Origin of the sequence: Mucilaginibacter sp. SG538B (genome assembly GCF_013376065.1) — a bacterium.
Lineage (GTDB): Bacteria > Bacteroidota > Bacteroidia > Sphingobacteriales > Sphingobacteriaceae > Mucilaginibacter > Mucilaginibacter rubeus.
Window position 1 is genome coordinate 980413 of record NZ_JABMJI010000002.1, and the last position, 230686, is coordinate 1211098.

Genomic DNA, 230686 nt, shown 5'->3' on the forward strand with positions numbered 1-230686 from the left:
GTCCCAAAATGAAAATCGAGGGCTATCGGTACATACGGGCTGTAGTTATAGGTTAAGTTAAGCGTGCCGCCCGGGTGCCAAACCTGCTTTTTAAGGTCATCATAACCGCGTGCGTAATTGACACCTCCGCCAAAACCCCATTCATAATAGTTGTAACCACTTTGGGCTTCAGCCATAAACGTGACGAAAGCCAAAACAAAAAGTAGAAAATATTTTTTCAATGTATAATTTTAATCAATATTTACAACTGGAGATGGCATTAACCACCGCCTAAATTTCCCCTAATATAAAAGCTTTATATGAATTTTAACTCATTCATTAAGTTCACAGTAGCCGAACGCTTCTTGCGCTACGTTACCATTGATACGCAATCAGACCCTTCTTCGGTTTCATTTCCATCAACAGAAAAGCAAAAAGATCTTGGCCGGCTACTGGTTGATGAACTGTTGGCTATGGGTATAGCCGACGCTCATTTGGATAAGTACGGTTATGTTTATGCTACTATTCCGTCAAATACTGATAAAAGGGTACCCGTAATTTGCTTTTGCTCGCATATGGATACCGCGCCCGATTGCAGCGGAAAAGATGTAAAACCAATTGTACATAAAAATTACCAGGGCCAGGATTTAATATTGCCCGATGATAACACCCAGGTGATCCGCATGGCCGAGCATACCGATCTGAAGAACCAGTTGGGTAACGATGTTATTACAGCCAGCGGTACCACGCTGCTCGGCGCCGATAATAAAGCCGGTGTGGCCGAAATAATGGATGCCTGCTACCAGCTCATCAGCCATCCCGAAATAAAACATGGCGATATCCGGATCCTGTTTACGCCCGACGAAGAAGTTGGCCATGGTGTTGACCATGTGGATATTGCCAAATTGGGTGCCTTTGCCGCTTATACTATGGATGGAGAAAGCGCGGGTAATATGGAGAATGAAACTTTTTCGGCCGATGGCGCAAGGCTTACCATAAATGGTGTAAGCTCACATCCGGGATTTGCAAAAGGCAAAATGGAAAGCGCCATTAAAATTGCCGGACAAATTATTGCCGCCCTGCCTGATGAACTTTCGCCGGAACATACTGAAGGAATGCAGGGCTTTGTGCATCCGGTAGGTATGGAAGGGCATGTGGAAACCGCTTCTATCGATTTTATTATCCGGGATTTTGATGAAAGTAAACTCGCAGATCATGTTGATGTTATCCGCCAAACTGCTGCTGATGTATTGAAGAAATTTCCGGGCTCAACGTTTGATATTGCCGTGAGCCAACAATACCGCAATATGAAAGGTGTGCTTGATCAGCATCCGCAAATTGTTGATTATGCCATGGAGGCCATAAACCGCACGGGCTTAACCGCTAAGTTATGCAGTATCCGCGGCGGTACCGATGGTTCACGGCTTTCGTTCATGGGCTTGCCTTGCCCTAACATTTTTGCCGGCGAACATGCTTTTCACAGCCGGCACGAGTGGGTATCGGTACAGGATATGCAAAAAGCGGTTGAAACCATTTTGCACCTGTGCATGATCTGGGAAGAAAGAAGTTAAGACATACGACTTTTCTTAATAACACAAAACTAAATTTGAAGATGTATACAATACGTAAAGCCACTATAAATGATGTGGAAACCATCCGTGATATAGCCGATAAAACATGGTGGGTAACCTACAGCCCCATCCTTGAACATGAACAGATTGCCTTTATGTTGAGCGGGATCTATTCGGCAGATAAGGTCAGCGAACAAATTCAGAAAAATCAGCAAACTTACCTGTTACTGGAGGAAGAAGGCAATCCGGTGGCATTTGCAGCCTATTCGCCCCGCGAGGAAAACCCGGAGGTTTATAAGCTGCACAAGCTATACTGCCTGCCGCAAACCCAGGGCAAAGGCTATGGAAAGGTATTGATTAACGAGGTGGCCCAAAAAACTAAAGATGCCGGTAAGAAAACGCTGGAACTTAACGTCAACAGGCACAACAACGCCAAATCATTCTATGAAAAAATGGGGTTTACCATAGCCTATGAAGAGGATATAGCCATTGGTAAATACTGGATGAACGATTATGTAATGAGAAAGGAATTATAAGTGATTGCTATTTGGCGGGAAGGGTTTTTAAAAGCTCTTTTGCTGGCACCGCTTTGAAACTGCCGTCTTTATCTCCAATGATAAGGCTCTCGTTGTTGGCAGCGGCAGTTTCAACCAGCTTACGGTTCGCCCGCTTCATGCCTTCAAGCACCTTCGCCTCTAACTCATCCATGCCCATTTTTTGTGCTTTAGTTGTCATTTGCCTGATCTAAAATTACTTTCCAAACGTCGGATTTTATTATTGTTTCTTCTAACGACCCGAAACCTCTTGCCACCACCAGGGAGCCCGTATTTATATTATTTATTACAACCCATTTATCACAAAGAGGTATATACAAAGATACCAAATTTCTTATTCCCCGGTAATATCTCCGTTCTATTACATCGGCAGGGATATTATGGCCTCCTTTACTTACTCGTTTAGCTACTCGTTCCTTTGCCATTTCAGGAGAACTTAACCAAAAAAACAATAAAGTAACTTCGTATCCTTTTTGCCGGGCTCTTTTAACCAAAGATACATAACTCCGGGTTGAAAGCGTTGTTTCAAAGGCAAAGTCAACTCCCCGGTTCAGCAAATCTTCAATCCGCTGCAGCATGATCCGGCCGGCTTCGAATACAACACTTTCCGGATTGAAGGGAGATAGTCCCGCCGCGATGTTATCTGCATTTACAAACTCATTACAGTTAAGCAATTCGGGCAAAACTGTATACCGGCACCGTTACAACCTGCTATGATATACAAATTAGGCATCCTGTGAATTTAGTTGTTCATCCTTAAAAATAGCATACATATATTTATCCATCACCTCGCCATTTTTAATAACTGACCTTCGTAGTACGGCCTCCTGAATATAGCCTGCTTTTTCGAGCACCCGTATGGATGCCGTGTTTCTATTATACACACCGGCTTCTAAACGCAATAGCGAAAAATGTTCAAAAGCATAAGTGGTTACCAGTTTTACAGCCTCGGTTGCTAAGCCCTTTCCCCAATGTTCTTCACCAAGCCAATAGCCTATTTCGGCGGTTATGCGGCTTTCGTCGGTAAAAAGTTCAACACCAATGCCGCCGCAGGCTTCACCGTTAACTACTATGGCAAAGTTGGTTAAAGGTTGCTGATTTTGGGCCAGGTTTACCCAAAACAGGGCATCCTCCATAGTATAAGGGTACGGGAACCTGTCGCGCAAAAAAGCCGATACTTTAGGGTTATCCGCATGCTTTTGAAGTGATGCTTCATCGCCCTGTTGCCACGCCCTCAATAAAAATCCGTTGCCCTGTAGTTCCATTTTGTAACAATAAAATGCTTAAAAATAACAATCATTAGCCAAACTGTTAAATTGCATGCTTTATTGAGATATGAAAAAACTGTTAGGCTTATTGTTCCTGATCCCGGCAACGGGCGCCTTTGCCCAAAAGCTGGATACCCTTAGCATCGAAAAAATTATGCGCGACCCTAAATGGATCGGGGTTTCGCCCTCCAATATCAACTGGGCTAACGATAGTAAAAAGATCTATTTTAAATGGGATGATGACGCTTCGGGCAATACCCGGTTATATTCAGTTAGCCCCGGCGACAACAAGGTACAAAAAGTTAGCATTGCCGAGCAGCGCGATCTGGCAGCCGGTTACGGCGAATGGAACAAAAAGCATAGCCAAAAGGTATTCAGTAAAAACGGCGATTTATTTTTATACGATGTAAAAGCCAACAAAACCACCCGGCTAACAAATACCGTAGCGCAGGAAGACAGCCCTGTTTTCAGCGGTGATGAAACAAAGATCATTTACAAAGAAGATAATAATCTCTTTGCCCTGAACCTGAATGGCGGCACCCTGGTACAGCTCACCAATTTTGTACGGACAGCAAGCGATAAAAAAAGTAAGGATAAACCCGGCGAGCAGGAACAATGGCTCAAAAAACAACAGCTTGAGTTGTTTGAGATCATCAAAAAGGAAGCAAAAGACGATAAAAAAGATTCAACAGAAACAGCATTGCTTAAGCCCGACAAGCTGAAAGAGATTGCCTATGGCGATAAAAGACTGAGCGCTGTACAGATCAGTCCGGATGGCAGGTTTATCACCTATCGCCTTACCAAACGCGCCGATGGCGTTCAAAACGCGATTGTACCTAATTATGTTACCGCATCGGGTTTCACCGAGGATATTCCGAACCGTTCAAAGGTAGGCCGGCCATCGTCAACATCAGAGACTTTTATTTACGATAAACGCCGGGAAGCAGTTTACCCGGTTATTACATCAGAGATCCCCGGCATTAAAGACCTGCCCGACTATTTAAAAGATTATCCCGATGAATTAAAAGCCCGTCAAAAGGAAAACGCCGACAGGCAGGTAAATATCGATGGCGTTTTATGGAATCAAAGCGGCAGCAATGCCGTGGTCATTATCTCAGCACAGGATAATAAAGACTGCTGGATCATGCGCTTAGACCCGGTAAGCGGTAAACTAAGCCTGCTTGACCGTCAGCGGGATGAGGCCTGGATTGGCGGCCCCGGCATTGATGATCCCGGAAATGCAGGTTTTATTGATGATAACCATTTTTATTACCAGAGCGAAGCAAGCGGTTACTCGCATATTTATGTGGTTGATGTAACCAGCGGCGCCAAAAAACAACTCACCAGCGGCAAATGGGAAGTGCAGACTTTGCAGCTAAGCCAGGATAAAAAGACGTTTTATTTTACCGCCAATATCGATCACCCGGGCATTACCCATTTTTACAGGATCCCGGTTAGCGGTGGCATCCCCGTTAAAATTACCGGCATGAAGGGCGGCAACGAGGTAACACTTTCGCCCGATGAAAAGTGGCTGGCTATCCGCTATTCTTATTCAAACAGGCCCTGGGAGCTATATATCCAGGCCAATAAACCCGGTGCAAAGGCGGTAAAAATAACCAACTCCGTTTCGGCCGAATACTTGTCGTATCCATGGCGCGACCCGGAGATCATCTCTTTTAAAAACCGCTACGGTACCGATGTTTATGCTCGCCTGTATCAGCCTAAAAAGCAAGATCCTGCAAAACCGGCTGTGGTTTTTGTACATGGCGCGGGATACCTGCAAAACGTTACCTATTCGTGGAGTTACTATTTCCGCGAGTACATGTTCAATAACATGCTTGCCGATAATGGCTACACTGTGCTGGACATTGACTACACAGCAAGCGCGGGCTATGGCCGGGATTTCCGAACAGGGATCTATCGCCACATGGGAGGCAAAGACCTCACCGACCAGGTTGACGGCGTAAAATTGCTGGTTGAAAAATATGGTGTTAACCCGAAGCATGTCGGTTTGTACGGCGGTTCATACGGTGGTTTCATCACACTTATGGGTATGTTTACTGAACCGGATGTTTTCGCGGCAGGCGGCGCCATACGCTCCGTTACCGACTGGGCGCATTATAACCATGAATATACTTCGAACATCCTTAATGAACCTTTTACCGATGAACAGGCCTATCGCAAAAGTTCGCCTATTTATTTTGCCAACGGCTTAAAAGGCAACCTGCTGATGCTGCATGGCATGATAGACCAGAATGTAAACTACCAGGATATTATCCGCCTGACTCAAAAACTGATAGAGTTGCACAAAGAAAACTGGGAGCTGGCCTCGTACCCTGTAGAAGACCACGGCTTTGAACAACCCAGCAGTTGGGCCGATGAGTATAAACGGATTTATAAATTATTTGAGGTGACGTTGAAGAAGTAGAGTAATTAAGAGGAGCAGCAAAAGGGGACAAGCGGGAGACGCGATGCGGCAATCGCATGCTTTACCGGCTATATACCAAAACGCCCGCAAGTCAAGCCAAGTTATAAGCTAAAAATCAATCATTTATGAAAAAGGTATCCGTTTTACTCGCACTGTTTCTTTTTTCCTGTTCACAGCCAATACAAAAACCATCAAAATTGGTAAAAACACCAACTTTGTATCCAGCGAGAAACTATTCAAGCAAACTTTATGATGAGCCTTTTTTTAAAGAAGAACATTTCAGCTATGTAATTAACAGGCAAACGAAAGATACATCAAAACGTAATTACACATCAGAAACGACAGTTATTGAAGGTAAAGTCAGGCAATATTTCAGAAATTGCGAAGTGACGCTCGATAAAAATGCTCTTGTTTTTCAATTGACGGACACTCCTTTTTCTGATGGCCGCTATGAATTGAAATTTGTTAAATCCCCAGGTGTATTTGAAGCCAAATACAATCAACCTTTTTCAATTACTGATAGCTCATACAAAAAACCTGTTTTTAAAGTGATAGATAAAAACGTTGTTCTTGATAAAGACACCTACGTAAAGGGTGAGCTTTTGAGGGGTAAGTTTTCTTTTCAGATCGCTGCGTCGCATTTGTGGGAAAGCAAATACTCGGATACAATATCTGTGTACGGATTTGTAAAAACTATTGTAAAGTAGCCTTATTCTGCATTCGTCTGAAAACAAGTACAATACAATAAATAACCTAAATTCATTATAAGTATAATGGGGTTACAAGATGAGCATTTACAACAAACTGATAAAAGAGCATTATATATCAAATTGGGGAAGCAATTATGAAGAGAAGATATGGACAACGGGGCCTATCAATGAACTTGATAATCCGCTTACAATTTTAGAATTTAAACCAACTGTCAAGAGGAAAATGTGGACTTACGCAACATGTGGCATGTCTACATTTTCGCATGAAAAACCTGTCGAACTACATTTATTTTCCGCCATTCAGGATAGTTCTATTTTAGAATTGTTAACAAGTGTAGTTTATTTCCATAATGTTAATCAAAATCTCAATTTAGGGCATACGGTTAATTTTGGAAGGCCATGGCAGGAAAATTCAGAGTGCAGCTACGGTTTAATTTCTTTACCTTATTTAGATGGACCTGATCTTGAATTGTTTGATCCTGGCAATAACCATAAAACAATATTTTTTTATTGGCTTATCCCTATAACATTACGAGAACGGAACTATAAAATGCAAAATGGGCTGGACGCTTTAGAAGAAAAATTAGAAGAAAGCCAGTTTAATTATATTGACAGTGAAAGGAGGAGTGTAATTTAACCCCGCGACCGTGTCCCTCGGTCGCAAATTATGTTATTGATATATCCACATCAACACATGCTTCTTTTGTTTCTTCAACAAAGCATCTACAATTTTCATGGTATTATTTGATATAGCCGGACAGCCCCAGCCTTCTGGTGTCCCTTTAGGGTAAACTTCAGTTTCGGCTACCTGTTCCCATGAATGAAAAACGATCTGCCTTGCTAAAGCGTTATTATTGGTTGCTTCCAATCCGGTGAGGTAATACTTTACGTGGATTCCCCAGGCGCTGTAGGCCCGCCCATCTATTTGATACTTACCGGGAGCAGTACAATGGCTGCCATCTAGGTTACTGAACGCAGGTTTGTCTTTCGACCATTCACCACTCCAGGGGTTACGGCCGCAGCCATGGCTCACCAGTCCGGAAACCAGCACATCGTTTTTCCTGAAATCCCATACCATAAAACGTTTAACACCCGATGGCAGGGCCATATCAATTAAAATACAATAGCGGGTGTTGTAGCCACGTTGCCGGCAAAACGCCAGGCTTTGTTTGGCTTTTTCTTTAACACGGTTAAGGTCTGCCCGAGGTGCATCCGCGTATGTTTTAATACAGCAAAAAAATATTGAGAAAAGCGGGAATAAAAATCTCAGTTTCAATTGTGTCAGGTTTTGTGTTGTAAACAGAAATATCTGCTTTTTATTACAATAAACCTATCTTGTGAAATGAAAAAACTTTTGCCTCTGTTACTCCTGCTGTTGTTTTTATTCAGTTGTGCCGAAAAATCAACCAAAATGCCGGTAACCATTAAGACAGTTAATAACGGAAAAGCATTGCAGATAACCGGTTTCGATCCGGCCATCATTAACGAGATCAGCCGTGACTCATCGGCGACAGCCTGGGAAACGCTGATGGCTGTTTACCGCATGCCTGCCGATACCTCTATGCGAAACCTGCAGCCCGCACAGCCGGGGCGTTATGCCGTTCATAACAATGTAGTTGTTTTTACACCCGATACGGCCTTTAGCACACAGCAAACGTATTTTTTTCGTTACTATGATTTCAGTGCCGGCGGTACGCTGACCGATTTGATAAAAAGCCGCAGCAAACCCGGTACCTTGCACTATACAGATTTGATTTTTAAGCAATAAACTACCTATATGCTTGAAAATTTAATATTTTTGATTATATTTGCAACCGTTAATAAAAGAGGGGGCAATTAGTCCCCTCTTTTATTTTATCAATCAAAATTATTCTGTCAAAAACACCGGTGGGTAATGAATATTGAAAAAAGGGTAAAAGAACTGGTAGAAGAGAAGATAGCAGACAAGCCGAACCTGTTTATAGTGGATATTAAAATGCACCCGAACGGGAAGCTGATCATTCTGCTTGATGGCGATAACGGTATCGGTATTGATGAATGTGTACAGGTAAGCAGGCATGTCGGCTTCCATCTGGAAGAGGAAAACGTGATTGAAACCGCTTATAACCTGGAGGTTTCATCGCCGGGTATTGATTATCCGCTGTCGTCGCCAAGGCAATACGCCAAAAATGTTGGCCGTAACCTCGGCATTAAAATGAAAGATGGGGCTAAACGCGAAGGCACATTAACCGGCCTTACAGAGGATGCCATCACCATTGAAGAAAAAGTAAAAGAAAAAGGGAAAAAAGCGCAGGTTATAGAAAGCGTTATCCCAATGGACCAAATAACAGAAACAAAGGTTTTAATATCATTTAAGTAAAAAATGAGCAATATTAATTTAATTGATTCTTTTCAGGAATTTAAAGATTTCAAGAACATTGACCGCCCTACCATGATGAGCGTACTGGAAGACGTTTTCAGAAGCATGATCAGGAAAAAGTACGGTACGGACGAAAATTGCGACGTAATTGTGAACACCGACAACGGTGACTTAGAGATCTGGCGTACACGTAAAGTTATGGAAGATGGCTTTAGCGAAGATGATGACCTGGAGATAGAACTTGCCGAAGCACACCTGTATGACGCCGACCTTGAAGTTGGTGATGACTATATTGAACAGATCACTTTAGAAAGCTTTGGCCGCCGTGCTATTTTAGCCGCCCGCCAAACGCTGGTATCAAAAATTCTGGAATTAGAGAAAGACGAGATCTTCAAAAAATATAAAGACCGCGTAGGTGAAATTGTTACAGGCGAGGTTTACCAGGTTTGGAAAAAAGAAACTTTGGTTCTTGATGATGAAGGCAACGAGCTGTTACTGCCAAAAACAGAGCAGATCCCGGCAGACTACTTTAAAAAGGGCGATAGCGTTAAAGCTGTTGTATCAAAGGTAGATATGCTGAACAGTAACCCTAAGATCATCATTTCACGTACAGCGCCTGAGTTTTTACAGCGCTTGTTTGAGCTTGAAGTGCCGGAAATTTTTGATGGCTTAATTACCATCAAGAAGATTGTACGCGAACCGGGCGAACGTGCTAAAGTTGCCGTTGAATCATATGACGACCGTATCGATCCGGTTGGTGCCTGCGTAGGTATGAAAGGTTCTCGGATCCACGGTATAGTACGTGAGTTAAAAAATGAAAATATCGACGTTATTAACTTTACCAACAACGTTCAGCTATATATTCAACGTGCATTGTCGCCTGCCAAAATCACTTCTATTAAATTAGATGATGAGAAAAAAACAGCTGCTGTGTATTTAAAACCCGACCAGGTATCATTAGCTATCGGTCGTGGCGGGCACAACATTAAGCTGGCAGGAAAATTGACAGGCTACGAAATTGATGTTTACCGTGAGGCTGATGAGCATGACGAGGATGTGGACATTGAAGAATTTTCTGACGAGATTGAAGGCTGGATCATTGATGAATTTAAACGTATTGGTTTAGATACGGCAAAATCAGTACTGGCCTTAACCGTTGGTGAATTGGTAAAACGTACCGATTTAGAGGAAGAAACAGTAAAAGAAGTGCTATCAATATTGAATGCGGAGTTTGAATAAGCGGAATAAGCAAATTAAAATCGTATTTTTGCACTAAATAAGCAGAGAAAGTAATATTAAATGTCAGAAGACAAATCCATAAAATTAATTAAAGCAGTAAAAGAACTGAACATTGGCATGGGTACCCTTGTCGATTATTTAGCTACCAAAGGATACAAGGTTGACAAGCATCCTATGGCCAAGCTGGATAATGACATGTACAATGCCCTGTTAAAGGAATTTGCTGTTGACAAAAGTATTAAGGAGGAAGCTAAGCAGATCAGTATCGGAAAGATAAGGAAAGAAGAGCCTGCTGCACAGTTTCCTGAAAAGCCGGTTGAGAACCGCCGTTCGCGCGATTTTGAGAACGAAGAGATACTGATCAAGAATACAGGGCACTTTGCACAGCCGCAGGTTGAAAAACCAAAACCGGCCGAGCCTGCTCCGGCAGCGCAAGCCCCTGCACGTTCTGATGAGCGCAATGACGTATTACCTGGTGTTAAGGTGGTTGGAAAAATTGACCTTAACAACCTGAATGCTAAGCCACAGGCGGAGAAGCCTGCGGAAAAACCAGCGGAAGTAGTTGTTAAACAACCCGAGCCAGTTGCACAGGCACCTGCGCCAACACCGGCTCCGGCACCTGCCGAGCCAAAAGTTGAAGCGCCACAGCCGGTAGCCCCGGTTGTGCCCGAACCACCAAAGGTTGAAACGCCAAAACCGGCAGCTCCGGTTGCCGAAGCACCTAAAGCTGAAGAGCCTAAAGCGCCTGTTGCTGAAAAAGCACCGGTTGCAACACCTCCGGCTGCTCCCGAAACTCCGGCTGCACCAGTAGCTGATGACAGCCAGGAGCCAGACGTGATCCGTGCTAAAGCCGAGCGTTTAACAGGGCCAAACATTATTGGTAAGATCCAGTTGCCGGTTAACGCGCCAAAACGCAACCCGGTAGCTTCATCATCAAATTCAAATAATAACTCGGCCGATCACAAACGCAAACGTAAGCGTAAAGATAACCAGGGCAACCCGCAGCAAGGCGGCGGTAATCATCCGCATGGCCAGCAGGGCGGTGGTGGCAATCACCCGCAACAAGGTCAACAGCCCAGCGGTGGTGGTACCATTAATCCTAACCGCCCGGATTTCAGGAACCGTACACATGGAGCACCCGGAAACAGCGGGCCAGGTCAGGGCCAGGGAGGTCATGGCGGTGGTAACCGCCCGGATTTCAGGAACAACCGCAATAATCCGCCTCAACATACAGGACCGAAGGAAGAACCTTCAGAAAAAGACATACAAGACCAGATCAAGGCTACACTTGCACGCTTAAGCGGTGCGGGTAAGTCGGGCAAGTTCGCACAGCGCGCTAAATTCCGTCGTCAAAAACGTGATGACGTTGCTGCAAGTGCCGAAGAACTGGCAATGGAACAGGAACTGCAATCAAAAGTATTGAAGGTTACCGAGTTCGTAACGGCAAATGAGCTGGCAAGCATGATGGATGTATCTGTAACGCAGATTATATCTACCTGTATGAGCCTGGGCATGTTTGTTTCCATAAACCAAAGGCTTGATGCCGAAACACTTTCAATTGTGGCCGATGAGTTTGGCTACCAGGTTGAATTTGTGAAGCCGCAGGATGAGGAAGCCAACCTTGACCAGCCTGATGATCCGGCCGACCTAGTGACACGTGCACCAATCGTAACCATTATGGGCCACGTTGACCATGGTAAAACCTCATTGCTCGACTTTATACGTAAAACCAACGTAATAGGCGGCGAAGCGGGTGGTATAACCCAGCACATTGGTGCTTACGAAGTAACATTGCCTGATAACAAAGGAAAGATCACCTTCCTGGATACGCCGGGTCACGAAGCGTTTACCGCGATGCGTGCAAGGGGTGCACAGGTAACGGATATTGTAATTATAGTGATAGCTGCCGATGACAGCGTGATGCCGCAAACCCGCGAGGCCATAAACCACGCGCAGGCTGCAGGTGCACCAATCATCTTCGCCTTTAATAAAATTGATAAGCCGGGTGCCAATGCCGATAAGGTAAGGGAACAGTTATCGGCCATGAATATTTTGGTTGAAGAGTGGGGCGGTAAATACCAGTCGCAGGAAATTTCGGCCAAAACAGGCTTGAATGTCGACCTGCTGCTTGAGAAAGTATTGCTTGAGGCCGAATTGCTTGAACTGAAAGCTAACCCTAACAAACGCGCCGTAGGTACTGTTATTGAAGCAGCTTTAGATAAAGGCCGTGGTATTGTTACCACCATCCTGGTACAGGCAGGCCGCTTAAAAGTAGGTGATCCGATACTGGCAGGCTGCTACAGCGGTCGTGTTAAAGCGTTAACCAACGAGCGTGGCCAGCGTGTAGATTCGGCAGGACCGTCAACACCTGTACAGGTGTTGGGTATGCAGGGTGCACCAACCGCGGGCGATAAGTTCAATGCGCTTGAAAGTGAAGTTGAGGCACGTGAAATTGCCAACAAACGCCTGCAATTGCAACGTGAACAAGGCTTACGTACCCAGAAACACATCACTCTTGATGAGATCGGCCGTCGTTTAGCAGTGGGTAACTTCAAGGAGCTTAACATCATTGTTAAAGGTGACGTGGATGGTTCTATCGAGGCCCTGTCAGATTCATTGCTGAAATTGTCTACCGAGCAGATCCAGGTGAACATCATCTCGAAAGCAGTAGGTCAGATCTCCGAATCAGACGTATTGCTGGCATCGGCATCTGACGCGATCATCATCGGTTTCCAGGTACGCCCTTCAGGCGGTGCCCGTAAACTGGCCGAAGCAGAGCAGATTGATATCAGGCTGTACTCTATCATCTACGACGCGATCAACGAAATCAAAGCGGCGATGGAAGGCATGCTTGCACCAACCTTTGAAGAAAAAATCGTGGCTAACGTTGAGATCCGCGAAACCTTCAAGATCAGCAAAGTGGGTACTATTGCAGGTTGTATGGTATTGGATGGTAAAATTAACCGTAACAGCAAGATCCGCATCATCCGCGATGGCGTGGTGATCTACACAGGCGAACTGGCTTCACTGAAACGCTTTAAAGATGACGTGAAAGAAGTAAGCGCAGGTTACGAGTGCGGTTTGAACATCAACAACTTTAACAACATTGAAGTAGGCGATATTGTTGAAGCGTACGAAAATGTGGAAGTAAAACGCAAGCTGTAATTAAGTAAATCAGCTTTATAATATCCAAGGGCTTATCTGAACAGATGAGCCCTTTTTTGTTGGGGCTTTCTCACAAAGCGGAGACTTACGAAGTTTTTGAAACTTCGTAAGTCTGTATTCTCAGAGGAGGACTCCGGGACTGGTCGAGTTTTGGCTGTCCTTGAGCCTCGATCCGTTAATAAATTATCGACAATTGGCATTTGATGTCATAATAATATTTCCTAAGCTATCGGTTTTGAACGTAGCGGAGAAAGCCCCTCTATCATAGCCCATATGTTTACGTAGTTTATAAGCGCATTTTGGCTTGAGTTTTAAATCAAAATCATTAATGACCTCTCCATTAAAGTCCATTTGAGCAGCAAGTCCAAGATTCTTTTTATTGAAGTATATAACAGATTCGGAACTCCGTAGCGTTACACTGCTTGAATCATCTTCCAGTGACATCTCATTTAAGCTCTCCCCATTGCATGAAACTATAGCATCTTTTTTAACGTCAATATAAAAACCACTTGACTTTGCACAGGAAGCAAGTGAGAGAGTCGTATATAAAGCACAGCCAAGCATTACTTTACAACTTCTTCCTTTTATCATAATTATTTCTTTGGTGGGGAATCAATTATTTATAATCACTTAAGTTACTAAAACTTTCGTCATAAATTTAACCATTAACTGAAGATTAACTTGGACCAGCTAACTTAATCCCCGTGTAACAACTTTGTTAACACAATATATTCCCAATTTTAATTTATAATAAATAGGTTTGTTATTAACTGATCTTATTATTTATTGTATATGAAATTAAAACTACTCTTTTCGTGTTTAATTACGGCAGGTATTGCAGTACCGTCGTTTGCACAGGAACCTGTTGATGCGGCAATGGTTCAAAAAATAAGGGAAGAAGGCCTTAACCATTCAAAGGTAATGGAAACGGCTTTTTATCTTACAGATGTTTCGGGCCCAAGGCTTGCCAATTCTCCGGGCTTAAAGCGCGCCCAAAACTGGGCTGTTAATCAGCTTAAAACCTGGGGCATGGCCAACTCTAAGTTGGAAGCCTGGGGTAAATTTGGCAAAGGCTGGGAGGTTCAAAAAAACTATGCAGCTATCACGGTTCCTTACTATCATGCAATTATCGCCATCCCTAAAGCATGGACACCGGGTACAAATGGCTTGATCAAAGGCGAAGTGATGATAATCAAAGCCGATTCGGCAGCAGAGCTTGAGCAATACAAAGGTAAGCTGGCCGGCAAAATCGTGATATTTGATACTAAAGCACCAACAGAACGTACCTGGAAAGTGGATGCCGCCCGTTATACCGATGAGGAACTTACCGAAATGGCCAACGCGAAAGCTACGCCGGCCGGCCCGCGCAGGAACGCTGTAGACCCCAACGCCGCCCAAATGGCTGCATTCCGTAAATTACGTGCATTCAGGACTGCATTAAGCCAATTTTTGGTTGATGAAAAAGCTGGCTTGGTGTTAAGCCAGGCCCGCGGTACTGATGGTACTGTGTTTACCACCAACGGCGCTTCATACGCCGATACCGCAAAAGCGGTAGCACCCGAGCTTGAAACCAGCAGCGAAGATTACCAGCGCATTTTGCGCCTTATAAAAGGTGGCCAGCCGGTACAACTGGAAGCTGATATTAAAACCCAATTCATTACCGACGACCTGCAGGGCTATGATGTAGTCGCTGAAATTCCCGGAACGGATAAAAAGCTGAAAGACCAGGTAGTAATGCTTGGCGGCCACCTTGATTCATGGCATGCCGCTACCGGTGCTACCGATAATGCAGCGGGCAGCGCAGTAATGCTGGAGGCCATGCGTATTTTAAAAGCGATTAACTTTAAACCCAAACGCACCATTCGCATAGCTTTATGGAGTTCGGAAGAGCAGGGCTTATTTGGGTCCCGTGGATATGTGGCCAATCATTTTGGCGATCCTAAGACCATGGAACTGAAGCCAGAACAAGCAAAGCTTTCAGCCTATTACAACCTTGATAATGGAACCGGCAAAATCCGCGGAGTGTATTTGCAGGGAGATTCGGCAGCGGCACCTATCTTTAAAGCATGGCTTGAGCCATTTAAGGACCTTGCCGCTACTACACTTACCATTCGTAACACAGGCGGTACCGACCACCTGTCGTTTGATGCTGTAGGCATTCCGGGCTTCCAGTTTATTCAGGATGCCATAGATTACGGTACCCGTACACACCATAGCAACCAGGACACTTACGATCGCCTTATTGAAGACGACCTGAAACAAGCCGCTACCATTATTGCTTCATTTGTTTACCATACGGCACAACGCGCCGAAATGATCCCGCGCAAAGAGCTGCCAAAGCCACAACCGGCAAGGTAAAACTGTTACGATATTTATAGAAAAGCGATGCTCCCGAGCATCGCTTTTTTTGTTTGTGCTTTATGCTATTGTTATTCCAGCCTTGACTTAGTGTATCCATGGTCTATAACAGGAATGAACCAATCCATATAAAAACACCTCATTATTAGCTTATTTTCCTTAAATAGAATGGTCCGCAGGCAGTTAATTTCCATAAACCATTTTAATAAATTAATTTTGTATGTTTAATGAGCCTATTTATAAAACCCCAAAAACTAGGGAAATCAACAGACGAAGAACTACTTAGTGATTATCGCGCAAGCGGTAACCTAACAGTTTTGGGCAGCTTATATGAAAGATATATGCCCCTTGTTTATGGCGTTTGCCTTAAATATCTGAAAGATGAAGAACTGGCCAAAGATGCGGTAATGGGCATTTTTGAGGAGCTGGTTGATAAGGTTAAAAAGCATGAGATTAACCAGTTCAGGAGTTGGGTGTATGTACTTGGGCGCAATTATTGCTTGATGCAGTTACGGAGTGGTAAAAAGATGGAGTTGGTTAATTTAGATGAAGTTGTGGAATTTACCCCCTTTTTGCATCCTGAGGATAATAACAGGGAAGAGGCTTTGAAAGCTTTGGAGCACTGCATAGCAGGGTTAACCGGCGGACAAAAACAAAGTATCCACCTGTTTTATTTAAAAGAGAAGTGTTATAAAGAAATTGCCGGGATAACAGGATATACTTTAAATGAGGTAAAGAGTTATATCCAAAACGGTAAGAGGAATTTGAAAATTTGCCTCGAACGGAACAGTGCATAGTAAAAAGGCAAATATATTGCAAATACAGAAGTATCTCAACGGAGAGCTTGATGCCCGTGCTATGCATAAGCTGGAAATGGAGGCACTAAACGACCCTTTTTTGATGGATGCATTGGAAGGATATGAAAACATGGGGACAAGTCAACAGTTAAACCTTGCTGACCTTACCTCAAGACTGCGGCAGCGTACCGGAGAAAATAAAGGCCGTGTAATACCGTGGACCGTTTGGCCCATAGCGGCTTCGGTTTTAATAACGCTAAGTTTGGGAGGCCTTTATCTTAACAGATCTCCTAAATCCGAATTGCAAAGTAATAACATAACAGGAAACAAAAATTCTATTCCGCCCGTGGTAGCTGCCGCCGATACCGTAAAGACCGGCGATACAGTTAAAAAAGCGAATGCCAATACGCCCATACAGGCCCCATCAGTTGCAGTAAATAAAAAACCAAGACGGACAAAGCAATCGGCTAATGCGCTTTATCAGCAGGAAATTTCCGCTGGCGACAATAAAACAGCTTCGAATGATGTTGCGCCTCCTGTGGGCAGCAATCCTTTAGCAGTACCGGCAACTCCGCCCGCTGCTGCTAAAGATAAAGTTGTTTTGAAAGAAGAAGGCAATTTAAGTGAGCGGATAGTAGCAGGATACACAGCTCCAATTGCAAAAAAAGATACAGTAAGCCAGGATGTGATAGCATTAAGAGCGAATACTACCGTAGCTAAATCAAAAGCCCCGCTGCAATTTAAATTACCCGGAAAGGTTGACGGCGTTACATCTTCGCCAGCAACTATTTTTGGCAGCAATAAAGCGGCGGCACAATCATTATACATTGCCGGTACTATTATTTCGAGAGATGACGGCTCGCCTTTAATTGGTGCGGCAATCAGGATCAAAGGCACCAACCGGAGCACGGTAACTGACGTTAACGGAAAATTCGCACTTAGTTCGCCGGGAGATAAGGCGACGCTTGATGTGGTTTATATTGGTTATGAGCCGAGGCAGGTTAACGCCACACGCGGCGATAGCATTAAAGTAGCGCTTAAGCCAGATTCCAGGGCCCTTAGCGAGGTGGTTGTAACTAAAAAAGACGATGACAACGGTGAGGTAAGTGTCACCGCGGCACATCCGCAACTGGGCTGGGGCAGCCTGAAAAAATATTTACAAACTAATGCCGTACTGCCTGATGGTACTGCCGGCACCGTGACCGTAACATTTACGGTATTCCCGAGCGGCATCACAGATGAGTTTAGTATTAAAAAAGGCCTGAATGAAGCGGCCGATCAAAAAGCCATAGAGCTTATAAAGAATGGCCCCTCATGGGTTGGCAGTACTAACAACAAACCCGAAGTTGTTACTGTAAAGGTTAAATTCCAAAAGCAAAAATAATATGCCCAATAAAAAGGCTGCGTTGAATAAGATTCGACGCAGCCTTTTTGTATTTCTTTTTCTATCTATTTTATTGTCCGGTAGTTTTTTTCCTATCAGCAAAAGCGAATACTTTTTGCAATAAAGGCGTTGTACGCGCACCAAGATTTTGACGAATGTTAAGCTCTTCTTTGGCTATCTCTACAAATAAGCCGTCGATGGCTTTTTGGGTCACATAATCGCTGATATCAGGATTAAGCTTTGATACAAACGGAACTTTGTTGTAGGCTTGTGCCGCGTCAGTATAGTATTTGGTAGCGTTCACTTTATTTAAACTGCCCTGGATAACAGGTTTAAACTGCAGGCTTAGCTTCGCGGTAGTAGTACGTTTAAAGTATTGTGTTGCCGCATCCTGGCTGCCCAATAAAATATTGGTAACATCCTGCAGGGTCATTTGCTTAATAGCATCAATAAAAATAGGTTTTGCCTGTTTTGCAGCATCTTCGGCTGCGCGGTTAAGCGAAAGGATTACATTATCGCAAAGGGTGTTCAGGCCAAGCCCGCGTAAGGTTCTCTCAGCCTTTTGCGCTTCGGGCGGAAAAAGGATCTTGATAGCGGCATTGCCAAAAAATCCGTTAACTGCCGATAGTTGATCCGAGCTTTTACCTGTGCCTATTTCAAGGGCCTGTTTTAAACCGTTGCCTATTTCAAGCGACGTTGGTGTTCCCTGGTTTTGAATAGTGGCATTAGCTACCTGGTTTAGCGTATCACAGCTGGTAAATGTAATTAAAGCTATTAAGACGGGGATAATGAGTAGTCTTGTTTTCATAGTAGTAAAACTAACAAAATTACTACCGGTTTGTTTAGGCAAAGAAATGTAATAATGCAAATACACCGGCGGCAATCAGTGCCGAAATAGGTATGGTAATGATCCAGGCCCAAACCAGGTTAATGGTTACGCCCCAGCGCACGGCCGATACTCGTTTAGTTAAACCCACACCTATAATTGAGCCGGTAATAGTATGTGTTGTTGAAACCGGAATCCCGAAACGCTCGGTAATAAACAGGGTGATAGCACCAGCAGTTTCGGCACTTACACCTTCAAGCGGGGTAACCTTGGTTATTTTTGAGCCCATGGTTTTAACGATCTTCCAACCACCCGACATGGTGCCTGCAGCAATAGCTGAGTAACAAGCTAAAGGGATCCACTCCGGCATTACTGAGCCTGGCTTTATCACTTTTGAAGCAATAAGGCTTACGTACAGGATCCCCATTACTTTTTGAGCATCGTTACCACCGTGAGCAAAACTCAGAGCTGCCGACGATACTAACTGCATGCGTTTAAACCAGCGCTCGGCAGTGGCTGGTCTGGCAGCTTTGCACAGGTGGAGTATTAAAATGGTTACAACATAAGCTATAATTAAACCAATAAACGGGGCAAGTACGATGTAGGCAACGATTTTAAGCACATATTGCATTTCAACAGCATGCAGGGCGTTGGCGCCCATATAAAGTGCATTAGTCATACCTGCACCTGCAAAGCCCCCAATAAGGGTATGCGACGAGCTTGACGGGATTCCGAACCACCATGTAAACAGGTTCCAGGTGATGGCGGCTACCAAACCAGCCAGGATCACATGCAGGGTAACATAGTGCTCCAATACAATTTTAGATACGGTATTGGCAACCTTATGATCTTTTATAAAAAAGTAAGCTGCAAAGTTGAATACCGCGGCCATTAACACTGCCTGAAACGGTGTTAATACTTTGGTAGATACAATGGTAGCTATAGAGTTTGCGGCATCATGAAAGCCATTGGTGTAATCAAACAACAGGGCGAGTACAACAATAACTACAAGTAGGGAAGTAACCATTTAGCTGGGGATAAGATTTACTTAAGCGTTTTTAACTAAGATTGACTCCATAACATTAGCTGCGTCTTCGCACATATCGGTAGCGGTTTCAAGAGCGGCTAATATTTCTTTGTATTTGATAAGGCGGATAGCATCTTTTTCATACAGGAACAAGTCGGCTACAGCGCGGTCAAAAACATAATCGGCCTGGTTTTCAACACTGTTTATCCTGATGCATGAATCGGCGATATTACGCACATTCCTAAGGTCTTTCAGTTCTTTTACAGCTTTTTCCAAATCAACACTGGCCTGCAGTATCAGGTCAGATAGCTTACGGATATGCTCATTCAAATCATCTATCCTGTACAGGCTCATGCGGTTGGCCGCACCCTGTATATAGTCGGCCACATCATCAATAGCTGTTGCAAGGGCATGGATATCTTCACGGTCAAAAGGCGTAATGAAGTTTTTGCCAAGCTCCAGGTAAATCTGGTGAGTATATTCGTCGCCTTTGTTTTCAAGCTTGTCAATCTGTTTATATAAATCCTCGCGGGTTGCAGGGTTGTTTGAGTTAACTGCTTCAACCAGTATGGTAGCCATAGCTACAACATTGGCCGCGGCTTGTTCAAACAGCGGGAAGAATATTTTTTTATCCTTGGGTACAAAATACTGGAATATACTGTTTAGCGACATAGTGATTTGAAATTGGTGTAAAGGTACAGTTAGTATGTTAAATTATTGTTAACTTTTTAACACAGGTAAATTCGGGAAAGGAATGGTTTGCTTGGCCCTTGCCAAGGTAAAACCAAAGGTTGAACCAAGCCCTTCTGTACTGCGCACATTGATGGTTTGCTGATGGGCTTCAATAATATGCTTTACAATAGCAAGCCCCAGCCCGGAGCCACCAATTTGCCTTGAACGGCTGCTGTCTGTACGAAAAAAACGCTCAAATAACCTTGGCAAAAACTTTTCTTCAATACCTATACCATCGTCGGTAACTTCAACCAAAACCTGGTCGTGCAGTACAAAAAGGCTTACCGAAGTGCTGCCTTCTTCTTTACCGTACTTAAACGAATTATCTATCAGGTTCACGAGCACCTGTCTTATTTTTTCCCTGTCGGCATTCACCACAATAGGCTCATCATACTTTTGCTTAAATATAAGTTTGATGTGGTACTGCTTGCCTTTGATCTCCAATGATTCAAAAACCTCTTTGATCAGGTCGTTGATCTTGAATTTAGTATAATTGATAGGCATCTCGCCCGATTCAAGTTTGGAAATTTCATCAAGGTCTTTGATCAGGTAACTTAGCCGGTCAACATTTTTTGAAGCTTTTTCCAAAAACTGGCGGGCCATTTCCTTGTCGTCAAAATCATCATCCTGCAAGGCTTCAATGTAACCCTGGATAGCAAATAACGGGGTTTTAAACTCGTGCGAGATATTGGATAAAAAATCACGGCGAAATTTTTCCTGTTTGCGAAGTTCGTCTATCTCGGTCTTTTTCTGTTTGGCCCATTCCTTTACCTCCTGCTCTACATCGGCAATGGGATTGGCGCTTACATGTTCGCCAAGGGCATCCCTGAGGTCGCGGCCTAATTTCAGGTTATGGATCAGTTTATAAATTAACTTGATACGGGAGTAAATATATTTTTCGATGAGGTAGTAAAAAACGAAGTAACTTACACCAAGGGCCACCGAGAAAGTAACCATTACATCGTACCATTTATGCTGAAAATAAAAATTAACGGCCGAGAGCGTAATTGCCACGCCAAGCGAGGTTGTTAAAACCAGTACACGCAAATTCATAGCGTAAAGCTACGATTTATAGATGATTAACTCCCACCTGAAAGGCCAGCGCCATGTTAATTTAAAGTTATCAATTTGTGCTTTTTTCAATAATGCCAACAATTCGTGCCTTTTAAAACCGCGCTTAACCGAAAGCGGACCATCGTTACGGGCCATGGCATTACGGGTAAAAACACGGGTTATAAACACTATGGCATGGTATAAAAGCCAGTGACGGTGCAGGTCGGTAATGATAATTCCTTTTTGTGCCGATGTGTGCATATTTTGAATAAGCGTTATCCAGCGTTCATCATCAAAATGATGAGTGAACAAACTGCATATAATTATATCGGCCGGTTTAATGAGGTATACCTCGTCAATAACATCGGCCCGGGTAAAGCTGATGTTTTTATATCCGGAGGCCTGTTGCCGTGCGTAATTTACTGCCGTTGGCGCTGCATCAATACCGTTTAGTTTAAGGTGTATTTTCTTTTCTTCAGCCCATTTTGCAATAGCTATCAAGGCATCGCCCCCGCCACACCCCCAATCGCTTACCGCATAATTATTACTTACCGCAAATTTTTTCAATGCGTTGATGATGCTTTTATGGCCACCGAATAGCGCGTTCATCTTCCCCAGGCCTTCAAGCACAGGGGTTATTTCGGCTGATGGGAGATCAAAATCATCCATGATCTCCAGCATATCGGTACGGTAACTTAAATCGGGCATATAATATATACGCCTGAACTATACAAATGGTTGGCCGTGAGTTTTACTTATCAGGTATTGTGCAACAGAAGGCAGGTGATTGAGCGTATTTAAAGTAAGGGCCGTCATGTTATCGTTGCCAAACAAACGCTGTAACTGCCGGCCAACCCAAAGCCTTTGCGCAAACTGTTTGTTCCAGCTTTGGGCATAATCCTGCTCAAGGCTGGCGCGCTTTTCAGGATTAAAGCTGCCCGGTTTATAGTGTGTAATGATCTTTTCGGAAAGGATTTTGGCCGAATGAATGGCCATGGTCATGCCGTTACCGCAAAGTGGGGCTATCATCCCGGCGGTGTCTCCGCTCATCAGGATATGATTATCAACAGGCGCTTTTTTCTCAAAGGAGATTTCGTTGATCACTTCAGGTTTATCCAGTAAAAACCTGGCGTTACGAAAGATCTCATCGAGGTAAGGGTTTTTGCGGATCACGTTCTCTTCTAAAGCCTGTAAAGTACCATACTTGCGCAGGTCATCACGATGGGCCATATAGCACATGCAATACCTGTCGCCATCGGTTTTGCTTACCCCACAATAGCCGTCTTTATAATTATTAAGCTGGATGAGGTCCTGTGGGAAATCCATCTGCAAATGGAATTTTACGGCCAGGTATGGGCTGCGTTTATAAAAGAACGGTCGTTTAAGTTTTTGATCGAGGTTGGATCGTTTACCAAACGAGCCGATAGCCAACGGGGCTGTTAATGTTTCGCCGGGAGTTACCACTTCAAATTTTTCGCCAGCAAAACGAATATCCTCCACCCGTGTGCCTGTTAAAATATCAACTCCTTCGGCGAGGGCTTTTTGGTACAGAAAATTATCGAAAGTAAACCTGCTTAAACCAAAACCGCCCAGGTCAAGCTTTTGCGAAAGTTTGGTACCAGATGCTGCTGTTACCTCCAGCCTGTTGATCCGGGCAACGTTTAGTTCATCAAGGTCGATGCCCAACGAAGACAAAAAAGGGATCACCTCGTTCGAGATATATTCACCACAAACGCGGTGCATGGGGTAAGTCTTTTTTTCAATAACTGTAACCTTCAGACCGGCACCGTTCAACAATATGGCGTTAAACAACCCGGCCAGGCTCCCGCCAATTACAATTACATCGCTCATGATGGCTTAATGCATTTCAAGTATCATCCCTTCAACGGTTAAACCCGGACCGAAGGCAAAACTCAGGATCTTTTGATCGACCAGGTTACCTGCCTTCAGCATTTTATCCAGTACAAACAAAATTGTGGCCGACGACATATTACCGTACTCCTGCAAAACCTGGTAAGCAAAGGCGTTGCTTTCTTCAGGTAATTCCAGGGCGTCTTCCACTGCTTCTAAAATGGTGCGCCCGCCGGGGTGAACAGCATAAGCAGTAATATCATCCATCTTAGTTTTGGCCTTTTGCAAAAAGCGCTGGGTAAGTGATTTGATATGTTTCTTAATTTGCTTGGATACCTTGGAGGTGAGTTTCATTTCAAAACCTGTGTTGCCCACATACCAACCCATCTCATTACGTGCTTCAGTAACAAATTCTGAATAGAAGTTTTTGAGTAAAAAGTAATTGCCGCTGCCTAAACGATTGGCCGTATTTTCGACCAAAACGGCAGCAGCCCCATCTGAAAATAGCGAATTGGCAACCCAGTTATCCAGCGTATTCACTTTTTGAAAATGGAGCGTACAAAGCTCTACACTAACAACAAGCACTTTGGCGCCCGCATCGGCGCGGCAGATATAGTCGGCTACTTTGAGGCCGTTTATGGCACCGTAGCAGCCCATAAAGTTGATGCAGGTACGTTCGGTATCGCGGTTTAGCTGCAGCCGGTCCACAAGTTCGATATCAATCCCAGGTGCGTGCATACCCGTACAGCTAATGGTTACCAGGTGTGTGACGCTGCCGGTAATGTCATCTCCAAATTTTTGAAGACAGTTTTTTGCGGCATTTACCGCAATGGCGATGGCTTCCTTTTCGTAAAACTTTAAACGTTTTTGGGTATCGGGGAACGGCTCGAGCCCCGCCGATTGCTCAAAAAAAGTAAAATCGGCAGGATCACGGTAGCCAAAATCGGGGATCACCGAATAACGGTAATCAATTCCCGAATGGTCATAAATCCCCTTTAATCTTGCTGCATTGGTTGCATCCAGCCCAAAGGCGTTAGCCATGAAATGGTAAATATCCTGCTGGGCAATACGATTGGCGGGATTTGCTATCCCGATAGCACTGATGCAACTCTCCATTAAAAATGATTAAGTGTTTTATTTGCTGATCTCCGCCTCAACCGAAACATTGGCCTCATTTGAAAGGATCAGGTTTTTGCCGCCTATGCCAAAATCTGTCCTCAAAATCATAAAGTTTCCTTTCAGTTGTGCTGTATTACCTGATTCCGTATACGTAAAAGGTACTTCAATCAACTTTGTTTTATCTCTTATAGTTACGTTAAAATTGCCGGTATAGTTGCTCCCGCTTTTACGTTTAAAGGAAACTGACTTTAGCGTGATCTTTGGATATTTAATTACGTCAAAATAATCTTCGCTTTTAAGATGCTTATCACGGCTTTCGTTATCGGTATTAACAGTGTTGGATAACACTGACGCTTCAATAGAGCTGCCCTCCAGGTCATTAGGCTTAAATTTAATATCGGCCTGCAAACCGCCGAAGGTGCCGCCAACATTAAAGCCAAGGTTTTTAATCTTAAAGCTGATATCTGATTTAGATACTGTTTGCGCGAAGCCCGCTGTCGTCGCGAAAATTAAAAGTACAACTATATAAATTTTCTTATTCATGTTACATTAACGCTGTTTCAAACATAATAATTTATACTGAAGGAATTTTGTACTTAAGGTTGTATGTTTATAACCATAATCAGGCAACCTGATGTTGCCTCCGGCAGTAATTATAATGTAAAAACACGCCATGAAGTTTAAACAATTTATCCCTACCCGGTCGGCATTTGCGCATTTAAGGTTTGTGTTTTCTGTTTTTTTGCTGCCGGTGTACCTGTTTGCCTTTAGCCAGGCCGATGTGGTGAAAGCTTCAACAGCCGTACTTGTATTTTTTATATGGCATTTCCTTGCTTTCCCGGCCAGCAATGGCTATAACAGTTATTTTGATAAGGATGAAGATAGCATTGCCCTGTTAGCCAAACCGCCCGAAGTGGATCTCAGCCTGTATTATTTTTCCATTCTGCTGGAGGTTATTGCGTTTTTGCTTGGCTTTATCATTAGCTGGGAGTTTGCCTTTGCGGTGCTCATTTATGGCATTATGTCAAAATTATACAGCCATCCTGCTACCCGGTTAAAAAAATATCCGATTATCAGTTTTTTAACGGTGTTTATTTTCCAGGGATGTTTTATTTATTACACCACCTATACCGCTTTGACCGGTACGAGCCTGTTTGGTCATTGGGATTTAGGCCTGATTATTCCGGGGGCTATCAGCTCCTGCCTCATTGGGGCATCATACCCCTTAACCCAGGTTTATCAGCATGAAGAAGACAGCAGGCGGGGCGATAAAACGCTTAGTATCGTTTTAGGCTACAAAGGCTCCTTTATTTTTTCGGGCGTATTGTTTGCCGCGGGGATAGCCCTTTCTTACTGGTATTGGCACCTGGCTGGGATGATGCTTAACTTTTATTTCTTTATAGTATGCGCCGCGCCAATATTTTTCTTTTTTAATTATTGGTTTTATAAAGTAGGGCGATCGACAGCCAACGCTAATTTTAAAAACGCCATGCGTATGAATTTCATCAGCTCGGGTTGTATGCTGGTTTATTTCGGAGTGCTGGCGGTGTTTAGTTGATAGATAGATCTAAAAACTAAACGCGTCATTGCGAGTACCCATCAGGGAAACCCTAAAAAAAAGCAATGACATGTAAAATATATTTTAACGGTGTTGCGCGTGGGCCGCGTTAGGGATTGCAGTGTAAAGCCCGGAGCGCGCAATGGGGTTGCGGGCGGGAAAGGCGAGGACTTGCAACGGAAAGCCCGGGCCGTAGGCAACGCCCATGTTATAAAATCCATCAAGAAAAATATACTTAATAATCAATAACTTACAATCACGTCATTATAAGGCACGAAGCAATCCCAAACTATGCAGATTCGCTCTGTAGGTCGGGGATTCCTTCGTGCAATGACGCATTGTATTATAGCAATTTTCTTTTTACTTCTTCGCAGCCCAGGCATCCATTTTAGCCTCAAAAACCGCCATTGGCATAGCGCCATCTTTTAACACCTGGTCATGAAATTCGGCGATATTGAACTTGCTGCCTAACTGTTTTTCATATTTGGTACGCAGTTCGCGGATTTTGAGTGCGCCTATTTTGTAGCTCAATGCCTGGCCGGGGATAGCCATATAACGTTCAATTTCGGCAGTTGCACCTTGCTCACTGATAGCTTCGTTATCCATCATATATTTAATAGCCTGCTCACGGGTCATTCCTTTGGTGTGGATGGCTACGTCAACCACCAAACGGATGGCACGGTGAATCTCATCGCCTAACGCGCCCATATACTGGTACGGATCGGTGTATAAGCCAAGCTCTTTACCTAATGATTCGCAATACAGCGCCCAGCCTTCTACATAGGCTGTTTCCCCGCCATCAAAGCGACGGAATTTTGGCAATGAAGCGTTTTCCTGGGTTAACGAAATCTGATAATGGTGACCAGGAATTGCTTCATGCAAAAACAACGATTCCATGCCCGATGTGGTGTTAAACTTGGTGGCATCTAATATCGGCACGTAAAAAATACCGGGACGGGTACCATCTGCCGAACCCTGGTTATATTCGGCACTGGCCGATGCCGCGCGGAAGGCTTCGGTTTGCCTGATCTCGAAAGGGGTTTTAGGCACATGGTTAAACATTTTTTTCAGGTTTGGCTCCATGCGTTTGTGAATGTTTTCAAAAGCATCAAGTACATCCTTCGGGGTTTTGTAAGGAGTAAACTTAGGGTCGGTTTTCATGTATTCAAAAAACGCCTTCAAATCGCCCTTAAAGCCAACACTGGTTTTGATGCTATCCATTAAGCCACGGATCCGGGCAACTTCTTTCAAACCCAATTGGTAAATTTCTTCCGGAGTTTTATCGGTAGTAGTTTGTTGTTTAACTAAATAGGTGTATTTAGCAGTACCATCCGGCAGGGATGAAAAACCCGAGGTTGCACGTGCGTGGGGCAGGTATTGATTTTTCAGGTAATCGGCCAGTTTTTGGTAGGTTGGGTTAACTATGGTAGTTATCGCTTTTTTATAAGCCTCCGTCAGCTGTTTTTTATCAGCGTCCGAAAAATCCTTCGGCATATTCTTAACAGGTCCGTAGAACAGGCTTTTTTCTACATCTTTTGATACCAGATCTTGCATTTCGGGAATCATTTTAACAACTAACGATTTTGGCAGCACTACGCCTGTTTTGATGCCTTTGTTAAAATTGGAGATGGCGGTATCCGCCCAGATCTGGAAAGCAGATAAACGTTTCAGCCAGTCGTTATAATCAACAACCGTTTTAAAGGGCTGCGCGCCAGAGCCCGAGCCCAGCTGCCCCATGGTAATTGGCAGGGCATAAAACTGGTTAAAAGGCATGTACTCAAAATGATACTTGAAATTATCAAGGGCCAGTTGCACCTCGTAGGTAAATATATCGTATGATAGCCTATCGTCTTCGTTCAGTTCTGCGCGGTCAAAGTTTTTCACTTTCGACAAGTAAACCGAGTTATAATCATGCGCCTTTTTCAAAAACTCAGCAGAGCCATCGTTAGGTAGCAAGTCATTATAGCGCCTGTCGCCAATGTAGGTTGCATTAAGCGGGTAAAGTTTTAAGCCGTCCTGAAAATAATCTTCAAAAACTTTGGCGAGATCCTTATTGGCTGGAATGCCGCTGGCGGTGTCTGTTGATTTAGGTTGATTACAGGCTGCAAACGAACCTGCTATGAATAGCATGAGTAGTATTTTTTTCATGAGGGTGTTGTTTAAACGATAAAGCTACGGAAAGGGAAAATATAATCAATAATGATATCTGCATTGCAGAATAAATATCGCGTCTGCTTCTACTCTGTAAATTAGCCTGTGTTCGAGATTTATCCGGCGCGACCACCAGCCAGCTAAATTATGTTTTAAAGGTTCGGGCTTTCCACTTCCTTCATATGGAGTTCGTTCTATCTCTTTTATGAGGGAGTTAATTTTTTTTAAAGTTAATTTATCTGTGGTTTGCCAATAAAGGTAATCCTCCCATGCAGGATTTTGGAAAATTATCTTCACTCTTCAATTAGCTTTCTTTCCTGACCTAAACCTTTTTCATATTCCTGGATACCATGAAGTAATCTTTCTGCATTTTTAGGACTCTTTAAAAGATAGAAAGTTTCTTCCATGCTTTCATAGTCAGCTTTTGATATTACCACAATATCTTCGGCATTAGCACTGGTCACTATAAGAGGTTTATGATCATTACGCACCTTATCTAAAAAAGATTTTAGTTGCTGCCTGAAGGCAGTGTAAGTTGTGATCTCCATTCAAATTAGTTTTTATAAAGGTATAAAACCAAAACAACATGTACAAGTTTCTGTACATGTTGTTTTGGTTTACGTTAAGAGATAAACTTATGAAGTTTTGATTAATGCTTATAACCCCATTTCTTTTTTCAAAAACTTACCTGTAAAACTGTTCTTTACTTTGCACAAACCTTCAGGCGTGCCCGAGAACAGGATATTACCGCCGCCCGAGCCGCCCTCCGGGCCAAGGTCAATTACGTGGTCGGCCACTTTAATAACATCAAGATTATGTTCAATTACCAAAACAGTATTGCCTTTATCAACCAATTGGTTAAGTACACCTAACAATACGTTGATATCTTCAAAGTGTAAACCTGTAGTAGGTTCATCCAATATATAAAAGGTGTTTCCTGTGTCTTTTTTAGATAGCTCGGTAGCCAGTTTAACACGCTGTGCTTCGCCGCCGGATAGCGTGGTTGAGGCCTGGCCTAAGGTGATATACCCCAAACCTACATCGTTCAGCGTTTTTACTTTACGATAGATAGATGGAATGTGTTCAAAGAATGGCGTAGCGTCCTCAATGCTCATATCCAGCACATCGCTGATGGACTTGCCCCGGTAACGCACTTCCAGCGTTTCGCGGTTGTAACGCCTGCCGCCGCACTCTTCGCAAGGTACCTGCACATCGGGCAAAAAGTTCATTTCAATTACCTTCATGCCTGCACCCTGGCAGGTTTCGCAACGGCCGCCCTTTACGTTAAACGAGAAACGACCTGGTTTATATCCCCTGATCCTTGATTCCGGTAGTGCCACGAACAGATTGCGGATGTCCGAAAACACCCCGGTATAAGTGGCAGGGTTTGAGCGCGGTGTACGACCGATGGGGGTTTGATCTATCTCAATTACTTTATCAATATGTTCCAATCCCTCAATTTTTTCATAAGGTAACGGCTGTTTCTTCGCCCTAAAAAAATGATGGTTTAATATAGGGTATAAAGTTTCGGTGATCAGGCTTGATTTGCCGCTGCCCGATACACCGGTTATGCCGATTAGTTTACCTAAAGGGAAATCAACCGATACTTTTTTAAGATTATGACCGGTAGCTTTTTTCAGGCTCAGGGTTTTTCCATTACCTTCGCGACGTTTTTTGGGCACCGCAATCTCCCGCTCGCCATTGATATATGAAGTGGTAAGCGTATGCTTTTCCATTAGCTGCGCCGGAGTACCTTCGGCAACAACCTGGCCACCATGTACACCGGCTGCCGGGCCCATGTCAATTACGTGGTCGGCTTCCAGGATCATGTCTTTATCGTGCTCAACAACCAGTACTGTGTTTCCTAAATCACGCAGATTTTTAAGGGCGTTGATCAAACGTTCGTTATCGCGTTGGTGCAAACCGATACTTGGCTCATCCAAAATGTACATCACATTCATCAACTGTGAACCAATTTGTGTAGCCAGCCTGATCCGTTGTGCTTCACCGCCCGATAGGGTTTTAGCAGTACGATCAAGCGTTAAATAACTCAAACCCACATCCAGTAAAAACACTATACGTGCGCGGATCTCTTTCAGGATCTCTTTAGCAATCACATTCTGGCGCTCGGTAAGGCGGTCTTCCAGGCCATCAAACCATTCCTGCAGGTGATTGATATCCATACAGGCCAGCTCGAAAATATTTTTACCATCTACCTTAAAATGCAGCGACTCTTTTTTGAGCCTTGCACCTTCGCAAACCGGGCAGGTACGGAGTACACGATAGTTCTCCATATCGTCCATTCCTTCATCGTTGCGGCGTTCCTGTTGTTCCTCCAGCATGCGGATAATCCCTTCAAAAGTGATCTGGTAGCTTTGAACATTCCATTTGTTATATTCTACAGCAACGCTCAATGTTTCAGGGGCGCCGTTCAGGATCATATCCAACTGATCGCGGTTCAGCTTTTCGATAGGGGTTGAGAGCGAGAATTCATACTTTTTAGCCAGCGATTTCAACACCTGGAAAATCCATGTTTCGCGGTATTCACCAATAGGGGCTAAACCGCCGTTCATGATGCTCAGTTTCGGATTAGGGATTACCGAAGCTTCATCCACTTCAAAAATATAGCCCAAGCCATTACATTTTTCACAAGCGCCATAAGGTGAGTTAAACGAAAATGTATTTGGCTGGGGCTCATCATACGAGATACCCGAAACCGGGTCCATCAGGTATTTACTATAATAGGATACGTTATTATCCTTATCGGCAATACGGATAATGCCCTTGGCAATTTTTAAAGCCTGCTGAACGGAAGTATATAAACGTTTGCTGTCTTTTTCACTCACTACCAAACGGTCAACCACAATATCAATATCGTGGATCTTGTACCGGTCAACCTGCATTTTGGGTTCAACATCGGCAATGGCGCCATCTACCCAAACTTTTAAAAATCCTTGCTTGCGGATGGATTCGAACAATTCGCGGTAGTGGCCTTTACGTGCCTTTACCACCGGAGCCAGGATATTAACTGGCTGCCCGTCAAATTTTTCGCTGATATTTTTGAGGATCTGGTCTTCGCTCATGCGCTCCATCTTTTCACCGGTGGTGTAAGAATAAGCATCGCCGGCACGGGCGAAGAGCAAGCGCATGAAATCATAGATTTCGGTAATAGTACCTACGGTGGAACGCGGGTTTTTGCTGGTGGTTTTTTGCTCTATAGCAATAACAGGGCTCAGGCCCGATACCTTATCCACATCCGGCCGCTCCATCCCGCCCATAAACTGGCGTGAGTAGGCCGAAAATGTTTCCATATAACGGCGCTGGCCTTCGGCGTAAATAGTATCAAACGCCAGTGATGATTTACCGCTGCCGCTTAAGCCGGTAATTACCACCAGTTGGTTGCGAGGAAAGGAAACATCTATATTTTTCAGGTTATGTACCCGGGCACCATAAACTTCAACTTCACTTTGCTCGCCCAGGTCAACAAGAGGTTTTGTACTCATACTTTATTAATATGGATTTATTGACATTGTTTGAAGCTAATTATTATAGTTACCAGTTTTTTACAAAACCTGCTTTCCTAAAATTTTTGGCTTAAACCATCAACAGTTTGCTACAAATATAAGCAAAAAAGGCCGATCATCCACTGTGGATGACCAGCCTCAAAGTGCTCCGTAATGTAATCTTTTAATTAATTTACAGTATGATTACCTGCTGTTAATTAATTGCCAGCAACTGTGATGCAGGCGGGATGACAAAGTAATTATCATACCCGTGCTCTTTTGGCTGCTCAATAACTGCTTTCATGGCAATAAGCTTATAAACATATGAACCGGTTTCGCGGTTCAGCTTCATGCGAAAATAGTTATCTTCTTTTTGCCTGTTAATGGCGCGCGCTAATTTGATCGAGCCATTGTTGTAAGCGGCAGCCGCCAGTGTCCAGCTGTTAAATTCATCGTATAGTTCTTTGATATACTTGCAGGCTGCAATGGTTGACTTGCGAAGGTTTTTCCGCTCATCAACGCCATGGCCTACTCTAAGTCCGTAGGTACGTGCAGTACCCGGCATAAATTGCCAAAAACCCGACGCTCCTTTAGATGATGTACCTGATTTAAGGCCTGACTCGACCAACGGTACATACTTAAAATCTTCAGGGATACCATAAAACTTCAAAATTGGTTCGATAATGGGGAACCATAGCTCGGCTTTGCGGTGCAATATATTGCTTTGCACGCTTTTAAAGTCATGCTGCCTGAGCGATTTGTTGAGTTTACGCGTAACCCTTGCGTCATTAACTGGTAAAGCCTCATTGGCAAAGTTGTAAGCAACTGCCTTTGAGCTTTTGAGAAAAATAAAATCTGAGGTTCGGGCGTTTAAAGTTGCCACTTTTGCAGCCTTTTCGATGATCGTTGTACCGAAAATATTAAGCTCTGAAATGAGAACCAGCACCAGTGTTACGGAGCACGTAAGTAAGTGTTTTTTAATCATTTCTTTTCCTATCATTTAACTATACATTTGGTAGAATGTGCTGCAAAGGTAGGCTATACAGATCACATAATCAAATACTTACCATTTTGCTAACTTTTTTAGAGTTGGTTTTTGGTTCAAAAACGGCGTTTAAAACCGTTTAAACGGCGATTTTGCAAGAGGATATTTTTTTGATCTTTTTAGATAAAAATTGGCAAAAAAGCGTAACTTTGACCCTCACGCTGCGAAAGCGCTAAACAAAAAATTATGGTATTTAAGAGACCAGCAGGTAGTCGCGACGACAAACCCGGAAAGTCGTCATCAAGGAGTTCAAGATCCGACGACAGACCAAAAAAATCAGCATCAACCCCAAAAGGTAAAGCTACTCCAAACGGAGAAAAAAAAATACTTTCCAGACCGGAAAAAACATTCCAAAGCAACAGGTTCAGTGACGATAAGCCCAAAAGCAATTTTAGGGGTGGTGAATCATCTGGCGATAGAAGAGCAGGTGCTAAGTCAAGGCCCTATTCGGGAAGGCCAACAGGCGACGGCGAAAGCAGGCCAAAAAGGAGCTTTGGCGACGATAGCACAGGCGAAAGGAAGTCATTTAGTGGCGGCCCGCGTAAACCTTACAGCGGCAGGCCAACAACCGGCGATAACGACAGGCCGAAAAGAAGCTTTGGCGGCGAATCACAAGGCGAAAAGAAACCTTACTCATCTCCACGTACCCGTTCATCAGCCAGCTTTGAGGGCAAGCCTAAAAGAAGCTTTGGCGGTGATGCAGGGGGCGAACGTAAATTTGCACCAAGAGGAACCGAGGGCGGCTTCAAAAAACGCGAAGGCGGTTTTAAAGAGAAATCACCATTTGGCGAAAGACCGGCACATAGACCGCATGACAGGGAAAACCAACAGGATGCCCCTAAAACCATGCGCGGGCGTAAAAATTCTCCAGCTAAAAAATCAGAAGACGATGGGCTGATCCGCCTGAACCGTTACATATCAAACGCGGGTATTTGTTCACGCCGTAAGGCCGATGAACTGATTACCGCGGGCGTAGTTTCTGTAAACGGCGAAGTGGTAACAGAATTAGGTACCAAAGTTGATCCGTTTAAGGATACTATTAAATATAACGGCGAAACGCTGAAACGCGAGAAAATGGTTTATGTATTGTTAAATAAGCCAAAGGATTATATCACAACTACAGATGATCCGCAGGAGCGCCGTACCGTAATGCACCTGGTTGAAAAGGCAAGCCGCGAGCGTATTTACCCCGTTGGCCGTCTTGACCGTAACACCACCGGTTTATTATTAATGACCAACGATGGTGATTTGGCCGATAAGCTATCGCACCCGCGTAACAGCATTACTAAATTATACCAGGTTGAACTGAGCAAAAGCTTAACCCAGGGCGACCTGAATAAATTAACTTTCGGCCTTGAGCTGGAAGATGGCGTAATTAAGCCCGACGCGGTATCATATGTAGCCGGTGGATCAAAACGTGAAGTTGGGATCCAGATCCACAGCGGCAAAAACCGTATTGTGCGCCGTATGTTTGAGCACCTGGGCTACGAAGTGGTAAAACTGGACAGGGTGGTTTATGCAAACCTTACCAAAAAGGATCTTCCGCGTGGCCGCTGGCGTTACCTTGATGAAAAAGAGGTGATCCAGTTAAAACACCTGATGAAATAATAAAACGCCCCGTTAAACAGCGGGGCATTTTTTTTGTCTATTTTGTTATCTTGCACAGCAATAATTGTAAGGCTAAGCTGGATACATAAAGCTTAAAGCTATATGATTGTCAGTATTTTTGCTATTTGTGAATTAATTAAATAGACCTTATATAATCACCCATGAAGAAATTTCTTTTGATCATAGCTATGCTTTCACCGGCGCTAACATTTGCACAAAATAAAAAAACAGGGCCTAAAACTTTCGACCTGGTGGTTGGTACTTATACCACCGGCAAAAGTAAAGGTATTGTGGTATACCGTTTTTATGCCGAAACCGGCAAACTGGCTTATCTCAGTGAAATTGATGGCGTAAATAATCCGTCGTATTTAACGTTAAGCGCCAATAATAAATTTATTTACGCGGTTAACGAACTGCCTAAAGGCGAGGTAAGCGCATTTTCATTTGAGCCCAAAACAGGCAAAATGACTTTTATCAACAAGCAATCAACACTGGGCGCCGATCCGTGCCATATCTCGGTTGATAAAGCACAGAAAAACCTGATCATAGCTAACTACTCAAGCGGCAACGTTGCGGTAATGCCTTTGAATAAAGATGGTTCAATAGCTAACGGAATTCAAACGGTACATGATGATGGCCATAGCATAAACAAGGAAAGGCAGGAATCTGCACACGCGCATATGGCGGTCCTTACACCCGATGAAAAATATGTATTGTATAATGACCTTGGCACCGATAAAATAAATGTTTACCGCTACCGCCCTTCAAAAGAGCCCCGTATTGTACCCGCAACACCGGCCTTTGTAAGTGTTACCTCAGGAGAAGGCCCAAGGCACCTGGAGTTTTCGGCCGACAAAAAGACTGTTTACCTGGTAACTGAAATGGGATCGAACGTAATCGCGTTTGATTACAATAACGGCAAGCTGAAACAGAAACAATCCATTACCATGTTGCCAGATGGCTTTACCGGCCAAACAGCAGGTGCCGCTATCCACCTGTCGCCCGATGGCCGCTTTCTGTATGCTTCAAATCGTTTAGAAACTAACGAGATCAATATTTATGCTGTTAACCAGGAAACAGGTTTGCTTACTTTTGTAGCGCGCCAGTCCACCTATGGCAAAAACCCACGCGATTTCGCTATCGACCCAACAGGTAACTTCCTGATAGTGGCTAACCAGAACAGCGATAACATGTGGGTATTTAAAATAGACCAAAACACCGGCAAACTTGCCCAAACAGGCATCAGAGTTGATATTGGCAACCCGGTATGCTTAAAATTTGCACCAGCTGAGTAAGAAGGCGAAAGGATAAAGGTAAAAGGCGAAAGGTTTGGCCTCGCGCTGAAAATGAAAAAGGCGAAGTTTGAGATATTCCGAACTTCGCCTTTTTCATTTTATCAGCTGGAAAGGAAACCTTTAACCTTTCGCCTTTTACCTTTAACCTCAATTAAGGGTTTTTAGTAAACGAATAAACAATGTATCCGGTTGTATTGCCTACGGTAACCGGCGATTTCAGGGTCATGGTTGAGCCATCGTTGCTGGCAATATCCAAACGATATCCTTCTGATACGTTTTTGGCTTTATCGCCTTCATAAAGTTTTTTGAACTGGAATTGGGTACCGGTTGTACCACCGTTATAAACCGACCAGAAAATGGTTTGCGATGTTCCGTTTGTTAAAGTGTAGATACCGTTACCACTGTTGGTGAGCTTCCACGTGCTGCCAACAAAGGCTTCGGGGGGAGCCTGATCAAATACGCTCTGTACTGCATTTTGTACAAGGCCGTCGTAACTTACATTATTGCAGGTCCAGGTACCAACAAATTTACCGCGCGATACATTAGACGTAGTTGTGCTTTTGGTTGACGAGCAGGCCGAAATGACCAAAACAAGTGAAAAGATTGCGATTGAGGTCTGAATTAACTTTTTCATGACAGTATATTTTATGCATAAATAGCATAAATCCTGCCAAAGTGTGTAATTATAAATTCACCGCTTGCTGACGGGTGCGTTTTTCTAATTCAGTTAACCTTTTATTGATTGATTCGGCAATCTGGTCGGCTTCCCGAACTTTTTTAAGGCTATTAATAAACTTAGGGTTGGTATCCCTTTCCGATAAAATTTTACCGATTTGCTTAATAATGTTCATAGGTTATTCCTTATAGCTCTATTTTACGGGGCTTACACCACTAAGGTTTCGTTTCTTCCTGCTAATATCGAATAAATTTAGTTAAACGTTTTACCATTAGAAAAAAAGCACCTTTATTATTTATAAATAACTGTTATTGTAACGCGCTAAGTTGAGGCTGAGTGTACTAAAATGATTATTCACCAGCTTTATTTAAAAATGCGATCAACTTTTCCATTGCTTTTGCACGGTGGCTAATGCTATTTTTTTTGTCCATACTCATTTCGGCAAAAGTAATGTCGTAACCTTCCGGTTCAAAAATAGGATCATAGCCAAAACCGCCATTACCACTCGGCTCTTGCCGGATGGTGCCTTCAACCGTTCCTTCAAAAAAGTACTCTTCGCCGTTCCAGATCAGGGAAATTACCGTGCGAAAGCGGGCGTTACGATTGGTTTCGCCTTTCAAATTATCGAGCACTTTACTGATGTTGGCGGCATGATTGCCATGGGCACCCGCATACCTCGCCGAGTAAACACCCGGTTCTCCGTTCAGGGCGTCAATTTCCAGCCCGCTGTCATCGCCAAAGCAGTTAAGCTTATATTCGGCATACACATGGTGACTTTTGATAGAGGCATTAGCTTTAAAAGTTGTACCTGTTTCCTCAATATCATCATAACAACCAATGTCGTTCAGGGTTAGTAACTGGATGGCGCCATTAAGCTTGGCCGAAACCTCATCAAGCTTATGGCGGTTATTGGTAGCAAAAACTAATTGCATATATCTTAGTGGCGTGTTTTATTATAATGTTTTAACCAACTCCCAAAAGGTTTTTTTATACTCCACATTATCCATCATCTCATCAAATGAATAACTGTAAAGCACAGTGATCCCGTTTGAGGTTACCGGTTTATTTGGTTTAAGCACCTTTATATCCTGTGGCAGGGCGTCTCCTCCCAAAACCAGTACCTTGGTTGGTTTAAAAAATGTTTTCAACTGGCTGAATTTGGTTTCACTGAAATTTGCCAGATTGAATATCGCCACGTCATCGGGGCTAAGTTCTTTACGCTTCAAGATGTTTTCAAGGGCGGTTAAATGTTCGGCCACTATAAACCCGGCATTTTTATACCATGTTAGTACTAAAAAGTTCTTTAAGTTTTTACCCAGATACTTAAAATCATCAACCGGCGTTTTTATTACTACCTGAGGTTCAGGAGTTAAAGATGGAATAATGGTTACTGGTGCCGGTTTGGCATTTTCAGTTACAGGAGATAGTGGTACTGCCGCAGGAGTTTCGAATTCAGTAATTTTATCATATAACAGCTTATCTGCATTGAGCAGGTAAAGTTCATCCTCTAACAAAAAACGAAACGCGGCAGGGTTCTCAACTTTCACTTTAACAAATTTTAACCAAAAGTAGTTAAACGGTTTCAAGCTTTATAGGCATATTAGCACAATTATAGCCGGTTGGTTTTGCAGAAAATATTTGTTCGGTTATAATTAATAAATTTTACCGAAATTCGTAGTTTTTAACGGGTTAACTATCCCGTTTTATTTAGTATAACAGCGTTACATGAGAAAGTTAGGAGTATTAGTACTAAGTTTTATTTTAACAATAACATTTGCAAAGGCACAGGTAGCATCAGATACAGCAGCAAAAAAACTGGTTAAGGCCGATTCGGTTATTGCCCCCACACCCGGCAAAACGCTTGATAAAATTGCAGCGGTAGTTGGTAACAGCCCGATACTGCTATCAGACATTGAACTGTCATACGCTAACTTCCTGGTACAGGGAAACCAACCTGACCCATCTGTTAAAGCCCGCATTTTACAAACTTTGTTAACCCAAAAACTGCTTGCCCAGCAAGCCGCAATTGATAGTATTGAAGTAAAGGAAGAAGATGTTGACGCCAACGTTGACCGCCGTATGCGCGAAATGACACAGCGCGCGGGCGGGCAGGAAAAACTGGAAGCATTTTTAGGGCGTTCGGTTATCCAGTACAAAGATGAGATCAGGCCCGACCTGAAAGAGCAGATGGTTGCTCAAAAAATGCAGCAGCACATTACCGAGAAGCTGAATGTTACCCCTCAGGATGTTAAAAAATATTACGATGGAATCCCTAAGGACAGCTTGCCTTCATTTAATAAAGAAGTTGAAGTTGGTGAGATTGTTTTTCAGCCTAAGTTAACTAAAGAAGAAAAAGACCTTTACAAAGCTAAGGCCGAAGAGTTAAGGCAGCGTGTTAAAAAGGGCGAAGACTTTGGTACACTGGCCAGGCTTTATTCGCAGGATCCGGGTTCGGCACCTGAAGGAGGCGACCTTGGGTTTGCCGACCGTACCACTTTTGTGAAGGAATTTACCGCAAACGCTTTCAAGTTAAAAGCAGGTGAAATTTCCCCGGTATTTGAAACGGATTTTGGTTTCCACTTTTTACAGGTGATTGAGCGTCGCGGCGAACAGGTTCACGTGAGGCATATCCTCATTACACCTGTTGTTACCCAGGCCAGTTTGGATAGGGCAAAAGCAAAAGCCGATAGTATTTATAACTTACTTATAAAAGATAAAAATGTAGGTGTCGATTTTTCAAGCGCTGCAGCCTATTACTCAGACAATAAAGACACTAAATACAACGGTGGTATGATCCTTAATGCCGAAGACGTACAAAGCCGTTCAACATTTATCCCTACCGATAAACTTGATCCTAAAGTGGCGCTTATTACCGATACGATGAAAATCGGCAGCATTTCAAAACCTGATCTGTTTACCGGTGCCGATGGTAAAAAGAGCTACAAAATATTGATGCTTAAATCGGCCACAAATGCCCATAAAGCTAATTTAGAGCAGGATTTCCCTAAACTTAAGGAATATGCCTATAATGATAAGGTTAACAGAACTGTATCTCAATGGTTCGAAAAACGCCGCAAGGAAACTTTCATTAAAATTGATAAAGAATATCAGGCATATGATGTGTTGAAGAAATGGGTAAATACCAATCCCTCGCCTGTAATACCCGAAACCAAAACCAAATCATCATCTAAATAATTTATGCAACACAGCTCTGATGTAGAAGCCGCAAACGCTTTAAAACAGGCCTACCAGCAAATCCGCGCCGAAATAGGTAAGGTAATAGTAGGCCAGGATGAAGTGATAAAATTTGTGCTGATCTCTATTTTCAGTAACGGGCATTGTTTATTGGTTGGTGTGCCCGGGCTTGCAAAAACCCTGCTGGTGCAAACGGTATCGCAGGTGCTTGACCTTGACTTTAAAAGGATTCAGTTTACGCCCGACCTGATGCCTTCAGACATCATTGGCTCTGAAATATTAGGTGAAGACCGCAATTTTAAATTTATCCACGGGCCGGTTTTTTCAAACATTATCCTGGCCGATGAGATAAACCGTACACCGCCAAAAACGCAGGCAGCCCTGCTTGAGGCCATGCAGGAAAAAGCGGTTACCGCAGCCGGCGTAACACACAAACTTGCACAGCCTTTTTTTGTATTGGCTACCCAAAACCCTATTGAACAGGAAGGTACTTATCCATTGCCCGAAGCACAGCTGGACAGGTTTATGTTTAATGTAGCCCTCAGCTATCCTTCATTTAAAGAGGAGCTGCTGGTTGTTAAGAACACCACCAGTATTACTAAAGCAGAAGTAAATAAAATATTAAACGCCCAGCAGATCATCTATTTTCAGCAACTGGTGCGCAATATCCCGGTTACCGATAATGTGATGGAGTACGCGGTGAAGCTGGTATCCAAAACCCGCCCAAACAGCGAGTTTGCCACACCACAAATTAACCGCTTGCTAAGCTGGGGCGCAGGACCACGAGCATCGCAGTTTTTAGTATTAGGTGCTAAATGCCACGCGGTACTTAACGGTAAATACTCGCCCGATATTGAAGATGTGCAGGCAGTGGCCAAACCTATTTTAAGCCACCGTATAGTGCGCAGTTATCATGCGGAAGCCGAAGGATTATCAGCAGCTGATATTATTGAGCAGTTGTTTTGATTTTAGTGATTAGAGGTTGGGGATCAGAGGTTTGGTTAGAAGTGGTTGAAGATTAGTTTTTAATAGTCGATAAAGTAAAAAGGCCTTGTAATTTATAGTTTACAAGGCCTTTCTATTACTTATTGCGCCCGCGTCCTTACGGGTAACCTGTTACCCTAATCTCTGATCTCCAGTCTCTAATCTCTCACAACAAACCTCTAATCTCTATTACTCATTCTCAATAGGTGAGAAAATCTCAAGAAGGATATTCCATTTTTTTGTTTTGTCAATTTCCCAAACCCTTACATAATTGTAGTTTCCAACAACATTGCCTTTGGTAATGCGGGCGTGACCATAGGTATAAGCAAGGTCATTACTCGCGGCGCGGCCGCCATCGGTAGTTTCGGCAGTGATGCTGATGGCTTCGTTATTGATAAACTTCATCACCACATCGGTACCGGTCATTGGCGGAAAGCCGGGGAAATAATAGCGGCCTTCGGGGCTTAAAAATTCCTTATAGCTGGCCATGGCTGATAATGTTAACCCATGATTAAATGTTTTATCGGTACCAATAATAACATTTTTGGCGCCGAATGGATCCTTACTTGGGCCTGAACGGTGCGCCGGGTCGGGTTCTTTAAAATCGGTAACAACTTCTTCCTCAGCTTCAGGATGCTGGATACCAAGGTCGATGAGTAGCTTTAATTTACCGTCGGCGTTAGTACGCCAGATAGATACATAATCGCCAAACACTTTATCATCATCAGTTTTGCCGTTTTGATATATATAAGGGCCCGCGGTGAAAGCCAGGTCCCCATTGGCCGAGATCCGGGCAAATTTGGGCTGCCAGCTAAGCTTGCCGGCCTGTTTATCAATCTTACTATAAAAATCAACAATCTTTACTACATCGGGCTTAAATATGATGCCATCGGGATCGGCAACTGCCAGGAAACCATCTTTTATTCCTTTACGTTCAACTAACTTATCAAAAGCTTGTTCAACACTAACTACCTTGTTTACATTAACAGCGTCCTGCGCCAGGGCAAAAGCACTATAACCAATAAATGTAGCAGCTAATATTATTTTCTTCATATTTATATTCGGGTTTTAGGGAGCAATTTAGTAATAAATTTTAAGTCGGATACGCAATAGTCAAAATGCATTAAACAGCATAGCATAATTTAACAATTGCATTATTTTTGTTTTATCCTGAAACGAAGATATGGGCAAATAATTGCAGAGCGCGGGTTTGATCATATAAAATATGCGTAAATATTTAAATTTACTTAATAATGAAGTTGAATAAAAAAACACTTAACTTCATAACCCAATTAACCTGTTTTTGTTTAAATCAATATAAATTGCTTTCATGAAAAAGTATAAGCTATACTGCTTATTTGTACTTTTATTGCTGTGTGTAAAGGCAAAAGCGCAATATCTTTCTGATTATACCGGCCGCCCATATTATCTTAAAACCAATGATGGCATACAAGGCAGCGCCCTACTTACCGATAACTGGCTGAATGGCACTGTTTATTTCGTTAACGGCAAAACAGCTAATGCAATATTGAACTATAATATTTACGGGGATGAACTTTTGTTTAAGAGCCCCCGGGATTCATCGGTACAGGCCTTTGTTGAACCGGTGAAAGGTTTTTCAGTAAAAGGCATTGCGCTTGATGAAAGTGACCAAACGGATATGAGCTTTAGCAGCGGCTTTCCGGCTGTGGATGATCAAACCCCAAAAACTTTTTACCAGGTAGTGGGAGACGGGAAGGTAAAACTGCTCCGTTATTACAAGAAAAAAGTACTTGAGTCAACGGGTTTTGCTTCGCAGGTGACCACCAAAACCTTCACGCTGGCCAACAGCTATTACATTTTTGCCAATAACCAAATGACAAAGATCAGGCCGTCGCAAAAAACCATCCTAGCAGCAATGAGCGACAAGGGCGATAAAATGCAGGAGTATATCAAAACCAACAAAGTTAATTTTAAAAGCGATGCTGCCTTAGCTAAATTATTCAGCTACTACAACTCGCTTTAAAATCATGTCCTGTTATCAGGCTTTGCTCCAGGTGGTACCTTCTTTACTATCTTTTAGCTGGAAACCTATCTGTGATAAACCATCACGGATCTTATCCGACGTGGCATAATCCTTATTTGCTTTAGCACCGCTGCGCAGATCGACGATAAAATTTAACACTTTTGGCAGATCGTCATTAGCTGCCTGCTCATTTTGTAAACCCAGTACTTCAACCACAAATAAATTCATAAGCGCGGTTAACTGTTCAAGGTTAGCGGCATCAATTTTCAATTTACCATCATATACCGAATTGATAATGCGCGATGCTTCAAAGAGCTCGGCAATTAAAACCGGGCTGTTAAAATCGTCGTTCATAGCGGCATAGCAACGCTCCATTAATGATGCTATTTCAACTTCGGTAGTGGCAGATGCTTTCAATCCGTCGGTTAGCAGGGTAAAGGCGTTCATAAGGCGTTTAAACCCTTTTTCGGATGCTTCCATAGCTTCATTGCCAAAATCAAGTGTACTACGGTAATGGGCCTGCAGCATGAAGAACCTTACCGTCATGGGGCTGTAGCCTTTGTTAAGTATCGAGTTTTCGCCGCTGAACAGTTCATGCGGTAAAAAGCTGTTGCCTAATGATTTAGACATTTTTTGGCCGTTTACCGTAAGCATATTGGTATGCACCCAGTAATTGGCCGGGTTGGTACCGCAGCAAGCTACGTTTTGGGCAATTTCATTGGTATGGTGCGTTGGCACAAGATCAATCCCGCCGCCATGAATGTCAAAGTGGCTGCCCAGGTATTTCTGGCTCATGGCCGAGCATTCCAGGTGCCAACCCGGAAAGCCCACACCCCATGGCGAAGGCCATTTCATCAGGTGTTCGGGCTTGGCTTTTATCCACAGGGCAAAATCAAGCTTGCCATGTTTTTCCTGCTGACCGCCAAGCGTACGGGTATTATTTAAAAGGTCTTCGAGATTACGGCCGCTTAATATGCCATAATCCTGGCTTTTGTTATATTTTTCAACATCAAAATAAATGGTACCATCCACCTCATAAGCATAGCCCCTGGCAAGTATTTCCTTCACCATTTCTATCTGCTCAATGATATGGCCGGTAGCTGTAGGTTCAATACTTGGGGGCAGGTTGTTCAGGATCCTCATCACATCCCTGAAGCCAACGGTGTATTTTTGCACTATCTCCATTGGCTCAAGCTGTGCAAGCTTGGCCTTTTTTGCAATTTTGTCTTCACCCTCGTCGCCGGCATCACCTTCAAGATGGCCCGCATCGGTCACATTACGTACGTAGCGCACCTTGTAGCCAATAGCCGTAAGGTACCTGAACATAAGATCGAAAGATATATAAGTACGGCAGTTGCCTAAATGAACATCGCTATAAACAGTAGGCCCGCAAACATACATGCCAACATGCGGCGCGTTAATGGGCTTAAATAACTCTTTTTTACGGGTTAAAGTGTTGTAAACAAACAAATTTTGTTGCATGAGCGCAAACTTACGATTTTTTCAATTTTAAGTTACTGCCTGCCGGCTTTCAGGTTTATTTTTACAAACGAAGAGCAATGACCTATGTTAATTCAGTACGAGATCGCTCCGTAAAGGATAATGGTCTGAAAGTTTTTTCTCGATCACCTTGTAGTTGAAAACTGAGAATTGCGGGCTGCTCATAATGTAATCTATCTGGTAATTGGGAAAGTCGCCGTTATATGTGCGCCCTAAGCCTGATCCCTTTTCGCGGAATGAATTGTTTAAGCCTTTGGCCATTTGGTTAACCGCGAATGACGAAGGGGTATCATTAAAATCACCGGCTATAATATAAGGATATGGACATTGGGCAGCATGCGCCTTTACTTTAAAAACCTGCTCGGCTCTTTTCATAAAAGCTATTTTAAGCTTGCTCCCCAGGCGCTTGGTTGATTTAATGTCGGTTTTTCCCTTTTTTGATACGCTGTCGATATATTTATAATCGTCCGGGTTAAAATTGATGGATTGCAGGTGGATATTATAATACCTGAAAATTTTATCTCCCTTTTTTATATCAGCATATAAGCACTGGTTGCCGGATGTTCTGTCGGCCGCAAGGCGGATCATACCTCTTGATAGAATAGGGAATTTCGAAAAGATAGCCATGCCGATGGCTTCACGGCTGTTAAAACTAAAGGGTTCAAAGTAAAAGTTATTGCTGCCTAATATTTTGTTGATCGAGTCGCGCGTTTCATACTGTCCTTTATTTCGGGTATAAAACTCCTGGAACCCTATCACATCCGGCTGTTCGCTATTGATGATCTCTAGGATTTCATGCTTGGTTGATATATCGTTATTAAAGCCAAAATGTTTAAAGTTATGCACGTTGTAGGTCATGACATGTACAACATTGAGCCCGGGGGGCAGCGAAAAGCTTGATTTAAATCTGAACCCGATATTGTTATTAAGTACTCCCCAGCCAATTAAAATACTGACCAGAGAAAATAAAAACTGCCAGCGCTTGCGCAGCAACCAATACAACATCATGATTATATTAACCAACAGTATAGGAGGATAGGCAAGACCGAAGAAAGCGAATAACCAATACTTGCGCGGATCAACCGAGGGGGCTAAATATCCTATCAGTAAAGCAAAACAGAAAAACAGGTTTATCCATAACAACACCCTGCTAAAAATACTTTGCTTTTTTTTTATCATTTATTCCTGTTTGCTTGCACGCGATAAAATCTCCCGTTCCTGTTTGCTTAAGCTATTGTAGCCCGATTGCGATATTTTGTCTAAAATGCGGTCAATCTCTTCCTGCCGAGGATAATCAGAGGCATTTTTACCCATATTGTTCGAAACTACTTTTAGCTTAGGTTTCGACTTAAATAGTTTAGCTATCCCACCTACCCAATCATGGCCTTTTTGCAGTTGTTTAATATACACAAACCCCATTAAAGCACCGCCCAAGTGGGCAATTTCACCGCCCGGGTTGCCTCCAGCTATTCCTAAAAAGTCTATCACCAGAATAACAAGTACGAGCCACTTTAACTTAACCGGGCCAAATAGTATCAGCGATATGGTATAATCAGGCAAAAGAGTAGCTGTAGCAACCACTATAGCCATAACACTTGCCGATGCACCAACAATCGTACTATCCTGCGCGGCATTAATACTTGTAAAACCAGGCAGCAGGTTAAACGCAAGCACATAAAACAAGGCGCCAGCAAGCCCTCCCATTAGATACAAACCTATAGTACGCTTATTGCCGAGGTATTCTTCAAAAATCTGCCCCATCCAATAAAGCCAAAGCATATTAAAAAGGATGTGCAATATACCTGCGTGCATGAACATGTAACTAATCGGTGTCCAAAAATGAAGAGGCAGTACATGCAGATTAGCCGGTAGGTTAATGTATTTATCTGCAAATAAGGCAACAATACTTATATGCCCTGGCCCCGTTAACATAAATTCTATAACTGCAGGAATATTGATCGCTAAAAAAACAATCACATTAATGCCGATAAGCAGGTTCAGCCTATTGCCGGAGCGCAGCATTTTGTAGTGGATATTTTGCCAAAGGGTGCTCATAATAAAGCTGTATTACAAAGATAACTACTGTTATTAATAAAAATTGTTTGGCCGTTGTAATCGCCAAATTTTAACCAGTAAAAACCCGATAAGCGCGCCGCCAATGTGTGCAAAATGCGCCACCGAATCTCCTGAAAATTGCTTTACACCTAAAAATAATTCTATCACTACATATACCGGTATAATATATTTAGCCTTGATGGGTACGGGTATAAACAATATCATCAGTTCAAGATTTGGGAACAGCATGCCAAAGGCAATAAGCAATCCAAATATCGCTCCGGAAGCTCCAACTATAGGTGTAGTATAAATATCAAAAAGTTTTTGCGCATTTGCACCATAGTCTAAATAAGATGACTGAAGCAAGGGATGGGCAATGGTAAAACCGCCAGTTATACCATGCACCTCTATAGCCTGTACCGCAATTTGAAACAGAATTGCCCCTATTCCGCATAAAAAATAGAGGTTAAGAAATCTTTTTGAACCGATAGCATATTCCACAATAGGGCCAAAAGAAAACAAGGCAAACATGTTGAAGAAAATATGCTCCCAGCCACCATGTAAAAACATATAGGAAACGATCTGCCAAGGCTCGAAGTAAGGAGAGTTAAAGTAAAAGCCACCTAACCAATGTACTACGGTTGTTTCATAAAATTGCCTGAACAATACAAATGGCAAAAAACATATCACATTTATGATCAGCAGGTTTTTAACAACAGGTGTAAGATTAGCAAAAGGCGATTGATTGTATCCGTTCATATATAATTTAGCCTGGGGCTATTTTTCAAATCGTTCCATTAATTCGTTCATCGTAAAGGTACTGATTACGGGCTTACCATTCAATGCCTGGTTAGGTGACTCACAGGCAAAAAGCTGGTCGATAAGCTGGTTCATTTCCTCCAGGGATAGCTTAGTTCCTGATTTAATAGCGCCGTTACGGGCCAGTGACCTGGCCAGGTTATCCCGTTTATCTAATTTAAGGATGGCCATATTGTTTTTAAAACCTTCCAGTAAATGTTCTAAAAGCTCATGCTCACCAACGTTGTTCAGTTCGGCCGGGATCCCCTCTACTACCACAGTGTTTTTCCCAAATTCACGGATATCAAAACCCAGCGACCGGATATCAGGTAAAAGCTCTTTCAATAACTCAAAATCGGCACCGTTTAGTGTTACCGACTGCGGAAATAAGCTTTGCTGGCTCACCCCCGAATGATTTTGCAGCTGCTGTAAAAAGCGTTCGTACAAAATACGCTCATGCGCGGCCTGCTGGTTAATGAGCATAAAGCCCGATTTTATTTGCGACAGGATAAACCGGTTATGGATCTGGAACAGTTGCCGCTCGCTTGGTTTACTTACATCCTGCTCATCAACCGCTATGGTTTTTTCCTCGTGGATCTCGTGCTGAAAAAGGGTTTCCTTTTTGCTGATCTCATACAAAGTATCCCAGTTTTGTGGAATGGGGTCTTTTTTATAACTCCCGCTCTCCCTTAAAAATGGATGCTCCTGCCGGGGTTTTTCTGCTTTATCGGCAAAGGGGTTAAAGTTTGGATTAAAGGAAATAGTAGGGGCGATGATCTCCTCAAACGGTTTGGGGGTTATCAGGTGCTCGATACTGTTTTCCTGGTCAAAATCCAGGCTGGGCGTAATGTTATATCTGCCTAATGACCGCTTTACTGCCGACCGGATAATAGCATAAATAGCCTTTTCATCCTGGTATTTGATCTCAGTTTTGGTTGGGTGTACGTTGATATCAATTTTTGAAGGGTCGATATCGATGAACAACACATAAAACGGAAAACAATCATCGGGCAATAGTTCTTCAAACGCTGTTGTTACAGCATGATTAAGATACGAATCGCGGATGAAGCGGTTGTTTACAAAAAAGAACTGCTCGCCGCGGGTTTTACGTGCAAACTCAGGCTTACCTACAAAGCCGCGGAGCTTAATAATGGTTGTATCTTCTTCAACCGGTACAAGCCGCTGGTTATAATTATTGCCAAACAGGTGTACTATTCTTTGTTTAAGCGTGGTGCCAGGCAAATGATAAACTTCCTGGCTATCATGGTGAAGGGTGAAAAAGATTTCGGGATGTGCTAAGGCCACACGTTGAAACTCGTCAATAATATGGCGCATCTCTACCGGGTTGCTTTTTAAAAAATTACGGCGGGCCGGGGTATTATAAAACAGGTTTTTTATGGAGATGGATGTGCCCGCGTTAGTTGCACATGGCTCCTGGCTTATCACTTCGGAGCCTTCAATAGTTATACAACTGCCCAGTTCATCCTCATGGCGGCGGGTTTTCAGCTCTACCTGGGCAATAGCGGCGATAGACGCCATGGCTTCGCCCCTGAAACCCATGGTACGGATGGCGAACAGATCTTCGGCCTTGCGTATTTTTGAAGTTGCATGGCGCTCAAAGCACATGCGGGCGTCGGTAAGGCTCATGCCGCAGCCATTATCAATAACCTGGATCAGTGATTTACCCGCATCTTTAATAATAAGCTGGATCTTATCTGCACCTGCATCAATAGCGTTTTCTACCAATTCCTTTACCGCAGAAGCCGGTCGCTGCACTACTTCGCCCGCGGCAATCTGGTTGGCAACGGCATCCGGTAAAAGCTGAATAATGTCTGACATCTAAAAAAAACTCCCTCCAATTTCTATTTCGATGCTAAATTAAATATTTGAAGGCATAACTTTATGATTTGATAGTTGTATATACTTTTGTGGTTTAATACAATTACAATAAACATACAATTACTTTATGAAGAGACTATTGCCCGCGCTGCTATTACTGGCAGCGGCCTGCAAACAAAAAGAATACAATGCCGATATGCTGGTAAAAAACGCGGTTGTGTACACCGTAGATAGCAATTTTACAACAGCAGGCGCATTTGTAGTAAGCGGAGGAAAGATACTTGCAGTAGGCAATGCCGATTCCCTTGAACAAAAATACAACGCCCGCGAGGTAGTTGACGCGCAGGGTGCCGCGGTTTATCCCGGCTTTATTGACGCCCATGCCCACTTTTATGAATATGGTATGGGCCTTCAGGAAGTAAACCTGGTAGGCACCCACAGCTGGCCCGAAATTATTGACTCGGTAAAAGCTTATGCCGAGCGTAATACCGATGGCTGGATCATCGGTAACGGCTGGGACCAAAACGACTGGACAAATAAACATTTCCCCGATAAGGCAAAGCTGGATTCGCTATTTCCGATGAGGCCGGTGATCCTTAGCCGTGTTGACGGGCACGCCGCCATAGCCAATCAGGCCGCACTGAACATTGCCGGTGTTAAACCGGGGCAAACCATTAACGGCGGCGAAATAGAAACCAGTAACGGGAAACTTACCGGTATTTTGGTTGATAACGCGGTAGGTATAGTTACCCGTAAAATCCCGGAACCTACAGCTGCTATTATAGATACAGCCTTGCTATCGGCACAGAAAAATTGTTTTGCCGCTGGCCTAACTACAGTTGATGATTGCGGGCTGCCTTATACCATGGTAAACACCATTGCCGAGCTGCAAAATAAAGGCGACCTGAAAATGCGCCTGTATGTGATGCTGGCCGACCGACAGGAGAATTATGATTACCTGTTTAAGAAGGGAGTTGTTAAAACACCCCGGTTAAATGTAAGGGCTTTTAAAGTTTATGCCGATGGCGCCCTCGGTTCAAGAGGGGCCTGCCTGCTAAAACCTTATGCCGACTCGGCCAAATGGAGCGGCTTTTTGTTGAGTAACCCAAAGCATTTTGAAGAAATAGCCCCCAAAATAGCGGCCCGCGGTTTCCAGATGTGTACCCATGCCATTGGTGATTCGGCAGTGCGGGTAATGCTTAAGATTTATGCGGCTAATTTAAAAGGCAAAAACGACCTGAGGTGGCGTATCGAGCATGCGCAGATAGTATCGCCGCAAGACCTGGACATGTTTGGCCAATACAGTATTATCCCATCGGTACAGCCTACGCACGCGACATCAGATATGTACTGGGCCGGTAAAAGACTGGGCCGCGAACGGCTTAAAACGGCTTATGCCTATAAACAATTGTTAAAGCAAAACGGGGGGCTCCCTTTGGGTACCGATTTCCCGGTTGAGAACATTAATCCGCTTTATACGTTCTATGCAGCGGTTGAGCGCAAAGATTTGAAAGGTTTTCCGGAAGGTGGTTTTCAGCCTGAAAACGCCCTGAGCCGGATTGAAGCATTAAAAGGAATGACCATTTGGGCAGCCAAAGCCAATTTTGAAGAAAAAGAAAAAGGCAGCATCGAGCCCGGTAAATACGCCGACTTTGTGATACTGGATAAAGATATTATGAAAGTAAAAGGCAGCGAGATCCCGGCAACCAAAGTGACCCAAACCTATATAAACGGAGTTAAAGTATATGATAAAAAATAAATGGGGCCGTGTTCCTTTAGTACTATTAGGGTTTGCATTATTTAATACCGCTTGTGCTCAAAATCCGCCGTTAACAGGACAGGCATTCATTGCCGAAGAAAGGTTGGTTGGCAATTCTACTGTGTTGCTTAACAATGCCTCATACCTGGTGCCGCTGCAAAAGCTGGAGGATTTGAAAATTGCCAGTGTGCATTTCAATAACCAGTACGCCGCCGTTTTTGATAGCTTGCTTAATAAATATAACAATGTACAGCTATTTGATGGCGCTACTTATTCGGGCAATAAAACGCTGGCCAATCTTACTTCCGACCTGAAGTTTTACAACACCATTATAGTACAGGTAAATGATGCCGATTTAAGCAATCCGGATGTGATTGATTTTATCAGCACCAATCAAAAAAACAAGAACATAGTTGTAGCGGCTTTTGGCAGCGGTTCGCTATTGAGCAAGCTTGATGTTATAACCGCCCCCGTGATCTGGACAGAACGAGTATCCGAGGTGTCGGCCATGTACAGTGCCGAAGCTATATTCGGCGGGGTAAGTATCTCTCAAAAATTAGCTAAAAACTACAGTGCGGTTTATAAAACCGGGATGGGCTTTACTACCGAGAAAACGAGACTGCAATATACTGTTCCTGAAGAAGCCGGCATAAATGCTGCTAACCTGCAGGGAATAGATAAAATAGCACAGGAAGCCATCCGTGAGCATGCCACCCCCGGCTGCGTGGTATTGGTTGCTAAAGATGGTAAGGTGATATTTAATAAAGCTTACGGTTATCACACCTATGATAATGTGATCCCAGACAAGCTGACCGATATTTTTGACCTTGCCTCCATGACCAAAGTATCGGCAACTACCATGGAAACCATGCAGCTTACCGACCAGGGTAAATTAAGCCTGGAGAAAACCCTTGGCGATTATATTCCCCTTGCCCGTAAAAGCAATAAAAACGACATCCGGATCCGCGAAGTGCTGCTGCACCAGGCAGGCCTGATTCCCGATATCCAGTCGTTTGAAAAGGTAAAACCGACAGATCACAGTACCGATTCGTCTGCAGCTTACCCAACAAAAGTATCTGATCATTATTACCTGCGTAAAGACTATTATAAAGATGTAATGCTGCCCGACATGCTGAATTCTCCGCTGAAAACACGGGGACAGTACGTGTATAGTGATGTAAGCATGCTTTTTATGCAGGAGGTTGTTGAAAACATTACCGCCGTACCGCTCAACGTTTATGTACAGCAGCATTTTTATACTCCGCTGGGGATGCAAACTGCAGGCTTCTTACCCTTATATCGCTTTACGCCCGACAGGATAATCCCTACCGAAAACGATAAGGAGTACCGCATGTCATTACTGGATGGATATGTACATGATCCAACTGCAGCGCTTTTAGGCGGTGTTGCCGGGCATGCCGGTCTGTTTGGCAGTGCCAATGATGTGGCTATATTATACCAGATGGTTTTAAACAAGGGGAGCTATGGCGGTGCCCAATATTTTAAGCCGGAGGTTGTTGACCTGTTCACCTCCAAACAATCGCCGGTGAGCCGCCGCGGACTGGGCTTTGACCGCTGGGACCCGATAGCCGAAAGACATTATCCTTCAAAACTGGCATCAGATCAGGCTTTTGGACATACCGGTTTTACAGGCACCTGTATCTGGGTTGATCCTAAATATAACCTGGTATATGTATTCCTGTCAAACAGGGTGAACCCCTTGGTGTCCAGTAAATTGGGCAGCCTTAATATCAGGCCGAAGATTCAGGACGTGGTATATGAGGCTATTGCGAAGGGTCTTTGATTTCGAATACCGAATATTCGATTTCAGTTTTGGCCTTATTTGCTTCCTTTTACAAATGTTATATCGTAATGCTATTTATCAATGCAGATAAATGGAGTTGTGCATAATGATGTCTCCAACTATCCGACTCTTTAAGAGCCAAAAGCAATGACAATAATTGAAGGCGACGTTCCCACTGTGCAAGATTATTTCGATGGATATGCGTAAAATTAAACTGATGTAATGGTGAGGTTTCATCGGAAGTAAGATACCCAATAATTACATGGTCTTCATACTTGGTGATAAGTACGCCGGTTACCACACATTTACGATTTTCGGGCCTGGTAAATTTTACAAATTCATTGGCATACCTGGTAGCTTTCTCTCCATTGGGGGCGACATTTACACAATCAATATGAACAGGGCTATCAGAAAACACAAATAGTTCATCATTCCGATTAGGAACAAAATGCGGGAACCCTCTATAAGGAGTATCTTCGGTAATCACTTTGTCGCATAAAAAGCATGTTGACTTGCCGACTAAAATAAGCGCCATGTTTATTTTTTTAATAGTAAGTACTCCGATCTAATATCGAACTAAAAATTCTAAATTTATATGATTCCGAAATCTCAATCAGAACGATGCGCTATTTCACGATCCTGCCACCGGCCGAGCTTAAACCTTATGTAAGATTTTACTGGGTGTTGGAGCATGAGCTGGAGCCGGATCATTCGTCATATATTTATCGCTCTGTTGCTGATGCCTGTACCGAATTGGTATTTCACTACCGTTCATCGTTTAATGAATTGAATGAGAAGAATGAGCAAAGCCCAAGCTTATCAGGCATTCAATTTCAAACTACACAATACCGCAGGTTTATAACTGCCGAAAACTTTGGCATTTTTGGCGCCTATATTTATCCTTTTGCAGTGCCTTATTTTTTTAACATCCCAAGCAGCCAAACCAGTAACCTCGCATTTGATTTCGATACATTTTTAAGCCGGCCGGGCCGGGAGCTGGAAGAGCAGATCATGGTAGCCGCAAATAACTATAAACGGGCAGAGATCCTGTCTGCATTTTTAATAGCCCGGTTACGTCAAAGTGTATTGAAAGATGACCGCATAGCAGTAGCGATTAGGGATGTGATCCATAATAAACAACACAGAACGGTTGCTCGACTGGCTGATGCTTATAATTTATCGGCACGGCAGTTCGACCGTAAATTTAAGGAGTCCGCGGGCTTTAGCCCTAAAACGTATATGCGGCTGGTGCGCCTTCAGGATGCCCTGACTCAATATAATGCAAATAAAACATTAACGCAGATAGCGCTGGAATGCGGATATTACGACCAGTCGCACTTTATTCATGACGTGAAGGAGTTTACTGGCTATCATCCGGGTTTTTATTTTTCAGGCAAGGCCGAGGGAACTGAATACCGGAATGCATAATGTCTGGTTTTTACAATTTTGAGAACAGGGGGACAGCTAATTTTGAGAAAAAAACAAATTATGGCAACAATACACATCCCCGAAAATTACCAGGCTGTCATGCCTTACCTCATTGTTAAAAACGGCGCTCAGTTTATCGGGTTTACCCAAAGTGTTTTTGGCGCAACCGAACAATTTAAAACCATGCGCGATGAACACACCATTATGCACGCCGAGATTAATATAAACGGCAGCACCATCATGTTTGCCGATTGTACCGATACTTACCAACAGCAAAATGCAGGTATGTTTGTATACGTAGAAAACTGTGACGAAACTTACCAGAAGGCCCTTGATAACGGAGCCGAAAGCATCATGTCGCCGGCCGATCAACCATACGGCAGGAGCGCAGGGGTAAAAGATCCGTTCGGAAATACATGGTGGATTACTAACCCGTTATAAATAATTTGAATAATTTATGGAAATCACACAGCGCCTGCATCTTATCCATAAAATTACAACCATGAAAAATCTTTTAACTGTTTTAGTGTGTCTGTTTTATGGAACTACCGCTTTTGCTCAGACAGTCCTACCTCAAACGCCACGGCCGCAAAGTAAATCAGCTCAACCTTTGCAGGCAAAGCCAGATACCGACAAAGCTTTGTTAAACCCCAATCAAAGCCCCTCGTTTAAAGACACAACTAATACATATAAAAGCTACCAATCTAAGTCTCCCGCCGATTCCTTATACCGCCATTTACCTGATGCAAAGGAACGGCAGCCATTAATTATTGTTAACTCCAAAATCATTACTGGTCTTGGCCATATAAATCCAAATGATGTTACCTGGTTGACAGTTTTTAAAGACAAGGATGTTCCGGCAAACGTCGCCAACCTGAGCAGGTTTGGTATAATAATGATAACCCTTAAAAAAGGAGTGAAAATTGAAACAAATACTTTTGACGATATAAAAAGGAGGTTTGGAGTAAGTGGCAATGTGAGGTTTGCTGTTGACGGCTATTTTGTTGACGATGAAAGTATGCTCATTTCGGCGCAGGACATCAACGAAATAAATCTAACCTGGAAAAAGAATAAAAATAGGGCGCCGGATGTAACGATCAACATATGGATGCTGGCGCCTGAAGCCCGCAAAGGCACTGTTGCCGGAAGGCGCCCAACTGATAAACCCGGTGAAATTTATATAAGGGGATTGGTATCAAAATAATTTTATTTCGGATAAAATCTTTTCCTTTGCCCGTCGTCATACATTAATATATGTACGCTTTTATTTTAGCATTACACTCCCTTACCCGCTGGTTTGTTTTGGCCAGCCTGCTTTTTGCCCTTTATCGCGCTTACAGCGGATGGCTTACTAACAAAAACTATTCAAAATTTGACGACCGCGTGCGGGTTATTACCACCAATATTGCTCATATCCAGCTAACTATTGGGCTTTGGTTGTATTTCATCAGCCCGATAGCCAATTACTTCATCAGCCATTTTAAAGAGGCGGTGCACGAGCGGCAGATCAGGTTTTTTGGTATGGAACACGTTACCATGATGCTGATCGGCATTACGCTGATCACCATTGCCTCATCAAAAGCCAAACGAAAAACACTTGATAAGGACAAATTTAAAATCACGGCCATTTGGCTAACCATTGCCCTGCTGGTTATTTTAAGTTCCATCCCCTGGTCGTTTTCACCATTGATCAGCCGCCCGTTATTCAGGCCGTTTTAAAGCACAGGACTTTTAAAATGGAGAGGTCAGCTTATTTTAGGGCGAGCCACCTTACTCCGCAACGTCAATCACCAACTTACCGTTCGTCTTACCATTCTCTAAGATCTCGTGGGCTTGATTGGCGGTAGCCAATGTAAATGTACGCTCATCCACCAGCGGAACAATTTTGCCGGCCTCAGCAAGTTTTGTAGCCTCCTGCATAATTTCACCATGATGTTTGCGGCCTCTACCGGTGAGCATCGGCATCAAAGTAAACACCCCGGAATATGTAGCTCCCCGGAATGATAAGGGCGCCAGCTTATGCTCACCCCAACCCAGGCAGCTTACCACATGACCGGTATAATAACGTACCGCATTAAATGATGCATCTAAAGTGGCTCCGCCCAGGGTATCATATACAATGTCAAACCCTTCGCCGTTAGTATAATTGTTCACATATTCGTCAACAGTTGAGGCACGATAATCGATAAAAGTAGCGCCAATGCTTTCAATATATTGCTGCTGGGCCGCGCTGCCGGTAGCATATACATCCGCGCCAAAGGCTTTCGCTACCTGAACCGCTAAATGGCCAACGCCTCCGGCACCACCATGTACCAGCACTTTTTGTCCCTCACGCACATTTGCTCTGTCTACGAGGCCTTCCCAGGCAGTAATAAAGTTAAGCGGCATCGAAGCCGCCTGTCTGAAACTTAAGTGAGATGGTTTAATGGCAAGCAGGTCTGCATCAAAGGCAGCATATTGCGCGTAAGTACCCTGTAGCCTACCAATACCACCGGCAAGGCCATACACTTCGTCGCCAGGTTTAAAAGTATTTACATCAGCACCAACTGCTTCAACTATGCCGGCAAAGTCCATCCCTAAAATGGCAGGTAAGGGCTGCCTGGCATGCCCCCCTTTACCTGTACGGATCTTATTATCCAATACGCTGACGCCACTGGCTATAATACGCACCAGTACCTGGCCTTTGGAGGCAATTGGGCGGTCAACTACGGTTATTGTGAAAGGCGCATTTGCTTCAGGAGCGATAAGGGCCTGCATTGTTGTATTTTGAGTTTCCATTGTGTTGTTGTTTAATTACAATACAAAATTATACAAGGAGGCGGCCATATTCCTTGTACAATCCCTCGTAACATTTGTACATTTACACTATGGTAAAAGATAATTTATACCAGCCTTTTGAAGTTGTTTTGCGCGAACCACTCAGCGCCTGTCCCCGCAGCGAACACTCACACAGCTTTTTCGAGTTTATTTATATCATAAGCGGCACCGGAAAGCAGTGCATAAACAAAAGCAAGTTTACCTATAAACCCGGTCACCTGTTTTTACTTACACCTGATGATTCACATTATTTTGAGATACTAACCGAAACACAGTTTCTGTTTATCCGTTTCAACCCACTTTACATTAAAGATCGCGGCCTTAGCAGCGAAACAGCCGAGCATCTCAATTTTCTGCTAAAAAACGCAGGCCAGGCACCGGGATGCATATTAAAAACCGATGAAGACAAAGCCGTTGTAAAACCCATTATGCAGGCCATCATCAGTGAAAAAGAAAAAAAAGGGCTTTACAGTAAAGCGCTCCTTCAGCAATATATCAATACGGTTATAGTAATCGCCGCTCGTAATGTGGCTATGAGCATGCCCGATGATGTTAGTGAGAACACCGAAGAAAAAACGCTTGATATCCTGCAATACATCCAGGCCAACATCTACTTCCCCGAAAAACTAAAAGCTAAAGTCATAGCCGATAAAGCCGGAATCTCTGAAAACTACCTTGGTCAGTATTTTAAAAAACATACCGGCGAAACTATGCAGCAGTATATCATCAATTACAAACTCAAGCTGATTGAGAACCGTTTACTGCACAGCAACATGCGTATGGTTGAAATTGCCAACGAGCTTGGTTTTAATGATGAAAGCCACCTGAACCATATTTTTAAAAAATACAGAAGTATGAACCCTTCGGATTTTAGGAAAGCGGGAGGAGAATTGAATGCCCTTGTTTAATACGTTAGAGCTCGTCATTTTTATATTAACGCCCCGATAAACACAAGAATTATATTTTAAAAATCACCATGAATTGAAAATTTGATTAAAATATCTTCAAAAATTTCAAAATAATTTGCTTTTTTATCAAAAACACTTCATAAATTACAATTCTGAAAGATAACTGATTGTCAATTTTTAATTTATTGTAATTTTTTCATGGAAGAATCAGCTTATTTTGACAAATATAGCCCAATTGATAATGTTTGGGACGAAATGTATGGCTTGGACGCTAATGTTCGGGAACATTACCGTAAAGTTATTGACTACATTTCAAAGGAATCGGCCGACGACCTGAACAAAAAGGAGGAGCTTGCCAAGCGCCTTTTCATGAGCCAGGGCATCACCTTTACCGTTTATAACAGCGGCGAAGGCATTGAAAAGATCTTTCCTTTTGATATTATCCCCCGTATCATCACTGCCGATGAATGGGCTTTTGTTGAGCGCGGCATCAAGCAGCGCCTTAACGCGCTTAATTTATTTCTGAAGGATATATACCATAATCAGTTTATTGTAAAGGACGGCATAGTACCTATTGATATTATTTATTCGTGTCCGCACTTTCTGCGCGAGATGTACCAGCTCCAGGTGCCTTATGATATTTATGTACATATTTCGGGCATCGACCTTATCCGTGATGAAGACGGCACTTTTTACGTGCTCGAAGATAACCTGCGCACCCCATCGGGCGTAAGCTATATGCTCGAGAACAGGGAGATCACCAAACGCTTATTTCCCGACCTGCTGCCGCAATGCAGTGTGCGCAGCGTTACCGAATATCCGTCAATACTATATAAAAACCTGCTGGCGCTTTCACCCCGGCAGATCCATAACCCAACTATTGTTTTACTTACGCCAGGTATTTATAATTCGGCCTATTTTGAGCATACCACGCTGGCCCGCCTGATGGGGGTTGAATTGGTAGAAGGACGCGACCTGGTAGTGAACAACCATAAAGTGTACATGAAAACCACCACCGGGCTGCAACAGGTTGATGTGATCTACCGCCGGGTGGACGATGAGTTTCTCGATCCCCTGGTATTTAACCCGGCAAGTATGCTTGGCGTAGCAGGCCTTATGGGCGCTTATCGCAAAGGCAATGTAGCCATAGTAAATGCAACAGGCACTGGCGTGGCCGACGATAAGGCGGTTTATGCGTATGTACCGGATATGATCCGCTATTATCTGAACGAAGAACCCATACTCAAAAACGTACCAACACACCAGTTAGGCAATCCGGATGAACGCGAAATGGTATTTAAAAACCTCAATAAAATGGTGGTTAAAAAAACCAATGGCAGCGGCGGCTACGGGATGCTGATGGGACATGCGGCAAGCGAGCAGGAAATAGACGAGTATAAAAAGGAAATCCTGAAAGATCCGCGTAACTTCATAGCACAGCCAACCATCAGTCTTTCGGCGGCGCCATGTTACATGCAGGGCGAACTGAAGCCACGCAGGGTTGATTTAAGGCCATACGCGCTGTACGGCCCCGATGGCATTGAGATAGTACCCGGCGGTTTAACCCGTGTGGCTTTAAAAGAAGGTTCACTGGTGGTAAACAGTTCGCAGGGTGGCGGCAGTAAGGATACATGGGTGTTAGCCTGAGTGGTAAAAGGCTTTTAAATCAAAAATAAAAAACAAGAAGGATGCGGAGCCAAGTAAATCCGAAATTGAACATCCTAATTCCGAAATTCAGATCATATGTTAAGCAGGGTTGCAGCAAGTTTTTATTGGTTAAGCCGTTACATTGAACGCAGCGATGGTATGCTGCGGATGCTCAAAATTAATTATGCGTCATCGCAGGATACGGTGCAGGAATTTACCTGGGAGCCCGTAATGAGGATTTTTGCCGGGCTAAACGCCGGCGAAGCCGAAAAGCTGGACAACGACAGCCGGTCGGTTTTAAAGTATATGGTTACCGGGAAAAATAATCCTAATTCCATACTCAACATCATTACACTGGCACGAGAAAACGCCCGCGGTGTACAGGAGCACATCACCAAGGACCTTTGGCAATGCCTTAATGAATATTACCACACCGTAAAAGATCCTCGGCTGGAACGCGCCCTGCACCGGGAAGACCCGATAGGGGTACTGGACGTGCTGATAAAACAAGTAATGCTTTATTACGGCACAGTGGAAATAACCATGGAACGCGGCGAAGGCCGTGCATTTATGAACATTGGCAAATACCTGGAACGGGCCATCCAGTCGGTGGATATTTTGGATACTAAATTCAGCTCGATAAGCGACAACCCCGATCTGCTTACGGATACCACTTACTGGAAACACCTGCTGCTTTCATTGGGTGGGTACGAACTGTATTTAAAAACCTATCGTGAGGGGTTTGAGGCCGAAAATGTTTTGGAGCAGGTTGTTCTGAACAACGATTTTCCGCGCTCGGTTATTTATTCGGTAAATAATATTCAGCGTTATTTCGACAGATTGAAGAATGACAGCAATGCCGATGACTACAGGGAAATGTCGTTTCAGATAGGCCGGTTGCAAAGCCGCATAAAGTATAGTTCGGTAAAAAGTATCAAGCAGGAGGGCTTGCACTTGTTCCTCACCCAGATCAGGAGTGAGCTATACGGCATAGGCAATTCATTAAACCAGCATTACTTTGCTAATTCATGATCACAATTTGAAGATGTTTTGATTTGAAGATTTGAAAATGCCAGTCTATCTTTTCATTTTCAAATTTTCAAATCCTCAAATTAAAAAATTAAAAAAATGCCTGAATTTAAGATCCAACATATCACCAAATACACTTATGAAGGCCCTGTTCGTGACAGCGCCAACCAAATCATCCTGTTCCCGATAAAAGATGAATACCAGGAAGTGGTAAAACAGGAGCTAAATATAACAGGCAGCCCGGTAGTTGATACTCATATCGATTACTATGGCAACGAGGTTGGCAGTTTCACCTACAGCGACCAGCATAACATGCTGGTCATTAACTCAAAGCTGGTTGTTATTACCCGCCAGCGCCCCCTTCCGGTTAATGATATTTTTCCGGAGCAGCAATGGGAGGATCTTAAGCGGCTTCAATACATGGTGCCCTATATTGATTTTTTAAAGCAGGAATATTTTGAAGGCCTGCCCGAGCTACAGGAAATAGTTGAGCAGGAACGGCGTAAAGATGAAACGCCCTTTCAGATAGCACTTCGTTTTTGCGGCTGGGTTTATAAAAATTTTGAGTACATCAAAGGCGTTACCACTGTTGAAACTACACTGGATGAAGTATGGAAGCTTAAAGCCGGCGTTTGCCAGGATTTTGCCCATATATTAATGGTGATGCTCCGCCAGCTTAAAATACCATCCCGTTATGTAAGTGGTTATATCTGTACCCATAGCAGCGCTATGCGCGGCGAGGGAGCAACCCATGCCTGGGCCGAAGTGTATGTGCCCGACTATGGCTGGCTTGGCATCGACCCTACAAATAACTGTATTGCCAATGAAACCCACGTACGCCTGGCTGTGGGCCGCAATTTTTCAGATTGTTCGCCGGTTAAAGGTGTTTATAAAGGCGCCTACGGCCACAAGCTAGAAGTGTCAGTAATTGTTGACGATGCAGATACTATTGTTTTTGAGGATAAAACCCACGAATCGCCGGCAATGCACACGGTAGCCGAATTTCCTAAAAACAGCTATCAGCGATATATGGAGATCATTCAGCAGCAACAACAACAGCAACAGTAGATTAGTTGGCAGTGGCAGTTTTCAGTGGCAGTTGGCAGCGGAGAAATTGTTGTCACACCAACAACGGTATAGGGAATCCCTTATTCAGGTAAATCAACGTTCAGGCTTTGATAAAAAGCAACAAGGCCCGGTGCTATTACATGTACATCGTGCTGTTCTTCAATTAAACGGCGGGCGTTGAGGCCAATATTACGGCAAAATTCTTCGTCGGTAATACAGCGTTCAATGGCATCATAAAACTCCTGCCGGTTATTAGCAATAAGGATATTAGTGCCATTGGTAAAATTGATGCCTTCGGCACCTAATGAGGTAGAGATAATGCATTTTTCCATCGCCATACCCTCTACTATTTTAACCCGCATGCCACCGCTTGAAAGCAAGGGCACCACCATAATAGCCTTACTGTTCACAAACTCAGAAGCATCGTCAACCTCACCCTGGATAAAGATCTTTCCCATCGCTTCGTACTCATCAAAGCTATCGGGGATATTATGCCCGGCAACATAAAATTTTACGCGGAGGTCGCCCTCGGTAAGGTCTTTATAAAAATTCTCAATAAACCATTCAATCCCTTCCCGGTTGGGCATCCAATCTAACGAACCTAAAAAAAACAAACTTGGGAATTCCGTTTTATTATAGTCCGGCTTATAATCGGTCAGGGAAATACCTACCGGAAAAATATCAACCGGAATGGTAACACCGTAGGATAACAGCGTTTTTTTATCTTCATTGGTAAATACAGCAATGGCATCAAATTTATTAAGCTGCTGCAGTTCATAATCTTTCACCCGGCGGGCCAGCAAATGCAGGTACCACTTCTTAAACAGGTCGCTTTTTCGTTGTGCCAGCCTCATCCATACCTGGTGTTCAATATTATGCGACCGGTAAATCAACCTGGCTTTGGTATGCTTACGCATAGCGGCCAGGTAAGGCGTTACAAACAGGCCTTCAAACTGGATAACATCGTATGATGTCTGGCGCAATTCGCGTAGCAGGAGTTTTTCAAATTCGGCATTGTAATAACGATCAACGTCGTTTGATTTTTTGCTGAACAGATTGGTTATGGAATCAAGTACAGATATATTAATGTTAATGTCATATGATGTGTACCTGATCTTCTGCATTAGCTCATCTTCGTCTGTTTGTACACTACCATGATATCTTTTCCCGTTTAAAGCCACCAATGCAACTTCATGCCCAAGTGCAATCAGCCCTTTTATGGTATTGCAAACCACAATAGCGTAACCGCCATTCTGCGGAAATGGGACACGATGTGTTAAAATTAGGATCTTCAAACGGTGGATTTGGTTTTTAACAAAAATACCATCCTGAACGTGGTATTCAAAACTTCATTAAAAAATACTTAACTGCGGATCGGTAACCCTGAAAGTGCGGCGGTGATAGGGCGTAAAACCAATCTTCATTACGGTTTCGCGGTGCCTAATGGTTGGATAGCCTTTATTGGTATGCCATTCATATTCCGGGTGTTCGGCCGCTATTTGCATCATATAATCGTCGCGGTAGGTTTTGGCTAGGATAGATGCAGCCGCTATGCTGAAATATTTTCCATCGCCTTGTATAATACACTCATGTGGGATGTTCCGGTATTTTTTGAAGCGATTGCCGTCGATGATCAGAAACTGGGGTTCAAGATGTAATTTTTCGATGGCCCGGTGCATGGCCAGGAATGACGCGTTGAGAATATTGATCTCATCTATCTCCAGATTATCAACAGATGCTACGGCATAAGCCACCGCTTTTTCCTCAATTTCGGCCCGAAGCTGGTACCTTATCTCTTCAGTAACTTGCTTAGAATCGTTTAGCAGGTGATGATCAAAATCAGGCGGTAAAATAACTGCGGCGGCAAAAACAGGCCCGGCCAAACATCCGCGTCCCGCTTCATCGCATCCTGCTTCCAAAAATTCGTACTGGTACCTGGCTGATAACATCCGGCAAATATAATAAGAGTTGTAAACGTGTTAGTAAAACAATTAGTATGATGAGTTTTTCAACATGTGGTTAACGCATCCTTTGCTTAAAAAATTTTTAGCGTAAGCAGGGTAATATCATCAATAGGCTTGCTTTTATAAACGTTGCTCAAATAATCCAACAGCGCCTGGTTAAAATTATCGGGCGATAGCTCGCCATGCGCAAGCACAAAATCAAGTAATTTATCCTCATTCCATATTTTGGTGCTGGGCGATTCAAAATCCATGAGCCCATCTGTATAGTTAAAGATCAGGCTGCCGGGCTCCACATCAACTTCGCCCTCGTTTAAAAAAGGCAGATCTTCAAAAACCCCAATCATGGTGGTACCCAGTTTAAGTGGAATGGCCCCGCCTTCTGAATAAAGTATAGTTGGGTTGTGCCCTGCATTGATATAATTAAGCCGCCGTTTTTTTTGATTATATCGCGCAAGGAACAGGGTGATAAACCGTTCGCCTTTGGTATTGCTGAGCACGATCTTGTTTAAACGGTCAATAATATTGGTCAAATCATCCTCAACCGCCGCCCAGGCATGCAGGCTGGCCTGGAAATTGGCCATCAGCAAAGCAGCCGAAATACCCTTACCCGATACATCGGCAATACACCATAAAAACTCATGCTCATTAAGGCGGATAAAATCAAAATAATCACCGCCTATGTTTTGATGCGGAAGATACTTAGCCCCGATCTCCACACTGTCGTCTTTATGCTCACGCATGGGGATCAGCATATTCTGCACTTCTACGGCAAGCTCCATCTCGCGCAAAAAACGTTCTGATTGCAGCCGTTCGCGGAAAAGTTTTTTATTTTCAAGTGCCACAATGATCACGTTCATCAGCGTTTGGATGAAATTGAGATCATTATTAAGCATCTCGCCCGAGGTATTAAAATCGCCGATAAGGGCGTAGGCAAGTGCCTTGCTTTTGTGATATACCGGGATAAAGTAATTATATTTTTTAAGGACAGGGTCGCGGTGCCCGGCAATAGCTATAGGTGCTTTAACCTTACTCAGCTTTTTACACGCACGGGCCAGCACTACCGACGATTCAACGTCGCCGCCATACTTGGCTATACAGGCAAATTTATCATCTTTTTCAATCAAAAACCTGAGTTTACCTACCTGCAAATAGTTTTGCAGGATAACTTCCAGCATTTGAATGAGGATAGGAGTAGCGGTGTTTTTGTTTATGGCCCGCGTAATTTCCAATAAAGAATTTAATTCCGACTGCCGTTTGAGCAAAAGCCTGATCAATTCGTCTTCGCCGGAACCGTCGTCTATATTCAGCATATTGATATAAGTACGCTGACTAAAATAGAAGAAATAATTTTTAAATACGAGTACTTTGTGATTTTATATCAAAGGCATCGCGCAAGCCAACAGTAACCAGGTTAAAAGCATAAACCAGCAGCATAATGGCCATACCAGGAATGATAGCCAAAAAAGCCGAGTCCATAACAATATATCCATAATGCTCCTTGATCATGCCGCCCCAGGTTGGCATAGGCGGTTGTGCGCCAAAACCCAAAAAGCTAAGCCCCGCCTCTAAAAGTATAGCCGAGGCAAAATTTGAGGAGGCCAAAACCAGTATTGGCCCGGTTATGTTGGGCAAAATATGTTTCGCTATAATACGCTTGTTGCTAAAACCCAATGCACGTGCAGCCTCAATGTACTCCACCTGTTTAAGGCCCATTACCTGGCCGCGCACCAGGCGCGCCACTTCAACCCACATGGAAAGGCCAACGGCTATAAATATTTGCCATAGTCCTTTACCCAGCGCAAATGATATGGCGATCACCAGTAACAGGGCAGGCAGCGCCCATAAAATATTCATCAGCCAGCTTAATGATGAATCAACCCATCCTCCAAAATAACCCGCTACAGCACCTACAGTTACGCCCAGCAGCATACTGATGATAACCGACATCAAACCAACAGCGAGCGAGATCCGTGTGCCCAGCAGCAGGCGGCTTAGCATATCCCGGCCATAACCATCAGTACCAAGTAAAAAGGTTTTAGCCCCAATATTCTCCTCCCGTAAGCGGGCTTCAAACTTTTGATAAACAGCCGGGATTGCAGGCAGGGCAATTGTTTGGCCGTTATAATTAAAAATAACCTTCCCGTTTTTATAAACCGGCTTTTGCCCGGTCATTACCTCAAAAATATTGTAGGCTTTTTTCTCGGGCTTATCTTCATCGCCAATATATCCGTTAACGTAAATAGAATCTTTAACGAAATGATACCCCGTAACAGGAACTTCTTTATAAAACGATGGCTGCCCATACAGCATCCTGCTGAACAAATTTACAGTATCAACAGCCTCCGCTTTCCTGAGCTTTAACATCATATAGGTTGAGCCTGGCTTTTTTATACTGAGCTGTATGACCATATTATTGGCCAGGGGCGTATCATCGGGCATAATGAGGTAGCCCAGTATCGCAACAAGCAGCGTAAGCAGGATAAATGCAAGTCCGCCTAAAGCAATTTTATTACGCTTAAAAACACGCCAGGTGCGTTTTGCTGGTGTAATTTCGGCCAATGTGTTAATAGTTCATGTGTACTGGCTAAATATCGCTTAAATAGGTGCAATTAGCAATAAGGACGGCTTTCTTTACATTTAGATAGCCGAAAGCTCAAAGCGGAAAGCTGAAGGCCGAAAGCATAAAGCTTACGAGCCAGGCACGACTAAATCCAGTACATCTGATCTGCTTTGGTTAAGCCCCAATTTCAGCTTTATGCTTTTAGCCTTGAGCTTTTAGCTCCTAATTATGCCTTTTAGCTCATTTAACGATTCTGCCTTTCCAGGCATACTTCTTATTTTTTCCTAAAAAACCGATAATGACGAAATAAAGGATATTAAGCGGCAAAACAAAGCTTACATACCAAAGTAGTTCACGCCGTTTTAAGAAGTTCATGATCGGTGTCATGTATAACAAGTCTATCGCATATTTAATTCCGATAGTAAGCAAAAACAATTTCAGGAAACAGCTATCGAAAATACCCAGCACGGCGGTTAACAATAGCATAAAATTACACAGCCAGATACTGAGCGCAAAGGCAACCATTTTTTTATTTTTGTACTTGGTCGATTTTGATGCCCAGCGGCGCCTTTGCTGCATAAACTCTTTTAAATTAGGCTTTGCGTGGGTATATACAATTGCCTCGCGCCGTTTTAAAAAGGCTATCCTGCCGGGATAACGTTCTCCAACCTTGTGCAATAAAAGTTCATCATCGCCCGAGGCCAGATCATCGATGCCGGCAAAGCCGCCTACTTCATAAAATACATCTTTACGATAAGCAAAATTTGCCCCGTTACAGGTGGCAGCAAAACCATGACCTAAAAACGCGCCCCCCATACCAATAAGCGATGAAAAATCAAGTGTTTGCATGCGCTCAAATACCGATTGCTCCTGGAAATAAGTTACCGGCGAAGAAATCATAACCAGGTCATGCTGCTCATAAAAGCCAACTATAGTACGCAGCCATTGATTACCCATACGGCAATCAGCATCCGTTGCTACCATTAAGTCGCCTGTTGAAAGTTTAATGGCTTCGGCTATCGCTTTCTTTTTATAGGAGTTAAGTGTTTCACCAAGCTTAAGTTGCAACAGCTTTACGCCCTGTGCCGCATAACTGCTGATGATAGCTGCGGTATTATCGGTTGAATGGTCGTCAACAATAATGACCTCCACCAGGTGTTTGGGATAATCCTGGGCCAAAATATCTTCAATGGTAAGGTGAATCTTTTCTTCCTCGTTACGGGCCGCAATAAGCACAGTAACTTTGGTGCTAAATGTTTGGGCGATAACCGGAGGGGTGGTGACCTTTGCCCAGCCTATCCGGAGATAGATGAGCAACAGCACATAAAGCCCTATGGAAAATAATGAAATAATACTAATCAGCGCGGTCAAAAGAATTTGAGTTTTAAAACAAAAAACGATCCTAAAATAGCAGGAATAAATAAATTAATAAGCCATATTGACGATACACCGGCTATTACGGCGATATTTTGATCGGTTACATACACAAACAGGTGCGAAGCAGTGAAGCCGCGTACACCAATATCAAAAAGATCAAGCGATGGGATGGCTGATGATACCACGAAAAACAGCATCAGCATCAGCATCATCGGTACAACAACCATATGCGGCATCAACAACAGAAAAACCAGAAAATACTGCATTGAAAACGTGATATACCGCGCAATGCTAAAACCCATGATCTTGATAAGCTCGTGGGTGTGATACCGGCCCATTACTTCAAAAAAGCGGTGATATTTTTTGATGAACGGAACCCTGTCAAGCAAAGTAACCGCCCACTTGATATGAAAATAAAATATCAGCTGCATAGCTGCAATTACAACGCCGATAGCAATTACCCCCCAGGCCAGCAATAAATTGGCATGAATAAAATTGACTACGAACCAGGTCATGGCTATTACGCCCAAAACATTGGTTACCGAACCCTGGCTAAATGAACCTACGCCCATAGCAAAAATACCCGGAATACGTTTGCGGGGCGGCAAAAACATAACGCGGCCGCCATATTCGCCCAGCCGGTTTGGTGTGGTTACTGCCCAGGTAAGGCCGCAAAAAACCGCCTCAACAGCTTCCCATAATGAAATATTGATTAATGTTTTGGTTACGTAGCGCCATTTAAGCGCTTCCAGAAACCAGTTCAAAAACATCAATATAACCACCAGCCCCATAACAATAACAACATGGGTAGTACTTATTTGCGATGCGAAATGTTCAAACTGCTTTAGGTCGTTATTCTTTTTGTTGAACTGCCGGTAAATAAACCACCCTGCAATTATCAATATACCGGCCTTAAGAAGATACGAAACAACCTTTTTAGCAGAGCGTGTCAAATAGATAAATTTTATGCAATGTTACAAAAAAATGGGGCATGCTAAAGCTTGCCCCATACAACACTGCACGGTTAATTTTGTTTACTTCAATCTCGCCTTTAAAAACTCCAGCGTATTTGCATACGCGTCCTTCGTAGCATCGCTGTTATAAATAGGATTGCTCGGGTTTGCAAAACCATGGTCGGCATCGTACTGGTGCAGGTAAAACTTTTTTCCGGCGGCTTTCATATCAGCATCAAATTTAGCTACAACCTTAGGGTTAATCCACTGATCTTTATTGGCGAAGTTCCCCAGCACATCGGCGTTTAAGGTTTTTAGTTTATTTACATCCTGCTCGGGCATGCCATAATACATTACACAAGCTACCGCCTTTTTACCCGCAAGTAAGCTGGTTTGCAAACTCCACCCGCCGCCAAAGCACCAGCCAATAGTAGCGATATGTGCTTTGGGGCCGGCATATGCTATGGCTCCGTTTACTATAGCACGGGCCCTGTCGTCATTTACCGCCTGCATAAATTTACCCGCGTCTTCGCGTGTGGTAGCTACCTTGCCGTCGTATAGGTCAAGGTCAATGATGTTGACGTTACCCAGGTCATTATATAGCTTTTCCGATTCTTTTTTTACATAGTCATTAAGGCCCCACCATTCGTGTATCACCAATAAATAATTATTAGTAGGCTTTTTGGCTTTCATGAAAAATGCTGATGCCTGTTTACCATCCGGCGTTTTGTAGGTGATGGCCTCGCCGATACTGCTTTGAAAGCGGATTGGCAAAGGATTTTTGTGCGACATTTTGAACCGGGTATCGGAGGCCAGCATGGCAAACTGCTGTGTTGCCGATGGATTACTGCAGCAAACTATTTTGCGCTGCGCAGAAGTTATAGTGGCTATGCCGATAAATAATGTAAATAAGAGCAGTTTTTTCATAGGGTTCAATTTTATGTTAATTAACGCTGATGTGCGTTAAAACAATTACGTTGATAATATAGTTTTAGTTGCGGGGGTTAATGTGATTAACCGGCATAAATTTACGATAATGCATACACAATTACCTAAAATTTAATGCACGCCTGTTTATTATCCATTGAATCTTATGTGGGTAAAAGCACGTATATAATAATTATCAACATATATTAATATGCCTGTCCCGCCAATTCCTGATAATGAAATGGAAAGGCTTTTAAGCCTTTCGGAGTTTGATCTTGATTATACCGAACACAAAGACAGTTTTAAGGACCTGGCCAAGCTGGCAGCCAAGGTTGCCGGTACGGAGGTTTCGTTGGTTAACCTTATCGACTCCTATACCCAATGGAGCATCAGTGGCCATGGTTTAGAAATCGAACAAATGCCGCGTGAGGATTCGGTTTGTCAGTATACTATTATAGCCGGAGAGTATTTTGAGGTTGAAGATTTACGGAATGACGAACGTTTCCGGGATAAATTTTATGTAACCGACGGACCCAAATTAAGATATTATTATGGCATACCGCTAAAGGTAGGCGACGATCATAATATCGGGGCCTTATGTGTGCTTGATAAAAACGTTAAAGAACTCACTCCCGAAAAGGTTGAACTTTTAAAGATCATTGCTAGTGAAATACTAAGCAGGTTAAAAGACCTGAAAGTAATTAACAAACTAAAAAGTAAGCTTGCTGAAGCCAGCGAAATTCAAAAAAAGGTGGCTCATGATATCCGCGGGCCGTTAAGCGGGATCATCGGCCTCGCCCAGCTGATCAGCGAACAGGGCGAGGCAAACCAGATAGAAGAAGTGCTGGAGTTTACCAACCTGATCCATAAAAGCGGGCGGTCGATACTGGAGCTTGCAGATGAGATCCTGAGTGCTGATAAAAACGATCATAAACGCATATCCAATGGGGCGGAATTTAACCTGCTGGTATTTAAAGATAAAATTGAACGGCTTTTTATTCCACAAGCCCGCAATAAAAACATTTTGCTTACGGTTACAACCTCATCCGAATCGGAGCGAGTTCCCTTTGCCCGGAATAAACTATTACAAATAACGGGGAACCTTATCTCAAACGCCATAAAATTTACTCCGGCCGGCGGTTATGTTAGTGCAGACCTGAGCCTCGAACCGAACGACCATACCCATATACTGCAAATCCAGGTGAAGGACAGTGGTGTTGGCATAGATGAAAAAGGTATCGAAAAAATACTGAAAGGCAATGCAGCGTCAACAGCAGGCACAACTGGCGAAGCCGGCTTTGGCTTTGGGCTGGCATTAGTAAAACATCTGATTGAAACCCTTAAAGGGACAATCAGTATCTACTCAAAACCTGGCGAAGGGACTGTATTTGAGGTAAGGCTGCCGCAAAAAATGCAATAATAAAAGAACCTGTCCGGAGAATAATAGGGCATAAAGATTTGCGTAGGCAAAAAAATCCCTAAATAAGTTATTTTCCTGAAGGTAGATTATAGATGCAATGCTTAAGGTAAAATACCGGCCTAAAAGTCCGGTATTTTACCTTAGATTATATTTTTACCAGCTTTTGCCGCCGCCGCCACGGTTATCTCTTGAATAGCCGCCACCGCCACCGCGGTTGCCGCCACCGTAACCACCGCCGCCACGGTTACCACCACCGTAGCCACCGCCACTGCTTCTGCGGTCACCGCCTGGTTTTTTCTCTTCTGCCTGGCTTACTGCAATTGATCTTCCTTTAACTTCAGAACCGTTTAGGCCGCTTATAGCTTGTTGTGCTGCCTCATCATCTGCCATTTCAATGAATCCGAACCCTTTGCTTCTTCCTGATTCCCTGTCAATAATAATTTTTACGGAGTTAACTTCACCATAAGCTTCGAAAAGCTGCTTTAAATCGGCTTCCCCTAAAGAAAAAGGAAGACTTCCTACGAATATGTTCATTAATATTTAGTTTTTAATGGGCATGCTTTGTTAATTACCCACGTTTTGTTAACATCAAATATAGTAATAGATATTTGATGATTACTGCATGTTTATGTGAATGAATGCTTTTATTTTAAAAAAAATTATTTTTTTGCCCCTTTTGAGGAAATAAATGGTGAAAGCCAACCCATTAATACAAAGGCCAATCCGTTTTGTTTTGAAAATATAGTGTTTTCGTAAAATAAATATAGAAAGAATGGGCCGCCCGTATTTTTTTAATATTAAAGTAACATAAAGTTATTTTCCGAAGATAAATCGGTATTAAAAACCTAAACAACCGACTCAATTTTATAGCGTTTTCCATTTAGCGCAAACTCATCTCCGGCTTTTTTGCCGTTAAGTAAATTGCCTATTGGAGATGCGGGCGAAACCGCGAAAAATGTTTTGCCATTGAGTGTCAAAACACCGGCGCTAATGGCCAGGTAAAAATTGCCGTTATTGGTAATTATCACACTACCAGGTTCCGCATGTACCGGTGCACCGGTGGTACCAATCCGGTTTAAGGCTACCAACAGCTTATTTGCCTCATTTAGCTGCGCCATATTGCGGTTGGTTTCCTGCTGCGCCATTTCGCGCCCGGTTTCATATTTATCGCCGGCACTGCTTTTAGTATCATCAGTCGACGACTTTTGTGCATCGGCTATGGCAAGCTCTGTGGCTTCCATAATTTTACGCACGTGATTAACACATAACTGGTGTAATTCTTTCTTCAAATCGTTCATTAAGGTTATAAACAAAAAACTAAAGTAGGGAAAAAGACCAGGTAAAATAACATTGGGATTAGAGAAATCACGTATGAAATAACTCGATCCGCTTTTTCTCATATTGAAAAATTTCCACACAAATACTTTGCAAGTCCTCCACAATTAATCGAATTACACGAATCTTAAATTGATTCAATTCGTGTAATTCGATTAATATGTAAAAATTAGTGTAAAAATTTATCATTTATCGTCTTCAAATCGACTGCGGTTTAAAAGCGATTTTCCTATTTGGGCTTTTGTTTATTTTTTCTTGATTGCTTTCATATTTTTATAAAAACCCATACTACTAATCATGATTGAGGAAATAGTCAAATCTTTTGAGGATACCAAGCAATTTATCAATGATCATATTAATTACCCCGTTAAACCCGGCATTTATGCCTTTTACCTCTCAGAAGCCGCCAACCTTTCGGTCTTCGGAATCGGCAGGCAATTAATTTACATAGGAATTGCAAAGCACAGCCTAAATGATAGAGATTTTAAACAGCATTTTAATTCTAAAAAAACGGGAAGTTCGACTTTAAGGCGATCTATCGGCGCTATTCTAAAAGAAGAATTAAAACTTAAAGCTATACCAAGGGGAGGAGTAAATGACACTAAAAGATTTCTCAATTACAAATTTATAAACGAACAGGAGCTAACAGATTGGATGATTTCTAATCTTCAAATAGGATATTGGCTACCCATCCGATTTTTAAGTTATGAGGAGTTGAGACTAATAGAAAGCGAGTTGACTAAAGTTTTAAAGCCAACGCTTGACCTTGATAAAAGGACAAGAAAATATAATCTTCTTGCAGATAAACTTGATTTGTTAAGACAATTTTGCAGAATAGAAGCTTCACAGCAAAAATAAAAGCCCCCTTGCACTCGCTGCTTGGGGGCTTTAAACCTAAACCTTATCACTATTTGCAGGCGTTAACCTACAAAGTAGATAAACGTTACGAAGTGCAATAATGGTATGTATGCCTAATTAAAACTGACAAAATAATGATATTCGCACATTACAAGCCAGTCCTTAGTGTATATTAACAGCCTCATCTACAGCTTACCGGCAAAAAATTTAAGGGTTGAAATAATATGTTTTGCCCAGTATGACCACTCGTGTCCGCCCTGGTTTTCCTCATAAACATGAGGGATCTTTTCCTTATCCAGCTTTTTATGCAGGTCACGATTGTAGTTAATCAGCAAATCATTGATACCGCAATCAAACCGAACAGGCGGCAGTTGGGCCCTGTATTTTTTAAATGTTGCAAACACATCTTCGTCGGCCACAATATCCTGGGCATAGGTTTTTAAGGGCTCGCCGGCAAAAAGTTTGATTTGCGGCAAGCTTGTTATAGATGAGAGGCCCGAGATAGCTTTAAATTTATGCCCGTATTTTGCGCCGATCCTCAAAGCGCCAAATCCCCCCATAGAGAGGCCAGCTATAAACAGCGGTGAATTTTCTTTTGCACCCGGAATATTCTCCATTACAGCCGTAGGCACATCCTCCGCTATCCACTGTTCAAAATTAAAGCCGCTATGCGGCAAATAACCTGAGCCATCGCCCCAAAGCCCGTCTGACGGCATGGCTAATATCATTCTTGGCAATTCGCCTTTTTCAATCAGCTCATTAGTTTTTAAATGAACGCCCCCGCTCATGGCCCAGCTCCAGGCGCTGCCATACACCCCGTGCAGCAATATTACAATAGGTAAAACCTCGTTTTTATTGGCTCCGGGCGGAACGTATACGCAAATATCACCCCGGCCCTTTAAATTGGGCGTTTTTACAGTTATAAACCGTAGCTGGTTACTTTCATATTGAGGATTGGAAATTTCTGTTGTTTTAAATGGCATGAGCTTTTTTAGTCGAACACGATAACCCCTTTGGCATTCCTGCCTTTCAGCATGTCGTCAAAAGCTTTATCAAGTTCGTTTATAGAATATGTACGTGTAATCATTTCTTCAAGTAATAAGTGCCCGCTGGTATAATGTTGTACTATATCCGGAAAATCAATTTGCGGGCGGCACTTACCATAAAGCGGGTTAAGGTAAATCTTATCCCATTCAAAAAGGCGCATATCAATGGTGATTTCCTGTTCAATTCCGCTTACCTGTACGGCCGTACCGGCATTGCGCACCATTGCTAAGGGGGCTGCACCTAATTCTGGGATGGCAGTGCATTCAAAAGCGTAATCTGCCCCGCAGGCACCGGTAAGTTTTTTTACTTCCTCGGCGGCTTTAAGCAGGCCTATATCATCTTTCGTGGCTAAAACAGTGTGTGTTGCACCAAACTTAACAGCCATTTCAAGCCGGGTGGGGTTAATATCAATAGCTATGATCATACCCGCGCCGGCAATTTTTGCACCTTGTATCACATTAAGGCCAACACCGCCGGTACCCAATACAACTGCTGATGAACCTGCTTTTAGCCTGGCTGCATTTACAACTGAGCCGTAGCCTGTCATCACCCCGCAGCTGATGATACTTGCAGCAGGGAATGACATGGTTTCCGATGTGTTTTTTACCACCGCCGACTCTTTTACCAAAGTATATCCGGCTATGGTACCAATATTAAACGACCTTAAAATGGGATCGCCATTAAGCGTTGTTCCGTCGAGACTGGCATGGCCCGGAGTGTAGCCATTGCCGCCGGCTGCAACCGGCGAGGCTACTTCACACAAATGCAGATTACCCTCCATGCACTGAAAGCATTTGCCGCAATGCATGGCCCAGTTTAAGATCACCTTATCGCCAGGTAGTACACTGCTAATATTTTTCCCAACCGAAACCACAATACCGGCACCTTCATGCCCTATAATGAGCTGCTTTCCCCAGCTTAACGAGTCATGATCGGTATGGCAAAGTCCCGCTGCTTTTATTTTAACCAGCACTTCATCATCTTTCGGCTCGTTCACCACAATATCCTGTATCGAAAAACCACCCTTTCCATTGGCAATAGCCGCCTTGCATATTATAGCCATAATTGGGGGATATGTTAAACGCTTTTCATACGCCGTTAAACCAGTTGAGCAAATGATAGCAATCACTGTAGCTTGCCATATTAACAGTGCTGAATGCAACAAAAATAGGCTAAGCTATGGTTCTAAAACTTTAGCAAATTGTCCAAAAAGTGGCCTATGTTATCCGCGCAGGCGCTTTTTATAGCATTTGACAATATTTTTAAAGGATCCCCGGATAAAATACACCAGTTTTTCACATCTGTAGTTATTGTTAATAATCAACCCTTTACGTTACTTTAAACTCCAATTATAACAACCATGAAACTAAATAAGCTTTTTATCCTGGGCTGTTTATCGTTTGGCTTTATCCCCGCCGGCGTTAAGGCCCAAACGGGAGCGCCGGGTAATAACGAAATTATTTACCATATATTCCAGCGAAGTTTTTACGATAGTAATGGCGATTATCACGGCGACCTCAATGGCATCCGCCAAAAACTTGATTATTTGCAGGAACTTGGCGTAACATCCATACTGCTTACACCGCTTTACGAATCTGCTTTTTATCATAATTACTTTGCCATTGATTTTGAAAAGATCGACCCGAAATACGGCTCCCTTGCCGATTATCTCAAGTTGATCAAAGACTTGCACCGCCGGGGCATGAAATTTTATATGGATATGGAAACCCAGTATGTAACCGAAGATTCCCGCTGGTGGAAGGAGGCTTTCGGAAATCCAAAATCACCGTACAGCGATTATATTTTATGGGACGACAAGGACAACAAAAAGCCGTCAACCATAGTATATAACCTTACCGGGCTGACAGGTTACGACAGCGTATCCCGCAAAATAACTACCGCAAATCTTAACAGCGCGGCCTCAAAAGCTTACAACCTCAAACTGTTCAGCTACTGGATAGACCCCAACGGCGATGGCAAATTTGATGATGGGGTAGATGGTTTCCGGCTTGACCATATGATGGACGACCTGGATAATAAAGGCCGGCTCCCGCATTTATTTGATACTTTCTGGAACCCTTTACTAACCAAGCTAAGGGCCATCAACCCTAAAATTAAAATAGTAGCCGAACAAGCCAACTGGTTCAGCCTTGGCACCGAATACTTGGAACACGGCAGTGTTGACCGGGTATTTGGGTTACAGCTGTGTTTTGCTATCCGGTCGTTTGATAAAAAGCTGCTGTTGGCCAATGCCGATTCAACGCTGGCTATGCTGCCGCCCGGTAAACAACAGGTAGTTTTTATTGAGAACCACGATGTGCCGAGGTTTAGCTATGCGGTTAAAGGCGATCTGGCTAAACTAAAAGCCGGCTGTGCATTTAACCTGTTAATGGGCGGCATCCCGTCCATTTACTATGGCCAGGAGTTGGGCATGACCGGTACTACGGCAAATTTTGGTGCTACCGATGCCAATGAAATTCCCGACAGGGAAGCTTTTGAATGGTACAAAAGCGATACAGGCAAAGGCATGGCCCTGTGGTATAAACAAACCGGCCCCTGGAAAGATCAGTTTAATAACGATAAGCCTAATGATGGTATCTCCCTCGAAGAAGAAAAACAGGACCCAAACTCATTATGGAATTACTATAAACAGATGATCGCCATCCGCAAAGCAAATCCCGCTTTTGCTGACGGCAGTTATAAAACCATCGGCAATGATAATGATCATGTTTTTAGCTTTATAAGGAAGGATGCCGGACAAACTATACTGGTGGCAATAAACCTATCGGATAAGGAAACCAGTGCCAACATTGATGCCAATGGAAATACGCTTAATATTATTGGGGATGCAAAACCGGTAGCAAAGAGAGGAAAGTTGACGGTTAATTTGCCGGCGTTTGGGGTGGGGGCGTGGGAGTTGAAGTAAAAACCTGCGCCCGTTTAAAACTTGCGCTCGTTTGCAACGAGCGCTTAATATGGTTCGGCGATTGTATCGCCGGTCGCGTTATAAACGCAAACCCAAGTTAAGAACTGAAGTAGCTGGCACAAATAAAAAAAACGTCATTGCGAGGAACGAAGCAATCCCAAACTATACAAAGCGGCTCTGCTTATCGGGGATTGCTTCGTTCCTCGCAATGACGGATTCATTAAACTTCTTACATCGAAGCCGAAGCTTTCACATTTTCCATGCCGTAATGTTTCAGGATATCTTCAGGTACACCTGTCCACTTGCCGGGTTGGTTACCTGCGTAGCCAATATCTTTCACCCCGATTTCGCTGGTGAAAAAGCCTGAAGCGGTAAGATCACGCATGCGGTTGAAGAAAGCTACACCCTGGGCCATTTCTGGTTTGGCTTTTTTAGGGTAAGCGATCATATCAATTAGCTGGATCTGCTGATCTTTAGTGCAGTCGGTAAATGGCTTGCCGAAACGGTTAAGGCATTGCAAATCGAGCCAGCGTAAACCACCGCGCATCGGAGTTTGATGATCGGGCATATCTTTTACAATAAACTCTATAAAATCCGGCACCTTGGCATCAGATGCGCTGCCCGATTTTTCATCTTTTGGGATAATGATATCGGCCAGTACAGTGATGGTAGCCATTTCGGCAGCGGTAAAAAATTTATCAGCATGCAGTTTTTTATCCCGCTCAACCTCAAACGGCTGGCGACCAACTTCGTCACCGGCAGCTGCGGTAGTTGTTTCTTCTGCACCTTTTTTAGTATCGGTTTTACAGGCCTCCAGTAATAATCCTGCCGAAAGTGTTCCTAAGCCCAGGGCTTTAAGGGAGTCACGTCTGTTCATAAAATTGTTATGTTAGCTTGTTAAACGTTTAATTTTTTTCTTTCCTGAATAATGTATTCTGCAGTACGCATTGACAATGCAAGGATTGTCCATGTGGCGTTTTTATCACCCTGCTGCACAAATGGAGCAGCGTCAACCACAAACAGGTTTTTACAATCATGCGCCTGGCACCATTTATTTAAGGCCGATTTTTTAGGATCGTTACCCATACGGATAGTACCTACTTCGTGAATGATCTTACCCGGAGCTTCCAAACCGTAGTTGGTTTCAGGGCCTTGCGGCGGACCGTATATTGCACCGCCCATATTGTGCATAATTTCCTGGAAGGTTTCCTGCATGTGTTTGGCCTGTTTAATTTCATCAGGCGCCCATTTGTAATGGAAACGCAATACCGGGATCCCGTATTTATCAACTACGTTAGGATCAATTTCGCAATAGTTATCATAACGGGCAATAGCAGTACCACGACCGGCCATGCCAAATTGGGTACCATAAAAACGACGGTAGTCATCTTTCAATGATGCTCCGTAACCACCGGCCTCTTTCATTTTACCATCGCGGCCCGGCACTACACCATTCATGTTTTGGATGCCACCGCTAAAACCATATGACGGCATGTGTAAGCCACCGCCGTATTCGATGTGATAACCGCGAGGAAAATCCAGCTTTTTATTATCTAACCACCATGGCGAGTAGATGTGCACACTGCCAACGCCGTCTTCATTGTAACGCTTGCGGTCCATCAACTGTGGAAGGAAACCACCGGCGCTTGAGCCGGTTGAGTCATGCAGATAATGCCCTACAACACCGCTGCTGTTAGCCAAACCGCCCGGATGCTGAGCCGATTTTGAGTTAAGCAGGATCCTGGCCGATTCGCCCGCACTTGCACCAAGGATAACTGTTTTGGCGTTAACCTGGTATTCCTGCAAATCTTCTTTATTAACGTATGATACACCGACAGCCAGGCCTTCGGCATTAGTTATCACCTCGCGCACCATGGCGTTGGTGATCACCTTTAAGTTACCTGTTTTTATAGCCGGGATAACCAGGCATGATGATGCCGAGAAGTCGCCGTAAACTTTACAGCTGCGACCGCACTGCCCGCAGAAGAAACAAGCGCCACGGTCTTTATTACCCGGTAAAGCTTCTGTTAATACCGAACCACGGCCCGGAATAATTTTAACACCTGCTTTTTGAGCGCCCTGCACAATGTACAATTCATTAAGCCTTGGTTTTGGTGGAGGTAAGAAAATACCATCCGGTTCATTTTCCAAACCTTCTTTGGTTCCGTAAACACCTATCATACGGTCAACCTTATCATAGTAAGGCTTTACATCATCGTAAGTGATTGGCCAATCGTCGGTAAGGCCGTCTTTAGCCTGGAAATCACGCGGGCCCATTCTTAAGGAGATCCGGCCCCAGTGATTGGTACGGCCACCCAGCATCCGCGAGCGGAACCAGAAAAACTCTGTTTTATCTTTGGTAGTGTAAGGCTCGCCATCAATTTCCCAACCGCCATAGGCGGCGTCAAAATCGCCGAAAGGACGGGTAGTACCGGCGCCGCGGCGTGGCGATTCCCACGGCCATTTTAACTGTTGTGAATCTTTAGCAGGGTCAAAGTAAGCACCGGCTTCAAGCATTAAAACTTTTATGCCGGCGTTGGCCAATACGTAACCGGCCATACCTCCGCCGGCACCCGAACCAACAATCACCACATCATAGGTGGCTGATGATTTTTTAATTTGCAGATCGCTCATATTATATCAAAGTATCCTTCTTTCTTATACGAAGAGAAATTACACATGCCAGGAGCATGTCAAAACACAATTTAAGTTATGGTATAAAGATATGAACAGGGCACTATATCCGTACCCTGTTCATAAAAAATATTAAAGCTCTTTCAATTTAATGTTACGGTAGCTAACCAGGTGACCGTGATCCTGCAAAGCAATGTGGCCTTTAGGATATTGGGCAAAGCCTTTCCAGTTTTTAAACTTGCTATCAGCTAATACTTTGTTCCACTCATCGCTGCCCATTTTCACATCTACGATTTGGGTGCCATTAAGCCAGAAAGTAAGCTGACCATCTTTTTTGCGTAATTTCACTTTGTTCCATTCGCCGGCCGGTTTGCATACATCTTTTGAAGGGGCAATCATATCATACAATGAGCCAGCAAGGTGGTTGGCTTTTTTGTTATCGCTGGCATCTTTATTATCAAGCACCTGCATTTCCATGCCAGTTAAGTAAGTTGCGTCAAATTGAGGGTCTTCATGCACCCCGAAAATAATGCCGCTGTTACCCTCTTTGCTGATGTTCCACTCTAAGGTAAGTTCGTAGTTTTCGTACTCGCCATCGGTAACCAGATCGCCATGACCTTCTGCTGCCTGCGGATCGAGTTGCAAAGCACCGTCAACAACCTTCCAGCCCACAACTTCCTTTTTTAAGTAGGTGTGCCAGCCATTGGTGGTTTTCCCATCGAACAGTTTGGTTTGTGCCGATACCGACAGGCAAAAAGCCGGGATGGCCATAAGGCCAAGCATGATTTTTTTCATAAAATTATAGTTGTTTTTATAGTATCAGAACCGCCATTAAAATAGCGTTGGTTGGTTGCGGCGGCTCCTGTTGGTTTCATTGTTTTGCTTTGTACAAGGTATCTGACTTAAAAAGTATAAAACTGTTTAAGGGCATATTTTGATAAAACGTTTTAATTGCAAATTAACTGAACATTTTTTTAGGTTGGGTTAAATATATCGGCTTTTTTTTTAATGCTAAAACGATTATCGCAAAAATAAAGTATAAGCCTGCGAAAACCGAGGTAAAAGCTTGGTTACAATGAATAATTTACGGTAGATGGATAACACAGAAAGGGTACCTGATTGTAACAAATGAGGTGTCCCAATTTTTTGATTCCCCACAAAAAAGTGAAAAACCGACGGCCGGTATTTTTTAAAAAACAGTAATGTTCCATTTTTTGAGAGTGAAACAGCGAAACTCCATTTTTGTGAAACATGCTGACAATCAAGCGTCTAAGGCGCAACATGAAACACCATTAAATAACTGGTTATCAACAAATAAACTTAAAGAAGGAGTCAAAAAGCGTCTCACACGCCGGCCAGAGAAACCGTATTTATTTTAGCTGTTTTTTATGGACTTTTCAAGGCTTTTTTAAATACCGAAATGAATAGTACTAAGTACTGACAAAATATCGCCACTATAATTTTGGATTGATATGTGTTGTTTTGCCCAAGGGCAAAATAAGCCTGCGTTTAGCAAAACACGATTGATAATCTTCGTTGATCAAGAAGTCACGGGTACCCGGCCTGCAAGCCAGCGCCATGTACTTGTGCCGGTTCGCGAAAAAAAAATCGCGGTTAGAAATTTTCACACGAATTATTTTTCTCACTTAACACAATTAATCGAATTACACGAATTTCAAATTTATGCAAGTAAAAAATTCGTGTAATTCGATTAATTTGAAAAAATTAGTGTAAAAATTTCTTATTCGTTCGCCTCCCGACAGCATATATTTTTTAATGCAATTTTTCTGTGGCACACCCGCGCCGATTTGATAAATCTACCACAAAACAGCCAACAAGTGCCCATAATTTCCGGTTAATGTCACAAGATGCCGATTACCGATACATTTACTTAATGCTGACATATGCCCAATTGCAAAAAAACTTATAATAGGTAATATTGCGCCGTTGTGGTTAACCTTATCTTAACGCATAAGATTATCCATAAATAACTATAACCCAAGCATTATCGGTAATTAACACTTACTACATTGATCAATTTTTATTTTATAAAACCTGGTTTCAAGAAATCTGGTTTAACGTTTGCATTAAAAGCAATTTGCATACTTTTTATTTTTATTACTGTTGACAATTTAACAGCGGCCGCGAATACCCGCACAGCTACTCCGACCGATTCGCTGGCCGATAGCGCACTAATGAAAAAGCGCCTCATCAACCAGGCTTTCGATCACATTTATGAGCAAAACCTGCGCGTATCAGAAGGAGGGAACGATTACTTTAACAAGGTAAAAACCCAGCTTACTGCCGATCTGGCGCCGAACTTTGTTTTATTCAGCACGCCAAAGTCGCGTTTCTTTTTTGTGTTTACCCCACGGGTGAAGATCCGCCTGCTGGCCTCACATGGCGCACCGGTAAAATCGCCGAGCTTTATGCCGGGCGGTACGGTGTATTTCAGGGTGAACGAGGACACTTACAATCCAAAGTTCTTTTCGTTCGGTTACTCGCATCATTCCAACGGCGTACGCGGACCATCACTTAATCCCGACGGCAGCTTTAACCGCGATAGCGGCAAGTTCACCACCAACTTCTATACTTTAACTTATTACAGCGGCAAACGCTTTGATAAAAAAGACCTGATCATCAACCGCTATGATAACCTGGGTTTAGAGGTCCACGCCGGTTTATTCAACCTTGGCCTATCCGAAGGCTTGAAAGATCATTACGGTTTTATCCGCATTAATGGCAGCCGCATGTATAATTTCGCCAAAGCCTATACCGACCCTATTGATAAGAACAAAAAAGTATACCAAAACTGGCAGCGCATCCGGTTCGACTTCACTTATATCGCCGATAAGTACGATAATTACTCAACTTTTGATTTCAAGAAACGCCTGAACGTAAGCCTGAAATACTATTACCAGTTTCCGTTTATGCCTGATGCCGCCCTTATGGTTGGCGGAGGCTACCGCGGACAGGATGATTACAACCAGTTTTTTGAAGATAGCTATGGTTATGTTACCATTGGCTTTGCAACAAGCCTGAGCTTTCATACACATAAGTAGTAGATTTTTCTACCCTACATTTCTCCAATCGTCATTGCGAGGTACGAAGCAATCCCAAACTTTACAGAGGGATTTGCTTAGCCGCTCTGCCTATCGGGGATTGCTTCGTACCTCGCAATGACGAGATGTAGAAAACAAAGCGAGGGTTCGAAAACGAACCCTCGCTTTGTTTAGAGAACTTTCTGCCGTCAGCCTGGATTTGTTGCCCTGCTGCCAAGCATCCAACATGCATAACCCTCTTTTTTGTACATTTGCCGCATGGCATCCATTAAACCATCCGTACCCAAAGGCACCCGCGATTTTTCACCCGCCGAAATGGTGAAACGCAATTATATTTTTGATACTATTAAATCTGTTTTCCGCAAATACGGCTATCAGCAGATAGAAACACCGACCATGGAAAACTCATCAACCTTAATGGGGAAATATGGCGAAGAAGGGGATAAGCTGATTTTTAAAGTACTTAACAGCGGCGATTATCTGGCCAAGGTTGACGAACAAAAACTTATTGAACGCAATTCTAATTCTGTTGCGTCTGCTATCTCCGAAAAAGCCCTGCGCTACGACCTAACCGTGCCTTTTGCCCGTTACGTAGTTCAACACCAAAACGAAATCATTTTTCCGTTCAAACGTTTCCAGGTGCAGCCGGTTTGGCGTGCCGACAGGCCCCAGCGCGGCCGTTACCGTGAGTTTTACCAATGCGATGCGGATGTGGTAGGCTCTGATTCACTACTGAACGAAGCCGAGTTTATCATGATCTATGATGAAGCTTTAACCAAACTTGGCCTTAAAGACTTCAGCATAAAGATCAATAATAGAAAAATCCTATCAGGCATTGCACAGGTTATAGACAAATCCGATAACATCATTGATTTGACTGTAGCCATAGATAAACTGGACAAGATCGGCCTTGATGGTGTGATCAAAGAGCTGCTTGAAAAAGGCTTTACCGATGCCGATATCGACAAACTAAAACCCGTTATCCTGTTGGAAGGCAACAACACCGAAAAGCTGGCAAGCCTGCGCGAGGCATTAGCCCAATCAGAGATCGGCTTAAAAGGCTGCGACGAAATAGAAACCGTTTTTGGCTATATAGAACGCTGTCCCCTGCAAACCGCCAAGCTTGAATTAGATATTACCCTTGCGCGTGGTTTAAACTACTATACCGGTGCTATCTTCGAAGTAAAAACCAACGAAGTAAATATGGGCAGCATCGGCGGCGGCGGACGTTATGACGACCTTACCGGCATGTTTGGCTTAAAAGGCCTTACCGGCGCAGGGATCTCCTTTGGGGCCGACAGGATCTATGACGTACTGGAAGAGCTAAACCTTTTCCCGGCCGGCAGTAATCAAACCACGCAGGTACTTATATGCAATTTCGATAAAGAAGGCGAACTTTATAGCTTACCTCTATTACAGCAGCTTCGCCGCCATAATATCAACACCGAACTCTATCCGGCAGGTGCGAAAATCAAAAAGCAGATGGAGTACGCTAACAATAAAAACATCCCTTATGTGGTGGTTATCGGCGGTGATGAAATGCAAACCGGGCTATTGACATTTAAAGACATGGCAAGCGGGGTTCAGGAGAAATTGACGGCGGATGAGATCGTAGCAAAACTGAACCGGGATTAAACGGATTTTTTGGATTGGCGGGATTTGATTTGTACGCAGCTTATTTTCATTTCCCTTTATAGTTTAGTGCAAATGACAAATCCGGGGAAGACTTACGTAGTTTTGAAAACTTCGTAAGTCTGGATTCTACAACATCTCATGTCAGCCAATCGAAGGGTCGTACGCAGAGGCCTACCCACCATGCTTCGACAGGCTACCCATGACATAATAAAAATCAAGGTCATGCTGAACTTGTTTCAGCACCCCACTCGCTAAGCGGCCATGCTAAGCAAAACGGCCATCTGTCCTATGGGATGCCGAAATAAATTCGGCATGACGGCAGGTATATGTCATCTTTCCTTCAGAGTCCGACGGATTTAAATCACTCAGGATGCCCCCATTTTTAAGTTCTCATGCTCAGCATAATACCCGCTTTTACCGTAATATTTCCTATCCCTTTTTCTCTCCCTCATTCTTTTTCAAATGCCCTTCAAGCTGCGGGTTTTGAGGTGGAAGGGTTTTTACACGGTGTTCAACCTCGGTTTGCTGAACATGAACGGCGTAATCTGCGGGCTCGATATGGCTCCCGCTGGCCTCGGCAAATACCTGGGTAAACTCGGCACCAATGTACAATATGGCCGATGTATAATAGATCCAAACCAATATCACAATAATAGAACCCGCCGCGCCATAGGCCGACCCTTGCGCTGTATATTGGATATAAAGGCTGATGAGGTATTGACCTATCATAAACAGGATAGCTGTAAATACCGCGCCGCTGCGCACATCGCGCCATTTGATTTTAACATCGGGCAAAAACTTAAATATGATGCCAAACAAAGTAGTGATCACCACCAGGGTGATGCCCAGGTTTAACGCCTGGACAAATACTCTCGTAAAAGAATCGATACCGGGAAAAAAATGCTGGATCTGATCCTTCAGGGCACTTATGACCAGGTTAATAATAAGCGATGCCAACAATAGGAAGCCCAGGCTAATGATGAGCGAAAAGGACACAAACCGGTTTTTTAGCAATTGCATCCAGCCGCTTTTAGGCTTGGCTTTAACCCTCCAGATTATATTAAGTGAATCCTGGATCTCGATAAAAATACTGCTCGCGCCCAATAAAAGCGTAACCCCGCCAATAATAACCGCTATGCCCGATTTCCCGGATAGCGCAAGGTGCTTTAACGCATCCTGAATTTGTGCCGCCGGTGTTTTGCCAACATAACGGACAATTTCGGGGTACAAACGCTCGGTTGCGGCATCCTGTCCAAAAACCAGGCCGGCTACCGATATTACAATAATTAATAAAGGGGCAATTGAAAAAACGGTGTAATAAGCCAGCGAGGCGCTTAATTTTAAGCCATTATCTTTTGAAAAGCCCGTGAACGATGCCAGCAGAACCTTCCATAGTTGTTTAAAGTATGCTTTGCTTAAAAACTTCATGCCTGTGTTTTTGTAGATTAATGCTTATTCGTGAATGGTTAAGCAATATTGATGCCTTTTGTAGGGCTATTTAAATAAAAGTTGTGAGTTTTGGATGGGCTTAAAATATTTAGAGGGCCTGTACCGGAATATCCAGCAGCTCATATTTTTCCCAGCCCGTAAAGTCATAATGCCACCATTCGGTTGAGATCACCCTGAAGCCATATTTGGTCATTATTGTTTTTAGTAATTCGCGGTTTGTAATTTGCTGCGGCGGTAAATCCATATAGTTTGCCCCGGCCTTACGGCTAAAGCTATCAAAGCCGGTTGGCATATCCAGTTCTTTGCCGGTTTTAATGTTGATAAGGGAAAGGTCAATAGCGCAACCACGGTTATGCTTTGAGCCTTTGCGCGGATCGGCTACAAAATTGGTATCGGGGGCCATTTCATAAAAATTAACGGTAACCGAATAGGGCCGGTAGGCATCATAAATTTTAATACCAAGTCCCTGCATTTTTAATTCGGCTTCAACCTGCTGAAGCGCTTTTACAACCGGGAGCCTTGCATAAGCTTTGGCCCTTGTGTACATGCGGCGATGCATGAAATTGTTGGTTGTAGCATACCGCAGATCTAAGATAATTTCGGGGATATATTTCTTTATTTCAACCAGCTGTTTATCCGGGTTTGCTTTAACCTGTAGTTTATAGCGGGCAATGCCATAAATTTTTGTACTGTCGATATATTTATAATGCTGCGCATTAACGCGCAAGGTACACGCTACAAATATCAGCAATATCAAATACCGGTGATTCATATTACCCGTTTACCTGTGCGATACGATCAGTAAATCGAGGTCTTTGCAGGGGATCGAGAAACGCTCGCCAATGTGTTTATTGGTAAGCTGGCCCTGGTAAATATAAACCGCGTTACGCACCCCCGATTTTTGCCAGATGAGGTTTTTGATGCCGCCCATATCGCCAATATCAAGCAGTATCGGCGCAAAAATATTGGTGAGCGCATAGGTAGCGGTACGGGCTACACGAGATGCGATGTTAGGCACACAATAATGAATTACATCATATTTGCGAAAAACGGGGTGGGTATGATTGGTAACTTCGGATGTTTCAAAACAGCCGCCCTGGTCAATACTTACATCAATGATCACCGAGTCGCGTTTCATGCGGCTAACAGTAGCTTCAGAGATAATGCAGGGGCTGCGGCCATCTTCGGCACGGAGCGCACCTATGGCCACATCGCAGGTGGTGATGGCTTTTTCCAATACAATAGGTTGCACCACCGATGTAAAAACGCGGTTGCCAATATTGTTTTGCAGGCGGCGGAGTTTGTATATCGACGGATCGAATACCTTAACCTCGGCACCCAATGATATGGCGGTGCGTGCCGCGTATTCGCCCACGGTTCCGGCACCAAGAATCACGATTTCAGTTGGCGGAACGCCGGTTATGCCGCCCAGCATCAGGCCTTTGCCCTCAAAAACATTGCTTAAATATTCGGCTGCTATAAGTATGGAAGTAGCGCCCACAATTTCGCTCATGGCCCTTACCACCGTAAGGGTATTGCCCTCATCGCGCAAATGCTCAAAACTTAGCGCGGTGATCTTTTTGGCCATCAGCGCCTGAATGCTTTCGGCCTTGAGCGTAGCGATTTGCAGGGTAGAGATCAGGAGCTGCCCGGGTTTCATCAGCTCAATTTCGTGAGTGGTAGGAGGGGCTATTTTGATAATGATATCGGCCTCGTAAACCTTTTTGGTATCATATACTATCTGCGCGCCTTGTTCACTGTAATCCTTATCCGAAAAATTGGCGGCCTGCCCGGCATTACTCTCCAGCATCACCTCGTGGCCGTTATTAACCAGCAACGCTACCGACAGCGGGGTTAAGGGCACACGGTTTTCCTGGAAGGAAACCTCTTTGGGAATGCCGATGTATAGCTTGTTTTTTTTGCTTTTTACCTCCAGCAACGACTCCTGGGGCTGCAACATTGCTTGCTTGGCAATATCCGAAAACCCGCTATATATCCCTGAACTCATGATGTGTTTTTTTTAAGGCTGTTGAAGATAAGAAAAAACGATGTATGATAAAACTAAATATTTTCCATGCTGATGCTGCGCGAGGTGCTGTCCAAAACCCGGATCCGGATGTTGGTGTAACGGTTGGGAAGCAAGTCTGGAATTTTTTCGGGCCACTCAATAAAGCAGTAGGCATCGCTGTAAAAATATTCCTCATAGCCCATATCCAATGCTTCTGTTTGATTTTTAAGACGATAGAAATCAAAATGAAAGATCCTGCTGTCGCGGCCGGTGTATTCGTTTACAATTGAAAACGTCGGACTGGTTGCTTGTTCTGTTACGCCGAGCTCTTCGCATAAAGCTTTGATGAGCGTTGTTTTGCCCGCTCCCATTTCGCCATAAAAAAGAAAAATTTTATTCCCTGCCGAGTTGGCCAGGATGGCTTCGGCAGCCTGCGGTAATTGAGATGTTGAATTTACAGATAGTTGCACGTGTAATAAATTTAAGTACGTCATTGCGAGGAACGAAGCAATCGCGAACAATACAGAGCGGACCTGTAAGTAGGGGATTGCTTCGTTCCTCGCAATGACGTTTTTATGCTTAGTGGCACTGATTCAAAAATACTCAAAATCCCTAAATTATAAATTAGCCATCAGGGCTTTAAAAAAACCCTCCTTAACCTCTATATGTGGGATATGCCCGCAATTATCAAACTCGATGAGTTTGCAGCCGGGGATCTTTCGGGCCGTTTCGGGCCCTAATATTTTATATTGGCCATGTTTGGCTTTTTCTTCGTCACTAAGCAGGGCCTTGCCTACTATGGTTTTATCCTCTTTGCCTGTAAACAACACGGTAGGCACTTTAATGAGCCCAAATTCGTAACAAACCGGCTGCTCGTAAATCATTTCAAAAGTGAGCGCGGCTACTTTGGCATAACGGGGAAAATCGGCACTTTTACTTACGCCGGCGCCAATCGCAACCAAATAATCGTATTCGGGTTTCCAGGTGGTGAAATATGATGTTTGATAATACTTCTTAACACTTTCGTAGCTGGTTTTCAATTCGGTTTTGTAATCGTCTTCGGCACTTGCATACGGAACAAATGTGCGGTAATCTTCCAGGCCGATCGGATCTTCAAGCAGCAATTTTTCAACCCTGCCGGGATACATGAGCGTAAACCGGGTGGCCAGCATCCCGCCCATGGAGTGGCCCATTAAAGTAACCTTTTGAACCCCTAAGCTATCCAGCAGGTTTTTGTTAAACCTTGCCAGTTGATGAAAGCTATAATGGATGATTGCTTTTGATGATTTGCCAAAGCCGATCTGGTCCGGCACAATCACCCGGTAGCCTTTGCTACTGAGCACGCGGATTACATCTGCCCAATAATAGCCGCCAAAGTTTTTGCCGTGAAAAAGCATTATTGTTTTGCCGTTGGGAGCAGCTGGTTTTACATCCATATAGGCCATGCGCAGATCCTGCCCTTCAACTTTTATGGGCATAAAGTTTACCGGGTAGGGGTATTTTACATTTTCGAGCGTAATAGAAAGCGTATCGGTTTGGGCATTTGCCGCGATGATCGTGGATATCAGGAGTAAAAGCATTAGTATTTTACGCATACGGAAAAATACAGAAGACAGAACTAAATGTTTGCCCCCCGGCCTGCCAAAGGGCGAGTTTGACCTGGTGATGACCAGGAAGGCGCAAGCAATCCCAACATAGGCAGCCGCACAATACATGCACCAGTCAGGCGAGGGGCAGGAAAATAAAAAAGTCCCGCCGGATGGCAGGACTTTTTATCTGAGGCATCATTAATGATTAATTGATGGACAATGGCAAATAAATACCGAAGGTAATATTGCGCCCCATGTTATAAATACCAAATTCCGGATCTTCCGAGCTTATACGACCGGGCTTGAGACGGCTAAGCGCGTCGTAGTACTTGATGTTGGCCAGGTTATTTCCCGATACATATAGTTTAACAGGTTGTTTGCCAAAGTTAACCGTTGTGCCCAGGCCGGCATTTAATAGCGTGTAGCCTTTGGTGCCGGTTTCAAAAGCGGAATCATAACGGTACTGGTTAAAGAAGTTATCAATACCTACCGAAATGTATGATTGTTTCAACCCTTTAATAGTTGGCTCAAAACGCAGCGTGTTTTTGAGCGTACCGGCAGGGATGAACGCCAGCGGCCTGTCGAGCGTGTTGTTTCGGGCATAAGTATAACCAAAGGTATTTTCAAAATGGATGAAGCTTACCGGGTGCAGGGTAAAGTTACCTTCAACACCATACAGGTTAGCATTAACCTGGTTGTAACGGTATACATCAAACTGGCTTAGGCTTCCGCTTTCATTCGGAGCTTCCGCCACATCCCCCTGTTTGTGCGACGCGTAAATATAGTTGTGGATGTAGTTTTCATAGATCCCCAAACTGGCACTTACAATTTTGTCGTCGTATTGCAGGGTAGCGTCAACCTGGTAACTTCTTTCGGGTGCCAGGTTAGGATTGCCTATTTCATAGCGAAAAGTACCTTCATGTACGCCGTTTGATCCTAATTCGGCAGGGTTTGGCGCACGGAACGCGGAGCCTGCATTGGCCTTGAAATTCAGGTTTTCATTAAACTCATGCGTATAACCCAACGCTCCGCTTATGTTCGAAAATTTGTTGGTAAAGGGGGTAAATTTGGTTTCGCCATCCTCAACCAGGCCTTTGCCCTCGTTTTTACGATAATCGTACCTGACACCGGCATTAAAGGTGTTTTTATCCCAGGTTTTTTTGATATAGGCAAAAGCGCCCACGCCATAAGTATCATAAGCCGGGATCAAAAACTCCGAGCCTTTGTTTAAACTATGGCCGATGTCCGAACTCGCGCCAAAAACAGGTTGCCATCCGTTTGCTTCGGTAACATAATATTTTACATCGCCCGAGTACGTATTCAAATCAAAGAACAGGGAAGGATCCGGTCCGTCGAGCTCGCGGCGTTGGTTTTTCTGGTAGCCGAGGTTCACTTTCAGGTTGCCCCCTTCGGTAATGAAGTTGTTATCCCAGTTTATTTTATAATGACGGATATCCTGTTTAGGGTATTCAAGCGTGCGGCTTTTATATTCATCCTGCGTAAACGGTGTGCCATCGTCATGCAAAAAGTTGAGACCATTAGCAGGCTCCGGATCGTAAAAACCGATATTGTTTTTAAAGTAGCTAAGGTTGATATGCGAGTAACCCCATGATTTATTAAGACCGATCATGCCGCTCAGATCGGTTTCATTAAAACCGGAGTTAGGGAAATAGTAGTCTGGCGTTTTAAAGGAGTAGGCATTTTTGTAGCTGCCGCGGGCACGCCATACCAGTCCGTTTTCGTTACCGGTAAGCATCAGTGAAGTTCCGGTTAAGCCGTTGTTGGTGGAGTAGTTAGTTAAAAACTCACCTTTGATCTGCCCGTCGGGCGGGGTAAGTGGTTCAAGCAGGTTAATAACACCGCCCAGCGCGTCTGATCCGTATAGCAGTGAAGCCGCCCCGCGAAGCACCTCTACTCTGTCCGAGCTGTATTGATCAATCTCGATACCATGCTCATCGCCCCATTGCTGGCCTTGTTGTTTAACCCCGTCGCTCAAAGTAACTACACGATTATAGCTTAAGCCACGGATAACCGGTTTGGAAATAGAGGGACCGGTAGTGATCTGCGACATGCCCGGCACCTGGTGTGCAAGCGCATCGATGAGGTTGGTTGACTGCCTTAACAAGCCATCGCGCCCCACAGCTGATACTGATGTGCTGTTCTGTTTATTATTAGCGCTGATAGCCGTACCGGTAATAACCACTTCGTGGGTTTCGATAATGCTCGACTGCAATTCAAAAACCAGCGGAGTGCCGGCCGAAAGATCAACTATTTTGGTAAGGGATTTATACCCCACATATTCTATCGAGAACAGGAACCTGCCCCTATTGGGTAATGATTTAAAAGAAAACTCGCCATTAGGATCAGTTATGGCAGATATTTTCAATTCGGGGATCGTGATCACAGCACCCGGTAACGTTTGTTTTGATTGCGCGTCAACCACACGGCCTTTAACAATAACAACATCTGCAAATGCAGAAACCTGCACCAACAGCAATATAATGAAGCTTATAAGCTTTAATTTCATGATGAAAGATTAAGAAAATCAATAAATACCGTTATGATCAACGGCTATGTTTTGAAGAAAGAGTAAAGTAACGTTAAGCAGTTACCGGAGGGGCCCGGCCGGCCGCAAGGATAAGCGCAAGGCTTACAAAATTATAATCGCCGGGTTTAAAAAAATGATCAGATGTTACAAGAGGGATAAAAAATGAACTATTGCTAACGGCCACAGCATCGGTATGGTGCATGGCATCGCACAGTAAACATTTTTCTTTAACGGTTGGCTGACCAACGGCCGTATGGCTGTGTTTGGTAATTCCCTTGATCAGCGCGTGCTGGTGCGAATAAACCATATATTGCCCGGCCACAAAGCAAACAAGCAGCAGCCACGCAAATACAATATGTAAGCGTTTTTTTTTCACAGTCAACATCCCTTTAACGGAATACGGCAAAAATAAGTATTAAAACGAGAATATTAATGCAACATTGTAACAATAATGATAGCCTGGTCATTGTTTCATTTGGTCATTAAGTCATTTTTTGCTCATCTGTTGTCAACCAGTGTGTATGTTATGCGATTAACCAATGACCTAATGACGCAATGACCCAATGAATAATCTATCTTTGCCAAATATGACACCTGCCGAGATCAATAAAAAATGGGATGCGCTTCAGCAGCGGATAGCTGAGGATTTTGATAACGAAAAGCCCGATATAAAGGTGATGCTTTTTTTGATCGGGGTACAGGAGCTGGGCCAGGGGCCGCGTAAGTTCAGCAAGCGCCAAAAGGAAGAGCTGATGCATATTGCCACCTGTCGCTTAATGAGCATGATGGGCTTTTACGAGCTGGAAGGCCTTGACCAGGATGGCTGGCCGCATTGGAAACGCGTAAAAGTAATCCCGAACTATACCCTGCTTGAACAGGAAATGATGATGAAATCGCTCATTGTAAATTACTTTGAGGAGATGGAGGGGGCTGAGTAGTGAGTGTGCGTTGAATAAGGCCTTGTGCGATTCCCCTCTTGAGAGGGGTGTAGGGGTGTGTTTCTTCAATGCGATAAGGAACGCGGGTTAACACACCCCTGCCAGGCACAAATCCAACACGCCCCCTCTCAAGAGGGGAATTAAAAAATCAAAAAAATCAACGGTCTATGAAGAAACTTTTTACCTTAAGCATTCTTTTATTAACCCTTACAGCCGCGTTTGCCGGGCCGCCTAAAAACCAATATGTGCGCATCCACACGGTTTATGGCAATTGTATCCTTCGCCTGTATAATGAAACGCCTTTGCACCGCGATAACTTTATCAAGCTTACCAAAAAGGGATTTTATAATGGTACGCTGTTTCACCGGGTGATCCAGAATTTCATGATCCAGGGCGGCGATCCGGATTCAAAAGATCCGGTAAAAGCAAAACCCGGCGCCGAGCTGGGCAATGGCGATGTGGGTTATACCCTCCCCGCCGAATTTCGCGACAGCTTGTTTCATAAACGCGGCGTACTTGCTGCCGCCCGTGATGATAATCCCCAAAAAGAGTCGAGCGGCTGCCAGTTTTATATCGTGGAAGGCAAACGCTTTACCGACGGCAAACTGGATACATTGGAAAACACCCGGCTTAAAGGCCGCAAAATCCCGGCATGGCAGCGCGAATGGTATAAATCTGTCGGCGGCTCGCCTCACCTTGATCAAAACTATACCGTTTTTGGCGAGGTTGTTTCGGGGATTGATATGGTCGACAGGATTGCTGCTGTAAAAAAAGATGGTAATGATCGCCCCAATGTCGATGTGCCTATGACCGTTGAGTTGCTAAGCAAAAAAGAATGTAAGCAGCTGGATGCCATTCTTTTTCCGGAGAAGAAATAAACCAAACTGCCGCGGGTTTAGCGATAGCATAACCTGTGGTTGGCACAATGTAAGCTTTCAGCTTACACAAATTCAGCTGAAAGCTGAAACCATGGTACACCACGGGTTAAAAACCCGCGGCAGAAGGAATGACAATTTTGTTGTAGTTTAGTAATTAAATCCGAAATCGAACATCCGAAATCCCAAATGAAAATACTTACATATAATGTTAACGGTATCCGTTCGGCAATAAACAAGGGTTGGCTTGCCTGGCTGCAGGCTACCGATGCAGATGTAGTTTGTTTGCAGGAAATTAAAGCAACGCCCGATGTGCTCACCGACCTTGGTTTGGTTGACCAGATGGGTTATCAGCATTACTGGTTCCCGGCAGAAAAGAAGGGCTATAGCGGCACAGCCATTTTTACTAAAATTTTGCCCAACCATATTGAATACGGCTGCGGCATTCCTGATTTTGACCGTGAGGGGCGCTGCATCCGGGTTGACTTTGATGAGGTTTCGGTGATGAGCGTTTATTTCCCATCGGGCTCAAGCGGTGATGACCGGCAGGTTTTTAAATACCGTTTTTTAGATGAGTTTGGCAAGTACCTTACCCTGCTTAAAGTGGAGCACCCTAACCTGGTAGTTTGCGGCGATTACAATATTTGTCACCGCCCTATTGATATCCACAATCCAAAATCAAACGCCAACTCATCGGGCTTTTTGCCGGAGGAACGCGAATGGATGGAGAACTTTATTGAAGGCGGATTTATAGATACCTTCCGCCACGTAAACAAAGAACCGCATAATTATACCTGGTGGAGCTTCCGCGCCGGATCACGCGGTAAAAACTTAGGCTGGCGTATCGATTACGCCATGGCCAGTACCCCGCTTGAAGATAAGATCCGCCGTGCGGCGATATTGCCGGAGGCTAAACACTCCGATCATTGCCCGGTGCTGCTGGAATTGGAGTTTTAAGCCCCTCTAAATCTCCCCTAAAGGGGAGACTTAAAAAGGAATATTTAAAAATATGTCATTGCGAGCGTAGCGCGGCAATGACATTAATGGGTTTACTTCGGCCCGTAAGTAACCACCGGCACTATCATTTCCTCTAACGAGATCCCTCCGTGCTGGAAAGTTTCATTATAGAAATTCACAAAGTGGTTGTAGTTGTTCGGGTACACGAAATAGCTATCTTCCTTGGCAAAAACAAAGCTTGAGCTGATGTGCAGTCTCGGCAGCATGGCATCATGCGGATTACGGATATGAAAAACCTCCTTAGCATTATAGTTCAGGTTTTTGCCTTGTTTATAACGCAGGTTAGTGTTAGTGTTCCTGTCACCCACAATTTTGCTTGGATTTTTTACCCGGATGGTACCATGATCGGTAGTAATGATAACGCGTACCTGTTTTTGAGCCAGGTATTTCAACAGGTCATACAAGGGCGAATGCTCAAACCACGACAGGGTTAACGAGCGGTAAGCTGCGTCATCACTTGCCAGCTCGCGGATCATCTGCATATCGGTACGGGCATGTGACAGCATATCCACAAAGTTATACACCACTACGTTAAGTTCGTTGTTCATAAGGTTGTTCACCGACTCGTTCAGCGCCCTGCCTTCGTCAATATTGAGGATCTTGTGGTAGGAGTGCTTACAATCTTTTCGTAATACACGCTTGAGGTGATCTGCTAAAAAGTCGGCTTCGTATAAGTTTTTACCGCCTTCGTCCTCGTCGTTTTGCCACATAGATGGATAGCGGCGTTCCATATCCAAAGGCATCAGGCCCGAAAAAATGGAGTTACGGGCATATTGCGTAGCTGTTGGCAGGATACTATAATAAGTGTCCTCTTCCTCCAGCCTGAAATATTCGGAAATAATAGGGTTAATGATCTTAAACTGATCATAACGCAGGTTATCTATCAAAATAAAAAACAGCGGGCCTTTGCCATCCAGCTTTGGGAATACCTTCTTTTTAAATAACTGGGGCGATGAAGTTGGTGCCAAATCCGGGTTTTTGATCCAGTTAAGGTAGTTGCGCTCCACAAACTTGCAAAACTGCATGTTTGCTTCGGCTTTTTGCAGTGTCAGGATCTCGTGCATGCCTGCATCTTCCAGCTTTTCCAGCTCAAGCTCCCAGTAGATCAACTTCTTGTAAACATCAACCCATTCCTGGTGGCTCAGGTTTTCGTTAAGCGTCATGCCGAGTGTACGGAAATCCATCTGGTAGGCCATGGTGGTTTTTTCGGTAACGAGGCGTTTGTTTTCGGTCAGTTTTTTTATAGTAAGCAGGATTTGCTTAGGGTGTACCGGCTTAATCAGGTAGTCGTCTATCTTTGAGCCGATGGCATCTTCCATCAGGTACTCTTCCTCATTTTTGGTGATCAGTACAATGGGCACATCGTTGTTAATGTTCTTGATCTGCTGCAGGGTTTCCAGGCCGGTAAGGCCGGGCATGTTTTCATCCAGGAAAACCAGGTCGAAATAATTGTTCTTAAAAGAGTCGACGGCGTCATAGCCATTGGTAACCGTGGTTACTTTGTAGCCCTTTTCGCCCAGGAAAAGTATATGTGGTCTTAACAGGTCAATTTCGTCATCGGCCCATAAAATGGTAGTGTCTTGCATAGTATATGTATATTAAATAGTCGTCTGAATCAGAATTTTCAGAATTTGAAAATTAGCAGAATGATTCAGTACAAGGTCAAACACTAATTCAAATATCGTAATCTAAGTCCTTGCATTCTGCAAATCCTAAAATTCTGTGAATTCTGATTCTGACAGTTTGGTTCAGACAATTCTGATTCAGACAGTAAACCCCAAATAGATGCTTTTGTTGTTACACAGTAAAGGTATTAACAAAATTTAACAAACCTGTCGCGCTTATTTTACCTTTGTTTTACATTTTTGCAATTATTAGAAGCGGCATTGAATAAAAAGAAAATAATTAACGACCCGGTTTATGGTTTTATCAGTATCCCTACCGAACTGATCTTTGACCTTATATCCCATCCATACTTTCAGCGGCTGCGTTATATTAAACAGCTGGGCATGACGCACCTGGTTTATCCGGGCGCGCTGCATACCCGGTTTCATCATGCTTTGGGTTCCATGTACCTGATGGATACCGCGCTTGAAACTTTACGGAGCAAGGGCCATCAGATCTCTGCCGAAGAGGAGGAAGCGGTTACCATTGCCATATTATTGCATGATATTGGCCACGGCCCGTTTTCACACGCTTTGGAAAATACCATTATTGATGGCATTGCCCATGAGGATATTTCATCGATGCTGATGAATAAGCTTAACCAGCGGTTTGAGGGTAAGCTTACCATGGCCATTGATATTTTTAATGACACCTATCCGCGTAAGTTTTTACATCAACTGGTATCCAGTCAGCTGGATATGGACAGGCTGGATTATCTTAACCGCGACAGTTTCTTTACCGGCGTATCTGAAGGGGTGATCAGTTCCGAACGGATCATTAAAATGCTCAACGTTAAAGACGACCATGTGGTTGTTGATGAAAAAGGCATTTACTCGATAGAGAAATTTTTGATAGCCCGCCGCCTTATGTACTGGCAGGTTTATCTGCACAAAACAGTAATAGCCGGCGAGGAAGTATTGACCAAAATTTTCAGGCGCGGCCGGGAGCTGATCTCGCAGGGCGAAGAATTGTTTGCAACCCCTGCCCTGCTGCATTTTTTGAAGAAGCGCATCAGCCGCGACGCTTTTATGAACGAGGACCATCACCTGGAAACGTTTGCCTGTTTGGATGATACAGACATCATGGCATCGGTAAAAGTGTGGGCCTACCATCCCGACCTGGTGCTTTCGCAGCTTTGTAAAAACCTGGTACAACGCAGCCTTTTAAGGGTTGATATTACCAATGAATGTCCAGATGAAGCTTTTGTTGAAAGCCTCCGTCAAAAAGCAATGCAGAAATATGGCGTGAGTTATGAAGACGCCGCGGCCTACTTTGTGTTTACCACATCTATCCGCAATAATGCTTACAATCAGAACGATGGCAACATTGGTATATTAATGAAGAATGGCGAGGTAAAGGATATTGCTGCCGCCAGCGATAACTCAAACCTGGTAGCTTTGGCCAAAACGGTTAAGAAATATATTCTTTGTTATAATAAGGAGTTGTTGAATTAACAGGCGGTTTTTCAATAAAAAGGCATTATGTTATAAATGCCGGACATGTGCGCTGGCCGCGTTAGGGATTGTAGTGGAAAGCCCACAGCGCGGGGTGGAATTGCGGGTTGGGTAAGCGAGGACTTGGAACGGAAAGCCCGGCCGCAGGCAACGTCCCTATTTAAAAAGAACGATAAAACAATAGCGTTGTACTTTGGATTTTAACAAATAGCAAAACGAAACCGATACACACTTGCGACAAATGAAGAAATGGTGAAAAATGAAACGCTTTGACAGTCAAAACTTTTTAACGCGAGTTCATAACTCATTAATAATTTGTTGCTTCAATTTTAACATTTAAATTTGCCCGATGCAATTTACTGCTCATGATATAAGTTTACTGCTCAACGGAACTGTTGAAGGCGATGCTGCAGCTACGGTTAGTCAGCTTGCCAAGATAGAGGAAGCGGGAGCCGGCAGTCTTTCTTTTTTGGCCAACCCTAAGTATGAGCAGTTTCTGTATACTACCAATGCTTCAATTGTTATTGTTAATAACGACCAGCAGTTGGCAGGCCCGGTAAAGGCCACGCTGATCAGGGTGGAAAATGCCTATAGCGCGTTTACCCTCCTGCTCGAAAAATACAACACTTTCAAGCTTGATAAAAAAGGGATTGAGCAGCCAAGCTTTATCCACCCTACCGCGCAGATTGGTACTGGCGCGTATGTAGGCGCGTTCACCTATATCGGCCAAAATGCAATTATCGGCGATAATTGTAAGATCTATCCTAACGTAAATGTTGGCGATAATGTGACCCTTGGCAACAATGTAACCCTGTTTGCCGGCGTTACAGTTTATTTTGATTGCGTTATCGGGAATAATGTCATAGTACATTCGGGCGCGGTAATTGGCAGCGACGGCTTCGGCTTTGCCCCTAACCCCGATGGTACTTATACTAAAATTGCACAAATTGGCAACGTAATACTGGAAGATGACGTTGAGGTGGGCTCAAATACTACTATCGACAGGGCAACCATGGGTTCGACCATAGTACGTAAGGGAGCTAAAATTGATAACCTGATCCAGATTGCCCACAATGTTGAAATTGGGGCACATACTGTTATTGCAGCGCAATCGGGTATATCAGGCAGTACCAAAATTGGCGAAAAGGTTGTTATTGGCGGCCAGGTAGGTTTTGCCGGTCATCTTAATATAGCCAACGGATCGCAGTTTTCGGCTCAAACCGGTATAAACCGCTCTGTTACAGAAGAGGGTAAGGTATGGGGAGGCTCTCCAAATATGCCATATAAAGATTACCTTCGTGCCCACGCGAAGCTGCGAATGCTGCCAGAGCTTGACCGTAAGGTATATGAGCTTGAAAAATTGATTGAAGAACTACGTAAAGGCAAGGCAAGCGAATAGCCTTAGCCGGTAAATTTAAATATGAACGTTAAACAAAGAACTATTAAAGCGCCGGTTTCGGTATCAGGAACAGGCTTGCACACCGGACAAAGCGTTACAATGACCTTTAATCCTGCCCCTGAGAACCACGGTTACAAATTCAGGAGGGTTGATATTCCCGGTGCGCCAATTATTGATGCCGATGTTGATAACGTGAGCGATACTTCGCGCGGAACATCTATCAGTCAAAATGGTGCAACTGTAAATACTGTTGAGCATGTACTGGCCGCTTTGGTTGGACTTGAAGTTGATAACGTACTAATTGACCTTGACGGCCCTGAAACGCCTATCATGGACGGCAGCTCGATACAGTTTGTTGACGTGATAACCGAAATCGGGCTGGTTGAACAGGATGCCGACCGCGAATACTATCATATTCCCTATAACATTCACTACTCTGAACCTGAGCGTAAGGTTGAAATGGTTGCCATGCCTTTGGACGATTACCGTTTTACCTGTATGGTCGATTATAACTCGCAGGTACTGGGCAGCCAGCATGCCAGTATCTCAACTATTGGCGAGTTTAAAAAAGAAATTGCTTCGTGCCGTACCTTCTGCTTTTTGCATGAGCTGGAAATGTTGCTAAAGCATGACCTGATTAAAGGCGGCGACCTGAACAATGCCATCGTGGTTGTTGATAAAGATGTTGACCAGGAAGAACTTGATCACCTGGCCAAGCTGTTTAACCGCAAGGATATCAATGTTGCCCCGCAGGGCATTTTAAATAATATTGAACTTCGCCATCAAAATGAGCCGGCACGCCACAAGCTGTTGGATATGATAGGCGATTTGGCGCTGGTTGGCGTACCGCTTAAAGGGCACATCATGGCCGCAAGACCAGGCCATGCGGCTAACGTTGCCTTTGCTAAAAAGATCAAAGCGCTCATCAAAAAGGAAAAAAGCCGTAAGCAGGTAAAAACTTATGACCTGAACGCCAAGCCGGTTTTTGATACGGTTGAAATTATGGGCATGCTGCCCCACCGCCAGCCATTCCTGATGATTGACAAGATCCTGGAGCTTACTAAAAGCCACGTTGTAGGGTGCAAAAACGTAACCATTAACGAGGAGTTTTTTAAAGGCCATTTCCCCGGCGCGCCAATCTTCCCCGGTGTATTACAAATTGAGGGTATGGTGCAAACAGGAGGGATCCTGGTTTTAAACACGGTTCCCGATCCGCAAAACTACCTTACCCTGTTCCTGAAAATCGAGAACGCCCGCTTTAAAAGCAAAGTAGTTCCCGGCGATACCATTATTTATATTTGCGACCTGATTGCCCCCATCCGCCGCGGCATAGCTACCATGAAAGGTATAGGCATGGTGGGCGACCGTGTTGTTGTTGAGGCCGAACTGATGGCTCAAATTGTAAAAGTAAAAGAATCTGAAGCATGATCCAGCCATTAGCATACATCCATCCACAGGCCAAAATTGCCGATAACGTGGTAATTGAACCATTCGTTACCATCCATAAGGATGTTGAAATTGGCGAAGGTACCTGGATCGGCTCCAACTCCGTAATTATGGATGGCGCCCGCATAGGTAAAAATTGCCGGATCTTCCCCGGCGCGGTTGTATCCGCCCCGCCGCAGGATTTAAAATATAAAGGCGAGCAAAGCACCGTAACCATAGGTGATAACACAACCATTCGTGAGTGTGTTACCCTTAACCGTGGTACCGCCCTTGATAAAAACACCACCACCATTGGCAGCAACTGCCTGCTGATGGCTTATGTACACGTAGCGCATGATTGTGTTATCGGCGATAACGTAATTGTTGCCAACGCCGTGCAATTGGCAGGCCACATTACGGTTTATGATTACGCTTTCATCGGCGGCTCATCTGCCGTGCACCAGTTTGTTGAAATTGGCGCGCATAGCATGATCTCGGGCGGTTCATTGGTACGTAAAGACGTCCCTCCGTTTACCAAGGCTGGTCGCGAACCGCTGTCATATGTAGGTATCAACTCCGTAGGCTTGCGCCGCAGGGGATTTTCGGCAGCTACAATAGCCGAAATCCAGGAGATCTACCGGATCATATTCCTCAAAAAATATAATGTAACCAAAGCGCTTGATATCATCGAGGCCGAGTTTACCCCAAGTGTAGAACGCGATGAGATCATCAACTTCCTCCAAAACTCACAACGCGGTATCATGAAAGGGTTTGGGAATACTTAAATGGTTGATGGGTTATAGTTCATGGTTCATAGCCGCGCACTTGTCTGATTCTGTATTGCATCAACCATAAGCTACAAATCAGGTTCTCCGGCCATGAACTATGAACCATCAACCATAAGCTACAAATCAGGTTCTTCGGCTATGAACTATGAACCATCAACCATAAGCTACAAATCAGGTTCTTTGGCTATGAACTATGAACCATCAACCATAAGCTCCCTATGATCATCACCCTCAAAGACATCGGCCGCCGCTTTAACCGCGACTGGATTTTCAGGGGAGTGGATTATACCTTTACTTCCGGCGAGTCTTATGCTATCCTCGGCCCCAACGGCTCCGGGAAATCAACCTTACTGCAGGTTTTAAACGGGAGCCTTTCGCCTTCTACAGGTAAAATTGAATTTGCTAACGGAGGTAAGCCGGTTGAAATAGATACCGTTTTTACTCATTTAAGCCTGGCTGCTCCCTATCTTGAGCTGATAGAAGAGTTTACCATGAGCGAGATGATCGATTTTCATTTCAAATTCAAAAGCTTTAAACCGGATATAGATAAAGAAACGGTTATCGCGCTGCTTAACCTGCCTAAAAGTGCCAACAAGCTTATTAAATACTTTTCGTCGGGGATGAAACAGCGCCTTAAGCTTGCCCTTGCTTTTTGTGCCGATACCCCCATGCTTATGCTGGATGAGCCAACTTCCAACCTGGATACCCAGGGCGTTGACTGGTACCTAAGCCTTGTTCAGCAATTCGCCGCCGGTCGCCTTACTATAGTATGCTCCAACCAGGAGCACGAGTACGGCTTCTGTACGCACAGGTTGAGTATTGTGGATTACAAAGGGTAGATTTGAGACGTTAGATATGAGATTTGAGATTTCCAATTCGTTAGGTTGTTTGGATAATCTACACAGCGGATATCCGACTCGCTTAGTCTCAAATCTCATATCTAACATCTCATATCTGTTTTATACATAACCCTTTAAATGTGGCTGCAGAGTAGAAAATCTCAAATCTAACATCTCAAATCTCAAATCAAATTCCTAAGTTTGCGCCTCAATATTATTTTATGGCTAAGGCATCAGATGTTAAAAATGGAAATGTACTTCGCTTCAACGGCGAATTAGTTCAGGTTGAGGAGTTTTTACACCGTACCCCGGGCAACTTACGCGCGTTTTACCAGGCCCGTATGCGCAACGTTAAATCAGGTAAACTGGTTGAATACCGTTTCCGTACCGATGAAGAGGTTGACATAGCCCGCGTTGAAACCAATGATTATCAATACCTGTATGATGAAGGTGATTCATTAGTAGTAATGGACAACACCACATATGATCAGCATAACGTACCAAAGGCATTATTTGGCCCGGCAGTTAAATTTTTGAAAGAAGGCATGAACGTAATTGTTGCCTTCGAAAGCGACGAGCCCATCATGGGTTCTATCCCAGGCTCTGCAGAGCTGGAAATCACTTACACTGAGCCAGCTGTTAAAGGTGATACCTCAAGCGGTGCTTTGAAAAATGCCACCGTTGAAACCGGGGCGGAGATCCGTGTACCGTTATTCATCAACATTGGCGATAAAGTTAAAGTTGATACCGCTACCGGCGCTTACGTTGAGCGTGTAAAAGGTTAATACACCTGACTCTAAAGGTGGAGGAACAGATATAAACCAGGAAGAGGTTTCGTTTTCACGAAACCTCTTCCTGGTTTTATCCCGGCCCATGCCGTACTTGTTTTCGGGATCACTATAAGGGATTAAAACTTATCATGTATATACGTCATGATCCTCACCATCTCATCTCTTACTTCGCGGGTTGACCGGGTAAAATTATTGTTCATGAATGCAAAAGCCAGGCGTTTGCCTTTACGGGTAACTATGTAGCCGCTTTGGTTATGATTGTTGCTTAACGATCCCGTTTTTGCCCAAACAAAAGGCTGCCCGTTATCAGTTTTATAGGCGCTTTTAATTGTACCCGCTACGCCGCCTACCGGCATCATGCTATGTAACAGGTTTTCATCTTTCACCTCGTCCTGAATTTTGAGCAGCAGGGCTACAAGGTCTCTGGGGGTAAACAAATTATACCGCGACAATCCCGAGCCATCAACCCATTGCGGCACATCGGGCAAGTCATTCAAAAAATGTGCTTTGGAGTAATTGATCACCGAATCGGTACTGAGGGTATTAAACTTTACAGACGAGCATACCAGCAGCAATTGTTCGGCAATAAAATTATCGCTCGGCTGCAGCATCCGCCGGTAAACGGAATCGGCATTGGTATTATAAATAACCCGGGCACCGGCAGCCATAGGTTCCTGCAATAAGGATACCTGCTTTTTGAGTGTATCCTGCAGCAGGGCCATGGTCAATTGCAGGCTTGTTTTCCATGGGATTTCCTGTTTATAGTTTTTGGGGATCTCCCCGGCAGGGTACACAAAGTTATTGCTGATAAAATCGCGCTTAACTTTAAACTGTGCCGGGCGATAATTAATATCGGCATTTAAAAACCGTTTTAGATATTGCGGCCTTACCTGCATGTTACCGTCATTATCTGCGTAAAGCTTGGCAACGTTATCTTCAATAGGCATGGCGGTTATTTCGGCCTGGTAATAATCATTGTAATCGTCCCAGCCCCATCCTGCACCAAAAGGCTCACCGGTATAGTTGCCGGGCGAATAAAAAAGGTGTTTACTGCTGCTCTTCAAAAAGTTAAGCCCGTTTACCCCCTTCAAATCGCTGTGCAAAAAAGAAGGGTCGCCGGTACCCCAAAATATCAGCGAATCACCGCGGGTTTGATAACGCAACGCCGGGATAGAATCGCCAAGCATTTTCAAACAGGTGTAAAAAGTAAAAAGCTTGGTATTGGATGCCGGTGTAAAGTATTTATCGGCGTTTAATTCATATATCATTTTATGCTCGTCCAAATCATAAAGGGCGAACCCGGTAAAATGATCATTAACAATCTGCGAATGCTTAAACAGCTTTTTAACCTTTCGTTTTTTTATGGAACGGGCATAAACAATATCACAACAAACGGATAAAACACAAACAATTAACAAAAATGAAATTGTTGACTTTCGCATAATAAAATAATTTTTTAACAAATAAATCTCGTAAATTTAATATACCAACTATAACCACTTTGTTACACAAGCTATATTATAAAATACGCCATCCGGGAGCATTGTGGCTGGCATTTGTGTTAACATTTTGCCTTATAACCACAGCCCGGGCCCAGTACTTTGATCTTGATGTACATAAAAAAAAGGTGAATATCCCGTTTAAGCTGGAACGAAACCTGATGATCATTCAACTTAAGATCAACCACAAAGGGCCCTTTAACTTTATATTGGATACCGGCGTAGGCCTCATGATCATAACCGATCCTAAATTAGTCGATTCTATCAGTATTCCTAATAAACGTACATTAAAAATCCCGGGACTTGGCGAAGGGGAGGATTCTGAAGCTTATGTAACCTCAACCTTAGATGTTGCCATACCGGGGCTGGTTAGTTATGATGTTGCGGCTGCCATATTAAAAAAGGATCTCTTTAACCTTTCGGGTTACGCGGGCATGCCCATTCATGGCTTGCTGGGTTACGAGTTTTTTAACAACCTTGCCGTAAAGATCAGTTTCCAGGACAGCGTAGTTACCGTTTGCCGGCCTAAAGACCTTAAACCTTTCAGAAAAGCGAATAAGATACCCATGTCTGTCGAAGACAGGAAAGCCTATGTGGATGCGCGGGTTATAATGCCAGGCATAGCACCTATTAAAACCAAGCTGGTTGTTGACCTTGGCGCAGGACACCCGGTATCCATTGAACGTTATATCAAAACCTATGGCCTCCCGCAAAAATTTATTGCTTCGGCCAACCTTGGCATCGGCCTAAACGGACCAATAAACGGCTTTATAAGCCGGATGGACGAATTTAGTTTAGGAAAATTCAGGATGAAAAGGGTAATAGCTTCATTTCCTGATGACAGCAATAACCAAATCAATCTGTCGGTGAAGCGCGATGGAAACCTCGGCGTCGGGATCTTAAAGCGATTTACCGTTATTCTTGATTATCCGGATAGCGCCATGTATTTAAAACCCGGCCCAACCTATAACGATCCGTTTGAGCATGACATGAGCGGCCTTGAGTATTATGCCGCAGGCGACCACCTCGACAGGATCGTTATCAGCCGCGTAGAGCCCGGTTCGGCAGCCGATGAAATTGGCCTTGAGCGTGACGACGAGATCATATCGGTAAATTTTAAACCCGTTTCAAAAATGAACCTCCAGGATATTGATGAAATATTCAAATCAAAGGACGATAGAAGCCTGCTGCTTGAGGTGTACCATGACAAACGGGTTGATAAAGTTGTACTGACATTGAAACGCAGGATATAATTAGTAATACCTGTAAAATTATTATTGATAAAACACTTTACAGCTAAAAAAAACCTGTTTTTTATATAAGTTTACGGTTTAAACTATTTTTAATAAATGAAAAAACATCCGTTGCCGGGTATTTATTTACGCGGCTCAGTATTGGCACTTGCGGTTTTGGCGGGCTCTTGCGCTGCCAGGAAGCAAGCTGCAAACCAAAGCCTTACCCTAAAAACTACTACCACACCCGGCGGAACCGTTGCGACAGCAACAACCGGAACCCCCAAAAAAGAAGGTATTAAAAAGTTTAGCGACCTTATCCCCGCTAAAACAAAGGCTGATAGCGGCCTTTTTAATACTTACAAAGTTGATGGCAAATATTACTACGAAATACCCGATTCATTAATTAACCGCGAGATGCTTGTGGTTACCCGTTTTGTAAAAACACCGGGCGGCCTCAAAACATTTGGCCAGCAATATGGCGGCGAAGAAATTAACAACCAGGTTTGGAAATGGGAAAAGCACGATAAGCAGGTATTTATTAGGGTGCCCAGCTATTCGTTGCGTGCCGATAGCACCAGCGATATGTACCAATCGGTTAAAAACTCAAACCTTGATGCTATACTGGCCTCCTTTGAGGTAAAAGCCTTTAACAAAGACACTACCGGCGTTTTAATTGATGTTACCGATTTTTACAATGGCGATATTGCCGCTATTGGTTTGTCTGATGATATCAAAAAGGCTTATAAAACCATGGGGGTTGATAACTCACGTTCCTATATCGACACCATTAAAAGCTTCCCGATAAATATTGAAGCGCGCACCCTAAAAACCTACCGGGCCGGCGAGTCGCCAACTGATAACAGTAATGCTGCCATTACATTTGAGTTGAACACCTCCATGCTTTTACTGCCCAAAGTCCCGATGAAAGCCCGGATCATGGACCCGCGTGTGGGCTTTTTTGGCCAGCGCCAAACAGATTACGGCACCAATGCGCAGAAAGCCTTAGTTACAGCCTACATTCACCGCTGGAGGTTAGAGCCTACAGACCCCATTGCTTATGCAAAGGGCGAACTGGTTGAACCTAAAAAGCAAATTGTGTTTTATATTGACCCTGCTACACCTAAAAAATGGGTGCCTTATTTAATACAGGGCGTAAACGACTGGCAAAAAGCGTTTGAAGCTGCCGGTTTTAAAAATGCCATAACCGCTAAAGAAGCTCCAACAGCAAAACAGGACCCGCAATTTAGCACCGAAGATGCCCGCTACAGCGTGATCAGGTATTTTGCATCGGATGTAGAAAACGCCTATGGCCCGCACGTCGCCGATCCGCGCAGCGGCGAGATCCTGGAAAGCCATGTTGGCTGGTACCACAACGTGATGCAGCTTTTGCGCGATTGGTACCTGATCCAAACAGCAGCGGTAAACCCCAAAGCCCGCCACGCACAATTTGCTGACGATCAAATGGGCGAGCTAATCCGTTTTGTATCATCGCATGAAGTTGGTCATACTTTAGGTTTGCCACACAACTTTGGCTCGAGCTACGCTTACCCTGTTGATTCACTACGCTCAAAAACCTTCACCGATAAACATGGTACAGCGCCCTCCATTATGGATTATGCCCGCTTTAACTACATAGCCCAACCCGGCGATGGCGTTACGCACCTGTACCCGCAAATTGGCGAGTATGATAACTGGGCAATAAAATGGGGGTATACCTGGTTCCCGGGCAATAAAACGCCGGAGCAGGAAAAAGAAACATTAGCCGTGTGGACCAACAAAAACGCAGGCAACCCGGTTTATTATTTCGGTCGCCAGGGCACTACTATCGATCCCCGCCTGCAAAATGAAGATTTGGGCGATAATGCCATGAAGGCCAGCGCTTATGGTATTGCCAACCTGAAACGGATTTTGCCAAACCTCGAAAAATGGTCGTACAAAAAAGATGAAGGCTATGCCGATCTTAATGAATTATATAATGAAGTTTTAGGTCAGTATTACCGTTACATGGGGCATGTTACCACCAACATTGGCGGCATGAACGAAAACTTTAAAACATATGATCAAAAAGGCGTCGTTTATGATTTTGTGAGCAAAGAACGCCAGCACGAAGCCGCTTTATTTTTAAACCAGCAATTATACACAACCCCGTTATGGCTAATTAACAAAGCCGAATTGGCCAAGTTTGATAACGGTGTTATGATAAACCGTATTAAAGCCATGCAGGTTTCATTGCTGGGCAATGAGTTAAACCCCTCAAGGCTGGCGCGGATGTATGATAACGAGGCCAAAAATGGCGCTAATGCCTATACCGTTGCGCAGTTATTAACCGATTTGCATACGGGCATATTCGGCACAACCAAACCCGACGGCTACCAGCGCAACCTGCAAAGGGGCTATATCGAAAACCTGAAGAACCTGTTAAATACAGATGCAAGCTTTGCGTTCCCGGGTATATCAAGCGCGCAGCTGGCAAGCTGGGGCTTTACTCCAATCAACATCGCATTGTCTGATATCAGGCCCATGGTACGTGCCGAATTAAAGAAAATTGATACCGGCCTGCCCAAGGGCGGCGATGCAATAACAGCAGCTCATTATGCCGACCTTCACCTTAGGATAAAAGAAGCCCTTAATCCGACAAGGCCGGTTGTAAATATTGAAGGGGGAATGGTTAGGGGTATAAACACCGCCAACCAGGATATACTGAATGAGAAAACAGGAAGTATGAACTGCTGGCCACGTACCAATGTTGAAAACTAATCTGGCACATCTCTTAAAAATCCTTCTTAAAATCCTGCCCTATTTGTAGGGTGGGATTTTTCTTTTATGGACTTTACTTTAACAAAACGCTGATGACTTAAAACAATTATGCGGCAGGGTGTAAAAAGCCCTTTGCCTATTTAAGCTGGCTTATATTTTCAAAAAAAGCAATCTGCAAATCAAGCAGCGACTTAACGTTTATTTTTTCGCCGTAAGCATCAAAGCATAAAAATTTTGTTAACTCGGGCCTGTTTTTCTTCGATTTTTCGAAAAAATTAAAGGTTTCAAAAAAATAATGATTGGTTGTAACCTGACTTTTGCTGTTTGTTTGTGATGTATTCAGCCTAAAACCGATCGTATCAATCCATTTGTGCACTTTTGAATGCAGCGAGTTTCTAATATTGTTCATAGGTTAATGTTTGGTTTAAGTATTACGAAATTTCATGCCACAATGTTACTATCATATAAATTCATTTTAAACAATAGTTTATTTCTTGTGTGGATTATTAACGCATCAATAGCATTATTTGGTATTTGCTGCAACAAATATTGAAACTAATTATTCACATATTCGTAATAAACCTTAAGACCTCCAAACGGAACTCACTTAGCACAACCCGCCGCTTATAATTGACTGACTGATCTTTATAACAACCACAGGCCGGAGACCCCGGCCTTTTTTGCGTAATAATTTGTAACAATAATATGATTGATAAGCAATTACAGGCCTAATGTGTAACAATAATATATTGATAGGGCTTTTAGCAAATTTTAAGTTGAACATTTGCAGTTCAATTGCGTCTATATACACAAAAAAACAATAATTGCACGCCGAAAAAACGTTTATGAAACCCCTATTTCTTATTTTAAGTTTTACCCTTTTATTTGCCTTTGGTTCCTACGCTCAAACAGGGCGGGAGGTAAAGGGAACTGTCGTTGATTCCACTAAGCTCTCCTTACCCGGAAGTAGTGTTAAACTGGTTTCAAATGCCGGGGATAGCACCATAGCCATTGCCGATGCTACAGGTAAATTTTCGTTCCCGGTAGTAAAGGGCAACAAACTAACCCTTACCATTTCGTCAATCGGTTTCACCGCAATTAAAAAACATTACTCGCTTGATGCCGGCACCCAACCGGTTGATCTTGGCCCGATAGTTTTAAAAACCGAAACCAATATGCTTAACCAGGTTACCATTGTAGGCGTTAACCCGGTGATATTAAAAGAGGATACAACCGAATATAAAGTAAGCGCATATCCTGTACGCGAAAATGCTCCTGTTGAAGACGTGTTAAAGAAACTACCCGGCGTTGATGTGGATAAAGACGGTAATGTAACCGCACAGGGCAAATCGGTGACCAAAGTAAGGGTTAACGGAAAGGATTTTTTTGGGGGTGATGTTAAAACAGCAACCAAGAACCTGCCTGCCGATGTGGTTGAAAGCATCCAGGTAATTGATGACTACGGCGATCAGGCCAACCTTACCGGCATAAAAACCGGCGAACCGGATAAGATCCTGAACATCACCATCCGCAAGGACAAGAACCATGGCTATTTTGGACAAGCCACAGCCGGCGACGGCGAGGATTTTTTACCTAAAGACCCAGGCGTCACCAATGCCAACCGTTATATAGGCGATCTGAAATTTTTCAACTTCAATAATGAACAACAAATAGCCGTATTGGGTACCATTAACAATACCAACGTAAATACATTTACTTACGGTAGCCCATCATCGGGTGGCGGAGGTGGTGGTGGTTTTGGCGGCGGGGGCGGCGGCCGGGGGAATGCATTGCGTGGCTCAAGCAGCTCCACAACCAGCGCAAACGGTATCACCAACGCGCACGCCATTGGTGCCAACTTCCGCGATCAGTGGGGTAAAACACTCTCTGTTTACGGAAGTTACAGCTATACTGACAATACTACCAACACCATTAGCTCATCTATCCAAACCAACAACGTTCAGTCGCCAAGTATAAGTACACAAAAAAGCGATCAAACAGATAATCCCATTAACCATCGCTTTAACTTTAACCTTGAGTGGAAACCTGATACCATTAATTACTTAAAAGTTGTACCAAACTTCACCTATTCGAGCACTAATACAGATGCTAACGAATCCTTATCAACAACTATTGATGGTATAACACATCCCTCATATACCTCGCTATCTCATACCGACGGCACAACACCAAGCTATGGTATTAACGCCTTGTATAACCACCGCTTCAACGGGCATGGCCGTAACCTAAGTATTAACATCAGCGCTAATACGTCAAAAACATCGCAGTTCGATAATCCGACTTATGATTATGCCGATGGCGCACCCCGCCAGGCGCCTGCCAATCAGCAAACCTATACCGATAGCCGCGTAACCAGCTTTGGTACAAACATCTCCTACATTGAGCCTCTAAGTAAACGGGGGTACCTGGAGTTAAATTATGCCTTTAACCGCTCAAACACCACAAGCGACAGGGAAACCGATACGCTGAGTACCGCCAATACATATGACCATTACGACAGGTTGAGTAATAACTATAAATACAATTTTACCACCAACCGCGTTGGCCTGAACTACCGCTTTATCGAAAAGAAATACAACGTTACTGTAGGTATTGGCGTACAACCGGCCGCATTAAACGGGCTAAACCTTAAAAACGATTCGGCTACGCATGTAACCACGTTTAACGTGATCCCAACCGCTCGTTTCAGCTATAATTTTTCGAGAGGAAAAGCTTTAAACTTCCTGTATAACGGATCAAGCAACCAGCCTACATTTAGCCAGCTGCAGCCCGTTATTGATTTCACAAACGCGCTTTACCCGGTACAGGGTAACCCTAACCTAAAGCCGGAACTTGCCAATAACTTTTCATTGAGATATAATAATTTCAGTTTCCAAACCGGCAATATTTTCTTTACCAATTTCAACTTTACCGCAACACAAAATAAAATAGTACAAAACACTATTTCTTATCCCCGCAAATTTAGTAAGGCGGTGTTAGCAGCAGATCCATCGTTAAAAAGCTTTGAGGGCACTAATCTTACCAACTATTTAAATGCGGATGGTTACTATTCGGGCACTGCCAATGTGGTATACGCCAAGCCGTGGGCCCAGCGTAAATTTACCCTGCAATTTAATAGCGCCTTAACTTACACCAATGGTGTGGCATTCTCAAACAGCATCGATAGTAATAATGTTGCCGCATCAGCTGCTCCATTAAAAAACATAGCCAAAAACCTCAACTTTACCCCCGGTTTAAAATTCAGGGTAAATATTGTTGATGTTATTGATGCAGAGGCAAGCAGCAGCTATGGCATCAATAAAACAACCAACTCTATCCATAGTACGCTTATTGATGGCAGCTCAAACTTCCGCACCTTAAATTTAGGGCTGGCGGGCAAAAATTATTTCTGGAAGGACTGGACCCTGAGCTATGACTTTACCCGTACTGTAAATTACGGATATGACCCAAGTCTTGGTATTAAAAACCCTAACATTCTGAATACTTACGTTGAACGCCGCTTTTTGAAAGATCACCGCGCAACTATCCGCTTGGCAGCATATGATCTTTTCAACCAAAACACAGGTTATACATCGGTTGTAAATGGCAATATAACCACGCAATCTACTGTAAACAGGCTTGGGCGTTACTACTTGCTAACATTCACACTTCGTTTACAAAAATTTGCAGGCAAGGCCCCGGATCAGCAACCCGGCCAGCGCAGGTTTAACCGCGATGGCGGTGGTCCGGGAGGACCGGGCGGCGGCCCAGGTGGAGGTGGCCCGGGCGGTCCGGGTTCTTTCTAAGGGATAATATTTTTGTAGAGACACATAATTGCGTCTTCCGCAAGACAAGCGATTTCAAAAGCGTCTTAGCTACCGTAAATTGCAGGCGGGAGACGCAATTATGCGTCTCTACATTCAAAAACTGTCGTTTTTAAATGGCCTCTACGGTAAGCAACCTATCTGGGCCCATACTGCAATGCGTAGGGAATTGGCGAGATCTTCTTTTTGGCGATATTATCGGGGGTTACGTACACAAAATCAAGCTTACGGCCACCTTCTTTTTGAAAGTATTCTATCCGAAGGGGATAAAATCCCTTTTTTAGAGGAGCAATGTATGACCGTTGTATATCGGCATCGTGCAAACCATCAAGGTCAATGATCAGCTTGTCATTCAGGTATACTTTGCAGCCATCATCTGATCCCAATCCAAAAATATAATAACCGTCCTGTTTAACTTCAAATTGTCCAACCATCACTACGCCGAAATTGTTTTGCCGGGGAAGTTTATTGATATCAAAAGTACTGTCGGCTGTACCTTCTTTAACCGGTTTTAACGCCTTAAAGTCGGGCAGTTTATCCCACTGGCCTTCATAATAGGCGTAATGAAAACCGCCGGGCTTGTAGTTGTTCCTGAGTGGTTTTGCGGGCAGGTAAGTGCCCTCCCTGAAATCGCCGCTGGTGCTCTTGTCAAATTTAGGACGGCTGGCAATCTGCCTCAAGGTAACTTTTGCAGGGCCGGATAGTTCTATTTCGGGTTTTGCAAACGGCGATGTAACCAATGGCTGCGAGCCATCGAATGTATAATGCACTTTTGTGGTATCATTAAAATACCAGATCTTTATTGGCTTATCCTTAAGTACAATCCCGCCGGAGGGGTGAAACTCCAGCGGCTTACCGCCATAGTCGTTATAAGCAAACCTTAAACCATCATACATATTTTTCAACCTCACGGTCCCGTGCGACTCCTTTGGATACGCTTTAACCACCCACTCAAAACCCGTCGGAGCATCTTTTTTCAGCAGGCTATCCATGGCATTAATCTTCATTTCCTTCATGCCCCGCCCTTCCCGGCCGCCTATGTAAAGCGCTTTCTCCTTACCTGCAAGCGAAGGCAGCTTCTCTTTAACCTGCTTAAGCATCACTCCATTATCCCACCAATAACTTGGGTCGCCGGCAATATAATTGCTGAAAAGCTGCGGCTCGTTCAGTAAAGCATACGTAACAAACACGCCGCCGAAAGAGTGGCCGAAAAGGGTGTTATCACCATCAGAAGGATAGGTTTTATCAATATAAGGGATCAGCTCCTCTTTAAAAAACTTTAGAAATTTGTCAGCCCCGCCCGATGTTTTATTTCCGTTATTATGGGTCGGCAAAAAATCTCTATCACGGTCAACATTCAGTAGCCCGACAATTATCATTGGCGGCATGGTGTGCTCATCAAAAATAAAATGCTGGATATCGCGCCCTAATTTTATATTCCAGTCGTCAATGATGTACAATACATCATATTTGGTTGCCGAACCGGCTTTATAACCATCGGGCAATATTACCTGGATAACGCGTTTCTCATTTAATATAACCGAATTGATGGAATCGCGTTTACCGGGCAGGTCCTGCGCCGCAGCGCGTCCTGACAAGCTAACTATTACTGCAATAGTAATGGATAGAAAAAGGTAGGTCCTGGTTTTCATAATGGGGGAGGCTTTGATTACTGGTAAGACTATACCTTAGTAAGGATAGTTACACAAAGCAGGCAAAAAACAGCGGTTTGCTCTTTTTTCATAGCTAAAAGCAGAACACACAAAGTCTAAAGCTTAATTCGCTGATTATTAACCCTGTTTAATTACTTGAATTATTAGACGCTATATAGCTTAATACAGTTCCTTTATTTTTTTCCGACATTTATTTAGTGCTTAGCTTATTGAACTTGACACTGTAAGTAACCAGGAAATATCGCTTCAGTGTATTGTTTTGCACATCGTTAACCGAATTGGTGTTAATGTAACGGTACACGCTCACGTTTTGATTAAAGAGATCATAAACGGAAAGTTTAAGTTCTCCCCGGTCTTTTTTAAGCATTTGCAGGGCCAGGGACGAGCTCACTACGTTAACCCCTTTTTTAAAGCCTGCCGCAACCTGGCTGTTATAATTAAAATCCTGCCTGGTTTCCCAGATGATTTTTTTAGGAAACCTTACCACCAGGCTGTTGCTTATATTGTAGGTAGCTACCCTGATGCTCCTGAAATCGTCATATTGATATTTGGAGTTCGATTGGTTAAAACCAACGGCGGTATTCAGGTCAATCACATCTTTCCAGTTAACATTAATATTTTCACGCAATCCATATGCAACAGTATTTTGCCAGCCTTCCACATTATTCAGCAAATTAAGGTTTTGGTAATAGTTGCCGTAAAAATTAGCTGATGTGCCGAGCTGCCAGTCTTTTATCTTTTTAAACCCTTTAGAGATACCAACTGAAAAATTATAGCTCGGCCTGCCATCGCGGTTAACCGCAGTACTATTTTGCACCCCGTCTGAGCGAATGGTTTGCTGTGAAATTGCCATGTTTTTTTGCGAAGAAATGTTGCCGTACGAGTAAATACCCAGCTGACTGTTATTAAAGTATTTGAAAAAATTAAAGTAATAGGTATTGCTTATGCCGGGCCTCAAATTTGGATTACCGGTGTAGCTGTACAACGGGCTATAAACAATAGTAATAGGCTGCAGGTTTGATACCCCCGGCTGGTTAACACGGCGCTCGTAACTCAAAAATATTCCATAAGCCTCGATACGGATTGTTGGCAACAGGAAAAAATAATTTTGAACAAGCCTGCTGGTCGCGAAATTGTTATTAATCTGCTGCCATTGGGTGTTAAGCCCGGCGATGATTTGTGCGTTTTTATTAAGCTGATAAGTGATCCCCGGTTTAATATTCTCCGTCCACAGATCCCGTTTAAGGTCGGAGCTTTGATTAGTGAGTAGCGAATCAAAGCCGCCTGTTTTACGGTCGAAGGTAAAAACCTGGTCGCTGGTTTTATTATATATGCCCGATGTGATGACATCAACAATAAGCTTTTTGGTTAGCGGGTATCGGTAACTAAAATCGAGATTGCCCGAAGCATTGTTTGATGTACGGGTAGATAACCTATGCAAGCTATCTGATAATTCCGGGCGTTGGTAATTAACCACATCATTATTAGTGAAATTGTTATTGTGGTTAGGATTAATGCTCAGGTTATGCGAGATAGTGAACGACTCCTTGCTTTTGTTCTTAGATCGTTTATGAAAATAAAAGCTTTGGTTAAATTGCGTTGAATGCCAGTCGCCCACGGAGCCTGATACCGATTTATTCACTGGCATATCAAAATTATTTGAAGTATTGCCCAACGACGAGGAGCTGCTATTGTTAGAATTATAACTTAATGACGGATTATAGCGCAGGTTGCGGATAGTATCAGGCTTCCACTCTACAAGTCCGCTTATAGTGTGCGTATGATTGTTTGCATACCTGCTACTTGAAGCACGGGTTAACAGCGTTGTATCCTTCAGAAACTGCTGCTGAAAATTGGCTGATTCAATTTTGTTGTTCCGCTGTGTATAAAAATATTGCAGGTTAAGCTTTAGCTTTTCGCCATAGTTTTGGTTAAGGTTAAACCCTCCGGACGTAATTTTTTCAATGCCGCCGCCCCAGTTTCGGCCGCCGTTAAAGGATGTGTTACCCCCGCTGCGGTCAAAACCACCCTCGGCATTAAGCTCATCGCGAGAAAAAGCTGTATGATTAAGGTTATTGCTTAACCCAATGAGGCTTACCTGCAGCGTATCCCGAAACATATTGAACAATCCCCCGGCCTCGTACCTATCGCGCGAACCCACACCTCCGAATACCTTACCGAAAACGCTTTTTTTAATGGCCTTTTTAAGTTTGATGTTAATGATCTTCTGTACCTGGGTTTCACTTACCAAATGATCGGGATCGTTTTCCCGGTCGTCATAAACCTGAACCTGTGCAACAATGGCCGCGTCAAGGTTTTTGGTAGCGATCTTAGGGTCCGAGCCAAAAAACTGCTTGCCATCAATCAACAGTTTGCTTACCTGTTTCCCGTTAACGGTAATAGTTCCGTCGCCATCTATTTGTACGCCGGGAAGCTTTTTAAGCAATTCTTCAACGGCGGCATTGGGGCGGGTTTTGAAAGCGGCAGCATCAAATTCAATGGTATCTTTTTTTACTTTGACTGGAACCCGCTCTGCACGTACCACCACCTCTTTAAGCATCTTACTGCTGAGGGTAACATTGCCCAGATCAACTATATCGCCTTTTTTAAAATTAAAATCATGGATATAGTTTTGATACCCGGCATAGGAAATAACCAGGCGTACCCGTTTATCAACCGGTAGGCGCTGTAATTCAAAATCCCCGTTCTTTTTACTGAGGGTATAAGCTATAAGCGAGGTATCTTTCAGGTCGACAACGGCAACAGTACTCAACTCAAGAGCTTGCTTATTCAGGGAATCGGTGACCTTCCCTTTTATTGTGGCCTTTTGGGCAAAGGCCCCGGAAAACAGGCATAACAGTATTAATGAAAGAAAGATGGTTTTCATCCAGGTTTAGGTGCAGACAGGTAAGGTTAATTAAATTGTGTTATAGGTGATGTAGGGCCGTGGTAAATAGAAACTTAAATCATGAGGTAGTTATAGGGTTTAGATGTTAGCATGTTGGTTAATTTTTTTGATAGACGCGTATTCGACAAATATCAAACTTAAACTTTTAAAGCATAAAAACAGCTCACCCAGCTTAACCACTACATCCATAACCCCGTAGGCAGCATTATATGCTATAAATGTGCTCTAATAACATGAAAGCAGCATTAATATTGCCTGATACGCTACAAAAAGGGGAGATATTGGGTATTGTAACATTGATTTTACCAAAGTGTCCTTTTTCCCGGAGCCATGCAGAATAAAATTATTTCTTTCTCCGCGTTGTTTTTTTGCGATATAAACATCAAACCAAATAAATGAATATAAATGCTATAAAAATCAAGCATGGCCGCAATAAAATTTTGCCAATTCCGTTTTTAAACTAATATTGTGCAAGTAATATTATTTTGTACCGAATTAATTACCTAAAACCATAACATTATGAAAGCAGCAGAAACCTACAAGTCCATTTATGTAACGTTTTACAGGTGGAACGTTAAAAATTTTGGTCACGGCGGATTGCCAAAAGCTAACGCCCTTTTTGGAGCAAGCTTTTTGATGATCATTTTGCTGGCCATTTTAGTAAGTGTTGCACAGTTATTTTTAACCGCCGGCTGGTTTCAGTTAAGTCCGGTATCCGGCTTAATGATATTACTGGGCGCCACAGGGGCGTTTGTACTTAATTATTTTGTATTGCTGAACAGCCGCTACTTTAAAAAGGTGAATGCCGCTTTTGCGCGCATCAGCAAACACAATCCCAATACATGGTCAATAATGCTGATGGTTTGTGTGATTGTTTCCTGCACCATGCTCCTGGTTGTTTGCCAGGCCGGAACATTTTTAAGATGAGATTAAACAATGTGATTATAAGAAGGCCCGCCGGTACCGGCGGGTTTTTTGTTTTATATAGTCCCGCTTTATCACTTCATCAAAATTCTATATCTTTCGCTTCAATTAAACTTTTATCACTGTGTTGGTTAAAACTTTTGGAAGCGCGGTTTATGGGATACAGGCTATTACCATAACAGTTGAGGTGAATATTGCATCGGGCACAAAATATTTCATTGTGGGCCTGCCCGATGTGGCTGTAAAAGAAAGTTATTTCAGGATAGAATCGGCGCTAAAAAACTGCGGTTTCAGGATGCCCCGCCAGCAGGTAGTGGTTAATATGGCCCCGGCCGATATCAAAAAGGAAGGCTCATCCTATGATCTTACTATTGCTACTGGCGTATTAGCCGCATCCGGCCAGATAGAACCCGAAACCCTTGATAAATTCATCATCATGGGCGAGCTTTCACTCGATGGAAGTCTGCAGCCCATAAAAGGCGCTTTGCCCATAGCCATACAGGCCCGAAAAGATGGCTTTAAAGGGTTTATCCTCCCTAAACAAAACGCCCGTGAAGCAGCCATTGTAAACGATTTGGAAGTTTACGGTGTTGAAAGCATTAAAGACGTCGTTGGCTTTTTTAACGGCACATCCGAGCTTAAGCCCGAAATAGTAAACACCCGTGAAGAGTTTTACGACAGCCTCTGCAATTACGACAGCGATTTCAGCGAAGTAAAAGGCCAGGAAAATATTAAGCGCGCCTTAGAGATTGCCGCGGCCGGCGGCCATAATGTGATCCTGATCGGTCCGCCCGGAGCAGGTAAAACCATGCTGGCCCGGAGGCTGCCCTCCATTTTGCCGCCATTGAGTCTCTATGAATCGTTAGAAACCACCAAGATCCATTCGGTGGCAGGCAAACTTGCCGCTGCCGATGCGCTGGTAACCATTCGCCCGTTCAGGAGCCCTCACCATACCATCAGCGATGTAGCTTTAGTAGGAGGGGGGAGCAACCCTGCCCCCGGCGAGATCTCTTTGGCCCATAACGGCGTTTTATTTTTAGATGAATTGCCGGAGTTTAAACGCAGCGCGCTGGAAGTAATGCGCCAGCCGCTCGAAGAGCGCCGGGTAACCATATCACGCGCTAAATTTACGGTAGATTATCCCAGTAGTTTTATGCTGGTGGCAAGCATGAACCCCTGTCCATGCGGCTACTATAATCACCCCGAAAAAGAATGTATTTGCCCGCCGGGTATGGTGCAAAAATACCTGAGCAAAATTTCAGGTCCGCTGCTGGACAGGATAGACCTGCATGTGGAAGTAACACCGGTTAACTTCAGCGAGCTGTCATCTGACCGTGCTGCCGAAAAAAGTGAGCTCATCCGCGAGCGGGTGATCAGGGCAAGGGAAATCCAGGTAGAGCGTTTCGGCAACCGTCCCGATCTGCATGCCAATGCGCAAATGAGTCCTCAAATGGTACGCGACTTATGCAAGATCAACGCGGCCGGCCAAACCCTGCTCAAAAAAGCCATGGAAAAACTCGGCCTCTCGGCAAGAGCGTACGACCGCATCCTTAAAGTATCCCGCACAATTGCCGATCTTTCCGGGAGTGAGGAAATTAAACTGGAGCATTTAGCCGAGGCTATACATTTCAGGAGTTTGGATAGAGAGGGCTGGGCTGGGTAAAGGTTATGCGCGACAGCGCCTCGAGACAGCGTAATCCGAAGCCGGAAACTTCGGACAGCAAGGGTAGCGTCCTTTAGTTTTATCTTATTCGGAGAATAAGTATAAAGGCAAAAATAAATGATTAGCAACAAATCCATTTCAAGTGTAACAAATAAAAGCGAAAATCGCATGCTTTATTGGATTTCCATTTCCTGCTTCAGCATCATCGGATTTTTTTGCAGGGATTATATTGAATTAATTTGGTGCCTTTTGGGATTTGTAATACTTTTTACAGCAATCTCATACATTTCAAAGACTATAGTTTTAACAGAAAATTCTATAATTATTCAGAGCATTTTCGGGAAAGACATTACAAAAGATGTAAATCAATGCATGCGTTTAACAACCTCTTGGCTCCTGATAAACAGAATGAAATTGGAGTTTATTGATGGTAGCCGGTATTTGTTTAACGGAAACTCCGCCGACGAAGTGGCGAAAGAGCTGACCAGAATTATTGCTCAACGCACTCCGGCACAAGTATGAAAATCTGGCGATTTGTACCTTTACCATATATCCCGCACTATCGCTGATCTTTCAGTGAGTGAGGAGATTAAACCGGAGCATTTAACTGAGGCTATTCATTTCAGGAGCTTGGATAGAGAGGATTGGGCGGGATAGAAACGATATATCCATTGCATAAGCTAAACCGGAAGTATATTCAATAAAAATGACATAGTCCTCGATTGTTCATAACAGCATAACAAGAACCTAAAAAAACAAGTTGATGAAAAACAAGTTGAAGTATTTTATTTATTCCCTCTTATTGACAATGGTCTTTTATTGTGCGCCTGCTGCTGCCCAAAGGCTTGTCCGTATCGGTCCGGCGCCAGTTGAGGAGATTGAGAAAGCGCGGGCGGCGGTGCTGCTTAATATGGAGAGCATTGAGGCGCATAAAAACTACATCTATGCATTGAACCTGGATAATCCACTTTTGATTCCCCAATATAAGGCCTGGATGAAAAAATACCCCAAAAACATCAATATTCCATTAACCATTGGCACGATTTATTATCGCGCCGAAATGTCGGAAGCTAAAGAGTTTTTGTTACAGGCCGCTAAAATTGATCCAAATAACGCCCAAATATGGTCTATGCTATCGGGAGACGCTTTTATTAGGGGGCAAACAGACCTGTCAAATGAATATATTAAGAAAGCGATGCTTGCCGACCCATCAAATGCCGGTTATGCGTTCCAGTACCTTTTCTCATTTGGCAATGGCAACCCTGATGAGTATAAACAAAAGGTTTTTGACTTTGTGAAGCGCTTCCCAAAAGACGAACGCGGAGCACAGGCATTATACTGGTTGGGCGAAGATGCGGGTGATATTCACGATAAAATCAACTACTTTGAAAAGCTACTGCAATTATACCCGCCTAAAGAGTTTAATTGGTCATCTTCCGGAATGATTGGTTTGGCCGATGCGTATTTGCAAACAGATCCTGAAAAAGCCTTAGTATTAATTAACAGCATGGGTGATGAAAAGGATTGGCAAATTAGGAAAAAGTTGGCCGAATCACTAATACAGGTTGGTAATTTGGAGCAAGCGAAAAATTATAAAGAAGCCTTTAATGTGCTTAACCAGGTAACCCTTCCGCGATTTAATTACATCGACGATTTTATATTATTAAAAAAAGCGGCGTTACAGCAAAAAACGGGCGATGTTAAGACAGCATATGATAGCCTGGCCGAAAAATTTGCAAAACTACCCACCGATGAGCTCCACGCCGCGCTTGAATTGTATGGAAAGGAAATAGGGAAGGATAAAGAGCAAATTACAAACGATATTAAAACAATAAGAAATAGCAAAGCTGTTGAAGCCTATCCCTTTAATTTGGGCCTGTATAGCAGTAAAGATAGCTTAAACCTGAATGACCTGAAAGGTAAGGTAGTATTGCTTACATTTTGGTTTCCGGGGTGTGGCCCGTGCCGGGCCGAATTTCCGCACTTTCAGGCCGTGATCAATAAATTTAAACCCGGGGATGTTGCTTATGTCGGCATCAATGTAGCACCTGAGCAGGATCCGTACGTAGCCCCTTTAATAAAAAACGCAGGATATTCATTTATCCCGTTACGCGGCAGCCGTGCATTTGCCCTTAAAAACTATGCTGTACAGGGCGAGCCCCAAAATTTTCTGATAGATAAAGATGGCAAAATAATTTTTAAAGATTTTCGCATCGATCAAAAGAACCATCGTACGCTGGAGCTGATGATAACTTCATTGCTGTAAGGGTTTGATGGCATTGATTGTGGACGTTCGTTATCGTTTGCCGTGGTGTGTTCGCAGGTATGAAGGGCGGGACTCGGGGAAAAGCTACTTATATCTTCTCTCTATAATAATCATAAATCTCTTTAAATATGTACACCGACTTCGACCAGCAAGCCTTTGATATTGATTGGTATTTAACCAACGGAAAAGAAGTCGCCTTTATGACATCTGCTGGTACTTGTTTACCGCGGTCTGTTGCGGAATCTGCTCAAAACAATATGGTATTGCAGGAATACTTTGAGGGCTTGCCATATACAACCAAATTTGTTATTAACCCTGATCTGGAGAACATCATAAATTCAGAGGCAGACGAGCAGTATCTATCGTCTTTTATAAACATGGCAATGAAAGGGCTTTATGCTTTCGACAAAACAAACTTAGGTCTTTTTAACGATCCGAATTGTCATTTAGTGGCAACGCCGGTTACTCCGCTAAATGTAAACTTATTGCCGACTGAGATCGCAAGCATCATTATGAAAACCCGGTTAAATGGCCCAATGGGTTTAACGTTTAATATTTCTATTTTAAAATGACAACAAAACCTTTACTCCTTATCACTATCGCAGCACTAACTATCTTTTCAAGCTCCTGCAAAACCTATTACATGCCTGTTGGTACTTTCCTGGAGCAGGTGCCAACCCTGGAAACGGTGAATTTAAGACAGGTTACCGCCCAGGACCCTCTTGGGCATAAGCATACCTATAGTGTTTATCCTATTGATTCGATTAAATGTTTCGATAAAGACGGAACTCCTTATAAGTTAAAGAACGGGCCATCTATTGAAATACGTTTTACAGATATCAATGGCAGGCGATCAACCTTTTACTTCGACCGCACCTGGGTTATCCAGGATTCTGTTATCGGTGTTCAGTCAAAGATTCTTTCACTGAAAAAAGCAATACCGGTAAGCACTATTAAAATAATTGAAGTACAGGATGGGCGAAAAAAATACAAATACATTAACCAGTAGGCCAAAATAAAGCTGGCCTACACAACAGCTGATTTGGAGTTTAATAGCGGGCAATACAAAACAATCATTTGCCGGCGAAGCCGGGGCTGATACCCGGCGCGGGCAAATTGGGTTATGCAGCTTAGCAGTTTACCTGCAAAACTTTAAGCCATACAGCCAACTGTACTATTATATTAAATAGCCTGTTAACTTAAAAAAAGCATGGCCCGCGGTTGCTGCCAATTGGAAATTTGTTAACCCTGCCATGCACATGATCGCAATGTGTATGATCGCGATACATTTTTTGATGAGATGGCGGGCAATTTACCTGTAGTGGTTGGGTAGTTTCAGTCTTATCAGGCTGACAAACTATCGTAGCTTGTTTTTTCATAACGACTTCTCCCTATGTTAGGTGACATTGATAATTGATATAATAAATTTAACTATAAAAACAGTTATTTACAATACCTTTTTATCAGAAAATAATATTAAAAAATTACGGGTTAAACCCGAAGGTGCAAGTAGCTTTTGCCCGCAGGCACGCCCTGCATATTTGCGCCGGTAAAGGAAAAAATCATTTTTGGCATCTTAGATAAATAAACAGCCGGAGCAAATAATATATACTCCGGCTGTTTAAATAAGTATAGCGTACCTGTATTTACTTCCCTTTCCAAAACTGCAGGTAATGCAGGTTGTACCCTCCGTTGTTAGCTAATACCTTTATTTTGTTGCTCCCGGCCTTTAAAACAATGTTTTTTACAGCAATAACCTGCCATTTTTTTAACCCGCCGGTGTTGGGAACCGCCACTTCTTTTGCCTGGGTTATATTATTAACTAAAACAGATAGTTTGGCATCATCGGTGGCGGATGCCACTTTGAGGCTTAGGGAGTATATGCCCGGTGTTTTAACCTGTATTGTGTACTGTGTCCATTCGTTGGTTTCAATATGATCTACATAGTAACTTTCATACTTCGTAGAATCTTTGCTGATATCAACGCCGTCGTTCCGGTAAACATGGCCTTTGTTCCCAACACCCGGTTTACCCGAAGTATGATAGTCGGCTGTATCGGTGTCAAAATAAGCAGAGCCATTGCGGCCCAGGTCATAATCAACAGCATTGATCACGGGGCCGTTGCCAATCCTGTTGGCTTTAAAGGGCTTGGTAACGCTTGTATGCGGCTGCCTGAAAATAGCATCGATGACATCATGATGGATAATGGTATTTTCTAATTTAGCATACGTAGCCAGCTCAAGGGTGCCACTATACGTATTGCTCTCGTTAGGCTTATTCCTGCCGGCGTTCAGGTACCTTGCCACATCATCATAGTTCAGATTTGACCGGATTTCCATCGGGTTGTTGATGCCCAATTTTTTTAATGGCCATAATGACCAGCCAATGTTATTTTTTTCTAACAAACCGATAGCTTCGGTAAGCCAGGTATTTGAGTTTTCGCCGGTTTCGCCCAGCCATACGGGGATATTATACTGGTCGCGTGTTTTTACGATATGATCAACAGACTTCTGATCGTTAAAATTCCAGTACTTATGAAAGCTCAGCACCATGTTTTTATCCCACTGGGGTAAAATACCGTTATAGTTATTGCCCCAACCGTTGCCCTCAATAATAATAATGTGTTTTTTATCTACCTCGCGAATGGCAGCAGTAATATCAACCATCAGTTTTCTTAGCGGACCGTTTGTTTTTTCCTTCAGTCCGTTTTTATCATTTTGAGGATCGTCAAAACCCCAGTTTGGCTCGTTGATGATATCATAAGCACCTATATAAGGCTCGTTTTTATACCGTTCGGCCAGTTTACGCCAAAGGGCTATGGTTTTTTGCTTGTTTGCCTCGCTATCCCAAAGTGATGGTTTGTCCGGGTCTCGGTCGGAGATGTTAAGATCGTTGCCTTGTCCGCCGGGCGCGGCATGCAGGTCAAGGATCAGGTACATGTGGTTCGCTTTACACCAGGCCAGTAAGTCATCGGTCATTTTAAACCCTTTATCCAGCCAGGTGTTTTTACCGGCAACGGGCTCCTTATCAACCGGCAAGGTGTAAAGGTTATAATGCATTGGCAGGCGAATAGAATTAAACCCCCAGCGTTTCATCGAATCTACATCAATTTTGCGGGTATTATTGGCCAGCCAGGTATCATAAAACTCCTTAGTTTCGGCCGGGCCCATTAGCTCATCCAGCCTTTCGCGAATGCGGTACTGCCGGCTGTCTTTGTTAATGTGCAGCATATAGCCTTCCTGTAGCATCCATCCCCCTAAACCCATCCCTCGCAGCAATACATTCTGCCCCTTTTCATCAACTATTTTTTTGCCTTCGGCTTTTAAAAAGCCAGTTTGTGCATTTCCTTGTAACGAGACAAATAATGCAGGAGCCGCGGCCAGCAAAACCTTAATTCCTGAGCTTACTTTTATATTTTTCATTAACGATGTTAACATGTTGTTGTGCATTTAAATTTTCTGAACCGGTTTATATTACCAGATATACGTTCCAACCGAACCTTTATCAAGTTTAACAGCTAATACTTTTCCCTGGTACTGGATGTTAAAATCCTGCGCGCCATCGCTGGTGTTGGCTACGATAAGTACTTTTTTGCCATCGGGGGTTTTGAAAGCCACATTAGGTAAAGTGTCTATATTGTTTGATGCGATACGGACCGACCCGGGACGTACAAATTTGGAAGCGTGAGCAATTGAATAATAAGCAATGTTTTTCTTTACTTCGTTTTTATCAATGGTAACGGCGCCCTGGCACATTGGGCAGCCGCCCCTGTCAGTGTAGGGCTTATATTCAGGGTCGGCGGCAAGGTTCCATTCCAGTACATTGCGGCTCCAGTTGCGGGTTGCGCCAATAATAAGGCTTTTAACCGGCCAGGCAATGTTGATGGTGCTTTGATTTTCGGGCTCAACGGTCATCTGCTCGGTAAAGTAAATGTTTTTATCAGGATGGGCGTTGTGCACATCGGTAAGGGCCGAGATATCGCCGCCATACAGGTGAAAGCCCGAACCATCCACATATTTACGGGCAGCCGGGTCATTCAATATCGAAATAGGATAGTCGGGCCTGTCGGCGTTATGATCGTAAACAATGATCTTTGTTTTGATGCCACCCGCCTTAAACGCCGGACCAAGATTGTTTTTGATAAAGTCGGCTTCGTCGGGCGCAACCATCAGCAAGCTGGGGTTATTACCCGGGTGTAATGGTTCATTTTGAATAGTGATGGCATCAATATTAATTCCATTGGCCTTCATCGCCTGGATATATTTAACCAGGTATTTTGCATATACCGGGTAACAATCGGGTTTTAATCTTCCACCGCGGGTATCATCGTTGGTTTTCATCCAGGCCGGGGGCGACCATGGTGAGCCCAGGATCTTGATTGCCGGGTTAATTGCCAGGATCTGTCTCATTACCGGGATCACATCGGTTTTATCCGGGCCAAGGTTAAAATGTTTTAACGTTGGATCTGCCTGGCCTTTGGGCATATCATCGTACGAGAAAACTTTCTCGTTCAGATCGGATGCGCCAATACTCAGCCTTAAATAACTGATGCCAATATCATTACCTGTAACCGCGAAAAGATTTTTAAGCAGCGCGGCCCGGCTGTCGGCCCCCATACGGATGATGTGCATAGCGCTGCCCCCGGTTAATGCAAATCCAAACCCGTCTATCGGCTGGTAATGTTGCTTATCATTAACAGTAATAGTAGTGCCGCCTGCCTCCCCGGTTTTAAAAGTAAGCGGCACTTTTTGCTGCTCAAAAAGTGCCGATCTGTCGGCCCTGGTAAGCCATAAGCTTGCCTTTGTTTGCGCATTTATTGCAGCCGGGCCGAGCAGCATGGCGCCCAATAAAATCGATTTGATTTGCGTGTTCATGAAACAGGATTTACAGGTTTATTTTGTTGGATAACAGGAATTAATAAGGCTGTTAAAATTGGATAAGTAAAAATATTACTGTTTTTAATAAAACGTAGGTAATTAATCGGTTACAAAGTCAATAATTAGATTTTGTAGTGGTTAAGAAGTAGTTTACCCCTGGGGTAATTTAAATCAGGGCGATATAAAGTCTTGTTTAACTGCGCAAATTTAATTTGCAATTTAAAACATTTGTTTTTATGAAAAGGTTTCTATAAATTCACACATAACTATCCAATGAATACTCCATCTAAAAAAATTGTCATATTTGATGACGACGAGGACATCCTTTCTATTTGCAGTTATATTTTGGAGGAACAAGGGTGGGAAGTGCACACGTTTAGCGACTGCAATAACATTGTTGAGAAAGTTTCGGGCATTTTGCCTGATGTGATCATGATGGATAACTGGATCCCCGATTCGGGCGGGATCATTGCCACGCAAACCCTCAAAAAAACCGAGGGGCTTAAAGAAATACCGGTAATTTATTTTTCGGCAAACAGCGATATCCAGATCCTGGCCAACCATGCCGGTGCCCAAAGCTATTTAGCCAAACCATTTGACCTGGAAGACCTGGAAAAGGTGATCAACAGGGTGATAGCAGCGTAAGTGGGTTAGCTATTATGCCATAAATTTATCTTGGGGATAGTGCAGAGGGCTGCGTTAGTGATAGGAGCGGATACCGGCCTTGTGGCTAATGCCGGTGCAGTATGAGCGTATAGCACGGGCCGCAGGCAACGCCCATATTTGTCATGCCGATCAAAAATTGTATTTTAATTTAACTATCTGTAACAAAAAAAGCGGGTTAAACAATGACAGCCCTCTTTAAAAACCGCTTCTATTTCTTTTCCTCAAACGATGCCAGCAGGTTTATATTCGGGTCCATCTTAACATCTGCAGGCTTGGCTTTTACCCGGAAACGGGCTGTTGTCGATTTCTCTTTTACCGGCACAGTTAACAGCTGCCCGTCAACAGACACCTCCAGCGGCAAATTGTAAACATAGGCCTGGTTTTGGGTTACATTTATGGTAATGTAACCATCCTTTTCATTATACTTCCAGCTAACCGCCAAATTTGGGTGCCCGGCGTTGCGCAGCCATTGCGTAAAAAACTGTTTCAGGTCCTTGCCGCTGGTTTGTTCCATTACCCGCCTCAAATCATCAGTATTGGCATTGCTGCCCTGGTATTTTGAATAATAGTTTCTAACCCCTTTCCAAAAAACATCGTCGCCCAGTTTGCGCCGCAGCATGTGCAGTACCCAACCGCCTTTTTCGTAACTATTGGCATTAAGCAGCTGCATAAATTTTGTTTTAACAGCGGTATCAACCACGGGCGTTAAACGCTCTTTTTCAAAATCCAGCACTTTTTTACGCTGGCCAATGAGGCGTCTTTTTAAGGTATCGGCCCCGTATTTATTTTCGAGATAAAGATTAGTCATATAGGTAGCAAAGCCTTCGCTTAACCAAAGGTGGCCAAAGCTTTTCTCGCTGGCGCCATCGCCAAACCACTGGTGGGCAATTTCATGCGCCATTAGTTCTTCTATATCCGGGCTTTTAACCGATTCTTCATAGTAGAATATGGCACTGGCATTTTCCATACCGCCAAAAATGGTTTTCGACTGCACGTTGGCCAATTTTTCATAGCTATAAGGGCCAACATTTTTTATAAAGTAGGGGAGAATGTTTTTAGCTACAGCATAGCTTTTAAACCCAACCTCTTTGCTTTCCGGAAAAACATAGGTAAAAACCGGGATCCCGTTAACATCGCCGGGGTGGTCAACAGCAAACTCGGCTACGCCTATAACCATTACTTTGGTGGGCAGCGCAACGGTTTCAACCCAATGGGTTAGTTTGAGCTTTCCGTCGAGTTGCTTTTCTTCGGTTTGCAGGCCGTTTGATACTACCTGGTAATGATCGGGTGCAGTTACAATAAAATCAACCGTGGCTTTGTCGGCAATGTTATCAACGCAGGGCAGCCAGTTATGGGCCCTGTTAGGCCAGTTATCACCGAAAAAAGTGCGGTGCCCGAACGCGTTGGCCGAGATGATCAACCCGTCGGCCGGGATGCCGCTGTAACTTATCGTATAATCGCGGGTGTTCCCTTTATACGCGCGGGTATTGACCTTTAGCTGTTCATCATCCTGGGTAAACTTTACCGGCTTCCCGTTTTCGGTTACTGCCGATACCAGCATGCCCTTGCCTGCAGCATTCTTTTTCACCAGGTCGAGGCTAAACCCTTCCGCGCCGTTCAAAAACTTTATCGAAACCGTGGCCTTTCCTTCAATATTATTATCGGCATCATTAAGTTTAATATCAAACGTATAATGTTTAACATCAATCTGAGCCCCGGAAACCTGGGCAAATGCCGGCACGAAAAACAGGGCCGGTAACAATAAAAGAACAAAAAATATCCTGCGCATAGCCGTGGTTCAGTTTGTTATGTACTGCAACAAAGCTAATAAAAACAAGCTGTTATCCGCCCTTCCCGGCCATATGGTTAATCACATTTTTACATTGCTAAAACGTTACATTAACCCCTGTGGTGAACAAAAAGTAAAGCCCGTTCATTTTGGTGTTTTTTACATAATCAACCTGGTTAAATGGCTTGATGAGGTAGGGCGTAAAGAGGATTTGCCACTTGTTAATAGTATAGGTTAAAGGCAACGATCCGCTGAAAGCAAGCAGCTTATATTGCCTTACCTCGCGCTGGTTTTGCTGCGTTACCGTTTGCGTTATGATAGTTTGCTTTGGCTGGCTGGGAAACAGGATATTAATAGGTGTTTGCTGCTGGGGTTGCTCTATCGAGCGGGTAACCTGCGATTCGGTATAATAAGTTTGGTAGAAAGATTGTGTACCGGCATAAAGTGTGGCGGTAAGAGTAACTTTTAGCCCGCTTTTTTTATCCGCGCCTGTTTTCAGGGCAAAAATTTCTTTTGATAATTCGGCCGTATTAACAACGTCGTTGCTGTTATTTTTATTAAACCTATAGCTGATGCCCGCCGTAAATTTTACAATATCATCCGGATTAGCATACAACTGCCCGTCGAGCGTGGCATTAAACGAAGAAAGTATAATGGGACTGCTCTTGGTGATGAAATATTTGGTGGCCGATACATTGCCCCCATAATACCGTTTTGCATCAAACGCGAAAACATAGCCCGGTGTAACGCTAAGGCCCTCGGTGCCTGATTTGGAGCCATTAAGATCAAAATAGCCGATAGCACTTACAAAAAATCCCTGCTTGCTAACTAATGTAACCGAGGGAAGAAGTACCGGGACACTGCTTTCATCGCGCCGGCCGGCATAGGTAAGGTTTGAAAGATATTGCAAACCCGCATTTATAAACAATTCTTTTGTTTTTGCCGCGGTATCAGGTTTTTGCTGGGCACAAACCGCAGGGCCGGCCAAAGCCAGCAGCAGGATAAGTTTAAGTTTTTTCATGGCTAATGTTGAATAAAAAAAGTGCGGATAATCAAAAAGGCCGGTACCGGCCTTTTTGATTTAATGTATGTAAATACTATTACTGTTTGGCAGCGCTCAGCTTGGCTGAACTCTTGCCCGAAGTTTTAACAGTAACGCTTTTCTTTCCCGCCTTTACAGCAGTACTGGAAGCGCTGCTATTTGAGAACCCGGTATTTAGCCTTTTAGAGCCCGCTGCCACGTTACCTGTGCTGTTCAGGTTGCCGGACGAGGTAACACTCACATTTTTGCTAACAGCATCGGCGCTATTACCTGCGGCCACCGCTGTTTTACCTGTAGTTGTTGCAGCGCCAGCCCTTAAAGCGGCAGCATTGCTGCTTACTTTTTCGGTAGTGTTAGTGGCAACACCTTCGGTTGTGGTTAATGCTTTTTCGCCTGTTGCTGTTACTCCGGTTGCATTCACAGTACCTGCGGCTGAGGTATTGCTGCTAACACCGGCTTGTGCAGCTGTTGTACCTGCCGTAGTATTTACGGTTGAGGCAACGTTGCTGTTAACATTGGCGGCCTCACTGGCGGCAACGCCCGTTACGGCCTGGTTGGTGGTAGCCTGGGTTTGAGCGGCTGTCCGCGCTGCTACATTTTGAGCCTGTGTTGCAGCCTGGTTGGTTACGGTTGAGGTTGTGTTAACCGCTTTTTGCGCTATTGATGCAGCATTCACAGTTGGCGTAGCTACCCGCGTAGCTATTTTAGTAGCGGTAGTTGCTCCAAGATTAACCTGGGCCGAACCAACTTTAAAAGCAAATAACGCAGCGGTCAATAAAACGGGTTTAATTAACTTTTTCATGATTAGTTTTTTAGTTATTAATATGTGAGGGAGGGGTAAACTTAAGCCCTCATCTGTTCGCTGTAGTAAAACAAAGCAAGTGCCATTGCACAGTAAATGACATTTTAATGACTTCCGCCCCCAAAAAGTGTGAAATTGTGTATAATAAATTATACATGTGTTTATTTTGTTCGTCAGCAAAGGAGCAAAAAAAAACGTCCCTTGTTTTTAGCAAGAGACGTTCTTTTATAAGTTATACCTACCTTACATTTTCGGCATCCTGCGCATCATGTTGGCCATAGCAGCGGGATTGCTCATTTGCTTCATCACTTTCTTCATATCATCAAACTGCTTCATGAGGCGGTTAACTTCCTGTAAATCGGTGCCCGAACCTTTGGCTATACGGTTACGGCGGCTTTGATTAATGGTTTCAGGGTTAGCTTTTTCAAACGGGGTCATAGATTGAATAATAGCCTCTATCGCTTTAAACGCGTTATCATCAACCTCAACGTCCTTCATCATTTTGCCCACGCCCGGTATCATGCCCATCAGGTCTTTCATGTTACCCATTTTCTTGATCTGCTGGATCTGGCCGTAAAAGTCGTTAAAGTCGAACTTGTTCTTGCGGATCTTCTTCTGTAGCTCGGCTGCTTCTTTCTCGTCAAACTGCTGCTGAGCGCGTTCAACCAACGACACCACGTCGCCCATGCCCAGGATCCTTGATGCCATACGATCGGGGTGGAAAACATCAAGCGCTTCCATCTTTTCGCCGGTACCAATAAATTTGATCGGTTTATTAACAACCGATTTGATTGATAATGCCGCACCACCGCGGGTATCACCATCCAGCTTGGTTAATACTACACCAGTAAAGTCCAAACGATCGTTGAACACTTTGGCAGTATTTACAGCATCCTGACCGGTCATGGAGTCAACCACAAACAGGATCTCGTGTGGTTTCACGGCATCTTTTACCTGCTCAATCTCCACCATCATGGCCTCGTCAATAGCCAAACGGCCGGCGGTGTCAATAATCACCACGTTATTACCGTTTTGCTTAGCCTGGGCTATACCTTCGCGGGCAATAGCAACCGGGTCTTTCGAGTCGCGGTTGGCATACACCGGGATACCTATCTGCTGGCCTAAAACCTCCAGCTGATCGATAGCCGCCGGACGGTAAATATCATCAGCAACCAGTAATGGTTTTTTATTGCGTTGTGTTTTTAAGTAATTGGCAAGCTTACCGGTGAAGGTTGTTTTACCGGCACCATTCAAGCCGGCAATAAGGATAATGGTAGGCGTAGCCGGAAAATTCAGATCGGCTGTGGTACCGCCCATCAACGCGGTAAGCTCATCGTTCATGAGCTTGGTAAGCAACTGGCCCGGCGAAATAGATGTTAATACATTATTACCAAGCGCTTTTTGCCTTACATCGTCGGTAAATGCTTTGGCTGTCTTATAGTTAACGTCGGCATCGAGAAGGGCCTTGCGGATCTCCTTCATGGTTTCGGCCACGTTTATTTCAGTAATAGTTCCCTGACCCTTCAGGACCTTGAACGCCCTGTCGAGTTTATCCGAAAGATTTTCAAACATTATATTAAAAAACTTTAATCTTTTTTATAAGGATACAAAGGTATGATTTTGAACTATATTAACTCAATTACTTAGTAGATTAACTTATATCCCCGGCCACGAATGTTAAGGATGCTTACAGATGGATCATCTTTTAAATAACGCCTCAGCTTGGTAATAAATACATCAAGGCTCCGGCTGCTGAAATAATCGTTGTTTTGCCAAAAATTCAATAACAGTTCGTCACGGTTAAGCAACTGGTTCCTGTTCATGATCAACAGATTAAGAATTTCGCTTTCACGGGTGGTAAGCGTCCTGCTATTTCCATCAAAATTAAGCTCACCCTGCGGGTAATAAAACCGGTACCTGCCAATTTCAGTTAACCCCACATTTTGGCTTATCACCAGCCTGTTTTTACTCAGTAAAGCCCTTATCCGAATAATGAGTTCCTCCAGGCTAAACGGCTTCTTTAAATAGTCGTTGCCGCCGCTTTCAAAACCTTCAACCACGTCTTGAGGCAGCGATCTTGAAGTTAAAAAAATAACGGGCAAATCTGTATCTACGTTCCTGATCTGCCGGGCAAAATCAAATCCGCTTCCGTCAGGCAGCATTACATCAAGTACTATAATATCGGGCTTGTTATCGTAATAAACACCTTTTGCGCGAGCGATGGTATCGGCATAAACCACCTCAAACCCGCGCGACTGCAGGCTTTCCTGCACAATTTCGGCCAGTACCGGCTCATCTTCAACTAATAAAACTTTATGGCTAATCATATTGGCCAGGCTAAACTTAGTATACTCCCTTTTCCTGGCTCACTTTCCATTTTGCACCAGCCTCCATGCCGCTCAATAATACTTTTTACATAACTAAGTCCAAGGCCATGACCTTTTACCCGATGCGCGTTTGTGGGTACCCGGTAAAACTTCTCAAATACCAGCGACAGATTGTTAGCCGCTACGCCTATCCCATTATCCTTCACGGCAATGACTAAAAAACTGCTTTTTATATAGATACTTATCTGCAATTGTACATTGGTCCCCGAATACTTAAGCGCATTATCAATCACGTTATTAACAGCATGTTCAAAATACAATTTGTCGGCCGTTACGCAATTTATTCCCGTGTCGTTTACATAATTCCAGTTAATTTCTTTTCCGGGAAGCAGTGTGGCGTTGGTTAAGAACTTTCTTATTTCGATGTCGAGATCAACCGGTTCTGGTTTGATATTAAAATCCTGGTTTTCATACATTGAAATGTTCAGCACTTTGTCAACCAATGCCGACAGCTTTTCCAGTTCATTTTTTGAGTGGGCGAGGTAACGCCCGGTCCTTTCAGCGTCATCAAGCACACCAAAACCAGTTAGTGCTTCAATTGCAGCCGAAGCAGTAGCGATGGGCGTTTTGAATTCATGGGTGATATTACTGATAAAATCATTTTTGATAGCTGACACCCTTTTTTCCCTGAACAGGGTACGTAACAGATAGATAAGGCTAAAAGCCACCAAAGCGATAAGCAATAGTGAGCCGGCAAACATATACCCCATACGCCCTATGATGTATGAAAAAGGATTACTGAACATAGCCCTTACATATTGTTCTTTTCCCTTTTGCTTGTAAGTTGGGTAGGATTTGGTGATGATAGGATAACGGGCCAGCAGTTTTTCATCAAAATGGCTCCGGTTCATTGCGCTGTCGGTTTCGCGTACATAAAACCGGAAAGGGGTCTCGATGTTCCTATCCTTCAGGTAATGGGCAAGCACCGGCCTTAGGCGGGTTGTATCAAAATCATACTTATTGACGTTATCTACCATAAAACCACCCAGGTTTTGGGTACGATAGTATACAACATGGTTTTGCAGATCTTCAGTGCGCATGGTATAGGCAAAACGCGTGGCTATTGCCCATTTAAAAGCCGTGTCCCCGGGCAATAACGCCTTATTAATGCCACGAAAGCTTAATGCCGAAGATGAAAACTTTTGACCCGGCTGATGGGCGTTTGCTATGGTAAAAATGTTCTTCTTCTCTGCTGTATCAAACCCGCTGGTAATCAGAAACTCGGTAGTATCCATCAGCCGTTTGGCAAGCAGTTGCTGGATGGTATCACAACGGAGGCTAAACTCCTTTTTTAATGCGTCCTCAAAAGCCATGTTCACCTCTTTTTCAAAGGTGGCCTGGTTTACAATATAGTAGTTTTTTACCCAGTAAAATTGCAGCAGTAAAACCATGGCAATGGCTACGGCGCATACTACAATAACAAATCGGGTACTTTTAGGCATAACCAAATGTAAAACATCGGCGTTAAATACGATCTGCTGTTAACATAATATAACATTAGTTAACTTGCCCGATAACACAGTTTTATTTTTACACTCTTCATTTTTGCAGGTATAAAATCTGTACCTGTCATGAAAAAACTATTTGTTATTCTTTTATCAGCCTGCTTTTTTTCAACATCGGCACAACAAACTTTAAAACCTGGCGATGTCATGCCCGCTATTGTTATAAAACCAATTATTAATGCGCCGGCATTGAACGTTAACCTTGCCGACCCGACTAAAGCACCGTTCTACATTTTGAGCTTTTGGGGAACCTGGTGCAGCCCATGTATTACCCAAATGGATACCCTGGCTAAGCTGCAAAAAGCAAACGAAGGTAAAATCAGGGTTATAGCCATATCAAACGAGCCGGTTGCACGGTTGAAAAAATATCTAATCAAAAAACCGTCAGCCCTGTGGCTCGCCAGCGATACCTCGTTCTTTTTATACAAAGCATTCGGGCTTTCATCTGTTGGGCAAAGCGCCATCATTAACAGCAGGCACATGGTAGTAGCACTCGTAAAAACAGATTTGGTAAACCAGCGATTTATCAACAACCTGATGAGCGGTAAAACCATTAAATCATCTGCCGAAGTAAAAGAGGTTCCTGTAAACAACCGCAAAGACATTTTTGGTGTAGATAGTACTATTGCCGAAAGTTTTACCATTCGCGGCTACATGAAGGGGCAGCAAAGCATGGGCAGGCATTATCTCAATGCGCCATATGAAGGCAGGAGGGTTAGCTATATTAATGTTTGTGCAGATGTTTTATATAAAGACGCGTTTGACATTACCTCATCTAAACAAATCGTTTACGAGATTGATGAAAAAACAGTATGCGATTTCGATAATAAAAACTCGCTGTATTGTTTTGACCTGTTAGTTAAACCCGAAGATAAGGATAGCCTCAACCGCATCATGCAAAAAAAGCTGCTTACGTCACTACCTATAAAAGCCCGGATAGCCGAAAAATTAATCCCTGTTTATGTTCTCAGAGTAAACCCAGACCAAAAATTGGCATTCCAGGTATCAACACAAAATAAATCGATGATCCGTTTTAGCGGGGAAGGGTATAACGGGACATCTGTGTCGTTGGCAAATTTCGCAAATGATTATTTGAGCAATGACCTTGACCGCCCGGTTGTGGATGAAACCGGGTTGAAAGAAAAATACGATATAAAAACCACGGTCGATCTGCGTACGCAAGAGGGAGTAGTACAGTCTGTAAACAAGCTCGGCCTTATACTGGATAAGGCCGAACGTAAAATGAAAGTATTGGTATTTTATAAATAACACTTACGGGAACCGGTACAGCATTCCCAACCCAATGCCTTCATAGCCCTGGGCGCTATCGGATGTATGTTTATCATACAACAGCGTTCCGTTTACCGTTGCACTAATTAACCTGTTCACCTTGGCTGTTAGCGTTAAATCAACACGGTGGGTAATAAATTTTGGCGATTGGGCATAAGGGATAAACAACGCGTAACGGGTATTTAAGTGAATGTTTTTGGCTATATCTTTATCCAGCAACGCCACAACCTGGAACGCGAGGTCATTTTTTACGGTTTTTAACGTATCCACGCCGTAGTTATCTTTTTGATATTTATGGATGGTGTGATCAAGTACAAAAGTTTGCCTTGCAGTACCGGTACCTAAACGCAGATCGAACCAGCCTGTTGGCTTATACTCAAAACCGATGGATTCGGTTAAATAACCCGGCGACATAAAGTTTGAAATATATTGCTGCTCGAACTTGCCATTGCCTTGATCGACATAATTAAAGCCTTTATCAAACTGCGACTCGAAGGTTAATGCACCGAAAAAGTACCAGCTTTTTGATAATTGCGAAGCTACTTTGTTATCAAAATAAATACGGTCCTGCGTTTTGCGTTTGCCCTGGCCTTTGTTTTTTGATACCCCGTAGGTAAGGTTAAGCTCGGACACATAACTGAAAGGCGCTTTGTTATATTCGGTATGATAAATAAAATTTGAACCCAATGCCACCGCGCTTACGCCACCCGCCGCATAATTGCTGCTAAATGCCGACTGGCTAAAGTTCAGCCCGAATGTGATTACCTTTTTCCAGTAGTTTACTTTATAATCGAGCATGGTAACAGGTACCATTTCGCGCTGGATCTGTATGGGGCGAACCCGCGTGGGGATGGCATTTTTGCGGGAATTTATCCGGTATTTATTAAGTACGGCAGTGTCTATTTTAACACTATCTTTTTTCAGGGTATCTGTTTGTGCTTTTGCTGATAAAACGCACGTGACTGATAATGCGAGTATTAGTAATCCCGGTTTTGTTTTTAACATAGTAAACAAATTAAAGCAAAAATCTCCTTTTTTAACCACAATAAACAAAAATGTTGCTTCAGGGTTTAGCCAAGGTAACGACTTTGGGGCAAAAATATTGGAATTTCCGGATATTAAAATGAACGTTGTATTAAGGTTAATCAACCTTATTCGCGGCCAAGATCCTTCTTGCTGTCATCGGGCGTAACAAGCGGAGTAAGGGAATAAGGGCGTTTTTTATACTTTAAAAAACGATTGAGGTTGGTTTTAATCGAGGCTATAAATTCATAGTCGCTGGCCGTTTTCACCAAATAATAGCCGGGGCGGTACCGCAGCATGAAGTCGGTAAGCTGCTGATCTTTTAAGTTGGTTATGGCGCCAACATAAGTTCGGTTAAAACGATAGTCAATAACACTTTGCTGATAGTCTTTCTCAATAGTTTCGCGCAGGCGGGCAGCATTGCGGCCGCTGCGGCTTAATGAATTGTAAAGCGCATCGATACTTAAGCCAGCACCGCCCGGCCCAAAGCTCAATAAATCTTTATTGTTAAGTGGGCCGAAGATTTTGGTATAATCGTTTTTGGTTGCAGCAAGCCGTTTTTGGGGGTTAAGCAGGGTGTCGCGCACGATAACTTCTTTAAGCTGTATGGCTGTGCGCTTCATATAAACGGCAAGTGATTCGCCGCCTTGCACTTTCAATGTATCGGGATGATGATCTGATTTTGTAAAAACAAGCACATCGCCCGGCTGGGCTTCTATCTTGAATTCACCTTTAAAAGTGTTGTAAATAGATTTGCCGGTGGTGATGTTCTGTACATTAACTTTGGCAATGCGGTCTTTGCTGTCTTTATCAAACACAACCCCATCCACGGTTTTTTGCTGGGCAAAAACCCGGGCCGCGGGCAGGGCAAAACATATCAGGAGCATCCACAATTTCATTGCGGGGGCAAAAATACGTGTTGTACAGCGGGCGATCATACAATTTAACAACAATTAACCTTTGGGGGAGGGAGCCAAGATACCAGGAGTCAAGAATCAAGATAGATTTAGAGGTCATTTCTTTCTGTCCTGGCTCTTGACTCTTGCTGTCTTGCCTCTGTTTCTCACTTAACAACCACAAGCTTCTGGCCAATTTTAATGCCATTGTCGCTCATACTGTTTAACGCTTTCAGGTCATCAACAGTTATTCCAAAACGTTTGGATATGTTGTATAGTGTATCGCCCTGTTTTACGGTGTAGATCTTATCGTCGGGCGGGGTTTTGGAAAGGGTATCCTGAACGGGTTTACCAATGCTATCGTTGATCTGCGATAATACACGGTCTTCCCGTTTAATTTTAGCAATCTCGCCTTCGGGGCGGTCATACTGATCGAGGTTATATTTTACAATAATATTGATCAGCAACTGCGGATATTTAGGATTAGTGGCATAACCTGCCTTTTTCAACCCATAAGCCCAGCCTTCATAATCGTTCTTGTCCAGTTCAAAAAGTTTAGCATAGTTTTTACGTTTTAAAAACGCCGAGTGGTCACGGAAGGAGTCTTCCGGATTATCATAAACGCGGAAACAATCATTCACGTTGTCGTCATCCTTATAATAACTTTTGCCGGTCCAGTCGCTGGTGCATTTTATGCCGAAGTGGTTGTTGGCGTATTTGGCCAGGTCACTATTGCCCGCGCCCGATTCAAACAAGCCCTGCGCCAGGGTGATGCTGGCCGGGATACCATACTGGTTCATTTCCTGGATGGCGATGGCCTTAAAGCGGTCAATATATTCTAACGAATTGTACGACCGGTAGTTGGCAATAGCATCCTTATTAGCCTTTTGGATATTGCTGTTATTGCGTTTGGCATCGCGGTTTGATACTGTAGTGGTTTTTTTGCGGGCAGAGCATGAATTGAGGCAAACTACAGCAATGAACAGGTATATGGTTTTTCGCATGAGGCTTAAATCTTATTATGTGGCATATAACCAGGGGCCAAATTAAGATTTTATAAACGTAATTATTGCTGTTTAGTTGTTGCGTCGGCCAATTGCGTTTGGTTTGCCGGATTTTCATCCAGGTCATTGAGGTTATACCTGTTAATGATACCTAAAACCTGCGATGCCCATCTGCGGCTACCGGCATAACCGGCACGTTGAATACCTTTTGCCCATCCTTTATAATCATAATGGGTAAGCGCGTCGGCCAGGTGGCTAAACTGCTTGCGCTCGGTCATGATGCGTGCAAAGTCCTGAAACGAATCAAAAACCGAATCGTATCTTTTATAAGAGGTACGAACTTTTTTGTTGTGTTTGGTATAAACTACGGTATTGTAACCTTTTACTCCAAACTGGTTATTAAGGTTTTGTGCTATGGTGCTGTTGCCGCAGCCCGATTCATGCATGGCTACACCTAAAACGATGCTTGCCGGGATCCCGGTTTCGTGCATGATCTTAATGGCATCATCTTTGAACTTTTCAATGTAAGATTGTGAGGTATTTTTCTGTGCTGAAGCAGCTAATGTTGAAATCAACAGTGTTGTAATCAGTAAGATTTTCTTCATAATTTATTTTTTTCTGATAACCAGCAGCCCGTCGCGTACCGGCAGGATCAATTTTTCTATCCTGCTATCAACAGCTATCTGGTCATTTAGTTTGCGGATTCCTTCAGTATCGGCATCTTTTTCGGTGCCGTACACCTTTCCTTTCCACAAAACGTTATCAATTATTATTAATCCTCCGGATCTGACTTTGTCAAAAACTAATTGAAAGTAAGTATAATTATTCTTTTTATCGGCATCTATAAACACTAAATCAAAAACATCCTCCTGTAAATCAGCAATAACGGCCTCTGCCTGCCCAAAATGCAGCTTTATTTTGTTTTCAACATTTGTTAGTTTAAGATGTGAAGCGATGATCTCCTCCATTTCGCGGTTAACTTCAATGGTGTGGAGGATGCCGTCGTCGGTCAAACCTTCGGCCAGGCAAATAGCCGAGTAGCCTGTATAGGTACCTATCTCCAGGATGCGTTTAGGCTGCACCATTTTGCTTAAAAAACTAAGCAACCTTCCCTGGTAATGCCCCGATAGCATGTTAGGTTTTAACACCTTGATATGCGTTTCGCGGTTGAGCTTTTTAAGCACCTCCGGCTCCGGGTCGCAATGGTCATCTAAGTAAGCCAGTAAGGCATTAGGGAGAATATCCATGGGGCAAAGATACACCGTTGATGGGGATGATTACGCTGATTTCGTTGATTTATTTTATAAGTGATTGATTTTTAGACTCATTTATTAATATCTAAAGCATTGATTTACTATTATTTGTGATGATTCGTTGGCTTACCCTGTCAATAGGCTGATGTTTTTTTGCTTTGTTTTTATTTGATTTTGATAGCTTTATGAGCCTTAAGCCCTTACACTAATTTTAATGAAAACTCCAATTAATAACACTTACAAACACTCCGAACTTACTGGTAAAATTATTGGTTGTGCAATGAAAGTTCATTCAACCTTAGGTAACGGTTTTCAGGAAGCTATTTACCAGCGAAGTTTGGAGATCGAACTGCACAAACAAGGACTATCGTTTTCCCGGGAGCTTGAAATGATTATTTTTTATGATGGAACAGAGGTTGGCAGACGGCGAGTTGATTTTTTAGTAGATGAAAAAGTTATGGTAGAACTCAAAGCCGTATCCCAACTTGAAGATATTCATCTCGCTCAGGTATTAAACTATCTCGAAGCTTACAAACTCGAAACCGGACTTCTTATTAATTTCGGATCCAAAAGCTTAGAGTTTAAACGCATTACCAACGAATATAAACTTGCACGACAGCAAAACAAATCATAAAAAGTCACGAGCAATCAAAAAAAAGAAATCATTAACTAAGAGGTAGACAAATCAGCGAAATCAACGCCATCAAAATAATCTACGGTCCATCCAACTCTGCAGTAAAATCACCGCCGATATCGTATCTACCAACTCCTTATTTTGCCGGTGTTTCTTGTTCATGCCGCTTTGGGCGATAGTTGCTGATGCCATTTTTGAGGTAAAGCGTTCATCAACCATTTCGATAGGGATTTCGGGGAAAGTTTTCTTTAACAGGTTTACAAAACCTTTTACATGAATGGCCGATTGCGAGGGGGTGTTGTCCATCTGCTTTGGTTCGCCTACGATAAAACGCTCCACTTGTTCTGTTTGCAGATATTTTTTTAAAAACTCAATAATGTTATTGGGGTGGATGTTATCAAGGCCGGTTGCGATGATCTGCAAAGGGTCGGTAACCGCAATACCGATGCGCTTGGTTCCATAATCAAAAGCCATTACTCTCATTTGGTAAAGATATGAGATGCGAGATATGAGATGTGAGATTTTTTGAATATGATGATAGTCACTCTTTACTTTCCATCAAGTAAGGACGCTCTGCTATGCCATTCCTGTCTCAAATCTCACATCTCATATCTCACATCTAAAATCAAATTACTATTTTGCACCAAATGCAGTTTAAAGAAATAGTAGGACAGGAAGCAACAAAGCAACGATTGCTTAACACGGTGGGCGAGAACCGGGTAAGCCACGCTCAATTATTTTTAGGACCCGAAGGTTCGGGCAGCCTGGCGCTTGCTGTTGCCTATGCCCAGTACCTTTCCTGCGAAGACAAGCAGCCCGGCGACTCATGCGGGGTATGCTCTTCCTGCCGGAAATACCAGAAACTGATGCACCCGGACCTGCATTTTTCTTACCCTTTCTTTGCAAAACATAAAGATGATACAGCGCTTACTTTTATTGAGCAATGGCGCGGCGCTTTAACGGCTAACCCATATTTGAGCCTGGACATATGGCGCGGATACCTGGATGCCGAAAACAAACAGGCCAATATCAATATTGCCGAATGTCACCAGATCATTAAAAAACTAAGCTTTAAACCTTTTGAGTCGGAATATAAGATCCTGATCCTTTGGTTGCCCGAATACCTGGACAAAGAGGGGAATGCTTTGCTTAAAATTATTGAAGAACCGCAGCCCAATACGCTGTTTTTATTAGTAGCCCAAAACCAGGATCAAATCCTGAACACCATATTATCGCGTACACAGCTGGTTAAAATACCTGCGTTGGAGTATGACGAAATTAAGGAACATTTAATAAGTGTCCATCACCAAACCGAGGAAGCCGCTGCCGAAATTGCCTACCTGAGCAATGGCAACATGACCGAAGCACGGGCCATGCTGCAACAGGACAACAAAAGCTACCATGAGCTGTTTGTGCAATGGCTACGCTATTGCTTTGGCAATAAAGGTATTGAGGTGATGGCTTTTGTGGAGCAGTTTGCCAAAATGGGGCGCGAAAACCAAAAAAACTTTTTGCGTTACGGTACCAGCTTTATACGCGAGTGCTGTTTACTCATTGCCGGGGCGGGTAGCCTGGTTCATTTACCGGCAAAGGAACTGGATACGGCTCAAAAAATGAGCGGTGTATTGAGTATAGGCAAATCGCAAATGATTATTGATGAGCTGGAAAAAGCACATTATCATGTGGAGCGCAACGCTAATCCCAAAATCTTATTTTTAGATGTATCTTTACAAATTATTAAAATACTAATAAATAAAAATGTCCCTGCGGGGAATCAATATATGCCAAGTTAATTATGGGATGTGGAAGTTGCTCAACAGGTGGCGGATGTTCGCCTGCGGGCTGCAAAAGTAACGGCAGTTGCCTTACTAATGGTTGCAGCAAATTAGATGTTTACGATTGGCTGTCGCATATGGACATGCCAACTAACTATAAGCCGTTCCAGGTTATTGAAGTTAAGTTTAAAGGCTCGCGCAAGGAGTTTTATTTAAACAACGATAATATTTACCTCGAAGCCGGCGAACTGGTAGCTGTTGAAGCAACCACTGGTGGCTATGATATTGGCCATGTTTCGCTTACCGGCGAACTGGTACGCATGCAGATGGTAAAACGCCATGTAAAGGAAGCCGATGTTGTAAAAAAGATCTACCGTAAAGCTACCGTTGCCGATGTTGACAAATGGAAAGCAGCCAAGGATATGGAATGGGAAACCATGCACAAATCGCGCAAGCTGGCGCTTGACCTTAACCTGAGCATGAAGCTGAGTGATGTGGATTACCAGGGCGATAAAACCAAGGCTACATTTTATTATACAGCCGAAGGCCGCGTTGATTTCAGGGAACTGATCAAGAAAATGGCCGAAACTTTCCGCATCCGTATTGAGATGAGGCAGATTGGCATGAGGCAGGAAGCAAGCCGCTTAGGCGGCATAGGTTCATGCGGCCGCGAGCTTTGCTGCTCAACATGGCTTACCGATTTTAAAACCGTATCTACTTCGGCAGCCCGTTATCAAAACCTTTCGTTAAATACGCTGAAACTGGCCGGCCAGTGCGGCAAGCTGAAATGCTGCCTTAACTACGAGCTGGATACTTACATGGATGCCTTAAAATACATCCCTGATAATGTAAACACCCTTAAAACCCAAAAAGGGGATGCCCGCCTGCAAAAAACCGACATCTTTAAAAAAATAATGTGGTTTAGCTACCCGGGAGAAGAATCATGGGTTCCGTTGCCAATAAAAAAGGTTAAAGAGATTCAGCAGCAGAATAAAGATGGTGTGATCCCTGAAGACCTTGGCGAAATTGTTGAAGTTGAAACACCCGCGGCAAAAGCGCTCGATTACGAAAACGTGGTTGGCCAGGATAGTCTTACCCGCCTGGACGAACGGCGCAACAACAATAAAAAGAAGAACAAAAACCGCAATAAAAACCAGAAACCCGGAGGCCAGGCGCAAGCCGAGGGCAAACCGGCCAGTCAGCAACCTCAGCAGGGATCGGGTAATCCGCAGGAAAAACCGGCACAGCAGCCACGTCCTGAAGGAAACCGTCAGCCGCAAAACAATAACAGACCCCAGGGTAACAGGCCTCCGCAGCAAAACAGACCGCAGGGAGAGGGCCGGCCTCAGGGCGAAGCCAAACCTCAGAGAGAACCGAGACCACAGGGTGAACCGGGGCCACAAGGCGAAGGAAAACCACAGGGTGAGGGAAGCGGGAATAACAACAGGCGCCGCAGGCCAAACCGCCCAAACCGGAATAATAATAACAACAATAATCAACAGGCAAAACCTGAATGAAACGGGCTTTAAATATCATTTACCCGGCAGTATTGTTATTGGTAACCCTGTTTGCCGGTTCCTGTACCGATCCTAACAGGATCATTGATACCAACACCGAAATTGCCGATCATAACTGGTCGTACGTTAACCGCGTAAACTTTGATGTTAAAATTGATGATGAAAAAGTTGCCTATAACCAATACCTTAATTTACGGGTTACGGGCAACTATAAATACTCCAACATATTTGTATTGGTTAATCAAATCTCGCCCGATAAAAAAATGCATACCACGCGTTTCGAAGTAAAGTTGGCCAATCCTGATGGCGAATGGCTGGGCAAGGGATCAGGCAACCTTTACAGCTACCAGGTGCTTTTACGTAAAGATTATCATTTCCCCACAAAAGGCGCTTACCGTTTTCAGATAGAACAAAACATGCGCGATAACCCCCTTCATGAGATCAGCGATGTGGGATTAAGGATAGAGAAAGCCCAATAATTTACACTAAGGTATATTATAGGTAACGGTAACCGAGCCATGCGTCAGTACCTCTCTGTCGGTATCCTGTACTACTATTTTATCATTGTCGTAAATTCTGTAGGTTACGGTATTGCTAACGTCTGATGCAACAACCAGGGTTACCTGGTCGTTTTGATTCAATGTAGTAGCAGTATAGCTGTATGATGATCCTTTTGCAACAACTTTCGCATCAACAATTTTAGGGCTGCTATCCGTTGTTTTATATTCGGATAATGAAACATTAAAGGCATCTGCTCCGCTTACCGTAACTTTTATAGTGTGGGACTGCGGTGGTTGATCTGTGCTCTTTTTTGAGCACGAGGCAAACAGCAAGCTTATCAATATCCCATAAATCAGTTGCTTCATCATTGTTTTTTATTTGTGAATATGCTTAATTTATACCACCGAACAAAATCTTAATAATAAAACTGAAACGTATAACTACCCGTTAAGCCTTAAACATCACCCATGAAAAAATTAACCATCCTTACATTTGTAGCTGCTTCAATAGCTTTTGCATCCTGTCATAGCGCCGATAAAAATAACCGTCAAAACGATACCAGCGCGACCCAAGGCAGCGGTGCTTCTGCCGATTCGACTAAAAGTTCGGCCTCGGGCAATGGCGCTGTTGCACCAAATTCGTCGGATACAACCAGTCTTCATGGTGATACTGATTCTGCTGTGCATCCGGTGCATTAATACCGGCTGATCACTATTTCTTTTGTTCATGATTAAACTAAGAATTCGCTGATCAGTCTACCTTCAGGAGTTTGCTTTTTTGTTGCCTTTAACTTTTTTATTAAATGAAATACCTAAACCTATCTTTTCTTATCATCTTTTTTCCCTTAGTGTTATCAGCCCAAACTAATAATACTATAGCAACGCCCCGAATTGATAAACGTGTAGAATTGCTGAGCATTGTTTTCCGTTTAGCGGGTAACGAAGAATACAATACACCTGACAATGTTAAATACGTTGCAGATATTCATAAGCATTTTGATAAATTTATTGACCATCCGCTCATTAAATACGCCCGGGAACTGAGGGACAGCAGCGGCGTTAGCTACGATGCTGTTATGTCAATGGCCGTTCACTTAAATGAACCACCGGCATTAGAACCATTAGTACCTTTTTCAGTCTCTTTACCAGACAAAAGGTGGACCCTGGAAAGCGCTGTAAAATTCACTGCCCTATTAAAGCAATTTTATAAAGACACTGACTTCGATGGGTTTTTCCATGCCCATTTAGCTGATTATGCTATAGCCGAAAGCCGTTTTAATGTCCTGTTTAAAAAGCTGGATGTATCCTGGTATTATAAATTTTATGGTAAAGCGCCGGCCGAAAATTTCAATATCATCATAGGATTTGGAAATGGCGGAGGAAACTACGGGCCACATGTTTATTTAAACGATCATACCAAAAAAGTATATGCAATTATTGGTTCTGGTACTTTTGATGAGCAAGGCTTACCTACTTATGACGCGGCATCTTATCTGCCTACATTGATCCACGAGTTTAACCATTCATTTATCAATTATCTTACCGATAATTATGAAAGCCAATTAAGAGATGCGGGTGCGCTTATTTACGAAAAGGAGCGCACAAAAATGCGAAAACAAGCTTATGGCGAGTGGAAAACAATGATAAACGAAGCCTTAGTAAGGGCATCGGTAATCAGTTACCTGAAAACTCATAATACCGATACATTGGTGGCCGAACAAGAGCTTAAGCAGCAATTGGCCAGAGGTTTTGTTTGGATGCGGCCATTGGTTAATTTACTTGGTCAATATCAATCAAACAGAAAAACTTATCCTGCACTTGAAAGCTTTATGCCTGCTATTGTCGTCTTTTACAATAAATTGGCGCCAAATATCAGTTTTTACGATGACGACTATCAGCAACATTGTGCCCGGGTAATAGCAGTAAGGCCTTTCAAAAACGGCGATACTACAATAAGAGCCAACACAACTGAAATTATATTTGATTTTGATAAAAAATTGGATGGCATAAAGTACTTTTTTGGCCCGGGAGCCAGGGGTATAGATCATTATCCTACGTCGGCAAAATTTACCTTTGCTAATGATAACAAAAGCATTATTATGAAAGTTAGCCTGAAGCCCAATACCGAATACCAGATAAATATTGCCGGCGGTATGATGCGGGCAAGCGATGGCTATGCTGTACAAAACTATATCCTGAATTTTAAAACAGAAAATAGTCCCATCCCTTAATTCACTTGCCTCCCCTGATTAACTTTATTAGTATTTATAAAAATTTATTCTTTATTTTACTAATATTTTTATCAAATAAATGACTGGTATTATTTTAGTAATTGTGTCCCTGATCATCCTGCTGATTGCCGTTTTTTTATTCCTGAAAAAACCAAAAGCAGTTGAGCTGATCTCCGCTGATGAGTTGAGCAAACTCCGGTATGAGCATGATCAGCTTAAAATTTTATTAGCCAAAGCCGAGGAGAAATCTAACGGCTTAGCTGCTGAAAAAGAAAGCATTACCAACTTTTTAAAGGAGGAAAAGAACCGCCTGATTGACGAGCTTTTATACGAGCGTACCCAGTTGGCCCAGGCCAATCAATCGTTAGAAAGTGCCCGGGCCTACTATAAATCGCAGCAGGAAAAGCTGCAGGAGCAAAAGGCCGAGATAGAACAGATCCGTACCCAGTTTCAGCGCGAATTTGAAAATGTTGCCGAAAAGCTGCTTAAAGAAAAATCAAAGGAATTTACCGATATCAACCGCAGCAATTTAGATGTTATCCTTAACCCATTAAAGGAAAACCTGAAGGCTTTTGAAGATAAAGTAGAGAAAGTTTACAACATGGAAGCGGCCGAGCGGAATACGCTAAAAGGCGTGATCACCCAGCTGATGGACTTGAATAAACAGATCAGTGATGAAGCTCAAAACCTAACCAAAGCGCTTAAAGGGGATAACAAAAAACAAGGCAACTGGGGCGAGGTAATTTTGGAGCGGGTACTGGAACGCTCAGGCCTCGTTAGAGACCAGGAATATCGCATCCAGGCTGCCATGCAGGCCACAGACGGTACAAGATATCAACCCGATGTGATCATCGACCTACCCGATGAAAAGCACCTGATTATCGACTCCAAAGTATCTCTAAATGCGTACGAAAAGTTGGTTAATGCTGATACCGAGGACGACCGAAAACTATTTGCCAAAGCCCATGTGGAATCTATCCGCGGGCATGTTGCCGGTCTCTCAGCCAAAAAGTATCACGATTTATATAAGATCAATTCGCCCGATTTTGTGCTGCTTTTTGTACCGATAGAATCTTCTTTCAGTATTGCCGTACAACTGGATGGCGAACTGTTTAATTATGCCTGGGATAGGAAAGTGGTGATTGTTAGTCCGTCGACGTTACTGGCCACCCTGCGCACCATAGCCAGCATGTGGAAACAGGAACGCCAAAACCGTAATGTATTGGAAATAGCCCGTTTAAGCGGCGATATGTATGATAAGTTTGTTGGTTTTCTGAGTGATATGGACAGCATCGGCAAAAATATCAACCAAACGCAATCGGCTTATAATAATGCTATCAATAAATTATCGGAGGGTAGGGGCAACCTGACTACTACCGCCGAAAAGATCAAAAAGTTGGGAGCAAAGGCAGATAAGCAGATAGATCAGAAATATATTGGGGATGAGTAATTAAAGCTCGTTAACACTGCCAGATATGATGCGTTGGCGGATGCATTTGCTTTAAAAGTTATCCCCTCCATTATCATGGACAGATTAAAATTTATATTGCTAACCATGCTACTCATGTAATTTTGTTTGATACTATAAACAAGTTTGCCGCTTCCTTTACCGTTACCACTAATAGCTACCTCTGCTCCGTTTGTAGTAGTCTTCAAATCCATAGCCATCGATTGATCTATATCGAAATTTGCTATATCATTATTAACAGATATGAGTTTATAAACAAGCTTTATATTCATTTGCATATTGGTAAAGCCGGGTACGGGCATTGCCATGGGTATTTCCTGCGTAAAAGTCTCGCCAATTTTCATTGGCTTATCCGGAAATTGTAGTTTGTTACTGATGTTATTGATAATAGCAGTAACAGCTGATTTTATCTTTTCGTCTGTATTTTTTCCGGATACCGAATCGATATGTATTTTGCCCTCCGGCGACCCCGTTCCATAAAAAATTCGGTCTTTCAAAGGATCCGGGGTTTCAATCTGCTTCCCATTAAAATTCATTACCGACGGCATTCCCCAAAATGTCATCGTAAAAGGAAAAGAATTATCGCTATTTAGTTTTCCTGTAACTAAATCTAAATCATGACCATTATGCCCGGTTATGGTCGCTGGCAATTTCGTATTTTTCTTTATTTCGGCTATACTTGCTTCATCGCCTACAGCGTCTATCTCCATTTTAAGATCAGTTACCATTTTCACATGATATTTATGAAGCGACTTATATTTTATCTTAAAAATGGTTGAGTTTTGAGCAAAGCTTTTAGCTATAGTGAATAATAAAACACATGAGATTATGTATTTTTTCATTTTAAAAGATTTAGGTTTGATTTAAAAATAAAGTTTTTATCTATTAGTGTTTTTCCTGTTAAACCACCAATCGGCCTGTTTGGTAAACATCAGCGCCCATCCCCATAGTTCAACAATGATCTCGGCGAGGGTTAAAATGATGAGGTAAACCGGCATTTCTATAGCTTTTTTGGGAGCCGAACTATCATGTAAAATGCCGAAACTATACAGCAACGATGATCCGAGGAAAAATACATTCAGCAGTATCAAAACCGAAAGGATGATCCGGGCCCATTTCTTTCCTTCGCCGGTAACAAAGATCAAAAAGCCGACAGCGACGAATACAAACAGGATAGCCGAAAAATTGAAACCGTCCAGGTAATTATTCAACGTTTGGATCAGCAAGCCCAGGTAAAGCAATAAAATTCCCTTCACAAAAGCCCCGGGCGGCTTGCCATCGGGATGATTGTTAAGGTAAAATTTATCGAAAATATCCTGCAGCATTATTCAGCTTTTTTAAACGCGTTCCAGCCCTGGGCCTTCAATTCGTGTACAGTGCCGCTTTTGGTGATCAGGTTACAACCCGCCGATGGTTCGGTGATATAGCCGATGATGCTGATGTCCATTTTAAACTTGATCTTATCATAATCGGCCTGCTTCACGGTAAACAACAATTCATAATCTTCACCGCCGCTGAGCGCGCAAATAGTAGGATCGAGGTTAAATTCGCGGGCCGTTTCAAAGGTCATCGGATCAAGCGGAATTTTTTCCTCGTACAAGTTACAACCTTTGTTGCTTTGCTTACAGATGTGTAATAATTCGGAAGCCAAACCGTCAGATACATCGATCATAGCGGTTGGTTTTACCTCTATGCTTTTCAACAGTTCAACCACATCACGACGGGCTTCGGGCTTCAACTGACGCTCAACAATGTAATCTTTTCCTTCAAGGTCCGGCTGAATATTAGGATTTTCCAGGTAGATCAGCTTTTCCCGCTCCAGCAGTTGCAGGCCGGTATAAGCACCTCCCAAATCACCGGATACACAGATCAGGTCCCCTTCTTCAGCACCATTGCGGTATACAATATCAGCTTCATCGGCGTAGCCAATTGAAGTTACGCTGATTACCAAACCCTGTTTTGATGAAGTGGTATCACCACCGATCAAATCCACATTATATTTTTCACAGGCGATATAAATCCCCTGGTAAAGCTCCTCAATGGCCTCGAGCGGAAATTTGCTCGACATGCCGATAGACACAGTAACCTGCGACGCTATTCCATTCATCGCGTAAATGTCGCTCAGGTTTACCTGTATCGCTTTATAACCCAAATGCTTAAGCGGCGTGTACGCCAAATCAAAATGGATCCCTTCCAACAGCATATCGGTACTCACCAGCACTTTTTTACCGGCGAAATCAAGTACGGCCGCATCGTCGCCAACTCCCTTTTTTGAGCTTTCGTTAGTAAGCTTAATATTTTTTGTAAGGTGACCGATAAGGCCAAATTCGCCAAGTTCCTCTAAATTGGTTCTATCCTGATTTTCAAACATAGTTTTTGCGATTTCACCGATGACCTTTGATTTCACCGATTTTATTTTTCGGGCCGCAACCCGGTTTTACACCTTCCGCCGAAGGCGGGAAATTTTTTTTACACTTTCGGTCACGTACCAACCAAATTTTTCTCACCTCCAAAAACGGACGACAAATATATATACTCGAATTTCCCTTTAGCTTTTATACTTCTTAACAATAATGTGGATAACCCAATTTCTCGGGCTGCAACCTTTATACCTTATATCCGCCTTTGGCGGAAAAATTTTTTACGATTTTTAGCCTTTTTACAAGCAAGAAGGCACTTTTACACTAAAAATACTTTCAATTTTATAGCTCCCGGTTTTCCACAATTCCCCGGTTTATAACTTCCTGATCAAGGCCATCCAACTGATAAAAAATCGGTGAAGTCAACTTGTAATCGGTGTAATCCCAAAGAACTATAATCCAAGCTGCGCCGAAATTTCAAGCATGCGCTCAATCGGTTTCACTGCTTTTTCAATGATATGCTGTGGTACAGTTACCTCAGGCGTTTCATTTTTCAAACACAGGTATAACTTTTCCAGTGTGTTACGCTTCATGTGCGGGCAATCGTTGCATGCACAGTTGTTGTTTGGTGGCGCCGGAATAAAAATTTTATCCGGGTTTTCCTTTTGCATCTGGTGTAAAATGCCCGATTCCGTCGCTACAATAAATTCCTTGTCCTGGTGGCTGCCGGCATATTTTAAAATTCCGGTTGTTGAACCAACATAATCGGCCATTTCCAGTATAACATCCTCACATTCAGGATGTGCTAACAACTTTGCACCCGGATGGCGTTCTTTCAGTTTGGTGATCTTTTCTCTCGAAAATATCTCGTGAACCATACAGGCCCCATTCCACAATACCAGGTCGCGGCCGGTTTTTTTGGCTACGTACGCGCCAAGGTTTTTATCAGGTCCGAAAATGATCTTCTGATCCTTCGGTAAGCTCTCTACAATCTGCACAGCGTTGCTTGATGTACAAACAATGTCGGTTAAAGCTTTCAATTCAGCCGTACAGTTTACATAAGTGATCACCAGGTGATCGGGATAGTTTTCCTTAAACTTTTTAAACAAGTGCGGCGGACAACTATCTGCTAATGAACAACCTGCCTTCATATCAGGCAGTAAAACCTTCTTGGTTGGCGACAGGATCTTGGCAGTTTCGGCCATGAAATGTACACCTGCAAAAACAATGATATCTGCATCCGTTTTGGCGGCTTGCTGGGATAATCCCAAACTATCGCCAATGTAGTCGGCAATGTCCTGGATATCGCCATCCTGGTAATAGTGCGCCAGGATCACCGCATTCTTTTGCTTTTTTAATTTTTCAATTTCCGCGAAAAGATCAAGCGTCGGATCAATTTCTTCATCCACGTATCCTTTCAGATTTATTTCTTCGAAGGTATTCATTTCCACAATTCAATTAATAACAACTAATTTTTAAATTAAAAAGAACTATTGTTTATTAGGGTGTTGGTAATGTGCAAAAGTCGGAGTAATTTTTGTTTTAAAAGTTAGTTTTCACAATTTATTAACACTTATACACATTTTTCCACTAAAAATAGCGCTGATTTTTAGATAGGTATGACAATCAATTTTTATTTAAAAAAGTTTTATGTTAATATTTTCAGGGTTGACAAAATGTTAGCTTTATGACTAAAGCGTCGTAAAAGTCGCTCAAAAAATATTGATATTCGACCTGAGAAAGGGAGTTATACACACTGTAAACTATTTTTCACTTTTTGTTTACATAAACTTAACAGGTTATACAGCTGTTATTAACATTAGTACTACTTTTACACACATTCATCTAAAATATGACCCGAAATGTTGATTTCCTTGTAGTGGGTTCAGGGATAGCCGGATTAAGTTTTGCGCTCAAAGCCGCGAAGCATGGTAAGGTACTGATAGTTACAAAATCTAACGAAGACGAATCCAACACCAAATATGCCCAGGGGGGCGTTGCGGTGGTTGTGGATAAAAAAGAAGATTCTTTTGAAAAGCATATCCAGGATACCTTAATAAGTGGCGATGGGCTTTGCGACCGCGAAGTTGTTGAAGCAGTTGTTAAAGAAGGGCCCGAGCGCATCAATGAAATTATTGATTACGGAACTAATTTCGATAAGACAAACGAGGGTGTTTATGACCTGGCTAAAGAGGGGGGGCACTCCGAGTTTCGTGTGTTACATTACAAAGATGTAACTGGCTGGGAGATAGAGCGTTCACTTTTAGAGGAAATTCATAAAAACCCTAATATTGAGATACTTACACATTATTTTGCGGTTGATTTAATTACGCAGCACCATTTGGGCGAGTTGGTAGGTAAATCAAGTACGGATATTACCTGTTTCGGGATTTATGCGTTTAATACGGAAACCAAGATCGTCGAAAAGATCTTGTCTAAAGTTACGGTAATGGCTGCTGGTGGTGCCGGGCATATTTACGCGGTTACCACAAATCCAACAATCGCTACTGGTGATGGTATTGCTATGGTTTATCGTGCTAAAGGTAAAGTACGTAATATGGAGTTCATGCAATTCCATCCAACAGCTTTGTATAATCCCGGCGAGTATCCTTCTTTTCTCATATCTGAGGCTGTACGAGGTTTTGGCGGCGTGTTAAAGCGCACCAACGGCGAGGAATTTATGCACGAGTATGACGAGCGTAAATCTTTGGCACCCCGTGATATAACGGCAAGGGCTATTGATGCCGAGATCAAAAAATCGGGTGAAGACTTTGTTTATTTAGATGTAAGGCACCGAAGCAAGAAAGATATCCTGAACCATTTTCCTAATATTTATGCTAAATGCCTGGAGATTGGTATCGATATGACCAAAGATATGATTCCCGTTGCGCCGGCTTGTCATTATATGTGCGGCGGTATAATGGTTGATCATGTTGGGCAGTCGTCTATATTAAGGTTGTATGCCTGCGGCGAATGTTCATCAACAGGCCTGCATGGCGCTAATCGTTTGGCTTCAAATTCTTTATTAGAGGCGTTGGTTTTTGCTCACAGGATCTACGAAGACGCAATTAAGAATTTCGAAAATAATGTAATCCCCGATAATATCCCGGATTGGGATGAGAAGGGGGTGCAGCTGTCAAACGAAGATATCCTGGTTACCCACAACGTACGCGAAATGCAGAAGCTGATGAATGACTACGTTGGTATCGTTCGTTCCGATTTCAGGCTGGACAGGGCTCTGCGGAGGTTAAAATTATTATACGAAGAGACTGAAGATTTCTACAAGAAAACTAAGCTATCGGTTAAACTTTGCGAGCTGCGTAACCTGATCCAGGTATCGTTTATTGTCGTAAAATCGGCTATGTTGCGTAAAGAAAGCAGGGGATTGCATTATACGACCGATTATCCGGAGCATGCTGAACAGGTGCAGGATACGGTGTTTTAGTATAAAATATGTCATTGCGAGCGTAGCGTGGCAATCTCGTAGTCAATGCATATTCGACAAGCATAGCTACGAGATTGCTTCGTCGTTCCTCCTCGCAATGACATGAAAAAGAGCCTTTAGTGAGTGAGCGAAAAACGGGATTCGAACCCGCGGCCTTCAGTTTGGGAAACTGACGCTCTACCGACTGAGCTATTTTCGCTTATTTATAATCAAACATAAATAAAATTATTCAAATCACTAATCCATTAAATCAATAATTCACTAATTAAAGATATGCCAGTAATACTGCCCGTAAAAGATAAAAGCCCGGTTTGGGGTAAGGATTGTTTTATTGCCGAAAACTGTACTATAGTAGGGGATGTAGTTATGGGTGATAATTGCTCGGTATGGTTTAATGCGGTAATCCGTGGGGATGTGCATTATATCAAGATTGGAAATAATACCAATATCCAGGATGGTGCAGTAATTCATGCTACTTATTTAAAAGCGCCAACTAATATAGGTAATCATGTTTCTATTGGGCATAACGCGCTCGTACACGGCTGTACCTTGCATGACCATACATTGGTAGGGATGGGGGCAATTGTGATGGATCATGCGGTTGTAAATGAGTTTGTGATCATTGCTGCAGGCGCTGTAGTGCTGGAAAATACCATTTGCGAATCGGGCTATTTGTATGCCGGCATCCCTGCAAAAAAAATAAAGCCCCTTACTGATGAGCAAAGGGCTATGCTGAAGCAGCTGCCTCAAAATTATATCATGTATTCGGGCTGGTTTAAGGAGTAACTTTTTCCTTCGGAATAGTCACGGGCTCCTCCGCTTCCCAGTTTGGCCTCAGGGTGATGAGCTTTTCATTTAGCCAGATATTTTCGGGTTGTCGCTTCAACCTCACGTTACCGCTGTCCCATTTGCCGTTTTTATTTTCGTCGTAAATGATCCTCACATAGTATTTAGCGGCCAGGATCCCTTTATATACCAATGAGGTATTTTTGGTAATAGGGTCGCTTTGAATTAATTTTTTGTCTTCACTTAATAATTCAACCACATAGGCCTTGGGGGTATCAGGCACGGTTAACTTCACTGTAAGCTGGCTATAATTATCCAGCTTATTGATCTGGAATTTTTTAGACAGGCGTTTGTTTTTATCGCCGTAAATATCCGTCAATGCACCTTCATTGAGTATCAGTTCATATTTACTGGTTTCCCGCCATCGGTATTTTAAATTGAGCAGTTTATAATTGCCTGTATCTTTTTGGATGGTATAATCACTTGTAGCAACTGAATCTTCGTTTAAGGTAATTTGCGATTGGTCGAAGTTTTCGATGGGGATGCTTGCCGTGATCACCAAATTGCCGCCGGGTTTTAATTTACCGTCATTACCCATGTTATAGCTTGTTGTTACAACACGTGTAAAGCTTTCATTTTTACGTTTAAGCTGATAGATGGTATCTATAGGTTTGCCCTTGTCAAAAATGGCCACACGCAGGGAGTCAAAGTTCATATTACGCAAATAAACAGATGCTGTATCTTTTGTACGTGAAAACGATACCTGTTTTCTATCATCCACATTGGCAGGATAAATTACTTTGATCGCAGGCTGTGTCAGCCCTTTATTAAATACCAGTAATAACTTACCATCAGTATCAAAGCGTTTTTCGGATACCCTGAATTTTTCAGGATCTTGCTTGAATAAGTTTAATTGGACGTTCGAAGTATCGGCCCTGAGATGGATAGGTTTTTTCAGGAAGGCGATCAACTCTTCATCGCGGTTAAAAATTTTATCGGGGCTTGCTTCTTTTAGGGCATAGATGCGATAGTCATCTTCCCTTAAATTATTCAAAGCGAAATTTCCTGACGAATCGGTGAGGGCAAAAATAGACGGCTTCTTTTTTCCGAAGAGTGTGTCCTGCTTCACCGGGAAAATAAATACCAGTACATCTTTCTCTTTTTCCTGGGTGAGGGTATTGGTTACCGTACCGCTGATGCTTAATGAATCGATATGGCTGCCGGTAGAAAAAACATAAGTGAAATTTTTCAGGATGTTACTTTCATTAACATCTTGTATCGACTTTCCAAAATTGATAACGTAGGTGGTATTTTTTTGAAGGCTGTCTTTAAACTCAATTTTTAGTTTTCTTTTGTTTGATGAATACTCGGGTGGCTTCTCCATGGCCGGGCTCATGCTGATCTCCTGGTAAGCATTAGTGAGTTTAATGAATTCGTCAAATTCCAGGTCGATTTGTTTCGCAGCAAAATTCCTGGTTTTATTTCCGGGAATTGCCTTTACCAATTTGGGCGGGGTTTGGTCGCGCGGACCTCCTTGCGGTGGTTGTTGGGCTGCGCATCCAAAAATGAATAAAACAATAAAAATCAGTATTGAATTTTTGTAAAAAATAGCCGTTTTTGTGTTTAACATAGTTTTTAGGCGATATAAGCGATTTTTATGTTTTTATGAGAAGTACTATTAAAAAATAAAAATAATTGATTTTAAAGGACTTTTTATAATTAATTAATTATCAGATATTTACGTTTTATCTCGATACATGAACCATCAAAACTGAAATATCGGAGGGTGAAACGCCAGAAATTCTTGAAGCCTGGCCCAAAGTGCGTGGTTTTATCCTCATCAATTTTTCGCGCGCTTCTTTGGAGAGCGATACCAATGTGTGATAATCAAAATTTGGATTGATCTCGCGGTCTTCCATTTTTTTCATCCTATCAACTATCTCCATCTCCTTGATGAAATAACTCTCATATTTGATTTTTATTTCAGCCTGCTCAATAGTTTCTTTATCGTAGGCCGAAAGTAACTCGGCCAAAGGAGCGTCGGCTTTTTTAAGGTCATTAAAGGTTACCTGTGGGCGGCTCAATAAATTGAATAGTTTTGTGCTTTGTGCAAGCGGACTGGTACCCAACTCTTCCATCAGGGTGTTAACTGTTGATGGATCGATGGACTTGTTTTTGGTATAAGCTACAATATCATCAGAGTTTTTAATCTTTTGATTTACTTTTTCCAAGCGCTCATCACTAATCAATCCCAATTCATGACCCATAGGAGAGAGCCTGATATCGGCGTTATCCTGGCGTAATAAAAGTCTATGTTCAGCCCTTGAAGTGAACATGCGGTAAGGCTCTTCGGTACCTTTAGTTACCAGGTCATCTATCAAAACACCTATATATGACTCTGCTCTTTTCAGGATCAATTCATGTTTATCATTAATTTTTTGGTGAGCGTTGATGCCTGCAATGAAGCCTTGTGAAGCTGCCTCTTCATAACCGGTAGTACCATTGATTTGCCCGGCGAAGTACAGGTTGCTGATCTGTTTAGTCTCTAAGGTTAAACCTAATTGTGTAGGAGGGAAGAAATCGTACTCAATAGCATAACCCGGCCTGAACATTTTTGCATTCTCAAAGCCTGGTATTTTGGTGAGTGCTTTGTATTGTACATCCTCGGGTAAGGAGGTAGAGAAACCATTTACGTAGATCTCAACGGTATTTAAACCTTCCGGTTCAACAAAAATCTGGTGGCGATCGCGCTCGGCAAACCTGTTAATTTTATCTTCAATTGAAGGGCAATAACGTGGACCTAAACCTTTGATCCGACCAGTAAACATAGGTGATCTTTCAAAGCCTTCTTTCAAAGTTTCGTGTACATTGGTATTGGTATAGGTAATCCAGCAGCAGCGTTGTTCTTCTATAAATGGTACGTCGGTAAAGGAAAATTTGCCTCTTACGGGATCGCCCCATTGCTCTTCCATCAAGCTATAGTTTAAACTGCGACCGTCAACACGGGGTGGGGTACCGGTCTTCATTCTACCTGCTTCAAAGCCTAATTCAACCAATTGCTCGGTTAAACCTGTAGCTGCTTTTTCACCTGTACGGCCTCCGCCAAATCTTTTTTCGCCAATATGGATCACACCATTCAGGAAGGTTCCGTTAGTTAATACAACGGCATCCGCTTCAATTTCGATACCGATAGAGGTACGAACACCTGCTACGGTATTATTTTTTACCAGCAGAGAGGTAACTGTGTCTTGCCAAAAATCAACGTTAGGGGTGCGTTCTAATGATAAACGCCACTCTTCGGCAAACCGCATACGGTCGCTTTGAGCACGCGGGCTCCACATTGCGGGGCCTTTTGATTGATTAAGCATCCGGAACTGGATAGATGTTTTATCAGTTATAATGCCCGAATATCCACCCAAAGCATCTATCTCCCGCACTATTTGTCCCTTAGCAACACCACCCATGGCTGGGTTACAACTCATCTGTGCAATGGTACCCATATTCATGGTTATCAGCAAAACTGATGAACCCAAATTAGCAGCGGCAGCCGCAGCTTCACAGCCTGCGTGCCCGGCACCTACTACTATTACATTATATTTCTTAAACATTTTATCCTCCTTGTTCCACTTTTGGTAAGTCTTGAGTTACAGATTTTAAGTCTTATGTTGACTTAATGGTTCTTTAATTCAAGATTTGTTCCACGTGGAACTTTAATTTTATTTTCGCCGATTTTTTCGTTGGTACTTTTAACTTACTGCTTAGAGTTTAGACTTAGCTACAAAATTACCTCAATTAAACAGATGTTCCACGTGGAACCCTGAATAATGATATTAAAGCTACAAACCCCCAAACGCCTTCTAATACCACAAAAGGATAGAAGTTTACCATGTATGATGCATAGCAACAGGTGCCTGCGCCAATAAGGTTTAAAAGGCTGTAAAGCTTGCTTTCGGTAGGTAGTTTCTTAGTTAAATTTAACAGAAACGCTATTAAAAGTATAATTACACCTATTGACGCTATAATATCTGATATTTTCATTATCCTTCGTTTAGCTCGGTTAATTCCATCCAACGGGCGCTTTTATCGTCCAGTTGTTTGTTTAAAAACTCTATTTGCTTTAGTATTTCATCAAGCTTTTTAGGATCAATACCTGAAGCGTTCAGTTGTTCGTTTTTATCTTTTATACTTGTCTCAATGGCGTTGATCTCACCTTCAATGTTTTCTAATTCTTTGGCTTCTTTATAGCTTAACTTACTTTTTTTAGCCGCTGGAGCAGTTGTTTGGGCTACAGTAGTAGGTTTTTTAGCTTGTTGTTTGGCTTCTTCCAGTTCAAGCCTGTACGATGAGTAGTTTCCATTAAAGATGCGCACGTGACCTTTTTCTTCCATGATGAAAAGCTGGTCAGTAAGCTTATCCAGCAGATACCTGTCGTGCGATACCATCATCAATACACCTCCGTAGTTGGTTAAAAACTCTTCCAATACATTTAAAGTGTCGATATCCAAATCATTGGTGGGCTCATCCAGTATCAGAAAGTTCGGGTTCTTCATCAGGATGCTCATTAGCTGCAAGCGTTTCTTTTCACCACCGCTTAGTTTGGATATAAAACCATACTGTTTGGCAGGAGGGAAGAGAAACAAGGTAAGCAAAGCAGAGGCTGAAATGGTTTTGCCATCGGCCATGGTAATAAATTCTGCAACGTTCTTTACAATATCAATTACGCGTTCGTCTTCCTTAAAAGTAATGCCTGCCTGATGGAAATAACCTATTACAGTTGTTTCTCCTTTTACTACAGTGCCTTTATCGGGTTGTAAAGCGCCTGTGATGATATTTAAAAGGGTTGATTTCCCGCTGCCGTTTTTTCCGGCTAAACCAATCCTGTCGCCTTTTTTAAATATATAACTGAAGTTATTGATATAAGTATTACCATTGAATGATTTGTACAGGTGATCTATTTCCATGATCTTATTACCCTGGCGCGATGTTTTAACACTTAGTTCAACCTTATCGCGGATACCACCATTCTTCGTCTTTTCTTCCAGGTCATAATACGCATCGATGCGGGCTTTTGATTTAGTACCACGTGCCTGCGGCTGGCGGCGCATCCATTCCAACTCTTTCCTTAACAGGTTGGAGTTTTTCTGAAATGCCGCTTCATCTGCTGCTTCACGCTCGGCTTTCTTTTCGAGGTAATAACCGTAGCTGCCATTGTAAGGCTGGATCTTGCCACGATCGATCTCCAGGATCTCGTTACATACATTATCCAGGAAATACCTGTCGTGCGTAACCATCAATATGGTTTTGTTGCCTTCAGTCAGTAATTTCTCCAGCCATTCTATCGTATCAATATCCAGGTGGTTGGTAGGCTCATCCAGTATATAAACTTCCGGGTCTTCAATAAGCAGCTTGGCTAAAGCTAAACGTTTCTTTTGCCCGCCCGATAGGGTAGTGATATGCTGATTGAGGTGGTGGATATCTAACCGACCTAAAATCGTTTTGATCTTGTACTCATATTCCCAGGCATCAACCTCGCTCATCTCTTCCATTACCTTTTCAATGGCTTTGGTATTTTCGGGGTCGTTCTCCATCAACTCCTCATACCTGCGGATGAGCTGCTGCTGCACATCATCAGCATGAAAAATATAATCGCTGATGGTAACCGCGTTTTTAAAGTTTGGATCCTGCTCCAGGTAACCCATATTAAGGTCACGGGCTTGCACTACTTTGCCTTCGGTAGGTTTTATAGTACCGCCCAATATTTTTAGAAGGGTAGATTTGCCGGCACCATTAACGCCTACAAGCGCAACCTTACGGCCACGGTTAATACCTATGGTTACATTTTTAAATAACCAGTTGTCATGAAATTGATGGCCAAGGTTCTCGGCAGAAAGATAAGTACTCACGATAGTTGTTTTATTTTATCCGACTCGTATATAAATACACCAGTCGTTTGTTTTGTTGATTGTAGATACATGGCCATAGCAACGATTGAGGCATCAATGCTTTGGTATTTTTTCCAGCTTCCAAAAAGCAATGGATTTATAACTTTCATTAAGCCGTTTAAAAACTTTTCCATTGGTCGGCTTTCCTGCCTGTCGCCGGCTAAAAAAGATGGCCTGTAAATATGAATAGCGGGGATACCCGTAGCTGTGATATCAGCTTCAGTTTCTCCTTTAGTTTTCGTATAAAAATTAACACCATTTATATCGGCTCCAATGGAGGATACCAAATGATATTGTTCAAGCCCGTTTGGCTTAGCCAATTGTGCCAGTAATAACGGATAATCATGATCTATCTTGCGATAGACAGCTAAATCTGGCGTTTTCTTTTTTGTTGATCCTAAACAGCCGAACAAAGCGTACCCATTCAGCTCGTTTTTGTATGTCTCGGGCTGTTCAAAGTCAATAACAAGCTGCTTTAATTTATGATGTTGAAGGGGTAATTTTTTTCTTACCAGGATCAACACTTCATCATAATAGGCTTGTTCCAATAAAATTTGCAGGAGATGACTGCCAATAAGTCCGCTTGAGCCTGCAATAACAGCTTTTTTTGCCATTACTTATTGATTTTTCGCAAAAATACGCATAATTAAATTGTGGAATAAATATTGTGTGTTTAAACATATAATTAAATAGTAACATGAAAACAATATTTTATCCCGAATCAGAACGGGGCCATAACGATATAGGCTGGTTAAAAGCAAACTTCTCATTCAGCTTTGCATCATATTATAATCCAGAAAAAATGAATTTCGGAGCGCTACGGGTTTTGAATGATGATATTATTGCAGCGGGCCGCGGTTTTGGAAGCCATCCGCATGATAATATGGAAATTATAACCATCCCGTTAAAAGGAGGGTTGGAGCATAAGGATAGCATGGGTAATACCGGGGTAGTGAATGCGGGGGAGGTGCAGGTAATGTCGGCGGGTACAGGTGTATATCATTCAGAGTATAATGCATCGCATAAAGAAGCGGCAAATACCCTTCAGATTTGGCTTTGTCCAAAAGAAAGGAATATCCAGCCCCGTTACGATCAGATGAGTTTTAAAGAGCGTTTTAAATTGAATGAGCTCACTACGCTGATATCGCCGCAAAAAAGCAAAGACACCCTTTGGATAAACCAGGATGCCACATTTTCGATGGGTAAGTTTGAGGCGGGGCAAACAATAAATTATGATATTAAAACAAAAGGCAATGGCGCTTACATTTTTGTGTTGGATGGAGCGGCTAAAATAAACAGCCAGGTTTTAAACAAAAAAGATGCGCTGGGCGTTTATGATACAAGTTCACTTACAATTATAACCGAAGAGCCCTCCCGTTTCCTGATCATTGATGTACCGATGTCATAATCAGTATTTAGCCTGAATCCATAAAGTGAATATTATTGAAAGTTCAAAAACAATTGAGCATTGCTTTGTTGTTGTTTACAATTATTTAAGATTCACTGATGGAAGCACAGCAGGAACTAAGCGGATGGAGGAAATGGCTGGAAGGCATAGGCGACTATGTGGTGTTCTTCTCACGTTTTTTCCGCAATATATTTACCGGCGGCTTTGAATGGTCGGAATTTGTGAGGCAATGTTACGAAATAGGCTATCGTTCCATGATGCTGGTGGGTATCACCTCCTTTATTATGGGCCTGGTGCTTATTTTGCAGCTCAGACCGTCGCTGGTAGATCTTGGCGCCGAAAGCATGTTGCCCAAAACATTGTCGGTAGCCCTTGTGCGCGAAATTGGGCCTGTTATTACGGCTATTATCTGTGCCGGCAAAATAGCATCGAGTATTGGCGCCGAGCTGGGCAGTATGAAAGTTACCGAACAGATTGATGCTATGGAAGTATCGGGTGCAAACCCCGTCCAATACCTGGTGGTAACGCGCATACTGGCAACCAGCTTTATGATTCCGCTATTAACCGTTATAGGCGATGCTATTGGGCTTTTTGGTGGTTTCCTGGCGCTCAACTTCACCGATAGCATTAGTTTTTCCCTCTATTTCAATAAATGTATAGCCTCGCTCGATTTTTCGGATCTGCTGCCTGCAGTTGCCAAAACGGTGCTTTTTGGGTTTGCGGTTGGTTTTGTGGGATGTTATAAAGGTTATCACTCTGATAAAGGCACTGAAAGTGTAGGCATAGCTGCAAACTCGGCCGTGGTAACTGCCTCCTTGTGGATTTTTATTATTGATGCGATAGCCGTTCAGATCACCAGTTTGTTATTTTATAAATGAGATGAAAGAAACAAACCAACATACTGAAGCCGAAAAGGAACTATCAGCTCAAAAAAAAGAAGTGGTGATCCGCGCTAAGGGGATCAAAAAGTCCTTTGGCAAAAAGCAGGTGCTTAAGGATATCAGTTTTGACTTAAAAAAGGGTGAAAATATCGTTGTACTGGGGAAATCAGGGCAGGGAAAATCGGTTACTATTCAGTGTGTTGTAGGTATGTTACAGCCCGATGGCGGCAGCCTGGAAGTATTTGGTGAAGATATTACCACGATGGACGATGATGAGCTTAAACAGCTTAGGATAAAGATAGGCTTCCTTTTTCAGGGCGGTGCTTTGTATGATTCCATGACGGTAAGGGATAACCTGGAGTTTCCGCTTACCAGGGTATTGAAGCTCAAAGACCAGAAAGAAATTAATAAAAAGGTTGAAGGTGTACTGGATGCAGTTGGTTTGCTTGATGCCATAGATAAAATGCCGTCAGATCTGTCGGGCGGGATGCGGAAAAGGGTAGGACTGGCCCGTACACTGATCGTTAACCCCGAAATTATGTTGTATGATGAGCCCACTACCGGGCTTGATCCCATAACATCCCGCGAGATCAGTGAACTGATTAACCGGCTGCAACGGAAGTATGAAATATCATCTGTCATCATTACCCACGACATGGAATGTGCCCGCATTACGGCCGACCGGATCCTGGTAATGGATGATGGTAAATATATAGCCGAGGGCTCGTACAAAGAGCTCGAAAAATCAGACAACGAAATGGTCAGATCATTTTTTAACGTATCAGCATGAAAACCACATCATCTCAAAAAATAAAAATAGGCCTGTTCACCTTTTTAGGATTGGCAGTGCTGTTGGTAGCTATTTTTTTAATAGGTAACCAAAAAAGCCTGTTCAATTCTACCTTTCATGTTTATGGACGGTTTAAAAATGTGAGCGGCCTGCAGGTAGGTAATAATGTACGCTTCGCGGGTATTAATGTGGGAGTGGTACAATCTATTAATATCGTGACCGATAGCTCGGTACGGGTGGACCTTACACTGAATAAAAGCGTTAAAAAGTTTATAAAAAAAGATTCGAAGCTGAGCATAGGCAGTGATGGTTTGATGGGGGATAAGCTGGTGGTAATTGCACCCGGCGGTATTGTTAGCCACGAGGAGATTGAAGATGGCGGCCGTTTAAGTTCGATAAACCCGGTCGACGTAGACAAGATCATTAATAAACTTACCCGCGTGGCCGATAACGCCGAATCATTAACCGAAAATTTAACCGGCATAGTCGCCAAGATTAATAATGGGCAGGGCAGTATTGGCCGCCTGTTGAACAGCGACAAAATGGCGCGCGACCTGGAAGGCACTGTTAAACAGGCCCGTACTACTATCAAAACAGTCCATACTACAACCAATACGCTTAATGAGGACCTTACCGCGGCCCAGCATAACTTTTTGTTAAGAGGTTTCTTTAACAAGAAGAAGAAGCGTGAACAACAAAGGCAGGACAGCATTAAAAAAGCCCAGGAGAAGATTAAAGAGGATAAGGAAAAAGCAGCGAAAGAAGCCCAAAAGCAAAGGGAAAAAGCAGCTAAGGAAGCTGCTGATAAGCAGAAGGATAATAATTGATGATTTGCCAGGTAGTTAAGTTAAAAGCATTTTAATTGACACCGAGCAGTTTTCAAAGGTTATATTTTTCAAAGGCATTCGTTAATTTAAAAACCTATTATTGTTGCAGAATAATAAGCCGGGTACAACCCGGTAGTTAATTACAATGCTATGCCTGTATTACTCCTTTTTGCCGGTTTTATATTGATATTTTTTAGCCTGGGTATTTATTATAAACCAGGCAATAGCAGAAAAGAGATCCTACTGATCAGTATAATATTGTTTTCTGTGTTAATAGTATTCATTACCGAATTGTTAAGTAGCCTGCACCGGTTAAACTTTTTAGGCATATTAATTTCATGGGGCTTGTTTGGTGTTATCAATGCAGTTTATTTGTATTTGAATAAAAACAGGTTGTTTAGTTTCATCAATAATATAAAGCTTGACACAGGTAAAAAACTAAAAACATTAACTAAACTTCAACTTACGTTAATGGCTGGGATTGCGCTTATGCTGATATTGATTTTTATCCAGGGCATAATATATCCTCCAAATAATTGGGATTCCATGACTTATCACCTCGCAAGGATCACCAGTTGGGTAAGTCATCAATCGGTAGATCATTATGCAACTGATATTACACGCCAGCTGTATCAGCCCCCCTTTGCCGAATATGTAATAATGCATATCAATTTGCTATCGGGGGGAGATTATCTTTCAAATGCTGTGCAGTTCTTTTATTTTTTATTTGTGGTGTTAGCTATAGTGCTAATCATTGAAAAGCTTGGCCTTGGGCGCGAATATAAAATAGCCGGGATATTGTTAACCTGCACTGTTCCTGAAGTTATTTTGCAGGCTTCAAGTACCCAAAATGATGTTGTGATATCGCTATTCGTAATATCAGCTTTGTATTTTGCCATAGAGGCTGCAAAAACCTGTAAACTCAAACATTTTATTTTTTTTGGTTTTTCAATCGGCTTAAGTGTTTTTACTAAAGGCACCGGTTATTTATACCTTACCCCGATTATTCTCTTCGCAATTATTACCGTTGTAATAAGTTTTAGTAAAACATTTAAATACAATTACTTGTGGTTTTCGCTTGTTGCTGTAATGTGCTTTTTGTCGGTAAATGCAGGGCATTATAGCCGCAATTATAAGTTGTGGGGCAATATATTAGGCCTTGATAAACAGGAATCAAAAGAGTATTCGAACCAAAAAATGAACGCCGGGTTCTTTTTATCAAACTGCATAAAAAATGCGGGTTTACATTTATGCCTGATGTATGTTGGTGACGTTGCACAAGTATCAGATAGTGTTATTTATAAATTCCATCGTATAGTAGGTATTGATATCAATGATCCTGCCGTTAATTATCGTAATAATAAATTCAGCACAAAAAGCCCGGTTACCAACGAGGATACTGCACCTAATATGCTTCATTTTATTTTTTCGTTTGCCGCCTTTATGATGTTAGTGATTCAAGGGGTTTTCAGTAAGGGAAAAAAGATGAACCAATATGTTATATGGTTAATGGTGATAATTATGCTCCAGGTTTCGTTGTTCTGCTTATATTTAAAATGGCAGCCCTGGCATTCAAGGCTTCATATTCCGTTTTTCCTGCTCTCGATACCGTTAATTTGTTCTGCTCTGAACAATTTCAGGTTATTTAAGAAATTATTTAATGGTATAGTCCCCCTATTTTTGGTGTATGCGTTGTTGGTTGTGCTTCATAACAGCCTCAGGCCTTATACCAATATTATAAACCAACCTCGTTACCAGCAGTACTTTGTAAACAAACCCGAATCATACAAGGAATATAATGGAGTATATCAATCTATTAAAGATTCAAACTACAGTAATATAGGCATTAACCTCGGGATAGATGACTGGCAATACCCTTTGTTTAAAGACTGTTTTAGCAGGCCAATAAACCCCATCTATGTTAACGTAGCTAATGTGTCAAATAAGCTGTATGTCACACCCGAAAAACTTGATTGTATAGTTTCTACTATTATTAATAAACCTTACATGGATTTTAATGGAAGGCGCTTCTACAACCAATCGGTAAAGAATAAAATTATTTTTTTATATAAATAACTTTAGATCAGTTGGTTGTATTTTAAATATATAGATGATGCCAGCTTATAATGAGCCCTATTTCTGTCGGCATTTAAGCTATCTTCAAAAATACTGCTTTATAAGCACCTGATAATAAGAATGAAAGGATATTGTTTAATTCGCGCGCGTCCGAGTTTGTCATGGCCCCAGTGTGCCACGTGGAACCTTTTCACCTACAACGAAATAATAACTCCTCCAAATACCCTAAAGCCATTCCTATACGCCCCGTTCATCTGTGTTTTATCCACCTCGCCACTATTGAGATAAAGCTCATCGGTACCATTACCTGTTTGCCAATGCAGGTATCCGCCACCAGCCTGAATGGCTATGTAATTTGTGATTGAATAAGCCAACGCGCCGTTCATATTTAAGCCATATCCATTGGCGTGGTGCCGATAGCTAACCGGGTGCTGAAAAGTGGTGATGAGGTTCCAGTTGCCCCGGGCATTATAACCTACCTGGTTGTAGGTGATATCGGCATTAACCTTCAGCTTTTCAGTGAGTTTTAAAGATGCAAGGGCTTTGATGAATACGCCTTTCCATTTAGTTTGGTAGCTGCTGTTCAAGTTCGGAAAGCGGTTACCACTACCATATAAATAAAGGGATTGCCGGTTATCGCTGTATCCTGCGTAAGGTATAAAGCTAAATTGTTCATTATCAACTAATTTGTAACCTGCACCAAGCGCCCAACCCTGTGTGCTCCCCTTGCCAGCATCAAATGTTTCATTATAGGTATTACCGGTACGGTTATCGGTGCTATAGTCCGAATCATTTACCGAGCCCGAGGTGATAAACTGCCGGGCGTAATCTGCATAAATGTTAAATCGTTGATATACATTATATTGTAATGAGGCTTCAACACTTTGCCCGCTCAGCTTTGTCCATTTCAGCTCCGAAAAAACATTGGGGCTTTGACCATTGCTATTGCCGGCTATCGACCAGTGAAAATTCTCGCGCTGATAGCCATCGGTAAGATTAAACTCCAATTTGTTTCTGCCCGATTGGGCATATAATGTACGCAGGCCTATTATTAACCACAAAAAGCAAAAGCCGGTAAATTTTTTCATGGCAGGTTTATATAGCAAGTAAGCCTGCCCTTTTAAAAAGAGCAGGCTAAATATATCATTTTAAATTACTGGTTTACACCGAAAGCCTCCCAGCCCGATGCCGTTGCCCGGTTACAAGTCATGGGTTGAGTGCCGTTTTCGCTGGAAATAAACTTACCGTTATTACCCCTAAAAGTAACTTTACCATCGGTTGTAGGTACCCAGTCAAATTTTTCCCAGTCGCCTACTGTGGTGCGGTTACAGGTAATGGCTTGTGTGCCGTTTTCGCTTGATACGTATTTACCCATCGCCTGAAGAGCAACTTTACCGCCCCCGGCATCAACTACAGTAAATTGCTCCCATGCTGATGCAGTAGCACGGTTACAATTCATGGCTTGTGTGCCATTTTCGCTGCTAACATATTGGTTATTAAAACCTTTTAAAGTGATAGTTTGACCAATAGGAGGGTTTGTACTGCTGCCCGACAGGTCATAAACCCGTACATAATCAACCACCATGTTGCAAGGTAAGGCGCCATCGTTAATGGTATTACCGGGCAAATCGCCGCCGATGGCCAGGTTAAGGATAATAAAGAACGGATTATGAAATGCGCCGGTATTGTTGATATTATTGGCAATATTACCGGTTACATACAGCGTATTATCCACATACCAGCGGATAGAATTGGCATCCCACTCAACCGCATAAGTATGGAAACCTGTTGGCGTTGTGGTGGTACTGCCGCCATATTGCACGTGGCCGCCGTTGTTATACCAGTGCATGGTGCCCAAAATGGTATTGGAGGTGTTTACCTGTTCCATAATGTCAATTTCGCCGCATTGGGGCCAGTTTACAGTGCCGATGTTTGCGCCCAGCATCCAGAATGCCGGCCATGTACCTTGTACTGCCGGCAGCTTAATGCTTGCCTCAATACGACCATAGGTAGGCTGGAATTTACCGGCTGTAGTTAATTTGGCTGATGTATAGGGCTGGCCTCCAACGGATTGCTTGCGGGCAGTAATGGTAAGGAAACCGCCTGATACCGTGGCGTTTGCCGACTGGTAATATTCTTTTTCATTATTGACATTGGGGTTGCCGTTATCAATATTCCAGTTGTTGGTGTTAACGCTTGTGCCGTTAAACTCGTCGCTCCATAGCAGTGTGCCTGCCCTTGGCGTGGTTGTTGATCCTGCCGTTTCATCGGCTGTTTTAATGGTAGGTGAGGTTTTGTTCATGTCCTTGCTGCAGGATGAAATTAAAAGCATGAATGCCGATGCCGTAGCGGCACTCTTCGCAAAATTTAAAAGTTGTTTCATAATGATAGTATGGGTAAATAATTGATTGGTTTTGTAAGTAGTTATTGGTTTATACCAAAAGCTTCCCAACCTGATGCTGTTGCACGGGTGCAGGTCATGGGTTGTGTACCGTTCTCGCTGGATATAAATTTGCCGTTATTGCCGCGGAGGGTAACCTTGCCATCGGTTGTGGGGATCCAGTCAAATTTTTCCCAGTCGCCAAAGGTTGTGCGGTTGCAGGTTATGGCCTGTGTCCCGTTTTCTGACGATACGTATTTATTCATGGCCATCAAAGCTATTTTGCCCCCACCGGCATCAACAACGGTAAATTGTTCCCATGCTGAGGCGGTAGACCGGTTGCAATTCATGGCCTGCGTGCCGTTTTCGCTGCTTACGTACAGGTTATTAAAGCCTTTAAAGGTAATTATTGAACCTATGGGCGGGCCTGATGCTGAACTTTGGGTGCCGGTCCATTTAAAGGTTGCTACAGCGCCCGCCGCTAAAGTGTAAGTAAAAGATTCCGCGCCCCATTTAACTTTAAAGCTTACGCTTGATGAGCCATTGTTAAGGGCGATAAGTACTTTGCTGCCGTCAGAATTTTTGAAGGCCACGTTTTGGATACTGCCCGATAAATTGGAAGAAATCCGCACAGCGCCCGGGCGTACAAACCGCGATGCATGACCGATAATGTAATAGCCAACATTTCGGGTGATAGAAGTACCGCTAACAGTGATACCTCCCAAACAGGTACTGCAGCCGCCCGGTGTATGCGGGTTGTTGTTTGGGTCGGAGGCCAGGTTCCATTCCAAAACATTGCGGCTCCAGTTGCGGGTAGCACCAATAATGAGTGTATTAACATGCCATGACAGATCGCCGCCAAAATTGCTTGGTGCGCCAACCCATTGCTCGGTGAAATAAACGTTTTTATTTGGATAGGCGTTGTGTACATCAGTTAGTGAGCTGATATTGCCCGCATACAGGTGAAACGCTGATCCGTCAACATAGGGATTGGCGCCGCCATCAGCTAACACGGTTTCGGGATAATCAATCCTGTCGGTGTTGTGGTCATAGGCAATGATCTTGGTTTGAAAGCCTGCCGCCCTGATTTGCGGGCCGAGGTTGTTTTTAATAAAATTGGCCTGCTCATCCGGCTGCATTACCATACTTGGGTTGTTGTATGGGTTAAGCGGTTCATTTTGAGGGGTAATGGCATCAATGGTAATTCCCTGGGCCTGCATGGCCTGCAGGTATTTTACAAAATAGCGGGCATAGGCGTCATAATAACCTGCTGCTGTATTGAGGCTGCCGCCGGTATAGCCGTTATTGCCGGTGGTGTTTACCTTCATCCAGGTAGGGGCTGTCCATGGGGTAGCTATAATTTTGATAGATGGGTTTATGGCGATGATCTTTTTCAGGATCGGTAGCAGGTCCTGGTTTTCGGCGCTGATACTGAAGTTGTTCATGTTAAAATCGCCGGCGGTTTGGTTGTAGGTGAAATCGCTTGAGCTAAGATCGGAGGCACCGATGCTGATCCGGATATAGCTGATCCCGATCTGGCCGTTGGCTGTGCCAAAAAGCTCGTTAAGCACATTGGTTTGGTTGGCGCCAAGGCCGTTAAGTAGTCCGGCACTGCCCCCGGTTAAAGTAAAGCCGAAACCGTCTATTCCCTGGTAGGTTTGGTTTTCGTCTACTGTAATAGTTGTTGCATTAGTACCGGCATCGGCACCAAAATTAAAGCTGGCTTGTGCCTGTAAAAGCTTTGATTGATCGGCAGTAGTAACCCAGGCATTCACTACTTCGTTAGCGGCCCGTGCTACGGTGCCGCTTGTTTTTTGATCGGGTGCTTCGTTGTTGTTCACATTCTTTTTACAAGAGTAAAAAGCAGCGGTGGAGAGCAGGGTGAGGACTGCGAACCGCTTTAATTGGTAATTGATTTTCATTGAGTTGTTTATTTAGTTGATTGATATTCAAAAAAATATCACATAAGCCCCTATGCAACAATTTAATATTTGTAACAATATTTAACTGTTGCTTAAGAATATCAAAGCATTGGTCAGGGTAAATACGCCCGACCGTTACTGTTTTCCATGAAGCAGGTTTATGCGTAGCTTAAAATTGGCATTACAAATCTACAGTAATTTAAACGGATCAATCAAGAAAAATGTTCATAATTAATTGATTTATAGTGTATTATGTATAATTTAATACGCTTGCATCACAGTGTTAAAGAGGGCAAAAATTAGTTTAAATAGCCTGTGCAACGTTTCTGTTGCGATGAGATTTTTTTTGTGATACGCTTACTTCGCAATTAATTTTAAGTAAAAAAGAGAGGGAAGGGTAGCCTCAGACTATATATGCGCGGATATATTTAGATATGAATTAATCTGTAAACTGTTTAGGACGATACAATTGGAGGTTGAGGTATCGTATTAATTTAACTCTTTCCAGAAAGCGCAAGTCATCGTCCCTCATGCCAGCCGTACGAGACTTGCGTCAAAAAGGGGAAGACGCAAAAACGGACATTCTGCCAAGCAGAATGTCCGTTTTGCGTCTCGTTTACGCTCACTTATGGCATCTTATCTTTCAATTCTTTTTCCTTTTCCCGTTCTTCGTCCTTCAGCCGCCGTTTTTCCTGCCGTACTTCTTTTCGTGTCCGGCCGCCGGTGGTGTCCACAGCGTCAATCTTGAGTTTATATTCGGCTTTCAGTGCTTCTATCTGAGCTTTGAGCTGCTCCTTTATCGTTTGTTCTTTTTGTTTCAATTTTTCCTCGGCTTTTTCTTCGGTGGTATCTTTTTTACCAAAAAGGCGCTGGAAAAAGTTAGGCCTTTTTACAGGCTCTTCAACAACTGGTAAAATACCATCGTCATCTGCTCCGCCTTGTTTCATAAGGCTATCGGCAGTAGCAGTATCAACAGGGGCAATCTGACGGCGCAGGCCTTCCCTTAACCGCACTTCGTAAAATCCGTAAGCATTGGTATCCCGGGCGGTATAACCCTTCATAGCCATCAGTTTACCAATCAGGTTAAAGTAGCCATGCAGTCCCGGTCGTAAGGTGCCATCAGGCTGAAAGGCGTATAAACCGCCTTTAGGATAGGGGACAATGCTGGCCAGGTAAATGCTTTCTCCCAAACTAAGCTCAGACGGCGATTTGCCAAAGTAATAATGCGAGGCCTCACCAATACCGTAAATGTTACGGCCCCATTCAATGATGTTAAAGTAAACTTCCAGCATCCTGTCTTTGGTCATGATGCGGTTATTTTCAATAAGCCATACAATCAGGATCTCCTCTATTTTGCGCGACAGGGTTTTCTCCCGGCTCAGGTAGGCGTTTTTAACCAACTGCTGCGATATGCCGCTGCCGCCGCGTTTGTACTTCTTTGTTTTAAAATCGGTAGCTATTGATTTGCGGATGGCTTCCATCACAAAGCCATGGTTGGTGTAAAAAGATGGATCTTCGGCCGTCATTACCGCGTTTCTCAAATTGGGTGAGATCTGCTGCAGCGGCGTAAACTCCGGGTTTTCGGGGCCTATCAGGTGCGGGGCCATTGGTTTGCCCTTTTCATATGGTGTATAAACAAACGGGCTGTTAAGCTTGGTTAAATCGGTACGTCCAAATTTCAGGATCCGGAAGTTATCTTTATCCATGCCCGAGTCAAATATCAAATCGTCGGGCTTTGAAGAATCCATGTAAAAATTCATGTGGTAATTCAGCTTGCCGGCAACCTGGATCCCGTCAAGGGCATCAAACATCCCGGTAGGGAATGAATCGAAAATATCAGCCGCATTAAGCCAGCCGGTATTGAGCTTCAGCTCATAAATTTTTACCGGGTTAAGTGTGTACTTAACGTATGGGTGCGCCGTTAATTTTTTAATATGGATAAGCGAAGTACTATCAATAGATATATAATTAGTGCCTACTTTAACATCGGCATCAATAGCAGCCGCGGGCAACACAATATCAGTAGACGAAATGCCCGGATGGCGAATAAGCAGGTTTTTAACCGACCATGAACCCGAGATCCTGGTTTCACCGCTGCTGTGGTCTTCCTCGGTAAGTTTGGTTTGCAGAGTATCAAAATTAAGCTTCAGGTTAAATTTCTTTTCAATGATAGGTAGCTCTACTTTTTTGCCATCGGCATAAAGCATTACGTCGATATCCTTGTCCGATGGATGCATTTTGCCGGCGAAATGCCAGGTGGCTTCCCCGTCATTAACTTTTATGGTTGAGCTCAGCTGCCCGTCTTTGATTAGGGCTGTTTGCGCTAAAAGTTTAAGTTGATCGCTGTCGCTCTTAAAACTGATCCTGAAATTATGGAGCGATAAGTTATCCGGAATCTTATAAAGCAACTGGTTGATCAGGTTATCGGCAAGATGGCTCAAATCGGCTTTGGTATCGGTGGCTGTTGAGTCCTTTTTCTTTTTGAAAAGAAAATCGAAATTCTTGACCCCGTTTTTATTAACAAGGCTAATGAAGCCATCCTGTAATACCACATCTGATAGTTTTACCTCACCAAGCACCAGCGGCATTATCCGTACACTTACCACAAAATTTTTGATGTTCAGCAAACTATCGCGGCCATCCGGTACGATGCTGATATCCGAGAATGAAACGGTGCTAAGGCCCGTAAACTTTGCCGATCCTATTTTTACATCTAAATTATAATCCCTCTTTGCTTTTAATTTAGCTTTGTCAATGGCTTTTTCGAGCAGGGCTCCGCGTTTTGAGTAGGCAACATATCCGCCGATAAGCAGAATAAGAATTAAGGGAACGAGAATGTATGCGGCTATGCGTATATATTTAGGATTAAGGCGCTTCATTTGTTAATTTTATCCAAAACTAAACTAAATCTTATCCCCTGCAAACGGTTGTTTTTGCAAATTGTTTCCTGATAAACTTAATCAACCACCTGTTTTCATAAATTTGCCTCATATTATGACAATTACTAAAGAACAAGTTTTACAGGCACTGGGCAACGTTGAAGAGCCGGATCTGAAAAAAGACCTGGTAACGCTTAACATGATCCAGGATATTCATATTGATGGCAACAACGTTAGCTTCTCGGTGATCCTGACTACGCCGGCCTGCCCGCTTAAGGCCATGATTGAGAATGCCTGCCGTAATGCTATCCTACATTTTGTAAGCAAAGAGGCCGTTATCAATATCAACATGACCTCGCGTGTAACTACTCAAAAAAATACCGGGGTTCCGGGCGTAAAAAATATTATTGCCGTAGCTTCGGGCAAAGGCGGGGTTGGTAAATCAACTGTAGCGGCAAACCTTGCTTTGGGCCTGGCAAAATCGGGCGCAAAGGTGGGAATGATCGATGCTGATATTTACGGTCCTTCGGTGCCCATTATGTTTGGCCTGGAGGGTGCCCGCCCAATGGCCAGCCAGGTTGATGGCAAAACCCGAATTGAACCGATTGAAAAATACGGGATCAAATTACTGTCGATAGGTTTCTTTACCGATCCTAATCAGCCGGTGCCATGGCGCGGACCGATGGTATCTACCGCTGTAAAACAACTGTTCAATGATGCCGACTGGGGCGAGCTGGATTACCTGGTGATAGACCTGCCGCCGGGTACAGGCGATATTCACATCACGGTAACGCAAAGCTTCCCGGTAACGGGCGCTGTAATTGTTACCACGCCGCAAAACGTGGCCCTTGCCGATGCTAAAAAAGGTATTGGTATGTTTATGATGCCAGCTATTAATGTGCCTATACTGGGGGTGGTTGAAAACATGTCGTACTTTACACCTGCCGAACTGCCCGAAAACAAGTATTATATATTTGGTAAAGGCGGTGGACAAAAACTGGCTGCACAGCTTGATGTTCCGTTCCTGGGCGAGATCCCGCTGATTAAAGGCATTAGTGATTCGGGCGATGCCGGCAAGCCGACGGTGCTTGAAGAAGATGGCCCGATGACCGCTGCTTTTGTGAAAATGGCCGAGCGTGTTGCCCAGCAGGTGGCCATATCAAATGCCAAAGCATTGAGTGCAGAAAATATTGTAAATAATTAATAACTTTACATAACGTTATAAATTAATAAAAATGAGTTTATTAAATCAGGTTGAAGCAGCTTTAGATACTATCCGTCCGTATTTGGAGGCTGATGGGGGGAATGTTTCTGTTGAGGAGATAACTCCTGAAAATGTTGTTAAATTAAAGCTGTTGGGTTCATGCGGATCATGCCCAATGAGTATCATGACCCTTAAAGCAGGTATTGAGCAGGCTATTAAAAAAGCTGTGCCCGAAATTACCGCCATTGAGGCCATAAACCTAACGGACATTGATGACCCCAATGCCGTGCTTCCCGAAAATTTAAGGTAGTTGTTAAGATTTGTTAAATCCCCGGTTCAATTGGGGGATATGACTTATTTTTGATGAAGTTTAAAAACTATTTTGACCCTCGCAGCGTAATATATGTTGAGCTAAGTAGTTAATGGTTTTATGAAATATTTATTTGGTTTACTGCTGTTATTTGTTTCAATGGGCGCTTTTGCACAAAGCAAAGACCGCCCCGTTGTGCAGTTTACCGGTATTACACATAATGCCGATAGCGTAAAGATCACCATCCCTTATGTAACCATTACCAATACTTCGGCACATAATATCATTAACGTATCAAACTATAAGGGATACTTTTCATTTGTAGTACATGAACGCGATACCCTCCGCTTCACCTGCGTTGGCTATGCCCCGGTTACCGTGGTTATCCCGTCCAATCTGCCAAATGAAAGTTATACTACCCAGGTATCCCTGAAAGCGCAGATCATCAACCTGCCTACATTTCACGTGTTTCCATGGGCCACCACCGATGAGTTTAAAAAAGATTTCCTGGCTATAAAACTTGCTGATGACGATTTGGAGATTGCCCGCAAAAATATCAGCAAGGCAACCCTATCGGCCCTGTACAATACTTTGCCCCGCGATGCCCAGGAAATACAATCGGCCAATGCGCAGGCCATGCACACCAGCATACTGAATTCGCACTCGCTTACACCCAATCCACTATTAAATCCGCTGGCATGGGGTAGCCTCATCAAGTCGATATCTGATGGGGATAAGAGTAGTAGTAAATAATCATTAAGATTTTGGTTGTTAATCCTACAACTTGCGCTTATCTGTGATGAGTGCTTAAAATGGGCTTACGTTTGTAAAGTAAGCGCCGGAAATGGCGTTGCAAACGCCAAACCACATTAAGTACTCGTTAAAAACGAGCGCAAGTCGAAAAATATTTATAAGAGATTTAAACCTCATCATCAAAATCCATCACTTCCCCTTCAAAATCTTCCAGCTCCTGCAAATTATGACTTACTACAATAGTAGTAATCCCTAATTGCTTAAGTAAAAGCTTAAGTTCAGCAATCAGCAAAGTTTTCATCTTGCTATCCAGTGCCGAAAACGGTTCATCCATTAAAAGCAGCTTTGGTTTGGTAGCCAATGCCCTCAAAATCGCCAGCCGCTGTTGTTGCCCGCCGGATAAGTGATCGGGCTTGTGGGTGGTAAAGTTATCCAGTTGTCCCAATTGCAGCAGGCGCTTTATCCAGCCGGTATCATTGCTGGCATACTCCAGGTGTTGCTGCACCGTCATGTTTGGGAACAGGGCGTAGTTTTGAAATACGAAGCCGATATGCCTTTTTTGCGGCGATAAGTTGATCGGTTGGTCATCATCAAACCAGGTAATTCCGTCCGCTATGATCTTCCCTTTTCGGGGCGATGACAGACCGGCTATCATTTTAAGCAATGTAGTTTTTCCGGACCCCGAAGGCCCCCAAATTTTGGTAATGCTCCCGGAAACAAACTGCCGTTTTATCTTCAGCAATTGCCCGCCATGATAGGCTTTCAGTTTTATTTCAATATCTATACTGATCATGCTATGGGGCCTTTCGCCTGGTATTTATTGAACATAAAAACAGCTATCACCAACACAAAAGTGATGGAAAATAAAATAAGCGAATAGTTATTGGCCGAGGCATAGTCCATCTTCTCTACCGAATCATATACCGCAATAGAAGCTACACGGGTAACACCGGGGATATTGCCGCCAATCATCAGTACAACACCAAACTCACCCAGCGTGTGGGCAAAGGTTAAAACCGCGGCGGTTAATAATGATGGTTTGATGTTGGGCAGCAGTACATACCTGAACGTTTGCCATTCGGTTTTACCCAATGTGTATGACGCTTCGGCTAATGAAACCGGCAATTGCTGCAGAGCGGATTTTACAGGACCCACCATAAAAGGCATACTATAAATTACCGAAGCCAGGACCAAGCCCGGAAAGGAAAAAACCAGTTGTACATCAAAAGTATCATGCAGCCATTTCCCTAAACCATGCTGCGGACTAAACGCCAGCAGCAGATAAAAGCCCAATACCGATGGCGGCAACACCAAAGGCATAGTAATAATTGCTTCGAAAATGATCTTGATAAACGATCTTCCCCTTGAAAGCCACCAGGCAAATGGCAGCCCGATAAGCAGTAGCAAAAGCGTGGTGACGCCTGCTAATTTTAATGTGAGCCATATGGGCGATAGGTCCATCGATAAAAATACAAATTATTGCACCCTATAACCATACGCTTTAAAAATACTTTTAGCCGCCGGGCTTAAAATGTACCGGTAAAATTTTCCGGCCGCAGGATTAGTCGCTCCGTGTTTCAGGATCACGATACCCTGCAGTATGGGATCGTAAGTTTTGGGATCGACGACCATATAAAACAGCGGTGTTTTATTTCCCAGTTCCTTTACCAGCGATTGGGTAGTGAAACCGATATCGGCCACGCCTGTGGTAATGTAAGTATTTACCTGCGATATGCTTTCTCCATAAACGGCCTTCGATTTAGCATCATCCAAAATCCCCTTATCCCTGAGCGATTGCTCGGCAGCTTTACCATAAGGCGCTATAGCCGGATTTGCTATGGCGATTTTTTTTATCCTTGCCGAAAGCAGCAGGCGTTCCCAGTTTTCAAAACCAATGTTTTGCGTACTGCAAATGATCAGGCTGCCCGAGGCGTACACTACCGGTTTTTCTTTTGCAAAACCATTTTTAAACAGTGTTTCGGGAAAGGTCATATCTGCCGATAAAAACACATCAAACGGCGCGCCGTTGCTGATCTGAGCTACCAGCTTACCCGATGAGCCTATAACAACATCAATAGTAATTCCTGTTTTTTGCTTAAAATCTTTTTGTAAAACCTCCATTACCGGCTGTAGGTTAGCAGCTGCCGCCACCCGGATATTTTGGGCATTTACGGTTAAGCTTGCTGTAAATAGCAGTGCGAATAAAAAAAGAATGCTTTTTTTAAGCCCGGTATTGTAATGTTCGCTTTGCATCGGTTTTATAGTTTTTAGCTTGCAGGCAACAGTTTTCGTTTTGGTAATGAAGCACATCGTGATTTTTGAAAAGCGATGTTTTGATGCCTAACACTACAAATATACGCTTGTTATAACCAATAGCGGTTCATATATTAGTCATGTTAAGTTATCTGATAAATCAAATTTTAACAATGATAAAACGGTCGGGCGCCGCGTGCGCCGGCTTTAAAAATACGCCTGATGAGAAATGCCAGCGTTGTTTTTTAGGCGTAGCCTTTTAATATGAAATAGATGGAAAAACCGCTTCGGACACTTTAGTAAATGGGCCTGTGACTATTTATGTATAGTAATTCCCGGATATTAACAACAAATGGCTAAAAATTAACATTTTAAATCACTGTTTAATGTACTTTTAATAGGAATAGAAAAATAAAAATATTATAATTGTATCCGGCCTGACGCTAACCAAACAACCATTTCTTTCGCGCCTGTAGTGAAACCACCATTACAGGTGCGGAATACATCCATTTCCCAAGCCTATGTTTAAACTTTTACTGAGATCTTTTATCGGTATTATATTGTTTTGCTTATGCTTTTCAACAAGCATAGCTCAAACCACGGTTCAAATAAGCGACAAAGTAAACCAGCACATTTTTGAATATAAGCAGATAGTTTATTTTGAGGACACAACCGGAAAACTCGGCCTCGATGATATTCACGATGCTTACTTAGCAGGCAAATTCGCAGTTAACCAGGAACCAACCCCCGTTACCCGTAACAACAAATCGGCTTATTGGTACCGCATAAAAATTGGCAAGGCCAATGCCACCAGCAACAACTGGATCCTGGAGTTTTTTGATCAAACTATCGACAGTATTACCGTTTATTCGCCCGTTAAAAATACTTACCAGGTAACGTCGCTTGGCAGTAGCCGCCCTTTTGCCGCGCGCTTTTACAAACACAAAAACTTTAGCTTTAATATCAACAGCAGCCAGGGGCCCGATGATGTTTATTATATCCGCATCCGTTCGGGGCATTCGGTTAATGTGATCATGGTATTGCGTACGGTAAGCCGCTTTATTGGTTACGCGCTCGACGAATATTTTTTCTTTGGTGTTTTTTACGGTATGATCCTGGTTTTTGGCCTGTACAATTTAATGATGTTCATAGCCATGCGCCAGGTACAGTACCTGTATTACATCATTTATAACTTAAGTATTGGCCTTTATGAAATGTGTGCCGATGGCATAGCTTACCAGTACATCTGGCCAAACTATCCCGGCTGGAACAATTATGCGTATGGTATCGCCCTGTTCTCGGCCAGTATTTTTGCCATCCTTTTTGCTCAAAGCCTGCTCAATTTAAAAGTTAATGCCCCGCGTTTAAATAAAGTGATCAAGTGGGTGATCATTTTCAGGTGCATTTATTTCCTGGCTTGCATTACCATTAATTTGGCCTGGTTTAACTACAAGATCATCGAGTTTTTGCCGCTGTGCATTTCTTTTTATGCGGGGTGTTATGTGTTGATAAAAGGGTATAAACCGGCGCGGTTCTTTGTTATTGGGTACACTTTTTTACTTACCGGCTTTGTGATTAAAAGCTGTATAGCACTAAATATCTGGTGGCTGCCTGTTACCGAGTTTGATTACTACAGTCTTAGTATTTGTTTTATTATGGAGATGCTGTTCATCTCTTTTGCTATAGGGGATAAGGTGCGGATCCTTAAAAAAGAAAAGGACATTGCCCAGCAGGATATTATAGCCCAGATGAAGCAAAACGAAGAGCTGAAAGATACACTGAACCGCAGCCTTGAAGCCCAGGTGCAGGAACGCACCCGCGAGCTGGTTGAAAAGTCATCAATGATAGCGGAGCAAAATGAGGAGCTTAAATCAGTTAATGAGCTGCTGCAGCAACAGGCCGAAGAGATCTCGCGCATGAATGTACTCCTCGAAAAAGACAACATTATCCTGCATAATGATATTGAAAAAGTAACACACGATAGGGTAATGCTCACCGAAGTTGACTTTGAAGAGTTTAGCCGCATTTATCCCGACAGGGAAACCTGCTTCAAATTCCTGTCTGATCTGAAATGGGAGCATGGTTATGCCTGCCGTAAGTGCAGCAATACGCATTACGGCAGCGGGCACCTCCCTTACAGCCGCCGGTGTTCAAAATGTGGTTATGAGGAGTCGGTAATAGCTTACACCATACTGCAAAATACCCGGATCCCTATCAATAAAGCTTTTTATATGATCTTCCTGATGTATTCAACCAAGGGTAAGATCTCGTCACACAAACTTTCCGAAATTCTTTCTATCCGTCAAAGCACTTGCTGGGCTTACAGCTCGCGCATAAAAAAAGTAATGGAGCAGCGTAAAAAAGAGATCAAAAATGCGGGGAATAAGGGGTGGAGTAAATTGGTGATCGACATGAATGCTTAACAGCAGGATAAAGTCAGGCGAAATTCACCCCCAAAGCTGTATGTAAGGAAGCGCTAAAGGCATGACATCTATTTCCACTTAATAGGGGGAATAATTATCTATTTACAATTGCATGGCTAAACATATATGTTTAAACATCTATATTTGTTTCAACATTTGAAAATAATCATGTCATTAGTAGAAAAATTACAATGGAGATCGGCCGTTAAGAAATTCGATCCCAACAAAAAAATAAGCGCAGAACAGTTAAAGGCTTTAAAAACAGCCATTCAGTTAGCACCATCGTCATTAGGCCTGCAATCATATAAGGTGATTGTTGTGCAGGATGCAGAGACAAGAAAGAAATTACGTGCCGTTGGGTACGACCAATCGCAGATTACCGATTCATCGGCTCTGTTTGTGTTTGCTTCATTAACTAACCTTGATGAGGATTTTGGTAAAAAATTCATTGACCTTGTTGCTTCAACCCGCAGCATTGCCCGTGAGAGCCTTGCCGGTTATGAGCAAATGGTATTAGGCACCCTGGCCAGCCGTACCGATGAGCAAAAAGTTGAATGGTCACACAAACAGGCTTATATCGCTTTAGGGGTTTTATTGGCTGAAGCTGCAGAAATTGGGGTAGACGCGGGTCCAATGGAAGGTTTTGACGCTGCGAAATTCGACGAGATCCTGGGCTTGAAAGAAAAAGGCTTAACTACCTCGGTAATTGCCGCAGTAGGTTTCCGTGCCGAAGACGACGCTTACAGCAAAATGCTAAAAGTACGCAGGCCGCAAAGCGAGCTTTTTATTGAAGCGTAATTTTAGGTTGATTAGGTGAGTGGTTGATTGAGTTAAGTGGTTGCGGCTGCCGAAACAAAACCACTCTCTTAATCAACTATTCACTACTCACCAATCGAAGACTTCCTGATAAACAGTTTTGATTTCAATACATGTTGCTTTTTAGGAGCGGAGCCGTTGTTTTCCAGCACATCGAACAGTAAAGTTGCTGCCTTTACGCCCATTTCGTAAGCGGGTTGCGTTATGGTTGAAAGAGGAGGAGAAAGGAGCGGGGCTACCCTGAGGCTTGAAAAGCTAATCACTTTCAGATCGTTAGGTATCGAAATGCCAAGGTCATTACAAACGTAGTAGGTGGCAAAAGCCAAACGTTCAACCGAACTGAAAATACCATCAGGCTTGATTACCTGTAAGGCCTTTTTCAAAATCTTATAATTTTCCTTTTCATCGTTGCTGCAATCAATAACAAGAGTGTCATCAAACACGATCTTGTGCTTAGCCAGCGCATCCATATAGCCCTGCATCCGCACTTTACCTATCGAAATACTTTTGTTAACCACCAGGTAAGCAACCTTTTTGCACCCGGTTTTAATAAGATGTTCGGTTGCTGCAAAACTGGCGTCATAGTCGTTAGTAGTTACTTTGGCAGCCTCAATATCCTCGTAAACGCGGTCGAAAAAAACAACAGGCACATGCTTTTTTTCCAGCTGGCGCAGATAGTTGTGGTCACTGGCCTCGCCGGATACTGACATGATAATGCCATCGGCTTTACCATTGTTAAGGTAATTTACAAACGATACTTCCTTTTCAAAAACGTCGTCGGTGCGGTAAAGCAAAATGTAGAATCCCTTTTTACGGGCAACCTCTTCAATGCCATTGATAGCCTGCGAAAAAAAGTCGTTAGCTATTTCGGGAACGATAACAGCCAGGGTTTTGGTCTTTTTATCGCGGAGGTTACTGGCATAATGGTTGGGCAAATAGTTATGTTGTTTGGCGTAGGCTAAGATCCGCTCTTTGGTGTCTTTATTAATATCAGTATTTCCATTAAAGGCCCTCGAGATGGTTGATGTGGAGATATTGAGTTCCTTTGCCAGTTTTTTGATATTGATATTGTCCATTTTCGCTCGCTAAATCTATTTCCTATAGGCCAAATGTAATAAAACAGATCAATTGTGTTTAAACATTAAGGCCATAATTGTCAAAATATCATTACAAAAGATAGCTCTATCGGGAATAGCTCCCTGCCTGGACGACAAGAGGTTAACTGTAAGTTAATCAGTGGCATGCGGTTTGCATGACATAAGTACAAAAAGCAGGACCTGGTTTATGGCAAAACGAATTTTGATAGTTGATGATAGCGAGCTGATGATAGAGGTAATGACTTACATCCTGCTTGGTAAAGGTTACGAAGTAGCCTCGTCAACCCATGCCCATGAACTTTTCAGGACGATAAAAGCATGCCACCCCGACCTGGTGATCCTGGATATTGTTAATAAAAGCATGGACGGCCGTGAGCTATGCCGGCTTATTAAATTGAACCGGGCCACTGAAAATCTTCGTGTAATTGTTTGTTCAGAAAACGAAGAAACCGAAGCACAGGAACCGCAAAAAGGGGCGCCGGATGATGTTTTGCACAAGCCATTTGGCATGAACAGCCTGATCCATAAGGTTCAGTTACAACTGGCCGCCTGATTAAATGTGCAAAATAATGATCTGTAAATTAACCCGTTAATGTAGAAATTTGTTATTGCCCGCCGCCTGTTGTTGCTTTTGTAACATGGGATACGTATGTTTACCGTAGAGAAGATAAAGATGGGATTGCCACTAAGAATAACTTTTAACGATACCGACCACGTGTATCAAATTAATACCTCGCCAATTACCCCAACCACCAGCGAACTTGAGATCCTGTTAAATGGCGAGAAAATAATCCTTCAAAAAGACGCCCGCCGTGTATGGGTACAAAAAGGTGAAGGCCCGGTAATTGACCCCGAATTTGCGCAGGCTTTGGGACGCTCGGTTGCTTTGCGGTTTAGGATGTAGGAGCTTAATAATTTCTTATTAAAGTTGTCATTTCGACGAACAGGCGGGGAGTTGTAATGGGAGAGAGGAGAAATCCTATACCCCTGCTTGCAAACTTTTATAGCGAACTTTCACAGCGTATAAGATTTCTCTTTCGCCCCGGTGCTCATGCCTCTTCCGCTCAATCGAAATGACACCCTGTTGAGGTCTCTTACATTAACCACAGCATCACAACACCCATCAAAATCATCAGTCCATCTTCAATAATGGTTACTGTGCTCATGGGCAAATTAAACACCGCGCCAAGGCATGCACAACGGATCTGCCTTTTGCTGAAAACACTTTGCAGCACACCAATCAGGCTTATGCTCATTACCGCAACCATAATGGCGTTAACCGTTACCGGTGCAATATTAAGCGCAAAGGCAAGGCCTAAACCCAGTTCAACAAAAACATATACGTAGCCCCATCCGCGCCAGCGTTTGGCCACCACATCATACATGGCATAGCTATCGGCAAAGCCCGCAAGATCCAGCAGTTTAAAAAAGGAGAATACCAGGAAAAAGCCGCTCATGAAAACGCGCATGGCCGTAGTGATGTTAAATCCGCCTGTATAGCGTCCGGCAATTATTGCTGCTGCTAAAATATAACCAAAAATGAGCAGGATCGGCTTGTAGGTTTGCAGCCAGGTGCGGTTTTCAGCAGCATCTGTCATGCTCATATGGTGATGATGTACCTCTTCTTCGCTAAGCTGGTATTTAGGATAAGCGGCAAGTGCCTGTTTAAGGTCGGCAGTCGGCACGTGCTTTTTCATCGTGATGTCGGCAGTACCTTCGGCTAAAGAGATCTCAACTTTTTCAATGTTGGGAACCTGCTGTAACAGGCCCTGCACTTTAGCCAGGCAGCCGGTGCAGGTCATGCCGGTGATATTATAGGTATGTGTCATGATAATTTGTATTTGTTGATACAAAATTACCATGAGCCGGCAGTGGAGTTATTACGGTATTATGGGTATGATTTATAAGATTTACAGGTTAGCACGAGTGCTACCCATGAGAACGAAAAAAAATGGGTGTCATACTGAGCCCGTCGAAGTATGGCGGGCAGGCCTCTGCGCACGAGTCTTCGACAGGCTCAGACTGACAGGTGCTCTTTGTCATCTAACCTTCAGAGGCCCCGGATTTAAATCACTCAGCAAAGCCGGCCACAATTTGATCGGGTTATACGAACCATTGCAGAATAAATTCGTGCTTTATATATCTTCCAGGTTTGTGCGTTTACTACCCTGAAGGGCTTTAAAGGCAGATGGCGTCATCCCCGTTACCTGTTTAAACTGGCTGGATAGGTAGGCAACGCTGCTATAGTTTAATTGAAAAGCGATTTCGGAAAGACTACGTTCATTATAAACCAGGAGTTCCTTCACTTTTTCAATTCGCTGGGCTATGTAGTATTTTTCGATGGTTGAGCCTTCTACAGCCGAAAACAGGTTGCTCAGGTAGCCATAATCATAATTTAGTTTTAAAGTAAGCAGCGCCGAAAGCTTTAAGGGCGATTGCGTTTCGGCGTAGTGCACATGCTCAATGATGAGGGTTTTGATCTGTTCAATAATACGGCTCTTTTGATCGTCGATGAGTTCAAACCCAAGTGCATTTAACGATGTCTCCAATTGTTTAAGCTGAGCCGGGGTAGGGGCTTCTTTAATCTTTACCTCACCAAGATCAACGGAAACAGGCTGCAGCCCGGCTTTTTCCAGCTCAGTTTTCACCATTATTTTGCAGCGGCTGCAAACCATGTTTTTTATGTACAGCTTCATGGCTGCAAAACTACTATTTTACTGCTTCATCCACCAGTTGTTTCAGTTCGCGATAACGCTGTTGCCTGCCATCGCTTTTAATATAAAAAGTCATCATAAAGGCGGCATACTTTTTATCCTTGTCTATCCACGGAAAGCTCCCGAACAATCCCGGACTGCTTACGGTATGGGCATCAAACACCCACTCGCCGTAACCGTAACCTAAACCTCCTGCCTCGGCAGGTGAATAGGCGATCTTAACGTCAGCGGTGATCCTGTTTTCCTGCATCCAGGCTATACTATTTTCGCTCAAGATGCGCTTTCCGTTAAAAACGCCCCGGTTCATGATCATGGTTAAAAAGCTCAGGTAATCCTCGGTAGTACTGTAGGCCCCGCCCGCGGGCAGGGCTACTTTGGCATTTCCAAAATCAGTATGCTGCATATTAAGCGGCCGGGCAATACGTTCGGCAAATAAGGTTTCAAAATTTTTGCCGCTGATTTTTTCGATGATAGCCCCGGCAATTTGCAAGCCGGCATTGCTGTAGTGAAAAACCTTGCCGGGTGTACCTTCCATCGGTAAGGCTGCTATATCGGCTATTGCATCATCCATCGAGTTGTCCTGGCGCATATCTTCTAAACTTTCTTTTAATGGCGGCGTTTTGATCCCGGTTTGGTGCGACAGGCATTGACCAATGGTGATGCCTCCCTTGCCATGTTGCGATAGTACTGGCAAGTATTTGCCAACTGCATCGCTCAATTTTAGCTTTCCCTCATCAACAAAGGTCATCACCAAAGCAGCACTAAGCCATTTGCTGCAGCTGGCAATAGCCACCTTTGAGGTAGACGTATAATCATCCAGATCAGCCTTTTTGCCTTGTTTGCGGGCTATCATGCGGCCAACAAATTTTTGCCTCATGTTCATATCATTAACGGCGCGGTTGTAAACCACCCTGCCATCTTTATAAACAACAAGCACCACCCTGCCACCCATTTCGGATGCGTGGTCATTTAGCCAGTTATCAACTTTGGTAAAATTGTATTGCCCGTTTGCTTTAATAGCGCTAACGGAAATAAGCATTAGTAGTAAGATAGATCTTGCTTTCATTTTTTTCGAGGATGATTGATGCGTTCGTTTGACTGCTACGCTAATTTAAAGTTTATTCATACATGCTGATTTATATTGATGCCGGCGCGCGCAAAAGCGGCGCGTTTTGTAGTCTCAACTTCCTTTTTTCCTTATTCAACGATTATTTGCACTCGCCCAACTAATTGTTACATTTATTATAAAGGATAGTAGTTTTCTTTGCATTGCAAACCGAATGGCTATGAAAACCAACAGAAAACCCATGTATCAACGAAAAGCGTTCCTTATCATCCTGATTTTATTTGCAGGCTTTTTGTGCATCCAGTTTGTGCGCCCGGATGTTCCTAATCCGCCGGTAACGGGCGACCTGGAAGCCCCGGCAGATGTTAAGGCTATTATTCAACGTGCCTGTTATGATTGCCATTCAAACAACACCAATTTACGCTGGTACGATAAAATAGTTCCCATTTACTGGGGGGTGGCATCCCATATCAAACAGGGCAGGGCCGACCTTAATTTTTCCGAATGGAATAAGCTCGCGCCGGCCGATCAGAAAGGCAAACTCTGGGAGTCGGTAAATCAGATTATAGCCGGAGCAATGCCTTTGCCGGGTTATACTGCTGTTCATACCGGCGCAAAAGTATCCGCAGCCGATCTTGCTGTTTTGAAGAACTACCTTGCTTCAATGGTGCACAGCAAGCCTGCCGATACGGCGGTTATCAATGCCGCCGACAGGCAATATCAGTATTGGCAAAAAAACAAAACGGCAGTAAGCAAATTGCCGACAGCGGCCAACGGCATCTCTTACATCCCCGATTATAAAAACTGGCAGCCTATCAGTACTACCGAGCGATTTGATAATAACACCCTGCGCGTAATCTTCGGTAATGATATTGCCGTGAAAGCGATCAAAGAAAACAAGATCCACCCATGGCCAAACGGCGCCATATTTGCCAAAGTGGCCTGGGCACAACTACAGGATAAAGACGGAACCACCCATACCGGCGAGTTTAAGCAGGTGGAGTACATGATAAAAGACGATAAAAAATATGCATCTACCTTTGGCTGGGGATGGGCGAGGTTTAAGACCCCGAAGATGGTGCCGTACGGCGGTGCAAATGTCATGTTTACCACAGAATGTATGAATTGCCACAAGCCGATGGCTGCCGAAGATTTTGTATTTACCCAACCAATTAAACACTAACCCCATGAAAGCATTATATAGTTTATTTGCTGTATGCAGCTTAATGTTTGCGGCCTGCTCCGATAACAAACCGGTTGAATTATACAATACCAAAGCCGCGCTGCCATCATCCCCGAAATATAACCTCGATGGGCTCAAGGTAATTACCTCATTTGTTAATAAGACCAAAGGTACAGCCTCAACACTTTACGGGAATGACCTGGCTTTGAAATCGGCAATTGATGGAAACAAAACAGTTGGCGCTAATGAAGTATTTACATTAGTAACCTGGAAGCAACAGGATGACGACCATTGGTTTGGCGCGAAGATCCCATCAAATGTTGAATCGGTGGAAGTGATTAAAACTACATCGTCTGGTAATAGCGTAGCTGTTAATTATCAACAACTTAATGGAAAGTCTCTCGACTTGAAAGCAGATACTTCGGGCCAGTCTGAAAGGATTAAATATATTCTTGGGCAAAAGCCTTCTGTTTTGCCGTAGCAACAGAATGAGCTTTTTATAGTTTTGGGGCCGTGCGATTCCCCTCTTGAGAGGGGTGGAGGGGTGTGTTTCTGTTTTGATAAGTCTATCGCAAAGACACACCCCTGCTACCGCTCATCCCCTCCGCGCCCCCTCTCAAGAGGGGATTTAAAAAACCTTACGCTTTAAGCTATATCAATTTCAGTCCGATCACCATCTTGTGGAGGGGCCTCAAGTGTTTTTACCGGTTCCAAACCGGAGGCATATCCAAACAGGCGACGCTCTTTGATTATCGTAGCCACCTCGGACGGCACAAACTCTTCCCAGCCATCGGCGCCCAGTTTTATCAGCTCAAGCACATTGTCGGTTTCAACGTTGAGGTTATTTTCGTTATAATGCCTGATGTCTTCTATCTTATTGTTGGCTATCAGGTAACGGTACAGATCAATCAGGTGAGGGGGAAGGTAAAAACGCAGGCAATTCCAGATCACGCCATCGCGCAGGGTAGGGTATATAAACAGTTTCACCTTACGGCTAAACAACGTAGCGAACGACTCTAAAATGCCGCCCGGCAAATCTTTATAATGTTCTTCCGAGAAAATGTACTCCAGGTTAGGGAAACCAAGTACCACGCCCATTTTAAGTTTGGTGATCTTTGAAAGATAGGCCACCAGTTTATAATACTCGTGAAAATTAGAGATCATCACCGTTTGCCCTAACGAACCGAGGATGTCTACACGGTCGAGAAAGTCCTTCTCGTCTATATCTGCGTTGATATCTGCGTTACGTTCTTTCAGGGCCTGGAGGGTAAGCTCGGTAACAACAACAACGTTGTCCTTATCAACATCCGACTCCTGTAAAAACTGTTTAACACCGGTGTTCAACATATCCATATGCACGTTGATAACCGGGCGGAAACGGCCGCGCACCATTACGATGTGCTTTTTGTATAAAACTTCGGATGGTTGCAGGTTTTTACCGTCGGGCCCAAACAGTGCCGCATCCGAAAAGCCGTATTTTACCAGGTGAAGGCTCATGAGCCGGTTATCAACTTTGGTAAAGTTTGGTCCTTCAAAGCGGATCATGTCTATCTGGATCCTGTCGCGCGAGAGATTATCCATCAGCGAAAGCAGGAATACCGGTGGAATCTCATTATAATAAAAGCAGGCATACATCAGGTTTACACCCAATATCCCTACAGCCTGCTGCTGCAGGTTATTATCATTATCCAGCAGCTTAACGTGGATCACCACGTCATTGTACTGCCCGTTCGGCTCCAGCTGAAAGCGTACGCCCATCCAACCGTGGCCTTCATTTGTTTTATTGTAATTGAGGGCCGATATGGTATCCGCGAAAGCAAAAAAGGTTGAAGTATCACCACGCTGCGTACCAAGGCGCTCAATGATCAGGCCATATTCATGACCAAGCATGGCCATCAGGCGCGGTTCGCTTACATAACGGCGGGTTTGTTGTACCCCATAAATGGCATCTGAAAAAAGCATGTCATAGGCCGACATGGTTTTGGCTATGGTACCGGATGATGCCCCGGCTTTAAAAAAGTTTGCTGCTACGTCCTGTCCGGCACCTATTTCGGCAAATGAGCCATAAATTTCGGGGTTAAGATTAATGGCCAGCGCTTTTTGTTTGGTCCCAATATCTTTATTGTGAATGGCATTCATACCCATTAAATTATTATAGTTTACTGTTACCAGTAGTATAACCTTGCTAAGAAGGTCTAAAATTACACTTTTTTAAGCGAAGGCGTGTTAAGAATGTATTACAAAATAAGCAATCGGCTCGTTTTATTACGTTCAGAAAATAAATTAATGTGTTTTTGACAGATATTCCGGCTTGATACTGAGGGTCATCAGGTAAAGGTTCCAGTAAAAAAAACAAACAAAAAACTTGCGTAGTTAAATGGCTACATTTATATTTGTAGTCAAATAGCTACACGATGAATTTAAGACGAGATGTATTTCAAGCCATAGCCGACCCAACCAGAAGGGCCATCCTTTTACTGGTTGCCACACAAGCAATGACCGCTGGTGTAATTGCGTCAAACTTTGACACCGCCCGGCCTACAGTTTCCAAACACCTGCAAATACTTACTGAGTGTGAGCTGCTTAAACAGGAGCAAAACGGCAGGGAGATTTATTATCATATCAATGCAGAAAAAATGAAAGATGTGGCCGACTTCATTGAACCGTTCCGCGCAATGTGGGAAGACAGGTTCAACAAATTAGAAACTATTATGAAAAATTATAAAGGCAAATAACATGGAACAAAAAACAAAAATAGATGCTGAAAACGGCAAACAGGATTTAACCATTACAAGAGTGTTTGACTTACCGGTGGAACTGCTTTTTAAAGCCTACATGGAGCCCGAAATTGTTGAGCAATGGATGGGAACAAAAGTGCTGAAGCTTGAAAATAAAAAGCACGGCAGCTGGCAATTTGAAACAAAAGACCCGCATGGAAACGTTGTTTTTAAAGCCAACGGAACAATTCATGAGTTTATCCCCGGGCAAAAGATCACCCGTACGTTTGAAATGGATAACGCGCCCTTTGATGTGCAACTCGAGTTCCTGGAGTTTGAAAAGCTTACCGACGATACCAGCAAGCTCAATATGCATGTGGTTTACCGAACGCCCGAACTGAGGGACCAGATGCTTAAGCTGCCTTTTGCCTATGGTATAAATATGGCCCATAACCGCCTGCAGGAAGTAGTAAACAAATTGAAATAACACATATCATGAAACGGAATAAAATTATCTATTGGATAGCTACCATCTGGCTTGCTTTAGGGATGATATCAACAGGAATGGTACAGTTATTAAAAGCGAAGGCCGGGGCAGGAGGAGCCGACAGTTTGACGCATTTAGGCTATCCGGGTTATGTTTTGACTATATTGGGCATCTGGAAAGTTTTGGGCGTTATAGCAGTATTGATTCCTAAATTTCCGGTGGTAAAGGAATGGGCATACGCGGGTTTTTTCTTTGCTATGTCGGGCGCGATTTTTTCGCATATTGCAGCGGGGAATGCTATAGCTGAGATATTTCCCGCGCTGTTATTACTGGTACTTACTGTAATATCATGGTATTTCAGACCCGCCGAAAGAAAAGTAATTTCGGGAAACCAATAAATGAACGATATGAACCCCAAAGTTGATTTTTATTTTAATAAAGCCGGGAAGTGGCAGGAAGAAGTAGAGCAATTGAGATCAATTGTTCTTGATTGCGGATTGACCGAAGAATTAAAATGGGGCTGTCCCTGTTATACCTTTCGGGAAAGCAACATTGTTTTGATCCATGTATTTAAAGAATATTGCGCGCTTTTATTTTTCAAGGGAGCTTTATTAAGTGATACCCATAACATCCTTATTCAGCAAACCGAAAACGTACAAGCTGCGCGGCAAATCAGGTTTACCAATGCCGGTGAAATAGCCGGGCAAAGGAGTATCCTGAAAGCTTATATTTATGAAGCCATTGAGGTGGAAAAGACAGGACTAAAAGTAAATTTAAAGCAGACGGAAGATTTTGCCGTCGCTCAGGAGTTTCAACAAAAATTAAATACCATACCCGCCCTTAAAACCGCATTTGAAGCATTAACACCCGGACGGCAAAAAGCATATCTCCTTCATTTTTCCCAACCCAAACAAACCTCAACCCGCGAGGCACGAGTTGAAAAATGGATGCCGCAAATCCTTAACGGTAAAGGATTGAATGATTTGTAATGCAGAAAACAAAAAAGCGGGGAATTGTGCGATTCCCTCCACGGGGAGGGTGAAGGGAGGCGCAAACAAGCTTATTCGTTTGACGTGTCGATGAAACCCCTCCCTGCCACCGCGCATTCTCATCGCACCCCTCCCTCAGGAGGGAATAAAAAACCTAAACATTTCGAGGTATACCAATAAATCATAACCTGCAATAAATATGAAGCTATCACCAGAACAACAGAAAGAACTTATCGGCATACTAAAAACCCGTTTTGAGAAAAACATGAACCGTCACACCGGCATAGAATGGGCCTGGGTACAGGCAAAGCTGGAAGCCGACACCGAAAAACTATCGTCACTTAATGAAATGGAATTAACCGGCGGAGAACCCGATGTTGTTGCTTACGATAAAAATACGGGCGAATATATTTTTTTCGACTGTGCTGCGGAAAGCCCCAAAGGCCGCAGAAGTGTTTGCTACGATCATGAAGCGCTGGAAGCCAGAAAAGAACACAAGCCCGGAAACAGCGCTGTTGAAATGGCGAAGGATATGGGCATTGAACTTTTAAACGAAGAACAATACCGCGAATTGCAAAAGCTTGGAAAGTTTGATACCAAAACCTCAAGCTGGATCAAAACCCCTGCCAATATCAGGAAGCTCGGCGGGGCCATTTTTGCCGATTTCCGTTATGATACCATATTTATTTACCACAACGGTGCGGAGTCATATTATGCTGCCAGGGGGTTTAGAGGGGCGTTGAGGGTTTGAGTACATTAGCCATAATCGATACCGGCTGGATCTAAATGATTGGCCTTATCTATATCTTATATTTTAATCTTCCGGTGTTAAAATCAGAAGGGCGGGTAGGTGTAAATAAAGTAAAGTGCCGGGATTTAACATTTGGATTAAAAAGGTTTTCGCCCAGGCTTTTTACGTTGTGTTCTGTAAGCATATTGGGTTTGCCCTCCCATTGCCAGCAGCGCCGGTTTTTAAAATCAATATGAAAACTACCCAAATAATAGTTTTCAAAATTCTGCCCCAGGTTAAGTATGTAATCATCTGTTTTAAACAGGTGCCTCATCGGCTCAAGAGCCAAGGTTGCTTTATAAGCATCGTCATTTAAATCTTTATAAAAATAAAGTTTCTCAATAGTTCCAGACTTAAGATTGGGCGGCTCTTTGGATTGCAATAAAAAAGGACTTATATAAATTTCTTGTTCCCCTGTTTCTGTTTCAATAGTGATAGTTGAAGAATTGAGCATTTAGTCAGATGTTAATAGTTCAATCCTAATATAACAGTTTTGATTAGTACAATCAATGCGATGCTGTTTACAATAACATTGCCGGCGACATGGCAAGGTTAATCGAAATTATTAAGGAGTTTTAGTTTGAAGGGTTAATGTGAATCGGTGCGAGATTTCCAGCACCCGGCACATTTTTTAATTAAAATTTACTTGGGCCAAACAAAATGGGAAACAAATTGTAGTATGCTGAAATTGAATTAAACTCTGAGGCATTTATTTAATTAAAACGCGGTTCTTGCTGACAGTTGGTTAAAAAGTTGTCTCGTTGTTCAGCTTAACATACTCTGCCTTATATGAAATTAAACCAACTTACTTTTACCAGGTTTCTTGCAGCGGTCGCTATTGTTATATACCACGCCAAGAGTGATATTTGGCCATTTAATTTGCCGGTTTTACATAATGTTTTCAGCAAGGCAAATGTTGGTGTGAGTTACTTTTTTATATTATCCGGATTTGTAATGATCATTGCCTATGGCCAGCAAAAAGCCGTTAAAGTTAAGCCGTGGAATTATTATTTGAACAGAATAGCCAGGATATATCCGGTATATCTTTTTGCGCTTATATTGGCAGCTGTCAGATTATTGATAATTGATACGCTACCTGTTAAGGAATTTATATTACAGCTGTTTGCCATTCAATCATGGTTCCCTGGTTATATCAGCAAGGTTAATGCCCCTGGCTGGTCATTATCCGTTGAGGCTTTGTTTTATGTAGCGTTTCCATTGCTTTTCAATTATTACTATAGTAAATTCTCGTTTAAGTCTGTCGCCATATTGGTTTCGTGTTTATGGCTTACAACCCAGGTGCTACTAAACTTTCTTTACCGGTCGCCATATTACGCAGCTCCGCCATCTACCATTCATGACCTATTATTCTATTTTCCATTAATGCATATTAATGAATTTATGATTGGCAATATTCTCGGCTTTGTTTATTTAAAGTCGGCAAAAAGGCAGGCGAACTATGACTTGCACATTACATTTATTGTTATTGCTTTATTAGTCGTATTATCCGTTAATAATTACTTAAGCTTTCATGATGGGTTAATGGCCGTATTGTTTGCTCCCCTCATTTTATTATTGGCCTTAAATAACGGAAAAATCACAAGGGTTTTCTCAAACAAATACTTGATACTGTTGGGCGAAGCAAGCTATAGTATGTACATCCTTCAACATCCAATAAAATCTTTCCTTAGCTTTTTCTTCAAAAAAATACGGGTTGTAAACCCCGAACTGCAATTTTATACCTTTTTGGTTGCGCTTATTTGTATTTCAATTGCCTGTTATTTTTTCATTGAAATTCCAGCAAAAGATTGGATAAAAGGCTGGAAAGACCGGAAGCGTTTAAAATTACAAGCAGTAGATGATTCTGTAAATTTCTAATTATCAATTACGGCATATAAGCATTTGTTAAATAAAAAAAAGCATATCCAATCAGTAAGACTACTGTGCAGGTATGCTTTTTTTGTTGTTTTCAAGTCGGGATGAGGAGACGATTACCCCGGCATTTATATCTATGATATTCAAGACGGGCGCCGTATAGGACACATATATTGTGCTTCGGCTTGATGGCCTTTGATGCTATTTATGCTATAGTTGATAATCAATGAACTTGTTATAAAACATAATGAATGTCTGTTACAAATAAAAGATTTTGTAGTTATGGCTCCCCCGGCGATGCAATTGAATCTTACTTTTTATCCCGGCGGTTGGCTAAACTCGCTAAATTGGTGAATAGGGAAAGAACAACGGCGTAAACTATGTGGTTCGCATTTTAGGAATCTTGCAAGCAGGCAGACGAACTATTAGTCGGCGGAAATAGGTTGAACAGCCATTGTGCAAAAACAGGATTGATATCCTGCGGTCAGAATTTAGCACCCAATGTAACATAACATGATCTTCCGTCGCCGGGTAATATACCATTGCCAAGGTAAACAAGCGTTTCTGTTCGGCGGGTAAAGTATTTATTATCTGTCAGGTTATTGATACCGATCCTGATGTTGTACTTGTCGGAAAACTTATAGCCCAGGGCAAAATCGGCCACGTGATATCGTGGGACATAACCTATATTGGGACTTGTTTTGGTAGCAGCTGTATTATTCGCATCCGACCATGATCCGCCAACATATGAATAATACAAGGTAGCGGAGAGGTTATGTACAGAGCCATTTATGCCCGAGCGGCTAACAAATTGAGGAACGTCTTCCAACGTTTTTCCAGTCAGATCAACCACGCCTGTTTTGCCATTTAAATACCTGGCGTGATTATAAGCGTAAGAAGAAAATATGGAAAGATCATTGTTAGTGTCCTCGGTATTGAAATTAAGCAGGTGAACCTCAACAAAAGCTTCCACTCCCCTGGTGAGCGCATTGCCTGCATTGGTAGTGTAGGTGTAGGGTTTTCCGTTGCCATCAGTCAGCGTTATATTTCCTATCCTGTTGTTATACTTCAGTTCAAATGCGCTTAGATCAAAGGTCAATATCTTTTTAACCTTTCCCCTAATGCCAATATCTGCATTATGGCCGCTCGCGTCTTTCAAATTCGGGTCGATCACCGCTGTGCTCGATCCGATGATAAGATTTGCATAAAGAATAGGCCTGTATGCCTGCGAGTAATTTCCATAAATATTAATGCTTTCAGTGATCTTATACTGCGCACCGATTCCACCCAGCACGATGTTCCTGGAGGTTGAAAGCGATACGGGGTTAAAATTTTTATATACTTTATATTCCGTTCCGTTTAAAGTTGATTTGAGGTTATCATACCTGATGCCGGGGGTAACGGATAGCCTATCGGTGATGCGGAAAAGGTTTTCAAGAAACGCCCCGTAGTTTATTGTTTTAAAGAGCAGGACGATACCGTAATTGCCGGTTTGAGTAAGGTCAAAATTAGTTCCTGTAGTTCCCTCCCCGTTTTGTTTTCTGTTGGTAGCAGCGTTGGAATATTTTAAGCCGCCCGATAGGGCACTCTCATGGCCGAACAGATCGTATTTTTTTATCATTCGTGCATCAACAGTATAGCTGTTGTAAAAGTCCCTGTTTATCTCTCTTGGCGCGTAGGAGCCTGTAGTTTGGCTGATGGTATCTGCATTGGTGGCTAAACTCGGGCTGGCAATAACCATGTTCCTTTGCCCGAACAAGGTATAGGCTTTTATATTCAATAATGTTTTACTATTGATGGCGTAATTAAAAAGCAAAGCGGGGAGGTTAAGTATCGGGTTAAAATAATTTCTGCTCCTGGTTGACTGGCGCGGATTGGCAGCAAACATCGCGTCGGTAAGCCCGCCAGCAAATTTCTGCACATAGTTTTCTCTTGAATATTCGAGACCAATATCCATTTTATCTGTTGGCTTATAGTGCAAACTTGCGTAAGCATTCAGGAAATTATAGTCGGAGTTAGGACGCCATCCATCGCTGCTACGGTAATTAAAGAAAGCATAATAAGTGAACTTGCCTTTTTTTCCACCTACCGAAACAAAGGAATTTGAGGTATTGAACGAGCCATACGTTTGTTCGGTTTCAATGCTTAACGACTTCGTGGTATCAGGTTGTTTAATTACATAATTGAGCATCCCTCCAAACTGAGGGCCATATTGAAGAGCGGCTGATCCCCTGATGAGCTCAATTTGCTGTACGGCTTCCAATGGCGGGTTATACATGGCCTCGGGATAACCATACAGATCGTTATTAACATTGTAGCCATTCTGGTTCACATTGAACTCCCATGATCTGTGCGGACTTAATCCTCTTGCCGCTACACTGGTTTGAGTGCCCGAACCATCCAACTCCCACGACGTGATACCCGGTACTTTTGCAAACACATCGCGGGCTTTATTTTGTGCGATATCTGCATTGACGCTGTCAACCAAAACAACTTCATTTTTTTTGCCCGAATAAATATTTGTTCCGCTGATCTCGGGTAACGCTTTGATGCTTCCTACGCCTCTTTCGCCTTGTACTTCAACAGCAGATATCTTAATAACGCCGGCCTGAAGCGTATAGGAAAATTCAGTAGTGTCATTGTTTTTTACGAGTATATGCTGTTTAACAGATTTATAGCCGATGTGCGAAATAATGACCAGGTAATTTCCGGCAGGAATATTATTGATGCTGTATTGGCCTTTATTATTTGTGGTGGCGCTGAAATTTGTTTTGTAAAGAATAATATTCACCAGCTCCAACGGGGCTTTTGAATTGTCGGTGATGCTACCTTTAATATTGCCGGTTGATTGGGAAAAAGCATGGGTAAGTAACGAGAAAAGGAGAAAGGTAAGGAAAGCTTTTTTCATAGAATGATCGTGTTTTTTGACATGTCGGTTTGTTTTCGACCATCGTTGTGTTTTTAAAAATATAACGCTAAGCTATAAAAAAGATCTTTTTTTTATTTAATAATATATGCCTGATTGAAATGTTTTCTATGGGGGTTGCAGATTATTAAAATTAATTCGGAGTTAAAAAAAATCAAGGAATATAAGTTCACGATTAGCTGAGCGCCATAATCGGTCACAATCTATTTAAACTGCTCCATAATTTTTCGCCCATATTCAGTTACCCCCGCGGTAAGGAGATCACCAATGGCTTGTCAAAACAATTGTTGATATGATCGATCTGCTTATATTTATTGCTGAGGGTAAACCGTAAACGTCCCTGTAAGGTTACTGAATCCGATAAATAGACTAATGTAATATGCATCTCAATAGCTTGACGTTTCCCACCGGCCTTTGGCATTTTATTATATTGTTGAATCGGTGTTTATACTGTATATCTTTCCGTTAAAACACCTATTTATTTTTTATATGCATTGTTTATCTTAGAGACATTATAACGACCTATTACAACAATGCTCTTGCTCTGATTCCAATAACCTTTATCACAAATGAAAAAATAGACATTCCAACTTAACTAATCAATTCATTTGGATTTATGCCAAAGGTTGCCGCGTCGATAAAATATGACAGAGGAAACTCTCCGTTAAAACACCTTACTATGAATTAAACCAAAGTACAAATGAAACCTAATAATTCATAAACCCTATCAATAAACGCTTACACGAAAATTATCCATAACATTCATTTCCTAAACTTTTACACCTGATGTTATCACAGCAACCGTTCAAAGTTTTGGCGCTGCTATGTTGTGCGCTCTTCATTACTATAAATTTATTTGCGCAAACAAGTCCACCGCCATATGTACCAAATGTACTGCCACCTTCGCCCAACGCGGCAGTCTTGATGAAATTTGCCGATGTTCCGGCAAGTCCTTACACCGGTACGGCCGATGTATCTGTGCCTATCTATAGCATACAGGCTAAAGGCCTCAATATGCCAATAAGTTTAAATTACCATACCGGGGGCATCCGGCTTAATGAGGAATCTGGTTGGACAGGTCTTGGCTGGGCTCTGAATGCAGGCGGGATGATCTCCCGGACAGTAAGAGATAAAGATGACTTTTATAGTGGGTATTTTGGTTCTGTCAACCTTCCATTGATTCCAGGTGATTTGGCTGACAATCAACCGGCTAATGGAAACGGCGATCCCAAACATCCGGAAATGCCGATGCTGAACATCAATAAATACATTTTTGATTTTAACTGCAGTTACCTGGTGTACCTGACCAACGGAACCGTTATGGATTATTCGCATGTTTTTTCAACGGCGACCTCCGGAACAAGCCCTTCTGATATGGAGCCGGATAGCTATAGCTTTAATTTCCTGGGGATGAGCGGCAAGTTTATCATACGGCCGGATAAAACCGTGGTTCTGGAAAAGCAGGATAATATCAGGATCCAGCTCACTGCCGCCAATACATTTATCGTTACAGATGAGAAGGGTGTCCGGTATTTTTTTAATGATAAGGAATATGGCGGGTCAAGCTCAAGTCCCGACCAGTTAAGTACCTGGCACCTTAGTAAAATAATTACGCAGGAAAATGATGTAATTACCTTTAATTATGCATCAAATGGCGTAGTAACCGTAGCAGAGCAACCAATGTTGAGCTATAGTTTTGGTTGCGGCAACCAGGGGCTTTACCCGGCGCCGGTCACCGCCACAACTTATACCAATTCGATATTGCAAAGTATTGATTTTACTAACGGAAGGATTGTTTTTGATTTCGACAACATTCGCCCGGACCTTTCGGGCGGTAGCAAGTTAAATGACATTAAAGTTTATTCAAAAAGCAAAGCCGGATTGAAACTGATCAAGGAAAACGACTTGTATTATTCCTATTTTAACGCGAACGCTGCAAATAAACCAGAGATGTCAAGGCTCCGGCTGGATAGTGTCAAGGAGGTAAGCGGCAGTTTATCGGTCAAACCATACAGTTTTACCTATAATGAAGACGGAAGTTCCCTGGCCGGAAAACATAATTATGGTGTTGACCATTGGGGCTTTTTTAATGGGGCTACGGGCAATACGACACTTATACCTACAACAAATACTTACTACGAAGCCAACGGAATTACAGGATTACCAGTAAATTACACTGGCGCCGACCGGTCGCCCTCTGCTCAGTATATGCAACTATTTTCGCTGCAACAGCTGGTTTATCCTACAGGTGGCAAAACGGTATTCGAATATGCGCCCAATGAGTATGATTACGATAAATCAAATATTGGCATTACCGAATATCCGCAATTTGACCAGGTGACTATTGATACTGTTTTTGTGATCAGCACGTATGGCGCAAAAAACGGGACTTTTGACCTTAGCCACATCATAGCCGGTACAGATGCAACGGTCAATGTGGCCTTTGTTTCGAAAATCAATTCCGGCTGGCCTCCGGCTGACAGGGCAACTTACGGAAAACTGTACTTTTCGGTGAACGGGAGCGTTGTCGACCTGTCCAGTAGTAACCTGAGTTGTGATGGACCGGCGTGCAGTACCAGTGTAACCCTTCATGCGCCTACGCAATCAAGCACTATCTATACCTGGAATTCATACGTAGATTCCAGTATTCCCACAACTGACTTCTCGCTTATTCATGTACAGGTAACCTATCAGGGCTATAAACTACGCGTACATCAGAGCAATGGTATCCACAAGGAGATTGCAGGAGGGATCAGGATCAACTCCATAACTGATTATTCGGATAACGTAACGATAACAAAAAAACGTATCTGGGATTATGGGTACACTTCCGGATCTGATCAATATACCTATGGGAGGCTGATGTCATTCCCATCCTATATCCACAAGGAGTTTGTTGCTAATACGATCAATCAGGGTGTTTGCCCCTGTGTGGTGATTTTGGGTACCAGCAATACCGGTTTAACCAGTGTGATACAGGGCAATATCGTAGGGTATTCCCAGGTCAACGAAAGAACTATTGATCCCATAACCAATGCTGATATCGGGAAAACCGTTTACAATTTCTTCAATTCTCCCGATTCCGTCATTGATTATAATGGTTTCCGGAGGCCTGGAACGCTCAATATGGGAAATCACCTGAATGGTTCACTTTTATCAAAAAAAGAATACAGGAATACCGGCGGCAGCTACTATAAGGTTCACGAAACTTACAGTTATTTTCATACAGCAAACCGTAATGTTTATTTTAACCCGAAGTATTTTCTGGCCTGGCCAATAGGTTCTGGGGGAACAGGTGTTGGAAATTGCAATGGTAATGCCGGGGTGCCTGTTCAAATGATTGCCTTGTTTCATCCCATAATTAAATCCGAACGTGTATTGCAAGACTCTGTCAGGGAAGTTACGTACGACCAGAATGACACTACGAAATACATATCGGTCAGCAACAAAAGCTATTATGATAATCCTGCCCACTACCAGTTGACGCGTAGCAGTATGACCGACGAAAAAGGCAACTTGCACGTGTCAAAAGTCACTTATCCCCAGGATTATATCACTTCGGGAACCACCACCGGGAACATGATGCTCGATACGTTAATCCGGCGAAACATGGTCGCTACGACAATAGAAAAGCGTGACAGCCTGTATTATAAAGGAGCATCTACCGGGTACGTAACAGGGGCTTCTGTAAGCAGGTACCGTCAGCTGGCATCGGGAACGGTGGTTGCGGACAAGATGTATAAGCTTGACCTGATCAAACCCATAACGGACTTTGTACCGATGTCGATAAGCGGGAATACCATTAACCAGGACAGCCGGTACCGCCAGTTGATCAATTTCGATGCCTACGATGATAAAAATAATATCGCGCAGTATACGGTGCCGGGGCAGTTACCGGTAAGCATTATCTGGGACTACCGCCAGATGTCGCCGGTCGCCCAGGTAAAGAACGCGGACACGTTATCGGCCGCGTATACCTCTTTCGAGGCGGAGGGAACAGGTCACTGGGCAGTAGCATCAACCCAGCGGGATAGCGTTATCACAGCATTTTCAGGTAATAAGTCCTATAATCTTTCTAATGGCAATATCACCAAAGGCAACTTGACCGCAGCTAATACCTATGTAATATCATACTGGACCCGCAATGGATCGGCGTTAGCCATAGCCGGTACCGTAGCCGGTTACCCGCTGAAAGGAGGGACTATTAACGGGTGGACCTATTACGAGCACCAGGTTACCGGGCAGACGACAGTTGCCGTATCAGGTACAGGTAATATTGATGAACTCAGGTTATATCCGAAGGGCGCTCAGATGACCACCTATACTTATTCGCCGCTGATCGGCGTGACCAGTTCGATAGATCCGAAGAACAATGCCTCGTACTACGAATATGACGGCCTCGGACGTTTGCAAAACATCAGGGATAAAGACGGCAACATCGTTAAACATACAGATTACCATTACCAGGGACAATAACAAATTAGAACCAATCACATGAAAAAATTAACCTTAATCACGATTTCATTCGTTTTTATCTCGAACTATCTTTTTGCGCAATGGACAACCAGCGGCACCAATATATATACCAATAATGCGGGCAGTGTGGTTATCGGGGCGACAACCCCAACAGTAGTCAATGCTTCAGCGGCTTTATTTCCATCTGTTACGTCCAAATTCAATGTAGTAACAGGGACCGGACCGGCAACCTTTGCTGATCTGGTAGTTCTGAACCATCCAGGCGTAAACGTAGATGCTGTTCAGCGGCAGATCGGCCTTGTTTTCAAATTATCAAGCGAAAGCACCACAGGTGAATCTGACAAAATGGGCGGAATGCTATTGGAAAGCAGTAACGGATATGCCAATCTCCCTTCTTTTAGCCTGGTAACAGGCAACATCCGGAGGCTTACCATTGATGCCTCTGGAAATGTAGGTATTGGTAAAACGGACCCGCAAAACAAACTGGATGTCAATGGCACCATACATTCTAAATCCGTGCTGATCGACCTGAATGGCTGGAGTGATTATGTGTTCAAAAAAGATTATCGCTTGGCACCGTTATCGGAGGTCGAAGCATATATCGATCAAAACCAGCATTTACCGGAAATCCCTTCAGAACAGGAAATGACCAAAAAGGGGCTTAATGTCAGCGAGATGAACAAGTTACTGATGAAGAAAGTGGAGGAGTTGACCTTGTACGCGATAGAGAACGAGCAGAAGGATAAGGAAAAAGACAAGCTTTTGGTTTCGCTCCAGGAACAGATCAATCTGTTGAAGCAACAGCTCAAGCCTGCTTCAAGGCAAGCAAAGAAATAACCGGGCCTATATTACACCTAAATACTTAAAGCATGAAGAAAAATGCTGATCACAAAAGCCGCAAGACGGTTTATCTGCTTTTACTGTTGCTGCTTACGCTTTGTATACGGGCATCGGCGCAGATCTACCTGGCGCCGCCGGTGTCGCTGACAACGGCGCCAGCTCCAGGGTCATATTACAACAATACGGGCATTACGCTGAACCCGAACTTTAGTTTTACGGCAGCGGCGGGGAGCAGCCTGAAGTTTTATATAGTAGCTCCGGACTGCGTGCCACAAACGATATCGTTGAGCGCAAACCAGAACTATATCCTGACCTCGGTATCACTGACCAAAGGTTTGACAAACAATGCCATGCTTGCGGGCCGAATGACCTGCGAGCTGATGCAGACGGTGCAGTATATAGACGGGCTGGGCAGGCCGCTGCAAACCGTGCAGATCAAAGGTTCGCCATTGAAAAAAGACATTGTCCAACCTTTTGCTTATGACCAATACGGGCAGGAAGTAATGAAATACCTGCCCTATGCCGCTGCGACAACAGACGGCAGCTACAAGAGCGATGCGCTGACCGGAGCGCTGACCAATTTTTATAACCCAGGCAACACATCAGCAACACAGCAAACGAACGGCGTGCCGAACACCTCATTCCCATTTGCGCAGACGGGCTTTGAACCATCGCCGTTAAACCGGGTGATCGAACAAGGCGCACCGGGCACCGCCTGGCAACTGGGCACTACACCTGACGCCGGCAGCAACAGCCATTCGGTACGGATGGTATACACCACCAATGACCAGACCAGCACTTTTAGTACGGTTGTAACGGGGAATAACGGGAGCAGGATCGCGGCGCTGTATACGGCATCCATTAACAGCAATCAAAGCAGGACGCTGGGGCGGGCAAATAGCAATACGGCCACCTATGCGCCTAACCAGTTATCGGTCACCATTACCCGTAACGAAAACTGGAAGTCGCAGCCATCCTCAGACGGCTGTTTCAATACCACGGAGGAGTATAAAGACAAGGAAGGGCATGTGGTGCTGAAACGCACTTATAATATAAAGGGAACGGCAGCAGAGGAGCTCTCGACCTATTATGTGTATGATGACCTGGGCAACCTGAGCTTTGTATTGCCTCCCGGTGCGAATCCGGACGCGCAAGGTACGGCTATTTCGCAAACAACGCTTGATAGCCGCTGTTACCAGTACCGTTATGACGCCAGGAACAGGCTGGTGCAAAAGAAGGTCCCGGGGAAAGGCTGGGAATACATGATTTATAATAAACTCGACCAGCCGGTAGCGACGCAGGATTCTGTGCAAAGGATGAAAGCTACCCAGGAGTGGACGATCACCAAATATGACGCGACGGGAAGGGCGGTACTAACGGGTATTTATCAGCATACCGGAAGCACACCGGGAACAGACAATCACGCGGTGCTGCAGGCGGTAGCGGACACCACCAGCGCGCAATGGGAAACGCCGGTGACAACAGGTAATGGCTATACGGCATACACCTGGCCCAAAGCATGGACAACGACGTTAAGCGTAAACTATTATGACAGCTATACGGGTATCCCGAGCTTTCCGGCTGCTTATGACCAAACGGCCAACACCGCGTACAGCAAGCAGACAACCGGCCTACTGACAGCTTCGAAAACATTGGTACTGAATACTACAGGCGATTACCTGTGGAGCGTGCCGTACTATGATAATGAGGGAGAGGTGATCCGGACATTCAGCCAGCATTATGTTGGGGGGAACGCCTCGCTCAGTTTGTACAATTATGATGATATCCAGACCAAATACAATTTTACCAAACAGCCTACGGAAGTATACCGGTACCATTACCTGAAAAATGCGGCAGGCAGTGCCGGGGTACGTACGCTGACCGAACGGAACAGCTATGCCTATGACCACATGGGGCGTAAGCTAAGAACTGTTCACCAGTTACAGGATGGCGGCAGTACAACGCCGCAGGATTCGGTGATATTGACCAGGAGCGATTATAACGAGGTAGCGCAGTTAAAAACCAAAAGGCTGCATTCCAAAAACAGCGGGACGAGCTACCTGCAGACCATCGATTACCGGTACAACCCGAGGGGCTGGCTGAGCAGCATCAACAACGCGAACCTGAACAGCGACGGCGGGCTGACCAACAATGACAGTAACGATAAGTTTGGCGAAGAGCTGAGCTATGACGGTGCAACCACGGCAGCCAAACAATACGGCGGCAATATAGCCACGGTGGCATGGAAGTCGGCGCCTATTGTCATCGGCGGAACAACGGTAACGCCGGTAAAACAAACCTATGATTACGGGTATGATAACCTGAACAGGCTGCTTTCAGCAGTATCAACAACGAACACAAGTAATCCAAAGGACAACCTGTACGGAGAGAACGTGGCCTATGACAATATGGGTAATATTACCAACCTGGGGAGGTATGATAATACCGGAACCACGACCAGTCCGGTGCGGACCCGGATCGACAGCCTGAGCTATACCTATTTAGTCAATACTAACCAGGTAGACCGGATCGATGACGGGGCAACAGGTTATACAGGGAACGCGGGTTTCAAAGATGCCGTACAGGCGACCCATGAATACGCCTATGACGGCAATGGTAACGAACTGCAAGACCAGAACAAGGGCATCAGCAGCATTAGTTACAATATGCTGAACCTGCCGCAAACGATCACTAAAAGTGACGGCAGTACGGTAACGTATGTTTACAGCGCAACGGGTAATAAGCTGAGGAAAATACTGGTAGCGGGGGGCAACACCACAACTACGGAATACGAGAATGGTATCGAGTATGACAACAGTACAAATACCGTCGCGTTTATCCAGACCGAGGAAGGTCGGGCAAGAAAAAGCGGCGCAACCTACGTTTACGAGTACGACCTGAAAGACCATTTGGGCAATACCAGGGTAACTTTGACACCTGATCCGAACGATGCCACGCAACAAACAGCGAAACTATTGCAGGAGAATGATTACTATGCTTTCGGGTATGGGATACAATCGACACAGCAAACTATATCTCCAAAAAATGAGTACCTTTATAACCATAAGGAGTTGCAGGAAGAGACCGGGCTGTACGATTATGGCGCGCGGTTTTATGACCCTGTAATAGGAAGGTGGACGACCGTTGATCCGTTGTCGGAAAAGTATCGTAGGTGGTCGCCTTATAATTATGTGGAGGATAATCCCATAAAGCTGACTGATCCGGATGGAATGGGGCCATGTCCAGAATGTGCCATTTTAAATCTTAAAGTTCTTAAAGCCGTTGTTAAATCAGCATTGGCCATCCCCATTGGTCTCATGAACTGGGTATCAGACAATGAACGCGGCGGGCATTTGAAGCGAGGTTCAAAGGAATACAACGAGTTACAAAGGGAAGGTTCAAAAAACCAAAAAGAGCTGGCCGTCAATTTGACTCTTGCTTATGCCGGTGGTAAGGTGTTTGGAATGGTTGGGGATGCTTTTGCTGGGAAAGGGCCAGTTCTGGCTCCTGAGGCATCTGTAACGGGTTCATGGGTTTCTGAAAGCACAACCGGATGGTCAAATGCCGCAAAGGCTTACCAAGAACAAATAACCGGCGTGCCAGCAGGTAATGCATTTGAGGTAAATGGAGTTAAATTCGACGGAGTAAATAATGGAACTTTACTTGAAGCTAAAAGTTCTTATGATGGATTTGTTGGAAAGGATGGGAAGTTTCAAAGCTGGTTTAAAGGTCGTGATGCTTTAGTTGATCAAGCTGAACGTCAGGTTGCTGCAGCAGATGGAGCTCTTATTGAATGGAATTTCTCAAGTCAAAAAACCTTAGATGCTACTAAGGCGCTGTTTAAACAAAATGATATTACAGGAATTATTTTAAAATATACACCAGCTAAATAATATGATTGATACATTCTATATAGGGGCATATTGGAAAGATAGAAAACAATTGCTTGATAGTGTAATTGATCCAACGGTTCAAACCCTAAAAAGACTATGTGAAATTGACGAACATTTCCTGAACTTATATGAGCTGGGAATGAGCCGGAAGCAAGCATTAGAGTGTAGAGTTTCCCTCTCTCCTGAATATATAAAGAAATTATACCAGGGAGGATTAAAAAAGAACGATTTGGACCAAAATGGCTATAGTAAAATAGGCTATAGATTATCACTTTGGACAGGACATAAAGATGGAGAAGCGAGTAACGTATCTTTTGGAGTTGGTAAGAGTTCTGAGAGATTGAGTAATGTCTGTCTAATTGAAATGCCCGCAGAGGGACCTGCAAGGGATAGACTACTTACTTTAGCCAAAGTAAAACAAATCATGAAGGTTCTGATTGAAAATTGGCAACCAGATGTAGTAGTTCTAAATTCAAAGGAGTTGTCGAATGCATTAGATGTCGGAAATGATATTGGTTGGGTAACTTATAGAAAAGGGTTAAAAAGCAAGATAAAATTGAAATCTGATATTATAACCCAAGTCAACTTTATAGATGGATATCTATTTTATTTAAATTCTGATGTTGTCTATAATTACGATTTGATGAACAGTCTTGCCGCACTTAAATAATAGGTGTCATTCAATGAGATAATGTGGACAAAGCCCCTTAACCGGGGCTTTTTTCATGTATGGGCGTATGTCTTTTGGGTTTTGGTGTCCCTCACTGGTGTCCCTCACTGGTCGAAGTTTAGCGAAAGCATAACTTCGACCTAAAACACAGCAAGCATCCTGCCCGTTTACACAATCTGTTATGGCAGTAATACTAATATCAAGGTCTATAAGAAGGTCAACAATCAAAAAAGAGCATATCCAATCAGTAAAAAACTGCTCAAATATGCTCTTTAATGCTTGTGTTCAAGTCGGGATGGCGGGATTCGAACCCACGACCTCCAGCACCCCATGCTGGCGCGATACCGGGCTACGCTACATCCCGAAATAAATGTATGGCCGGGCTGCAAATATAATTGTTGCAGGGATATTTCAAAATGTAAATGAAGCCTATTTGCTCTTTCTGCCTGCAATGAACAGAGCGATACCTATGATTACAGTCGGAACCCAATATATAAATGAAAACTCTCCAAGTTTAGAAACGAGTGGGGTCAAGGCCTCTCCCTGATAGGTGAACATGCCAGCGCCACAGATTAACATCCCTATCCCTAAAAGAAAGATAAGTAGCCCTGCCATTCGAGTACGTGACATATTGGTTTATAATTGATTCTCAAATGTAATAAGTTAGTTTGCTATTTAACGGTACAAACATTGCAACTCCCCAACGTATGCCTTAACCAGAGCTGTTGTTTCCAAAACAGCTATATCGTTATAAAATGAACTTTAAACCCCTGCCCGGGCGATTACTTAACGGGCTAATCCCTCCCAATAAACTGACAGGATCTTGTCAGTGTTCAATTTTTAAAAACCGGGTGTTCAATGTTTTAAAATGAAAATTTGCAACTCGTTGATTATCAGCGCTTGTTTGTTCAAGTCGGCTTTTAAAGCATTTTAGCCAAAATGTAAGTTGTTGATAATCAATTGCATTCTTTTGCAAAAGAAAAGCAAGTGTTCACATTTTTAAAAATTGAACACTTGCAGATCCGCCCGGAAATGGGGCCGGTAAAGCCGAATCACCTCATCATCAGTGGCTCGGTATGGGTAATTGAAAATTTCCCGGATAGTTTTAGGGGTGTTCCGTACTCGTTATAATAAACCCTGCCTGCTGCCTTTATTTCTTTCGACTGGCTGCCGTTTAATGGATGAACAAGACAGGTTATTGAAAAGTCGGCACCGGTGTTAAATGATTTTTCAACAGCATCCATAAATGCGGCCTGGTGCCGGGGATCAACAATATGGATGGCCTCATTTAAAACGGGCTTTGTATTTTCCGGAAAGCCGAAGAGCTTTAAACCATATTCGGAAAGCGTAATCTCTTTGCTGCTGAAATCCAGCGACCAATCCCAAAGGGTATGATCGTAGACCATTGTTAATTCAACACTATCCAATATTTCTGATAACTGGCCATTAAGTCTTTCCGATTTCATGTACGAAAGCTCCAATTTTTCGCCCAGAGCCAAAAGCTCGTTTCTTAGCGTAGCTATTTCATTATTTAAAGCGGCGTTTGTTTTGAGCCCGGCGCTATCTGCCGTCGTCAGCGCAGACTCGTCTTTTTCGTCAGGTAAGTCCCCAACTGGCTGCAGCTTATAACTTTTCTTTCGACGGGTTAACAAAATGTTAATATATAAAAGGCAAAATATTGCGGCATAAAATAAAATATTTTGCCAAACGCCACCTACACTAAAGTAGTCAAATATGGATTTATCGAGTTGGATCGGAGTGGTCATGATAGGGCTGTGGCTAAATTAATGCAAGGTAATAATTAACTATACGCTTAACAATCCGTGAAAACACCTATTCTGCGCTAATTTACACAGCAATGATTAATCTATGATTAAAAAAACCAATGGCGTATTGTATCCGCTATTTTGTAATAAACCTTTATAATTTATTTATAACACCAACGGCCGACTAAGTTATGTGCCTAAGAAAAATTCGGCGGGCAGGATATAATATTTTATATAAAAAATCAGTTTATATTCTACCTGTAAACCATTAAAAATATTCACTATCGGTGCGTATGAGTTAACGTATCGACGCTGAAAATGGTATAAAAAAAAATCATGTAGTTATAATCCCGCTTTGAGCGGATATGTGGGCATTTATAGCAAAAGCTACTATTGTTATTTTATTGACGGCTCTGTATCTTGTTGACTTCCTTAATAAATTATGAACCGGTCATTTATATATAGTTTAAAAGTTTGGTTACTGATGGTGATCATAGCACCATTGCTCCATCTTGTGCTGTCATGGTTTATTATCGAGAACCCTGAAATAAGCCTTATCGCGGAGATCCAAAAAGACTATATCATTTTTGCAGATATGGTTCTGCTGCTTACTATTCCTTTCGCCTTTGTATTTTGGGTGGCCGTATACTCTTTATCAAAAAAGAGAGAGCCGTTTTATGTAAAGCAGGTTTTAACCATAGCTATATTGATAATTACTATGCTCCCGTTTTTTGAATTACTTTTTGAGAAAAATGTTTCGGCTGTATCTTCTATAGCAGTAATTATATTTCCATATTCAATTACGGGGATAGCCGGTATTTGGCTGCATAAGTTCGAATCTCCAGATTTTGAGGAAGAAACAGTTGAAGAGCGGGAATAAGATATTCCCAATTTTGCCTATTATCATTGTTTAAAACCATGTATTTCCCAATAAAGGGGGGGATTCAATTTTAATTGTCATAAACAATTAACATTTTATTATTATTGCTTTAATTTTTAACTTAAACCAACACGTGTTATATATAATACATGGCTTTTGCGTTTAATAAGGCGTGTTTATTTAACGTTTTCCACATGTAGTATGGCCTCGACAGAAAATTATGAACTTTTGCTTGGCAAAATCAATACTTTCATCCGGAAGTATTATTTCAATAATTTTCTGCGCGGATTGATATTTTTAGGTGCCGGCCTTTTCTCTGCCTACGTTGTTATTACCCTGAGCGAGTATTTTGGCAATTTCAGTATCCTGCTGCGTACCATTCTTTTTTACTTTTTTATCCTGCTTAATACTGTACTGGTTTGCTGGCTGGTTTTGCCATCATTGCTGGCCTGGCTTAAGCTGGGCAAAACTTTAACGCATGATGAAGCTGCCGAAATTATTGGCAGGCATTTTAACGATGTTCATGATAAACTGCTCAATACCCTGCAGCTAAAAAAACTTGCTGCCGAAGATGAAAGCCACCGTGCACTCATCGAGGCCAGTATCGACCAAAAGATAGAGGCGCTTAAACCGGTAAGCTTTCCATCGGCTATCAACCTTAAAGAAAACACCAAATATTTAAAATGGGCGCTTGGTCCGCTGGGGGTAATTATCATTATTGCTTTAGCTGCGCCTTCTGTATTAACCGAAAGTACTAAAAGATTGATCAGGCATAACGAATATTTTGTTCCTGCTGCTCCGTTCAGGTTTATTGTATTGAACAAAACACTTTCCGTTGTGCAGGGGAGTGATTTAAAGCTCGACCTTAAACTGGAAGGCGATAAGCTGCCCGCAGATGTTTATGTTGAAACAGGGGAGAATACGTTTAAATTGGATAAGGATAACATCAGCCGTTTTCATTACCAGTTTAGCAACCTGCAGCAAAATACCCGCTTTAAGTTTTCGGGTAATGGCTTTAGTTCGGCTGTTTACGAAATCAAGGTAAATCAAAAGCCGGCACTGTTACACTTTGACGTTGACCTAAATTATCCGGCCTACCTCCATAAAAAAAATGAAAGGCTGCTCAATGCCGGTGATTTGACTATTCCTGCCGGCACGACTGTGAACTGGCAATTGCATACCCAATATGCCAGTACGTTGATGTTCGATATGAATGAACAAAGCCATCCGGCTGTGCAAAGCAGCGCCGATTTGTTTGAACATCGTGAACGGGTATTGAAAAATTCGATCTATAAGCTTTTACCGGTTAATGCCCTGGTGAACCAAAGTGATTCGGCTACATATCGCATCAACGTTGTTACTGACGAAGCGCCATCCATTACTATTGATGAAAAGCCGGATTCGGTAAGTATGAAAGCATTTTACTTTAACGGTAAAATCCAGGACGATCATGGTTTTTCATCGCTCACGTTTCATTATACCATCGAGGCTACAGGCAACAGCAAGGAAAGGGAATTTACCAAAAAGGTTAATGCAGATCTGTCCCAAACACAGGCCGACTTTTTTTACTACTGGAACCTCAAGGACATGGGCATTACTCCCGGCGATCATGTAAGTTACTTTTTTGAGGTTGCCGATAACGATGGCGTCTCCGGGCATAAAACAGCCCGTACAGCAAAACATACACTAAATGTCCCTGACAGCAAGGAGATTAACCAGCAGTTAAATGCCGGATCAAAGGCCATAAAAGAAAAAATGCAATCGGCTATTAAACTGGCCGGGCAGGTTGAGCGCGACGCGCAAAAGCTAAATCAAAACCTGCTGAACAAAAACACGCTCTCTTTCGATGAGAAAAAGCAGGTGGAAGACCTGATGCAAAAAAGGAAAGACCTGGAAGACATGGTGAAAGATATCCAGGCCGACAATAAAAAGAATTTATACAACCGGCAGGAAAACCAGCAGCAAACCGAAGAGATCAGGGCTAAGCAAAAACAGATAGAAGACCTGTTTAATAACGTACTTGATCAAAAAACAAAGGAGCTGCTTCAAAACCTGCAGCAAATGTTAAATGAACAGCAGAAAGATGCAACCCGCGATGAGTTATCCAAAATGCAGATGGATAATAAATCGTTAAAAAAAGAGCTCGATCGGGTGCTGGAATTGTACAAAAAACTGGAGTTTGAACAAAAGCTCAATCAAAACCTCGATCAGCTGAATAAGATAGCCGATGAGCAGCAAAAACTATCTGATCAAACCAAACAGCCCGGTGCCGACCAGAAGAATCTGCAACAGCAACAGGATAAGCTGAAGCGGGATTTTCAGGATGTGAAGAAAGGCTTCGATGAGTTGCAGAAGGTCAATGAGCAGTCCGAACGTAAATCCGATTATCAAAACCCTGAAAAAGAAACCAAAGATATTGAGCAGCAGATGGATCAAAGCGCCGGCGATCTGCAAAAAAAGGATAATTCAAAGGCATCAAAATCGCAGCAGCAGGCAGCAAAGCAAATGAAGGAGCTTGCCGCAAAAATGCAAAAGGATAGCGAGGAAGGCGAATCAAAAGAGAATGCTGTTGATGCCCAGCAGCTAAGGGAATTGTTAAAGAGTTTGGTTAATAGTTCGTTTAACCAGGAAAAGCTGATGCAAACGCTTAAAAACACCAATCTTACAGATCCGTCATATGTTACTTTATCGCAAAGCCAAAAGGACATCAAAGACAACCTGAAAACAGCTGAAGACAGCCTATATGCAATTAGCAGGAGAGTGCCGCAGATCCAATCGGCAGTAAACAAGGAGATTGCAAGCATTAACGACCATATCGACCAGGCCCTGGAGTTTTTAGGCGACAGACGTACGTTGGAAGCGAACCGTAACCAGCAATACGCCATGACATCCATGAACAACCTTGCCCTGATGCTAAGTGAAGCGCTTGAGCAAATGCAGAAAATGATGAACAAGGGTGGTAAAGGAGGCAAGGGCAAACAGCAGTCCATATCGCAACTGGCAAAAATGCAGCAGCAGCTTAATCAAAATATGCAAAAGGCCCGCGAACAGATGCAGCAACAAGGCAATCAGGGTAAAGGGCAACAGGGCAATAGCGGTAATATGAGCGAGCAGTTTGCTAAAATGGCACGTCAACAGCAGATGATACGGCAGGCTTTGCAACAAATTGACAGGGATGAAAATAAAGATGGAACAGGGGGATTGGGCAATTTGGATAAAATTTCGAAAGAAATGGAACAAACCGAACGTGATCTCGTAAACAGGAAGATTACAGATGACGCGCTAAAAAGGCAGCAGCAAATACAAACCCGGTTATTAGAGGCCGAAAAGGCCGAGCAGCAAAGAGATCAGGATCAGCAAAGGGAAAGCAATGCGGGTAAGGATTTGCCACCGGGATACATAAAGGCACTGCAGGGGTACCAACAACAAAAAGCAAAGCAGACGGAGCAGATCAGAACGGTATCTCCGGCACTTAATTTGTATTATAAACAAAAAATAAAATCTTACTTTGATCAACTTAATGCCAAATAATATGGAAGAGGCAAATGTTCAAACCAGCGAGCTATATACGTTGCAGCTGCCGTCAAAACCGGAGAGCATAACGTTGCTTGAGCAGCTGATAGAAGAAATTGCTGATAAATATCATGTGGAAGAAGATACCTTCGCCAACATGATGACCTGCCTCAATGAAGCGGTTATAAATGCCATCATGCATGGCAACAAACAGGACGAAACAAAAAAAGTGATTGTTAATGCCGAAGTCGAGCCGAAGCGTATCATCTGGACTGTTACAGATGAAGGCCCGGGATTTGACTATAATAACCTTGCTGATCCTACAGCTCCCGAAAACCTCGAGAACCTCACTGGCCGCGGCGTGTTTATCATTAAACACCTTGCCGATCAGTGCATCTTTAACGCATCGGGTAATGAAATTGAACTTCACTTTAAGATCTGATGCCCGCGATAAATTTTTTTGAAGAAGACACTACTTTTAAACCGAAACAAAAAGCACAATTAAGGCAGTGGATAAAAGAGACGGTAATTGCCGAGGGCTTTAAGCTGAGGGAGCTTAATTACATTTTTTGCTCAGACGCCTACCTGCTGCAAATAAACCAGCAATACCTTGATCATGATACCTATACCGATATCGTTACTTTTGATAATTCGGAAGTGGAGGGGGAGATAGTTGGCGATATCTTTATTTCGATAGACCGCATCCGTGAAAATGGCGCCAAATTTAAAACAGGCGAAACCAATGAGTTGCACCGTGTTATTATTCACGGCGCGTTGCACTTGTTGGGCTATACGGATAAAAGTGTTGTTACAAAACAAAAAATGACACAAAAAGAAGATGAGTACTTAGCTAAAAGAAATTTTTAGCCTTACTTTTATAGTGGATTATAAAAATCAATTGTAAAAACCATGAAAACACTGGCACTCATCATCGCCTTATTATTTGCCACCGCGCCTTCTTCGGTATATGATTTTAAACTGAAAACTATTGATGGCAAAGATTTTAGCCTGGCTAAATACAAAGGCAAAAAAGTATTGATCGTAAATACAGCTTCAAAATGCGGCTTCACCAAGCAATACGCCGACCTGGAAAAACTATCTGAACAATACAAAGGCAAACTGGTAGTAGTAGGTTTCCCGGCCAATAACTTTGGCGGCCAGGAGCCGGGCACTAACCAGGACATTAAAACCTTTTGCAAAGAAAACTTTAACGTAAAATTCCCGATGAGCGGTAAAGTAAGCGTTTTAGGTTTGGATATCGATCCGTTGTTTCAATACTTAACAACCGCTCCAAACCCTGATTTTACCGGAGACATCAAATGGAATTTCGAAAAATTCCTCATAGACGAAAACGGTAAACTGATCCACCGTTTCAGGTCGCAAACTACCCCACTATCTGAGGATATCACCAAATATCTGAACTAAGAATTTGCCTTTAAGGCACAGGCTGCCGGCGATAGTTCCGGTTGCGCAGGATAGGTTTGAACAAAATAAAGGGGCAATTGACCAATTGGTTGTTTGTCCCTTTACTGTTAAAGCGGGATTGATCCTTTAGGCTGGTGATTATAATTGTGCAAAGGTGAATAACAAGTACTCGCGAAGCCGGGCGGCAATGAATTATGGTAATGATAAGGTTTAGGCTTTAAAGATCACTAACAGGGAAGTTAATTTTAACAAGGCCTTTTAGTTTCTTCTGTTCCAGCCCGCGCCGGTAATGTAAATTATCTTCTAACAAAACTATCTGGAGCATGCTTTTCGGTAAATATAAAATGCTAATTTCCTAAATTATCCCGGCTTTCTTTATACCTATTATGGGGTATACGCTAAAGGTTCAGTTTAAGGCCGATGGATGTGCCTTTACCGTGGGCGGTATCAATTTTCAGTTCGGCGTTCAATCTTTTTGCCCGCGTGTGAATATTCCGGATGCCCATGGTTTCGTGTTTGCGCACATCAGGGTCAAATCCGCGCCCGTCATCACGGATGCTGATCTGCAGCCGGTTTTTGTAAAGATTGATTTCCAGAAACGCGTTTTGTGCCTCCGAATGTTTAACAATATTGTTTAATACTTCCTTAACAAGGAGGTATACCTGGCGCCTTTTTTCGCCGCTGATGGTAACCGGGGTTTCGCTGACGGAGGCATTTACATGGAGGTCAATATTGCTGTATTCAAATATTTTAATGGCTTGTTTATGAATAAAGCCGGCCAGGTTGCTTACTTCGTCGTTTTCAGCATCAAGGCTCCAGATAATTAACCTTACCTGGGTAGATATATCGGTAATGGCTTCATGAATAGCGTCAATCTCCTTAAAAGCAGGCTGATCGGCTGTTTTGCGGCTGAGCAATTCGGTCCTGAGCTTAATACCGGAGATGCTTGCCCCTAAATCATCATGCACCTCACTGCTGATGCGCTGTCGTTCGCGCTGCAGGGCAAGGGCATTTTCATAGTCCTTTTTTTGTAAGCCGATGATGGATTGATAATATTTCCGTACCAGCAGGAAAGCGATGATTATGGTACTTAATACAGCCACCACCTGCAGCCACAGCTGTTGGTACCATAAAGGCATAACGTCAAATTTAAAAATGAGCGGCTGGCTTAACTGGTTAAAACGGTCGGCAGCCAGGGCTTCTAACTCATAGTTTCCGGGGGGCAGCAGGTCGAACCGTTTTTCGCCGGAAGGCGCGACGCTCCAATTTTTATCAACCCCCTTAAGCCTGAAGCGGTATTGTATTTTGCCCATGCTTTTGTAGGATAGGGCAACGCAGTTAAATACAACAGGCCGGCCGTAAGTAAAGCTGTTTTGAGTTCCGGGTATCCCATCATTAATCAACACCGGTTTAGGCAGGGCGGTGTTCCCTAAATTTTGAGTAACGGCTATGCCCTGATCTGTAGCTATATAATAATCATGACCGTTCTGTACCACATCGGCAACGTTATCCGAGGGGAGCCCGTTACTGGTATTGAGTAAACTTATCCGGTAATTTTGATAATGATTATAGAAGCTGATAATGCTTACACCGTTTGCGGTGCAGACCCATAGTGTATTGTCATCTGTCCATACCAGTTTACGGATATCGCCTGAAAAAATAGCAGGAGATCTAAATTGAACAATTTTTTTGCCGGCCAGCAAAAACACCCCCTGAGCTTCTGTGCCTATCGCACATACTTCATTATTTGATGCCAGGCTCTTAACAACATTTATTCCTTTATTGGCTAATATCCGCACATAGGTAATATCATTAGTAGTGGGCATTAACTGGTATAACCCATAAAGTGAACCTATCAGCAGCTTGTTTTTATACCAGGTAAGAGATGTCATGCGTATAGGCTTGAATCTATAACCTTTTAGACGTTTGAACTGATTTGATATTACAACAACGGCATTTTGTGAAATAAAATACACTGTATCATGTTGATGGGTGATTCCTTTTATAGGGCCATCAAATTTTACAGGGCCTTCAAAATAACTTTCGGGATGCCATAACGCCGGGTTCTTGTTCGAAATATCTAATCTGAATATACCATTATCGGTACCAATCATGAGCCTGTTGCCCGGAATTGTAAGCAGATTGGTTATCCGGTTAAAGTCAGACCTGTCTTGATTTATAGTTATAGTACCAATCGGCGGCGTTTGATTTGCGCCAAGTTTCATATAACTCAGTGTGCTTAAAACATGCCCGGTAAAAAGGTAGCCTCCTGCAATGGCCAGTTTTAAAACATCTTCATTGGCCAGCCCGCTTTCTTTGTTAATGATTTTTACTTCGGGGTTAGTACTTAAAAAGAAGCCTTTGTCATAACTGCCAAACCATAAATTATTTTCCCGGTCAATAACCGTGGCGGTAGTGATGTTATTATTAAGGTAATTTTTCCGTTCGCCGGTAAGATAGTTAATAATGTAGGTGCCCTGTTTTACCGTTGTAACGGCAAACGTATTTTTGCCGGTAAGGTAAACCGAAGTCACATTGCCGGTAAAATAGATTTTATTGAGGGGGATGATCCCGCTTTTTTGATACCGATAAACATGTACCCAGTCTTTAGTTATCAATAACAAATAATTTTGCTGTAAAGCCAACCGGTAAGGTTTGGTATTGGTATTGGCGGTTTGAAAACTTAACTGGCCGGCCTTAAGCTCTTCTTCGAGGATATCAAGATCATTTTCAGATAGGACGATCTCTTCTCCGTCAGAACCATAAATGTACCCGTTCAAATGCCTTATGGCATGTCTTTCCGATTTTAACTCTTCAAAATGATATACTTTGGTACTAAGCCTGTAATTTACACAGAGCTCATTATAGCGGTTAAAAAAGAAATTGGCGAAGGGTGAAACGATTACTTTTTGAGGCGAATTAAGCTTATGGATAAGTCCGTTTTCATAATAACAAACCCGGTAGTTATTACAGTAAAAAAAGATCCGGTGATAATTATCCTCGGCAATCCGGAAACACTCATTGTTTTCCAGCCCATCGGCCGATGTGAAGTTTTTAAAATGCTGGCCGTCAAACCTGCTTACGCCTTTATCGGTGGCCAGCCAGATAAAACCCCTGCTGTCCTGCATTAAATAGTTAACCCTTGAACTGGGCAGGCCATCAGGGGCGCTATAATTTTTCAGGTAAACTAACTGATATGGAATGCCGGCATATACCCGGCCCGGGAATAGAAACAGCGTTAATATTAAAAGTTTAAAAAAAGGGCTTTTTAGCGGCATTCTATAATTTGTATCAATTTAACATTGCTGCTTTTATCAATACGCAATGATACGGAGCGTAAGGCTTTTGTGTTGCTATATCACCGATAAATTTAAAAAGAAATGATACATAGTTATATCCATCTAAATATAGGCAGCTCGCCTGTAAATATTTATTATATAAGTGTCCCGGCTCATACACATAAGTTGTGTGCCCCGGCCGTTCGGCTTGTGGGGACGCACCGGTCTCTGCTTAAGTTATCTTCGGTAGAAGTTATCTCTGTGAACAAAATGGCCTTCAATTTTATGGTAATAGCCAAAGTGACAAGACAATCACAAATCTTTAGTTAAAACAAAACTTTTCCATATTTTTGGCTCGTCAACAAATGATAACAGCAAACATTAAATATGGCACAGTTGGGACATCAAAATCCCTTACTCGCAATATCCTTGCGTCGGAGCCATTTTTCAATGATTCACCACCAGCTCTTTTTTGCTAACAGATCATCGATTATTCTATCGGGTCTGAATTTTTTCAACACTATTTTCAAAACAATTTATTCAATGCGGGCAATTGCAGGTATTGTTATGCTTTGCCCAACCTATTCTTAATTTAGCAAAAAATGAAAAAGACGTTTGTTCTATTGCACATAGCCGTAATACTTGCCGGCTTTACCGGGGTGTTTGGTAAACTTATTTCTTTAAATGAATACCTGCTTACCTGTTACCGTACCCTGTTCTCTTTTTTATTCCTGATGATTATGGTATGGATCAAAAAGCCACAATTTAAGTACTCATGGAATAACATAACGGAAATGGGTAAGGCTGGATTACTAATTGCCTTTCACTGGGTGTTCTTTTATGCCAGCATCAAATATTCCAACGTTTCTGTAGGCGTAGTTTGCTATTGCCTCACCAGTTTTTTTACTGCATTTCTGTCTCCGCTTATCAACAAAAAACCTTTCAATATTACTGAACTGCTGCTAAGCATGCTTACCCTTGCCGGTATCGGTTTGATATTTCATTTTGATACCTCATTCAGAACGGGGATCATACTCGGTGTAATATCATCTTTCCTGGCATCACTTTATACCATATTGAACGAGCGTCTGGTTAAAAAGTATGATTCAACCGTTATGAACTTGTATCAGATGCTGGTTGGATCTGCCGCGCTAATACTGGCCTCACCGCTATATCTTTATTTTTTCCCCTCAAAAACGATACTACCAGGCACATTAGATATCATTTATTTGCTGCTTTTATCGCTTTTTTGCACGGTTGGCCTTTATGTTATGGTGGCCGAGGTTTTGAAGAAAATGTCTGCCTTTACGGTTAATCTAACCTTTAACCTGGAGCCTGTTTACAGTATTTTACTGGCAATGATTTTATTTAATGAATCCCGGCAACTCAACGTATCCTTTTATGCAGGCCTGTTGATCATTATAATATCCGTGATTTTGCAGGCAGGGTTAAACCGAAGGAAAAGGACGGAGCAGGCGATGTAATCAAGAAGCACGTCATTGAGCGTAGCGCGGCAATCGCATACTATACAGAGCGGCTATGCTTCCGTGCGATTGCCGCGCTACGCTCAGTGACATGTTGTTTCAGCCCTGCTCAGATATCCTGGCTGCGGCCCGCGCCGGTAAGTCCAGATTGCCATCCTGTTTAATGAGGTTAAGTTTATGTTTGGTAATGGTCCATTTGCCGTCAGTTTCAATAAGTTCGGTATCATAGGTGCCTTCAACAATCCACAGTTCATCACCAATAAAATGATCGGCTTTGCCATAATAATGAACAAGCGCTGCCGAACCATTCTGCATTACATAAAAATCGGCCAGTTGATGGTGGGTTCTGTCGAAGCCGGGCAAAAATCCACGCCACGCCGCAATAATACCTTCGGATGGTACAACACTTGCCGGATTGCCGGTCATCGAACTATAGTCAAGCTCTACATTCTCGGCAAGGGTGTTTTTTATCTTGTCCCAGTCGTGCTCATCGGCCCCGGCGAATAAGGCTGTTATGGTTTCAATTATTTGGTCTTTCATGGTTTTGCATAGGTTAAATTCACTCAAATATCAATTATCCGGCTCATTTTACATATTAACAACAATCTTTTATATAAACTTGTACTGTTATTGGTTGTTTTCCCAAAACGGCCCACCATAAAACATGAGTCAGGATTTTTACCAACATATATTTGCCAAACAGCAAAAGCTGGAGGCTGTGCCTTCAAACAGGGAGATTACAGCGTGGGCACTAAAAGTGATCCATTTGCTATATCCCGAACAAACCGGGCAGCAATACGCTTCGGTTGAGGAACTGAAGGATGAATTTTTAAGGCTGGAGAATGAACTTTGTGACATTATGCATGCAACAAAGGCCTGTAGCAATTGCGATACCTCAAAGCTGGCCAAAAAGTTTTTTGAAGGCCTTCCCGACTTGTTCCGTATTCTGAATACCGATATCCAGGCTATTTTTAACGGAGACCCTGCCGCGCGCAGTGAGTTTGAAGTAATCCGTACTTATCCGGGCTTTTATGCTATTTCGCTTTACCGGGTGGCGCATAGCCTTTATATCGATGATATTCCGCTGTTACCAAGGATCCTTACAGAATATGCGCATTCTAAAACAGGGATAGATATTCATCCTGCTGCCCAAATAGACGAGTATTTCTATATAGATCATGGTACCGGTATTGTTATTGGCGAAAGCTGTAAAATAGGTAAGCATGTAAAGCTGTACCAGGGCGTTACTTTAGGTGCTTTAAGTGTGGATAAAAGTATGGCCAATACCAAGCGGCACCCAACGGTGGAGGACAATGTGGTGATTTACTCGGGGGCCACCATTTTAGGCGGCGAAACCATTATCGGGCACAACAGTGTGGTAGGAGGGAACGTTTGGCTCACCAAGAGTTTACCGCCAAATTCAAGGGTATACCATACTCCCAATCACCGGATCCTGAAAAGGTTGAGCATTAAATTGTTCGGACACAAGAAATAAAACATTTACCTATAAAAATTATATAATGGCTTCATTGATAGACCTGATAGGCAACACGCCTATGGTAGAAATTAAAAAGCTGAACCCAAATCCAAAAGTGCGGATCTTCGCCAAGCTGGAAGGCAATAATCCGGGCGGCAGCGTAAAAGACCGTGCGTCGCTCAACATGATCAGAAGTGCTATTGAGCGCGGCGATATTAAACCCGGCACTAAGCTCATTGAAGCAACCAGCGGAAATACCGGTATTGCATTGGCTATGATTGCAAGGTTGTTTGACCTGGAAATAGAGCTGGTGATGCCGTCCAACTCCACCCGCGAGCGTACGCTTACCATGGAGGCCTTTGGCGCTAAAGTTACGTTGCTTGAAGGGATAGAGCTTTGCCGCGATTATGCCGAAGAAAAAGCCGCCACTGGCGAGTATTTTTTGCTGAATCAATTTGCTAACCCAGATAATTACAGGGCCCACGTAAAAACAACAGGCCCCGAAATTTGGCGGGATACCGAAGGCACGATCACCCATTTTGTAAGTGCGATGGGTACTACCGGCACCATCATGGGTTGTTCAAGATATTTGAAAGAGCAAAACGCCAACGTACAGATAGTAGGTTGCCAACCGGTTGAAGGCTCTTCCATCCCCGGCATCCGCAGGTGGCCCGAAGAATACCTGCCCAAGATTTTTGATGCCAAACGGGTTGACAGGGTAATGGATATTTCGCAGGAAGAAGCGACTCAAATGGCCCGCCAAATGGCTAAGGTTGAAGGCGTATTTGCAGGCATGAGCAGCGGCGGTGCACTATCTGCGGCTGTAAGGCTTGCTCAAGAACTGGAAGAGGGACTAATCGTTTTTATTTGCTGTGACCGGGGCGACAGGTATTTGAGCAGCGAGTTATTTGGATAAATACCGATGGAACCGACAGAGGATAGTAATAATTATAAATACGGCGTATTTTATTACAACAAAGATGATAGCCGGATCATTGTGCCCAAAAGAATTAAGTACATGGGCTGGACAGTGAATTTTGCCCACCCGTTAAGTTATTTGATTATAGGCGGATTACTGGCTGTGGTAATTGTAGCATGGATAGTTGCCCCGCAGAAATAAATACGTATTGTTCATAAACTTGCGCCCGTTTGTAACGGGTGCTTAATATGGTATGGCGTTTGTAACGCAATTACCGGCGCTTAAGTTAGAAATGTAAGCGCGTTTTAAGCACTTTATCACAGATGTTCTCGCGGCCGGTTTGCAAGATTTTACAACACCTCTAACTCCTTCAGCTTTATCTCTAAAGCTTCGGCTGATGTAAAGTGGATGCATTTGATGCCCATCTTTTCTGCCGCTAAAATATTACGGTAATTATCGTCAATAAATAAAGCCTCATCTGCATTTACATGGTAACGATCAAGCAGCGTTTGATAAAAGGCAGGGGTGGGTTTACGCATTTTTTCGGCGCCGGATACCACAATGCCATCAAACCATCCTAAAAAATCGAAACGCTCCTGGGCCATCGGAAAAGTCTCGGCCGACCAGTTGGTCAATGCGTAGATTTTGTATTTACCGCTTTCTTTTAATTGTTTGAAGATATCTACCGTATCGTGAAAAGGATCGCCAAGCATCTCTATCCAGCGGGAATAAAAAGCACGGATATTAGCTTCGTGCTCCGGAAACTGGGCTACAAGTAAATCTGTACCTTCTTGTAAGGACCGGCCGGCATCCTGCTCCTCATTCCAGTCAGAGGTACAAATATTAGCCAAAAAGTCTATCATTTCCTGTTCATCAGCAAACAGGGTGCGGTACATATAATGCGGGTTCCAATCGATTAGAACGGCCCCCAGATCGAATATTATGGTGTTGATCATTTTTTCTTTGCGTGGGTTTCATGAACCTCGGCCTTTGTAACTACCGAATCTTTCAAAAAAACAACAAGCGTTTGGGTATAAATCAATTTGCCTTTGCTGTATTCTCTGTCAAGGTCGTATACCATGCTGTCTTTACTGCTTAATTGAGGACGGTGGAGCAAATGGATCACCTGTTGATATTTAAGATTATTAAGCTGTTTACTTTCAATCAGGTCATTAACCATACCCGGGCGATAAGCGAACGTAAGGCCATCTCCATCATCCCATTTATCACGGTCGAACTTTTGTTTACGGCTGCAGGCGGTTAGGCAAACTGCCAGGAGGCAGATAAATATCAGGGTTTTGCTAAGCATTTTATGTTTCGGTATTGAAGTCGGCCATATTTCAACTGCCTGTTATTGCGTAGCTTTCCCACGACCGAAAAAGGGTGTCATGCTGAGCCTGTCGAAGCATGGTGGCAGGCCTCTCCGCGCGAGTCTTCGACAGGCTCAGACTGACAGGCCTACCCAGCTTTCTGCAATAACGGGTAGTTGTTGGTTTTCCAGCAGCTAAAAATACTGAAATTAATTAACCCCTAAAAGATAGCCTTTAAAATCAGCAAAATCTTTACTAATGGCTACTGCGAGCTTGGTTTTTGCTTCCAGTTCTTTTACCTGTTCCGGTACTTCAATTTTAGCAGCAACCTCATCGCTAAATACGTCAGGGAATTTACAAGGATGTGCGGTTGAAAGGAATACACCGGCGGTGTCAACAGCGGCATGGTCCTGCTTATAATCGGTTAAAGCCTGCCATGCGATAGCAGTGTGTGGGCAAACCACATAATTATAGTTATCAAATACCCAGTTGATGGCTTTTACAGTTTCCTCGTCATCGTACTTAAAGCCAACAATCAATTCTTTAAGCGCTTCGGTGTCGTTTTTAAACAGGTCGGCAATGCGTACCCAGTTACTTGGGTTGCCTACGTCCATTGCGTTAGATAAAGTTGCTACCGATGGTTTGGGTTGATAAACGCCGGTTTTTAGAAACTCAGGCACGGTATCATTGACATTGGTAGCCGCAATAAATTTTTCGACAGGTAAGCCCATTTTCCAGGCTAACAAACCTGCGCCTATATTACCGAAGTTGCCGCTTGGCACAGAGAAAACTACTTTTTTAATGCCTTGCCTTAATAGCTGTGCATATGCATTGAAGTAATAAAAAGTTTGCGGAACTAAACGTGCAATATTGATGGAATTGGCGGATGTAAGGCGGAATTTTTCGTTTAGCTCATCATCAACAAAAGCCTGTTTTACCAATGCCTGGCAATCATCGAAGGTTCCGTCAACCTCAAGGGCACGGATGTTTTGACCATTGGTAGTTAGTTGCTGCTCCTGAACGCCGCTTACCTTGCCTTTAGGATAAAGGATGGTAACACGGGTATTGGGGACACCTAAAAAGCCAAGAGCCACCGCACCGCCGGTATCGCCACTGGTAGCAACCAGTACGTCAAGCTGTTTTTCGCCGGGCTCAAGGAAATAGCTCATTACGCGGCTCATAAAACGAGCGCCAAAATCTTTAAATGCCAGTGATGGGCCGTGGAAAAGCTCGAGGACATATACATTGTCTTCCAGCTTTACAATAGGAGCAGGGAAGCTGATAGCATCATCGATCAGCGCTTTCAGATCAGCTTCGGGGATAGAATCGCCAAGCAGGTTTTGGGCTACTTTAAAAGCGATTTCGGGCAAGGTATATTTATCAAGATTGTCGATAAAATCAGCATCCAAACGTGGAATGCTGTAAGGCATATACAAGCCTTTATCCTGCGGCATGCTGTTAAAAACCGCGTCTTTGAACGATACTTCAGATAGGGTATTATTGGTACTGTAGAGTTTCATTTTTGATTTCGGAATTCGGATGTTCGATTTCGGATTTAATTCTTTACGGACTTCTCCATCCCGCCATTGCGAGGTACGAAGCAATCGCGAACTATACAAAGCGGCTCTGCTAATCGGGGATTGCTTCGTGCCTCGCAATGACGAGGCTTTTTATGATGTTGACTTAATACTTGCGACTTAGAACTTCAGACTTGGGACTACCCCAAAACCTTCGGTCCGGCGTCATTTATAGTTGATACGTAGCTATTGGATCCGATTTTTAAATCGGTTAAGTGCTGTTGCAGCTTTTGGGTGATGGCTCGTGCGGTGGCTTCGTCTTTGGTAAAAGCAAAAACAGACGGGCCTGATCCTGAGATGCCAAAGCTTACCGCACCAAGTTCCATAGCCATTTCACGCATTTTATAAAAGTCTGGGATCAGCATAGAGCGTACTGGCTCAACGAGCACATCTTTCATACTGCGGCCAATCAGGTCGATATCCTGCATAAATAAACCGCTTACTAAGCCGGCAATATTGCCCCACTGGGTAACGGCATCCTTCATCTGGATGTTTTTACGGATTATTTGGCGGGCCTCTCTTGTAGGTACATCAACATCAGGGAATACGATGGCGCACCACAGGTTTTTAGGATGCGGCAGCCTTACCACATCAAGCGGCTCATAACTACGGATCAGCACAAAACCACCAAACAGGGCAGGAGCAACGTTGTCCGCATGGCCATGACCGCAGGCCATTTCCTCGCCCTTCATAGCAAAAGGAAGCAGTTTTATAGGGTCGGAATCATCGCCCAATAAAGTCTTAATAGCAAACAAACCAGCAACTGTGCTGGCCGAGCTTGAGCCCAGGCCACTGCCGATTGGCATTTTTTTGTGTAACTCAATATCCAAACCAATATCTGTCCGGCCAACACTTTGCAAATAATGCTGCACGCTCACGCTGACGGTATTCTTCGCCGGATCAAGCGGCAGCCTGCCGTCATCGCCGGTAATTTTGCTGAGAGTGATGCCAGGTTTGCCTGTGACGCGCATGATTACCTCATCGCCAGGTTCATCAACCGCAAAGCCCAGCACGTCAAAACCGCAAACCACATTGGCTACAGTAGCCGGAGCAAAAACGTGGATGCTGTCGCCCCCCCCGCCCCCTAAAGGGGGAGCTGCTTCTGGGGCGGCTTTAACTTCTTCTAAATTATTTTCCATATTAAAAATATCAAACTATAGTTCCCCCTTTAGGGGGTTAGGGGGCTATTAATTTGCGCCCACATTTATTAAATCAGCAAATACGCCCGCGGCGGTTACTTCGGCGCCTGCGCCGGGGCCTTTTACAACCAGCGGGCGTTCGCGGTACCTGTCGGTAGTAAAGGATATGATATTATCACTGCCCGACAGCATGTAGAACGGATGGTTTTCATCAACCATTTGCAGGGTTATAGTTACTTTACCTTCCTCTAACTTGCCAATGTAACGCAATACTTTGCCGTCTTTTTCGGCTGCATCTTTAAGTTTGGCAAAATGCGCGTCTTCGGTTTTTAATGTTGCATAAAAATCCTCAACAGTTTTAGCTTCAAGGCTCGCTTTTGGCAGCACGCTTTCTATTTCAACGTCGGCCTCTTCCATAGCATATCCGGCATCGCGGGCAAGGATGAGCATTTTGCGCATAAAATCCTTACCGCTAAGGTCATCACGCGGGTCTGGTTCGGTATAGCCTTTGTCCTGGGCTTCTTTTACCACATCGTGGAAATTGGCATCGCCTTTAAAGTTATTAAAGATGAACGATATAGTGCCCGAAAGTATTGCTTCGATACGCTGCACTCTGTCGCCGCTGTTCATCAGGTTTTTAAGGGTATTGATGATTGGCAAACCGGCACCAACGTTGGTTTCGTAGAAGAAATCAACGCCATGAGCGCGTGCGGTATCTTTAAACGTGCGGTACTGCTTATAACTGCCCGAGTTGCCTATTTTATTACAGGTGATCACCGAGATATTGGCTTTAAAGATCTCCTCGTAAAAACCGATAGGAACGGGACTTGCAGTGTTGTCAATAAATACACAGTTTGGCAGGTTCATTTCTTTCATCCGGTTGATGAACGATTGCAGATCGGCTTCATAAGGCGACGATTGCAGGTCATTTTGCCAGGTATCTAAAGAGATGCCATCACTATTGAACGTCATTTTGCGGGTATTGCTGATACCGGCTATTTTAACCTGGATGCCGTTGTTATCTTTCAGGTATTCGCTATGGGCGTTCAATTGATTAAACAATGTTTTGCCGATGTTGCCGGTACCCAGGCAAAACGCATGCAGGGTTTTGGTCAACTGTACAAAGAAGGCGTCGTGCACGGCGTTCAAGGCTTTTGACAGATCGTTCGCCGAGATGATCACCGAGATGTTATATTCTGATGAGCCTTGTGCTATAGCCCTTACGTTAACACCGTTACGGCCCAGCGCATGGAACAACTTGCCCGACATGCCCGGAGTTTGTTTCATGTTTTCGCCAACAATGGCCAGGATGGCCAGATTCTTTTCGATAACCAGATGTTCCAATTTTTTGGCGGCAAGCTCCAGTTCAAACTCCTGTTCGATAACCTGTTTTGCCCTGTCTGTATCTTGCGGCTGAACTGCAAAAGTAATGCTGTGCTCAGATGACGATTGGGTGATCAGGATTACGTTGATTTGCTCGCGGGCAAGCAAGGAGAACAAGCGGCCGCTAAAGCCCGATTTGCCTACCATGCCGCTACCCTCCAAATTGAGGATGCTGATATTATTGATAGATGAGATCCCTTTGATGGGCAGGGTAGAGGCCTTGCAATCATGCCGGATCACCGTCCCTTCAAACTCAGGCTCAAAGGTATTTTTGATCACGATAGGGATCTTTTTTAGAAATGCCGGGATCATGGTTGGCGGATAGATCACTTTGGCGCCGAAGTAGGAAAGCTCCATGGCTTCGGTATAAGTAAGCTCGGTTAAAGAGAACGCTTTTTTAACCATGCGCGGATCAGCGGTCATCATACCGTTAACATCTGTCCAGATTTGAACCTCCTGAGCATTTAACGCTGCGCCGAATATGGCTGCAGTATAATCAGACCCACCGCGACCTAATGTTGTAGTTTGCCCTGCATCGTTTGAGGCGATGAAACCGGTAACGATCAATGTTTTGCCTTTGTTTTCGGTATACAGGCCTTGTACCAGCCTTTCGGTAAGCTCGGTGTTTACCTTAGCATTGCCGAAAGCGCTGTCGGTTTTAATTACATCAGCAGCATCAACAAAAAGTACATCGCCAAAATGCTGGGCTGCAATTTTGCTCACCATCAGTGTTGAGCAGCGCTCGCCGAAAGCCAGCACCTGGTCGCGGGTTTTAGGCGTAAGTTCGCGAAGGGTAAGCACGCCCTGTAAAAGTTCTTCCAGTTGGTTGAAGTGAATTTTTAAACGGGTAAGCGCCGGGTTTTGGTTTTGCACATCCAAAAGGGCTTTAACCGTATCAAAGTGACGTTTCTCCAATTCGGCTAAGCCTGCGGTAAACTCTTTGCCGTTTGCCGCATCTTCGGCCATGGCCGAAAGCAGGTTGGTTACACCGCCCATGGCTGACAATACCACCACCGGCTTTTCTTCATTTTTTACTTCATCCTTCAGGATGCTTAACAGGGTTTGGATGCTGCTTACAGATCCAACGGAAGTACCTCCGAATTTTAAAACTTTCATTTATGGGTTAGTAATCGTTCTGTAACAAAAAAACCTTCCTCTTTGCGGAGGAAGGTTTTTCTTTTGGCTTTCATTTTATGTTTTACACCATACGATTATCTTCCTCCGAGGTTTATACCGGTGGTAATAATAATTGTAGAAATGGTGTTGTTAATTGTCATATATAATGTCTGTAAAGTAAGTAGATTATTTTCTGATTTGCAAGGAATATTTAACAAATTATGATTTTCGTAATAATTATCAGGTAGTTGGGTGAGTAAATGATGGATTTGATAATGAGGAAGGTAAGTAAAAGGTTTTATCAAGAGTTGTGTGTTATTGAAAATGGATAAGGGAGTAGTGCGTAACTATCTGCCCTTAAATAAAAATGCGTCATTGCTGGGAACAATCAGGAAAATCCTGAAAAAAAAGGTGATGACGTTTTAGTGGTATTGCGTGGGGGCCGCGTTAGGGATAGCAGCGTAAAGCCCGCAGCGCGCGTTGGGTTTGCGGGCTGGAAAGGCGAGGACTTGCAGCGGATAGCCCGGCCTTAGGCAACGCCCATATCACAAAACAGATCAAAAAAATAAACTTAATAATCAATGGCTTACAATCACCTCATTATAAGGAACGAAGTAATCGCAAACGGTAAAGAGGCGCTTACAGGTTCGCCCTGTAAAGTCGGGGATTGCTTCGTGCCTCGCACTGACGGTAGTATAAGAGTCTAATCCCAGAATCCGCAATAAATTTAATTTGCTACTTTTGATGTTCGATAACATGCAGGGACTAATAACAAAATCAACCGGAAGCTGGTACCAGGTACAAACCCCTGATGGGCAAAAGATAGATTGTCGCATCAAGGGAAAGTTCCGTATTAAAGGTATTACCACAACCAACCCTATTGCTGTTGGCGATATAGTTGATTTTGAAATGGAGCCCGACAGGGAAGATGGCGTGATCACCAACCTGCATCAACGAAAAAACTACATCATCCGCAAGGCTATTAACCTGAGCAAGCAGGCGCAGATCATTGCTGCCAATCTTGACCAGGCTATTTTGGTAGTTACGCTGGCCTCTCCGCGTACTTCTCTGGGGTTTATTGATCGCTTTTTGGTAACTGCAGAGGCTTACGATATTCCCGCAAGGCTGGTATTTAATAAACTGGATCTGTTTAGCGATGAAGGCCTGGAAGTTTTGGCCGATTACAAAGCCATTTATGAAGACATCGGCTATCCCTGTTTTGAAGTTTCGGCTATTGAGGGTACCAATATCAGCCAGGTGCAGGATCTGTTGAAAGATAAGGTAACCCTTTTTTCCGGACACTCTGGCGTTGGAAAATCAAGCCTGATCAATGCGCTGCTGCCCGAGCTGGACCTGCGCACACACATGGTATCCGACTGGAGCGATAAAGGCATGCACACCACCACCTTTGCCGAAATGTTTGAGCTGCCGCAGGGTGGTTTTATTATTGATACCCCCGGCATCCGCGAATTGGGGGTTATCGACATAGAAAAACAGGAGCTTGGCCATTTCTTCCCCGAAATGCGCGAACGGATGAACCAATGCCGTTTTAACAATTGCCGCCACATCAATGAACCCGGCTGCGCCGTACTCGAAGCTTTGGAAGAAGGGGAGATAACCCTATCGCGCTACGAAAGCTATCTGAGCATTTATCATGGTAATGATACAAGAGCTTAGGGAGAGAAGCAAGACAGCAAGAATAAAGAGTCAGGAGGAAAGAGCCAGGACTGTTAGAATCAGGAAACAAGAAAAACAAGCATAAAATATGTCATTGCGAGGAGCCCAACGGGAATAAGCCGGGGCGCGACGCGGCAATCGCATGCTATACAGGGCGGCTATGTTTCCGTGCGATTGCTTCGTGCAATGACATGGTTTATCAATGTTAAGACTGCACCTCGTCCAGGCCTATTTCCCCGCCGCTTCCTTCACCAGCACATCGACAATAGCCTGTTTATTGGGCAAATATTTATTAGTCAAAAACAAACCACCTTTACCTGTCGAGGAATTAAAGAACAAATAAGTACCAACACCCGGGTCATCACCGTCATGACCGATGGTGCCGTTGGTATATAAATTCCAGAATATGCCTTTGTTGCGGTAGGTTAAGTTGATGTTTTTAGGCGGATGTTCCTTACTGAACTGCGGAGTGAACATAGCCTGGTATGATGCCTCGGTAAGCAGTTTTTTGTCATGCCTGGCGATGGCCATTAAATATTTGCTCAAATCTTCGGGCGAAGTTTTTAGCCCTCCATCCGGAT

The 230686-nt window shown here is 43.3% G+C and carries 200 protein-coding genes, 2 tRNA genes and 1 pseudogene (2 of these 203 running past the window's edge); 97 read left to right on the top strand and 106 right to left on the bottom strand.

Going from position 1 to position 230686, the window contains the following annotated elements; translation table 11 throughout:
* Positions 1–221, bottom strand: the beginning of a protein-coding gene (locus tag FHW88_RS13715) for a hypothetical protein (RefSeq protein ID WP_176626101.1). Its footprint begins 532 nt before the window's first position; the window shows 221 of its 753 coding nt (coding positions 1–221); its start codon is at positions 219–221; its stop codon lies beyond the left edge, outside the window.
* Positions 222–299: 78 nt separating this feature from the next.
* On the opposite strand from FHW88_RS13715, the gene pepT reads away from it, so the two are divergent.
* Positions 300–1550: a peptidase T gene (gene pepT, locus FHW88_RS13720; protein ID WP_176626103.1), complete on the top strand. Its 1251-nt coding sequence runs from the start codon at positions 300–302 to the stop codon at positions 1548–1550.
* A 41-nt stretch (positions 1551–1591) separates the two neighbouring features.
* Complete coding sequence (locus tag FHW88_RS13725) at positions 1592–2086, top strand: GNAT family N-acetyltransferase (protein WP_176626104.1); 495 nt, start codon at positions 1592–1594, stop codon at positions 2084–2086.
* 7 nt (positions 2087–2093) lie between these two features.
* Here the strand turns inward: FHW88_RS13725 and FHW88_RS13730 are convergent, their stop codons facing one another.
* From FHW88_RS13730 to FHW88_RS13740, 3 genes are read right to left on the bottom strand one after another with little or no spacing between them, the layout of a single operon-like run.
* Positions 2094–2285, bottom strand: coding sequence for a hypothetical protein (locus FHW88_RS13730; protein ID WP_091169281.1), 192 nt, complete (start codon positions 2283–2285; stop codon positions 2094–2096).
* Complete coding sequence (locus FHW88_RS13735; protein WP_255485330.1) at positions 2275–2787, bottom strand: zeta toxin family protein; 513 nt, start codon at positions 2785–2787, stop codon at positions 2275–2277. The genes FHW88_RS13730 and FHW88_RS13735 overlap by 11 nt, the downstream gene beginning before the upstream one ends.
* Positions 2788–2829: 42 nt before the next feature.
* Positions 2830–3369 carry a GNAT family N-acetyltransferase gene (locus tag FHW88_RS13740; RefSeq protein WP_176626106.1) on the bottom strand — a complete coding sequence of 180 codons (540 nt, stop codon included), beginning with the start codon at positions 3367–3369 and terminating at the stop codon, positions 2830–2832.
* A gap of 70 nt (positions 3370–3439) precedes the next feature.
* Here FHW88_RS13740 and FHW88_RS13745 point away from each other — a divergent pair, with 70 nt between their 5' ends.
* From FHW88_RS13745 to FHW88_RS13755, 3 genes are all read left to right on the top strand, one after another.
* Positions 3440–5800 carry a prolyl oligopeptidase family serine peptidase gene (locus FHW88_RS13745; protein WP_176626108.1) on the top strand — a complete coding sequence of 787 codons (2361 nt, stop codon included), beginning with the start codon at positions 3440–3442 and terminating at the stop codon, positions 5798–5800.
* Positions 5801–5925: 125 nt separating this feature from the next.
* Complete coding sequence (locus FHW88_RS13750; RefSeq protein ID WP_176626110.1) at positions 5926–6507, top strand: hypothetical protein; 582 nt, start codon at positions 5926–5928, stop codon at positions 6505–6507.
* Positions 6508–6586: 79 nt separating this feature from the next.
* Positions 6587–7147 carry a suppressor of fused domain protein gene (locus tag FHW88_RS13755; protein ID WP_090532508.1) on the top strand — a complete coding sequence of 187 codons (561 nt, stop codon included), beginning with the start codon at positions 6587–6589 and terminating at the stop codon, positions 7145–7147.
* Positions 7148–7180: 33 nt separating this feature from the next.
* Here FHW88_RS13755 and FHW88_RS13760 read toward each other — a convergent pair whose 3' ends face one another.
* On the bottom strand, positions 7181–7786 hold the full coding sequence (locus tag FHW88_RS13760) for a murein L,D-transpeptidase catalytic domain-containing protein (RefSeq protein WP_229701673.1): 606 nt from the start codon (positions 7784–7786) through the stop codon (positions 7181–7183).
* Between the two features lie 66 nt (positions 7787–7852).
* Here FHW88_RS13760 and FHW88_RS13765 point away from each other — a divergent pair, with 66 nt between their 5' ends.
* From FHW88_RS13765 to infB, 4 genes are all read left to right on the top strand, one after another.
* Positions 7853–8278, top strand: coding sequence for a hypothetical protein (locus tag FHW88_RS13765; protein WP_176626112.1), 426 nt, complete (start codon positions 7853–7855; stop codon positions 8276–8278).
* 126 nt (positions 8279–8404) lie between these two features.
* Positions 8405–8869 (top strand): ribosome assembly cofactor RimP, encoded by a 465-nt coding sequence (gene rimP, locus FHW88_RS13770; RefSeq protein ID WP_176626114.1) that lies wholly within the window; start codon positions 8405–8407, stop codon positions 8867–8869.
* Positions 8870–8872: 3 nt separating this feature from the next.
* On the top strand, positions 8873–10108 hold the full coding sequence (gene nusA / locus FHW88_RS13775) for a transcription termination factor NusA (protein WP_090532515.1): 1236 nt from the start codon (positions 8873–8875) through the stop codon (positions 10106–10108).
* 60 nt (positions 10109–10168) lie between these two features.
* The gene (infB, locus tag FHW88_RS13780; RefSeq protein WP_176626116.1) at positions 10169–13273 is read left to right on the top strand and encodes a translation initiation factor IF-2; all 3105 of its coding nucleotides are present in this window, start codon (positions 10169–10171) and stop codon (positions 13271–13273) included.
* 183 nt (positions 13274–13456) lie between these two features.
* Here infB and FHW88_RS13785 read toward each other — a convergent pair whose 3' ends face one another.
* Complete coding sequence (locus tag FHW88_RS13785) at positions 13457–13864, bottom strand: hypothetical protein (RefSeq protein ID WP_090532520.1); 408 nt, start codon at positions 13862–13864, stop codon at positions 13457–13459.
* Between the two features lie 201 nt (positions 13865–14065).
* On the opposite strand from FHW88_RS13785, the gene FHW88_RS13790 reads away from it, so the two are divergent.
* The 3 genes from FHW88_RS13790 to FHW88_RS13800 all read left to right on the top strand — a co-directional run bounded on the left by FHW88_RS13790 (position 14066) and on the right by FHW88_RS13800 (position 17812).
* A complete protein-coding gene (locus FHW88_RS13790; RefSeq protein ID WP_176626117.1) occupies positions 14066–15631 on the top strand; it encodes a M28 family metallopeptidase in 1566 nt (521 codons plus the stop codon).
* A 227-nt stretch (positions 15632–15858) separates the two neighbouring features.
* Positions 15859–16428, top strand: coding sequence for an RNA polymerase sigma factor (locus tag FHW88_RS13795; RefSeq protein ID WP_176626119.1), 570 nt, complete (start codon positions 15859–15861; stop codon positions 16426–16428).
* 16 nt (positions 16429–16444) lie between these two features.
* Positions 16445–17812: a carboxypeptidase-like regulatory domain-containing protein gene (locus tag FHW88_RS13800; protein WP_176626121.1), complete on the top strand. Its 1368-nt coding sequence runs from the start codon at positions 16445–16447 to the stop codon at positions 17810–17812.
* Between the two features lie 70 nt (positions 17813–17882).
* Here FHW88_RS13800 and FHW88_RS13805 read toward each other — a convergent pair whose 3' ends face one another.
* Genes FHW88_RS13805 through FHW88_RS13840 form a run of 8 tightly spaced genes read right to left on the bottom strand, consistent with a single transcriptional unit; the run spans position 17883 to position 24963 of the window.
* The gene (locus FHW88_RS13805; protein ID WP_176626123.1) at positions 17883–18620 is read right to left on the bottom strand and encodes a DUF4197 domain-containing protein; all 738 of its coding nucleotides are present in this window, start codon (positions 18618–18620) and stop codon (positions 17883–17885) included.
* Positions 18621–18654: 34 nt separating this feature from the next.
* Positions 18655–19665 carry an inorganic phosphate transporter gene (locus FHW88_RS13810; RefSeq protein WP_090532528.1) on the bottom strand — a complete coding sequence of 337 codons (1011 nt, stop codon included), beginning with the start codon at positions 19663–19665 and terminating at the stop codon, positions 18655–18657.
* Between the two features lie 21 nt (positions 19666–19686).
* Positions 19687–20337: a DUF47 domain-containing protein gene (locus FHW88_RS13815; RefSeq protein WP_090532530.1), complete on the bottom strand. Its 651-nt coding sequence runs from the start codon at positions 20335–20337 to the stop codon at positions 19687–19689.
* A 48-nt stretch (positions 20338–20385) separates the two neighbouring features.
* Positions 20386–21450 (bottom strand): sensor histidine kinase, encoded by a 1065-nt coding sequence (locus tag FHW88_RS13820; protein WP_091169237.1) that lies wholly within the window; start codon positions 21448–21450, stop codon positions 20386–20388.
* Between the two features lie 9 nt (positions 21451–21459).
* Entirely contained in the window at positions 21460–22158 is a 699-nt protein-coding gene (locus tag FHW88_RS13825) for a methyltransferase domain-containing protein (RefSeq protein ID WP_176626125.1), read from the bottom strand.
* 18 nt (positions 22159–22176) lie between these two features.
* Positions 22177–23301 (bottom strand): NAD(P)/FAD-dependent oxidoreductase, encoded by a 1125-nt coding sequence (locus FHW88_RS13830; RefSeq protein WP_176626127.1) that lies wholly within the window; start codon positions 23299–23301, stop codon positions 22177–22179.
* 6 nt (positions 23302–23307) lie between these two features.
* The gene (locus FHW88_RS13835) at positions 23308–24417 is read right to left on the bottom strand and encodes a type III polyketide synthase (RefSeq protein WP_176626129.1); all 1110 of its coding nucleotides are present in this window, start codon (positions 24415–24417) and stop codon (positions 23308–23310) included.
* A gap of 18 nt (positions 24418–24435) precedes the next feature.
* Entirely contained in the window at positions 24436–24963 is a 528-nt protein-coding gene (locus FHW88_RS13840; RefSeq protein ID WP_176626131.1) for a YceI family protein, read from the bottom strand.
* Between the two features lie 130 nt (positions 24964–25093).
* Here FHW88_RS13840 and FHW88_RS13845 point away from each other — a divergent pair, with 130 nt between their 5' ends.
* Positions 25094–25978: a UbiA family prenyltransferase gene (locus FHW88_RS13845; protein WP_090532542.1), complete on the top strand. Its 885-nt coding sequence runs from the start codon at positions 25094–25096 to the stop codon at positions 25976–25978.
* Positions 25979–26338: 360 nt separating this feature from the next.
* Here the strand turns inward: FHW88_RS13845 and FHW88_RS13850 are convergent, their stop codons facing one another.
* From FHW88_RS13850 to FHW88_RS13870, 5 genes are all read right to left on the bottom strand, one after another.
* Positions 26339–28126 carry a DUF885 domain-containing protein gene (locus FHW88_RS13850; RefSeq protein ID WP_090532544.1) on the bottom strand — a complete coding sequence of 596 codons (1788 nt, stop codon included), beginning with the start codon at positions 28124–28126 and terminating at the stop codon, positions 26339–26341.
* Positions 28127–28171: 45 nt separating this feature from the next.
* Positions 28172–28426, bottom strand: a complete 255-nt coding sequence (locus tag FHW88_RS13855; RefSeq protein WP_176626133.1) for a Txe/YoeB family addiction module toxin — start codon at positions 28424–28426, stop codon at positions 28172–28174.
* A complete protein-coding gene (locus FHW88_RS13860; RefSeq protein ID WP_176626135.1) occupies positions 28423–28677 on the bottom strand; it encodes a type II toxin-antitoxin system Phd/YefM family antitoxin in 255 nt (84 codons plus the stop codon). The genes FHW88_RS13855 and FHW88_RS13860 overlap by 4 nt, the downstream gene beginning before the upstream one ends.
* Positions 28678–28785: 108 nt before the next feature.
* Positions 28786–31632: an excinuclease ABC subunit UvrA gene (gene uvrA, locus FHW88_RS13865; RefSeq protein WP_176626136.1), complete on the bottom strand. Its 2847-nt coding sequence runs from the start codon at positions 31630–31632 to the stop codon at positions 28786–28788.
* A 214-nt stretch (positions 31633–31846) separates the two neighbouring features.
* Positions 31847–32632 carry a lytic transglycosylase domain-containing protein gene (locus FHW88_RS13870; RefSeq protein ID WP_255485331.1) on the bottom strand — a complete coding sequence of 262 codons (786 nt, stop codon included), beginning with the start codon at positions 32630–32632 and terminating at the stop codon, positions 31847–31849.
* A 231-nt stretch (positions 32633–32863) separates the two neighbouring features.
* On the opposite strand from FHW88_RS13870, the gene FHW88_RS13875 reads away from it, so the two are divergent.
* Positions 32864–34285, top strand: coding sequence for a pseudouridine synthase (locus FHW88_RS13875; protein WP_176626138.1), 1422 nt, complete (start codon positions 32864–32866; stop codon positions 34283–34285).
* Between the two features lie 161 nt (positions 34286–34446).
* Positions 34447–35580 carry a lactonase family protein gene (locus FHW88_RS13880; protein WP_176626140.1) on the top strand — a complete coding sequence of 378 codons (1134 nt, stop codon included), beginning with the start codon at positions 34447–34449 and terminating at the stop codon, positions 35578–35580.
* Between the two features lie 151 nt (positions 35581–35731).
* Here the strand turns inward: FHW88_RS13880 and FHW88_RS13885 are convergent, their stop codons facing one another.
* From FHW88_RS13885 to FHW88_RS13900, 4 genes are all read right to left on the bottom strand, one after another.
* Complete coding sequence (locus tag FHW88_RS13885) at positions 35732–36214, bottom strand: hypothetical protein (RefSeq protein ID WP_176626142.1); 483 nt, start codon at positions 36212–36214, stop codon at positions 35732–35734.
* 49 nt (positions 36215–36263) lie between these two features.
* Positions 36264–36431 (bottom strand): hypothetical protein, encoded by a 168-nt coding sequence (locus FHW88_RS13890; RefSeq protein WP_175490073.1) that lies wholly within the window; start codon positions 36429–36431, stop codon positions 36264–36266.
* A gap of 175 nt (positions 36432–36606) precedes the next feature.
* Positions 36607–37188 (bottom strand): non-canonical purine NTP diphosphatase, encoded by a 582-nt coding sequence (locus FHW88_RS13895; RefSeq protein ID WP_176626144.1) that lies wholly within the window; start codon positions 37186–37188, stop codon positions 36607–36609.
* Positions 37189–37209: 21 nt separating this feature from the next.
* The gene (locus tag FHW88_RS13900) at positions 37210–37803 is read right to left on the bottom strand and encodes a hypothetical protein (RefSeq protein WP_176626146.1); all 594 of its coding nucleotides are present in this window, start codon (positions 37801–37803) and stop codon (positions 37210–37212) included.
* Positions 37804–37981: 178 nt separating this feature from the next.
* Here FHW88_RS13900 and FHW88_RS13905 point away from each other — a divergent pair, with 178 nt between their 5' ends.
* Together FHW88_RS13905 and FHW88_RS13910 are read left to right on the top strand one after the other, a co-directional pair.
* A complete protein-coding gene (locus FHW88_RS13905) occupies positions 37982–39451 on the top strand; it encodes a peptidylprolyl isomerase (protein ID WP_090532560.1) in 1470 nt (489 codons plus the stop codon).
* A 3-nt stretch (positions 39452–39454) separates the two neighbouring features.
* A complete protein-coding gene (locus tag FHW88_RS13910; protein ID WP_176626148.1) occupies positions 39455–40417 on the top strand; it encodes an AAA family ATPase in 963 nt (320 codons plus the stop codon).
* 207 nt (positions 40418–40624) lie between these two features.
* Here FHW88_RS13910 and FHW88_RS13915 read toward each other — a convergent pair whose 3' ends face one another.
* A complete protein-coding gene (locus FHW88_RS13915; protein ID WP_090532564.1) occupies positions 40625–41488 on the bottom strand; it encodes a hypothetical protein in 864 nt (287 codons plus the stop codon).
* Between the two features lie 277 nt (positions 41489–41765).
* Here FHW88_RS13915 and FHW88_RS13920 point away from each other — a divergent pair, with 277 nt between their 5' ends.
* Positions 41766–42440: a hypothetical protein gene (locus FHW88_RS13920; protein ID WP_176626150.1), complete on the top strand. Its 675-nt coding sequence runs from the start codon at positions 41766–41768 to the stop codon at positions 42438–42440.
* A 15-nt stretch (positions 42441–42455) separates the two neighbouring features.
* Here FHW88_RS13920 and cysS read toward each other — a convergent pair whose 3' ends face one another.
* The 5 genes from cysS to mutL form a co-directional block, all read right to left on the bottom strand.
* Positions 42456–43922 (bottom strand): cysteine--tRNA ligase, encoded by a 1467-nt coding sequence (gene cysS / locus FHW88_RS13925; protein ID WP_176626151.1) that lies wholly within the window; start codon positions 43920–43922, stop codon positions 42456–42458.
* Positions 43923–44009: 87 nt separating this feature from the next.
* The gene (locus FHW88_RS13930) at positions 44010–45119 is read right to left on the bottom strand and encodes an endonuclease/exonuclease/phosphatase family protein (protein WP_090532570.1); all 1110 of its coding nucleotides are present in this window, start codon (positions 45117–45119) and stop codon (positions 44010–44012) included.
* Positions 45120–45995 (bottom strand): rhomboid family protein, encoded by an 876-nt coding sequence (locus FHW88_RS13935; RefSeq protein WP_176626153.1) that lies wholly within the window; start codon positions 45993–45995, stop codon positions 45120–45122. It abuts the gene before it with no gap.
* A gap of 33 nt (positions 45996–46028) precedes the next feature.
* The gene (locus tag FHW88_RS13940; protein WP_090532574.1) at positions 46029–46754 is read right to left on the bottom strand and encodes a rhomboid family intramembrane serine protease; all 726 of its coding nucleotides are present in this window, start codon (positions 46752–46754) and stop codon (positions 46029–46031) included.
* Between the two features lie 18 nt (positions 46755–46772).
* A complete protein-coding gene (mutL, locus tag FHW88_RS13945) occupies positions 46773–48632 on the bottom strand; it encodes a DNA mismatch repair endonuclease MutL (RefSeq protein ID WP_176626155.1) in 1860 nt (619 codons plus the stop codon).
* 127 nt (positions 48633–48759) lie between these two features.
* Between mutL and FHW88_RS13950 the strand changes: the two genes are divergently transcribed.
* Together FHW88_RS13950 and FHW88_RS13955 are read left to right on the top strand one after the other, a co-directional pair.
* Positions 48760–50391, top strand: coding sequence for an amidohydrolase (locus FHW88_RS13950; RefSeq protein WP_176626157.1), 1632 nt, complete (start codon positions 48760–48762; stop codon positions 50389–50391).
* Positions 50378–52195: a serine hydrolase domain-containing protein gene (locus tag FHW88_RS13955; protein WP_176626159.1), complete on the top strand. Its 1818-nt coding sequence runs from the start codon at positions 50378–50380 to the stop codon at positions 52193–52195. The genes FHW88_RS13950 and FHW88_RS13955 overlap by 14 nt, the downstream gene beginning before the upstream one ends.
* Before the next feature lie 58 nt (positions 52196–52253).
* Here the strand turns inward: FHW88_RS13955 and FHW88_RS13960 are convergent, their stop codons facing one another.
* Positions 52254–52730 (bottom strand): hypothetical protein, encoded by a 477-nt coding sequence (locus FHW88_RS13960; protein WP_176626161.1) that lies wholly within the window; start codon positions 52728–52730, stop codon positions 52254–52256.
* 86 nt (positions 52731–52816) lie between these two features.
* Between FHW88_RS13960 and FHW88_RS13965 the strand changes: the two genes are divergently transcribed.
* The 4 genes from FHW88_RS13965 to FHW88_RS13980 all read left to right on the top strand — a co-directional run bounded on the left by FHW88_RS13965 (position 52817) and on the right by FHW88_RS13980 (position 55342).
* Positions 52817–53623, top strand: a complete 807-nt coding sequence (locus tag FHW88_RS13965; RefSeq protein ID WP_176626163.1) for a helix-turn-helix domain-containing protein — start codon at positions 52817–52819, stop codon at positions 53621–53623.
* 60 nt (positions 53624–53683) lie between these two features.
* Positions 53684–54064, top strand: a complete 381-nt coding sequence (locus FHW88_RS13970; protein WP_208057686.1) for a VOC family protein — start codon at positions 53684–53686, stop codon at positions 54062–54064.
* A gap of 61 nt (positions 54065–54125) precedes the next feature.
* On the top strand, positions 54126–54827 hold the full coding sequence (locus FHW88_RS13975) for a hypothetical protein (protein ID WP_176626165.1): 702 nt from the start codon (positions 54126–54128) through the stop codon (positions 54825–54827).
* A 50-nt stretch (positions 54828–54877) separates the two neighbouring features.
* Complete coding sequence (locus tag FHW88_RS13980) at positions 54878–55342, top strand: hypothetical protein (protein WP_176626167.1); 465 nt, start codon at positions 54878–54880, stop codon at positions 55340–55342.
* A 51-nt stretch (positions 55343–55393) separates the two neighbouring features.
* Here FHW88_RS13980 and FHW88_RS13985 read toward each other — a convergent pair whose 3' ends face one another.
* On the bottom strand, positions 55394–56401 hold the full coding sequence (locus tag FHW88_RS13985) for a zinc-dependent alcohol dehydrogenase family protein (protein WP_218117194.1): 1008 nt from the start codon (positions 56399–56401) through the stop codon (positions 55394–55396).
* 89 nt (positions 56402–56490) lie between these two features.
* On the opposite strand from FHW88_RS13985, the gene FHW88_RS13990 reads away from it, so the two are divergent.
* The 4 genes from FHW88_RS13990 (at position 56491) to FHW88_RS14005 (ending at position 61092) form a co-directional block, all read left to right on the top strand.
* Entirely contained in the window at positions 56491–57348 is an 858-nt protein-coding gene (locus tag FHW88_RS13990; RefSeq protein WP_176626169.1) for an AraC family transcriptional regulator, read from the top strand.
* A gap of 198 nt (positions 57349–57546) precedes the next feature.
* Positions 57547–58995: a circularly permuted type 2 ATP-grasp protein gene (locus FHW88_RS13995; RefSeq protein ID WP_090532594.1), complete on the top strand. Its 1449-nt coding sequence runs from the start codon at positions 57547–57549 to the stop codon at positions 58993–58995.
* 96 nt (positions 58996–59091) lie between these two features.
* A complete protein-coding gene (locus FHW88_RS14000; RefSeq protein WP_090532596.1) occupies positions 59092–60027 on the top strand; it encodes an alpha-E domain-containing protein in 936 nt (311 codons plus the stop codon).
* A gap of 96 nt (positions 60028–60123) precedes the next feature.
* Positions 60124–61092 carry a transglutaminase domain-containing protein gene (locus tag FHW88_RS14005; RefSeq protein WP_176626171.1) on the top strand — a complete coding sequence of 323 codons (969 nt, stop codon included), beginning with the start codon at positions 60124–60126 and terminating at the stop codon, positions 61090–61092.
* Between the two features lie 80 nt (positions 61093–61172).
* Here FHW88_RS14005 and FHW88_RS14010 read toward each other — a convergent pair whose 3' ends face one another.
* The 7 genes from FHW88_RS14010 to FHW88_RS14040 all read right to left on the bottom strand — a co-directional run bounded on the left by FHW88_RS14010 (position 61173) and on the right by FHW88_RS14040 (position 68873).
* Positions 61173–62387 (bottom strand): glycosyltransferase family 4 protein, encoded by a 1215-nt coding sequence (locus tag FHW88_RS14010; protein ID WP_176626173.1) that lies wholly within the window; start codon positions 62385–62387, stop codon positions 61173–61175.
* 57 nt (positions 62388–62444) lie between these two features.
* Positions 62445–63041, bottom strand: coding sequence for a ribonuclease HII (locus tag FHW88_RS14015; protein ID WP_090532602.1), 597 nt, complete (start codon positions 63039–63041; stop codon positions 62445–62447).
* A gap of 86 nt (positions 63042–63127) precedes the next feature.
* Positions 63128–64366: a PP2C family protein-serine/threonine phosphatase gene (locus tag FHW88_RS14020; protein WP_090532604.1), complete on the bottom strand. Its 1239-nt coding sequence runs from the start codon at positions 64364–64366 to the stop codon at positions 63128–63130.
* 40 nt (positions 64367–64406) lie between these two features.
* Positions 64407–65615 carry an ABC transporter permease gene (locus tag FHW88_RS14025; protein WP_176626175.1) on the bottom strand — a complete coding sequence of 403 codons (1209 nt, stop codon included), beginning with the start codon at positions 65613–65615 and terminating at the stop codon, positions 64407–64409.
* 241 nt (positions 65616–65856) lie between these two features.
* Positions 65857–66987 carry a glycosyltransferase family 2 protein gene (locus FHW88_RS14030; RefSeq protein ID WP_176626177.1) on the bottom strand — a complete coding sequence of 377 codons (1131 nt, stop codon included), beginning with the start codon at positions 66985–66987 and terminating at the stop codon, positions 65857–65859.
* Positions 66984–67946, bottom strand: a complete 963-nt coding sequence (locus FHW88_RS14035) for a lysylphosphatidylglycerol synthase domain-containing protein (RefSeq protein ID WP_176626179.1) — start codon at positions 67944–67946, stop codon at positions 66984–66986. Before FHW88_RS14035 ends, FHW88_RS14030 begins: the two co-directional genes overlap by 4 nt.
* A gap of 81 nt (positions 67947–68027) precedes the next feature.
* The gene (locus FHW88_RS14040) at positions 68028–68873 is read right to left on the bottom strand and encodes a dienelactone hydrolase family protein (RefSeq protein ID WP_176626181.1); all 846 of its coding nucleotides are present in this window, start codon (positions 68871–68873) and stop codon (positions 68028–68030) included.
* Positions 68874–69084: 211 nt separating this feature from the next.
* Here FHW88_RS14040 and FHW88_RS14045 point away from each other — a divergent pair, with 211 nt between their 5' ends.
* Complete coding sequence (locus FHW88_RS14045; protein ID WP_176626183.1) at positions 69085–70293, top strand: sensor histidine kinase; 1209 nt, start codon at positions 69085–69087, stop codon at positions 70291–70293.
* A gap of 153 nt (positions 70294–70446) precedes the next feature.
* On the opposite strand, the gene FHW88_RS14050 is transcribed toward FHW88_RS14045, so the two are convergent.
* Complete coding sequence (locus FHW88_RS14050; protein WP_090532614.1) at positions 70447–70827, bottom strand: RNA recognition motif domain-containing protein; 381 nt, start codon at positions 70825–70827, stop codon at positions 70447–70449.
* 311 nt (positions 70828–71138) lie between these two features.
* Complete coding sequence (locus FHW88_RS14055; protein ID WP_176626185.1) at positions 71139–71591, bottom strand: 3-oxoacyl-ACP synthase; 453 nt, start codon at positions 71589–71591, stop codon at positions 71139–71141.
* Positions 71592–71925: 334 nt separating this feature from the next.
* Between FHW88_RS14055 and FHW88_RS14060 the strand changes: the two genes are divergently transcribed.
* Complete coding sequence (locus FHW88_RS14060; protein WP_176626187.1) at positions 71926–72486, top strand: GIY-YIG nuclease family protein; 561 nt, start codon at positions 71926–71928, stop codon at positions 72484–72486.
* A gap of 185 nt (positions 72487–72671) precedes the next feature.
* Here the strand turns inward: FHW88_RS14060 and FHW88_RS14065 are convergent, their stop codons facing one another.
* A complete protein-coding gene (locus FHW88_RS14065) occupies positions 72672–73469 on the bottom strand; it encodes an alpha/beta hydrolase (RefSeq protein ID WP_176626189.1) in 798 nt (265 codons plus the stop codon).
* 8 nt (positions 73470–73477) lie between these two features.
* Entirely contained in the window at positions 73478–74596 is a 1119-nt protein-coding gene (locus FHW88_RS14070; protein WP_176626191.1) for a Zn-dependent alcohol dehydrogenase, read from the bottom strand.
* 297 nt (positions 74597–74893) lie between these two features.
* Between FHW88_RS14070 and FHW88_RS14075 the strand changes: the two genes are divergently transcribed.
* Positions 74894–76459, top strand: coding sequence for an alpha-amylase family glycosyl hydrolase (locus FHW88_RS14075; RefSeq protein WP_176626192.1), 1566 nt, complete (start codon positions 74894–74896; stop codon positions 76457–76459).
* 229 nt (positions 76460–76688) lie between these two features.
* On the opposite strand, the gene FHW88_RS14080 is transcribed toward FHW88_RS14075, so the two are convergent.
* The 3 genes from FHW88_RS14080 to FHW88_RS14090 all read right to left on the bottom strand — a co-directional run bounded on the left by FHW88_RS14080 (position 76689) and on the right by FHW88_RS14090 (position 79888).
* Positions 76689–77336, bottom strand: coding sequence for a gluconate 2-dehydrogenase subunit 3 family protein (locus FHW88_RS14080; RefSeq protein ID WP_090532622.1), 648 nt, complete (start codon positions 77334–77336; stop codon positions 76689–76691).
* 20 nt (positions 77337–77356) lie between these two features.
* The gene (locus tag FHW88_RS14085; protein WP_176626195.1) at positions 77357–79093 is read right to left on the bottom strand and encodes a GMC oxidoreductase; all 1737 of its coding nucleotides are present in this window, start codon (positions 79091–79093) and stop codon (positions 77357–77359) included.
* A 132-nt stretch (positions 79094–79225) separates the two neighbouring features.
* Positions 79226–79888: a DUF1080 domain-containing protein gene (locus FHW88_RS14090; protein ID WP_217633198.1), complete on the bottom strand. Its 663-nt coding sequence runs from the start codon at positions 79886–79888 to the stop codon at positions 79226–79228.
* Between the two features lie 1235 nt (positions 79889–81123).
* Here FHW88_RS14090 and FHW88_RS14095 point away from each other — a divergent pair.
* Both FHW88_RS14095 and hisS read left to right on the top strand, forming a co-directional pair.
* Positions 81124–82155 carry a hypothetical protein gene (locus tag FHW88_RS14095; protein ID WP_176626197.1) on the top strand — a complete coding sequence of 344 codons (1032 nt, stop codon included), beginning with the start codon at positions 81124–81126 and terminating at the stop codon, positions 82153–82155.
* Positions 82156–82413: 258 nt separating this feature from the next.
* The gene (gene hisS, locus FHW88_RS14100; protein WP_176626199.1) at positions 82414–83790 is read left to right on the top strand and encodes a histidine--tRNA ligase; all 1377 of its coding nucleotides are present in this window, start codon (positions 82414–82416) and stop codon (positions 83788–83790) included.
* 429 nt (positions 83791–84219) lie between these two features.
* On the opposite strand, the gene FHW88_RS14105 is transcribed toward hisS, so the two are convergent.
* From FHW88_RS14105 to FHW88_RS14135, 7 genes are all read right to left on the bottom strand, one after another.
* Positions 84220–85218, bottom strand: a complete 999-nt coding sequence (locus FHW88_RS14105) for a YihY/virulence factor BrkB family protein (protein ID WP_176626201.1) — start codon at positions 85216–85218, stop codon at positions 84220–84222.
* Positions 85219–85327: 109 nt separating this feature from the next.
* Positions 85328–86011 (bottom strand): M15 family metallopeptidase, encoded by a 684-nt coding sequence (locus tag FHW88_RS14110; protein WP_176626203.1) that lies wholly within the window; start codon positions 86009–86011, stop codon positions 85328–85330.
* 9 nt (positions 86012–86020) lie between these two features.
* Positions 86021–87247, bottom strand: a complete 1227-nt coding sequence (locus FHW88_RS14115; RefSeq protein WP_090532635.1) for an alanine dehydrogenase — start codon at positions 87245–87247, stop codon at positions 86021–86023.
* 53 nt (positions 87248–87300) lie between these two features.
* A complete protein-coding gene (gene tsaE, locus FHW88_RS14120; protein WP_090532637.1) occupies positions 87301–87717 on the bottom strand; it encodes a tRNA (adenosine(37)-N6)-threonylcarbamoyltransferase complex ATPase subunit type 1 TsaE in 417 nt (138 codons plus the stop codon).
* Positions 87718–87864: 147 nt separating this feature from the next.
* Complete coding sequence (locus FHW88_RS14125; RefSeq protein WP_176626205.1) at positions 87865–88842, bottom strand: alpha/beta fold hydrolase; 978 nt, start codon at positions 88840–88842, stop codon at positions 87865–87867.
* A 199-nt stretch (positions 88843–89041) separates the two neighbouring features.
* Positions 89042–91363, bottom strand: a complete 2322-nt coding sequence (locus FHW88_RS14130) for a TonB-dependent receptor (protein ID WP_176626207.1) — start codon at positions 91361–91363, stop codon at positions 89042–89044.
* A gap of 73 nt (positions 91364–91436) precedes the next feature.
* On the bottom strand, positions 91437–91760 hold the full coding sequence (locus FHW88_RS14135) for a hypothetical protein (RefSeq protein ID WP_176626209.1): 324 nt from the start codon (positions 91758–91760) through the stop codon (positions 91437–91439).
* Positions 91761–91971: 211 nt separating this feature from the next.
* Here FHW88_RS14135 and FHW88_RS14140 point away from each other — a divergent pair, with 211 nt between their 5' ends.
* The 3 genes from FHW88_RS14140 to FHW88_RS14150 all read left to right on the top strand — a co-directional run bounded on the left by FHW88_RS14140 (position 91972) and on the right by FHW88_RS14150 (position 94154).
* Positions 91972–92322, top strand: coding sequence for a hypothetical protein (locus FHW88_RS14140; RefSeq protein ID WP_090532643.1), 351 nt, complete (start codon positions 91972–91974; stop codon positions 92320–92322).
* A gap of 167 nt (positions 92323–92489) precedes the next feature.
* Positions 92490–93200, top strand: coding sequence for a peptidylprolyl isomerase (locus tag FHW88_RS14145; RefSeq protein ID WP_176626211.1), 711 nt, complete (start codon positions 92490–92492; stop codon positions 93198–93200).
* Between the two features lie 186 nt (positions 93201–93386).
* Positions 93387–94154, top strand: coding sequence for an exodeoxyribonuclease III (locus tag FHW88_RS14150; protein ID WP_176626213.1), 768 nt, complete (start codon positions 93387–93389; stop codon positions 94152–94154).
* A gap of 92 nt (positions 94155–94246) precedes the next feature.
* Here FHW88_RS14150 and FHW88_RS14155 read toward each other — a convergent pair whose 3' ends face one another.
* Positions 94247–95800 (bottom strand): bifunctional response regulator/alkaline phosphatase family protein, encoded by a 1554-nt coding sequence (locus FHW88_RS14155; RefSeq protein ID WP_176626215.1) that lies wholly within the window; start codon positions 95798–95800, stop codon positions 94247–94249.
* A gap of 300 nt (positions 95801–96100) precedes the next feature.
* Between FHW88_RS14155 and FHW88_RS14160 the strand changes: the two genes are divergently transcribed.
* The 7 genes from FHW88_RS14160 (at position 96101) to efp (ending at position 102569) form a co-directional block, all read left to right on the top strand.
* Positions 96101–97333, top strand: coding sequence for an HD domain-containing protein (locus tag FHW88_RS14160; protein ID WP_176626820.1), 1233 nt, complete (start codon positions 96101–96103; stop codon positions 97331–97333).
* Between the two features lie 349 nt (positions 97334–97682).
* Complete coding sequence (gene lpxD / locus FHW88_RS14165; RefSeq protein WP_176626217.1) at positions 97683–98732, top strand: UDP-3-O-(3-hydroxymyristoyl)glucosamine N-acyltransferase; 1050 nt, start codon at positions 97683–97685, stop codon at positions 98730–98732.
* A gap of 21 nt (positions 98733–98753) precedes the next feature.
* Entirely contained in the window at positions 98754–100160 is a 1407-nt protein-coding gene (locus tag FHW88_RS14170) for a bifunctional UDP-3-O-[3-hydroxymyristoyl] N-acetylglucosamine deacetylase/3-hydroxyacyl-ACP dehydratase (protein WP_176626219.1), read from the top strand.
* On the top strand, positions 100157–100942 hold the full coding sequence (gene lpxA, locus FHW88_RS14175) for an acyl-ACP--UDP-N-acetylglucosamine O-acyltransferase (RefSeq protein ID WP_090532656.1): 786 nt from the start codon (positions 100157–100159) through the stop codon (positions 100940–100942). The genes FHW88_RS14170 and lpxA overlap by 4 nt, the downstream gene beginning before the upstream one ends.
* Positions 100943–101035: 93 nt before the next feature.
* Positions 101036–101167 (top strand): hypothetical protein, encoded by a 132-nt coding sequence (locus FHW88_RS30180; protein ID WP_255485332.1) that lies wholly within the window; start codon positions 101036–101038, stop codon positions 101165–101167.
* Positions 101164–101784, top strand: coding sequence for an ABC transporter ATP-binding protein (locus tag FHW88_RS14180; protein ID WP_176626221.1), 621 nt, complete (start codon positions 101164–101166; stop codon positions 101782–101784). Before FHW88_RS30180 ends, FHW88_RS14180 begins: the two co-directional genes overlap by 4 nt.
* A 221-nt stretch (positions 101785–102005) precedes the next feature.
* Positions 102006–102569: an elongation factor P gene (gene efp / locus FHW88_RS14185; protein ID WP_090532660.1), complete on the top strand. Its 564-nt coding sequence runs from the start codon at positions 102006–102008 to the stop codon at positions 102567–102569.
* Positions 102570–102691: 122 nt separating this feature from the next.
* Here the strand turns inward: efp and FHW88_RS14190 are convergent, their stop codons facing one another.
* A complete protein-coding gene (locus FHW88_RS14190; RefSeq protein ID WP_176626223.1) occupies positions 102692–104017 on the bottom strand; it encodes a D-alanyl-D-alanine carboxypeptidase/D-alanyl-D-alanine-endopeptidase in 1326 nt (441 codons plus the stop codon).
* A 59-nt stretch (positions 104018–104076) separates the two neighbouring features.
* Between FHW88_RS14190 and FHW88_RS14195 the strand changes: the two genes are divergently transcribed.
* Together FHW88_RS14195 and FHW88_RS14200 are read left to right on the top strand one after the other, a co-directional pair.
* Positions 104077–105327, top strand: a complete 1251-nt coding sequence (locus FHW88_RS14195) for an aspartyl protease family protein (RefSeq protein ID WP_090532662.1) — start codon at positions 104077–104079, stop codon at positions 105325–105327.
* 96 nt (positions 105328–105423) lie between these two features.
* A complete protein-coding gene (locus tag FHW88_RS14200) occupies positions 105424–108066 on the top strand; it encodes a zinc-dependent metalloprotease (RefSeq protein ID WP_176626225.1) in 2643 nt (880 codons plus the stop codon).
* A gap of 136 nt (positions 108067–108202) precedes the next feature.
* Here the strand turns inward: FHW88_RS14200 and FHW88_RS14205 are convergent, their stop codons facing one another.
* The gene (locus FHW88_RS14205) at positions 108203–108475 is read right to left on the bottom strand and encodes a hypothetical protein (protein ID WP_090532667.1); all 273 of its coding nucleotides are present in this window, start codon (positions 108473–108475) and stop codon (positions 108203–108205) included.
* A gap of 436 nt (positions 108476–108911) precedes the next feature.
* On the opposite strand from FHW88_RS14205, the gene FHW88_RS14210 reads away from it, so the two are divergent.
* Positions 108912–111872, top strand: a complete 2961-nt coding sequence (locus FHW88_RS14210) for an outer membrane beta-barrel protein (protein ID WP_176626226.1) — start codon at positions 108912–108914, stop codon at positions 111870–111872.
* Between the two features lie 155 nt (positions 111873–112027).
* Here FHW88_RS14210 and FHW88_RS14215 read toward each other — a convergent pair whose 3' ends face one another.
* Together FHW88_RS14215 and FHW88_RS14220 are read right to left on the bottom strand one after the other, a co-directional pair.
* Complete coding sequence (locus tag FHW88_RS14215; protein WP_176626228.1) at positions 112028–113542, bottom strand: alpha/beta hydrolase-fold protein; 1515 nt, start codon at positions 113540–113542, stop codon at positions 112028–112030.
* Positions 113543–113753: 211 nt separating this feature from the next.
* Positions 113754–116450, bottom strand: a complete 2697-nt coding sequence (locus FHW88_RS14220) for an outer membrane beta-barrel protein (protein ID WP_176626230.1) — start codon at positions 116448–116450, stop codon at positions 113754–113756.
* Between the two features lie 540 nt (positions 116451–116990).
* On the opposite strand from FHW88_RS14220, the gene FHW88_RS14225 reads away from it, so the two are divergent.
* The 6 genes and pseudogenes from FHW88_RS14225 (at position 116991) to FHW88_RS14250 (ending at position 122333) form a co-directional block, all read left to right on the top strand.
* The gene (locus tag FHW88_RS14225; protein WP_176626232.1) at positions 116991–117398 is read left to right on the top strand and encodes a hypothetical protein; all 408 of its coding nucleotides are present in this window, start codon (positions 116991–116993) and stop codon (positions 117396–117398) included.
* Between the two features lie 121 nt (positions 117399–117519).
* Positions 117520–119058: a YifB family Mg chelatase-like AAA ATPase gene (locus FHW88_RS14230; RefSeq protein ID WP_090532677.1), complete on the top strand. Its 1539-nt coding sequence runs from the start codon at positions 117520–117522 to the stop codon at positions 119056–119058.
* A 549-nt stretch (positions 119059–119607) separates the two neighbouring features.
* Positions 119608–119715, top strand: a pseudogene (locus FHW88_RS30425) (ATP-binding protein); the annotation flags it as partial.
* Between the two features lie 106 nt (positions 119716–119821).
* Positions 119822–121324, top strand: coding sequence for a TlpA disulfide reductase family protein (locus FHW88_RS14240; RefSeq protein WP_176626236.1), 1503 nt, complete (start codon positions 119822–119824; stop codon positions 121322–121324).
* A 128-nt stretch (positions 121325–121452) separates the two neighbouring features.
* Positions 121453–121896 carry a hypothetical protein gene (locus tag FHW88_RS14245; RefSeq protein WP_176626238.1) on the top strand — a complete coding sequence of 148 codons (444 nt, stop codon included), beginning with the start codon at positions 121453–121455 and terminating at the stop codon, positions 121894–121896.
* Positions 121893–122333, top strand: coding sequence for a hypothetical protein (locus FHW88_RS14250; protein WP_176626240.1), 441 nt, complete (start codon positions 121893–121895; stop codon positions 122331–122333). The genes FHW88_RS14245 and FHW88_RS14250 overlap by 4 nt, the downstream gene beginning before the upstream one ends.
* A 637-nt stretch (positions 122334–122970) precedes the next feature.
* Here the strand turns inward: FHW88_RS14250 and FHW88_RS14255 are convergent.
* Positions 122971–124746: a cellulase family glycosylhydrolase gene (locus FHW88_RS14255; protein ID WP_176626242.1), complete on the bottom strand. Its 1776-nt coding sequence runs from the start codon at positions 124744–124746 to the stop codon at positions 122971–122973.
* A 51-nt stretch (positions 124747–124797) separates the two neighbouring features.
* Positions 124798–126198, bottom strand: a complete 1401-nt coding sequence (locus tag FHW88_RS14260) for a glycoside hydrolase family 30 protein (protein WP_176626243.1) — start codon at positions 126196–126198, stop codon at positions 124798–124800.
* Positions 126199–126474: 276 nt separating this feature from the next.
* On the opposite strand from FHW88_RS14260, the gene FHW88_RS14265 reads away from it, so the two are divergent.
* The gene (locus tag FHW88_RS14265) at positions 126475–126846 is read left to right on the top strand and encodes a response regulator (protein ID WP_090532688.1); all 372 of its coding nucleotides are present in this window, start codon (positions 126475–126477) and stop codon (positions 126844–126846) included.
* Positions 126847–127075: 229 nt separating this feature from the next.
* Here the strand turns inward: FHW88_RS14265 and FHW88_RS14270 are convergent, their stop codons facing one another.
* The 6 genes from FHW88_RS14270 to FHW88_RS14295 all read right to left on the bottom strand — a co-directional run bounded on the left by FHW88_RS14270 (position 127076) and on the right by FHW88_RS14295 (position 134329).
* Positions 127076–128656 (bottom strand): M1 family metallopeptidase, encoded by a 1581-nt coding sequence (locus FHW88_RS14270; RefSeq protein WP_176626245.1) that lies wholly within the window; start codon positions 128654–128656, stop codon positions 127076–127078.
* Between the two features lie 97 nt (positions 128657–128753).
* A complete protein-coding gene (locus FHW88_RS14275; protein ID WP_176626247.1) occupies positions 128754–129677 on the bottom strand; it encodes a hypothetical protein in 924 nt (307 codons plus the stop codon).
* Between the two features lie 79 nt (positions 129678–129756).
* Positions 129757–130500, bottom strand: a complete 744-nt coding sequence (locus FHW88_RS14280) for a hypothetical protein (protein WP_176626249.1) — start codon at positions 130498–130500, stop codon at positions 129757–129759.
* 243 nt (positions 130501–130743) lie between these two features.
* Complete coding sequence (gene ffh / locus FHW88_RS14285; RefSeq protein WP_090532696.1) at positions 130744–132072, bottom strand: signal recognition particle protein; 1329 nt, start codon at positions 132070–132072, stop codon at positions 130744–130746.
* A gap of 71 nt (positions 132073–132143) precedes the next feature.
* Entirely contained in the window at positions 132144–132827 is a 684-nt protein-coding gene (locus FHW88_RS14290; RefSeq protein WP_176626251.1) for a response regulator transcription factor, read from the bottom strand.
* Positions 132824–134329 carry a sensor histidine kinase gene (locus FHW88_RS14295; RefSeq protein ID WP_176626253.1) on the bottom strand — a complete coding sequence of 502 codons (1506 nt, stop codon included), beginning with the start codon at positions 134327–134329 and terminating at the stop codon, positions 132824–132826. The genes FHW88_RS14290 and FHW88_RS14295 overlap by 4 nt, the downstream gene beginning before the upstream one ends.
* A 129-nt stretch (positions 134330–134458) precedes the next feature.
* On the opposite strand from FHW88_RS14295, the gene FHW88_RS14300 reads away from it, so the two are divergent.
* Positions 134459–135661 (top strand): DUF3738 domain-containing protein, encoded by a 1203-nt coding sequence (locus FHW88_RS14300; protein ID WP_176626255.1) that lies wholly within the window; start codon positions 134459–134461, stop codon positions 135659–135661.
* A 3-nt stretch (positions 135662–135664) separates the two neighbouring features.
* On the opposite strand, the gene FHW88_RS14305 is transcribed toward FHW88_RS14300, so the two are convergent.
* The 5 genes from FHW88_RS14305 to FHW88_RS14325 all read right to left on the bottom strand — a co-directional run bounded on the left by FHW88_RS14305 (position 135665) and on the right by FHW88_RS14325 (position 139852).
* Complete coding sequence (locus FHW88_RS14305) at positions 135665–136687, bottom strand: DUF3078 domain-containing protein (RefSeq protein WP_176626256.1); 1023 nt, start codon at positions 136685–136687, stop codon at positions 135665–135667.
* Between the two features lie 146 nt (positions 136688–136833).
* Entirely contained in the window at positions 136834–137643 is an 810-nt protein-coding gene (locus tag FHW88_RS14310; RefSeq protein ID WP_176626258.1) for a hypothetical protein, read from the bottom strand.
* A 125-nt stretch (positions 137644–137768) separates the two neighbouring features.
* Positions 137769–138605: a glucosaminidase domain-containing protein gene (locus FHW88_RS14315; RefSeq protein ID WP_090532701.1), complete on the bottom strand. Its 837-nt coding sequence runs from the start codon at positions 138603–138605 to the stop codon at positions 137769–137771.
* A 62-nt stretch (positions 138606–138667) separates the two neighbouring features.
* Entirely contained in the window at positions 138668–139210 is a 543-nt protein-coding gene (locus FHW88_RS14320; protein WP_091174792.1) for a glycoside hydrolase family 73 protein, read from the bottom strand.
* 3 nt (positions 139211–139213) lie between these two features.
* On the bottom strand, positions 139214–139852 hold the full coding sequence (locus FHW88_RS14325; protein WP_176626260.1) for an O-methyltransferase: 639 nt from the start codon (positions 139850–139852) through the stop codon (positions 139214–139216).
* A 220-nt stretch (positions 139853–140072) separates the two neighbouring features.
* On the opposite strand from FHW88_RS14325, the gene FHW88_RS14330 reads away from it, so the two are divergent.
* Positions 140073–140492: a GxxExxY protein gene (locus FHW88_RS14330; protein ID WP_176626262.1), complete on the top strand. Its 420-nt coding sequence runs from the start codon at positions 140073–140075 to the stop codon at positions 140490–140492.
* A gap of 69 nt (positions 140493–140561) precedes the next feature.
* Here FHW88_RS14330 and ruvX read toward each other — a convergent pair whose 3' ends face one another.
* Positions 140562–140975 carry a Holliday junction resolvase RuvX gene (gene ruvX / locus FHW88_RS14335; protein ID WP_176626264.1) on the bottom strand — a complete coding sequence of 138 codons (414 nt, stop codon included), beginning with the start codon at positions 140973–140975 and terminating at the stop codon, positions 140562–140564.
* A 164-nt stretch (positions 140976–141139) separates the two neighbouring features.
* On the opposite strand from ruvX, the gene FHW88_RS14340 reads away from it, so the two are divergent.
* The 3 genes from FHW88_RS14340 to FHW88_RS14350 are packed head-to-tail and all read left to right on the top strand — an operon-like array spanning position 141140 to position 144263.
* A complete protein-coding gene (locus FHW88_RS14340; RefSeq protein WP_176626266.1) occupies positions 141140–142285 on the top strand; it encodes an ATP-binding protein in 1146 nt (381 codons plus the stop codon).
* A gap of 2 nt (positions 142286–142287) precedes the next feature.
* Entirely contained in the window at positions 142288–143784 is a 1497-nt protein-coding gene (ricT, locus tag FHW88_RS14345; protein WP_176626268.1) for a regulatory iron-sulfur-containing complex subunit RicT, read from the top strand.
* On the top strand, positions 143781–144263 hold the full coding sequence (locus FHW88_RS14350) for a gliding motility lipoprotein GldH (RefSeq protein ID WP_176626270.1): 483 nt from the start codon (positions 143781–143783) through the stop codon (positions 144261–144263). The genes ricT and FHW88_RS14350 overlap by 4 nt, the downstream gene beginning before the upstream one ends.
* A gap of 6 nt (positions 144264–144269) precedes the next feature.
* Here FHW88_RS14350 and FHW88_RS14355 read toward each other — a convergent pair whose 3' ends face one another.
* On the bottom strand, positions 144270–144653 hold the full coding sequence (locus FHW88_RS14355; RefSeq protein WP_176626272.1) for a hypothetical protein: 384 nt from the start codon (positions 144651–144653) through the stop codon (positions 144270–144272).
* A 99-nt stretch (positions 144654–144752) separates the two neighbouring features.
* On the opposite strand from FHW88_RS14355, the gene FHW88_RS14360 reads away from it, so the two are divergent.
* The 3 genes from FHW88_RS14360 to rmuC all read left to right on the top strand — a co-directional run bounded on the left by FHW88_RS14360 (position 144753) and on the right by rmuC (position 147965).
* Positions 144753–144983 carry a hypothetical protein gene (locus FHW88_RS14360; RefSeq protein WP_176626274.1) on the top strand — a complete coding sequence of 77 codons (231 nt, stop codon included), beginning with the start codon at positions 144753–144755 and terminating at the stop codon, positions 144981–144983.
* 104 nt (positions 144984–145087) lie between these two features.
* Positions 145088–146515: a DUF4932 domain-containing protein gene (locus FHW88_RS14365; protein WP_176626276.1), complete on the top strand. Its 1428-nt coding sequence runs from the start codon at positions 145088–145090 to the stop codon at positions 146513–146515.
* Between the two features lie 79 nt (positions 146516–146594).
* Complete coding sequence (gene rmuC, locus FHW88_RS14370; RefSeq protein ID WP_176626278.1) at positions 146595–147965, top strand: DNA recombination protein RmuC; 1371 nt, start codon at positions 146595–146597, stop codon at positions 147963–147965.
* Here the strand turns inward: rmuC and FHW88_RS14375 are convergent.
* The 4 genes from FHW88_RS14375 to nadA all read right to left on the bottom strand — a co-directional run bounded on the left by FHW88_RS14375 (position 147941) and on the right by nadA (position 151788).
* Positions 147941–148825, bottom strand: coding sequence for a DUF6263 family protein (locus tag FHW88_RS14375; protein ID WP_176626280.1), 885 nt, complete (start codon positions 148823–148825; stop codon positions 147941–147943). The genes rmuC and FHW88_RS14375 overlap by 25 nt on opposite strands.
* 36 nt (positions 148826–148861) lie before the next feature.
* Positions 148862–149308, bottom strand: coding sequence for a hypothetical protein (locus tag FHW88_RS14380; RefSeq protein ID WP_176626282.1), 447 nt, complete (start codon positions 149306–149308; stop codon positions 148862–148864).
* Positions 149308–150354, bottom strand: coding sequence for a thiamine-phosphate kinase (gene thiL, locus FHW88_RS14385; RefSeq protein WP_112653137.1), 1047 nt, complete (start codon positions 150352–150354; stop codon positions 149308–149310). The genes FHW88_RS14380 and thiL overlap by 1 nt, the downstream gene beginning before the upstream one ends.
* Before the next feature lie 441 nt (positions 150355–150795).
* The gene (gene nadA, locus FHW88_RS14390; RefSeq protein ID WP_090532733.1) at positions 150796–151788 is read right to left on the bottom strand and encodes a quinolinate synthase NadA; all 993 of its coding nucleotides are present in this window, start codon (positions 151786–151788) and stop codon (positions 150796–150798) included.
* A 407-nt stretch (positions 151789–152195) separates the two neighbouring features.
* On the opposite strand from nadA, the gene nadB reads away from it, so the two are divergent.
* Positions 152196–153788, top strand: a complete 1593-nt coding sequence (nadB, locus tag FHW88_RS14395; protein WP_090532736.1) for an L-aspartate oxidase — start codon at positions 152196–152198, stop codon at positions 153786–153788.
* 126 nt (positions 153789–153914) lie between these two features.
* Here nadB and FHW88_RS14400 read toward each other — a convergent pair.
* Positions 153915–153987 (bottom strand) — tRNA-Gly (locus tag FHW88_RS14400).
* Positions 153988–154061: 74 nt separating this feature from the next.
* On the opposite strand from FHW88_RS14400, the gene FHW88_RS14405 reads away from it, so the two are divergent.
* A complete protein-coding gene (locus FHW88_RS14405; protein ID WP_176626284.1) occupies positions 154062–154574 on the top strand; it encodes a gamma carbonic anhydrase family protein in 513 nt (170 codons plus the stop codon).
* Here FHW88_RS14405 and FHW88_RS14410 read toward each other — a convergent pair.
* From FHW88_RS14410 to FHW88_RS14430, 5 genes are all read right to left on the bottom strand, one after another.
* Complete coding sequence (locus FHW88_RS14410; protein WP_176626286.1) at positions 154564–156204, bottom strand: Ig-like domain-containing protein; 1641 nt, start codon at positions 156202–156204, stop codon at positions 154564–154566. The two genes, FHW88_RS14405 and FHW88_RS14410, sit on opposite strands and share 11 nt — an antisense overlap.
* Before the next feature lie 115 nt (positions 156205–156319).
* Entirely contained in the window at positions 156320–158182 is a 1863-nt protein-coding gene (mnmG, locus tag FHW88_RS14415; RefSeq protein ID WP_176626288.1) for a tRNA uridine-5-carboxymethylaminomethyl(34) synthesis enzyme MnmG, read from the bottom strand.
* Between the two features lie 184 nt (positions 158183–158366).
* A complete protein-coding gene (locus FHW88_RS14420; protein ID WP_218117196.1) occupies positions 158367–158612 on the bottom strand; it encodes a CBU_0592 family membrane protein in 246 nt (81 codons plus the stop codon).
* Positions 158612–160477, bottom strand: a complete 1866-nt coding sequence (locus FHW88_RS14425; protein WP_176626290.1) for an ABC-F family ATP-binding cassette domain-containing protein — start codon at positions 160475–160477, stop codon at positions 158612–158614. The genes FHW88_RS14420 and FHW88_RS14425 overlap by 1 nt, the downstream gene beginning before the upstream one ends.
* A complete protein-coding gene (locus FHW88_RS14430; RefSeq protein WP_176626292.1) occupies positions 160474–161130 on the bottom strand; it encodes a nucleoside-diphosphate sugar epimerase in 657 nt (218 codons plus the stop codon). The genes FHW88_RS14425 and FHW88_RS14430 overlap by 4 nt, the downstream gene beginning before the upstream one ends.
* 83 nt (positions 161131–161213) lie before the next feature.
* On the opposite strand from FHW88_RS14430, the gene FHW88_RS14435 reads away from it, so the two are divergent.
* The 5 genes from FHW88_RS14435 to FHW88_RS14455 all read left to right on the top strand — a co-directional run bounded on the left by FHW88_RS14435 (position 161214) and on the right by FHW88_RS14455 (position 166498).
* Positions 161214–161924, top strand: coding sequence for a pirin family protein (locus FHW88_RS14435; protein WP_176626294.1), 711 nt, complete (start codon positions 161214–161216; stop codon positions 161922–161924).
* A 98-nt stretch (positions 161925–162022) separates the two neighbouring features.
* A complete protein-coding gene (locus tag FHW88_RS14440) occupies positions 162023–162802 on the top strand; it encodes an MlaE family ABC transporter permease (protein ID WP_090532750.1) in 780 nt (259 codons plus the stop codon).
* Position 162803: 1 nt separating this feature from the next.
* Positions 162804–163595: an ABC transporter ATP-binding protein gene (locus FHW88_RS14445; protein WP_176626296.1), complete on the top strand. Its 792-nt coding sequence runs from the start codon at positions 162804–162806 to the stop codon at positions 163593–163595.
* On the top strand, positions 163592–164422 hold the full coding sequence (locus FHW88_RS14450; RefSeq protein ID WP_176626298.1) for an MlaD family protein: 831 nt from the start codon (positions 163592–163594) through the stop codon (positions 164420–164422). Before FHW88_RS14445 ends, FHW88_RS14450 begins: the two co-directional genes overlap by 4 nt.
* Positions 164423–164572: 150 nt before the next feature.
* The gene (locus FHW88_RS14455) at positions 164573–166498 is read left to right on the top strand and encodes a glycosyltransferase family 39 protein (RefSeq protein WP_176626300.1); all 1926 of its coding nucleotides are present in this window, start codon (positions 164573–164575) and stop codon (positions 166496–166498) included.
* Between the two features lie 194 nt (positions 166499–166692).
* On the opposite strand, the gene FHW88_RS14460 is transcribed toward FHW88_RS14455, so the two are convergent.
* The 4 genes from FHW88_RS14460 to FHW88_RS14475 all read right to left on the bottom strand — a co-directional run bounded on the left by FHW88_RS14460 (position 166693) and on the right by FHW88_RS14475 (position 173679).
* Positions 166693–167586 (bottom strand): hypothetical protein, encoded by an 894-nt coding sequence (locus FHW88_RS14460; protein WP_176626302.1) that lies wholly within the window; start codon positions 167584–167586, stop codon positions 166693–166695.
* Between the two features lie 65 nt (positions 167587–167651).
* Positions 167652–168881 (bottom strand): family 16 glycosylhydrolase, encoded by a 1230-nt coding sequence (locus FHW88_RS14465; RefSeq protein ID WP_218117197.1) that lies wholly within the window; start codon positions 168879–168881, stop codon positions 167652–167654.
* A gap of 41 nt (positions 168882–168922) precedes the next feature.
* The gene (locus FHW88_RS14470; protein WP_176626304.1) at positions 168923–170800 is read right to left on the bottom strand and encodes a glycoside hydrolase family 30 beta sandwich domain-containing protein; all 1878 of its coding nucleotides are present in this window, start codon (positions 170798–170800) and stop codon (positions 168923–168925) included.
* Positions 170801–171426: 626 nt separating this feature from the next.
* Positions 171427–173679, bottom strand: coding sequence for a biosynthetic peptidoglycan transglycosylase (locus FHW88_RS14475; RefSeq protein WP_090532763.1), 2253 nt, complete (start codon positions 173677–173679; stop codon positions 171427–171429).
* Positions 173680–173794: 115 nt separating this feature from the next.
* Here FHW88_RS14475 and FHW88_RS14480 point away from each other — a divergent pair, with 115 nt between their 5' ends.
* The 3 genes from FHW88_RS14480 (at position 173795) to FHW88_RS14490 (ending at position 175946) form a co-directional block, all read left to right on the top strand.
* A complete protein-coding gene (locus FHW88_RS14480; RefSeq protein ID WP_090532765.1) occupies positions 173795–174883 on the top strand; it encodes an Mrp/NBP35 family ATP-binding protein in 1089 nt (362 codons plus the stop codon).
* 31 nt (positions 174884–174914) lie between these two features.
* Positions 174915–175193 (top strand): NifU family protein, encoded by a 279-nt coding sequence (locus FHW88_RS14485; RefSeq protein ID WP_090532767.1) that lies wholly within the window; start codon positions 174915–174917, stop codon positions 175191–175193.
* 120 nt (positions 175194–175313) lie between these two features.
* Entirely contained in the window at positions 175314–175946 is a 633-nt protein-coding gene (locus tag FHW88_RS14490) for a hypothetical protein (protein WP_129571791.1), read from the top strand.
* A gap of 166 nt (positions 175947–176112) precedes the next feature.
* Here the strand turns inward: FHW88_RS14490 and FHW88_RS14495 are convergent, their stop codons facing one another.
* Genes FHW88_RS14495 through modA form a run of 3 tightly spaced genes read right to left on the bottom strand, consistent with a single transcriptional unit; the run spans position 176113 to position 178199 of the window.
* The gene (locus FHW88_RS14495) at positions 176113–176739 is read right to left on the bottom strand and encodes an ATP-binding cassette domain-containing protein (protein ID WP_176626306.1); all 627 of its coding nucleotides are present in this window, start codon (positions 176737–176739) and stop codon (positions 176113–176115) included.
* Positions 176736–177407, bottom strand: a complete 672-nt coding sequence (gene modB, locus FHW88_RS14500) for a molybdate ABC transporter permease subunit (RefSeq protein WP_176626308.1) — start codon at positions 177405–177407, stop codon at positions 176736–176738. Before modB ends, FHW88_RS14495 begins: the two co-directional genes overlap by 4 nt.
* 15 nt (positions 177408–177422) lie before the next feature.
* Positions 177423–178199 (bottom strand): molybdate ABC transporter substrate-binding protein, encoded by a 777-nt coding sequence (gene modA / locus FHW88_RS14505; protein WP_176626310.1) that lies wholly within the window; start codon positions 178197–178199, stop codon positions 177423–177425.
* 521 nt (positions 178200–178720) lie between these two features.
* On the opposite strand from modA, the gene FHW88_RS14510 reads away from it, so the two are divergent.
* Both FHW88_RS14510 and FHW88_RS14515 read left to right on the top strand, forming a co-directional pair.
* Positions 178721–180622, top strand: coding sequence for a 7TM diverse intracellular signaling domain-containing protein (locus tag FHW88_RS14510; RefSeq protein ID WP_176626312.1), 1902 nt, complete (start codon positions 178721–178723; stop codon positions 180620–180622).
* Positions 180623–180790: 168 nt separating this feature from the next.
* A complete protein-coding gene (locus tag FHW88_RS14515) occupies positions 180791–181420 on the top strand; it encodes an NAD(P)H-dependent oxidoreductase (RefSeq protein ID WP_176626314.1) in 630 nt (209 codons plus the stop codon).
* Between the two features lie 83 nt (positions 181421–181503).
* Here FHW88_RS14515 and FHW88_RS14520 read toward each other — a convergent pair whose 3' ends face one another.
* Complete coding sequence (locus FHW88_RS14520; RefSeq protein ID WP_176626316.1) at positions 181504–182514, bottom strand: LacI family DNA-binding transcriptional regulator; 1011 nt, start codon at positions 182512–182514, stop codon at positions 181504–181506.
* A 208-nt stretch (positions 182515–182722) separates the two neighbouring features.
* Between FHW88_RS14520 and FHW88_RS14525 the strand changes: the two genes are divergently transcribed.
* Together FHW88_RS14525 and FHW88_RS14530 are read left to right on the top strand one after the other, a co-directional pair.
* A complete protein-coding gene (locus FHW88_RS14525) occupies positions 182723–183088 on the top strand; it encodes a PleD family two-component system response regulator (protein WP_176626318.1) in 366 nt (121 codons plus the stop codon).
* A gap of 96 nt (positions 183089–183184) precedes the next feature.
* Positions 183185–183439, top strand: a complete 255-nt coding sequence (locus FHW88_RS14530; protein WP_223266306.1) for a hypothetical protein — start codon at positions 183185–183187, stop codon at positions 183437–183439.
* A 190-nt stretch (positions 183440–183629) separates the two neighbouring features.
* Here the strand turns inward: FHW88_RS14530 and FHW88_RS14535 are convergent, their stop codons facing one another.
* The 3 genes from FHW88_RS14535 to FHW88_RS14545 form a co-directional block, all read right to left on the bottom strand.
* A complete protein-coding gene (locus FHW88_RS14535) occupies positions 183630–184364 on the bottom strand; it encodes a heavy-metal-associated domain-containing protein (RefSeq protein ID WP_176626320.1) in 735 nt (244 codons plus the stop codon).
* Positions 184365–184670: 306 nt separating this feature from the next.
* Positions 184671–185231, bottom strand: coding sequence for a helix-turn-helix domain-containing protein (locus FHW88_RS14540; protein ID WP_176626322.1), 561 nt, complete (start codon positions 185229–185231; stop codon positions 184671–184673).
* A gap of 13 nt (positions 185232–185244) precedes the next feature.
* Positions 185245–186315, bottom strand: a complete 1071-nt coding sequence (locus tag FHW88_RS14545) for a serine hydrolase domain-containing protein (protein WP_176626324.1) — start codon at positions 186313–186315, stop codon at positions 185245–185247.
* 220 nt (positions 186316–186535) lie between these two features.
* On the opposite strand from FHW88_RS14545, the gene FHW88_RS14550 reads away from it, so the two are divergent.
* Positions 186536–187498, top strand: a complete 963-nt coding sequence (locus FHW88_RS14550) for a heme-binding domain-containing protein (RefSeq protein WP_176626326.1) — start codon at positions 186536–186538, stop codon at positions 187496–187498.
* 4 nt (positions 187499–187502) lie between these two features.
* The gene (locus FHW88_RS14555; protein WP_176626328.1) at positions 187503–187979 is read left to right on the top strand and encodes a hypothetical protein; all 477 of its coding nucleotides are present in this window, start codon (positions 187503–187505) and stop codon (positions 187977–187979) included.
* 164 nt (positions 187980–188143) lie between these two features.
* Here FHW88_RS14555 and FHW88_RS14560 read toward each other — a convergent pair whose 3' ends face one another.
* Positions 188144–189637, bottom strand: a complete 1494-nt coding sequence (locus tag FHW88_RS14560) for a TonB-dependent receptor (protein WP_176626330.1) — start codon at positions 189635–189637, stop codon at positions 188144–188146.
* A 275-nt stretch (positions 189638–189912) separates the two neighbouring features.
* Between FHW88_RS14560 and FHW88_RS14565 the strand changes: the two genes are divergently transcribed.
* From FHW88_RS14565 to FHW88_RS14585, 5 genes are all read left to right on the top strand, one after another.
* Positions 189913–190233, top strand: a complete 321-nt coding sequence (locus tag FHW88_RS14565) for an ArsR/SmtB family transcription factor (RefSeq protein WP_090532792.1) — start codon at positions 189913–189915, stop codon at positions 190231–190233.
* Position 190234: 1 nt separating this feature from the next.
* Entirely contained in the window at positions 190235–190702 is a 468-nt protein-coding gene (locus tag FHW88_RS14570; protein WP_176626332.1) for an SRPBCC domain-containing protein, read from the top strand.
* An 8-nt stretch (positions 190703–190710) separates the two neighbouring features.
* Positions 190711–191100 carry a DoxX family protein gene (locus tag FHW88_RS14575; RefSeq protein ID WP_218117198.1) on the top strand — a complete coding sequence of 130 codons (390 nt, stop codon included), beginning with the start codon at positions 190711–190713 and terminating at the stop codon, positions 191098–191100.
* Entirely contained in the window at positions 191101–191691 is a 591-nt protein-coding gene (locus tag FHW88_RS14580) for a YdeI/OmpD-associated family protein (RefSeq protein ID WP_255485333.1), read from the top strand.
* 199 nt (positions 191692–191890) lie between these two features.
* Complete coding sequence (locus tag FHW88_RS14585) at positions 191891–192442, top strand: DUF4256 domain-containing protein (RefSeq protein WP_176626334.1); 552 nt, start codon at positions 191891–191893, stop codon at positions 192440–192442.
* A 49-nt stretch (positions 192443–192491) separates the two neighbouring features.
* Here FHW88_RS14585 and FHW88_RS14590 read toward each other — a convergent pair whose 3' ends face one another.
* The gene (locus FHW88_RS14590) at positions 192492–192935 is read right to left on the bottom strand and encodes a hypothetical protein (RefSeq protein ID WP_176626335.1); all 444 of its coding nucleotides are present in this window, start codon (positions 192933–192935) and stop codon (positions 192492–192494) included.
* A gap of 335 nt (positions 192936–193270) precedes the next feature.
* Here FHW88_RS14590 and FHW88_RS14595 point away from each other — a divergent pair, with 335 nt between their 5' ends.
* Positions 193271–194359 (top strand): acyltransferase family protein, encoded by a 1089-nt coding sequence (locus FHW88_RS14595; protein ID WP_090532804.1) that lies wholly within the window; start codon positions 193271–193273, stop codon positions 194357–194359.
* Between the two features lie 481 nt (positions 194360–194840).
* Here the strand turns inward: FHW88_RS14595 and FHW88_RS14600 are convergent, their stop codons facing one another.
* Positions 194841–197264, bottom strand: a complete 2424-nt coding sequence (locus FHW88_RS14600) for a TonB-dependent receptor (RefSeq protein ID WP_176626337.1) — start codon at positions 197262–197264, stop codon at positions 194841–194843.
* Between the two features lie 804 nt (positions 197265–198068).
* Here FHW88_RS14600 and FHW88_RS14605 point away from each other — a divergent pair.
* The 4 genes from FHW88_RS14605 to FHW88_RS14620 are packed head-to-tail and all read left to right on the top strand — an operon-like array spanning position 198069 to position 207161.
* A complete protein-coding gene (locus FHW88_RS14605; RefSeq protein WP_218117199.1) occupies positions 198069–201758 on the top strand; it encodes a hypothetical protein in 3690 nt (1229 codons plus the stop codon).
* A gap of 18 nt (positions 201759–201776) precedes the next feature.
* Positions 201777–202595, top strand: a complete 819-nt coding sequence (locus tag FHW88_RS14610; protein ID WP_176626339.1) for a hypothetical protein — start codon at positions 201777–201779, stop codon at positions 202593–202595.
* 32 nt (positions 202596–202627) lie between these two features.
* The gene (locus FHW88_RS14615) at positions 202628–206491 is read left to right on the top strand and encodes a DUF6443 domain-containing protein (RefSeq protein WP_176626341.1); all 3864 of its coding nucleotides are present in this window, start codon (positions 202628–202630) and stop codon (positions 206489–206491) included.
* A 1-nt stretch (position 206492) separates the two neighbouring features.
* Positions 206493–207161 carry an Imm52 family immunity protein gene (locus FHW88_RS14620; RefSeq protein WP_176626343.1) on the top strand — a complete coding sequence of 223 codons (669 nt, stop codon included), beginning with the start codon at positions 206493–206495 and terminating at the stop codon, positions 207159–207161.
* Positions 207162–207451: 290 nt separating this feature from the next.
* On the opposite strand, the gene FHW88_RS14625 is transcribed toward FHW88_RS14620, so the two are convergent.
* Positions 207452–207525 (bottom strand) — tRNA-Pro (locus tag FHW88_RS14625).
* A 688-nt stretch (positions 207526–208213) separates the two neighbouring features.
* Positions 208214–208927, bottom strand: coding sequence for a hypothetical protein (locus FHW88_RS14630; RefSeq protein ID WP_176626346.1), 714 nt, complete (start codon positions 208925–208927; stop codon positions 208214–208216).
* Positions 208928–209369: 442 nt separating this feature from the next.
* Between FHW88_RS14630 and FHW88_RS14635 the strand changes: the two genes are divergently transcribed.
* From FHW88_RS14635 to FHW88_RS14655, 5 genes are all read left to right on the top strand, one after another.
* Positions 209370–209807, top strand: a complete 438-nt coding sequence (locus tag FHW88_RS14635) for a hypothetical protein (protein WP_176626348.1) — start codon at positions 209370–209372, stop codon at positions 209805–209807.
* Positions 209808–210008: 201 nt separating this feature from the next.
* Positions 210009–213338, top strand: a complete 3330-nt coding sequence (locus FHW88_RS14640) for a DUF4175 family protein (protein ID WP_176626350.1) — start codon at positions 210009–210011, stop codon at positions 213336–213338.
* A 1-nt stretch (position 213339) separates the two neighbouring features.
* Positions 213340–213762 carry an ATP-binding protein gene (locus tag FHW88_RS14645; RefSeq protein ID WP_091174936.1) on the top strand — a complete coding sequence of 141 codons (423 nt, stop codon included), beginning with the start codon at positions 213340–213342 and terminating at the stop codon, positions 213760–213762.
* The gene (gene ybeY / locus FHW88_RS14650; protein WP_176626352.1) at positions 213762–214187 is read left to right on the top strand and encodes an rRNA maturation RNase YbeY; all 426 of its coding nucleotides are present in this window, start codon (positions 213762–213764) and stop codon (positions 214185–214187) included. The genes FHW88_RS14645 and ybeY overlap by 1 nt, the downstream gene beginning before the upstream one ends.
* A gap of 42 nt (positions 214188–214229) precedes the next feature.
* Positions 214230–214745, top strand: a complete 516-nt coding sequence (locus FHW88_RS14655; protein ID WP_091174940.1) for a glutathione peroxidase — start codon at positions 214230–214232, stop codon at positions 214743–214745.
* 398 nt (positions 214746–215143) lie between these two features.
* Here FHW88_RS14655 and FHW88_RS14660 read toward each other — a convergent pair whose 3' ends face one another.
* Positions 215144–218023, bottom strand: a complete 2880-nt coding sequence (locus FHW88_RS14660) for a two-component regulator propeller domain-containing protein (protein WP_176626354.1) — start codon at positions 218021–218023, stop codon at positions 215144–215146.
* 602 nt (positions 218024–218625) lie between these two features.
* Here FHW88_RS14660 and FHW88_RS14665 point away from each other — a divergent pair.
* A complete protein-coding gene (locus FHW88_RS14665) occupies positions 218626–219507 on the top strand; it encodes a DMT family transporter (protein WP_176626356.1) in 882 nt (293 codons plus the stop codon).
* Between the two features lie 99 nt (positions 219508–219606).
* On the opposite strand, the gene FHW88_RS14670 is transcribed toward FHW88_RS14665, so the two are convergent.
* The gene (locus tag FHW88_RS14670; RefSeq protein WP_176626358.1) at positions 219607–220047 is read right to left on the bottom strand and encodes a nuclear transport factor 2 family protein; all 441 of its coding nucleotides are present in this window, start codon (positions 220045–220047) and stop codon (positions 219607–219609) included.
* Positions 220048–220171: 124 nt separating this feature from the next.
* Between FHW88_RS14670 and epsC the strand changes: the two genes are divergently transcribed.
* Genes epsC through FHW88_RS14685 form a run of 3 tightly spaced genes read left to right on the top strand, consistent with a single transcriptional unit; the run spans position 220172 to position 222104 of the window.
* Entirely contained in the window at positions 220172–221002 is an 831-nt protein-coding gene (epsC, locus tag FHW88_RS14675; RefSeq protein ID WP_176626360.1) for a serine O-acetyltransferase EpsC, read from the top strand.
* 25 nt (positions 221003–221027) lie between these two features.
* Positions 221028–221900 (top strand): cysteine synthase CysM, encoded by an 873-nt coding sequence (cysM, locus tag FHW88_RS14680; protein ID WP_176626362.1) that lies wholly within the window; start codon positions 221028–221030, stop codon positions 221898–221900.
* Positions 221901–221906: 6 nt separating this feature from the next.
* Entirely contained in the window at positions 221907–222104 is a 198-nt protein-coding gene (locus FHW88_RS14685) for a DUF5808 domain-containing protein (RefSeq protein ID WP_176626364.1), read from the top strand.
* Positions 222105–222253: 149 nt separating this feature from the next.
* Here FHW88_RS14685 and FHW88_RS14690 read toward each other — a convergent pair whose 3' ends face one another.
* From FHW88_RS14690 to thrA, 5 genes are all read right to left on the bottom strand, one after another.
* Positions 222254–222859: an HAD family hydrolase gene (locus tag FHW88_RS14690; RefSeq protein WP_176626366.1), complete on the bottom strand. Its 606-nt coding sequence runs from the start codon at positions 222857–222859 to the stop codon at positions 222254–222256.
* Entirely contained in the window at positions 222856–223212 is a 357-nt protein-coding gene (locus tag FHW88_RS14695) for a hypothetical protein (RefSeq protein WP_091176136.1), read from the bottom strand. Before FHW88_RS14695 ends, FHW88_RS14690 begins: the two co-directional genes overlap by 4 nt.
* Before the next feature lie 210 nt (positions 223213–223422).
* Positions 223423–224733 carry a threonine synthase gene (thrC, locus tag FHW88_RS14700; protein WP_176626368.1) on the bottom strand — a complete coding sequence of 437 codons (1311 nt, stop codon included), beginning with the start codon at positions 224731–224733 and terminating at the stop codon, positions 223423–223425.
* A gap of 197 nt (positions 224734–224930) precedes the next feature.
* Positions 224931–225929 (bottom strand): homoserine kinase, encoded by a 999-nt coding sequence (locus tag FHW88_RS14705; protein ID WP_176626370.1) that lies wholly within the window; start codon positions 225927–225929, stop codon positions 224931–224933.
* A gap of 48 nt (positions 225930–225977) precedes the next feature.
* Entirely contained in the window at positions 225978–228428 is a 2451-nt protein-coding gene (thrA, locus tag FHW88_RS14710; RefSeq protein ID WP_176626372.1) for a bifunctional aspartate kinase/homoserine dehydrogenase I, read from the bottom strand.
* Positions 228429–229184: 756 nt separating this feature from the next.
* Here thrA and rsgA point away from each other — a divergent pair.
* The gene (rsgA, locus tag FHW88_RS14715) at positions 229185–230105 is read left to right on the top strand and encodes a ribosome small subunit-dependent GTPase A (protein ID WP_176626829.1); all 921 of its coding nucleotides are present in this window, start codon (positions 229185–229187) and stop codon (positions 230103–230105) included.
* Between the two features lie 228 nt (positions 230106–230333).
* Here the strand turns inward: rsgA and FHW88_RS14720 are convergent, their stop codons facing one another.
* Positions 230334–230686, bottom strand: the end of a protein-coding gene (locus FHW88_RS14720; protein ID WP_176626374.1) for a serine hydrolase domain-containing protein. 841 nt of this gene lie beyond the right edge of the window; the window shows 353 of its 1194 coding nt (coding positions 842–1194); its start codon lies off the right edge, out of view — the gene reads right to left on this strand; it ends in the stop codon at positions 230334–230336.

Excerpts from the sequence above, each read along its gene's own strand:
- FHW88_RS14115 (WP_090532635.1), bottom strand. The coding sequence starts at position 87,247 with ATGAGTTCAGGGATATATAGCGGGTTTTCGGATATTGCCAAGCAAGCA.
- FHW88_RS13850 (WP_090532544.1), bottom strand. The coding sequence starts at position 28,126 with ATGAAAAAAATACTACTCATGCTATTCATAGCAGGTTCGTTTGCAGCC.
- FHW88_RS13790 (WP_176626117.1), top strand. The coding sequence starts at position 14,066 with ATGAAATTAAAACTACTCTTTTCGTGTTTAATTACGGCAGGTATTGCA.
- FHW88_RS14355 (WP_176626272.1), bottom strand. The coding sequence starts at position 144,653 with ATGATGAAGCAACTGATTTATGGGATATTGATAAGCTTGCTGTTTGCC.
- FHW88_RS14170 (WP_176626219.1), top strand. The coding sequence starts at position 98,754 with ATGAACGTTAAACAAAGAACTATTAAAGCGCCGGTTTCGGTATCAGGA.
- infB (WP_176626116.1), top strand. The coding sequence starts at position 10,169 with ATGTCAGAAGACAAATCCATAAAATTAATTAAAGCAGTAAAAGAACTG.
- FHW88_RS14705 (WP_176626370.1), bottom strand. The coding sequence starts at position 225,929 with ATGGAAAATAATTTAGAAGAAGTTAAAGCCGCCCCAGAAGCAGCTCCC.
- FHW88_RS14020 (WP_090532604.1), bottom strand. The coding sequence starts at position 64,366 with ATGCTGAATATAGACGACGGTTCCGGCGAAGACGAATTGATCAGGCTT.
- FHW88_RS13755 (WP_090532508.1), top strand. The coding sequence starts at position 6,587 with ATGAGCATTTACAACAAACTGATAAAAGAGCATTATATATCAAATTGG.
- FHW88_RS14080 (WP_090532622.1), bottom strand. The coding sequence starts at position 77,336 with ATGAACAGACGTGACTCCCTTAAAGCCCTGGGCTTAGGAACACTTTCG.
- FHW88_RS14450 (WP_176626298.1), top strand. The coding sequence starts at position 163,592 with ATGAAAACCACATCATCTCAAAAAATAAAAATAGGCCTGTTCACCTTT.
- FHW88_RS14485 (WP_090532767.1), top strand. The coding sequence starts at position 174,915 with ATGAGTTTATTAAATCAGGTTGAAGCAGCTTTAGATACTATCCGTCCG.
- FHW88_RS13745 (WP_176626108.1), top strand. The coding sequence starts at position 3,440 with ATGAAAAAACTGTTAGGCTTATTGTTCCTGATCCCGGCAACGGGCGCC.
- ffh (WP_090532696.1), bottom strand. The coding sequence starts at position 132,072 with ATGTTTGAAAATCTTTCGGATAAACTCGACAGGGCGTTCAAGGTCCTG.
- FHW88_RS14075 (WP_176626192.1), top strand. The coding sequence starts at position 74,894 with ATGAAACTAAATAAGCTTTTTATCCTGGGCTGTTTATCGTTTGGCTTT.
- FHW88_RS14150 (WP_176626213.1), top strand. The coding sequence starts at position 93,387 with ATGAAAATACTTACATATAATGTTAACGGTATCCGTTCGGCAATAAAC.
- FHW88_RS14495 (WP_176626306.1), bottom strand. The coding sequence starts at position 176,739 with ATGATCAGTATAGATATTGAAATAAAACTGAAAGCCTATCATGGCGGG.
- FHW88_RS13970 (WP_208057686.1), top strand. The coding sequence starts at position 53,684 with ATGGCAACAATACACATCCCCGAAAATTACCAGGCTGTCATGCCTTAC.
- nadA (WP_090532733.1), bottom strand. The coding sequence starts at position 151,788 with ATGAATACCTTCGAAGAAATAAATCTGAAAGGATACGTGGATGAAGAA.
- FHW88_RS14000 (WP_090532596.1), top strand. The coding sequence starts at position 59,092 with ATGTTAAGCAGGGTTGCAGCAAGTTTTTATTGGTTAAGCCGTTACATT.
- FHW88_RS14525 (WP_176626318.1), top strand. The coding sequence starts at position 182,723 with ATGGCAAAACGAATTTTGATAGTTGATGATAGCGAGCTGATGATAGAG.
- FHW88_RS14555 (WP_176626328.1), top strand. The coding sequence starts at position 187,503 with ATGAAAGCATTATATAGTTTATTTGCTGTATGCAGCTTAATGTTTGCG.
- FHW88_RS13965 (WP_176626163.1), top strand. The coding sequence starts at position 52,817 with ATGCGCTATTTCACGATCCTGCCACCGGCCGAGCTTAAACCTTATGTA.
- FHW88_RS14440 (WP_090532750.1), top strand. The coding sequence starts at position 162,023 with ATGGAAGCACAGCAGGAACTAAGCGGATGGAGGAAATGGCTGGAAGGC.
- FHW88_RS14280 (WP_176626249.1), bottom strand. The coding sequence starts at position 130,500 with ATGAAAAAGTTAATTAAACCCGTTTTATTGACCGCTGCGTTATTTGCT.
- FHW88_RS14315 (WP_090532701.1), bottom strand. The coding sequence starts at position 138,605 with ATGCGAAAAACCATATACCTGTTCATTGCTGTAGTTTGCCTCAATTCA.
- FHW88_RS13915 (WP_090532564.1), bottom strand. The coding sequence starts at position 41,488 with ATGAAGAAAATAATATTAGCTGCTACATTTATTGGTTATAGTGCTTTT.
- FHW88_RS14240 (WP_176626236.1), top strand. The coding sequence starts at position 119,822 with ATGAAAAACAAGTTGAAGTATTTTATTTATTCCCTCTTATTGACAATG.
- FHW88_RS13810 (WP_090532528.1), bottom strand. The coding sequence starts at position 19,665 with ATGGTTACTTCCCTACTTGTAGTTATTGTTGTACTCGCCCTGTTGTTT.
- uvrA (WP_176626136.1), bottom strand. The coding sequence starts at position 31,632 with ATGAGTACAAAACCTCTTGTTGACCTGGGCGAGCAAAGTGAAGTTGAA.
- FHW88_RS14045 (WP_176626183.1), top strand. The coding sequence starts at position 69,085 with ATGCCTGTCCCGCCAATTCCTGATAATGAAATGGAAAGGCTTTTAAGC.
- FHW88_RS14460 (WP_176626302.1), bottom strand. The coding sequence starts at position 167,586 with ATGAAAAAATTTACCGGCTTTTGCTTTTTGTGGTTAATAATAGGCCTG.
- FHW88_RS13870 (WP_255485331.1), bottom strand. The coding sequence starts at position 32,632 with ATGATAGGAAAAGAAATGATTAAAAAACACTTACTTACGTGCTCCGTA.
- FHW88_RS14410 (WP_176626286.1), bottom strand. The coding sequence starts at position 156,204 with ATGTTAAACACAAAAACGGCTATTTTTTACAAAAATTCAATACTGATT.
- FHW88_RS14290 (WP_176626251.1), bottom strand. The coding sequence starts at position 132,827 with ATGATTAGCCATAAAGTTTTATTAGTTGAAGATGAGCCGGTACTGGCC.
- FHW88_RS14660 (WP_176626354.1), bottom strand. The coding sequence starts at position 218,023 with ATGCCGCTAAAAAGCCCTTTTTTTAAACTTTTAATATTAACGCTGTTT.
- FHW88_RS14140 (WP_090532643.1), top strand. The coding sequence starts at position 91,972 with ATGACACCTGCCGAGATCAATAAAAAATGGGATGCGCTTCAGCAGCGG.
- FHW88_RS14610 (WP_176626339.1), top strand. The coding sequence starts at position 201,777 with ATGAAAAAATTAACCTTAATCACGATTTCATTCGTTTTTATCTCGAAC.
- epsC (WP_176626360.1), top strand. The coding sequence starts at position 220,172 with ATGAGTCAGGATTTTTACCAACATATATTTGCCAAACAGCAAAAGCTG.
- FHW88_RS14305 (WP_176626256.1), bottom strand. The coding sequence starts at position 136,687 with ATGTTAAAAACAAAACCGGGATTACTAATACTCGCATTATCAGTCACG.
- FHW88_RS13765 (WP_176626112.1), top strand. The coding sequence starts at position 7,853 with ATGAAAAAACTTTTGCCTCTGTTACTCCTGCTGTTGTTTTTATTCAGT.
- FHW88_RS14480 (WP_090532765.1), top strand. The coding sequence starts at position 173,795 with ATGACAATTACTAAAGAACAAGTTTTACAGGCACTGGGCAACGTTGAA.
- hisS (WP_176626199.1), top strand. The coding sequence starts at position 82,414 with ATGGCATCCATTAAACCATCCGTACCCAAAGGCACCCGCGATTTTTCA.
- FHW88_RS14520 (WP_176626316.1), bottom strand. The coding sequence starts at position 182,514 with ATGGACAATATCAATATCAAAAAACTGGCAAAGGAACTCAATATCTCC.
- FHW88_RS14055 (WP_176626185.1), bottom strand. The coding sequence starts at position 71,591 with ATGAACGATTTGAAGAAAGAATTACACCAGTTATGTGTTAATCACGTG.
- FHW88_RS14310 (WP_176626258.1), bottom strand. The coding sequence starts at position 137,643 with ATGATCGCCCGCTGTACAACACGTATTTTTGCCCCCGCAATGAAATTG.
- FHW88_RS14600 (WP_176626337.1), bottom strand. The coding sequence starts at position 197,264 with ATGAAAAAAGCTTTCCTTACCTTTCTCCTTTTCTCGTTACTTACCCAT.
- FHW88_RS14560 (WP_176626330.1), bottom strand. The coding sequence starts at position 189,637 with ATGAATGCCATTCACAATAAAGATATTGGGACCAAACAAAAAGCGCTG.
- FHW88_RS14145 (WP_176626211.1), top strand. The coding sequence starts at position 92,490 with ATGAAGAAACTTTTTACCTTAAGCATTCTTTTATTAACCCTTACAGCC.
- pepT (WP_176626103.1), top strand. The coding sequence starts at position 300 with ATGAATTTTAACTCATTCATTAAGTTCACAGTAGCCGAACGCTTCTTG.
- FHW88_RS13815 (WP_090532530.1), bottom strand. The coding sequence starts at position 20,337 with ATGTCGCTAAACAGTATATTCCAGTATTTTGTACCCAAGGATAAAAAA.
- FHW88_RS13940 (WP_090532574.1), bottom strand. The coding sequence starts at position 46,754 with ATGAACGGATACAATCAATCGCCTTTTGCTAATCTTACACCTGTTGTT.
- nusA (WP_090532515.1), top strand. The coding sequence starts at position 8,873 with ATGAGCAATATTAATTTAATTGATTCTTTTCAGGAATTTAAAGATTTC.
- FHW88_RS14665 (WP_176626356.1), top strand. The coding sequence starts at position 218,626 with ATGAAAAAGACGTTTGTTCTATTGCACATAGCCGTAATACTTGCCGGC.
- modA (WP_176626310.1), bottom strand. The coding sequence starts at position 178,199 with ATGCAAAGCGAACATTACAATACCGGGCTTAAAAAAAGCATTCTTTTT.
- FHW88_RS14130 (WP_176626207.1), bottom strand. The coding sequence starts at position 91,363 with ATGAAATTAAAGCTTATAAGCTTCATTATATTGCTGTTGGTGCAGGTT.
- FHW88_RS13750 (WP_176626110.1), top strand. The coding sequence starts at position 5,926 with ATGAAAAAGGTATCCGTTTTACTCGCACTGTTTCTTTTTTCCTGTTCA.
- FHW88_RS14430 (WP_176626292.1), bottom strand. The coding sequence starts at position 161,130 with ATGGCAAAAAAAGCTGTTATTGCAGGCTCAAGCGGACTTATTGGCAGT.
- FHW88_RS14590 (WP_176626335.1), bottom strand. The coding sequence starts at position 192,935 with ATGCTCAATTCTTCAACTATCACTATTGAAACAGAAACAGGGGAACAA.
- FHW88_RS14325 (WP_176626260.1), bottom strand. The coding sequence starts at position 139,852 with ATGGATATTCTCCCTAATGCCTTACTGGCTTACTTAGATGACCATTGC.
- FHW88_RS14585 (WP_176626334.1), top strand. The coding sequence starts at position 191,891 with ATGAAGCTATCACCAGAACAACAGAAAGAACTTATCGGCATACTAAAA.
- FHW88_RS13995 (WP_090532594.1), top strand. The coding sequence starts at position 57,547 with ATGGAAGAATCAGCTTATTTTGACAAATATAGCCCAATTGATAATGTT.
- FHW88_RS14270 (WP_176626245.1), bottom strand. The coding sequence starts at position 128,656 with ATGCGCAGGATATTTTTTGTTCTTTTATTGTTACCGGCCCTGTTTTTC.
- lpxD (WP_176626217.1), top strand. The coding sequence starts at position 97,683 with ATGCAATTTACTGCTCATGATATAAGTTTACTGCTCAACGGAACTGTT.
- FHW88_RS13920 (WP_176626150.1), top strand. The coding sequence starts at position 41,766 with ATGAAAAAGTATAAGCTATACTGCTTATTTGTACTTTTATTGCTGTGT.
- FHW88_RS14510 (WP_176626312.1), top strand. The coding sequence starts at position 178,721 with ATGTTTAAACTTTTACTGAGATCTTTTATCGGTATTATATTGTTTTGC.
- FHW88_RS13975 (WP_176626165.1), top strand. The coding sequence starts at position 54,126 with ATGAAAAATCTTTTAACTGTTTTAGTGTGTCTGTTTTATGGAACTACC.
- FHW88_RS13905 (WP_090532560.1), top strand. The coding sequence starts at position 37,982 with ATGAGAAAGTTAGGAGTATTAGTACTAAGTTTTATTTTAACAATAACA.
- FHW88_RS13740 (WP_176626106.1), bottom strand. The coding sequence starts at position 3,369 with ATGGAACTACAGGGCAACGGATTTTTATTGAGGGCGTGGCAACAGGGC.
- FHW88_RS14070 (WP_176626191.1), bottom strand. The coding sequence starts at position 74,596 with ATGGCTATAATATGCAAGGCGGCTATTGCCAATGGAAAGGGTGGTTTT.
- FHW88_RS14205 (WP_090532667.1), bottom strand. The coding sequence starts at position 108,475 with ATGAACAATATTAGAAACTCGCTGCATTCAAAAGTGCACAAATGGATT.
- FHW88_RS30180 (WP_255485332.1), top strand. The coding sequence starts at position 101,036 with ATGAACTATGAACCATCAACCATAAGCTACAAATCAGGTTCTTCGGCT.
- FHW88_RS14245 (WP_176626238.1), top strand. The coding sequence starts at position 121,453 with ATGTACACCGACTTCGACCAGCAAGCCTTTGATATTGATTGGTATTTA.
- FHW88_RS14580 (WP_255485333.1), top strand. The coding sequence starts at position 191,101 with ATGAACGATATGAACCCCAAAGTTGATTTTTATTTTAATAAAGCCGGG.
- FHW88_RS14255 (WP_176626242.1), bottom strand. The coding sequence starts at position 124,746 with ATGAAAAATATAAAAGTAAGCTCAGGAATTAAGGTTTTGCTGGCCGCG.
- FHW88_RS14090 (WP_217633198.1), bottom strand. The coding sequence starts at position 79,888 with ATGAAAAAAATCATGCTTGGCCTTATGGCCATCCCGGCTTTTTGCCTG.
- mnmG (WP_176626288.1), bottom strand. The coding sequence starts at position 158,182 with ATGTTTAAGAAATATAATGTAATAGTAGTAGGTGCCGGGCACGCAGGC.
- modB (WP_176626308.1), bottom strand. The coding sequence starts at position 177,407 with ATGGACCTATCGCCCATATGGCTCACATTAAAATTAGCAGGCGTCACC.
- FHW88_RS14435 (WP_176626294.1), top strand. The coding sequence starts at position 161,214 with ATGAAAACAATATTTTATCCCGAATCAGAACGGGGCCATAACGATATA.
- FHW88_RS13950 (WP_176626157.1), top strand. The coding sequence starts at position 48,760 with ATGAAGAGACTATTGCCCGCGCTGCTATTACTGGCAGCGGCCTGCAAA.
- FHW88_RS14615 (WP_176626341.1), top strand. The coding sequence starts at position 202,628 with ATGAAGAAAAATGCTGATCACAAAAGCCGCAAGACGGTTTATCTGCTT.
- FHW88_RS14260 (WP_176626243.1), bottom strand. The coding sequence starts at position 126,198 with ATGAACACGCAAATCAAATCGATTTTATTGGGCGCCATGCTGCTCGGC.
- rmuC (WP_176626278.1), top strand. The coding sequence starts at position 146,595 with ATGACTGGTATTATTTTAGTAATTGTGTCCCTGATCATCCTGCTGATT.
- FHW88_RS14595 (WP_090532804.1), top strand. The coding sequence starts at position 193,271 with ATGAAATTAAACCAACTTACTTTTACCAGGTTTCTTGCAGCGGTCGCT.
- FHW88_RS14225 (WP_176626232.1), top strand. The coding sequence starts at position 116,991 with ATGAAAGCAGCAGAAACCTACAAGTCCATTTATGTAACGTTTTACAGG.
- efp (WP_090532660.1), top strand. The coding sequence starts at position 102,006 with ATGGCTAAGGCATCAGATGTTAAAAATGGAAATGTACTTCGCTTCAAC.
- FHW88_RS14005 (WP_176626171.1), top strand. The coding sequence starts at position 60,124 with ATGCCTGAATTTAAGATCCAACATATCACCAAATACACTTATGAAGGC.
- ricT (WP_176626268.1), top strand. The coding sequence starts at position 142,288 with ATGGGATGTGGAAGTTGCTCAACAGGTGGCGGATGTTCGCCTGCGGGC.
- FHW88_RS14540 (WP_176626322.1), bottom strand. The coding sequence starts at position 185,231 with ATGAAGCTGTACATAAAAAACATGGTTTGCAGCCGCTGCAAAATAATG.
- FHW88_RS14065 (WP_176626189.1), bottom strand. The coding sequence starts at position 73,469 with ATGCCATTTAAAACAACAGAAATTTCCAATCCTCAATATGAAAGTAAC.
- FHW88_RS14690 (WP_176626366.1), bottom strand. The coding sequence starts at position 222,859 with ATGATCAACACCATAATATTCGATCTGGGGGCCGTTCTAATCGATTGG.
- FHW88_RS13910 (WP_176626148.1), top strand. The coding sequence starts at position 39,455 with ATGCAACACAGCTCTGATGTAGAAGCCGCAAACGCTTTAAAACAGGCC.
- FHW88_RS14630 (WP_176626346.1), bottom strand. The coding sequence starts at position 208,927 with ATGACCACTCCGATCCAACTCGATAAATCCATATTTGACTACTTTAGT.
- FHW88_RS14220 (WP_176626230.1), bottom strand. The coding sequence starts at position 116,450 with ATGAAAACCATCTTTCTTTCATTAATACTGTTATGCCTGTTTTCCGGG.
- ruvX (WP_176626264.1), bottom strand. The coding sequence starts at position 140,975 with ATGAGAGTAATGGCTTTTGATTATGGAACCAAGCGCATCGGTATTGCG.
- FHW88_RS14375 (WP_176626280.1), bottom strand. The coding sequence starts at position 148,825 with ATGAAAAAATACATAATCTCATGTGTTTTATTATTCACTATAGCTAAA.
- FHW88_RS14215 (WP_176626228.1), bottom strand. The coding sequence starts at position 113,542 with ATGAAAACCAGGACCTACCTTTTTCTATCCATTACTATTGCAGTAATA.
- FHW88_RS14125 (WP_176626205.1), bottom strand. The coding sequence starts at position 88,842 with ATGCGTAAAATACTAATGCTTTTACTCCTGATATCCACGATCATCGCG.
- FHW88_RS14545 (WP_176626324.1), bottom strand. The coding sequence starts at position 186,315 with ATGAAAGCAAGATCTATCTTACTACTAATGCTTATTTCCGTTAGCGCT.
- FHW88_RS14635 (WP_176626348.1), top strand. The coding sequence starts at position 209,370 with ATGAACCGGTCATTTATATATAGTTTAAAAGTTTGGTTACTGATGGTG.
- FHW88_RS14490 (WP_129571791.1), top strand. The coding sequence starts at position 175,314 with ATGAAATATTTATTTGGTTTACTGCTGTTATTTGTTTCAATGGGCGCT.
- FHW88_RS13955 (WP_176626159.1), top strand. The coding sequence starts at position 50,378 with ATGATAAAAAATAAATGGGGCCGTGTTCCTTTAGTACTATTAGGGTTT.
- FHW88_RS14300 (WP_176626255.1), top strand. The coding sequence starts at position 134,459 with ATGAAAAAACTATTTGTTATTCTTTTATCAGCCTGCTTTTTTTCAACA.
- FHW88_RS13840 (WP_176626131.1), bottom strand. The coding sequence starts at position 24,963 with ATGAATAAGAAAATTTATATAGTTGTACTTTTAATTTTCGCGACGACA.
- nadB (WP_090532736.1), top strand. The coding sequence starts at position 152,196 with ATGACCCGAAATGTTGATTTCCTTGTAGTGGGTTCAGGGATAGCCGGA.
- FHW88_RS14475 (WP_090532763.1), bottom strand. The coding sequence starts at position 173,679 with ATGAAGCGCCTTAATCCTAAATATATACGCATAGCCGCATACATTCTC.
- FHW88_RS13860 (WP_176626135.1), bottom strand. The coding sequence starts at position 28,677 with ATGGAGATCACAACTTACACTGCCTTCAGGCAGCAACTAAAATCTTTT.
- thrA (WP_176626372.1), bottom strand. The coding sequence starts at position 228,428 with ATGAAAGTTTTAAAATTCGGAGGTACTTCCGTTGGATCTGTAAGCAGC.
- FHW88_RS13835 (WP_176626129.1), bottom strand. The coding sequence starts at position 24,417 with ATGGAGAGTTGCATCAGTGCTATCGGGATAGCAAATCCCGCCAATCGT.
- FHW88_RS14085 (WP_176626195.1), bottom strand. The coding sequence starts at position 79,093 with ATGAGCGATCTGCAAATTAAAAAATCATCAGCCACCTATGATGTGGTG.
- FHW88_RS13930 (WP_090532570.1), bottom strand. The coding sequence starts at position 45,119 with ATGATAAAAAAAAAGCAAAGTATTTTTAGCAGGGTGTTGTTATGGATA.
- FHW88_RS14190 (WP_176626223.1), bottom strand. The coding sequence starts at position 104,017 with ATGCGAAAGTCAACAATTTCATTTTTGTTAATTGTTTGTGTTTTATCC.
- FHW88_RS13875 (WP_176626138.1), top strand. The coding sequence starts at position 32,864 with ATGGTATTTAAGAGACCAGCAGGTAGTCGCGACGACAAACCCGGAAAG.
- FHW88_RS14575 (WP_218117198.1), top strand. The coding sequence starts at position 190,711 with ATGAAACGGAATAAAATTATCTATTGGATAGCTACCATCTGGCTTGCT.
- FHW88_RS14155 (WP_176626215.1), bottom strand. The coding sequence starts at position 95,800 with ATGCAAGACACTACCATTTTATGGGCCGATGACGAAATTGACCTGTTA.
- FHW88_RS13825 (WP_176626125.1), bottom strand. The coding sequence starts at position 22,158 with ATGCCCGATTTAAGTTACCGTACCGATATGCTGGAGATCATGGATGAT.
- FHW88_RS14340 (WP_176626266.1), top strand. The coding sequence starts at position 141,140 with ATGCAGTTTAAAGAAATAGTAGGACAGGAAGCAACAAAGCAACGATTG.
- FHW88_RS14405 (WP_176626284.1), top strand. The coding sequence starts at position 154,062 with ATGCCAGTAATACTGCCCGTAAAAGATAAAAGCCCGGTTTGGGGTAAG.
- FHW88_RS14265 (WP_090532688.1), top strand. The coding sequence starts at position 126,475 with ATGAATACTCCATCTAAAAAAATTGTCATATTTGATGACGACGAGGAC.
- mutL (WP_176626155.1), bottom strand. The coding sequence starts at position 48,632 with ATGTCAGACATTATTCAGCTTTTACCGGATGCCGTTGCCAACCAGATT.
- FHW88_RS14465 (WP_218117197.1), bottom strand. The coding sequence starts at position 168,881 with ATGAAACAACTTTTAAATTTTGCGAAGAGTGCCGCTACGGCATCGGCA.
- FHW88_RS13885 (WP_176626142.1), bottom strand. The coding sequence starts at position 36,214 with ATGAAAAAGTTAATTCAGACCTCAATCGCAATCTTTTCACTTGTTTTG.
- rimP (WP_176626114.1), top strand. The coding sequence starts at position 8,405 with ATGAATATTGAAAAAAGGGTAAAAGAACTGGTAGAAGAGAAGATAGCA.
- FHW88_RS13985 (WP_218117194.1), bottom strand. The coding sequence starts at position 56,401 with ATGGAAACTCAAAATACAACAATGCAGGCCCTTATCGCTCCTGAAGCA.
- FHW88_RS14210 (WP_176626226.1), top strand. The coding sequence starts at position 108,912 with ATGAAACCCCTATTTCTTATTTTAAGTTTTACCCTTTTATTTGCCTTT.
- FHW88_RS14550 (WP_176626326.1), top strand. The coding sequence starts at position 186,536 with ATGAAAACCAACAGAAAACCCATGTATCAACGAAAAGCGTTCCTTATC.
- FHW88_RS14200 (WP_176626225.1), top strand. The coding sequence starts at position 105,424 with ATGAAAAAACATCCGTTGCCGGGTATTTATTTACGCGGCTCAGTATTG.
- cysM (WP_176626362.1), top strand. The coding sequence starts at position 221,028 with ATGGCTTCATTGATAGACCTGATAGGCAACACGCCTATGGTAGAAATT.
- FHW88_RS13795 (WP_176626119.1), top strand. The coding sequence starts at position 15,859 with ATGAGCCTATTTATAAAACCCCAAAAACTAGGGAAATCAACAGACGAA.
- FHW88_RS13830 (WP_176626127.1), bottom strand. The coding sequence starts at position 23,301 with ATGAGCGATGTAATTGTAATTGGCGGGAGCCTGGCCGGGTTGTTTAAC.
- FHW88_RS14605 (WP_218117199.1), top strand. The coding sequence starts at position 198,069 with ATGTTATCACAGCAACCGTTCAAAGTTTTGGCGCTGCTATGTTGTGCG.
- FHW88_RS13805 (WP_176626123.1), bottom strand. The coding sequence starts at position 18,620 with ATGAAAACAAGACTACTCATTATCCCCGTCTTAATAGCTTTAATTACA.
- FHW88_RS14360 (WP_176626274.1), top strand. The coding sequence starts at position 144,753 with ATGAAAAAATTAACCATCCTTACATTTGTAGCTGCTTCAATAGCTTTT.
- FHW88_RS14275 (WP_176626247.1), bottom strand. The coding sequence starts at position 129,677 with ATGAAAAAACTTAAACTTATCCTGCTGCTGGCTTTGGCCGGCCCTGCG.
- FHW88_RS14380 (WP_176626282.1), bottom strand. The coding sequence starts at position 149,308 with ATGCTGCAGGATATTTTCGATAAATTTTACCTTAACAATCATCCCGAT.
- FHW88_RS14250 (WP_176626240.1), top strand. The coding sequence starts at position 121,893 with ATGACAACAAAACCTTTACTCCTTATCACTATCGCAGCACTAACTATC.
- FHW88_RS14060 (WP_176626187.1), top strand. The coding sequence starts at position 71,926 with ATGATTGAGGAAATAGTCAAATCTTTTGAGGATACCAAGCAATTTATC.
- FHW88_RS14050 (WP_090532614.1), bottom strand. The coding sequence starts at position 70,827 with ATGAACATATTCGTAGGAAGTCTTCCTTTTTCTTTAGGGGAAGCCGAT.
- FHW88_RS14295 (WP_176626253.1), bottom strand. The coding sequence starts at position 134,329 with ATGCCTAAAAGTACCCGATTTGTTATTGTAGTATGCGCCGTAGCCATT.
- lpxA (WP_090532656.1), top strand. The coding sequence starts at position 100,157 with ATGATCCAGCCATTAGCATACATCCATCCACAGGCCAAAATTGCCGAT.
- rsgA (WP_176626829.1), top strand. The coding sequence starts at position 229,185 with ATGCAGGGACTAATAACAAAATCAACCGGAAGCTGGTACCAGGTACAA.
- FHW88_RS13990 (WP_176626169.1), top strand. The coding sequence starts at position 56,491 with ATGGTAAAAGATAATTTATACCAGCCTTTTGAAGTTGTTTTGCGCGAA.
- FHW88_RS14695 (WP_091176136.1), bottom strand. The coding sequence starts at position 223,212 with ATGCTTAGCAAAACCCTGATATTTATCTGCCTCCTGGCAGTTTGCCTA.
- FHW88_RS14515 (WP_176626314.1), top strand. The coding sequence starts at position 180,791 with ATGTCATTAGTAGAAAAATTACAATGGAGATCGGCCGTTAAGAAATTC.
- FHW88_RS14530 (WP_223266306.1), top strand. The coding sequence starts at position 183,185 with ATGTTTACCGTAGAGAAGATAAAGATGGGATTGCCACTAAGAATAACT.
- FHW88_RS14110 (WP_176626203.1), bottom strand. The coding sequence starts at position 86,011 with ATGAATCACCGGTATTTGATATTGCTGATATTTGTAGCGTGTACCTTG.
- FHW88_RS14420 (WP_218117196.1), bottom strand. The coding sequence starts at position 158,612 with ATGAAAATATCAGATATTATAGCGTCAATAGGTGTAATTATACTTTTA.
- ybeY (WP_176626352.1), top strand. The coding sequence starts at position 213,762 with ATGCCCGCGATAAATTTTTTTGAAGAAGACACTACTTTTAAACCGAAA.
- FHW88_RS14535 (WP_176626320.1), bottom strand. The coding sequence starts at position 184,364 with ATGACACATACCTATAATATCACCGGCATGACCTGCACCGGCTGCCTG.
- cysS (WP_176626151.1), bottom strand. The coding sequence starts at position 43,922 with ATGCAACAAAATTTGTTTGTTTACAACACTTTAACCCGTAAAAAAGAG.
- FHW88_RS14620 (WP_176626343.1), top strand. The coding sequence starts at position 206,493 with ATGATTGATACATTCTATATAGGGGCATATTGGAAAGATAGAAAACAA.
- FHW88_RS14470 (WP_176626304.1), bottom strand. The coding sequence starts at position 170,800 with ATGAAAATCAATTACCAATTAAAGCGGTTCGCAGTCCTCACCCTGCTC.
- FHW88_RS13960 (WP_176626161.1), bottom strand. The coding sequence starts at position 52,730 with ATGGCGCTTATTTTAGTCGGCAAGTCAACATGCTTTTTATGCGACAAA.
- FHW88_RS14655 (WP_091174940.1), top strand. The coding sequence starts at position 214,230 with ATGAAAACACTGGCACTCATCATCGCCTTATTATTTGCCACCGCGCCT.
- FHW88_RS13725 (WP_176626104.1), top strand. The coding sequence starts at position 1,592 with ATGTATACAATACGTAAAGCCACTATAAATGATGTGGAAACCATCCGT.
- FHW88_RS14180 (WP_176626221.1), top strand. The coding sequence starts at position 101,164 with ATGATCATCACCCTCAAAGACATCGGCCGCCGCTTTAACCGCGACTGG.
- FHW88_RS13880 (WP_176626140.1), top strand. The coding sequence starts at position 34,447 with ATGAAGAAATTTCTTTTGATCATAGCTATGCTTTCACCGGCGCTAACA.
- FHW88_RS14445 (WP_176626296.1), top strand. The coding sequence starts at position 162,804 with ATGAAAGAAACAAACCAACATACTGAAGCCGAAAAGGAACTATCAGCT.
- FHW88_RS14670 (WP_176626358.1), bottom strand. The coding sequence starts at position 220,047 with ATGAAAGACCAAATAATTGAAACCATAACAGCCTTATTCGCCGGGGCC.
- FHW88_RS14105 (WP_176626201.1), bottom strand. The coding sequence starts at position 85,218 with ATGAAGTTTTTAAGCAAAGCATACTTTAAACAACTATGGAAGGTTCTG.
- thrC (WP_176626368.1), bottom strand. The coding sequence starts at position 224,733 with ATGAAACTCTACAGTACCAATAATACCCTATCTGAAGTATCGTTCAAA.
- FHW88_RS14040 (WP_176626181.1), bottom strand. The coding sequence starts at position 68,873 with ATGAAAAAACTGCTCTTATTTACATTATTTATCGGCATAGCCACTATA.
- FHW88_RS14365 (WP_176626276.1), top strand. The coding sequence starts at position 145,088 with ATGAAATACCTAAACCTATCTTTTCTTATCATCTTTTTTCCCTTAGTG.
- FHW88_RS13890 (WP_175490073.1), bottom strand. The coding sequence starts at position 36,431 with ATGAACATTATTAAGCAAATCGGTAAAATTTTATCGGAAAGGGATACC.
- FHW88_RS14015 (WP_090532602.1), bottom strand. The coding sequence starts at position 63,041 with ATGTTATCAGCCAGGTACCAGTACGAATTTTTGGAAGCAGGATGCGAT.
- FHW88_RS14330 (WP_176626262.1), top strand. The coding sequence starts at position 140,073 with ATGAAAACTCCAATTAATAACACTTACAAACACTCCGAACTTACTGGT.
- FHW88_RS13820 (WP_091169237.1), bottom strand. The coding sequence starts at position 21,450 with ATGAATTTGCGTGTACTGGTTTTAACAACCTCGCTTGGCGTGGCAATT.
- FHW88_RS14320 (WP_091174792.1), bottom strand. The coding sequence starts at position 139,210 with ATGAAGAAAATCTTACTGATTACAACACTGTTGATTTCAACATTAGCT.
- FHW88_RS13730 (WP_091169281.1), bottom strand. The coding sequence starts at position 2,285 with ATGACAACTAAAGCACAAAAAATGGGCATGGATGAGTTAGAGGCGAAG.
- FHW88_RS13785 (WP_090532520.1), bottom strand. The coding sequence starts at position 13,864 with ATGATAAAAGGAAGAAGTTGTAAAGTAATGCTTGGCTGTGCTTTATAT.
- FHW88_RS13980 (WP_176626167.1), top strand. The coding sequence starts at position 54,878 with ATGTACGCTTTTATTTTAGCATTACACTCCCTTACCCGCTGGTTTGTT.
- thiL (WP_112653137.1), bottom strand. The coding sequence starts at position 150,354 with ATGTTTGAAAATCAGGATAGAACCAATTTAGAGGAACTTGGCGAATTT.
- FHW88_RS14570 (WP_176626332.1), top strand. The coding sequence starts at position 190,235 with ATGGAACAAAAAACAAAAATAGATGCTGAAAACGGCAAACAGGATTTA.
- FHW88_RS14350 (WP_176626270.1), top strand. The coding sequence starts at position 143,781 with ATGAAACGGGCTTTAAATATCATTTACCCGGCAGTATTGTTATTGGTA.
- FHW88_RS14455 (WP_176626300.1), top strand. The coding sequence starts at position 164,573 with ATGCCTGTATTACTCCTTTTTGCCGGTTTTATATTGATATTTTTTAGC.
- FHW88_RS13895 (WP_176626144.1), bottom strand. The coding sequence starts at position 37,188 with ATGCAATTAGTTTTTGCTACCAATAACCGCCATAAGCTTGATGAGGTT.
- FHW88_RS14685 (WP_176626364.1), top strand. The coding sequence starts at position 221,907 with ATGGAACCGACAGAGGATAGTAATAATTATAAATACGGCGTATTTTAT.
- FHW88_RS13845 (WP_090532542.1), top strand. The coding sequence starts at position 25,094 with ATGAAGTTTAAACAATTTATCCCTACCCGGTCGGCATTTGCGCATTTA.
- FHW88_RS14565 (WP_090532792.1), top strand. The coding sequence starts at position 189,913 with ATGAATTTAAGACGAGATGTATTTCAAGCCATAGCCGACCCAACCAGA.
- FHW88_RS14645 (WP_091174936.1), top strand. The coding sequence starts at position 213,340 with ATGGAAGAGGCAAATGTTCAAACCAGCGAGCTATATACGTTGCAGCTG.
- FHW88_RS13935 (WP_176626153.1), bottom strand. The coding sequence starts at position 45,995 with ATGAGCACCCTTTGGCAAAATATCCACTACAAAATGCTGCGCTCCGGC.
- FHW88_RS14640 (WP_176626350.1), top strand. The coding sequence starts at position 210,009 with ATGGCCTCGACAGAAAATTATGAACTTTTGCTTGGCAAAATCAATACT.